Origin of the sequence: Shewanella sp. GXUN23E (assembly GCF_050865035.1) — a bacterium.
GTDB lineage: Bacteria > Pseudomonadota > Gammaproteobacteria > Enterobacterales > Shewanellaceae > Shewanella.
In genome coordinates this window covers 1-230,686 of the sequence record NZ_JBOZWP010000005.1, presented here as the reverse complement: position 1 = coordinate 230,686, position 230,686 = coordinate 1, and the positions used below count along the sequence as shown (strand labels likewise).

At 54.2% G+C, this 230,686-nt stretch carries 207 protein-coding genes and 2 riboswitches (1 of these 209 cut by a window edge); of the genes, 78 read left to right on the top strand and 129 right to left on the bottom strand.

The window, feature by feature from the left end:
• Together ACRRUX_RS07340 and recA are read right to left on the bottom strand one after the other, a co-directional pair.
• A protein-coding gene (locus tag ACRRUX_RS07340; protein ID WP_432528727.1) for a regulatory protein RecX crosses the window boundary here: on the bottom strand, positions 1 to 232 show its 5' portion. 209 nt of this gene lie to the left of the window's left edge; the window shows 232 of its 441 coding nt (coding positions 1-232); the start codon lies at positions 230 to 232; its stop codon lies beyond the left edge, outside the window.
• 8 nt (positions 233 to 240) lie between these two features.
• Positions 241 to 1,296 carry a recombinase RecA gene (gene recA, locus ACRRUX_RS07335; RefSeq protein WP_432528725.1) on the bottom strand — a complete coding sequence of 352 codons (1,056 nt, stop codon included), beginning with the start codon at positions 1,294 to 1,296 and terminating at the stop codon, positions 241 to 243.
• Between the two features lie 367 nt (positions 1,297 to 1,663).
• Between recA and mutS the strand changes: the two genes are divergently transcribed.
• Positions 1,664 to 4,243 (top strand): DNA mismatch repair protein MutS, encoded by a 2,580-nt coding sequence (gene mutS / locus ACRRUX_RS07330; RefSeq protein ID WP_432528723.1) that lies wholly within the window; start codon positions 1,664 to 1,666, stop codon positions 4,241 to 4,243.
• Positions 4,244 to 4,317: 74 nt separating this feature from the next.
• Here the strand turns inward: mutS and ACRRUX_RS07325 are convergent, their stop codons facing one another.
• The 14 genes from ACRRUX_RS07325 to rlmD all read right to left on the bottom strand — a co-directional run bounded on the left by ACRRUX_RS07325 (position 4,318) and on the right by rlmD (position 19,440).
• The gene (locus ACRRUX_RS07325; RefSeq protein WP_432528721.1) at positions 4,318 to 5,277 is read right to left on the bottom strand and encodes a sigma-70 family RNA polymerase sigma factor; all 960 of its coding nucleotides are present in this window, start codon (positions 5,275 to 5,277) and stop codon (positions 4,318 to 4,320) included.
• A gap of 185 nt (positions 5,278 to 5,462) precedes the next feature.
• On the bottom strand, positions 5,463 to 6,461 hold the full coding sequence (gene rpoS, locus ACRRUX_RS07320) for an RNA polymerase sigma factor RpoS (protein ID WP_432528719.1): 999 nt from the start codon (positions 6,459 to 6,461) through the stop codon (positions 5,463 to 5,465).
• A 79-nt stretch (positions 6,462 to 6,540) separates the two neighbouring features.
• The gene (locus tag ACRRUX_RS07315; protein WP_432528773.1) at positions 6,541 to 7,431 is read right to left on the bottom strand and encodes a peptidoglycan DD-metalloendopeptidase family protein; all 891 of its coding nucleotides are present in this window, start codon (positions 7,429 to 7,431) and stop codon (positions 6,541 to 6,543) included.
• 38 nt (positions 7,432 to 7,469) lie between these two features.
• Entirely contained in the window at positions 7,470 to 8,108 is a 639-nt protein-coding gene (locus ACRRUX_RS07310) for a protein-L-isoaspartate(D-aspartate) O-methyltransferase (RefSeq protein ID WP_432528717.1), read from the bottom strand.
• Positions 8,105 to 8,854, bottom strand: a complete 750-nt coding sequence (gene surE, locus ACRRUX_RS07305; RefSeq protein WP_432528715.1) for a 5'/3'-nucleotidase SurE — start codon at positions 8,852 to 8,854, stop codon at positions 8,105 to 8,107. Before surE ends, ACRRUX_RS07310 begins: the two co-directional genes overlap by 4 nt.
• Positions 8,851 to 9,915 (bottom strand): tRNA pseudouridine(13) synthase TruD, encoded by a 1,065-nt coding sequence (gene truD / locus ACRRUX_RS07300; protein WP_432528713.1) that lies wholly within the window; start codon positions 9,913 to 9,915, stop codon positions 8,851 to 8,853. The genes surE and truD overlap by 4 nt, the downstream gene beginning before the upstream one ends.
• 21 nt (positions 9,916 to 9,936) lie before the next feature.
• Positions 9,937 to 10,422 carry a 2-C-methyl-D-erythritol 2,4-cyclodiphosphate synthase gene (ispF, locus tag ACRRUX_RS07295; RefSeq protein ID WP_432528711.1) on the bottom strand — a complete coding sequence of 162 codons (486 nt, stop codon included), beginning with the start codon at positions 10,420 to 10,422 and terminating at the stop codon, positions 9,937 to 9,939.
• Positions 10,419 to 11,135: a 2-C-methyl-D-erythritol 4-phosphate cytidylyltransferase gene (gene ispD / locus ACRRUX_RS07290; RefSeq protein ID WP_432528709.1), complete on the bottom strand. Its 717-nt coding sequence runs from the start codon at positions 11,133 to 11,135 to the stop codon at positions 10,419 to 10,421. The genes ispF and ispD overlap by 4 nt, the downstream gene beginning before the upstream one ends.
• A gap of 13 nt (positions 11,136 to 11,148) precedes the next feature.
• A complete protein-coding gene (gene ftsB, locus ACRRUX_RS07285) occupies positions 11,149 to 11,448 on the bottom strand; it encodes a cell division protein FtsB (RefSeq protein WP_432528707.1) in 300 nt (99 codons plus the stop codon).
• 97 nt (positions 11,449 to 11,545) lie between these two features.
• Positions 11,546 to 12,838 (bottom strand): phosphopyruvate hydratase, encoded by a 1,293-nt coding sequence (eno, locus tag ACRRUX_RS07280; RefSeq protein WP_432528705.1) that lies wholly within the window; start codon positions 12,836 to 12,838, stop codon positions 11,546 to 11,548.
• Between the two features lie 261 nt (positions 12,839 to 13,099).
• Positions 13,100 to 14,737: a CTP synthase gene (locus ACRRUX_RS07275; protein WP_432528703.1), complete on the bottom strand. Its 1,638-nt coding sequence runs from the start codon at positions 14,735 to 14,737 to the stop codon at positions 13,100 to 13,102.
• A 117-nt stretch (positions 14,738 to 14,854) separates the two neighbouring features.
• Positions 14,855 to 15,646, bottom strand: coding sequence for a nucleoside triphosphate pyrophosphohydrolase (mazG, locus tag ACRRUX_RS07270; protein ID WP_432528701.1), 792 nt, complete (start codon positions 15,644 to 15,646; stop codon positions 14,855 to 14,857).
• An 81-nt stretch (positions 15,647 to 15,727) separates the two neighbouring features.
• Positions 15,728 to 17,932: a GTP diphosphokinase gene (relA, locus tag ACRRUX_RS07265; protein ID WP_432528699.1), complete on the bottom strand. Its 2,205-nt coding sequence runs from the start codon at positions 17,930 to 17,932 to the stop codon at positions 15,728 to 15,730.
• Positions 17,933 to 18,114: 182 nt separating this feature from the next.
• Positions 18,115 to 19,440, bottom strand: a complete 1,326-nt coding sequence (gene rlmD / locus ACRRUX_RS07260; protein ID WP_432528697.1) for a 23S rRNA (uracil(1939)-C(5))-methyltransferase RlmD — start codon at positions 19,438 to 19,440, stop codon at positions 18,115 to 18,117.
• 100 nt (positions 19,441 to 19,540) lie between these two features.
• Here rlmD and barA point away from each other — a divergent pair, with 100 nt between their 5' ends.
• Both barA and ACRRUX_RS07250 read left to right on the top strand, forming a co-directional pair.
• A complete protein-coding gene (gene barA / locus ACRRUX_RS07255) occupies positions 19,541 to 22,378 on the top strand; it encodes a two-component sensor histidine kinase BarA (RefSeq protein ID WP_432528695.1) in 2,838 nt (945 codons plus the stop codon).
• Positions 22,335 to 22,931 carry a YjaG family protein gene (locus tag ACRRUX_RS07250; protein WP_432528693.1) on the top strand — a complete coding sequence of 199 codons (597 nt, stop codon included), beginning with the start codon at positions 22,335 to 22,337 and terminating at the stop codon, positions 22,929 to 22,931. Before barA ends, ACRRUX_RS07250 begins: the two co-directional genes overlap by 44 nt.
• A 589-nt stretch (positions 22,932 to 23,520) precedes the next feature.
• On the opposite strand, the gene ACRRUX_RS07245 is transcribed toward ACRRUX_RS07250, so the two are convergent.
• Positions 23,521 to 24,420, bottom strand: coding sequence for a LysR family transcriptional regulator (locus tag ACRRUX_RS07245; RefSeq protein WP_432528691.1), 900 nt, complete (start codon positions 24,418 to 24,420; stop codon positions 23,521 to 23,523).
• A 166-nt stretch (positions 24,421 to 24,586) separates the two neighbouring features.
• On the opposite strand from ACRRUX_RS07245, the gene recN reads away from it, so the two are divergent.
• Together recN and guaD are read left to right on the top strand one after the other, a co-directional pair.
• Positions 24,587 to 26,248: a DNA repair protein RecN gene (gene recN, locus ACRRUX_RS07240; RefSeq protein ID WP_432528689.1), complete on the top strand. Its 1,662-nt coding sequence runs from the start codon at positions 24,587 to 24,589 to the stop codon at positions 26,246 to 26,248.
• A 287-nt stretch (positions 26,249 to 26,535) separates the two neighbouring features.
• Positions 26,536 to 27,909: a guanine deaminase gene (gene guaD / locus ACRRUX_RS07235; protein ID WP_432528687.1), complete on the top strand. Its 1,374-nt coding sequence runs from the start codon at positions 26,536 to 26,538 to the stop codon at positions 27,907 to 27,909.
• A 47-nt stretch (positions 27,910 to 27,956) separates the two neighbouring features.
• On the opposite strand, the gene gltS is transcribed toward guaD, so the two are convergent.
• On the bottom strand, positions 27,957 to 29,180 hold the full coding sequence (gene gltS, locus ACRRUX_RS07230) for a sodium/glutamate symporter (RefSeq protein WP_432528685.1): 1,224 nt from the start codon (positions 29,178 to 29,180) through the stop codon (positions 27,957 to 27,959).
• 424 nt (positions 29,181 to 29,604) lie between these two features.
• Here gltS and ACRRUX_RS07225 point away from each other — a divergent pair, with 424 nt between their 5' ends.
• Positions 29,605 to 30,528 carry a M14 family metallopeptidase gene (locus tag ACRRUX_RS07225; protein WP_432528683.1) on the top strand — a complete coding sequence of 308 codons (924 nt, stop codon included), beginning with the start codon at positions 29,605 to 29,607 and terminating at the stop codon, positions 30,526 to 30,528.
• A gap of 536 nt (positions 30,529 to 31,064) precedes the next feature.
• Here ACRRUX_RS07225 and ACRRUX_RS07220 read toward each other — a convergent pair.
• From ACRRUX_RS07220 to glyA, 11 genes are all read right to left on the bottom strand, one after another.
• Positions 31,065 to 31,241 carry a hypothetical protein gene (locus ACRRUX_RS07220; protein WP_432528681.1) on the bottom strand — a complete coding sequence of 59 codons (177 nt, stop codon included), beginning with the start codon at positions 31,239 to 31,241 and terminating at the stop codon, positions 31,065 to 31,067.
• A 97-nt stretch (positions 31,242 to 31,338) separates the two neighbouring features.
• The gene (locus tag ACRRUX_RS07215) at positions 31,339 to 33,108 is read right to left on the bottom strand and encodes a SulP family inorganic anion transporter (RefSeq protein ID WP_432528679.1); all 1,770 of its coding nucleotides are present in this window, start codon (positions 33,106 to 33,108) and stop codon (positions 31,339 to 31,341) included.
• Positions 33,109 to 33,217: 109 nt separating this feature from the next.
• Complete coding sequence (locus ACRRUX_RS07210) at positions 33,218 to 33,712, bottom strand: phosphatidylglycerophosphatase A family protein (RefSeq protein ID WP_432528677.1); 495 nt, start codon at positions 33,710 to 33,712, stop codon at positions 33,218 to 33,220.
• The gene (gene thiL / locus ACRRUX_RS07205) at positions 33,713 to 34,669 is read right to left on the bottom strand and encodes a thiamine-phosphate kinase (protein ID WP_432528675.1); all 957 of its coding nucleotides are present in this window, start codon (positions 34,667 to 34,669) and stop codon (positions 33,713 to 33,715) included. It abuts the gene before it with no gap.
• A gap of 58 nt (positions 34,670 to 34,727) precedes the next feature.
• Positions 34,728 to 35,132 carry a transcription antitermination factor NusB gene (nusB, locus tag ACRRUX_RS07200; RefSeq protein WP_432528673.1) on the bottom strand — a complete coding sequence of 135 codons (405 nt, stop codon included), beginning with the start codon at positions 35,130 to 35,132 and terminating at the stop codon, positions 34,728 to 34,730.
• 15 nt (positions 35,133 to 35,147) lie between these two features.
• On the bottom strand, positions 35,148 to 35,624 hold the full coding sequence (ribH, locus tag ACRRUX_RS07195) for a 6,7-dimethyl-8-ribityllumazine synthase (RefSeq protein ID WP_432528671.1): 477 nt from the start codon (positions 35,622 to 35,624) through the stop codon (positions 35,148 to 35,150).
• 166 nt (positions 35,625 to 35,790) lie between these two features.
• On the bottom strand, positions 35,791 to 36,894 hold the full coding sequence (gene ribBA, locus ACRRUX_RS07190) for a bifunctional 3,4-dihydroxy-2-butanone-4-phosphate synthase/GTP cyclohydrolase II (RefSeq protein WP_432528669.1): 1,104 nt from the start codon (positions 36,892 to 36,894) through the stop codon (positions 35,791 to 35,793).
• 76 nt (positions 36,895 to 36,970) lie between these two features.
• Complete coding sequence (locus ACRRUX_RS07185; RefSeq protein ID WP_432528667.1) at positions 36,971 to 37,627, bottom strand: riboflavin synthase; 657 nt, start codon at positions 37,625 to 37,627, stop codon at positions 36,971 to 36,973.
• A 56-nt stretch (positions 37,628 to 37,683) separates the two neighbouring features.
• Positions 37,684 to 38,829 (bottom strand): bifunctional diaminohydroxyphosphoribosylaminopyrimidine deaminase/5-amino-6-(5-phosphoribosylamino)uracil reductase RibD, encoded by a 1,146-nt coding sequence (gene ribD, locus ACRRUX_RS07180; protein WP_432528665.1) that lies wholly within the window; start codon positions 38,827 to 38,829, stop codon positions 37,684 to 37,686.
• Between the two features lie 38 nt (positions 38,830 to 38,867).
• On the bottom strand, positions 38,868 to 39,317 hold the full coding sequence (nrdR, locus tag ACRRUX_RS07175; RefSeq protein ID WP_432528663.1) for a transcriptional regulator NrdR: 450 nt from the start codon (positions 39,315 to 39,317) through the stop codon (positions 38,868 to 38,870).
• 150 nt (positions 39,318 to 39,467) lie between these two features.
• Positions 39,468 to 40,721, bottom strand: coding sequence for a serine hydroxymethyltransferase (gene glyA, locus ACRRUX_RS07170; protein WP_432528661.1), 1,254 nt, complete (start codon positions 40,719 to 40,721; stop codon positions 39,468 to 39,470).
• Between the two features lie 553 nt (positions 40,722 to 41,274).
• On the opposite strand from glyA, the gene ettA reads away from it, so the two are divergent.
• Entirely contained in the window at positions 41,275 to 42,942 is a 1,668-nt protein-coding gene (gene ettA / locus ACRRUX_RS07165; RefSeq protein ID WP_432528659.1) for an energy-dependent translational throttle protein EttA, read from the top strand.
• A 168-nt stretch (positions 42,943 to 43,110) separates the two neighbouring features.
• On the top strand, positions 43,111 to 45,171 hold the full coding sequence (locus tag ACRRUX_RS07160; protein ID WP_432528657.1) for an alkyl/aryl-sulfatase: 2,061 nt from the start codon (positions 43,111 to 43,113) through the stop codon (positions 45,169 to 45,171).
• A 63-nt stretch (positions 45,172 to 45,234) separates the two neighbouring features.
• Here the strand turns inward: ACRRUX_RS07160 and ACRRUX_RS07155 are convergent, their stop codons facing one another.
• The 3 genes from ACRRUX_RS07155 to ACRRUX_RS07145 all read right to left on the bottom strand — a co-directional run bounded on the left by ACRRUX_RS07155 (position 45,235) and on the right by ACRRUX_RS07145 (position 49,145).
• Positions 45,235 to 46,413, bottom strand: coding sequence for a dicarboxylate/amino acid:cation symporter (locus ACRRUX_RS07155; RefSeq protein WP_432528655.1), 1,179 nt, complete (start codon positions 46,411 to 46,413; stop codon positions 45,235 to 45,237).
• 233 nt (positions 46,414 to 46,646) lie between these two features.
• Entirely contained in the window at positions 46,647 to 47,822 is a 1,176-nt protein-coding gene (locus tag ACRRUX_RS07150) for a type III PLP-dependent enzyme (RefSeq protein WP_432528653.1), read from the bottom strand.
• A gap of 225 nt (positions 47,823 to 48,047) precedes the next feature.
• Positions 48,048 to 49,145: a GNAT family N-acetyltransferase/peptidase C39 family protein gene (locus ACRRUX_RS07145; RefSeq protein ID WP_432528651.1), complete on the bottom strand. Its 1,098-nt coding sequence runs from the start codon at positions 49,143 to 49,145 to the stop codon at positions 48,048 to 48,050.
• 76 nt (positions 49,146 to 49,221) lie between these two features.
• Between ACRRUX_RS07145 and ACRRUX_RS07140 the strand changes: the two genes are divergently transcribed.
• Complete coding sequence (locus ACRRUX_RS07140) at positions 49,222 to 50,676, top strand: RimK family protein (RefSeq protein ID WP_432528649.1); 1,455 nt, start codon at positions 49,222 to 49,224, stop codon at positions 50,674 to 50,676.
• Between the two features lie 158 nt (positions 50,677 to 50,834).
• Here ACRRUX_RS07140 and ACRRUX_RS07135 read toward each other — a convergent pair whose 3' ends face one another.
• The gene (locus tag ACRRUX_RS07135) at positions 50,835 to 51,086 is read right to left on the bottom strand and encodes a hypothetical protein (protein ID WP_432528647.1); all 252 of its coding nucleotides are present in this window, start codon (positions 51,084 to 51,086) and stop codon (positions 50,835 to 50,837) included.
• Between the two features lie 276 nt (positions 51,087 to 51,362).
• Between ACRRUX_RS07135 and ACRRUX_RS07130 the strand changes: the two genes are divergently transcribed.
• Positions 51,363 to 51,965 (top strand): TIGR02466 family protein, encoded by a 603-nt coding sequence (locus ACRRUX_RS07130; protein ID WP_432528645.1) that lies wholly within the window; start codon positions 51,363 to 51,365, stop codon positions 51,963 to 51,965.
• Between the two features lie 246 nt (positions 51,966 to 52,211).
• Positions 52,212 to 53,255, top strand: a complete 1,044-nt coding sequence (locus tag ACRRUX_RS07125; protein WP_432528771.1) for a metallophosphoesterase — start codon at positions 52,212 to 52,214, stop codon at positions 53,253 to 53,255.
• Positions 53,256 to 53,434: 179 nt separating this feature from the next.
• Here ACRRUX_RS07125 and pyrC read toward each other — a convergent pair whose 3' ends face one another.
• On the bottom strand, positions 53,435 to 54,463 hold the full coding sequence (gene pyrC / locus ACRRUX_RS07120) for a dihydroorotase (RefSeq protein WP_432528643.1): 1,029 nt from the start codon (positions 54,461 to 54,463) through the stop codon (positions 53,435 to 53,437).
• A gap of 408 nt (positions 54,464 to 54,871) precedes the next feature.
• Between pyrC and ACRRUX_RS07115 the strand changes: the two genes are divergently transcribed.
• The 3 genes from ACRRUX_RS07115 to ACRRUX_RS07105 all read left to right on the top strand — a co-directional run bounded on the left by ACRRUX_RS07115 (position 54,872) and on the right by ACRRUX_RS07105 (position 60,419).
• A complete protein-coding gene (locus ACRRUX_RS07115; RefSeq protein ID WP_432528641.1) occupies positions 54,872 to 55,978 on the top strand; it encodes an efflux RND transporter periplasmic adaptor subunit in 1,107 nt (368 codons plus the stop codon).
• The gene (locus tag ACRRUX_RS07110) at positions 55,978 to 59,136 is read left to right on the top strand and encodes a multidrug efflux RND transporter permease subunit (protein WP_432528639.1); all 3,159 of its coding nucleotides are present in this window, start codon (positions 55,978 to 55,980) and stop codon (positions 59,134 to 59,136) included. The genes ACRRUX_RS07115 and ACRRUX_RS07110 overlap by 1 nt, the downstream gene beginning before the upstream one ends.
• Before the next feature lie 95 nt (positions 59,137 to 59,231).
• A complete protein-coding gene (locus tag ACRRUX_RS07105) occupies positions 59,232 to 60,419 on the top strand; it encodes an FUSC family protein (RefSeq protein ID WP_432528637.1) in 1,188 nt (395 codons plus the stop codon).
• A 445-nt stretch (positions 60,420 to 60,864) separates the two neighbouring features.
• Here the strand turns inward: ACRRUX_RS07105 and ACRRUX_RS07100 are convergent, their stop codons facing one another.
• Entirely contained in the window at positions 60,865 to 61,290 is a 426-nt protein-coding gene (locus ACRRUX_RS07100; protein ID WP_432528635.1) for an OsmC family protein, read from the bottom strand.
• Between the two features lie 188 nt (positions 61,291 to 61,478).
• Here ACRRUX_RS07100 and ACRRUX_RS07095 point away from each other — a divergent pair, with 188 nt between their 5' ends.
• Positions 61,479 to 61,904 (top strand): acyl-CoA thioesterase, encoded by a 426-nt coding sequence (locus ACRRUX_RS07095; protein WP_432528633.1) that lies wholly within the window; start codon positions 61,479 to 61,481, stop codon positions 61,902 to 61,904.
• On the opposite strand, the gene ACRRUX_RS07090 is transcribed toward ACRRUX_RS07095, so the two are convergent.
• Positions 61,895 to 63,364 (bottom strand): putative bifunctional diguanylate cyclase/phosphodiesterase, encoded by a 1,470-nt coding sequence (locus ACRRUX_RS07090; protein WP_432528631.1) that lies wholly within the window; start codon positions 63,362 to 63,364, stop codon positions 61,895 to 61,897. The two genes, ACRRUX_RS07095 and ACRRUX_RS07090, sit on opposite strands and share 10 nt — an antisense overlap.
• Before the next feature lie 21 nt (positions 63,365 to 63,385).
• On the bottom strand, positions 63,386 to 64,228 hold the full coding sequence (locus tag ACRRUX_RS07085) for an HDOD domain-containing protein (RefSeq protein WP_432528629.1): 843 nt from the start codon (positions 64,226 to 64,228) through the stop codon (positions 63,386 to 63,388).
• Positions 64,229 to 64,613: 385 nt separating this feature from the next.
• Here ACRRUX_RS07085 and yegQ point away from each other — a divergent pair, with 385 nt between their 5' ends.
• Positions 64,614 to 65,987 (top strand): tRNA 5-hydroxyuridine modification protein YegQ, encoded by a 1,374-nt coding sequence (gene yegQ, locus ACRRUX_RS07080; protein WP_432528627.1) that lies wholly within the window; start codon positions 64,614 to 64,616, stop codon positions 65,985 to 65,987.
• A gap of 1,466 nt (positions 65,988 to 67,453) precedes the next feature.
• Here yegQ and ACRRUX_RS07075 read toward each other — a convergent pair.
• The 6 genes from ACRRUX_RS07075 to ACRRUX_RS07050 form a co-directional block, all read right to left on the bottom strand.
• Positions 67,454 to 68,281, bottom strand: coding sequence for a hypothetical protein (locus tag ACRRUX_RS07075; RefSeq protein WP_432528625.1), 828 nt, complete (start codon positions 68,279 to 68,281; stop codon positions 67,454 to 67,456).
• Between the two features lie 707 nt (positions 68,282 to 68,988).
• Positions 68,989 to 71,664 (bottom strand): S1 family peptidase, encoded by a 2,676-nt coding sequence (locus ACRRUX_RS07070; protein ID WP_432528623.1) that lies wholly within the window; start codon positions 71,662 to 71,664, stop codon positions 68,989 to 68,991.
• The gene (locus ACRRUX_RS07065) at positions 71,657 to 71,959 is read right to left on the bottom strand and encodes a CU044_2847 family protein (RefSeq protein WP_432528621.1); all 303 of its coding nucleotides are present in this window, start codon (positions 71,957 to 71,959) and stop codon (positions 71,657 to 71,659) included. The genes ACRRUX_RS07070 and ACRRUX_RS07065 overlap by 8 nt, the downstream gene beginning before the upstream one ends.
• A gap of 613 nt (positions 71,960 to 72,572) precedes the next feature.
• Positions 72,573 to 73,664 carry a DUF5694 domain-containing protein gene (locus ACRRUX_RS07060; RefSeq protein ID WP_432528619.1) on the bottom strand — a complete coding sequence of 364 codons (1,092 nt, stop codon included), beginning with the start codon at positions 73,662 to 73,664 and terminating at the stop codon, positions 72,573 to 72,575.
• A 190-nt stretch (positions 73,665 to 73,854) separates the two neighbouring features.
• Entirely contained in the window at positions 73,855 to 75,228 is a 1,374-nt protein-coding gene (locus ACRRUX_RS07055; protein ID WP_432528617.1) for an NCS2 family permease, read from the bottom strand.
• Between the two features lie 190 nt (positions 75,229 to 75,418).
• Positions 75,419 to 75,760, bottom strand: a complete 342-nt coding sequence (locus ACRRUX_RS07050) for a DsrE family protein (protein WP_432528615.1) — start codon at positions 75,758 to 75,760, stop codon at positions 75,419 to 75,421.
• Positions 75,761 to 76,047: 287 nt separating this feature from the next.
• Here ACRRUX_RS07050 and ACRRUX_RS07045 point away from each other — a divergent pair, with 287 nt between their 5' ends.
• A complete protein-coding gene (locus ACRRUX_RS07045; RefSeq protein WP_432528613.1) occupies positions 76,048 to 76,467 on the top strand; it encodes a globin domain-containing protein in 420 nt (139 codons plus the stop codon).
• Between the two features lie 49 nt (positions 76,468 to 76,516).
• Here the strand turns inward: ACRRUX_RS07045 and ACRRUX_RS07040 are convergent, their stop codons facing one another.
• Both ACRRUX_RS07040 and ACRRUX_RS07035 read right to left on the bottom strand, forming a co-directional pair.
• Positions 76,517 to 76,807 (bottom strand): hypothetical protein, encoded by a 291-nt coding sequence (locus tag ACRRUX_RS07040; protein ID WP_432528611.1) that lies wholly within the window; start codon positions 76,805 to 76,807, stop codon positions 76,517 to 76,519.
• A gap of 63 nt (positions 76,808 to 76,870) precedes the next feature.
• Complete coding sequence (locus tag ACRRUX_RS07035) at positions 76,871 to 77,704, bottom strand: cupin domain-containing protein (RefSeq protein ID WP_432528609.1); 834 nt, start codon at positions 77,702 to 77,704, stop codon at positions 76,871 to 76,873.
• Positions 77,705 to 77,818: 114 nt separating this feature from the next.
• Between ACRRUX_RS07035 and ACRRUX_RS07030 the strand changes: the two genes are divergently transcribed.
• The 3 genes from ACRRUX_RS07030 to ACRRUX_RS07020 all read left to right on the top strand — a co-directional run bounded on the left by ACRRUX_RS07030 (position 77,819) and on the right by ACRRUX_RS07020 (position 81,055).
• Positions 77,819 to 78,352 carry a carboxymuconolactone decarboxylase family protein gene (locus ACRRUX_RS07030; protein WP_432528607.1) on the top strand — a complete coding sequence of 178 codons (534 nt, stop codon included), beginning with the start codon at positions 77,819 to 77,821 and terminating at the stop codon, positions 78,350 to 78,352.
• Between the two features lie 988 nt (positions 78,353 to 79,340).
• Positions 79,341 to 80,114, top strand: coding sequence for an EAL domain-containing protein (locus tag ACRRUX_RS07025; protein ID WP_432528605.1), 774 nt, complete (start codon positions 79,341 to 79,343; stop codon positions 80,112 to 80,114).
• A gap of 488 nt (positions 80,115 to 80,602) precedes the next feature.
• Positions 80,603 to 81,055, top strand: a complete 453-nt coding sequence (locus tag ACRRUX_RS07020) for a hypothetical protein (RefSeq protein WP_432528603.1) — start codon at positions 80,603 to 80,605, stop codon at positions 81,053 to 81,055.
• Between the two features lie 48 nt (positions 81,056 to 81,103).
• Here the strand turns inward: ACRRUX_RS07020 and ACRRUX_RS07015 are convergent, their stop codons facing one another.
• Positions 81,104 to 82,522: an aspartate ammonia-lyase gene (locus tag ACRRUX_RS07015; protein ID WP_432528601.1), complete on the bottom strand. Its 1,419-nt coding sequence runs from the start codon at positions 82,520 to 82,522 to the stop codon at positions 81,104 to 81,106.
• 226 nt (positions 82,523 to 82,748) lie between these two features.
• Between ACRRUX_RS07015 and ACRRUX_RS07010 the strand changes: the two genes are divergently transcribed.
• Complete coding sequence (locus tag ACRRUX_RS07010; RefSeq protein ID WP_432528599.1) at positions 82,749 to 83,561, top strand: helix-turn-helix domain-containing protein; 813 nt, start codon at positions 82,749 to 82,751, stop codon at positions 83,559 to 83,561.
• 685 nt (positions 83,562 to 84,246) lie between these two features.
• Positions 84,247 to 86,205, top strand: coding sequence for a monovalent cation:proton antiporter-2 (CPA2) family protein (locus ACRRUX_RS07005; RefSeq protein WP_432528597.1), 1,959 nt, complete (start codon positions 84,247 to 84,249; stop codon positions 86,203 to 86,205).
• On the opposite strand, the gene ACRRUX_RS07000 is transcribed toward ACRRUX_RS07005, so the two are convergent.
• Entirely contained in the window at positions 86,195 to 86,932 is a 738-nt protein-coding gene (locus ACRRUX_RS07000) for a response regulator (protein WP_432528595.1), read from the bottom strand. The genes ACRRUX_RS07005 and ACRRUX_RS07000 overlap by 11 nt on opposite strands.
• Before the next feature lie 42 nt (positions 86,933 to 86,974).
• Positions 86,975 to 88,093, bottom strand: coding sequence for a sensor histidine kinase (locus ACRRUX_RS06995; protein ID WP_432528593.1), 1,119 nt, complete (start codon positions 88,091 to 88,093; stop codon positions 86,975 to 86,977).
• A 161-nt stretch (positions 88,094 to 88,254) separates the two neighbouring features.
• On the opposite strand from ACRRUX_RS06995, the gene ACRRUX_RS06990 reads away from it, so the two are divergent.
• The 3 genes from ACRRUX_RS06990 (at position 88,255) to ACRRUX_RS06980 (ending at position 91,151) form a co-directional block, all read left to right on the top strand.
• Positions 88,255 to 88,668, top strand: a complete 414-nt coding sequence (locus ACRRUX_RS06990; protein WP_432528591.1) for a DUF2141 domain-containing protein — start codon at positions 88,255 to 88,257, stop codon at positions 88,666 to 88,668.
• A 36-nt stretch (positions 88,669 to 88,704) separates the two neighbouring features.
• Positions 88,705 to 90,246 (top strand): carotenoid oxygenase family protein, encoded by a 1,542-nt coding sequence (locus ACRRUX_RS06985; RefSeq protein ID WP_432528589.1) that lies wholly within the window; start codon positions 88,705 to 88,707, stop codon positions 90,244 to 90,246.
• A gap of 71 nt (positions 90,247 to 90,317) precedes the next feature.
• Entirely contained in the window at positions 90,318 to 91,151 is an 834-nt protein-coding gene (locus tag ACRRUX_RS06980) for a hypothetical protein (RefSeq protein WP_432528587.1), read from the top strand.
• Between the two features lie 51 nt (positions 91,152 to 91,202).
• Here ACRRUX_RS06980 and ACRRUX_RS06975 read toward each other — a convergent pair whose 3' ends face one another.
• Entirely contained in the window at positions 91,203 to 91,631 is a 429-nt protein-coding gene (locus ACRRUX_RS06975) for a hypothetical protein (protein ID WP_432528585.1), read from the bottom strand.
• Positions 91,632 to 92,364: 733 nt separating this feature from the next.
• Here ACRRUX_RS06975 and ACRRUX_RS06970 point away from each other — a divergent pair.
• The gene (locus tag ACRRUX_RS06970; RefSeq protein WP_432528583.1) at positions 92,365 to 92,688 is read left to right on the top strand and encodes a hypothetical protein; all 324 of its coding nucleotides are present in this window, start codon (positions 92,365 to 92,367) and stop codon (positions 92,686 to 92,688) included.
• Between the two features lie 94 nt (positions 92,689 to 92,782).
• Here the strand turns inward: ACRRUX_RS06970 and ACRRUX_RS06965 are convergent, their stop codons facing one another.
• Positions 92,783 to 94,699 (bottom strand): prolyl oligopeptidase family serine peptidase, encoded by a 1,917-nt coding sequence (locus ACRRUX_RS06965; protein WP_432528581.1) that lies wholly within the window; start codon positions 94,697 to 94,699, stop codon positions 92,783 to 92,785.
• Positions 94,700 to 95,204: 505 nt separating this feature from the next.
• Positions 95,205 to 96,032 carry a rhombotarget lipoprotein gene (rhlP, locus tag ACRRUX_RS06960; protein WP_432528769.1) on the bottom strand — a complete coding sequence of 276 codons (828 nt, stop codon included), beginning with the start codon at positions 96,030 to 96,032 and terminating at the stop codon, positions 95,205 to 95,207.
• A 281-nt stretch (positions 96,033 to 96,313) separates the two neighbouring features.
• On the opposite strand from rhlP, the gene ACRRUX_RS06955 reads away from it, so the two are divergent.
• From ACRRUX_RS06955 to ACRRUX_RS06945, 3 genes are all read left to right on the top strand, one after another.
• Positions 96,314 to 96,565 (top strand): YfhL family 4Fe-4S dicluster ferredoxin, encoded by a 252-nt coding sequence (locus ACRRUX_RS06955; RefSeq protein WP_432528579.1) that lies wholly within the window; start codon positions 96,314 to 96,316, stop codon positions 96,563 to 96,565.
• A gap of 176 nt (positions 96,566 to 96,741) precedes the next feature.
• The gene (locus ACRRUX_RS06950) at positions 96,742 to 97,296 is read left to right on the top strand and encodes a YbhB/YbcL family Raf kinase inhibitor-like protein (RefSeq protein ID WP_432528577.1); all 555 of its coding nucleotides are present in this window, start codon (positions 96,742 to 96,744) and stop codon (positions 97,294 to 97,296) included.
• A gap of 53 nt (positions 97,297 to 97,349) precedes the next feature.
• Positions 97,350 to 97,661, top strand: coding sequence for a hypothetical protein (locus ACRRUX_RS06945; RefSeq protein ID WP_432528575.1), 312 nt, complete (start codon positions 97,350 to 97,352; stop codon positions 97,659 to 97,661).
• Positions 97,662 to 97,727: 66 nt separating this feature from the next.
• Here the strand turns inward: ACRRUX_RS06945 and ACRRUX_RS06940 are convergent, their stop codons facing one another.
• Positions 97,728 to 99,380 carry a methyl-accepting chemotaxis protein gene (locus tag ACRRUX_RS06940; RefSeq protein ID WP_432528573.1) on the bottom strand — a complete coding sequence of 551 codons (1,653 nt, stop codon included), beginning with the start codon at positions 99,378 to 99,380 and terminating at the stop codon, positions 97,728 to 97,730.
• A gap of 286 nt (positions 99,381 to 99,666) precedes the next feature.
• Here ACRRUX_RS06940 and ACRRUX_RS06935 point away from each other — a divergent pair, with 286 nt between their 5' ends.
• Positions 99,667 to 101,205, top strand: coding sequence for an MFS transporter (locus tag ACRRUX_RS06935; protein WP_432528571.1), 1,539 nt, complete (start codon positions 99,667 to 99,669; stop codon positions 101,203 to 101,205).
• A gap of 45 nt (positions 101,206 to 101,250) precedes the next feature.
• On the opposite strand, the gene ACRRUX_RS06930 is transcribed toward ACRRUX_RS06935, so the two are convergent.
• From ACRRUX_RS06930 to ACRRUX_RS06910, 5 genes are all read right to left on the bottom strand, one after another.
• Entirely contained in the window at positions 101,251 to 102,216 is a 966-nt protein-coding gene (locus ACRRUX_RS06930) for a sensor domain-containing diguanylate cyclase (RefSeq protein WP_432528569.1), read from the bottom strand.
• An 84-nt stretch (positions 102,217 to 102,300) separates the two neighbouring features.
• A complete protein-coding gene (thiE, locus tag ACRRUX_RS06925; protein ID WP_432528567.1) occupies positions 102,301 to 102,924 on the bottom strand; it encodes a thiamine phosphate synthase in 624 nt (207 codons plus the stop codon).
• Positions 102,924 to 103,742 (bottom strand): hydroxyethylthiazole kinase, encoded by an 819-nt coding sequence (thiM, locus tag ACRRUX_RS06920; RefSeq protein WP_432528565.1) that lies wholly within the window; start codon positions 103,740 to 103,742, stop codon positions 102,924 to 102,926. Before thiM ends, thiE begins: the two co-directional genes overlap by 1 nt.
• A 114-nt stretch (positions 103,743 to 103,856) precedes the next feature.
• A complete protein-coding gene (gene thiD / locus ACRRUX_RS06915) occupies positions 103,857 to 104,687 on the bottom strand; it encodes a bifunctional hydroxymethylpyrimidine kinase/phosphomethylpyrimidine kinase (RefSeq protein ID WP_432528563.1) in 831 nt (276 codons plus the stop codon).
• Between the two features lie 43 nt (positions 104,688 to 104,730).
• Positions 104,731 to 104,877, bottom strand: a riboswitch (TPP riboswitch).
• A gap of 98 nt (positions 104,878 to 104,975) precedes the next feature.
• Positions 104,976 to 105,686: a pseudouridine synthase gene (locus tag ACRRUX_RS06910; RefSeq protein WP_432528561.1), complete on the bottom strand. Its 711-nt coding sequence runs from the start codon at positions 105,684 to 105,686 to the stop codon at positions 104,976 to 104,978.
• Between the two features lie 137 nt (positions 105,687 to 105,823).
• On the opposite strand from ACRRUX_RS06910, the gene ACRRUX_RS06905 reads away from it, so the two are divergent.
• A complete protein-coding gene (locus ACRRUX_RS06905) occupies positions 105,824 to 106,303 on the top strand; it encodes a YcxB family protein (protein ID WP_432528559.1) in 480 nt (159 codons plus the stop codon).
• A 180-nt stretch (positions 106,304 to 106,483) separates the two neighbouring features.
• On the opposite strand, the gene ACRRUX_RS06900 is transcribed toward ACRRUX_RS06905, so the two are convergent.
• Positions 106,484 to 107,707 (bottom strand): L-lactate MFS transporter, encoded by a 1,224-nt coding sequence (locus tag ACRRUX_RS06900; RefSeq protein WP_432528557.1) that lies wholly within the window; start codon positions 107,705 to 107,707, stop codon positions 106,484 to 106,486.
• 418 nt (positions 107,708 to 108,125) lie between these two features.
• Between ACRRUX_RS06900 and ACRRUX_RS06895 the strand changes: the two genes are divergently transcribed.
• The 6 genes from ACRRUX_RS06895 to ACRRUX_RS06870 all read left to right on the top strand — a co-directional run bounded on the left by ACRRUX_RS06895 (position 108,126) and on the right by ACRRUX_RS06870 (position 113,724).
• The gene (locus ACRRUX_RS06895; RefSeq protein ID WP_432528555.1) at positions 108,126 to 109,001 is read left to right on the top strand and encodes a MipA/OmpV family protein; all 876 of its coding nucleotides are present in this window, start codon (positions 108,126 to 108,128) and stop codon (positions 108,999 to 109,001) included.
• A 5-nt stretch (positions 109,002 to 109,006) separates the two neighbouring features.
• Positions 109,007 to 109,432 carry a DUF3019 domain-containing protein gene (locus ACRRUX_RS06890; RefSeq protein ID WP_432528553.1) on the top strand — a complete coding sequence of 142 codons (426 nt, stop codon included), beginning with the start codon at positions 109,007 to 109,009 and terminating at the stop codon, positions 109,430 to 109,432.
• Positions 109,432 to 110,148 carry a winged helix-turn-helix domain-containing protein gene (locus tag ACRRUX_RS06885; RefSeq protein ID WP_432528551.1) on the top strand — a complete coding sequence of 239 codons (717 nt, stop codon included), beginning with the start codon at positions 109,432 to 109,434 and terminating at the stop codon, positions 110,146 to 110,148. The genes ACRRUX_RS06890 and ACRRUX_RS06885 overlap by 1 nt, the downstream gene beginning before the upstream one ends.
• 15 nt (positions 110,149 to 110,163) lie before the next feature.
• Positions 110,164 to 111,423, top strand: a complete 1,260-nt coding sequence (locus ACRRUX_RS06880; protein ID WP_432528549.1) for an ATP-binding protein — start codon at positions 110,164 to 110,166, stop codon at positions 111,421 to 111,423.
• 241 nt (positions 111,424 to 111,664) lie between these two features.
• Entirely contained in the window at positions 111,665 to 112,828 is a 1,164-nt protein-coding gene (locus tag ACRRUX_RS06875; RefSeq protein ID WP_432528547.1) for a porin, read from the top strand.
• A gap of 227 nt (positions 112,829 to 113,055) precedes the next feature.
• Positions 113,056 to 113,724 carry a response regulator gene (locus ACRRUX_RS06870; protein WP_432528545.1) on the top strand — a complete coding sequence of 223 codons (669 nt, stop codon included), beginning with the start codon at positions 113,056 to 113,058 and terminating at the stop codon, positions 113,722 to 113,724.
• 13 nt (positions 113,725 to 113,737) lie between these two features.
• Here the strand turns inward: ACRRUX_RS06870 and ACRRUX_RS06865 are convergent, their stop codons facing one another.
• From ACRRUX_RS06865 to pedF, 13 genes are all read right to left on the bottom strand, one after another.
• Positions 113,738 to 116,362, bottom strand: a complete 2,625-nt coding sequence (locus tag ACRRUX_RS06865; protein ID WP_432528543.1) for a NahK/ErcS family hybrid sensor histidine kinase/response regulator — start codon at positions 116,360 to 116,362, stop codon at positions 113,738 to 113,740.
• The gene (gene nosP / locus ACRRUX_RS06860; protein WP_432528541.1) at positions 116,355 to 117,548 is read right to left on the bottom strand and encodes a nitric oxide-sensing protein NosP; all 1,194 of its coding nucleotides are present in this window, start codon (positions 117,546 to 117,548) and stop codon (positions 116,355 to 116,357) included. The genes ACRRUX_RS06865 and nosP overlap by 8 nt, the downstream gene beginning before the upstream one ends.
• Before the next feature lie 63 nt (positions 117,549 to 117,611).
• The gene (locus ACRRUX_RS06855) at positions 117,612 to 120,074 is read right to left on the bottom strand and encodes a hypothetical protein (RefSeq protein WP_432528539.1); all 2,463 of its coding nucleotides are present in this window, start codon (positions 120,072 to 120,074) and stop codon (positions 117,612 to 117,614) included.
• A 79-nt stretch (positions 120,075 to 120,153) separates the two neighbouring features.
• Entirely contained in the window at positions 120,154 to 121,290 is a 1,137-nt protein-coding gene (gene pqqE / locus ACRRUX_RS06850) for a pyrroloquinoline quinone biosynthesis protein PqqE (protein ID WP_432528537.1), read from the bottom strand.
• Positions 121,268 to 121,534, bottom strand: a complete 267-nt coding sequence (gene pqqD, locus ACRRUX_RS06845) for a pyrroloquinoline quinone biosynthesis peptide chaperone PqqD (protein ID WP_432528535.1) — start codon at positions 121,532 to 121,534, stop codon at positions 121,268 to 121,270. The genes pqqE and pqqD overlap by 23 nt, the downstream gene beginning before the upstream one ends.
• Positions 121,531 to 122,301 (bottom strand): pyrroloquinoline-quinone synthase PqqC, encoded by a 771-nt coding sequence (gene pqqC / locus ACRRUX_RS06840; RefSeq protein ID WP_432528533.1) that lies wholly within the window; start codon positions 122,299 to 122,301, stop codon positions 121,531 to 121,533. The genes pqqD and pqqC overlap by 4 nt, the downstream gene beginning before the upstream one ends.
• A 10-nt stretch (positions 122,302 to 122,311) precedes the next feature.
• Positions 122,312 to 123,229 carry a pyrroloquinoline quinone biosynthesis protein PqqB gene (pqqB, locus tag ACRRUX_RS06835; protein ID WP_432528531.1) on the bottom strand — a complete coding sequence of 306 codons (918 nt, stop codon included), beginning with the start codon at positions 123,227 to 123,229 and terminating at the stop codon, positions 122,312 to 122,314.
• Between the two features lie 62 nt (positions 123,230 to 123,291).
• On the bottom strand, positions 123,292 to 123,363 hold the full coding sequence (gene pqqA, locus ACRRUX_RS06830) for a pyrroloquinoline quinone precursor peptide PqqA (protein WP_084267056.1): 72 nt from the start codon (positions 123,361 to 123,363) through the stop codon (positions 123,292 to 123,294).
• A gap of 120 nt (positions 123,364 to 123,483) precedes the next feature.
• Positions 123,484 to 125,685: a 4Fe-4S binding protein gene (locus tag ACRRUX_RS06825; RefSeq protein ID WP_432528529.1), complete on the bottom strand. Its 2,202-nt coding sequence runs from the start codon at positions 125,683 to 125,685 to the stop codon at positions 123,484 to 123,486.
• 40 nt (positions 125,686 to 125,725) lie between these two features.
• The gene (exaC, locus tag ACRRUX_RS06820) at positions 125,726 to 127,246 is read right to left on the bottom strand and encodes an acetaldehyde dehydrogenase ExaC (protein ID WP_432528527.1); all 1,521 of its coding nucleotides are present in this window, start codon (positions 127,244 to 127,246) and stop codon (positions 125,726 to 125,728) included.
• A gap of 295 nt (positions 127,247 to 127,541) precedes the next feature.
• The gene (locus tag ACRRUX_RS06815) at positions 127,542 to 129,239 is read right to left on the bottom strand and encodes a PQQ-dependent methanol/ethanol family dehydrogenase (protein ID WP_432528767.1); all 1,698 of its coding nucleotides are present in this window, start codon (positions 129,237 to 129,239) and stop codon (positions 127,542 to 127,544) included.
• Positions 129,240 to 129,454: 215 nt separating this feature from the next.
• Positions 129,455 to 130,381 carry a substrate-binding periplasmic protein gene (locus tag ACRRUX_RS06810; RefSeq protein ID WP_432528525.1) on the bottom strand — a complete coding sequence of 309 codons (927 nt, stop codon included), beginning with the start codon at positions 130,379 to 130,381 and terminating at the stop codon, positions 129,455 to 129,457.
• 11 nt (positions 130,382 to 130,392) lie between these two features.
• Positions 130,393 to 130,848 (bottom strand): cytochrome c-550 PedF, encoded by a 456-nt coding sequence (gene pedF / locus ACRRUX_RS06805; protein ID WP_432528523.1) that lies wholly within the window; start codon positions 130,846 to 130,848, stop codon positions 130,393 to 130,395.
• A gap of 193 nt (positions 130,849 to 131,041) precedes the next feature.
• On the opposite strand from pedF, the gene ACRRUX_RS06800 reads away from it, so the two are divergent.
• The 5 genes from ACRRUX_RS06800 (at position 131,042) to ACRRUX_RS06780 (ending at position 135,656) form a co-directional block, all read left to right on the top strand.
• Positions 131,042 to 132,316 (top strand): ABC transporter substrate-binding protein, encoded by a 1,275-nt coding sequence (locus tag ACRRUX_RS06800; protein ID WP_432528521.1) that lies wholly within the window; start codon positions 131,042 to 131,044, stop codon positions 132,314 to 132,316.
• 19 nt (positions 132,317 to 132,335) lie between these two features.
• Positions 132,336 to 133,292 (top strand): YVTN family beta-propeller repeat protein, encoded by a 957-nt coding sequence (locus ACRRUX_RS06795; RefSeq protein ID WP_432528765.1) that lies wholly within the window; start codon positions 132,336 to 132,338, stop codon positions 133,290 to 133,292.
• Positions 133,285 to 134,019 (top strand): ATP-binding cassette domain-containing protein, encoded by a 735-nt coding sequence (locus tag ACRRUX_RS06790; protein WP_432528519.1) that lies wholly within the window; start codon positions 133,285 to 133,287, stop codon positions 134,017 to 134,019. The genes ACRRUX_RS06795 and ACRRUX_RS06790 overlap by 8 nt, the downstream gene beginning before the upstream one ends.
• On the top strand, positions 134,016 to 134,792 hold the full coding sequence (locus ACRRUX_RS06785) for an ABC transporter permease (RefSeq protein WP_432528517.1): 777 nt from the start codon (positions 134,016 to 134,018) through the stop codon (positions 134,790 to 134,792). The genes ACRRUX_RS06790 and ACRRUX_RS06785 overlap by 4 nt, the downstream gene beginning before the upstream one ends.
• Before the next feature lie 291 nt (positions 134,793 to 135,083).
• Positions 135,084 to 135,656, top strand: a complete 573-nt coding sequence (locus ACRRUX_RS06780) for a hypothetical protein (RefSeq protein ID WP_432528515.1) — start codon at positions 135,084 to 135,086, stop codon at positions 135,654 to 135,656.
• A 113-nt stretch (positions 135,657 to 135,769) separates the two neighbouring features.
• Here ACRRUX_RS06780 and ACRRUX_RS06775 read toward each other — a convergent pair whose 3' ends face one another.
• Together ACRRUX_RS06775 and ACRRUX_RS06770 are read right to left on the bottom strand one after the other, a co-directional pair.
• The gene (locus tag ACRRUX_RS06775; protein ID WP_432528513.1) at positions 135,770 to 138,103 is read right to left on the bottom strand and encodes a TonB-dependent receptor; all 2,334 of its coding nucleotides are present in this window, start codon (positions 138,101 to 138,103) and stop codon (positions 135,770 to 135,772) included.
• Between the two features lie 141 nt (positions 138,104 to 138,244).
• Complete coding sequence (locus ACRRUX_RS06770; protein WP_432528511.1) at positions 138,245 to 138,517, bottom strand: DUF1289 domain-containing protein; 273 nt, start codon at positions 138,515 to 138,517, stop codon at positions 138,245 to 138,247.
• Positions 138,518 to 138,669: 152 nt separating this feature from the next.
• On the opposite strand from ACRRUX_RS06770, the gene ACRRUX_RS06765 reads away from it, so the two are divergent.
• Positions 138,670 to 139,212, top strand: a complete 543-nt coding sequence (locus ACRRUX_RS06765) for a DUF4136 domain-containing protein (protein WP_432528509.1) — start codon at positions 138,670 to 138,672, stop codon at positions 139,210 to 139,212.
• A gap of 218 nt (positions 139,213 to 139,430) precedes the next feature.
• A complete protein-coding gene (gene purT, locus ACRRUX_RS06760) occupies positions 139,431 to 140,606 on the top strand; it encodes a formate-dependent phosphoribosylglycinamide formyltransferase (protein ID WP_432528507.1) in 1,176 nt (391 codons plus the stop codon).
• Positions 140,607 to 140,761: 155 nt separating this feature from the next.
• On the opposite strand, the gene ACRRUX_RS06755 is transcribed toward purT, so the two are convergent.
• Positions 140,762 to 141,328 (bottom strand): phosphoribosyltransferase, encoded by a 567-nt coding sequence (locus tag ACRRUX_RS06755; protein ID WP_432528505.1) that lies wholly within the window; start codon positions 141,326 to 141,328, stop codon positions 140,762 to 140,764.
• 212 nt (positions 141,329 to 141,540) lie between these two features.
• Positions 141,541 to 143,733 carry an OsmC domain/YcaO domain-containing protein gene (locus tag ACRRUX_RS06750; protein WP_432528503.1) on the bottom strand — a complete coding sequence of 731 codons (2,193 nt, stop codon included), beginning with the start codon at positions 143,731 to 143,733 and terminating at the stop codon, positions 141,541 to 141,543.
• Between the two features lie 248 nt (positions 143,734 to 143,981).
• Between ACRRUX_RS06750 and ACRRUX_RS06745 the strand changes: the two genes are divergently transcribed.
• A complete protein-coding gene (locus tag ACRRUX_RS06745) occupies positions 143,982 to 144,533 on the top strand; it encodes a hypothetical protein (protein WP_432528501.1) in 552 nt (183 codons plus the stop codon).
• A 162-nt stretch (positions 144,534 to 144,695) separates the two neighbouring features.
• Here the strand turns inward: ACRRUX_RS06745 and ACRRUX_RS06740 are convergent, their stop codons facing one another.
• On the bottom strand, positions 144,696 to 146,459 hold the full coding sequence (locus ACRRUX_RS06740; RefSeq protein WP_432528763.1) for an alkaline phosphatase D family protein: 1,764 nt from the start codon (positions 146,457 to 146,459) through the stop codon (positions 144,696 to 144,698).
• A 221-nt stretch (positions 146,460 to 146,680) separates the two neighbouring features.
• Between ACRRUX_RS06740 and ACRRUX_RS06735 the strand changes: the two genes are divergently transcribed.
• The 4 genes from ACRRUX_RS06735 to ACRRUX_RS06720 all read left to right on the top strand — a co-directional run bounded on the left by ACRRUX_RS06735 (position 146,681) and on the right by ACRRUX_RS06720 (position 149,806).
• A complete protein-coding gene (locus tag ACRRUX_RS06735) occupies positions 146,681 to 147,118 on the top strand; it encodes a CBS domain-containing protein (RefSeq protein WP_432528499.1) in 438 nt (145 codons plus the stop codon).
• A gap of 146 nt (positions 147,119 to 147,264) precedes the next feature.
• Positions 147,265 to 147,915: an oxygen-insensitive NAD(P)H nitroreductase gene (nfsB, locus tag ACRRUX_RS06730; RefSeq protein ID WP_432528497.1), complete on the top strand. Its 651-nt coding sequence runs from the start codon at positions 147,265 to 147,267 to the stop codon at positions 147,913 to 147,915.
• 219 nt (positions 147,916 to 148,134) lie between these two features.
• The gene (locus ACRRUX_RS06725) at positions 148,135 to 148,806 is read left to right on the top strand and encodes a DNA-J related domain-containing protein (protein WP_432528495.1); all 672 of its coding nucleotides are present in this window, start codon (positions 148,135 to 148,137) and stop codon (positions 148,804 to 148,806) included.
• Positions 148,807 to 149,131: 325 nt separating this feature from the next.
• The gene (locus ACRRUX_RS06720) at positions 149,132 to 149,806 is read left to right on the top strand and encodes a thiol:disulfide interchange protein DsbA/DsbL (protein ID WP_432528493.1); all 675 of its coding nucleotides are present in this window, start codon (positions 149,132 to 149,134) and stop codon (positions 149,804 to 149,806) included.
• Between the two features lie 161 nt (positions 149,807 to 149,967).
• Here ACRRUX_RS06720 and ACRRUX_RS06715 read toward each other — a convergent pair whose 3' ends face one another.
• Positions 149,968 to 151,158 (bottom strand): class I SAM-dependent rRNA methyltransferase, encoded by a 1,191-nt coding sequence (locus ACRRUX_RS06715; RefSeq protein ID WP_432528491.1) that lies wholly within the window; start codon positions 151,156 to 151,158, stop codon positions 149,968 to 149,970.
• 587 nt (positions 151,159 to 151,745) lie between these two features.
• Between ACRRUX_RS06715 and ACRRUX_RS06710 the strand changes: the two genes are divergently transcribed.
• Both ACRRUX_RS06710 and ACRRUX_RS06705 read left to right on the top strand, forming a co-directional pair.
• A complete protein-coding gene (locus tag ACRRUX_RS06710) occupies positions 151,746 to 152,315 on the top strand; it encodes a hypothetical protein (RefSeq protein ID WP_432528489.1) in 570 nt (189 codons plus the stop codon).
• 15 nt (positions 152,316 to 152,330) lie between these two features.
• Positions 152,331 to 154,796, top strand: coding sequence for a molybdopterin guanine dinucleotide-containing S/N-oxide reductase (locus ACRRUX_RS06705; RefSeq protein WP_432528487.1), 2,466 nt, complete (start codon positions 152,331 to 152,333; stop codon positions 154,794 to 154,796).
• Between the two features lie 120 nt (positions 154,797 to 154,916).
• On the opposite strand, the gene ACRRUX_RS06700 is transcribed toward ACRRUX_RS06705, so the two are convergent.
• The 3 genes from ACRRUX_RS06700 to hemG form a co-directional block, all read right to left on the bottom strand.
• On the bottom strand, positions 154,917 to 155,393 hold the full coding sequence (locus ACRRUX_RS06700) for a GNAT family N-acetyltransferase (RefSeq protein WP_432528485.1): 477 nt from the start codon (positions 155,391 to 155,393) through the stop codon (positions 154,917 to 154,919).
• A gap of 134 nt (positions 155,394 to 155,527) precedes the next feature.
• A complete protein-coding gene (locus ACRRUX_RS06695) occupies positions 155,528 to 156,040 on the bottom strand; it encodes a cytochrome b/b6 domain-containing protein (protein ID WP_432528483.1) in 513 nt (170 codons plus the stop codon).
• A complete protein-coding gene (gene hemG, locus ACRRUX_RS06690; protein ID WP_432528481.1) occupies positions 156,037 to 156,582 on the bottom strand; it encodes a menaquinone-dependent protoporphyrinogen IX dehydrogenase in 546 nt (181 codons plus the stop codon). Before hemG ends, ACRRUX_RS06695 begins: the two co-directional genes overlap by 4 nt.
• A gap of 398 nt (positions 156,583 to 156,980) precedes the next feature.
• Here hemG and ACRRUX_RS06685 point away from each other — a divergent pair, with 398 nt between their 5' ends.
• Positions 156,981 to 157,820 (top strand): TIGR03899 family protein, encoded by an 840-nt coding sequence (locus ACRRUX_RS06685; RefSeq protein WP_432528479.1) that lies wholly within the window; start codon positions 156,981 to 156,983, stop codon positions 157,818 to 157,820.
• A 73-nt stretch (positions 157,821 to 157,893) separates the two neighbouring features.
• On the opposite strand, the gene cysC is transcribed toward ACRRUX_RS06685, so the two are convergent.
• The 5 genes from cysC to cobA form a co-directional block, all read right to left on the bottom strand.
• On the bottom strand, positions 157,894 to 158,508 hold the full coding sequence (gene cysC, locus ACRRUX_RS06680; RefSeq protein WP_432528477.1) for an adenylyl-sulfate kinase: 615 nt from the start codon (positions 158,506 to 158,508) through the stop codon (positions 157,894 to 157,896).
• A 13-nt stretch (positions 158,509 to 158,521) separates the two neighbouring features.
• Entirely contained in the window at positions 158,522 to 160,264 is a 1,743-nt protein-coding gene (locus ACRRUX_RS06675) for an SLC13 family permease (RefSeq protein ID WP_432528475.1), read from the bottom strand.
• Positions 160,265 to 160,321: 57 nt separating this feature from the next.
• Entirely contained in the window at positions 160,322 to 161,755 is a 1,434-nt protein-coding gene (gene cysN, locus ACRRUX_RS06670; protein ID WP_432528473.1) for a sulfate adenylyltransferase subunit CysN, read from the bottom strand.
• Positions 161,756 to 161,767: 12 nt separating this feature from the next.
• Entirely contained in the window at positions 161,768 to 162,706 is a 939-nt protein-coding gene (cysD, locus tag ACRRUX_RS06665) for a sulfate adenylyltransferase subunit CysD (protein WP_432528471.1), read from the bottom strand.
• 117 nt (positions 162,707 to 162,823) lie between these two features.
• The gene (cobA, locus tag ACRRUX_RS06660) at positions 162,824 to 163,684 is read right to left on the bottom strand and encodes a uroporphyrinogen-III C-methyltransferase (RefSeq protein ID WP_432528469.1); all 861 of its coding nucleotides are present in this window, start codon (positions 163,682 to 163,684) and stop codon (positions 162,824 to 162,826) included.
• Between the two features lie 263 nt (positions 163,685 to 163,947).
• Here cobA and ACRRUX_RS06655 point away from each other — a divergent pair, with 263 nt between their 5' ends.
• The 3 genes from ACRRUX_RS06655 (at position 163,948) to ACRRUX_RS06645 (ending at position 166,483) form a co-directional block, all read left to right on the top strand.
• Positions 163,948 to 164,880 carry a phospholipase A gene (locus tag ACRRUX_RS06655; protein WP_432528467.1) on the top strand — a complete coding sequence of 311 codons (933 nt, stop codon included), beginning with the start codon at positions 163,948 to 163,950 and terminating at the stop codon, positions 164,878 to 164,880.
• A gap of 220 nt (positions 164,881 to 165,100) precedes the next feature.
• Complete coding sequence (locus ACRRUX_RS06650; protein WP_432528465.1) at positions 165,101 to 165,229, top strand: hypothetical protein; 129 nt, start codon at positions 165,101 to 165,103, stop codon at positions 165,227 to 165,229.
• 156 nt (positions 165,230 to 165,385) lie between these two features.
• On the top strand, positions 165,386 to 166,483 hold the full coding sequence (locus tag ACRRUX_RS06645) for a hypothetical protein (protein ID WP_432528463.1): 1,098 nt from the start codon (positions 165,386 to 165,388) through the stop codon (positions 166,481 to 166,483).
• Positions 166,484 to 166,542: 59 nt separating this feature from the next.
• Here ACRRUX_RS06645 and ACRRUX_RS06640 read toward each other — a convergent pair whose 3' ends face one another.
• The gene (locus ACRRUX_RS06640) at positions 166,543 to 168,237 is read right to left on the bottom strand and encodes a hypothetical protein (protein WP_432528461.1); all 1,695 of its coding nucleotides are present in this window, start codon (positions 168,235 to 168,237) and stop codon (positions 166,543 to 166,545) included.
• Between the two features lie 105 nt (positions 168,238 to 168,342).
• Positions 168,343 to 168,879: a thioredoxin family protein gene (locus ACRRUX_RS06635; protein ID WP_432528459.1), complete on the bottom strand. Its 537-nt coding sequence runs from the start codon at positions 168,877 to 168,879 to the stop codon at positions 168,343 to 168,345.
• A 142-nt stretch (positions 168,880 to 169,021) separates the two neighbouring features.
• Between ACRRUX_RS06635 and ACRRUX_RS06630 the strand changes: the two genes are divergently transcribed.
• Together ACRRUX_RS06630 and ACRRUX_RS06625 are read left to right on the top strand one after the other, a co-directional pair.
• A complete protein-coding gene (locus ACRRUX_RS06630; RefSeq protein WP_432528457.1) occupies positions 169,022 to 170,524 on the top strand; it encodes a S10 family peptidase in 1,503 nt (500 codons plus the stop codon).
• Between the two features lie 54 nt (positions 170,525 to 170,578).
• Positions 170,579 to 171,151 carry a LysE family translocator gene (locus tag ACRRUX_RS06625; protein WP_432528761.1) on the top strand — a complete coding sequence of 191 codons (573 nt, stop codon included), beginning with the start codon at positions 170,579 to 170,581 and terminating at the stop codon, positions 171,149 to 171,151.
• A gap of 79 nt (positions 171,152 to 171,230) precedes the next feature.
• Here the strand turns inward: ACRRUX_RS06625 and ACRRUX_RS06620 are convergent, their stop codons facing one another.
• Positions 171,231 to 171,551, bottom strand: coding sequence for a DUF3144 domain-containing protein (locus ACRRUX_RS06620; RefSeq protein ID WP_432528455.1), 321 nt, complete (start codon positions 171,549 to 171,551; stop codon positions 171,231 to 171,233).
• A 120-nt stretch (positions 171,552 to 171,671) separates the two neighbouring features.
• Here ACRRUX_RS06620 and ACRRUX_RS06615 point away from each other — a divergent pair, with 120 nt between their 5' ends.
• A complete protein-coding gene (locus tag ACRRUX_RS06615) occupies positions 171,672 to 171,998 on the top strand; it encodes a DUF2956 domain-containing protein (RefSeq protein WP_432528453.1) in 327 nt (108 codons plus the stop codon).
• Between the two features lie 3 nt (positions 171,999 to 172,001).
• Here the strand turns inward: ACRRUX_RS06615 and ACRRUX_RS06610 are convergent, their stop codons facing one another.
• Positions 172,002 to 172,295 carry a winged helix-turn-helix domain-containing protein gene (locus ACRRUX_RS06610; RefSeq protein WP_432528451.1) on the bottom strand — a complete coding sequence of 98 codons (294 nt, stop codon included), beginning with the start codon at positions 172,293 to 172,295 and terminating at the stop codon, positions 172,002 to 172,004.
• A 560-nt stretch (positions 172,296 to 172,855) separates the two neighbouring features.
• Here ACRRUX_RS06610 and ACRRUX_RS06605 point away from each other — a divergent pair.
• Positions 172,856 to 173,401: a DUF924 family protein gene (locus tag ACRRUX_RS06605; RefSeq protein ID WP_432528449.1), complete on the top strand. Its 546-nt coding sequence runs from the start codon at positions 172,856 to 172,858 to the stop codon at positions 173,399 to 173,401.
• 59 nt (positions 173,402 to 173,460) lie between these two features.
• On the opposite strand, the gene ACRRUX_RS06600 is transcribed toward ACRRUX_RS06605, so the two are convergent.
• Positions 173,461 to 174,465 (bottom strand): adenosine deaminase, encoded by a 1,005-nt coding sequence (locus ACRRUX_RS06600; protein WP_432528447.1) that lies wholly within the window; start codon positions 174,463 to 174,465, stop codon positions 173,461 to 173,463.
• Positions 174,466 to 174,561: 96 nt separating this feature from the next.
• Positions 174,562 to 174,661, bottom strand: a riboswitch (purine riboswitch).
• 92 nt (positions 174,662 to 174,753) lie between these two features.
• On the opposite strand from ACRRUX_RS06600, the gene ACRRUX_RS06595 reads away from it, so the two are divergent.
• Positions 174,754 to 175,119 carry a DUF1801 domain-containing protein gene (locus tag ACRRUX_RS06595; RefSeq protein ID WP_432528445.1) on the top strand — a complete coding sequence of 122 codons (366 nt, stop codon included), beginning with the start codon at positions 174,754 to 174,756 and terminating at the stop codon, positions 175,117 to 175,119.
• Between the two features lie 25 nt (positions 175,120 to 175,144).
• On the opposite strand, the gene ACRRUX_RS06590 is transcribed toward ACRRUX_RS06595, so the two are convergent.
• Both ACRRUX_RS06590 and ACRRUX_RS06585 read right to left on the bottom strand, forming a co-directional pair.
• Positions 175,145 to 175,585, bottom strand: a complete 441-nt coding sequence (locus tag ACRRUX_RS06590) for a universal stress protein (protein WP_432528442.1) — start codon at positions 175,583 to 175,585, stop codon at positions 175,145 to 175,147.
• Positions 175,586 to 175,694: 109 nt separating this feature from the next.
• Complete coding sequence (locus tag ACRRUX_RS06585; RefSeq protein WP_432528440.1) at positions 175,695 to 176,078, bottom strand: STAS/SEC14 domain-containing protein; 384 nt, start codon at positions 176,076 to 176,078, stop codon at positions 175,695 to 175,697.
• A 208-nt stretch (positions 176,079 to 176,286) separates the two neighbouring features.
• Between ACRRUX_RS06585 and ACRRUX_RS06580 the strand changes: the two genes are divergently transcribed.
• Complete coding sequence (locus tag ACRRUX_RS06580; protein WP_432528438.1) at positions 176,287 to 177,711, top strand: coniferyl aldehyde dehydrogenase; 1,425 nt, start codon at positions 176,287 to 176,289, stop codon at positions 177,709 to 177,711.
• 10 nt (positions 177,712 to 177,721) lie between these two features.
• Complete coding sequence (locus ACRRUX_RS06575) at positions 177,722 to 178,294, top strand: TetR/AcrR family transcriptional regulator (RefSeq protein ID WP_432528436.1); 573 nt, start codon at positions 177,722 to 177,724, stop codon at positions 178,292 to 178,294.
• 52 nt (positions 178,295 to 178,346) lie between these two features.
• On the opposite strand, the gene ACRRUX_RS06570 is transcribed toward ACRRUX_RS06575, so the two are convergent.
• The 15 genes from ACRRUX_RS06570 to aqpZ all read right to left on the bottom strand — a co-directional run bounded on the left by ACRRUX_RS06570 (position 178,347) and on the right by aqpZ (position 192,234).
• Positions 178,347 to 179,141, bottom strand: a complete 795-nt coding sequence (locus tag ACRRUX_RS06570) for a CsgG/HfaB family protein (protein WP_432528434.1) — start codon at positions 179,139 to 179,141, stop codon at positions 178,347 to 178,349.
• Position 179,142: 1 nt separating this feature from the next.
• A complete protein-coding gene (locus ACRRUX_RS06565) occupies positions 179,143 to 179,571 on the bottom strand; it encodes a curli assembly protein CsgF (RefSeq protein WP_432528432.1) in 429 nt (142 codons plus the stop codon).
• Between the two features lie 39 nt (positions 179,572 to 179,610).
• Entirely contained in the window at positions 179,611 to 179,973 is a 363-nt protein-coding gene (locus ACRRUX_RS06560) for a curli production assembly/transport protein CsgE (RefSeq protein WP_432528759.1), read from the bottom strand.
• 199 nt (positions 179,974 to 180,172) lie between these two features.
• Entirely contained in the window at positions 180,173 to 181,333 is a 1,161-nt protein-coding gene (gene iadA / locus ACRRUX_RS06555; protein ID WP_432528430.1) for a beta-aspartyl-peptidase, read from the bottom strand.
• An 87-nt stretch (positions 181,334 to 181,420) separates the two neighbouring features.
• Positions 181,421 to 182,791, bottom strand: a complete 1,371-nt coding sequence (locus ACRRUX_RS06550) for a sensor histidine kinase (protein WP_432528428.1) — start codon at positions 182,789 to 182,791, stop codon at positions 181,421 to 181,423.
• Positions 182,784 to 184,232, bottom strand: coding sequence for a sigma-54-dependent transcriptional regulator (locus ACRRUX_RS06545; RefSeq protein ID WP_432528426.1), 1,449 nt, complete (start codon positions 184,230 to 184,232; stop codon positions 182,784 to 182,786). Before ACRRUX_RS06545 ends, ACRRUX_RS06550 begins: the two co-directional genes overlap by 8 nt.
• A gap of 90 nt (positions 184,233 to 184,322) precedes the next feature.
• Positions 184,323 to 185,537 (bottom strand): ABC transporter permease, encoded by a 1,215-nt coding sequence (locus ACRRUX_RS06540; RefSeq protein WP_432528424.1) that lies wholly within the window; start codon positions 185,535 to 185,537, stop codon positions 184,323 to 184,325.
• Between the two features lie 11 nt (positions 185,538 to 185,548).
• Positions 185,549 to 186,844, bottom strand: a complete 1,296-nt coding sequence (locus tag ACRRUX_RS06535) for an ABC transporter permease (RefSeq protein ID WP_432528422.1) — start codon at positions 186,842 to 186,844, stop codon at positions 185,549 to 185,551.
• A 9-nt stretch (positions 186,845 to 186,853) separates the two neighbouring features.
• A complete protein-coding gene (locus tag ACRRUX_RS06530) occupies positions 186,854 to 187,546 on the bottom strand; it encodes an ABC transporter ATP-binding protein (protein WP_432528420.1) in 693 nt (230 codons plus the stop codon).
• A 29-nt stretch (positions 187,547 to 187,575) separates the two neighbouring features.
• On the bottom strand, positions 187,576 to 187,698 hold the full coding sequence (locus ACRRUX_RS06525) for a hypothetical protein (RefSeq protein WP_432528418.1): 123 nt from the start codon (positions 187,696 to 187,698) through the stop codon (positions 187,576 to 187,578).
• Between the two features lie 31 nt (positions 187,699 to 187,729).
• Positions 187,730 to 188,983, bottom strand: coding sequence for an efflux RND transporter periplasmic adaptor subunit (locus tag ACRRUX_RS06520; protein ID WP_432528416.1), 1,254 nt, complete (start codon positions 188,981 to 188,983; stop codon positions 187,730 to 187,732).
• 195 nt (positions 188,984 to 189,178) lie between these two features.
• Positions 189,179 to 189,562, bottom strand: a complete 384-nt coding sequence (locus tag ACRRUX_RS06515) for an MAPEG family protein (RefSeq protein ID WP_432528414.1) — start codon at positions 189,560 to 189,562, stop codon at positions 189,179 to 189,181.
• Between the two features lie 25 nt (positions 189,563 to 189,587).
• Entirely contained in the window at positions 189,588 to 190,553 is a 966-nt protein-coding gene (locus ACRRUX_RS06510; RefSeq protein WP_432528412.1) for a D-2-hydroxyacid dehydrogenase, read from the bottom strand.
• Positions 190,554 to 190,559: 6 nt separating this feature from the next.
• Positions 190,560 to 191,201, bottom strand: coding sequence for an outer membrane beta-barrel protein (locus tag ACRRUX_RS06505; protein WP_432528410.1), 642 nt, complete (start codon positions 191,199 to 191,201; stop codon positions 190,560 to 190,562).
• 322 nt (positions 191,202 to 191,523) lie between these two features.
• The gene (gene aqpZ, locus ACRRUX_RS06500; RefSeq protein WP_432528408.1) at positions 191,524 to 192,234 is read right to left on the bottom strand and encodes an aquaporin Z; all 711 of its coding nucleotides are present in this window, start codon (positions 192,232 to 192,234) and stop codon (positions 191,524 to 191,526) included.
• Positions 192,235 to 192,462: 228 nt separating this feature from the next.
• Here aqpZ and ACRRUX_RS06495 point away from each other — a divergent pair, with 228 nt between their 5' ends.
• Positions 192,463 to 193,791, top strand: a complete 1,329-nt coding sequence (locus ACRRUX_RS06495; RefSeq protein ID WP_432528406.1) for a M20 metallopeptidase family protein — start codon at positions 192,463 to 192,465, stop codon at positions 193,789 to 193,791.
• Between the two features lie 13 nt (positions 193,792 to 193,804).
• Positions 193,805 to 194,119 carry a zinc-ribbon domain-containing protein gene (locus tag ACRRUX_RS06490; RefSeq protein ID WP_432528404.1) on the top strand — a complete coding sequence of 105 codons (315 nt, stop codon included), beginning with the start codon at positions 193,805 to 193,807 and terminating at the stop codon, positions 194,117 to 194,119.
• A gap of 65 nt (positions 194,120 to 194,184) precedes the next feature.
• Here ACRRUX_RS06490 and ACRRUX_RS06485 read toward each other — a convergent pair whose 3' ends face one another.
• The 3 genes from ACRRUX_RS06485 to ACRRUX_RS06475 all read right to left on the bottom strand — a co-directional run bounded on the left by ACRRUX_RS06485 (position 194,185) and on the right by ACRRUX_RS06475 (position 197,174).
• Complete coding sequence (locus ACRRUX_RS06485) at positions 194,185 to 195,090, bottom strand: hypothetical protein (RefSeq protein WP_432528402.1); 906 nt, start codon at positions 195,088 to 195,090, stop codon at positions 194,185 to 194,187.
• Between the two features lie 126 nt (positions 195,091 to 195,216).
• The gene (locus ACRRUX_RS06480; protein ID WP_432528400.1) at positions 195,217 to 196,092 is read right to left on the bottom strand and encodes a sterol desaturase family protein; all 876 of its coding nucleotides are present in this window, start codon (positions 196,090 to 196,092) and stop codon (positions 195,217 to 195,219) included.
• A 14-nt stretch (positions 196,093 to 196,106) separates the two neighbouring features.
• The gene (locus tag ACRRUX_RS06475; RefSeq protein WP_432528398.1) at positions 196,107 to 197,174 is read right to left on the bottom strand and encodes a DUF2804 domain-containing protein; all 1,068 of its coding nucleotides are present in this window, start codon (positions 197,172 to 197,174) and stop codon (positions 196,107 to 196,109) included.
• Positions 197,175 to 197,456: 282 nt separating this feature from the next.
• Here ACRRUX_RS06475 and ACRRUX_RS06470 point away from each other — a divergent pair, with 282 nt between their 5' ends.
• The 6 genes from ACRRUX_RS06470 (at position 197,457) to ACRRUX_RS06445 (ending at position 204,877) form a co-directional block, all read left to right on the top strand.
• The gene (locus ACRRUX_RS06470; RefSeq protein ID WP_432528396.1) at positions 197,457 to 198,035 is read left to right on the top strand and encodes a YajG family lipoprotein; all 579 of its coding nucleotides are present in this window, start codon (positions 197,457 to 197,459) and stop codon (positions 198,033 to 198,035) included.
• Positions 198,032 to 198,616, top strand: a complete 585-nt coding sequence (locus ACRRUX_RS06465; protein ID WP_432528394.1) for a peptidylprolyl isomerase — start codon at positions 198,032 to 198,034, stop codon at positions 198,614 to 198,616. The genes ACRRUX_RS06470 and ACRRUX_RS06465 overlap by 4 nt, the downstream gene beginning before the upstream one ends.
• A gap of 161 nt (positions 198,617 to 198,777) precedes the next feature.
• Positions 198,778 to 199,098, top strand: coding sequence for a hypothetical protein (locus tag ACRRUX_RS06460; RefSeq protein WP_432528392.1), 321 nt, complete (start codon positions 198,778 to 198,780; stop codon positions 199,096 to 199,098).
• Between the two features lie 161 nt (positions 199,099 to 199,259).
• Complete coding sequence (locus ACRRUX_RS06455; protein WP_432528390.1) at positions 199,260 to 200,645, top strand: AmpG family muropeptide MFS transporter; 1,386 nt, start codon at positions 199,260 to 199,262, stop codon at positions 200,643 to 200,645.
• 490 nt (positions 200,646 to 201,135) lie between these two features.
• On the top strand, positions 201,136 to 204,240 hold the full coding sequence (locus ACRRUX_RS06450) for a ligand-binding sensor domain-containing protein (protein WP_432528388.1): 3,105 nt from the start codon (positions 201,136 to 201,138) through the stop codon (positions 204,238 to 204,240).
• Entirely contained in the window at positions 204,227 to 204,877 is a 651-nt protein-coding gene (locus ACRRUX_RS06445) for a response regulator (protein WP_432528386.1), read from the top strand. Before ACRRUX_RS06450 ends, ACRRUX_RS06445 begins: the two co-directional genes overlap by 14 nt.
• A gap of 32 nt (positions 204,878 to 204,909) precedes the next feature.
• Here ACRRUX_RS06445 and ACRRUX_RS06440 read toward each other — a convergent pair whose 3' ends face one another.
• The 5 genes from ACRRUX_RS06440 to ACRRUX_RS06420 form a co-directional block, all read right to left on the bottom strand.
• Positions 204,910 to 207,375, bottom strand: coding sequence for a hypothetical protein (locus tag ACRRUX_RS06440; RefSeq protein ID WP_432528384.1), 2,466 nt, complete (start codon positions 207,373 to 207,375; stop codon positions 204,910 to 204,912).
• Complete coding sequence (locus ACRRUX_RS06435; RefSeq protein WP_432528382.1) at positions 207,372 to 208,004, bottom strand: hypothetical protein; 633 nt, start codon at positions 208,002 to 208,004, stop codon at positions 207,372 to 207,374. Before ACRRUX_RS06435 ends, ACRRUX_RS06440 begins: the two co-directional genes overlap by 4 nt.
• A 173-nt stretch (positions 208,005 to 208,177) precedes the next feature.
• Complete coding sequence (locus tag ACRRUX_RS06430; protein WP_432528380.1) at positions 208,178 to 209,308, bottom strand: HlyD family secretion protein; 1,131 nt, start codon at positions 209,306 to 209,308, stop codon at positions 208,178 to 208,180.
• On the bottom strand, positions 209,308 to 209,733 hold the full coding sequence (locus ACRRUX_RS06425) for a DUF3302 domain-containing protein (protein ID WP_432528378.1): 426 nt from the start codon (positions 209,731 to 209,733) through the stop codon (positions 209,308 to 209,310). The genes ACRRUX_RS06430 and ACRRUX_RS06425 overlap by 1 nt, the downstream gene beginning before the upstream one ends.
• A gap of 170 nt (positions 209,734 to 209,903) precedes the next feature.
• Positions 209,904 to 210,386 (bottom strand): YajQ family cyclic di-GMP-binding protein, encoded by a 483-nt coding sequence (locus ACRRUX_RS06420; protein ID WP_432528376.1) that lies wholly within the window; start codon positions 210,384 to 210,386, stop codon positions 209,904 to 209,906.
• A gap of 140 nt (positions 210,387 to 210,526) precedes the next feature.
• Here ACRRUX_RS06420 and ACRRUX_RS06415 point away from each other — a divergent pair, with 140 nt between their 5' ends.
• Positions 210,527 to 210,898, top strand: coding sequence for a VanZ family protein (locus ACRRUX_RS06415; protein WP_432528374.1), 372 nt, complete (start codon positions 210,527 to 210,529; stop codon positions 210,896 to 210,898).
• Positions 210,895 to 211,803 carry a ketopantoate reductase family protein gene (locus ACRRUX_RS06410; RefSeq protein WP_432528372.1) on the top strand — a complete coding sequence of 303 codons (909 nt, stop codon included), beginning with the start codon at positions 210,895 to 210,897 and terminating at the stop codon, positions 211,801 to 211,803. The genes ACRRUX_RS06415 and ACRRUX_RS06410 overlap by 4 nt, the downstream gene beginning before the upstream one ends.
• 53 nt (positions 211,804 to 211,856) lie before the next feature.
• Here ACRRUX_RS06410 and ACRRUX_RS06405 read toward each other — a convergent pair whose 3' ends face one another.
• From ACRRUX_RS06405 to ACRRUX_RS06385, 5 genes are all read right to left on the bottom strand, one after another.
• Positions 211,857 to 212,096 (bottom strand): GNAT family N-acetyltransferase, encoded by a 240-nt coding sequence (locus ACRRUX_RS06405; RefSeq protein WP_432528370.1) that lies wholly within the window; start codon positions 212,094 to 212,096, stop codon positions 211,857 to 211,859.
• Positions 212,096 to 212,356, bottom strand: a complete 261-nt coding sequence (locus tag ACRRUX_RS06400) for a DUF2164 domain-containing protein (protein ID WP_432528368.1) — start codon at positions 212,354 to 212,356, stop codon at positions 212,096 to 212,098. The genes ACRRUX_RS06405 and ACRRUX_RS06400 overlap by 1 nt, the downstream gene beginning before the upstream one ends.
• 19 nt (positions 212,357 to 212,375) lie before the next feature.
• Positions 212,376 to 213,251 carry an EamA family transporter gene (locus tag ACRRUX_RS06395; protein WP_432528366.1) on the bottom strand — a complete coding sequence of 292 codons (876 nt, stop codon included), beginning with the start codon at positions 213,249 to 213,251 and terminating at the stop codon, positions 212,376 to 212,378.
• 181 nt (positions 213,252 to 213,432) lie between these two features.
• A complete protein-coding gene (gene kdsA / locus ACRRUX_RS06390; protein WP_432528364.1) occupies positions 213,433 to 214,281 on the bottom strand; it encodes a 3-deoxy-8-phosphooctulonate synthase in 849 nt (282 codons plus the stop codon).
• Positions 214,282 to 214,359: 78 nt separating this feature from the next.
• Entirely contained in the window at positions 214,360 to 214,485 is a 126-nt protein-coding gene (locus tag ACRRUX_RS06385; RefSeq protein ID WP_432528361.1) for a hypothetical protein, read from the bottom strand.
• 91 nt (positions 214,486 to 214,576) lie between these two features.
• Between ACRRUX_RS06385 and ACRRUX_RS06380 the strand changes: the two genes are divergently transcribed.
• The gene (locus tag ACRRUX_RS06380) at positions 214,577 to 215,476 is read left to right on the top strand and encodes a DMT family transporter (RefSeq protein ID WP_432528359.1); all 900 of its coding nucleotides are present in this window, start codon (positions 214,577 to 214,579) and stop codon (positions 215,474 to 215,476) included.
• Positions 215,477 to 215,558: 82 nt separating this feature from the next.
• Here the strand turns inward: ACRRUX_RS06380 and ACRRUX_RS06375 are convergent, their stop codons facing one another.
• The 7 genes from ACRRUX_RS06375 to hemA form a co-directional block, all read right to left on the bottom strand.
• Positions 215,559 to 216,200, bottom strand: a complete 642-nt coding sequence (locus ACRRUX_RS06375) for a TonB family protein (RefSeq protein WP_432528357.1) — start codon at positions 216,198 to 216,200, stop codon at positions 215,559 to 215,561.
• A gap of 1,122 nt (positions 216,201 to 217,322) precedes the next feature.
• Positions 217,323 to 218,576 (bottom strand): DUF819 domain-containing protein, encoded by a 1,254-nt coding sequence (locus ACRRUX_RS06370; protein ID WP_432528355.1) that lies wholly within the window; start codon positions 218,574 to 218,576, stop codon positions 217,323 to 217,325.
• 106 nt (positions 218,577 to 218,682) lie between these two features.
• Positions 218,683 to 219,507: a SirB1 family protein gene (locus ACRRUX_RS06365; RefSeq protein WP_432528353.1), complete on the bottom strand. Its 825-nt coding sequence runs from the start codon at positions 219,505 to 219,507 to the stop codon at positions 218,683 to 218,685.
• The gene (locus ACRRUX_RS06360) at positions 219,507 to 219,902 is read right to left on the bottom strand and encodes a SirB2 family protein (RefSeq protein WP_432528351.1); all 396 of its coding nucleotides are present in this window, start codon (positions 219,900 to 219,902) and stop codon (positions 219,507 to 219,509) included. The genes ACRRUX_RS06365 and ACRRUX_RS06360 overlap by 1 nt, the downstream gene beginning before the upstream one ends.
• Before the next feature lie 133 nt (positions 219,903 to 220,035).
• Complete coding sequence (gene prmC, locus ACRRUX_RS06355; protein ID WP_432528349.1) at positions 220,036 to 220,881, bottom strand: peptide chain release factor N(5)-glutamine methyltransferase; 846 nt, start codon at positions 220,879 to 220,881, stop codon at positions 220,036 to 220,038.
• Complete coding sequence (gene prfA / locus ACRRUX_RS06350; RefSeq protein WP_432528347.1) at positions 220,881 to 221,969, bottom strand: peptide chain release factor 1; 1,089 nt, start codon at positions 221,967 to 221,969, stop codon at positions 220,881 to 220,883. The genes prmC and prfA overlap by 1 nt, the downstream gene beginning before the upstream one ends.
• A gap of 15 nt (positions 221,970 to 221,984) precedes the next feature.
• A complete protein-coding gene (gene hemA, locus ACRRUX_RS06345; RefSeq protein WP_432528345.1) occupies positions 221,985 to 223,235 on the bottom strand; it encodes a glutamyl-tRNA reductase in 1,251 nt (416 codons plus the stop codon).
• A gap of 243 nt (positions 223,236 to 223,478) precedes the next feature.
• On the opposite strand from hemA, the gene lolB reads away from it, so the two are divergent.
• From lolB to gpt, 5 genes are all read left to right on the top strand, one after another.
• Positions 223,479 to 224,105: a lipoprotein insertase outer membrane protein LolB gene (lolB, locus tag ACRRUX_RS06340; RefSeq protein WP_432528343.1), complete on the top strand. Its 627-nt coding sequence runs from the start codon at positions 223,479 to 223,481 to the stop codon at positions 224,103 to 224,105.
• A gap of 6 nt (positions 224,106 to 224,111) precedes the next feature.
• Positions 224,112 to 224,966, top strand: coding sequence for a 4-(cytidine 5'-diphospho)-2-C-methyl-D-erythritol kinase (gene ispE / locus ACRRUX_RS06335; protein WP_432528341.1), 855 nt, complete (start codon positions 224,112 to 224,114; stop codon positions 224,964 to 224,966).
• A gap of 80 nt (positions 224,967 to 225,046) precedes the next feature.
• Positions 225,047 to 225,994, top strand: coding sequence for a ribose-phosphate pyrophosphokinase (locus ACRRUX_RS06330; protein WP_432528339.1), 948 nt, complete (start codon positions 225,047 to 225,049; stop codon positions 225,992 to 225,994).
• A 275-nt stretch (positions 225,995 to 226,269) separates the two neighbouring features.
• Complete coding sequence (locus tag ACRRUX_RS06325; protein ID WP_432528337.1) at positions 226,270 to 227,568, top strand: hypothetical protein; 1,299 nt, start codon at positions 226,270 to 226,272, stop codon at positions 227,566 to 227,568.
• A gap of 173 nt (positions 227,569 to 227,741) precedes the next feature.
• Positions 227,742 to 228,197 carry a xanthine phosphoribosyltransferase gene (gene gpt, locus ACRRUX_RS06320; RefSeq protein ID WP_432528333.1) on the top strand — a complete coding sequence of 152 codons (456 nt, stop codon included), beginning with the start codon at positions 227,742 to 227,744 and terminating at the stop codon, positions 228,195 to 228,197.
• 92 nt (positions 228,198 to 228,289) lie between these two features.
• Here the strand turns inward: gpt and ACRRUX_RS06315 are convergent, their stop codons facing one another.
• The gene (locus ACRRUX_RS06315; RefSeq protein WP_432528331.1) at positions 228,290 to 228,931 is read right to left on the bottom strand and encodes a Type 1 glutamine amidotransferase-like domain-containing protein; all 642 of its coding nucleotides are present in this window, start codon (positions 228,929 to 228,931) and stop codon (positions 228,290 to 228,292) included.
• A gap of 586 nt (positions 228,932 to 229,517) precedes the next feature.
• Entirely contained in the window at positions 229,518 to 230,387 is an 870-nt protein-coding gene (pdxY, locus tag ACRRUX_RS06310) for a pyridoxal kinase PdxY (RefSeq protein ID WP_432528329.1), read from the bottom strand.
• Positions 230,388 to 230,686 lie beyond the last annotated feature (299 nt).

Genomic DNA, 230,686 nt, shown 5'->3' with positions numbered 1-230,686 from the left:
TGCCCTTCTGCATAAAAGCCTGCTTCACTTTAGCAGGCCCATGACCACGGCTGATATGGCTTTGCAACAGCATTTGCGCATAACGATCATCATCCAGATATCCCATGGACTCACAATAATCCATGGCCATATCGGCATCGACTGAATCAAACCCTTTGGCCAGCAATTTGGCCTTAAGCTCAGCCCGGGAATGGTCCCGCCGCGCCAGCATTGCCAGCGCGGTTTGTTTCACATCCTGGCTCAGAAGACTTCACCAGTTTCCAGGTCAACATTTTCATCGCCACTGGCAGTAGGGGCACCGGCTTCAGCAGAACTCAGCAGCAGTGTACGCAGTTGCTGCTCAATTTCTGCTGCAATCTGAGGATTGTCTGTCAGGAACTTACCGGCATTGGCACGGCCCTGACCAATCTTGTCACCTTTGTAGCTGTACCAGGCACCGGATTTTTCTACCAGCTTGTGCGCCACACCCAGATCCACCAGTTCACCGGTGCGGTTAATCCCCTGACCGTAAAGGATTTGGAAGTCCGCCTGTTTGAATGGCGCAGCAATCTTGTTCTTCACCACTTTCACACGAGTTTCGTTACCGACAACCGCGTCGCCTTCTTTAATGGCGCCGGTGCGGCGAATATCCAGACGTACCGAGGCGTAGAACTTCAGTGCGTTACCACCTGTGGTGGTTTCCGGGTTACCGAACATCACACCAATCTTCATACGGATCTGGTTAATGAAAATACACATACAGTTGGATTGCTTCAGGTTACCGGTCAGCTTACGCATGGCCTGAGACAGCATACGGGCCTGCAGACCCATGTGCGAATCCCCCATCTCACCTTCAATTTCAGCTTTGGGCGTCAATGCAGCAACCGAGTCGATGACGATCACGTCTACCGCACCACTGCGTGCCAGCGCATCACAGATCTCCAGCGCCTGCTCACCGGTATCTGGCTGAGAACACAACAGGTTGTCGATATCCACGCCCAGCTTTTTGGCATACACAGGATCCAGTGCGTGCTCGGCATCGATAAAGGCGCAGGTCTTGCCCTGACGCTGAGCGGCTGCAATCAGCTCCAGAGTCAGTGTGGTTTTACCTGAAGATTCAGGGCCATAGATTTCAGTAATACGACCCAGAGGTAAACCACCTGCACCCAGTGCGATATCCAGAGACAGAGAACCGGTTGAAATCGTTTCCACGTCCATGGTGCGGTTATCGCCCAGCTTCATGATGGAGCCTTTACCAAACTGCTTTTCAATTTGGCCCAGGACAGCTGTCAGCGCTTTCTGTTTGTTCTCGTTCATTAACAAATCCTTCAATCACTTACTATGGTGTTCATTCACCACAATAGACAATAGCGTATAATCGTTTCACCGCACCCGAAGCAGTGTCTTTTGATTTGGCTCCGGCAAGAAACAAAATCAAAATCCAGCTCACGCACCGGATGACCAACTGCAAACTAGTATACTGTACAGTCATACAGTATCAAGTACTGTATAAAATTATTTTTATCTCTTTCAGTGGGTAAATTCTCATCAGATAATTCATCCAGCCTCATCACATCTGCACCGAATATTGTTAAGATCTGCGCCACTTCGACTGACTGCCGCTTCCCAACAGCCATAGCTCTGTTGAACACCTGACGGCATAACCAAAGGCAAACCCGCAGCAATGACGGCTGAAATTGATACCACCGATTTGGAAAAGCATACCCCCATGATGCGTCAGTACCTGACGATGAAGGCAGAGCACCCCGAGATGCTGCTGTTTTATCGTATGGGGGACTTCTATGAACTGTTCTACGATGATGCCAAGCAAGCATCTGAAATGCTTGGTATTTCCCTAACAGCCAGAGGAAAAAGTGGTGGCGATCCGATCCCGATGGCGGGCATTCCCTATCATGCCGTTGAGGGATATCTGGCCAAGTTGGTACAACTGCGTCAATCGGTCGCGATTTGTGAACAGGTGGGCGATCCTGCGACATCCAAGGGGCCGGTCGAACGTAAAGTAGTACGCATTGTGACCCCGGGGACACTCACTGACGAAGCCTTATTGCAGGAGCGACAGGATAACCTGCTGGCTGCCATCTACGAAGGCAAGCATGGCTACGGCTACGCCACCCTGGATGTTGCCTCCGGTCGCTTTGTGATTGCCGAGCTTGAAACCACTGAGTCACTGGAAGCTGAACTGCAACGCACCAATCCTGCGGAGTTGTTGTACAGCGAAGATTTCAGTCAGATGCAGCTGATTAATACTATTAAGGGCAAGCGCCGCCGCCCTGAGTGGGAATTTGATTACGACACCTGCATCAGGCTGCTGCTGGAGCAATTTGGCACCAAAGATCTGCGTGGCTTCGGCATCAGCGACGCCCGCTTATCACTGCAGGCCGCTGGCTGTTTGATGCAGTATGTTAAAGATACCCAACGCACCGCACTGCCCCACATCAATTCCATCGTGCGCTTCAACCAAAGCGACACCATAGTGCTGGATGCCGCCACCCGCCGCAATCTGGAACTGACGGTCAACCTTGGCGGTGGTCGTGACAATACGCTGGCTTCGGTACTGGATGCCACCGCAACCCCGATGGGCAGTCGCATGCTGCAGCGCTGGCTGCATCAGCCACTGCGTAACCATGAAGCCATCCGTTCGCGCCAGCAGGGCGTGCAGGAGTTGCTGCAATCGGGTCTGTACAACGATGTTCATGACACGCTTAAAGCCCTGGGGGATGTCGAGCGGATCATGGCCCGTCTTGCGCTGCGCAGCGCCCGTCCCAGGGATTTCGCCCGTTTACGTCAGGCACTGGGCATGCTGCCAGAGCTGCAGAGTATGCTGAGCAGTTGTCAGAGCGACTATTTACGCCGTCTGGCATCGATGCTGGGAGAGTTTCCCGAGCAATATGAATTGCTTGAGCGCGCCATTATCGACAACCCGCCGGTGCTTATCCGCGACGGGGGCGTCATCCGCGAAGGCTACAATGCTGAGCTGGATGAATGGCGCAGTTTAAGTGATGGTGCCACCGGTTATCTGGAAGAGATGGAAGCCAGAGAAAAAGCCCGCACCGGTATTCAGACGCTGAAAGTCGGCTACAACCGGGTGCATGGCTACTATATTGAGGTCAGCCGTGCTCAATCCGAATTGGTACCTTTGTCCTATCAGCGTCGGCAAACTCTGAAGAATACCGAACGTTACATCACTCCAGAGCTCAAGGAGCACGAAGAAAAAGTACTGTCCAGTCAGGGCAAGGCACTGGCGCTGGAGAAGCAGCTGTGGGAAGAGTTGTTCGATTTGATCCTGCCCCATCTGCATGAATTGCAAACCTTTGCCATGGCCGCCGCCGAGCTGGATGTAATAAGTAACTTTGCCGAACGCGCCGACATGCTGGATTACCATTGTCCTGAACTGTGTGATGCAACCGGCATCCAGATTGAAGCGGGACGCCACCCGGTGGTAGAGCGGGTCAGCAGCGAGCCGTTTATCGCCAATCCGGTGGAACTGCACAACAGTCGTCGTATGCTGATCGTCACCGGCCCCAACATGGGCGGTAAATCGACCTATATGCGTCAGGTGGCGCTGATCACCCTGATGGCACATATCGGCAGCTTTGTACCGGCCCAGCGTGCGGTCATCGGTCCGGTCGATCGGATCTTTACCCGCATCGGAGCCTCGGACGATCTGGCTTCCGGACGCTCAACCTTTATGGTGGAAATGACCGAAACCGCCAACATATTGCACAACGCCACGTCTCATTCGCTGGTATTGATGGATGAAATTGGCCGCGGCACGTCTACCTATGATGGCTTGTCACTGGCCTGGTCTGCCGCTGAGTACCTGGCGAAAAATATCGCCGCCATGACGCTGTTTGCTACCCACTACTTTGAGCTGACACAGCTGCCACAAAACCTGCCCCATGTGCACAATGTGCATCTGGATGCCGTAGAGCACGGTGACACCATCGCCTTTATGCACGCGGTGCAGGAAGGCGCCGCCAGCAAGAGCTATGGCCTGCAGGTAGCTGCATTGGCCGGCGTACCGGCGCAGGTTATCCGCTCTGCGCGGCATAAACTGCAACAGCTTGAAAACCGCGAGCAGCAATTGGACATTACGGCCATTCCAACTCAGCAGCCATTGTTGTTTACGGAGCCGCAGGAGTCTGCTGCAGTCACCCGCCTGAAGCAGCTACAACCTGACGAACTGACGCCAAGACAGGCGCTGGACTTACTGTATGAACTGAAGCGTCTGGCAAACGATTAATCACTCATCCAAACAATCAGGCCGCAGCTATTGCTGCGGCCTTTTCATAAGTATCAATGAGCATTGAACAATCACTATTCTCCCAGTTCGAACAGATCCTGTAATTCCAGTCCCTGCCTTCCAACAAAACCCTTAAGCCTGACCAAAGCCTCTATCTGCACCTGCCGGACCCGTTCGCGCGTTACGCCCAAATCCACTGCGACCTCTTCCAGCGTTGCCGGCTCATGTCCAAGCAAACCAAAACGTCGCTTAAGCACTTCACGTTGACGGGTATTGAGTTCATTCAGCCAATTCTCAATGGCCTGATGCAGGTTGTCTCGTTGGGTTTGGATATGAGGGTCCGCCACCGACTCTCCTGGTAACACATCTGTCCAGGTTTTACTGGAGTCACCTCCCAGAGGCTGGTGAATGGCGACTACTTTTTCACGAAGCCCCAGGGTCTTTCGAACATCAGCGGTTGTCATGGACAACTGATCAGCCAACTCTGCATCCGATGGCTCTCTGGCCAATTCGTTTTCCAACATTCGCACCTGTTTGAGGCAGGCGTTCAGCTTTTGCGCAGCATAAACGGGTAATCTCACCAAGCGTCCCTGATTCAGCAGTGCCCGCTCAATATTTTGTCTGATCCACCAGGTTGCATAGGTTGAGAATCGATAACCCAATTCCGGGTCAAATCCTTCCACAGCTCTGATTAACCCAAGATTGCCCTCTTCAATCAAATCCAGCAAAGGCAACCCTCCGGCCCGGTAACGGCGGGCAATATTCACCACTAACCTAAGGTTACTCTCGATCATACGATTACGGGACTTCTGACAGCCTTGCTGAGCCTTTTTGGTATAAAAAATCTCTTCTTCTGCACTGAGCAACGCTGATTGACCAATCTGCCGCAGATAGGCGCGGGTCGCATTCATCTCACCCTGCCAATCTTCTTTGGTTCTGGGCGAACCTGCTTCTATCTCCTGAAAACTGTCCGGTGGCTCTTTCCCGTCAAAAGCCCTGATATTTATCGTTTGCGCAAGATTATCGTTATGCATTTATCTCTCCCCCAAATGACTCACCATGTGAAGCAGAGTTTTATCGGCACAAAATAATGCAACTTTAGTTTTATTAGTCAGCCATATATACATTACAAGAATAAAACACCAAAAAAGACCGATGATGATTCATGCAGAGATAAAAAAACGCACCCTAAGGTGCGTTCTCCGTCATTGATCTGATGTCAGCTTCTGAACAACGCCTCAACAGACAGTCCCTGAGAGCTCAACAGCTCCCGCAGACGCTTCAGTGCTTCAACCTGAATCTGACGAACCCGTTCACGGGTCAATCCAATCTCTGCGCCAACATCTTCTAACGTGGAGGGTTCATAGCCCAACAATCCAAAGCGGCGCGCCAATACTTCTCTTTGCTTGGTATTGAGTTCATTGAGCCAACGCACAATGGAATCAGAGATATCTTCATCCTGAACTTTGAAGTCCGGACCGACACAATCATCATCGGGCAGAACATCAAGCAGAGCCTTGTCATTATCTCCGCCAAGAGGGGTGTCAACCGAGGTAATCTTCTCGTTCAACTTCAACATACGACTGACTTCAACGCTGTCGATATTCAATTTCTCGGCAATTTCCTCTGCAGTAGGCTCATGATCCAGCTTATGAGCCAGCTCGCGGGCAGTTCGCAGGTAGACGTTCAACTCTTTAACCACATGAATGGGCAAACGAATAGTACGGGTTTGATTCATAATCGCCCGTTCTATGGTCTGACGTATCCACCAGGTGGCATAAGTTGAAAAACGGAATCCTCGTTCAGGGTCAAATTTTTCTACGGCACGGATCAAGCCAAGATTGCCTTCCTCGATCAAATCCAGGAGCGCTAAGCCTCGATTGTTGTAACGGCGGGCAATTTTGACAACCAGTCTGAGATTACTCTCAATCATGCGATTGCGGGATTTTTCGCAACCTTTGAGAGCCTTACGTGAAAAGTATACTTCTTCTTCTGCGCTGAGCAGTGGGGAAAAACCTATTTCGCTCAGATAGAGCTGAGTGGCATCCAGATTCTTGTGCAGATCTTCCTGTACCTGCTGCTCCAATTCAGCTTCCTGAACCGGGCTAAGTGTATCTGACTCCTTGTCATCGATGTCGCAATCAAACTGCTCATCGGGTTCATTTACCGATAAATCTACAAGCTCGTCTGCAACCGCAGTGTTCTTTTTCCGGCTCATAATTTACTCTCCCAAACCTGTTCACACTGTAATTACTGCACTTTTGTATCCTCCATTGCCAAATAGGCTGCCCTTAATATCAATTTTTAGGCAAATATTTCAAAGGGTTAACGGATTGACCATGATAGCGAATTTCAAAATGCAACATGACCTGGTTGGTGCCCGTACTGCCCATTGTCGCAACGGCCTGACCGGCATCGATCCGCTGCTTCTCTTTGACCAAGATTTTGTCTGCGTGAGCATAAGCACTCAGATAATTATCACTGTGCTTTATAATGACCAGGTTTCCGTAGCCCCTGAGCGCATTGCCTGCGTAAACAACTCGTCCCTCAGCTGCAGACCGGATCATTGCTCCTCTTTTACCGGCGATCTTGATCCCTTTGTTTCCCTGCCCACTGGGAGAGAAAGTGCCAATCAATTTTCCCTGTACAGGCCACACCCAACGGCTCACCTTTTGCGGTAAAACATCACCGGTTGGAATGCTACCTTTTTCCATATTATGTTGCGCACTTGTTACAGAGTACGGTTGCGTATTTTTGTTGGCAAGGCTTTTTTTGCTGGGTTCCTGCGCATTTACGCTATTTCCAACCTTCGTATGATTTTTAGCCACACTAGTAGGAACGGGTGATTTCTGCTGCGGATGAGGCTTGACAAGGGGAGCGCCCTTTACGGTACTGGGTTTGGTCGGTTTTGACATTGACGTTAATGTAAGCCATTGTCCCGGATAGATGGTAAATGGTTCCTTTAGTCGGTTTATTTTGGCAATGTCCAGAAAGTCTCTGTCGGCCCCCCAGGCGATAGAATATAGGGTGTCTCCAGGCTTAACCTGGTATTTTGTGCCATCTATGGAGCCTTTACGATAAGCCGGGCCAGATTCAAAACTAATATTCTCGACCGGTGCGGGCTTATGGGCCTGAAAGCTACAGCCTCCAAGCAAAATCAATAAGATACACAACTCCGTCAGTCGTATGAACACCGGCCCTTCACGCTCCAATTTCTGTGATAATGTCAGGCCAACTCACCGTTAACCAAAGGTACAAAGCGAACCGCTTCAACCACCTCCTGCTGAACCCCCTGTTCAGTACGGGTGATCAGCAATAAACTCTGCTGCGCTTCCCCGACCGGGATCACCAGTCGCCCCCCCAGGGCCAGTTGTTGAGTCAGCACAGGAGGTAAAGTCGCCGCCGCTGCGGTGACAATAATGGCGTCATAAGGAGCTTTGTTTGCCCATCCTTGCCATCCATCACCATATTTAAAGGCGACATTGTGTAAATCGAGTCGTTTCAAACGTTGTCTGGCTTGAATTTGCAAGCTCTTAATGCGCTCCACGGTACAAAGCTGGGGCACCAGTCTTGCCAAAATAGCCGCCTGATATCCTGAGCCGGTACCGATTTCAAGTACCTTTTGAGGATTGATCTGCATGACCAATTCCGTCATTCTGGCAACAATATAGGGCTGAGATATGGTTTGCCCCTGACCAATGGGCAACGCCGTGTTCTCATAGGCCTTGTGTGCCAGCGCACCATCCAGAAATATTTCTCTCGGTGTCCGGGCAACTGCCTCAAGCACCCGGTGATCCCGGATCCCAGCCTCATTTAGCTTGCGGGCAAGATTTTGTGCTGCGGTTGTTGAGGCAAAGCCTGTCATAGTTTTTCGATCCAGTCCTGTAGTGGGCCTATTTGGCGATATGCGGTTAAATCTACGGTTAAGGGCGTGATAGAGACATAACCATTAGCCAGTGCATCAAAATCCGTTCCCTCACCGGCATCCTGCTGTTCACCGGGAGGACCCAGCCAGAAGATTTCCCGCCCGGCAGGATCTGCAGTTCGCACCATCCCCTCCGCTCTGTGCCGGGAGCCCAGGCGAGTTACCTTTATCCCCTGAATCTCATGCAACGGCAAATCAGGCACGTTGACGTTCAATATCTGATCTGCTGCCAAAGGAGATTGCAGTAAGCCCTCGACTATACGGCGAGCATAGTGTGCTGCTGTCGCATAATGCTGTAATTTACGTCCAACCAGCGATACTGCGATGGCTGGCAGCCCCAGAAAACGTCCTTCCATGGCCGCCGCCACAGTTCCCGAATACAGGGTGTCGTCTCCGAGATTGGCACCTGCATTGATCCCGGAGACCACAATGTGCGGCTCATCCTCGTACAGTTCCCGGATTGCCAGATGCACACAGTCTGTTGGAGTGCCATTCACTGACACATAACCGTTGTCCAACCTATTAATTCTCAATGGGTTGGTCAAGGTCAGTGAATTACTTGCGCCAGAGCAGTTACGATCCGGGGCCACCACCATCACCTGAGCAATGCCTGCCAGCTCTTCCGCCAGAATCCGGATTCCTGGTGCATGCACACCATCGTCATTGCTGATCAGTATTTTCATCACTGCTCTGCCTGCTTGGCAGCGAGATACGCCTGAAATTCCCTCTCCTGCACATCCTCATATGCGCAGAGTTCACGCAGTACCGATGTCGCAAAACAGCCGGCGGGCAACATAAACTCCAGCACCAAAGTATCGGTGCCCTCGACCTGATATTTCAGCATCTCAGGGAACAGCAACAGATTGCGACGCTCCATATCCAGCCCGGCCTTTTCCAGCCCGTCACAGTCTGCCGCCAATTGATATTTCACTATGACTGACTGCTCCAGTGCTGCGGCTTCAGCCAAAGATGGTAAAGCCCCGCGGCCCCACAAAGGCGCCGACAGCTGGATATCCCGCTCGGCCAGACGTTTTATCAGAATCTCGTCCCATTGCTCTGCAACGAAGAAAGAACGACTGCCAGTCAGCATGACGCAATCGCCCGCCAATCGCTGTGTTCCATGCAATATCAGGCGCTCTGACACCATCAGGTTAAACAGGTTTGAGCGCACCGCCGACAGGTACATACTGCGTTTATTTCTGTCCTTCACCTTACGACCGGCAAACATTTTTCTGCCCTGGTCCAGGTTACGGCCGTCATGGCCAAAACGCTGCTCACCAAAATAGTTGGGCACGCCTTGCTTAACCTGCTCAACCCGGGCAACCAGAGCCTGTACATCAGATACATTGCGCAGGGTCAGTTTAAAACGATTACCGGCAAGAGCGCCGATACGCAGCTTCTTACTGTGACGGGCCGCCGACAATACAGTCAGCGACTCATTGTTCAGCTGATGCCACGCTGGCGTTTCTTTGCCCGGAATGCGAACGCCGAACCACTGCTCGGTGACCGCATTCTTGTCCTTCTGGCCGGCATAAGTCACCTCTTTGGGATGCACACCGGCAAATTCTGCCAGCATTTTAGCGACCTGCACGGTATTCAGGCCATCCTTGCGAATATGCAAAAGATGATGTTCACCCTCTCCAGAGGGTAAAAACGGCAGGATCTCCTGCACCATGAAATCGGCATTACAGGTCCGCAGATCTGCACTGACGTCAGGCTTGCCATACAGATAGGTCAGTTCATTCATATTAAAATCTGTCACTTCAATTTACCGGGTTACGGCCGTCATCAGCACCACTGCCTCAACCGCTATCCCCTCTTTGCGACCGGTAAATCCCAGTTTTTCCGTGGTTGTCGCCTTTACATTAATCTGCTCAATATCTGCTGTCAGATCATCGGCCAGCACCTGACGCATCGCCTGGATATAGGGCAACATTTTTGGAGCCTGGGCAATAATGGTGACATCCAGATTACCCAGCTCAAAACCTTTGTCTTTGGCAAGCTGATAACAATGGCGCAGCAGCACCCGGCTATCGGCTCCTTTGAACTGTGGATCGGTATCCGGAAAATGTTTGCCGATATCCCCCAGCGCCATCGCGCCCAATATCGCGTCAGAAATGGCATGCAACACGACATCACCATCTGAATGAGCGACTAAGCCGCTGTCGTAAGGTACTTCCACACCGCCGAGGATCAATGGTAATTCACCACCGAATTTATGAACGTCAAAGCCATGTCCGATACGCATTTTCATTGAGTATCCTTATTGAGGCTCTGGGCCTGCAAAAATAGTTGAGCCAGTGGCAAATCATCCGGATGAGTCACCTTGATATTGTCGGCCCGGCCGCTGACTAGCCCCGGGTTGATACCTGCCCACTCCATCGCAGAGGCTTCGTCAGTCACCACGGTACCGGCCGCGAGCGCAGCAGCAAGTTGCTGCGCCAGCTCATCTGCCGGAAACATCTGTGGTGTCAGCGCATGCCAGAGATTTTCACGGCACACTGTTTGGGCAATCTCCCCCTTAACACCTGCGCGCTTCATGGTATCGCGCACCGGCATGGCCAGAATCGCCCCCTGCGGGAATTGCTGCCTTGCTGCCAACAGCTTATCGATATCCCGGCTGTGCAGGCAGGGACGTGCCGCATCATGCACCAATACCCAGGCATTTTGGGCAATCTCAGGGGAGAGGCTTTGCAGCGCCGCCAATACAGAGTCAGCCCGCTCTTTCCCCCCCAGCACGGTGCGAATTTTGGGATGACGGGATTGCGGCAGAGCGGCAAACCACACATCATCAGGATGCAGGGCTACCACCACGGCATCAATGGCAGGATGTGCCAGCAGGCTGTCTAGGGTATGAGCCAAAATACATTGCTCACCCAGCATCAAATACTGCTTGGGAATGTCGGCGCCCATTCGCGCGCCGATACCTGCGGCGGGGACTATGGCCAGAGTCTGTTGTTTTTCCATGAAGCGGGAGTCATCAATCGTAAGTTCGGGAAGGAGACTGTTCGCTGCCAACCACACGGTAGAAGGTTTCCCCCTCTTTCACCATGCCCAGTTCATTGCGGGCCCGCTCTTCCAGAGCTTCTGTGCCCCGGCGCAGGTCGCTGATCTCTTCGCGCAGCACCTGATTTCGTTCAATCAGTTTGCCATTGCTTTCCATTTGGCTGTGGATCTGCTGTTTCAGCGAAAAATACTCCGGCAGACTGTTCTCGCCCAGCCAGAGTCGGTATTGCAGCATTCCCAGCAGCAGGATCAGGACAAACAAAAAGCGTTTCATGGCCAGATAATTACAAACGTCAGCGAACAGTGATATTTGCCAAATAGTACAACAAAAAAGGCCACCCTGGGGTGGCCTTTTTTTCTGGTCAATGAAATTACTGACCTTTGATCTCGCTCAGGCCACGATATGGCGCTTTTTCACCCAGTTGCTCTTCGATGCGCAGCAGCTGGTTGTACTTGGCAACGCGGTCAGAGCGGCACAGTGAGCCGGTCTTGATCTGGCCCGCTGCTGTGCCCACAGCCAAATCGGCGATGGTGGCATCTTCGGTTTCACCTGAACGGTGAGAAATGACCGCGGTGTAACCGGCTTCTTTCGCCATACGGATAGCGGCCAGCGTCTCAGTCAACGAACCAATCTGGTTGAACTTAATCAGAATGGAGTTGGCAATCTTATTCTCGATACCACGGCTCAGGATCTTGGTGTTGGTCACGAACAGGTCGTCACCCACCAGCTGGATCTTGTCGCCCAGGATTTGGGTCTGGTAAGCCCAGCCGTCCCAGTCAGACTCATCCAGACCGTCTTCAATTGACACGATTGGGTACTGCTCAGTCAGGTCTTTCAGGTAGTCAGAGAACTCATTGGAGCTGAACTCTTTGCCTTCACCGGACAGCTTGTACTTGCCCTCTTTGTAGAACTCAGAGGCCGCACAATCCAGCGCCAGGGTCACGTCTGTGCCCAGCTTATAACCAGCAGCTTCAACCGCTTCTTTGATCACGGCCAGGGCATCGGCGTTGGATGCCAGGTTAGGGGCAAAACCCCCTTCGTCACCCACAGAGGTGCTCATGCCTTTGGCAGACAGCACTTTCTTCAGGTTGTGGAAAATCTCGGCGCCCATACGCAGACCTTCGCGGAAGCTCTTGGCGCCCACAGGCTGAACCATAAACTCCTGAATATCGACGTTGTTGTCGGCGTGCTCACCACCGTTGAGGATGTTCATCATCGGCAGCGGCATGCTGTACTGACCAGGGGTGCCATTCAGCTCAGCAATGTGGGCGTACAGTGGCATGCCCTTGGCAGCAGCAGCAGCCTTGGCCGCAGCCAGAGACACAGCCAGAATGGCGTTGGCGCCCAGCTTGTCTTTGTTTTCAGTGCCATCGAGCGCAATCATGATGCCATCCAGCTCAGCCTGAGCGGTGGCGTCTTTGCCCAGCAGGGCGTCACGGATAGGGCCGTTTACATTGGCGACAGCGTTCAGCACGCCTTTACCCAGGTAACGGGTCTTGTCGCCATCACGCAGTTCCAGCGCTTCACGGCTGCCGGTAGAGGCGCCGGATGGCGCAGCTGCCATACCGATAAAACCACCTTCCAGGTGTACTTCTGCTTCTACGGTTGGGTTACCGCGGGAGTCCATGATCTCACGACCGATCACATTAATAATCTTAGCCATAATGCCCTCGATTTAGTCCTAATTATCAATTCACATAAATAATTGCGTTGTGGCTGGTCGAGGTGGTAAAAACGGCAAAATGGCCGGTTTTCATCCAACGCGGTACGACTCAGCTCCATGAAAACACAGATATTTATAGAAACTGTCCGGATTTATGTGGGGGCAATATGATGAGCTATTGCCCCCGTGGTTCGCAATGACTTTTTGCACGTCCCAATGCAAAAAAAAGCCGGTTCCCTGTGAGGGGACCGGCTTGAATGATTACTCTACACTGCCTTTTTGATAGCTTCTGGCCGCGGCTACAAAGCCTTCAAACAGTGGGTGTCCATCACGCGGTGTGGAAGTGAACTCAGGATGGAACTGACCGGCCACAAACCAAGGGTGGTTTGGCAGTTCAATCATCTCAACCAGTTTACGGTCAGTAGACAGGCCGCTGAATACCAGGCCGGCTTTCTCCAGACGTTCAACATAGTTGTTGTTCACTTCATAACGGTGACGGTGACGTTCGATACAGCTGGCACCACGGTAAGCGGTCGCCGCTTTGGTACCCTCAATCAGGTGACACAGCTGAGCGCCCAGACGCATGGTGCCGCCCAGATCAGAACTGTCATCACGCTGCTCTACGTTACCTTCTTTGTCGGTCCACTCAGTGATCAGACCCACAACAGGGTGTGGTGTGTTCTTGTCAAACTCAGTGGAGTGCGCACCGGCCAGACCGGCAACATGACGGGCAAATTCAATCAGTGCCACCTGCATACCCAGACAGATACCCAGGTAAGGAATGTTGTTTTCACGGGCGTACTTGGCAGCCAGGATCTTACCTTCCACGCCACGCTCACCGAAACCACCCGGTACCAGAATACCGTCCAGCCCCGCCAGCACTTCATCACCCTTGGCTTCAACAGTCTGAGAGTCGATGTACTTGATGGTTACAGACACACGGTTCTTCAGACCCGCGTGCTTCAGAGCTTCGTTTACTGACTTATAGGCATCAGGCAGTTCGATGTACTTGCCCACCATACCAATGGTCACTTCGCCATTAGGATTGGCTTCCTGGTAAATCACCTGTTCCCACTCGGACAGATCAGCTTCACGGCAGCTTAAACCAAAACGCTTAACCACCAGCTCATCCAGCCCCTGAGAGCGCAGCAGCGCAGGGATCTTGTAGATGGAGTCAACGTCTTTCAGGGAGATAACCGCACGCTCTTCCACGTTACAGAACAGAGAGATCTTGGCACGCTCAGAGGCAGGGATCGCACGGTCGCCACGGCACACCAGAATGTCAGGCGCAATACCGATAGAACGCAGCTCTTTGACAGAGTGCTGAGTTGGCTTGGTCTTCACTTCCTGAGCAGGACCAATGAATGGCACCAGAGTCAGGTGCATGTACATGGAGCGATCACGGCCCAGTTCAACGCCCAGCTGACGGATAGATTCCAGGAATGGCAGGGATTCGATATCACCCACAGTGCCGCCGATCTCCACGATGGCAACGTCATGACCTTCACCACCTTCCAGCACTTTCTCTTTGATGGCATTGGTGATGTGCGGGATCACCTGAATAGTGGCACCCAGATAGTCACCACGACGCTCTTTACGCAGTACTTCTTCGTAAATACGACCGGTGGTGAAGTTGTTACGACGATTCATCTTGGTACGGATGAAACGCTCATAGTGGCCCAGGTCCAGATCTGTTTCTGCGCCGTCCTCAGTAACAAATACTTCCCCGTGTTGGGTTGGGCTCATAGTGCCTGGATCAACGTTGATATACGGATCCAGCTTCATGATGGTGACGTTGAGGCCACGTGCCTCGAGAATGGCTGCCAGAGAGGCTGCTGCAATGCCTTTACCCAACGACGAAACCACGCCGCCGGTGACGAAGATATACCTAGTAGTCATGCTGAACCTGAGAAAATGAATTTGAATATAGCGTGCTTGTAAGAAAGCACTAGGACGGGGCAACAGTATACTCAAGTCGCCCCGGCGAGACAAACAGGAATCCGGGAAAATTCGCTTTTATTTCGATTCCTGTGACTTGGCCTGCTGCCAGTATGCTTCCAGCTCATTCAAACTGTGGTCTGTCATGGCGCGGCCGCTGTGCTCTGCCAACTGCTCGACCTGGCGAAAGCGCCGCTCAAATTTGTCATTGCCCTGACGCAGCGCCTGCTCGGGCTCAATACCCAAATGGCGGGCAAGATTCACCACGGCAAACAGCAAGTCCCCCATCTCATCCTGCACCCTGGCCTTATCCGGCTGGTCAACAGTCAACTCGGCCAGCACTTCATCCACTTCCTCGTGGATTTTGGCCACCACATCGGCGGTGTTATCCCAGTCAAACCCGACTCTGGCGACCCGTTTTTGAATTTTGGCGGCGCGTGACAGTGCCGGCAGAGATTTGGGAATGTTATCCAGCACACTGTGCAGCTCTCTGTCGGCCCGTTCATCTGCCTTAAGCTGCTCCCAGTTGGCTTTGATTTGTTCGCTGGACAGATCTTTAAGATCGCCAAACACATGGGGATGCCTGTGGGTCAACTTGTCACAGATACGTCCGGCAACCTGGTCAAAATCAAAGCTGCCCTGCTCCTTACCCAGCTGGCAATAAAACACCACCTGAAACAGCAGATCGCCCAGCTCATCCGGCAACTCGTCCCAGGCCATGCGCTCTATGGTGTCGGCCACTTCATAGGCTTCTTCCAGGGTAAAAGGCACGATGGATTTGAAATCCTGCGCCCGATCCCAGGGACAACCGTCTTTGGGATCCCGCAGTTTGGCCATAATGGCGAGCAGTCGCTCGAGATTGGATGACATCAACTCTGTTTCCTGGCTCAATTTCTCACTCAATAACTATTGCAGTAACTATCTCAATAACGGCCACAATAACTGTCGCAGTTAATTGCGCCGTACATCAAACACTCCTTCAATCTGCCCAAGTTTGGACAGTACCCGCGATACGCCATCCGAGTCGTATAGCTCAAGTTCCAGCTCAATATTGGCGGTTTGAGTCTTGGTGTCTGAGCTCGAGCTCATGGCCATCACATGGGATTTTTCCGATGCCAGTACCGAGGTCAAATCCCGTAGCAGGCCATATCTGTCGTTGGCGGTTACACGGATTTTCACCCGATAACCCCCTGAATAATTCTCACCCCAAACTACATCCACGGTGCGCTCAGGATGCTGACGCATCAGCTCTTTAACCTGCTCGCAGTCCTCCCTGTGCACTGAAATACCCCGGCCTTTGGTAATAAAACCAATAATTTCATCTCCCGGTACCGGGTGACAGCACTGGGCTATATGGCTGAGCAAATTACCCACGCCATTGACTTCAACCTGATCACGATTTTTACGGGCCTGCCTGGGCTGGGATTTCTTAACCAAATCCTCGACCACAGCGTCTTCAGTCGGCTCGTCATTACGCAGCTGGCTCTGGATATGATTGACGACCTGATTAAGCCGCACATCGCCGCCACCAATAGCCGCCAGCAGGTCATCCATCGCACTCACGTTAAAGCGCTCAACTGCTGATTGGGCGTCTTTGAGCTTGAGGCCATGACGGCCAAGCTCAGTCTCCAGCATCTCGCGGCCCGCGAGGATATTCTTGTCCCTGTCCTGTTGCTTAAACCAATGCTGGATCTTGGAGCGGGCACGGGAAGACTTGATATACCCCATGTTGGGATTGAGCCAGTCACGCTTGGGATTGGGCGTTTTGGAGGTGATGATCTCGATCCGCTCGCCGGTTTCCACCTGGTAGGTAAAAGGCACGATACGGCCATCCACCTTGGCGCCGATGCACTTGTGGCCGACCTGAGAGTGGATGTAATAAGCAAAATCCAGCACAGTCGAGCCCTGTGGCAAGTCCACCACCTCACCGGATGGCGTGAATACATACACCCGGTCTTCAAATACCTGAGAGCGAACTTCCTCAACCAGATTGCCACTTTCAGCCACATCTTCCTGCCACTGCAGAATCTTACGCAGCCAGTTGATCTTCTCTTCGTAACCGCTTTGCTTGCCGCTGGTACCTTCTTTGTATTTCCAGTGCGCCGCCACCCCCAGCTCGGCATCTTCATGCATCTGCTGCGTGCGGATCTGAATTTCCACGGTTTTGCCTTCAGGCCCCACCACTACGGTATGGATAGACTGATAGCCATTGGGCTTGGGGTTGGCCACATAGTCATCAAATTCGCGGGGAATGTGATGCCACATAGTGTGCACAACGCCAAGGGCGCCGTAGCAGTCCTGCAGGCGCTCGGTGACAATACGCACCGCGCGCACATCGAACAGCTCATCGAAAGCCAGATCTTTGCCCTTCATCTTGCGCCAGATGGAATAGATGTGTTTTGGCCGACCATAGACCTTGGCGCGAATATGCTCTTCATCCAGCCGCGCCTGCAGCTGACTGACGAAATTATCGATATAGGTTTCTCTGTCCAGCCGCTTGCCATCGAGCTGTTTGGCAATGTCTTTGTAGGTATCCGGATGCAGATAGCGGAAGGAGATATCCTCCAGCTCCCATTTGAGCTGACCGATCCCCAGACGGTTGGCCAGCGGAGCATAGATGTCAGCAATCTCCCGCGCCAGCAACACCCGGGTTTCTTCATCGGCGTTTTTGACCGCTCGCAACAGACAGATACGCTCGGCCAGCTTGATCACCACGGCACGTACATCCTCCACCATGGCCAGCAACATACGGCGGATGTTGTCGATTTGCGGTTCACTGGTACGGGACTGATTATTGATTTTCAGCGCACTGATGCCATTCATGGTGACTACACTGTCCACCAGTTTGGCCATGCTGGCACCAAACAGCTCTTCCAGCTTGTCGCGATCCAGCAGCCCGGCTTCCATAGCCTCAAACAACACTGCGGCTTGCAGGGTCTCAATGTCCATATTCAGGGGGGCCAGAATTTCCACCATTTCCCGTGCACGGGAAACCAGCTCGCGACTCTCAGTCTGCTGCTCTTTAGCCATGGTATCTACACGGCGAATAAGCGCCAGCAACATACCGGCTTCCCGGCTGTCGGCGACATAACGGTCAACCCACTCTTCCAGCTGAAAATCAGGAGCGTTAAAGTGTGCTTCGCGAACAGATACCATGAGGTCATACTTCCTTATTACATCAGGACCGAAGTCCTGCACCAACTGTATTTGCCTATCATCAGCATTGTATGAGGCTTGTCAAACAACAGCGTCCCAAGTGCGCAGTTTTTTACCTTGTTTTCCATCCAGACTATGAATTTAACAATTTTTTCAATAATCTGGCGCCACTTTCTGAGTTTTCAGCAGCGTTCAAACAAAGCCATAGCCTCGATGTGATGCGTCTGCGGGAACATATCCAGCAGTGCCAGCTTCGCCAACTGATAGCCCTGCTCTTTCAATACCTTGCTGTCGCGTGCCAGACTGACCGGATTGCAGGACACATAGACCACTTTGGCAGGCTTCATTTTCCCAAGCCACTGCAGGCTTTCAAACGCACCGGCGCGCGCCGGGTCCAGCAGCAGCTTGTCAATTTTCCCAAGCCAGGGCTCACCACTGAGATCGGCACTCAAATCGCCATGAAAGAATGACACCTCTGCCAGGCCTGCATGCCGCGCATTACAACTGGCCTGCGCCACCATCTCGGGCACACCTTCCACACCTATGACCTGTGCGCCGGTTTGTGCCAGTGGCAGGCTGAAATTGCCCACGCCACAGAACAAATCCAGTACCCGCTCACCGGACGTGGGCGCCAGCCAGTCAACGGCACGCGAAACCATGGCGGCATTAATTTCACCATTAACCTGAATAAAATTCCCCGGTTTAAAAGCCAGCGTCAGCTCGCCCAGTTGATAACCCGGAGTCACCGCGGCGCCCTGCAGATCTATGCAGCCGCCATCATTGTCAGCCAACAGTACCTGCACCGAGTGTTTCGTCGCAAACTCGGCCAGCAACGCACGGTCTTTGTCCCCCGGTGCTCTGGTTACCCGCAGCACCAGATAACGTCCGGATTCAACATCTATCAGCTCCACATGGCCGAGCGATGATTTCACACTCAGGCGATTTAACAGGCCGCTCAAAGGTTCAATCAATGCCGACAGCACCTGAGCCAATACCGGACAGGACTCAATAGCCGCGACCTGCTTACTGGCCTCCCGCCTAAAACCCAGTTGCAGAGTTTTGGTTTGTTTGTCGTACCAGGTTGCCAGTCTTGCCCGCCGGCGGTAATGCCAGGGTTCACCGGCAATCACCTCATCCACGCAAACCTCTCTGTCCCAGGCCCTGCTGAGCAGATTGGCCAGAGCATCAGTTTTTGCCTGACGCTGGGCATCCAAGGTCATATGCTGCAGATCGCAACCGCCACAGGTACTGTAATGAGGACAGGCAGCTACTGTACGACAAGGTGCCGCCTGCTCGACCTTCACCAGTCTTGCTCTGGCGTATTGTTTCTTTTGTTCGGTCAGCTGCACGCTGACGGTTTCACCGGGCAGCGCGCCGGGAATAAACACCACTTTGCCCTGATGTTGGGCAATACCTGCGCCCAGATGGTCCAGACCATTTACCTGTAACGACAGTTTGGCCGAGAGTTGTTTGGATCTATTTGGTTTTGCTTTAAAAAATTGCGCCATTTCGGCCTCAGAATCGATAAATCTCTGGCAAAGCCTGCGAATTTTCTGGCAGTCTTGTACCATTAGAATGATTTGTCCGTTATAGGATTTTCCCGCGCCGATGAATAATGCCCAAGACATGACCAAATACAGCCTGCGCTCCTGGGTAATGGTGCTGGCTTTGGCACCGACTATTCTGATGGGGATCCTGCTGGGCAGCTATTTTACCATAGACAGATTTTATCAGCTCGAAGAAACCCTCATTGAGCAGGGCAGCAACATCATTGAACCACTCGCCATCGCCAGTGAGATAGGGTTGGAAAACAACGACCGGGAAGCCAGTAAACGACTGCTTGCCAGCGCCCAGCTCAGCCGCTCACCGCTGGTCAAATCCATTGCGATTTTCGACAAAAATAATCAGCTATTCATCACTTCCCACTATCACAAGGATTTTGAGGTGATGCGCTACCCGGGTGATATCTCGGAACTTATCGCGACTCAACATGAAACCCTGGGCGACACCGTGGTGATGCGCACACCGATTTTTGAAGGTTATAAGCCAGGTGAGCTGCGGGTTATCGGCCCAGGCGGACAAAGCGCGGCCAATACCGGCAATGCCCAGTATCTGGGCTATATCGCACTGCTGCTCAACAAAGAAAAAACCCTGCTGGAATACCACAGAGCGGCGGTGGCGGCGTTTATTATCGTGCTGGTCGGGGTCCAGCTGAATCTGCTGTTTACTTTTCGTCTGCTGAAAAACGTAACTCATCCCATCACCGAAATGGTGAAAGTGGTGGCCAAAATCCGGGAAGGCAAGCTGGATACCCGACTTGAAGGCAACCTTATCGGTGAACTGGATCTGCTCAAACGCGGCATCAACGCCATGGCATCGTCCTTGTCGGAATACCATGATGAAATGCAGCAGAATATTGATCAGGCTACCTCGGATTTACGGGAAACGCTGGAGCAGATTGAGATCCAGAACGTTGAGTTGGATCTGGCCAAAAAACGGGCACTGGAGGCCAGTCGGATTAAATCAGAGTTTCTGGCCAACATGTCCCACGAGCTGCGAACGCCCCTCAACGGGGTCATTGGTTTTGCAAGGCAGCTGCTGAAAACGCCACTGCACCCAAGCCAGCTGGAATATATCCGCACCATAGAGCGCAGCGCCGCCAATTTACTGGGCATCATCAATGATATTCTCGACTTTTCCAAGCTGGAAGCCGGCAAAATGGTACTGGAAAACATGCCTTTTGCGCTGCGGGATCTGGTGGATGACACCCTGGCCCTGCTGGCGGGCAGCGCCCGCGAAAAAGGACTGGAACTGGTCGTCAATATCGATGCCGATGTCCCCGAAGGCGTCAGTGGTGACGCCATGCGGGTTGGTCAGATCATTACCAATCTGGTAGGCAATGCCATCAAATTTACGGATGATGGCAGTGTATTGCTGAACATTAAACTAGTTGGTGAGAGCGGCGATAAATTCACCCTCAGGTGTGAGGTTATCGACACCGGTATCGGTATCAGCGAAGAGCATCAGGAACTACTGTTCCAGGCCTTTGGTCAGGCAGACTCTTCCATTTCGAGAAGATTTGGAGGTACCGGACTTGGGCTGGTGATCACCAAGCGGTTGATCAATCAAATGGGCGGCCAGATTGGGTTCTCTTCAACCCAGCGTAAAGGCTCCACTTTCTGGTTTACTCTGCCGCTGCTCAATGCCCAGTTCCCCTTTGCCGACAGCCTGCCGGTTGAGCAACTCAAAGGCCAACAGGTGCTGCTGTTTCAGCCAAGGGTACTGAGCATGAAAACCCTGTCAGCCAGACTGAATAAATGGCAGATGCAACTGTTGCCCATCACTGATTTCCAAAGCCTGAAACATGTCATTGACGATGGTATCGAACCTGATGTTGCCATCATCAGCTGTCGCGGTTTTGCCGATATGGACAGCCTGCAACAGACCCTGCAAACACTCAGAGAGAGGGTCGACAAACTGATATTGCTGGATGACTGTCATCAGAAGCAAACCTTGCCAGAATCCTGTACCCAGTTGGTCGACAAACAGCTGACGCCACCAGTGGGTGACAATGTGCTTGCCCGTGCGCTGCTGTTTACCCAAATAGGCGAGTCCTATATCTCAATGGACAGTCTCCCCCAACCGGTAACGCAAAAGCATCAGCTGACGGTTCTGGCAGTGGATGACAATCTGGCCAACCTTAAACTGATGGATACGCTGCTCAATGAACTGGCCACCGACGTAGTTACCGTCAACAGTGGCGACAAAGCTATCGCAGAGGCTCACAACCGTAAATTTGATCTGATTTTCATGGATATCCAGATGCCCGGCACCGATGGTATCACCGCCACCCGTAAAATTCGGATGGACTCGTTGAATCGTCGCACCCCGATTATCGCCGTTACTGCCCATGCCATTGCTGAAGAGCGGGAGCGCATCATGAGCAGTGGTATGGATGCCTATCTGCCCAAACCCATCGATGAAGCAGCGCTCAGAGAGGTTATCAGCCGCTGGATAACACGTCCTGAATTTGCGCATTTTGATCTGCAAACCCTCAATTGGGAGCAGTGTCTGGCGCAGTCCCACCACAAACAGGAACTGGCGCTGGAAATGCTGGGCATGTTACTGGATACCCTGCCTCAGACCGCCAGTCAGATAGAGCTGGCACTGGAGCAGAATGACCATACCGGCATGTTGACCACGGTTCACAAGCTGCATGGTGCCAGCTGTTACTGTGGTGTCCCCAACACCCGCAAACTGTGCCAGGAGATAGAGTCGGCACTGAAGCACAACACAGAAATCAGTGAACTGGAGCCGGAAATTCTGGAGTTACTTGACGAGTTAACTAAGGTAGAATCTGCAGCCAAACAAGTGATTTCCCAGCTAACTGCGGATAAACCCCATGACCAGAAAACCCGGCTTCTTCAAACGCCTAAAGGCGCTTGATCCTTTACAGAAGCAACTTTTTGCCACCGCACTATGTCAACGTATGTATCCGAACTACCAGCTTTTTGCCGAAGTCTGCGAGTTTGGTGACAGTCAGGTACTGTCAACCGTGCTGGATTTGCTGTGGCAATCCCTTTATGACCGCAAACTCAAGTTCAATTACGAGATCCATCTGGAGCGCCTCGACGCCGTCACCCCGGATCCGGAAGACTTTGTGGTTTACGGCGCCTTCCCGGCAATGGATGCCGCGGTGGCACTGACCTCTTTGCTGAGCGCCATTCAGGGCAAGCAGGAAGATGATATGGTGAACATCAGCAAATTATCTTCTGCCACCGTGGCCAACTACATTGAGGCGACCATGGATGTCGATCTGCAGGGCGATGCGCTGGATGATTACATCTTCGAGCAGGAAATCATGCAGGAAGAGCGCGAATTGCAGGCATCATTGCTGGACATTATCGAGCAAAACCCCATTAATGCAGAGTTGGTAAAAGAGCTGCGCAAAGACATCATCGCGTCGGGCGTATCCAATATTGGCATCTGCGCCGAATAATTTTGCTGATGATGAACAAGAACAGGGCTAATCATTGCCCTGTTTTTTATTTGTATATCCAGTAATACCAATTTTATTTAATCGTTGATCTGTTTCAGCGGAAGTTCAACGCGCTTGAGACAAGGTCATTAACCGCTCCATGGCAACGGCTCCTGCGTTGCTCTACCTCCTGCATCCATGCAGTCGTGCGTTAATGACATTCACACTTTGATACCTCCTTGTACCAAAGCCAGTTCGACATCCTGTCTCTCGTTCGAGAGCGTATGGCTTACGCCATTCTCACCATCCTTGTGGCTTGCGGGCCGGCGAAGTTATGGTGGTGCTGTATCAAGAGGGCTGGGCACAGTATCAAGTGCATTGAAACCCGCACTGCGTGAGGGTGTCAGGTATCCTGCTTCTATGTTGCATTACTCTAAAAGAGAGCCCCCTTAGTCAATCAATGCGCCTTGAATCAGCATCCCTGACACGCTCTGAATTGCTCAAACTATTAATGAAGTTGGTGTAAATTAAAGTCGATATCCAACATATTCATTCTGCTCAGGGGCTCGCCGAAAAACCCCGTCTAAGTAGAGTCGGCGGCAAAGAAGCGTCAGCCGCTCCCAAATAACCCGGGCGCCTGCTGCTCCATAAACTCAAGAAACAGACTCACCTTCAGTGGCTGATGGATCCGCTGGTGATACAGTAGAGAAATGCGTCTTTGCTCGCCAATCCAGTCCGGCAGCAGCACCTCCAGCTCCCCGTTGGCAATCTGCTCCCTCGCAAACAGCTCTGGGCCATACAGAATTCCACCATCATCAACCGCCGAAAGTATTGCGCCATGCAGATCAGACAGTGTGAGATGCGCGGCGCCGTCATGAAAAAAGCTCTCACCTGAAGGCCGGGTTAAATGCCAGTGATACAGAGGCCACACCTTGATAAGACGATGTTGATCAAGCTCATTGGGATGAGTCGGGGTCCCGGAATTCTGTAAATAACCGGGTGATGCCATCAGCTTATAATCCAGTACACCAAGTGTGCGGGAGACCCAGGATGAATCCGGCTGGCGCCCACCGACTATTGCCACATCCACCCCTTCATCAATCAAATCCACCGCCTGATTGGACTGGCTGATGTGCAGCCGGATATCCGGATATCGACGGCAAAAGGCATTGAATGCCGGCATCAATACCATGGATACAATAGCAATGGGTGCCGCAAGTCTCAGCGTGCCCTCTGGCCGCTCGTTACGCTCACAGCTGAGTTCATCAAATTGGCTGATAAGCCCGCAATAGCGTTGAAACAGGGTAAGCCCCTCTTCAGTGAGCCTCAGTTTACGGGTATTTCGCATCAGCAACAGTCGGTCCTGCAACTCCTCCAGCCGTGCCAGTTTACGGCTGACAGTGGCCACGGGGATCTCCAGGGTGCGGGCGGCCGCCGACATACTGCCGGCGTTCACCACATGGACAAACAGATAGATGAGTTCCAGCTCATTCACCTTTGACGCACTCAAACGGCCTCCTTACAGGCTAAAACTGAATTAAAATCAGGCGTTTTACTCAAAGAGTCAGAGTTTTTTACATTCCCATATTTACTGTATATAAAATCAGTATATACTGTTCATCAATACAGTGTTTGCATTGTTTTTAGTCAATCAGCGTATTCCACGGGGAATCACTATGCTTTGCCAACTCAGCATCAACAATTATGCCATTGTCCGCTTTCTTGAGCTGGATTTCCGCCCCGGCATGACCAGTATTACCGGGGAAACCGGTGCCGGTAAATCTATCGCCATCGACGCGCTTGGGTTATGTCTGGGTAATCGTGCCGATGCGACTGCCGTGCGTCCCGGTGCGGCTAAAGCCGAAGTCAGTGCCCGCTTCAGTGTCGATGATATTCCCCTCGCCAAACGCTGGCTTGAAGATAATGATCTGGATGTTGAGAATGAATGCATCCTGCGCCGTACCATCAGCAGCGATGGTCGCTCCCGCGCTTATATCAATGGTAACCCAGTACCGCTGCAACAGTTAAAGGCACTTGGTCCCCTGTTGGTTGGCATTCATGGTCAGCATGCGCACCATGCCATGCTCAAAAGTGAACATCAACTCACATTACTCGACAGCTACGCCAACCATAAAATGCTGCTGGACAATGTCACCCTGGCTTATCAGAGATACAAGCAAACCCAGGCTGAACTGAAGCGGTTGCAGCAATCATCCCTTGAACGTCTGGCCCGCAAACAACTGCTGCAATATCAGGTGGAAGAACTGGATGAGTTTGCCCTGCAGCCCGGTGAATATGAAGAGATTGAAGCGGAGCACAAACGACTGGCCAATGGCAGCGCACTGATTGAAACCTGTCAGCATGGTCTGTATCTGCTCAGCGACGGCGAAGAAGCCAATATCGAGTCACTGCTCAATAAAGCGGTGATATTGGCTGAAGAGCTGAAAGACTACGACCCACAGCTTGAAAGCATAGGTAATATGCTCAATGAAGCACTGATCTCAGTGCAGGAAAGCGCGGCAGAATTGCAGCGATATCAAAACAATCTGGAGCTGGATCCTGAGCATTTTGCCCAACTTGAGCAGCGCCTGTCACAAACCCTGCAACTGGCTCGCAAACACATGGTTGCTCCAGAACAACTGGCAGCGCACCACCTGACATTGCGCGCCGAGCTGGAGGGTATCGACGGCGACAATACCAAGCTGGAAGGCATGGAGCAGGAATTGGAGGCCAGTCGTCAGGCTTATCTGACACAGGCCCAGAAGCTGAGCCAAAGCCGCAGCCGGTATGCCAAAGAGCTGGATAAACTGGTCACTCAGTCAATCCAGGAGCTCAACATGCCCAAAGGTAAATTTGTCATTGATGTCAGTTTCAATGAACTCAGCTTGTCGCCCCAAGGCTCTGACAGCGTAGAGTTTATGGTCACCACCAACCCGGGCCAGCCACTGCAGCCGCTGGCCAAAGTCGCCTCAGGTGGTGAATTGTCGCGTATTGGCCTGGGCATTCAGGTGATCACCGCCCGCAAAGTATCGACCCCCACGCTGATATTTGACGAAGTGGATGTGGGTATCTCAGGCCCAACCGCCGCTGTAGTCGGTCGTATGCTCAGGCAACTGGGAGACTCCACTCAGGTATTCTGTGTGACTCACCTGCCACAGGTCGCCGGCAACGGTCATCAGCACATGTTCGTCAACAAGGCCAACAAAGGCGGTCAAACCGAAACGTCAATGACGCCACTGAACACCGAACAGCGTATTAATGAACTGGCGCGTCTGCTCGGCGGTGACACCATTACCAGCAATACCCTGGCCAATGCCAAAGAGTTGCTGAAACATTAAGCCTATCCCTTACGCCACAAGCCTGCTATGCGAGCTTGTGGTCTAGGGGCATGCGGTATTGCTATGGTCCAGTTTACAGCCTGCTATACACATCTGCGAAATAAAGCGCGCAGAATTTGAGTCAACCCCATATCCTGTTTACTGCAGCTCAGACGTCCACCTGTACCTGAAATATTTACCATGCCAAGTGTGATCCACTCCTCAGGCATTTCACATTCTGAATAACTGATATACCCAGTTGCTGTATGCTTCGCGCCATAAAGATACCCTCAACTCAAAGTACCACTATGACCCTAAACCAAGTTCAATTTGCCGTATTGGGACAACTTTTCCACACGCCGGTCAAAGGCGATTTCCAATATCTGCCCAAGGCACTGGTTTGCATCGACAGTCAGGGCAATATCCTGTCGGTGACCACAGCCGGTGACGGACAATTTGAAACCAATATCCAGCAACTTGATCAGGCTGGAAAACTTACCCGACTGACAGACTCCCAATACCTGATGCCCGGAATGGTGGACCTGCACGTTCACGCCCCACAGTGGCCTCAGGCTGGCAAAGGTCTGGATCTGCCGCTGTACGACTGGCTGCAGGATTATACCTTCCCACTGGAAGCCAAATTTGCTGACAACAACTTTGCCACGCCCATGTACCAGGCTGCGGTGAGTACTTTGCTAGCCAATGGCACCACCAGTGCAGTCTACTTTGCCACCATTCACAATCAGGCATCGCTGACACTGGCCAAAACCTGCCTGGCCCTGGGCCAACGTGGTTTTGTAGGTAAAATCAACATGGATGATGCCAGCCAATGTCCGGACTACTATGTGGAAAAGACAGCTCAGGGACTGGCTGATACAGAGCAGTTCATTCAGGATGTGCTGGCACTGCCGGGGAATGAGCAGCGGTTGGTATCACCGGTTGTCACACCGCGTTTTGTACCCAGCTGCACCAGAGAAATGCTGGAAGGCCTCGGTCAACTGACAGCTAAATATTCCTGCCACGTGCAGACGCACTGCTCAGAAAGTGATTGGGCGAGAGACTACAGTCTTGAGCATTACGGCAAGAGTGATGTAGCTATCTATCAGGAGATGGGCCTGCTGACCCGCAGAACCATTCTGGCGCATTCTATTTTCCTCAGCGATGAGGATTGCCGGGCAATAAAACAAGCCGGAGCCAGCATCGCCCACTGCCCCCTGTCAAACATGTACTTCGCCAATGCCGCCATGAAAACCCGGGAGATCCTCGATCAGGATCTGCATGCAGGGCTCGGAACTGACATCTCAGGTGCGCCCGTGCCATCGGTATTTCATACCTGTCTGGATGCTGTTAATCATTCCAGGGTCAGGGAAGATGGTACCAATACCCAGCTGGCAGCTTCACAACGAGGCGAATCCGGCAGCAGAATCAGTTTCCTGGAGGCCTACTGGATGGCCACCGTTGGGGGAGGCCTGGCAATAGATACCAAAGTGGGACTGTTTACACCGGGTTATGCTTTCGATGCCTTGATCATAGATACCTGTGCACCTGACTCAGATATTTTCATCATTGACCAGTTGGATACACCCAGAGATAAACTGGAAAAAATCATCACACTGAACCGCCGCAGCAACGTACGCAAAGTGTGGATTCAGGGTAAACAGGTCGTCAATAAGGACTGCTGAAGCAAGACATTAAAAAGGAGCCAACTGGCTCCTTTTTTACTTGGTTATCAACCCAGTACCGACAGATATGCCTGTAAGATGACCAGGTTGACAATATCAATAAAGAAAGCACCAACAATAGGTACCACCATGAATGCCTGAGGCGATGGGCCATAGCGATTAACCACAGACCCCATATTCATCACCGCCGTTGGAGTGGCACCGAGACCAAAACCACAGTGTCCGCTGGCAATCACTGCAGCATCATAATTCGCGCCCATAAATCTGAATGTCACCCAATAGGTAAACAGGCCAATCATTATCGATTGCGCCGCCAGAATAATCAGGAATGGAATAGCCAGATCAAACACATTCCATAGTTTCAGGCTCATCAGCGCCATCGCCAAAAACAGCGACAGCGACACTGTCCCGAGAATATCTATGGTTTCGGTATCAATGTGGCGGGTTTTGGTGACTTCCAGTGCGTTGGTCACCACCACACCAATAAACAGCGCGTACACAAAGTCCGGGATCATCAGCCAGGAGATTTCAAAGCCACTGACCCACTGCTCCAGAAACTTGGCACCGGTAACGCAGAGGATCATGATAAACAGCATCTCAATCACCTTCTTTGCCGTCACCTTATCCTCTTCATTTTCGTTATAGGTCACGACTTCGGGGTGAGGCTGGACTTTGTCACCACAACCGTACGAAGACTCCAGTTTATGTTTGTTAATCAAACGCTGGGCAACAGGACTGCCAATAATGCCCCCCATAATCAAACCGAAGGTGGCCGAGGCCATGGCAATTTCCAGGGTATTGTTCAGGCCGTAGACCTGCTCAAGAGTTTTTGCCCAGGCAGCACCGGTACCATGACCTCCGGTTAAGGTGATGGAGCCTGCGATCAGTCCCATTAAGGGATCCAGACCCAGTAAGGATGCCAGTGACACTCCCACTGCGTTTTGCAACACGATAAACAGCGACGCCACCGCCAGAAAGATAAAGACCTTGGCTCCGCCTTTCAGCAACTGGGTGTAATTGGCAGACAAACCAACCGTGGCAAAAAACATCAACATAAAGGTGTTTTGCAACGGCAAATCAAACTTCAACTCAACCTGATTGAAGTGCAGCGCGGTGATAATGGCAGCAACCACCAGCCCGCCCACAATGGGCTCAGGGATATTAAAGCGTTTCAGAATTGGCAGTTTGGCATTAATACTGTGGCCCAGGAAAAGCACGCTGATGGCGATAAGGAAGGACTCCAGGGGGCCTACGGAAATGATATGACTCATAGTACCTCAATTGTTATGCGTAATAATTCCTCCCTGATACCTGTCAGGCCTCATCCCTGCACCGGCGAGTCTGGCTGCCGTCATATATTGAGCAGCCTATCGGTATTTATATTGTCATTGGTGAATTCACTATAGAATCACGATTTGCTCATAAAAGACAATCAAAGAGCCAACTTCCTGATCTAATTCAAAATACGAGCAATTTCCTGTTAATTTTGATTAATTGCAAAAACACAAATCATCAAGCGAACACCAAGATGGTTAATACAGAAAACCACCAGCGCACACTTGTATCGCCGAATGGCGCATATCCGGCAAAGACCTGCACTGATAATTCCGATTTTTCTGACGGCCGCCATTCGCTGGTGTTCAGCATATTGGTTCAGTATGCTTTTACACCTGCACTTACAATACAGAAAACATCATGAGTACAGCATTTTATCCAATTGGAGTTGAAGGCACCCCCTGGGGAGAAGCGGAAAAAGCATTGTGGCTGAGCCAACGTCAGGTTCAGCGCAGCTATGAACAGGAAGTTCTGAGTAAAGTAAAGGCACTGGCAGATAACTTTGAGCTGCTGCAATACGGTGCTCTGAGTATCAACCCAACACGCTTTCCCTTGTTTGCATTGAAAAGCAAACAATGGGATGCCAACAAGCCCAAGGTGCTGATCACCGGCGGCGTGCACGGTTATGAGACCAGTGGAGTTCAGGGCGCCATCAAATTTGCCCAAACCCAGGCCAGCAAGTATGAACAGTACTTCAATGTGTTGATTGCCCCCTGTGTCAGTCCCTGGGGCTATGAAGTGATCAACCGCTGGAATCCGTTGGCAGTCGATCCCAATCGCTCTTTTATACCAAACAGTCCAGCTGAAGAGTCAGCGGCCTTAATGGCGCTTGTCGCAAATGAGGGTAAAGATTTCCTGCTGCATATCGATCTGCATGAAACCACAGATTCAGATGAGCAGGAGTTTCGTCCTGCGCTGGCTGCCCGTGATGGCAAACCCTATATTCCGGGCGAAATTCCGGATGGCTTCTATCTGGTCGGGGACAGCGACAATCCCCGGCCGGAGTTCCAGAAAGCGATGATTGAGGCGGTACGCAAAGTCACCCATATCGCGCCACCGGACGCTCAGGGCAACATCATAGGCGCGCCGCTGGAGCAGGAAGGTGTCATCAACTATCCGGTGAAATCTTTGGGTCTGTGTGCCGGTGTAACAGATTGTCAGTACGCAACGACCACAGAGGTCTATCCCGACAGTCCGGGCGTGAGTGACGATGAGTGCAACAATGCCCAGGTCGCCGCAATTGTCGGTGGTTTAGACTACGTGCTGACCAAGCTCAGGGCCTGAGCCTTAAGCAAATACGAAACAGTAAAGGAGCCAGTTGGCTCCTTGTTGTCAATCATCTTGCAGGCACTCCTGAGCACTGACGCCCGGACTTTTCGCGCTGCGGCTCGCCAGTGCGTTAATCAAGCCAACGAGCAAATAGTCGTTGTTGTCCCTCTGGCCCAAGTATCCCGACTGCTGGCTTGAGTTCAGGAATACACTGCATCACAGCCAAACTCAGCCACCTGCGTACGGTTGCAACCCGCCAGCAACGCCATCGCGCTCAATCCCAAGCTCATGCTGTTGATGAATCAATCCTCCATGATTAGGCTGAGATTTCCCTGTTTGGATTTATCTCAAACTCCTGCTCTGCAGACAGCACTCCACGAATTGGGCTCGCCGGGGTAACAAATGCAGATACATCAGGTTGTGGAAATTCGGTTTATTTCAGCGTAAATCCGCATCAAGTCCTGGAATACGGTGCGCCTGAATATTGTGTGCTCAAACACTGCGAGCTCAACCATGACATTTCCAATGACACAACTGCAATACTGGCACCGCTATCGTTGACTGCGACTGGCAAGCCAAACAAAGGGAATAAACCAGATCCCAACCATAACCAACATGGCCGTTCTGACGAGATGCTGATCTTCGACTGCTAATGACATCAGAATAATGGCAATGGCAAATCCCAGCGACATCAACACATTCCACATACCTGCTTGTCTGACACTCATCGCGACACCCTTTTATTAATTTGATAATAATTCTCAATAAGGTTATCGCCGTACAATTTCGGAGGCAAGTAAAAACTTGTTTAACTCCAACGCGTTGTTAAATGATACTGTGGGCCAGAACAGCGTCGTGCTCCCGCTTTTTGATCTGCGGTGCCTCTCCTTCAGACAGAGCCTGTTTGTACGCCTCGTTCATACGAATAGCCACATAGATGTCAGCACGAAACAACATACCACCGTCTTTGGCGGCAATTCCTGCCTCTTCAAACCACTTCACCAGTTGCCGTTTGCGTCCGGCAAGCACCATACGACAGCCTCTGCTTTTCAGCAGCACCTGCAAATCATTAAGCATCTGCAGCACACTGATGTCTTTATGCGGCAGACAACTGACCGCATCGATAATCACGCACTCAACATGAGCCTCCTGCTCTTTCAGCCGGGCCAACAACCTGCGACGGAAATAAACAGCATTGAAATAGGTCAACGGTGAGTTGAAGCGGAAAATCATCACCCCAGGGATCACCTTGGCTTTGCCGGTACTGTCCAGACTGCGCAACACGCCGTTTTTTCCAAGTCCCAGAGTATGATCAGTCGGGCGCATCACCCCAATCAAAAATTGAAACAACCCCAACATCACCGCCAGCATGATCCCCGGGATCACTCCCAACAGAATCACCGAAAACAGCGTCAGCACAGATAAGCCAAAGGCAGCATTATCCCGGAACCTCATGGCACTGATGGTCTTGATATCAATCAGTGACCAGGATGCCAGAATCAGTACCACGGCCAACGCGCTGATTGGGATAAATTGCAAAAAATGAGTAAAGCCAAGGGCGATGATCAGAATAAGCAAGGCTGCAATAATCGACACCAGTTGGCTTTTACCTCCCGCCGCATCATTGACCGCAGTGCGGGAGTCGGCCCCGCTGATGGCAAAACCATGGGACAGTGCAGCACCGATATTGGCCATCCCCAGTGCCCGAAACTCCGCATCTGCGTCAATCTCGTAACCGTTTTTCTGGGCGAAACTGCGGGCAGTGAGCATCATGCTGACAAAACTCACCAGCGCCAGGTTGAGTGCCGGGATGACTAATTCGCGGGCACTGGCAGCAGAGAAGGTAGGCAATTGCATCTGAGGTGCGTTGACATCGATGGGGCCAAGGATCTTAACCCCTTGCTCTGCCAACCCTCCGGCCCAGACCACCAGACTTGCCAGGGTTATCGCCAGTAACGATGCGGGCCAGCCCGGCTTCAATCGCTTGCACAGGATAAACACCAGCAATGTCAGCAGACTAATCCCCAGTGTCAGCCAATGGATCTGGCTGTAATAATCGGCCAGCGAGAACACCCGCTCAAGCAAGTATCTGTGTTCGTATTTGAAATCAAAAATCTTGGCCAGTTGCCCAACCATAATGGTAATGGCAACGCCATTGAGCAGTCCCAGCAGAATCGGCCTGGACAGAAAATCAGCGAATACTCCCAGCCGGAAACGGCTGGCGATCAGACACCAGACGCCTGTCATCATGGTCATGGTGATCACCAGCTGCCAATACTTGTCAGCATCACCGGCGGCCAGCGGCGCAACCACCGCGGCGATCACCGCGCAGGTGGCAGCATCCGGGCCAACAATCAACTGGCGGGAAGTGCCCATGAGGGCATAGATAAGCATGGGAAGAATACAGGAGTAGAGCCCCATCAAAGGGCTCACGCCGGTCAGCTGGGCATAAGCGATAGCAACCGGCAAGGCCACAGCAACCACTGACAGGGCCGCTGTAAAATCGGCCCTGAACCAGTCACGCTGGTAATTGGCAAGGTTGGTCACGCCGGGAAACCATGCCATAAAGTGAGTCACAAACCGCTTCGCTGTCATCCTGTACCCAACGCCTGCAACAAACATACTGTTGCAGGGATTATGGCAATTCCTGCGCGGCTTGCGTACTGGATAACAGAAAAAATTTTAGAGATAACAGCTTGTTGATTCAGGCAAAAACGTGGCTCAGCAGCTGCAGGCAGGCAAACGAGAATACGCCGGCCAGCACATCATCCGCCATAATCCCCAAACCGCCATGGACCTTGGCATCCAGAATACGGATTGGCCAGGGTTTAATAATGTCAAAAATACGGAACAGTACAAAACCCGCGACAATCCAGGGCCAGCCGGAGGGCGCGGCAATCATGGTGATCAGCAGACCTGCCACTTCATCCCAGACAATCGCGCCGTGGTCGTGCACCCCCATATCTTTGGACGCTTTGCCACAGATATAGATCCCCGCCAGAATCACCAGCGCCGTCGCAGCCAGATACCAGCTCAGCCCAAGGGGAGCCAGCACCAGATACAAAGGAATGGCAGCGAGAGTACCAAAGGTGCCCGGCGCTTTGGCAGCTAACCCACTGCCAAAACCGAGCGCCAGGAAGTGCACCGGATTGGCCAGCGACAGGCGATCCAGTGCGTCATCTTTTGCAAACAATTTCATCTAAAAATGCTCGAACCCGAGAAATTCCGGGGTAAAAGGCTCGCCATCCCTGAGCAACTTCAATTGACTGCCGGCACAAACCTGACCGATACGGACAAACTTCACGCCGCTTTGGCTCAGTGACGTTTCCAGTGCGCCCTTTTGTGCCTCGGGCACGGTAAACAAGAGCTCATAATCCTCACCACCGGTCAGTGCTAGACTCAACGCCAACTCTGCAGAAACTGTATCACGCATTGCCTGAGACAATGGCAGGTTTTCCACCTTGATCACCGCGCCCACACCTGATGCCTTCAGCACATGTGCGATGTCAGACATCAGTCCATCAGACAAATCAATGGCACTGGAGGCCAGCCCCCGCAGACATTGCCCCGCCAGCACTCTGGGGGTTGGGCGGTAATGACGGCCGATGAGAAACTCCCGGTGCTCAGGTCTTGCCTGTTGCTTACCCTGCAACAGCTGCAATCCCAACGCTGAATCCCCCAGAGTCCCGGTCACATAAATCCAGTCACCGGCCTTGGCGCCTCTGCGGGTCAGGGCTTTGCCCTCTGGCAATTGGCCATTGACGGTAATGGTGATGGACTTGGGACCACGGGTGGTATCGCCACCTATCAGGGCAATACCATAATAGTCAGCAGCCTCCAGCAGACCTTCAGAGAAACGCCGCAACCACAATTCATCAGCCTGAGGCAAGGTCAGCGCCAGGGTAAACCAGGAGGGCTCAGCGCCCATGGACGCCAGATCAGACAGGTTAACCGCCAACGCCTTATAACCGAGCGCGTCAGCAGGCATATTGGGGAAGAAGTGAACCCCTTCAACCAGGGTATCAACAGAAATAGCGAGAGATTTATTGGCCGCGGGTTGTACCACCGCGCAGTCATCGCCAATCCCCAGCAGCACGTCACGGCGCAGGGGCCCACGGCCACTGAAGAAATTTTCGATAAGTTGAAATTCTTTCACTGTAAATTACCGGAGCAATCCATAGAAAAACGGTATCCAGAGGATACCGTTTTGTCTGTTACTTACGTGCAACCAGCTTGTCCAGAATACCATTGACAAACTTATGACCATCTTCAGCACCGAATGTTTTGGCTGATTCGATAGCCTCGTTGATCACTACCTTGTACGGCACATCCTTACGGAAGGTTAGTTCAAAGGCAGCCAAACGCAATACGGCTTTCTCGATCGGATCCACTTCATCCAGTGGACGCTCCAGGAATGGGATCAGCATCTCATCCAGTTGCGCGGTCTTGGTTGCAGCGCCCGCAAACAGTTCACGGAAATAAGCAACATCAACACCGTCCAGGTTCTGCTCAGTCAGAAACTGATGTTCCACATCAGCGACGTTGTTACCGCTCATTTGCCATGAATAGACGGCCTGTACCGCTAAACGGCGGGCCTTACGGCGCTCAGAAGGCTTCATTGGATTTCCCGTTAATTACAGCTGTTGTTCAAGTTGTTGCAGCACATTGACCATTTCCAGCAGACCCAGGGCAGCTTCGCCGCCTTTGTTACCGGCCTTGGTACCTGAACGCTCAATCGCCTGTTCAATGGTATCTGTGGTCAGTACACCGAAAGATACGGGTACGTCGAACTCCAAAGACACCTGAGCCAGACCTTTGTTACATTCACCTGCAACGAAATCAAAGTGCGGCGTACCGCCACGGATCACAGCGCCCAGGGCGATGATACCGTCAAATTGACCACTGGCCGCCACACGACGGGCCGCCAATGGCAGCTCAAACGCGCCTGGTACGCGGACAACAGTGATGTTCTCATCAGCGACCTGACCAAAGCGTTTCAGCGTATCAATCGCCCCTTCCAACAGGCTCTCAACCAGAAAGCTGTTGAAACGTGAAACAACAATCGCCACCTTGGCATTTTTCGCTTCGATATTACCTTGAACTACGTTCATTATCTTACCTATGTTGCTATAGCACCCGGGCTCGGGGCGAAAAGTGGCGGTATGATACCACAGGCTTCCCGCCCAAGCTCTATGCAATTTTTCTGAAATAGTGAAATTCGGTTTACGCCATCAGGCATCGCCACCGAGCAGCTCGGGGCGGCACCCAACAAAAATCTTATTCTGAAACGTATTCAGTCACTTCCAGTCCGAAACCGGACAGGCTGTGATAACGTTTCTGGGAGCTGAGCAGGCGCATCTTGGTCACGCCCAGACTGGCCAGGATCTGTGAACCCACGCCGACACGGCGGGAAGTTCCCTGCCACTTGGCGGCCGCTGGCTGAGCACCTTTATCTTCCGCTTCAAAGGCACGCACTTTGGCCAGCAGATCGTCTGTGGTCTCTTCATTGCCCAGCAGCACCAGTACACCACCTTCATCGGCAATGCGCTCCATCGCCAGGTCCAGCGGCCAGCTGCGGCTCTGGTTACGTTCAGAGAACAGCAGATCATTAAAGGTACTTGGCAGATGCACACGTACCAGCACATTTTCAGTGATTTCACCCTTAACCATGGCGAAATGCAGCTGGTTGTCGATAGTGTCGCGGAAGGTCACCATGGTGAAATCACCAAAACGGGTTGGCATCAGGCACTCAGCCTCACGCACCACAGTGGTTTCGGTGTTGTTGCGGTATTCAATCAGATCGGCAATGGTGCCGATTTTGATACCGTGCTTTTCACTGAACACTTCCAGATCCGGACGACGGGCCATGGTGCCGTCTTCATTGAGAATTTCCACGATCACGCCGGAAGGCTCAAATCCGGCCAGACGGGCCAGATCGCAACCGGCTTCAGTGTGACCGGCACGGATCAGCACCCCGCCTTCCTGCGCCATCAGCGGGAAGATATGTCCTGGCTGCACCAGATCCGATGCCTTGGCATCCCGGGCCACAGCAGCTTTGACTGTTACTGCGCGGTCATGGGCACTGATCCCCGTGGTCACACCCTCGGCGGCCTCGATGGATACGGTAAAGTTGGTAGAGAACTGGGCATTGTTATTGCTGACCATGAGGGGCAGGTTCAGCTGCTGACAGCGGCTGCGGGTCATGGTCTGACAGATCAGACCGCGACCATGGGTCGCCATAAAGTTAATCGCTTCCGGGGTCACCATCTCGGCGGCCATGATGAGATCACCTTCATTTTCCCTGTCTTCATCATCCATCAGGATTACCATCTTGCCCTGACGAATATCCTCAATGATCTCTTCGATTGTATGTAGCGCCATTGTAAGACCTTTAATTTGCTTTACTGGAAAGAAACACTCTCAGCATTGTATGAAGTTATTGCTGAATTTCTGTCGATTACCGCATAAAACCAGCTCGCGCCAGCAACTCCATGGTGACGCCACCGGCAGATTTGTCATCGTCCTTTGCGCTGATAAGCCGCTCAAGATAACGGGCCACCAGATCCACTTCGATATTGACCTGACTGCCAGCCTGCAGATCCAATAAAGTGGTTTCGCTGGCAGTATGCGGCACTATGGTCAGACGAAAGCGTCTGCCATCCACCTCATTGGTGGTCAGGCTGACGCCATCGATGGTGATCGAGCCCTTATGGGCAATATAGCGGGCCAGCTCAGAAGGGGCCTCCAGCCAGAACTCAATCGCCGCGCCGCGATGGCTGCGCTCGACCACAGTAGCAATGCCATCCACATGACCGGACACCATATGACCGCCCAGACGGGTGGTTGGTGTCACCGCCTTTTCCAGGTTGACTTTGGTGCCCACCTGATAGCGGTTAAAACCGGTCAACGCCACAGTTTCCGCTGATACATCAGCGATATAACCATCAGCCAGACGTTCAACTACAGTCAGACACACGCCATTGGTGGCGATACTGTCACCCAGTTTGACATCGCTCAAATCCAGTTTGCCACTGGCGACCGTCAGGCGAATGTCATCGCCACGACGCTGGATTTGCCGGATGCTTCCTACTGCTTCAATAATGCCGGTAAACATAATTACTCACTCTGTGGACTCAGGCCGCGTGCGTCCTGAGTTGCAAATTCTGTCAATCAGTGTGCGCCTTGCAAACTGAAGATAAAACGCCGATCGCAGCCAAGTTTGCGCTCATCCAATAGTGTCATGGCCGGAATGCTATCCATGGATTGCCAGTCCGGCAACACCAGCATGTTACGGCCGTGACTGCCCAGCAGTTTTGGTGCCTGATACAGCACCAGCTCATCGACCTTTTGCTGCTCAACAAAGGCGCCCGCCAACGTGGCACCAGCTTCCACCAGTACCGAATTCACCCGTTTGCCCAGCTCAGTCAGCAGCGCAGTTAAATCCACCCTGCCCTGTTTATCCGCCAGCACCAGGGTCTCAACATGCGCAGGGAAACCAGCCAATTGCGCCGCACTGTAGACTTGGGTCGATACCAGCAAAATGGGTGATGCAAAGCCAAACAGGTTTGATGCCTGTTCAGCGGTCAGTCTGGCGCGGGAGTCCAGCACTACCCGCAGGGGCTGCTGCACTGTCGCTAAAGTCAGTACACCTGTCTGTTCGACGACGTAACCGAGCTCATCAAAACGTACATTCAGGGTTGGGTTGTCGGCCAGGATCGTCTCGACCCCGGTCACCAACGCTGAATGGCAGGCACGCAAACGCTGCACATCGCTGCGGGCCTGTGGGCCGGTAATCCATTTGGATACGCCGTTGGACAAGGCAGTTTTGCCATCCAGACTGGCCGCCACTTTGACGGTGACAAATGGCAGGCCGGTTTCCATGCGGGTCAAAAATCCGGGATTGAGCGCACGGGCATCGTTTTCCAGCAGACCGGTTTGCACCTCGATACCGGCGTCTTTAAGCATATTGATGCCACGACCGGCCACCTGAGGGTTGGGATCTGTCATGGCCACCACCACCCGCGCCACACCAGCCTCAATCAGACCTTTGGCACAGGGCGGGGTGCGGCCATAATGGCTGCAGGGCTCAAGCGTGACATAGGCGGTGGCGCCGCGGGCCTTATCACCCGCCATCCGCAGGGCATGCACTTCGGCATGGGGGCCACCGGCCTGAATATGAAAACCTTCGCCGACTATCTTATCGTTGAGGGTCAGGACACAGCCCACATTGGGATTGGGAGCCGTAGTGAACCGGCCGCGTTTGGCCAGTTGGATGGCACGGGCCATCATTTGGATATCGTGAGCAGACCACGTCATGAGGCAGTTTCCACCGAACCGGATGTCGGCTTGCAGTATTACTTTTGCAGCTTGGCGATGGCTTCACCAAACTCAGAAACATCTTCAAACGCCCGGTAAACGGACGCAAAACGGATATAGGCGACCTTGTCCAGATGCATCAACTGCTCCATCATCAGGTTACCTATCATTTCAGAGGGCACTTCACGTTCCCCTGTCGCCCGCACCATGGATTTGATTTTACTGAGCGCCTGCTCAATCTGATCGATGGAAACCGGACGTTTTTCCACCGCCCTGAGCATGCCGCCACGCAGCTTCTCTTCATCAAAAGGCTGGCGACTGCCATCACGTTTAATCACCCGCGGCATCACCAGTTCGGCGCCTTCAAAGGTGGTAAAACGCTCGTGACATTCAGTGCATTCCCGGCGACGACGAACCTGATGGCCTTCACCCACCAGACGTGAGTCAATCACCTTGGTATCGGTTGCGTTGCAAAACGGACAGTGCATTGTGCCTCCGGCAGCATAATTCAGAACAAAAATGGCCGCCGGATACCTGTGCATCCGGCGGCCATCAAAGTCTATCCTATTTGCCCCATTGGAAAAAGCCGAGTGGCTCTACAATTGGCAAATAACTCATGCCATTGGCATCAATCCGGCTCAGGCATAAACCGGGAAACGGGCACACAGTTCCAGCACCTGCTGCTTCACTTTCTCAATGTTGGCGTCGTTGTTCACGTCATCCAGCACATCACAGATCCAGCCGGTCAGCAGTCTGGCTTCATCTTGTTTGAAACCACGACGGGTAATGGCCGGGGTGCCGATACGGATACCGGAGGTCACAAACGGAGAACGTGGGTCGTTTGGCACTGAGTTCTTGTTCACTGTGATGTTGGCGCGGCCCAGCGCAGCGTCAGCTTCTTTACCTGTGATGTCTTTGTCAATCAGATCCACCAGCATCAGGTGATTCTCGGTGCCGCCGGAGACAATCTTGTAGCCGCGGGACAGGAACACTTCCACCATCGCCTTGGCGTTGGCCACAACCTGCTGCTGATACACCTTAAATTCAGGCTCCAGCGCTTCTTTGAAGGCCACCGCTTTACCGGCAATGACATGCATCAGCGGGCCACCCTGACCACCCGGGAATACCGCAGAGTTCAGTTTTTTGTGCAGCTCTTCATCCTCATGGGCAGACAGTATGATACCGCCACGAGGACCGGCCAGCGTCTTGTGGGTGGTAGAAGTCACCACGTGCGCATGTGGCAGCGGATCAGGATACACACCAGCGGCAATCAGACCCGCTACGTGAGCCATATCGACAAACAGGTAAGCGCCGACTTTGTCAGCGATTTCACGCATACGCGCCCAATCAACCACACCTGAGTAAGCAGAGAAACCACCAATGATCATCTTTGGCTTATGTTCTAATGCCAGCGTTTCCAGCTCGTTGTAATCAATCTTACCGGTCTCGTCGATGCCGTAAGGGATGATGTCATACAGCTTACCGGAGAAGTTGACCGGCGAACCGTGAGTCAGGTGACCACCGTGTGCCAGATTCATGCCCAGCACCTTGTCGCCCGGCTTAAGCAGCGTCATGTACACCGCCTGGTTAGCCTGTGAGCCTGAGTGTGGCTGCACGTTGGCATACACAGCACCAAACAGCTCTTTGGCACGCTCAATCGCCAGAGTTTCTACTTTGTCGACATATTCACAGCCGCCGTAATAGCGCTTGCCAGGATAGCCTTCAGCATACTTGTTGGTCAGCTGAGAACCCTGAGCCTGCATCACGCGTGGGCTGGTATAGTTCTCTGACGCGATCAGTTCAATATGCTCTTCCTGACGACGGGTTTCATCCTCAATCGCCGCGAACAGATCTGGATCGTAATCCGCGATATTCATGTCTTTAGTCAGCATGCTTACTCCGGCTGTTAAATTAATAAAATCTTAGCTTTTATGCCTTATACCTGTCCGCGTAGAAGACTCCGGTGCTCATCGCTCAGGCGGTATCAACGCCATTGCGGGCAACCTGTTGCCTGCGTATTTTTCACTCTCGCCGAGCAACTAAACTCCTATGCGGATTGGTATTATTGTAGGGTTGCGCGGTATTCTACTCCGCGATTGATCACAATCACAGTCCGGTGACCCTGAAATTGTTGCATGCCTGTATACAAGCTGGCTCATGGTCACCTTAAACCGTCTCAGACAACTTCAATATTTGTTTTTATTCAAATAATTACACATTTATGGCGGCTTGTTCGCCTGAGCGTAAACTCAGTTCAGCGTCAAAGCTCACCGCCCGCCCAACCTGCCCATTTCAGACAACCGATAGAATGACTCGCGTAAATTCACAAGTCTCTGGTCTGTGTCGATATTTTGGTCAAATACTCACATTGCCGACATCCGGTTCTCTGGCAGTCAAAGCAGCAATTTAGTAAACTTCGGGCAATTTTGAACACAGGAATCAACCATGGCTCAGTTTGTTTACAGCATGCTGAGGGTAGGGAAAATCGTTCCCCCCAAAAAGCACATTCTTAAAGACATTTCCTTAAGCTTTTTCCCCGGCGCCAAGATTGGTGTTCTGGGTCTGAACGGCTCAGGTAAATCGACCTTACTGCGCATTATGGCAGGGGTGGACACCGAGATTGAGGGTGAAGCCCGGCCTATGCCCGGACTGAAAATCGGTTATCTGCCTCAGGAGCCCAAACTGGATCCTGAGCAGACCGTGCGAGAAGCCATTGAAGAAGCCGTGTCTGAAGCCAAACACGCACTGGTTCGTCTGGATGAGGTGTATGCCGCCTATGCCGAGCCGGATGCCGATTTCGACGCTCTGGCCAAGGAGCAGGGCGAGCTGGAAGCCATTATTCAGGCCCACGATGCCCACAACCTGGACAACGCCCTTGAGCGTGCTGCCAACGCCCTGCGTCTGCCAGAATGGGATGCCAAGATTGAAAATCTGTCCGGTGGTGAGCGCCGCCGGGTAGCGATTTGTCGTCTGCTTTTGGAAAAGCCAGACATGCTGCTGCTCGACGAACCCACCAACCACCTGGATGCCGAATCCGTGGCCTGGCTGGAGCGTTTCCTGAAAGACTACTCAGGCACAGTGGTGGCCATTACCCACGACCGTTACTTCCTGGACAATGCCGCTGGCTGGATTTTGGAACTGGACCGTGGTGAAGGTATCCCATGGGAAGGTAACTACTCCTCTTGGCTGGAGCAGAAAGATGCCCGTTTGCAGCAGGAAGCGGCCGCTGAAAGCGCCCGTCAGAAGACCATTGCCAAAGAACTGGAGTGGGTACGTCAGGGTGCCAAGGGCCGTCAGTCCAAGGGCAAGGCGCGTATGAACCGTTTCGAAGAGCTGAACACCAGTGACTATCAGCGCCGTAACGAAACCAACGAGCTGTTCATTCCACCTGGCCCACGTCTGGGCGACAAGGTGATTGAAGTGCGCAACCTGACCAAGTCCTATGGTGACAGGGTACTGATTGACGATCTGTCTTTCTCTATCCCAAAAGGCGCCATCGTGGGCATTATCGGTGCCAACGGTGCCGGTAAATCAACCCTGTTCAAGATGCTGAGTGGCGCCGAGCAGCCAGACAGTGGCGAAATCGATATCGGCGCGACTGTGCAACTGGCGTCTGTGGATCAGTTCCGTGACTCCATGAACGACAAGAACACTGTCTGGGAAGAGATTTCAGGTGGTCAGGACATCATCCGCGTCCACAACACTGAAATTCCAAGCCGCGCCTATGTGGGCCGCTTCAACTTCCGCGGCGGCGATCAGCAGAAGATCATCGGTCAGCTGTCCGGTGGTGAGCGCAACCGTGTGCATCTGGCCAAGCTGCTGCAGTCCGGTGGCAACGTACTGCTGCTCGACGAACCAACCAACGATCTGGACGTGGAAACCCTGCGCGCGCTGGAAGAAGCCCTGCTGGAATTCCCGGGCTGCGCCATGGTGATCTCGCACGACCGTTGGTTCCTCGACCGTATCTGTACCCACATCCTGGACTACCGCGATGAGGGTAAGGTGAACTTCTACGAAGGTAACTACACCGAGTACTCGACCTGGCTGAAAGACACCTGTGGCACTGATGTGATTGAGCCACACCGTCTCAAGTACAAGCGTATGACCAAGTAAGCTCAGGCTCAGTTTGTTCCCGCCAAAAGCCAGTGCCCAGCACTGGCTTTTTTATTGACTTTCAGACGGCAGTTTTTCATCCAACCCATTGTGAAAATTACCAAATCACTATTAAATAAAGCGGTCAAATATCAACCACGACAGTTGGTCTTATCAATGGAGTGAACTATGGCAAACAAGGACTTATCAGTGCGCAGCGCGGTGCTCACCGCACTTCTGACCCTTTCAACCCCATCACTGGCTGCCGGTGGCGGCGGGGTTATCTCAGCCGACCCATCCAAACATTTCGATACCAAAGGCAAAGAACCTTCTTCTTTTACTCAGGCCAGGCAACAGCAGCAGCGCAATACCCTGCCTCTGAGTGATAAGCGCGACTTTGAAGAAGCCTCCCGTGGCTTTATCGCCGCCCCAAAATACAAGCAGATTATGGCGGAAGCCGGTAATGTCGCCTGGGATATGGGCAGTTATGGCTGGCTGTTGGAAGACAAGCAGTTCGACACCATGCACCCATCACTGCAGCGCCAGGCGGTGCTGAACATGGCCTACGGCCTGTATGAAGTGGTGCCGGGTAAAATCTATCAGGTGCGCGGTTTTGATCTGGCCAATATCAGCTTTATCAAGGGTGACACAGGCTGGATTGTGTTCGATCCGCTGACCGCCAAGGAAACCGCTGCCGCCGCGCTCAAATTCATCAATGAGCAGCTGGGTGAGCGACCTGTGGTGGCCGTGGTCTACTCCCACTCCCATGGTGACCACTTCGGCGGCGTGCGCGGCGTGGTGGACGAAGCGGATGTGAAAAGCGGCAAGGTGAAGATTATTGCCCCGGTGGGCTTTATGGATCACGCGGTATCGGAAAACGTCTACGCCGGTAATGCCATGACCCGCCGCATGTTCTTCCAGTATGGCGTACTACTGCCCCGCAGCCCTTACGGCCATGTGGATCAGTCCATCGGTAAAAACACTGCCGCCGGTAATTTGGGGTTAATCCCGCCCACTGTGGTGATTAAGGATGACTTCGAAGAGATGACGGTCGATGGCGTCAAGATGGTATTCCAGAACACCCCGGGCACCGAAGCGCCAGCGGAGATGAACACCTGGTTCCCGGATTGGAAAGCCTTCTGGGCCGCGGAAAACATCACAGGCACGATTCACAACATCTACACCCTGCGCGGCGCTCAGGTACGTGATGCGCTCAAGTGGTCCAAAGGCATCAACGAAGCCCTGTACCTCTATGGCCAGGACGCCGACGTGATGTTTGCCTCCCACAGCTGGCCGCGCTGGGGCAATGAGCGCATTCAGGAAGTGATGCGTGCCCAGCGGGATGCCTATGGTCACCTGAACAATCAGGTACTGCACCTGGCCAATCAGGGCGTGACCATCAATGAAATTCACAATATGTACAAACTGCCCAAGAGTCTGGAGCAGAACTGGGCAGCCCACAGCTACCACGGCTCCGAGGCCCACAACAGCCGCGCGGTGATCAACCGTTATCTGGGTTACTGGGATGCCAACCCGGCCACCCTGATCCCGCTGTCACCAAAAGATTCCGCGCCTTTGTACGTGGAGATGATGGGCGGAGCTGACAAGATCATGGCCAAGGGCAAGCAGCTGTACGATCAGGGTGAGTACCTGATGGCCACCGAGATCCTCAACAAGCTGGTGTTTGCCGAGCCACAAAATCAGGCCGCCAAAGACTTACTGGCGGATGTGTATGAACAGATAGGTTATCAAAAAGAAAGCCCCAGCCTGCGCAACAGCTTCCTGGCTGCCGCCTATGAGCTGCGAAACGGCATTCCCAAGGGCGCGTCGCCCAAAGGCACAGGGCCTGACATGATCCGCGCCATGGGCACAGATCTCTGGCTGGACTTCCTCGGCATTCAGCTTGATGCCGCCAAGGCGGAAGGTAAGGCCTTTATCATCAACTTTATCACCCCGGACAATGGCGAGAAGTATGTGGTGGAGCTGAGTAACTCGGTACTGACCAACATCAAGGGCCAGCAGGCGGCCAAGCCGGATCTGACCATAGCCATTAACCGCAGCGATCTGGAGCCTGTAATGATGGGCGCTGCCAGCTTTAAAGATCAGGTCAGCAGCGGCAAGGCCAAAGTGACCGGTAACGCCAAACTGCTGGATGAACTGATGGCCATGATGGTGCAGTTCAATATGGGCTTTGAGCTGCTGCCCGGCACAGGTGGCACTACCCTGACCGGCAACGGAGCAGGCAAGTAAGCCTCTGTCGTAACAACAAAAAAGCGCTGCATCTGCAGCGCTTTTTTCATATTGGTTTTACTATCAGGCGTCCTGCTGTTTATCTGGGAACAAACCATCTAGCATCAGCGCGATGGCGCCATCGCCGGTAACATTGGTGGCGGTACCAAAGCTGTCCTGCAGGGCAAATACCGCCAGCAGCAGCGCCACCCCGGTTTCATCAAAGCCCAGCACGCCGACTACCAGTCCCATGGAGGCCATCACAGTGCCGCCCGGCACACCCGGTGCGCCGATGGCGAAGATCCCAAACAACAGAATAAACAGTGCCATGGTGCCCATGGATGGCAGCGCGCCATAGAGCATCAGGGAAATAACCATCACAAAGAAGGTTTCGGTCAACACAGAGCCTGCCAGATGGATGGTCGCCCCCAGCGGGATGGCAAAATCCACGGTATCGCGCTTGAGCACAGGCGATTGACGGGCACACTCCAGCGCCACCGGCAGGGTCGCGGCACTCGACATGGTGCCCACAGCCGTCAGGTAAGCCGGGCCATAGAACTTCAGCACCTGCCAGGGATTTTTGCGCGACAGCGCGCCGCCAATGCCATAGAGCACCGCCAGCCAAATGATATGGCCGACAATCGCCAGTACTACCACCTTGAGGAACACAGGCAACTGCTCAGTCAGCGTGCCTTCGTAGGCCAACCCGGCAAAAGTCGCCGCCACAAAGAATGGCAGCACAGGGATCACCATGCGCTTGACGACAAACAACATGATGGACTCAAACTCTCCCAGCAGGGCTTCAAACTGACGGGCACGGGTAGAGAGCACAGCGATCCCCAGCACAATGGCAATCACCAGCGCACTCATCACTGACATCAGCGGTGGAATATTGAGCTTGAACAGCGCCTCGGGCAAATGCCGCAGGGCCTCAATGGAAGTGGGCACAGAAAGATGGGGAATAATCGCCAGACCGGCAAAATACGCCATGGTGGCGGCGCCGACAGCTGACAGATAAGCAATACTGATGGCCGCACCCAGCATACGGTTGGCATTCTGTCGCAGGCGGGTAATCGCCGGGGCGATAAAGCCAATGATCACCAAAGGCACCATAAAGAAGATAAACTGCCCCAGGGTGTACTTGATTGAACTCACTACAGTCATCACAGACTCATCGGCCACCAGCCCAAGACCGGCGCCCAGGCCAATCCCGACAGCCAACTTGAGGATCAGTCCCCATTCTTTGTATTTATTGCTTTCCACGCTTGTATCCTCAGCCAGAATTCCCGATCGGGCACACCTATTCATTGACGATAGTGTTTCATACAAAGCACAAAAAAAGATCGCTCAGGCTCTCAGGCTACAACAATCTCCTGTCTGAATGTCTACTTTTCCACCATGTCGCAAGCCTGATTTCTGGTCGTCAATTCCGCGCCATAAAAAAGGGAGCCATCAGGCTCCCTATATCCATACCGCTGCACTTACAGGTCAGTCCTTTACAGGTAATAGTCCTTAAGCGGCGGAAAACCGTTGAAACACACCGCCGAATAGGTGGTGGTATAGGCACCTGTGGTCAGCCAGTAGAGGCGATCGCCAATGGCCAAATCCATCGGCAGGCCATAGCTGTAGTGTTCATACATGATATCGGCGCTGTCACAGGTGGGACCGGCGATCACACACTTCTCCAGCTCGCCGCTGCGGTCGGTGACTATCGGGAATTTAATGGCTTCATCCATGGTTTCAATCAGCCCGGAAAACTTACCCACATCGGTAAACACCCAGCGCTCCAGCGCGGTCTGGGACTTACGGGAAATCAGCACCACTTCGGAAACCAGCACCCCGGCGTTGGCAATTAATGACCGGCCAGGCTCGAGGATAATCTGCGGCAGGTCATCGCCAAAATCCTCCACCAGAAACTTGTGGATATGCTCGGCATAGGTCGCCAGCTCATTGGTGGGATCGATATAGTTGGCCGGGAAGCCGCCGCCCATGTTGATCATCCCCAGAGTAATGTCGTGCTCGTCTTTCAGACGCTCGAAAATCACCTTCACCTTGCCAATCGCGGCATCCCAGGCACCGATATCACGCTGCTGTGAGCCCACATGGAAAGATACCCCCCAGGGCACCAAACCTAACTCTTTCGCCAGCACCAACAGTTCACAGGCCATTTCATTCTGACAACCGAACTTGCGCGACAGCGGCCAGTCCGCAGTGCCTGAGCCCTCGGTCAGAATACGCACATAGATACGGGCACCGGGCGCTTCCTCGGCAATCATCCGCAGATCGGCTTCCGAGTCAGTGGCGAACAGGCGCACACCACGCTCATAGAAGGCTTTGACATCCTTGCGCTTTTTAATGGTGTTGCCATAGCTGATGCGATCGCAGCTCACGCCAATATTCATCACCATATCCAGCTCATAGATGGAAGCGATATCGAAGTTGGAGCCCCTGTCCTTCAGCAAAGTCAGAATTTCCGCTGCCGGATTGGCTTTTACCGCGTAGTACACGCCGGCATAAGGAAAATGCTCAGTCATGGCATCGTACTGCTTGCCTATGATACCTGTGTCTATCACCACAAAAGGTGTCTGTTTGCCATCGGCAAATTCCCGGATCCGGCTGAAGGTGTCAGCGTCATAATAATCCCGGCTGTCGATGCGCAATAAGGTGCTCATTAGTTGTGAGTCTCCAAAACAATTAGCTGTTGCAGGGTGAGGCTCGCGCTGCCTGAACCTTGGTCAGGCAGTGCGGAACCTATCTTAAATCGTGCGAAGTAAACGACATTTATCACAATTTCGCAACGAATTTTTATGCATTATTTTAAAATTATTATTCCTGATTTTGAAAGGCGCAGGTTGACCTTATCCGCCGGTCATATCACAGGTTGCACCGGCCCCAAATTACAACAGCAATCTGGGGTGCAATACCACGCAGGAAGTCAGCTTCTGACTGCCAAAACCGATGATCTGCATCAAGGCTGCCTTGCTCACAGGCACATGGGCAGAGGCGACCGAGTCGCCCGGTTTTTCCACCAAAGGGTCGTGGAAATAGAAGAAGTGTTCGCTCATACCCGACAGCAAAATCCAGTGCGGTTCCTTACAGCCGTTGAAGCGATAAGTGCTGATAAGCAGCAGTACGCAGGCACCCTCGGTCAGCCAGGTTTCCAGCTGGGCCTGGGTTGGATGGGCTTCTTGCAGCGGTACACCGGCCTGTTGCAACCGGGTATCAAAGTAGTTGTGTACCAGCTCTATCAGGGCTTTCTTGTCGGGATCGCGCACGCTGCGGATAAACGGAATGCCTTCGGCCTTACTCCACAGCGACACGTTAAAGCCCCGCTGATGCGCCGCCAGTGCCAGTCCGCGGCCACTGCAACCGCCATGACCGGATGCCATATACACAGTCGTGGCTTCCCGCCATAGCTGGATTTCTTCAATCCGGCTCATGGGATAACCGGGTTGCAGGCTGGAAAATGCCATCAGTAAACAGGCCGCGCCGCAGGTAAAAGGCGTGGTTTGTACATACAGCGGCAGGGGCAATAACCGGCTGGGCGGCGGCGCCCCAAGACGCTTTTGTAAGCGGATGCCATCTGCCAGGTCATCATAATAATGTACCAGTGTTGTCAATGGCTTATATCCCTGTTGCTGATATAAATTTATTGCTGCGAGATTATCTTCCCTAACTTCGAGTCTTATCGTAACGTATCCCCTGTCTATCGCCATTTGCTCCGCGTCGGCCAGCAGTATTCGGGCTATTCCCTGCCCTCTGCAAGCCGGAGAGACCGCCAGAGAGTAAAGTCTCGCAAGCAAAGATCCCCGATTGAACAGCACCAGACAGTAGCCGCTGAGGCTTTCCTGGCCGTCCATCACCAGCATCAGGCTGTGGGGGGATTTGATAAACCGCTTCATTTGACGGGGTGAGATTCTGTCTCCTGGAAAGGATTGAGATTCAAGCGCTAATAACGCGGACAGATCGGCAGGACAGGCAATGCGGCACTTCATCTTAACACTCCCTTGTGTAATGTAAGCTGCATTCTAATTGGGATTATCGACACCTACCACTGGAGGGTATTGCCCCATGGCAAATTTAGTTGTCGTTGTAGACAAAATGAAAGATTGGAAGGTGTATTTTCAGTCTGACGAAGTGATCACCGTTGACCAGTATCTGGAGTCCGGCACTGTGGGCAGGCATAAAGCCACCCAGGTGATCAACCTTTGCAGCAGCTACGAATACATGTCTGACGGCTATTATTGCTCACTGCTGGCGGAAGCCAGAGGCCACAGGGTCATGCCGAAGGTGATGACCATCAACGACTTAAGCCAGTCATTGTTTGTCAAACTCAACTCCCAGGAGTTGACCAAACACTTTGCCGACCAGCAGGCGGTGGAGTTCAAAATCTTCTTTGGCCGCTCTTTCCTGCCTGGCACAGAGAAAATCGCCCGCCAATTGTTTGAAAAATTTACCCTGCCGATTATTCAGGTACGTTTTACCCAGCATGACGGACAGTGGCAACTGCAGGATTTAAGCCCCTTCCCGTTCACCGAACTGACCAGCGATGAGCAGGATCAGTTTGCCGATGCACTGGATAAATTCTCCATGAAGATGTGGGCCGGCCAGAAGCAGGTGAAAAAGGCCAGATACGATCTGGCGGTACTGATTGACCCGCAGGAAAAAATGCCGCCCTCGGACCCCTCCGCCATTCGCCGCTTTATCCGCGCAGCCTCCCGTCTGGGCATGAGCATGGAAACCATAGGTCCACAGGATATTGCCCGGCTGGGCGAATTTGATGGCCTGTTTATTCGCGCCACCACCAATATTGGCAACTTCACCTACCGCTTTGCCAAAGCCGCCCAGTCGCAGGGGCTGGTGGTGATGGACGATCCTGAATCCATTATGAAGTGCACCAACAAGGTGTTTCTTACCGAACTGCTGCAGCAACACAAGGTGCCTGTGCCCAAGAGCGTGATTATCCGTCAGATCACCTCAGCCGATACCATGGCACGCGCCGAAGAGGAAATTGGCTTCCCCATGGTGCTTAAAATTCCCGATGGCGCTTTCTCCCTCGGAGTGACGAAAGTCAAAGACCGACAGGAGCTGGAAACCCAGTGTGCCCGTATTTTTGAGCGCAGTTCGCTGATCCTGGCGCAGGAGTTTCTGCCAACAGATTTCGACTGGCGCGTTGGGGTACTCAACCGTCAGCCGATTTTCGTGTGCCGCTACTTTATGAGCCGGGGCCACTGGCAGATTTACCAACACCACCAGAGTGGCCGGGTAACGTCAGGCGACTTCGACTGTGTTGATATCAAGCATGCGCCCAAAGCCGTGGTGGATGCAGCCCTGAAAGCCGCCAACCTGATTGGCTCAGGTCTGTACGGGGTAGATGTGAAAGAGCGGGATGGCAAGGTGTATGTCATTGAGGTCAACGACAATCCCAGCATAGATCACAAGGTAGAAGATCTGTTCCTTGGGGATCTGGTGTACGACCGGGTGATCACCGAGTTTCTGCGACGTATTCAGTTGCGGGGACTCTGATACCCAGCCGCCAAGGTTCTGCCTGATATCAATCTGCTTTGCGGACTGGTATCAGAGCAAACCAGACGCAGGACAGAAGAAAAGGGGTGAACAGCTTTGGCTTGTTCACCCCTTCTGCAGGTTTACGGCTGGCGAATCACCTGCCAGCCGCCATGGGATTATTCTACAACCGGCAGGCTTTCTATTTGTTGATAGCCCATATCTGACAGCTGTTCGTTGACGCAATCAAGCACAAACTGCTCCAGATCTTCGTCAGCAACAGACTGCTCACTGGCACGTGCGCTGCAGTCGTTCAGCAGGCTGACCACTTCATCCAGAGTTGCCACTGGAGACTGTTCTTCAGCGGCTTCATTGGCCATGACAGAAACGCTCAACAGTGCAGAGACAAGCAATGCAGAAATAGCTTTCATTTTCTTTCCTTAACGCTCAGACCAACCGGGCACCCCTGCCCAATTCCAATGTCCAAACGCGCCCATTTTGCCACGCCGTTTTGGCTTTTGAAATCGGCCCCACAATGAAACATTTTTACCATGTCATCACATTTTACCAACCGACATTACCCGAACAGAATGCCCGTGCTCAGCGCAAACAGCCAACATCCGTCTGCGTAAATTGTTAACTTTTGTTGTTCCCATCCAAAGAGTTAGGCAAACTGAAAACCAACCGCTGCACAAGGAAGTACCAACATGAAAATTGACCTCTGGTTTGCCACTCCTGTTTATCACCATGATGCCAATGACGCAGACACAGAGATGATCCAATCCAGCGTTGCTCAGATGCTGGAGCTGGAATACCGGGAAATACTGTCCAGAGACGATGCCCGATCCCGCAGTTATGTGCAGTCCCGCCATCCACAGCACAGACAAGTGCTGCAGAAGTATCAGCTGGACAATTTACATCACTGGCTGACCCTGCACTGCGGCGGCTTTGTCAAAAAGTTGCACCCGGATGCCAAAGCACTGGAGATCCGCGAAAGCTGGCTTAATTTTTACTTTCCCGGCGACAGTCAGGAAGTGCATCACCATATGCATCCCACTCATCCTTCCTTTATCAGCGGCAGCCTTTACCTGCAGGCGTCGCCGGATTCCGGCGACATCAAGTTTTATCATCCCGCCTTCGGTGTCAGCGGTTATCAGTCGGCTCAGGGGCTGGAAACCTTTGAAGCGAGCTATCCGCCGCAGCCCAACCGACTGGTGCTGTTTCGCTCTCATGTGCCTCACGCCGTCATGCCAAATCGCTCAGATAAGGTTCGTATTTCACTGAGTTTCAACGTGTATATTCAGGATTAACCCGCATCAGGCCAGTGTTGGCGCATTACCGGCATCCGGCATTCGCCAGAATGAAATTACATTTTCATTACAACTCAATTGTATGGCGTTACATCCGCTGGCAAGATAGTGGCACCCGGCGCAGACCGGTGCGCAATTTGTAGAATAACAACCAAGGAAGATGCTGTGCCCTTTCGTCCCTTATCAATCAAGCGAGCCTTGCCGAAACATCCGTTGCCCAACAGCCCATTGCTGCTCAGCGCGCTGATGAGCAGTATCCTGACTGCCTCGTCGCTGGCCGGTCAGCATGATGTCACCGATGGCCCGTACGTCTTCAGCCCTCAGGGCCAGCCAGCCCGTGCCAGCTGGGTATGCCATGGTGAACATCTGCAGCGGACGCTGGACGCCAACTATGTGATGCGGCCGGACAATTGCGGCAATCTGCCACAGCCGTCGTTACATCAGCTTAAAAACCAGGTGGATGCCGACAGTTTTCAGGACGTGGAAACCATCGTTGCCCTGAGCGACGTTCACGGCCAGTACGATGTGCTGCTGCACCTGCTGAGAAATCAGGGCGTGGTGGATCAGCACAACAACTGGGCATTGGGAAAAGCACACCTGGTGATCACCGGCGATATGTTTGACCGGGGCCCTCAGGTGAACGAAGTGCTCTGGCTGGTGTATCAACTGGACAAGCAGGCCAGAGATGCCGGCGGGCAACTGCACCTGTTGATGGGAAATCATGAACAAATGGTGCTTAAAGGGGATTTGCGCTACGTCAACCCCAGGTATCAGGTTGCCGAAACGCTGATTGGACGAAACTATGATGCACTGTATGGCACAGATACTGAGTTGGGCCAGTGGCTGCGCAGCAAACACACGCTGGTGAAAATCAATGACATCCTGTTTATGCACGGGGGCATCAGTCCGGAATGGCTGCAAACTGATCTGACGATCAGCAGTGCCAATGCCCTGTACCGCGAACATATCGATACCCCCAAAGAGCAGATAAAACAGTCAGAACTGCTTAACTTCCTGTTTTATAAAAATGGCCCGACCTGGTATCGGGGTTATTTCAAGGACGAGCTGAGCGACGGGCAGATAGACAAGTTACTGGCACATTTTGGTGTCAGCCATATCGTGGTAGGTCACACCTCACAGGACAGAGTATTGGGACTGTACGACAACAAAATCGTCGCCATCGACTCCAGCATCAAAAATGGTCAGTCCGGTGAGCTGCTGTGGATTGAGCAAGGCAAGCTGAGCCGTGGTCTGTATGACGGCGGTAAAGCCGAGCTGACAAGCGACTGATTTCAATGTCTGAGGCACACTCAGCTACGAATTGGCGTCAATAGCCACCAAGTGTTCACTCACAAACACCGCACAGGGATAAGCATCCGGGACAGTAACATCCCATGCCAATATTCCAGTCTTCCCGCAGGATCAAAAAAGCCGCTCCCTGAGCGGCTTTCGTTTTTGAGTGAAGGATATTATCCCTTCACTTTCCAGCGGATCGTTTCACCGGCGCGGATAGGCACCACAGTGCTGTCACCCAGTGGATAGTCCGCAGGCACCTGCCACTCTTCTTTCACCAGAGTCACAGTATCACTGTTGCGCGGCAAGCCGTAGAAGTCAGGCCCGTTAAAGCTGGCAAAGGCTTCCAGCTTATCCAGCGCGTTCACTGACTCAAACGCCTCGGCATACAGCTCCAGCGCGGCGTGGGCGGTGTATGAACCGGCGCAGCCACAGCAGGCTTCTTTCTTATCCTTGGCGTGCGGCGCAGAATCTGTCCCCAGGAAAAACTTCTTGCTGCCACTGGCGGCAGCCGCCAGCAGCGCATCCTGATGGATGTTGCGCTTGAGGATAGGCAGGCAATAAAAGTGCGGACGAATACCACCGGCCAGCATATGGTTGCGGTTATACAGCAGATGATGGGCAGTAATGGTGGCTGCTACGTTATCACCGGCTGCATTCACAAAGTCCACCGCATCCCTGGTGGTGATGTGCTCCAGCACGATTTTCAGCCCAGGGAAATCGGCCACCACTCTGGACAGGATGTTTTCGATAAAGATGCGCTCGCGATCGAAGATATCGATGGCAGAATCAGTCACCTCACCGTGTACCAGCAGCAACAGACCTTCCTGCTGCATGGCCTCAAGTACCGGGTAAATTTTCTCGACACAGGTGACGCCTGAGTCAGAGTTGGTGGTGGCACCGGCCGGATACAGCTTGCAGGCGACCACTTTGCCACTGGCCTTGGCTTTACGAATTTCATCCGCACTGGTGTTGTCAGTCAGGTACAGCACCATCAGCGGCTCAAAGCCGGTGTCTGTGTGCGATTTGATGCGCGCGTGGTATGCCAGCGCCAGTTCAGTGCTGGTCACAGGCGGCACCAGATTAGGCATTACAATGGCACGGCCCATGTAGCGGCCGGCATCACGCACGGTATCAGGCAGGGAGCCACCATCACGCAGGTGGATATGCCAGTCGTCGGGGCGGGTCAGAGTCAAAGTGGTCATAGTGCTTATTCGTTATCTTTGTCGGTGGCGGGATCTTATGTGGCATCCCGACCAAGGGCAAGAGTCGCTGCGATGAATCGTTCATAAAACCGGACAATTTTCACCCGCCTTACACTTATGCCTTGCAAAGGAGCTCATTTCAGGTGGAGATAACTGCCGGTTTCCGGCTTTTTCATCACTATCTGCCAACCAGCCAATATTTTCAGGAGAATCTAAAAACAGCCGTCTGAAAACATGCCGAAACACAGGGAAATACCCTGTTACAAAGGCTTTCACCAAACGTGATACGCATCACACAATGCAACATTTAACCGCCTGGATTTACATACCTTTACGCCACTTTTACCGCAATTCCATAGAATAAGCTGTCCAACTCCGCATTATTGCCAGCTTGCGAGAACTATAACCATGAATAAAGCCAGCAGTCCGCTGTTACCTCTGTCGCTGATCACCACGCTGTTTCTGGTGTTTCTGGGGCTATTCAGTCCATCGCTGTATGCCAACCCGGGGTTGGGTGGCAAGCCGGGAGCGGCGCGCGAAGTCGCCGTGGTCACCGGCCTGGTGGAAGAGGAAACCCTGGCCCAGCATGTGACGGTCATCGGCAAGCTGACTGCCAGAAAATCCGTGGATCTGGCGCCCCAGATAGCCGGAAAGGTGAGCCATATCCTGGTTAGCGACAATCAGAAGGTGGTCCGCGACCAAATTCTGCTGGAGCTGGACAATGCCCGCGCCAAAGCCGCCCGGGATGAAGCCTGGGCTTACCTGCAGGATGAGCAGCGCAAACTGTCTGAATACATGCAATTAAAAGACTCTGATGCCATCACTCAAAGCGAAATCGACGCCCAGCGCGCCAGGGTGGCTATGGCCAATGCCCGCCTTGAGGCTGCCGCCGCAGAGCTGGAGTATCACAGTCTCAAGGCGCCCTTCGATGGCCATGTGGGTCTGATAGACTTCTCCGAAGGCAAAATGGTCACCACCGGCAGTGAGCTGCTGACGCTGGATGACCTCAGCCAGCTGCATCTGGATTTGGCGGTGCCAGAGCAGTATCTGGCACGTCTCAGTCGCGGCATGTCTGTGCAGGCACGCTCTCAGGCCTGGCACGACACCCTGTTCAATGGTCAGGTGGTGGCCATCGACCCTAGGGTCAATCCACAAACTCTCAATCTGACCGTGCGGGTCGCCTTCGATAACCCTGAGCTGAAACTCATGCCGGGTATGATGATGTCCGCAGATATCAGCCTGCCGGCGGTCACCCAGGCCGTGATCCCGGTGCAGGCACTGGAATACTCAGGCACCAAGCGTTACGTGTATTTACTGGGCGATGACAGCAAGGTCAGGCGCACTGAGGTCAAGCTGGGGGCCCGTATCGGCGATAAGGTGCTGATCAATGATGGCGTGAAGGTCAATGATGTGATTGTGGTACAGGGACTGGTGAACATGCGCGACGGCATCAAGGTCAAAGTGCTAACGGAGCAAACTGCCGGTAAAACGGCAGGTTCAGGAGAACGCGGCTGATGTTACTGTCTGATATCTCGGTTAAACGGCCGATCGTGGCCATCGTACTGTCGCTGCTGTTGTGCGTCTTTGGTCTGGTGTCCTTCAGCAAACTGTCGGTACGAGAGATGCCGGACGTGGAAAGCCCGGTGGTGACTGTGATGACCACTTACAAAGGCGCCTCGGCCACCATTATGGAAAGCCAGGTGACCCAGGTACTGGAAGATCAGATCACCGGCATTTCCGGCATCGAGGAAGTCACCTCGGTCACCCGCAATGGCATGTCGCGCATTACCGTGGAATTTGAGCTGGGCTGGGATCTGATTGAAGGGGTCAGCGATGTGCGTGACGCAGTGGCCCGTGCCCAACGTGGTTTGCCGGAGGAAGCCGATGACCCTATGGTGTCCCGCGACAATGGCTCCGGCGAACCTGCAGTTTACCTCAACCTCAAGTCTTCAGTGATGGATCGCACCCAGTTGACCGACTATGCCCAGCGGGTATTGGTCGACAGGTTCAGCCTGCTGACCGGCGTCAGCTCAGTCAGCCTGACCGGAGCCCTGTATCAGGTGATGTATGTACAGCTGGAGCCTGAACTCATGGCCGGTCGGGATGTAACCACCGCCGATATTATTGCCGCGCTGCGCAGCGAGAACGTCGAAGCGCCCGGCGGTCAGGTGCGCAACGACACCACTGTGATGTCAGTACGTACTGATCGCCTGTATCAGCAGCCGGAAGATTTTGACTATCTGGTGGTGCGCCGCACTGTCGATGGTTTTCCCATCTACCTCAAAGACGTGGCGCGGGTGTTTATCGGTGCCGAAAATGAAAACTCCTCCTTCAAGAGCGACGGTGAGGGTAATTTGAGTATCGGCATCATTACCCAGTCCGATGCCAACCCGCTGCAGGTCGCCAAGGCTGTATCGACTGAGGTGGACAAGATCCAGAAGTTCCTGCCCGAGGGCACCACCCTCAAAGTGAACTACGACAAAACCGTATTTATCGAGCGCTCCATCGAAGAGGTGTACTCCACTTTGTACGTCACCGGCGCGCTGGTGGTACTGGTGCTGTATATTTTCATCGGTCAGGCCCGGGCCACCATCATTCCGGCCATCACAGTGCCGGTGTCACTCATCTCCGCCTTTATCGCGGCCTATCTGCTGGGCTATTCCATCAACCTGCTGACCCTGATGGCGCTCATTCTGGCCATCGGTCTGGTGGTGGATGATGCCATCGTGGTGGTAGAAAACATCTTCCACCATATCGAAAAGGGCGAACCGCCGTTACTGGCCGCCTTCAAGGGCACCCGCGAAGTGGGTTTTGCGGTAATTGCCACCACCGCCGTGCTGGTGATGGTGTTCCTGCCCATCTCCTTTATGGATGGCATGGTCGGCCTGCTGTTTACCGAATTTTCGGTGATCCTCGCCATGGCGGTGGTGTTCTCCTCGCTGGTGGCGCTGACGCTGACGCCTGTGATGTCCAGCTATCTGCTCAAGGCCAATGTCCAGCCCGGCCCTTTCACCCGCTGGGTGGATCGCCGCTTTGCCGCTCTGGAATCCGCTTACCGTAAAGCCGTGGCACTGGCGGTACGCTTCCGCTTTGCCGCACCACTGGTGATCATCGCCTGTATCGCCGGCAGTGTTGGTCTGGCCAAACTGGTACCGGCGCAGCTGGCGCCCCAGGAAGACAGAGGCGTGGTATTCGCCTTCGTCAAAGGCGCCGAAGGAACCAGCTACAACCGCATGACCGCCAATATGGACATAGTGGAAGAACGACTGATGCCGCTGCTGGGTCAGGGCGTGCTGCGTTCCTTCAACATGCAGGCCCCGGCTTTCGGCGGCCGCGCCGGTGATCAAACCGGCTTTGTGATCATGCTGCTGGAAGACTGGGAAGACCGCAGCGTGCATGCCACAGAGGCGCTGAAGATGATCTCCGGCGCGCTTCAGGACATCCCCGATGTCAAAGTCTGGCCCATGATGCCGGGATTCCGTGGCGGCTCCAGTGAGCCGGTACAATTTGTGCTGGGTGGCAGCGACTATCAGGAGCTGAACCGCTGGGCGCAGCAGCTGCAACAGATTGCGGAGGATTCCGGCATGATGACCGGCGCCGATCTTGACTATGCAGAAACCACGCCTGAGCTGCTGGTCACAGTCAATCGCCAGCGGGCAGCCGAGCTTGGGGTCAGCGTCAAGGATATCTCCGATACTCTCGAAGTGATGCTCGGCGGTCGCAAGGAAACCACCTATGTGGAGCGCGGCGAAGAGTATGATGTCTATCTGCGGGGCGATGAAAACCGCTTCCTGTCGGCGTCCGATCTCAGCCGTATCTATCTGCGCAGTGACACAGGGGCGCTGATCACCCTCGACAGCCTGACCAAAATCGAGGAAGTGGCTTCCGCTCAAAAACTCAGTCACACCAACAAGCAGAAGTCCATCACCCTCAAGGCCAACCTGGCCGACGGTTATACCCTGGGCGAAGCGCTGGATTTCCTCGACAGCAAGGCCATTGAACTGCTGCCTGCTGACATCAGCATCGATTACGCCGGTGAGTCCAGAGACTTCAAGGAAAACCAGAGCAATATGGCCATGGTATTTGGTCTGGCGCTGCTGGTGGCTTACCTGGTGCTGGCGGCGCAGTTTGAAAGCTTCGTCAACCCGCTGGTGGTGATGTTCACCGTGCCCATGGGCATCTTCGGCGGCCTGCTGGGACTGGCGCTGACAGATCAGGGGCTCAACCTTTACAGCCAGATAGGCATGATCATGCTGATCGGTATGGTGACCAAAAATGGCATTCTGATTGTCGAATTTGCCAACCAGCTCAGGGACAGAGGTCTGGCACTCAACGATGCCATTATCGATGCCTCGGCCCGTCGTCTGCGCCCTATCCTGATGACCGCCTTCACCACCCTGGTGGGCGCGGTGCCGCTGATCATCAGTACCGGCGCCGGTGCTGAAAGCCGCATCGCAGTAGGCACAGTGGTGTTCTTCGGCATGGGCTTTGCGACGCTGGTGACCCTGTTTGTCATTCCGGCCATGTACCGGCTGATTTCCGGCAACACCCACTCCCCGGGATTTGTCGCCCAGCAGCTCGAAGCGCTGGAGGCCAAAGCTGCGGCACTGGCCACCGAGCCAAGCATGCCCGGCCAGCCACCTGCCACAGGCAGCGGCAATCCTCAGGCATAGTTGCATTAATCTTATTTCACAAAGGGCAGGCCGGACTGCCCTTTATTTTTGCCCTTTCTTACAATCTTGCCATTAACCGTAAAGAGACGCTTTCTGTGCTTGATTCCCCTACCCGCTACGAATGGATACGCGGCATTGGTTTTGCTGTTGCCATGGGCCTGCCTTTGCTGCTCAGCTATTTTATTGACCAACCCCAGACCCTCGCCTTTGTGGCGCTGGGTGCCATGTTCGCGCTGCGACTGGATCCCCATCATGGTACAGAGCAACAGATCATCGCCATCGTCGGCGGCATGTGCCTGATGATTGCTTCCGGCGCCCTTGGGGTATTGCTGGTGGGACACAGAGATCTGGCTATCGCCGCGCTGGTGCTGATCGCCTATCTGGCCGGACAACCCAAACCGGAACTGGCCTATCTCAGTCTGCTGGGCAAATTTACCGCGGCCGCCATGCTGCTGGCCGAAATGGGTCTGCCCGCCACCGCCAATACCGCCTTTGCCTATCTCAGCGGTGCCATGCTGGCCTTGTGTATCAGTCTGGTGGTGGCGCAGTTTACCCGTTGTGATCCCCAGTGCTGGTCACCGGCGCAGGAGCTTAGACAGCTGATGGCCGGGGATATCAACGGCCCCCTGTTTGGCCTGACCCTGCCGCTGACCATTCTGGCGGCAACCCTCACCGGGCTTGCGCTGCATGCCCAGCATGCGGCCTGGGTTGGGCTCACAGTACTGTTTGTAATGCACGTGAACGACGCCAGCACCTGGCAGCGCCTGCGTCAGCGGATTGTCGGTACCCTGCTGGGGGTGGTAATCGCCTATCTGATGGTGCTCTGGGTTCCCTTCGCCTTTTATCCGCCCATTATTGTCACGCTGGCGCTGTTTATTCCCACTATCATGCGCCAGAGCTACCAGTGGTTCAGTCTACTGATTTCCGTCCTGGTCCTGCTGGTGATCGATATTGCCATGGTGCATCAGGGCGGCGATCTTCAGCTTATCCGCTGGCGCTTCTTCGATACCCTGATTGGCTGTCTGTGGGTGGCCATCGCGCTGGTGTTGCTGCGCTTTGGCAAACGCTGGTGGCCGGCCAGACTCGAGCCCAAAGCCCTGGCAGCCAGTGCCTGCCATAGCGATACCGGCAGTCAGGACACCAGCAATGGTAAAAACTGTGATGCCAAATGCAGCGACGACAAAGCCACTGACGCCAGGAGCAATGACAAAGGACAGGCAAAAACAGAGGGACAGGCCAGTGACAAGGGGCTGGCAGACAGTCAACAAAACAGCGGCAAATAAAACAGTGGCAAACATTGAGGGGCGATGAGTTGGCGTGGCACGCTGCTGTAACCCTACCGCCAACCCCACCGCCAAAAGCACCTGAAATATCTGAGCATTGAACAAATGCCCGGTATTCAACGTGACCGGGTTATACCAACTTCATTAATGGTTTGATCAATTCTGAGGGGGTCAGGGATGCTGATTCAAGGCGCATTGATTGACTAAGGGTGACTCCCTTTAAGCGCAATGCAACACAGCAGCAGAATGTCTGACACGCGCACACAGTGCGGGTTGCCGCGGTAATCATCACAAAACAAAAGCCGCAATCAGTAACTGACTGCGGCTTGTTTATTTTCCGGCAATGTCGGCGAAGTTCTGCGCCTTCCGCCCCTGACGATCCAACTCGGCCTCGCCCTGATTAGCCAGCAACCCCGGCTCAATCCTGCTTTGTCACGCCAGCGACTCAGGCTGTTTCGTGGTACACCAGAGTTGGACTCAACAGATTGTCATGCACAGGGCAACGGGCACACACCAAATCCAGGAAAGCTGTCTTCTCGTCCTGACTCATATCGGCATCAATATCTGCAATAATATCGATGCGTTTGAATCCCACAGGATCATCGGTCGGCTGACCCAGCAATCCGGCAGAATTCATCGCCGCACTGACCTTTACCTCAATGCCGCGCAGTTCCAGCTTCTGCTCACGGGCGACCATTTTGGCGATTGTGGAAATGCAGCCTGCCAGTGAAAACAGGAAAGTTTCCAGCGGGTTGGCACCTTCGTTGGTGCCGGTCGGCTGATCGATGATCAGCAGATGATCCCTGATCTGTGCCGTCACTTTCCATCCGGCGCCCATTTGTGTGGTTACTTCAACGATTTTCTCAGCCATCCTGTACCTCTTTACATCCGCTTTCGCCCCATCGCCGGGGCACTTTTCAGGCCCTGGTTTCCTCCGGGGAAATAAAGCCAATTAGAAAAATCTAATGAAACTTTACTCCTTTGTGGCTAGACCCGCAAGTTGAATTAACCGATTGATTATGCGAATGTGCAGCATGCCTCACAGGGACTAAAACACGGATGGATAAGCTGATATTCAGCCAGGAATTTCACTTCCCGGTACAGATTTATTATGAAGATACGGATTTTTCCGGCGTGGTATATCACGCCAATTTTCTGCGCTACTTTGAACGTGCCCGGGAAGAGATCATAGGCGCAGCTGAGTTGAAACAATTGTGGCAGGAGCAGCAATGTGGTTTTGCCGTTTATCGCTGCGACATGATCTGTCATCAGGGCGTGGAGTTTGCCGATACGCTGGACGTGCGCAGTCAGGTTGCCATGGAAAGTCAGTACCGCAGTGTGTGGAAGCAGGCGATTTGGCGACAAGGGGCCAATCGTCCGGCGGTGACAGCCACCATAGAGATGGTCAGCCTGGGGCCGGACAGGCAACTTATTCCCATGCCACCACAGGTACTTGCCCGCCTGCAGCAGCCCTGTCAGGGCTGATTGGTGTCCGCCAGAAAGGCTTCCAGCGCCGGGGCTGTCATGGGCCCGGCAATCAGCTCACCCTGTAGCTTGTCGGCGCCCATCACCGTCAGAATTTGACGCACGGCTTCGGTTTCAACCCCTTCCACCGTCACTTCAAAGCCCAGTTTGCGCGCCAGCATTATGCTGGTTTCCATGATGTGCTGGGCATGGGAGTCAGTGAGCAGATCATCCACAAATGCCTTGTCAATTTTGACCTCGTCCACCGGCAGATGCTTGAGATAGGCCAGCGACGAGTGACCTGTGCCGAAATCATCTATCGCCAGCTTAACCCCCAGTTCCCGCAGGCTATTGAGGGTATGCAGCGCCTTGTCGACATTGGCCATCAGGGTGCTTTCGGTGATCTCCACCATCAATGCCTCGGCGGGCAGGTTGAATTGCGCAAGCCGGGCGGCGATCTCCTGGGTCAGACTATTGCTGGACAGATCCTGAGTCGACAGATTGACCGCCACCTGCAGCTCCAGCCCCTGTTCACGCCAGCGCTGCTGCTGCTCCAGCACAGTCACCAGCGCCCAGCGGCTGACCAGTTCAATCATCCCGGCGTACTCTGCCAGCGGAATAAATTCACCGGGCGACACCATACCCAAAGTGGGATGCTGCCAGCGGATCAGCGCTTCGACCTGATAGATCCCCTGCTCATGCAGTTTCTGCTTGGGCTGATACATCATAAACAGCTGGCCCTGCATCAGGCCCCTTGGCAGACCGTGGATCAACAGCAGCTCGCGCAGCTGACGCTGATCATCCCCTTCGTCATAAAATCCAATCAGATCATTGGCTTCTCGGCCTTTTTTCAGCGCCAAATCAAGCCGTCTGAGCAGCAAACTGGCCTCTTCCGGCACATGTTCAGGCGACAGGCAACCAATCTGAATTTTGATACCGATATGCACCTCATCCAGTTCAAACGGCACCTGCAGACGGCCGCGCAACTGGCTGAGTTGATGGCGATCCACATCCTGTCGGTAATACAGCAGAAACTCATCGCCCTTGACCCGGGCAATAAGGGTAGGAGCAACACTGAGATTTTGCAGGCGATTGGCCAACATCACCAGCAAGCGGTCGCCAAAACTGAATCCAAACAGGTCGTTGACGTAACGGAAGTGATGAATATCGAGAATAATGAAGGTGCCGCGGGCAATGGGTGACATCCGCCCCAGTGCAGACTTGAAACCCAGCCGGTTGAGCAGGCCGGTCAATTTGTCCTCCCCCAAATCGGCAGGCAACGCATCCAGCAGCTCTGCGAGATTGTCACACAGGGGTTTGAACAGGGGGGGAATACCGTCGATGGACAGGGGTTCGGCAGGTAAACGGCGACTGCGGATACTGCTGATAAGCCGTCCCAGAAATATCCGCTGGCGCCATTGCTGCCACAACAGCGCCAGAACCAGCACCGCCAGTACCGCGGCACATATCCAGCCAATCACAGATCCATCCCCGGGGTGAGCTTATTCATAACCCTGCTTGATTGATTCGTACAATTGAATAAAGGTATCACTGGCCAGCTCATCTGGCGACACCGGCAAGCCACGTTCAACAAATACCGCCATGCGCTCTTCAAAGGAATCACCGGCCCTGAGCTCTCCCGTATAAAAAGCCGCTGCGCGGATAAAGTCCACATAGCTGACCCGCTCCGGCAAATAGTGTAAATCTGCCCAGCGTTCAACCACTTCCATCACTGGCGGGCTGAAATCCCAGCTTTTCAGTACCGCGCCGCCCAATGGTCCCTGCAATTTCCGCACTATGGCCCTGAGCTGATCCACAGAGGTAAACAGCTCAGGATGGGATTCCGCCTCGGTCAGTACCGGCAGTGCACCGATATTGTGTACCAGTCCGGCCAGACTCAGGGTCTCTCGATCCAGCTCGCCCTTGCCATGTCGCAATTGATACAGCTCCAGCATGGCTCCGGCTGCGGCCGTCACATCAATGGAGGTTTGCCACACTTCATCCATCACTTCCCATACCATTTCATTGGTGGAGATAAACAACTGCTCCATGGCGATAGAAGTGGCGATATTGCGGATTTGCGTCAGCCCGATACGATTGACCGCCGCATTGATGTTATCTGCCTTGTTGCCCCGGGAGTAGAGAGCCGAGTTGGCCACTTTGATAAGTCGCGCCGACATGGAGGCATCATGACCAATAATTTCGGCCACCTGCCTTAAGCTGGTATCGGCCCGGCCTGCCACCTCCTGCACCTGCATGGCGGCTTCAGGCAGTGTCGGCAACACCAGAGTGTCATCTTTAAGCTTGCGAAGCAGTCCCACCAAAATCTGCTGTTCGACGGACATATCAACTCCCTTTTGTATTCTTAATATCCAGCAAAACCAATTATATACTCAATGAGTTACAAGTTTCAGCCAGGTTTTAACAAGGCGGCCATAAAGGTTGCCCACTAAAGCCCGGTGAGTTTTGCCAACCCCATTGCCAGCGCCTCATCCATCGTTTGCCAGCAGCTGCAGACCACTGTCTATATAGCTTAGTTGTCCGTCACGGCTTCGTGGATTTTCTGGCTCAAGATAAATGTCCGGGTTTACCGCTCAGGAATTGCTGAACCGGGCAGGATTCAGTAAAATGCGCCGCCCGCGCTTGCTCACTTGAACCGAGCCTGCTGCCGCTGACCGTCGATGTTAAGTGGCACTGAATCATGAGCGCCAACCCACTAAGAGAGTGATTATGTTCAAACCTGAACTGCTGTCCCCTGCCGGGACCTTAAAAAACATGCGTTACGCCTTCGCCTACGGTGCCGATGCCGTCTATGCCGGTCAGCCCAGATACAGCCTGCGGGTGCGTAACAACGACTTCAAAATGGAAAACCTGGCACAGGGTATTCAGGAAGCCCACTCTCTGGGTAAAAAGCTGTATGTGGTGAGCAACATTGCCCCCCACAACGCCAAGCTCAAGACCTATATCAAGGACATGGAGCCCGTAGTGGCCATGAACCCGGATGCACTGATCATGTCAGATCCGGGTCTTATCATGATGGTGCGTGAAGCCTTCCCGGATCAGGTGGTGCACCTGTCGGTACAGGCCAACGCCATCAACTGGGCCTCGGTAAAATTCTGGGAGTCTCAGGGCATCAAGCGGGTGATTTTATCCCGCGAACTGTCGCTGGATGAGATTGAAGAAATTCGTCAGCGCTGCCCGGATATCGAACTGGAAGTGTTCGTCCACGGCGCGCTGTGCATGGCCTACTCTGGCCGCTGCCTGCTGTCTGGCTATATCAACAAGCGCGACCCCAACCAGGGTACCTGCACCAACGCCTGTCGCTGGAAGTATGACGCCCACGAAGCCACTGAAAACGAAACCGGTGACATAGTGGCGATTCAGCCAGCCACCACTCTGGGCGCCGGTGCACCGACCGACAAGATTTTCCTGCTGCAGGAAAATAACCGTCCGGGCGAGTACATGCCAGCCTTTGAAGATGAGCACGGCACCTACATCATGAACTCCAAAGACTTGCGCGCCATCCAGCACGTGGAGCGTCTGGCCAAGATGGGTATCGACTCGCTGAAAATCGAAGGCCGTACCAAGTCCTTCTACTATGTGGCCCGTACCGCCCAGCTGTACCGTCAGGCCATCGACGATGCCGTCGCCGGTAAAGACTTCGACCGCAGCCTGATGAATCGCCTCGAAGGTCTGGCCCACCGTGGTTACACCGAAGGCTTCCTGCGCCGTCACGTACATGATGAGTACCAGAACTATGAGTACGGTCACTCCATCAGCGACAACCAGCAGTTTGTCGGCGAGTTCACCGGTAACCGTAATGCCGCTGGCCTTGCTGAAATCGAAGTGAAGAACAAGTTCCTGGTAGGCGACAGCCTGGAGATGATGACCCCACAGGGCAACATCAATCTGACCCTGCAGGAGCTGGAAAACCGCAAAGGTGAAGCCATTGAGGCCGGTTTGGGCAGTGGTCACACTGTGTATATGCCAGTGCCGCAGGATATCGACCTGAATGCCGGTATCTTGCTGCGTAACCTGCCTGAGGGCATGGATACCCGTAACCCCCATGCTGTGAATGCGGCTGCTATCGCCCAGCCTAAGTAAGCTCTGCTTTGGGTACTGAGTACCCTGGGGGTTTGGGAGTGGTGGATTAGCATCCCAGTATTTGAACTGTTTGAAATGAAAAAAGCTGCCTCTGGCAGCTTTTTTTGTCTCCTTCGGAGACAGAGGGGGAAGGAGCTGCGCTCCTTTAAGCCTTCGGCTTGGAGGGATAGGCGACCTGCGGTCACCTCCGCTTGGCAGCGGGGAAGTCGTGGGTGGGTAAGTACATCCATGTACAAAGCCAGTTCGGCATCCATGCCTCTCGCTCATAAGCACGTTTGCCGCAGGCAAACATTCGCCCAACCCACACGGGGCAAGAGGGGATCAACAGCCTCTAACAACGTCCTTGTTTAACAGCCAGCTCATCATCCTTGATTTGCGCTCATAGGACGCTTGCCTTAGGCAAGCATTCACCCTCTTGCATCTCCCTTGCCGCCCCAGACGGTGCCGACAGCTCCTCGAACTTATGATGAAAATCGCTACCGGCTCAGACGCTCGATTTACATCCCTGTAAATCCCTCCAGCTCGGCAATCCTACCTCGCGTTGATCTCCATGGATGGAGAAAATGCAGAAAGTGTCAGGAACAACTTTCTGCCGTAAGCATATAGCTTCGCGATACTCGCCCTTGATTCGACTGAGCCAGCGAGAAATCTGCCGGCCAGGAAGTCCAAATGCCATGAAAGGCATGGATGCTTGAGAATGGCCATGTCGAAGCCACGCGATTTGCATCAACCTTCTTCGGCGGCACCGATGGGGAATGGTGTAACCCTCACCCTCAGTGCTCTGCTCATGTCTTAATAGACTCCCAATGAAGCGGACGACAACATGGATGTTGGAGTTAGAACAACGCAGGAAGCAGTTGTCGAAAGCCCCTTGGTGATTCGCTTCAAATCGCTTATCGCGCCAGACGCTCGATTTACATCCCTGTAGATCCCTCCTGCTCGGCTAAAAATATCCCTATACAAAAGCCAGTTCGCGACAAATGCCTTCGGCATGCTCACCCTGCCTCGCGCTGATCTCCATGGATGGAGAAAATGCAGAAAGTGTCAGGAACAACTTTCTGTCGTAAGCATATTGCTTCGCAATACTCGCCCTTGATTCGACTGGCTCTGCGAGGAATCTGCCGGACAGGAAGTCCAAATGCCATGAAAGGCATGGATGCTTGAGAATGGCCATGCCTCGCCCACAGCATTTGAATCAATCCCCTGCGGCCGCTTCGAGGGAGATCCGATGTACCCTGCGATAACCGAGTAAAGTTATGCCTGTACGATCTTTCCCACTCGATTCAAAACTGGAATTTGACGTTGTCACGATTGTCCATCCATTTTGAAAGACGAGTGGATGCCCACATCGTTCTGTCATGTTTAACGTGACACAGAATTATGAACACCCTCTACGCTGCTCTGGTCTAAGCTGTACTTCACTGCCAAAGCATGCATATCATCACAGTGAGACGTAATAAGCAATGTCATAGTCTAACCATTGGTACAGAATAAGTTATAGGACCTATATTCCAGTGATATTGATATCTACTTTGTTCATTTGCTTTAAAGAATTCACTTTCAGTAAATACTCCCTTAAACTCGTGTATCCCACAGTCATCCATACATACCCATGCTTTCCCTCCGGTATGGATTAGATTAATACTTACCAAATCCACATTCATTTCTGTGAGATAAGCTCCCATATTTTTGGAGTATTCATCCCATACATTTCCATGTTTAATTTGGTTATGTCTATTCCCGGTAAATACAACAACTATTCTATCGTTTGATACTGATGCGTATATATTTTTTGCTAACAACAGTTCTCTGTCATCGCCCTCTCCATCGAAAAACATCACCTCCAAATCATTTTTCTCTGATAACGCTCTAATTCGCTGGAGCAGCTCATACATAGCGACACTCGTTTTACCATCATGATTAAGCTTCCACTCAGAGGAACTTTTAACGCCATCAAGTAAATCATTGTAGCCATTCAAAAACATGATATTTTTGTCCTGAAATTCAAAAGCCACTGTTATTTTTCTTGAGGTTAGGTTCTCGAGATTACATACAATGTCATAAAATTTAGCAGGTGATTCATTTGTCCCATGTAATTCTCCGACAAGAATCAAATCACTTCCTTTTGAAAGAATTTTTCTCAAATCATGAGGTATTTTTTCGCAAGCTAAAGCTAAATCGACCGGCAAAAGAGTTAAAACGCTAAAAATGATAAAAATCCTGAACACAATATCCTCCAAATCCCTATGGAATATAACAAGCACAAACTCATAACAAGCAACAGAAAACAACAAGTAAAAATCCACCTTCTGAAGAAGGTGGCTTCAACCAAAAGGACAAATATGGACGCTCGCCCAGATGCAAACCGTCTTTAGCCTTTGGCCAGAGGGGATCAACAGCTTCTAACAACGTCCCTGTTTAACTGCCAGCTCACTATCCTTGGTTCGCGCTCATAAGCGGCTTACCTTGGTAAGCATTCGCCCTTTGCATCTCCCTTGCCGCCCCAGCCGGTGCCGACAGCCCCTCGAACTTATGATGAAAATCGCTATCGGCTCAGACGCTCGATTTACATCCCTGTAAATCCCTCCAGCTCGGCTAAATATATCCCTATACAAAAGCCAGTTCGCCATCCATGCCTCTCGCTCGCGACAAATGCCTTCGGCATGCTCACCCTGTCTCGCGCTGATCTCCATGGATGGAGAAAATGCAGAAAGTGTCAGGAACAACTTTCTGCCGTAAGCTCATCGCTTCGCGATACCCACCCTTGATTCGACTTGCGCTGCGAGGAATCTGCCAGACAGGAGTCTAAATGCCATGAAAGGCATGGATGCCTGATAATGGCCATGCCCGGCCCACAGCATTTGAATCAATCCCCTGTGGCCGCTTCAAGAGAGATCCGATATACCCTGCAATAACTGAGTAAAGTTATGCCTGTCCTATCTTTCTTGCGTCAACCGATATTCAACATCAACAAACCACCAGTTTAAACTAATAATGTATCTTAAAGGTCAACTCTCTCAGGTAAAAACCTATCGGGGACCTTGTTAATAGCCTTCTCTCCAACCCTTTTAGCTCCGTTGTGTTTTGCAATCGTAGCTTTGATAAGGCTCCCCACCCGATCTAACTCTTGATTTGACATGTAAGAATATCGGTATTGAGCTTCAAGTAGATCTAGCGTATTCATTAAGTAATATGAGTTCTTAGTATTAGAATTTATATATTGAAATACAATCTCATGCCAATTCTTTGGTCTTCTATTGATCATTAAGCTAACTAAAAGATGTTTAGGTAGATTATTTTTTTGATTATTGATATTTTTACTAATTAAACTACCCATTTTTTTTGAAAAAATATCATCTTGAAACCAATTAATTACATTTGTCGGAATTCCTGGCAGAAGTGACATAAACTTCTGCTTAAAATCTCCCTTAAAGTCACTACCCAAAATAAAAGTAGCACCATCTACCTTAATTCTTCCTTCCTTACAGATCATTGGGGATACCATTATAAGAACTTTCACTAGTTGCTCCCAACTAGCGACTATTTCATCTAGAAGTTTATTTCGAAGCTTAGCATCTGAGTAATCACTATTCCTAAGAGCTTTTGATGCTGCCTGAATCCCCTTCATTAGCCTTAGGACTGAGTATTCATGCAAAACTCTATCAACGGTTTGAGTTAATGGCCTTTTATGGTTGTATCCTTTATCTGCAAAACTATCCTTTACCTCATCAGGTAGCTTTGAGCCCGCAGCTCCAGCCGTAACCATCTGACTTACGCTGCTTAAACTCTCTTCAGAAGGATTCCACGACAGCTGTTCATATAGATCGAAATCATCAGGAATAGAACATTTCGCCTCTACAACTTCTCGAATATTCCTAAGATCTTTTTGTAATTGTGCCAACGCATTATCTCTACGACGGTCAATTCCAGTATAATATTCGATAATATCAGGATAAGAGACATACACTTCATCACTCAATATATAATCTTTAAAGTCATCAGAATGATGCATCCTATGTGCACAGAAGTAATATACCCAATACGCAAATTTAAAGGAAAACTCACCACAATTACTTACTATAATAGAATTATCGTAAAGAATGTCAAAAATTACATCAGTTTCAATATCAATTAACTGACCTTCACAGAAGCTAGCAGTTTCGCTTATAAACTCATCACGTGTAAATAAATTCTTATTAGTTCTTACTATTCGCTCACAAAAATAACCTAAGATATATTCTGAGTCCTTCAAATCTGGCCGTGATTTATAACTTGGAACCTGATCCACATTAAATAAAAGAAAAAGAACTCTTTTAATCATCTCAGTCCTATTAATTGGGCTCTCATCAAATTCTGCTTCATATATCTTTAAAAAAGTTAGGCAGTTAAGAGGAGTTCTTGGAACATTTAAAGCATCTAGATCGGAAGACAATCGATTGAGTACCATGTCATTGTCACCAATATATTTGTTATTGCTATTATACTGAGTGACAATCCGCCTTATATCATTACGCTTTAGTGACCATATGTAATAGTTTTCAAATTTCCGCAGCTCTTCAAATGCTATAACGAACTCCCCAATGGGCGAATCCTCAAGAGTATTCATAATTATCATTGGCTTATCAACAAATAAATCATTGATGATTCTTGCCATGTTTTCCTGATCGTTTTTTACATTATGGAATTCATCAACAATTACACAACTAACATCTTTAATTGCAATTTCGTACTTTGATAGAATTGTATCAATATGCTTCAAAACACTGTTCTTTTTTGCCCTAAGATTTCTACACTCTAAGTACAAAAAAAACTCACCACTCTTAACCCATGCCTCTTTTGCTATAAACTTAGCTAAAGTTGTTAAGCCATGTTGTTCTCTCGCGTTTATAACTATAGACTTACCAGAATTAATGATTTCATCAGTTGATATTTTAGCACCCCGGCCCTCAGAAGAAAGGCACTCTTTGTTTTCATGAATTGCAGGTTCAATCCAGACGTTATTTTGTGTAGAATAACACCTTAACGAATTTTGAAACTGTTGTTCTAAATCTTTTGTAATAAAATACCTTTCTTCAGTATTTAGGTTGTTGACTTTACAATTTGAAGTAAGGTTAGAAAAGCTATTACCTATATATATGTCAAGAAACTCACAAATATGATCACAAGATATAGCATAGTTTTTCCCAGCATTTGCTTGAATATTGATCACACCAACAACTGAATTTGTTTTACAACAAATGAGGGGACTACCACTATAACCTTCTGATATAGACTCATTAGTGTATATCGTTATCGATGAAACTATTTTATTACTTTGGGTCTTTTCTATTTCAACATCAGTTTTTACTTTTAAGTTTTCAATTTTCTCTTTTTTAATATCTGAACCAAAATTTGTGAATCCGCTCGTATAATAAACATTACATTCATCAGCTTTAGAAAAACTCGGAGCTTCGACCATCAAACCAGGAACAAAAACTAAAGCCAGATCTAATCCTTCATTATATTTATTAACTATCAACTCAGAAGAAATGCCATTTACTTTAATATTGCTTTCAGCTTTACCTAACACATGCCCACATGTAATTACATAACTTCCGTCTTGAGTGTTCTTTACTACAAATCCAGTTCCATATCTGTTAGTTTCCGCAACAGAAACTTTAAGTATATAATCAAACATTAGAATTCCTTATAGTTAACTCTACTTGAATATTCCCCTCCATAGAGCTTTTTGCTACAACAAAATCACCAGAGGCACTTAATTTTAAACCAATAGCAATTTTTACCTCATCAACTTTATTATCTAAAACCTTAGCAGATACTTTCTCCAGAGAACCTGTCATTTTATCAATAATAAAATCAATTTTTTCAATAGCAGAGTCGACAACTCCATTAGAGTTAATTTCGAGATAATCTGTACTATCAACTTCAATTTCGAACTTTAGCCCATCTTTTGTCTCTATTTCTTTTATCATTTAATTTAAACTCTCCAAAAACAAAGTAAGCACCGGCGGGGATTCCAAGCCAGCACTAGTAGAATCAGGGACGAGTATCTGGTGCGATCGGCAATAAATCACCGAGGGGGTGTCCGCTTCGTCAGGAAACAAAAGATAGGACAGCCATATCTTTTGCTCACATCGTTCCGTTCACCCAAGCTACCGCCCGTCTGTTTGGCTCAAACACGCAGGTGGTTGAAATTGTGGGAGTTAATGTATCAAAAGACCGGAAAGCCATATCTTTTGCTCACATCGTTCCGTTCACCCAAGCTACCACCGGTCTGTTTGGCTCAGGCACGCAGGTGGTTGAAATTATGATGATTAATTTATCAACGCATTGGGGCTGAGTCTGTAAGATATGTCGCACATAACTCTGATTTAGTTGGATATTTCAAAATGAGTGTAACGGCATACCGATTCAGGATGCGAAATACGGCTCGTTGGTTGATTGAACTGTTTGTGAAGGATTAATCAGTATTTACTGGCGCGGTGGGTGCGAGAGTAAGAATGGGGACAGCCATAACTTTTGAACTGAATTTGTGTTGAGTTGGCGTCAGGCCAGCCCGGCTTGGCCTAACACCTCTGGCTTGGGTTATTGGGAATCAGGGTTACTGGCGTAATCGTTAAACTGCACCAATTCGACGCCTATCATGTTGGAAAGGTATTGCTCGAAGAAGACCTTATGGTTGGCGCCTACGATAATGAGGACCCGTCCGCCTACGTTATCGGCTACGACCCGCATGATGTGGGACACCATATTGAGATTTCTTACCTGCCACAGTGCCATGCGGGCGAGTGCGGGCTCCGGGGCAAGATCCTTATTTACAAACAGACTCCAGTCCTGATGTATCACCTCAGAGGAATATTGCGGGCCATTAATCCAGCGATAAAGTGGCAGCCAGTCGCCGGTTTCAGCGGCCTGCGCCTTCATGCGCTGAGGTTTACTGATGTATTCAGACTGCGGGATTTGTCCGGCATATTTCGATGCCTTAAAAGATGGCATCAAGGCTTCGGCTATGGGCGGATACAAGTCCTTATCCATATGATCGTCTATCTGATACAGGCGATTGTGTCCAAGCCTTAGCGCCAATGCGTTGGCCAGCACATTGTTTTCATTGTTACTCAATATGGCCTTATCCAAATATGCCTGCAGCGCTGATGGAGCTTTGTCGCGTTCAGCCTGAGGCAATTTATGCCAGTGCAAGGTTGCAAGGGTCTTGTTGTAACCGGCAATTGCCAGGCGTACCAGCGTCAGTCGTTGCGGGTTATCCTGCACTGAACGCGACAGGAGATGACGCGCCTCTGTTATCGCTTGTTGAGCACTCATACCAAGGCTCTGCTGCTCCTGCTTTGCCAGTTGTTGCAACTGGGCACCGACAGCAAAATCCAGCACGGCCTGGTAATCAGACGACGCGTTAACCATGGCAAGAATATCTTCGGGGCGCAGCGACTCTACGCCTATAGCCGTCGGCCTGTAGGTTTCGAGTGCATCCAACAGCGGCGAAAGATGCGCAGCATTCAAAGGCGTATCAATATCAGCAAGGTGCATGGTGCCCAATACCATCACCTGAGTAGGCAGGGTGACCTGCCTGTTTAGCGCCGGGATGTCATCCCCCGCCCTGACGCAGAAAGACAACAACACCAGCAAACCAGCGCAGACAATTCTTATCATTTTGTAATCCATTACTTATCCATAAAACTATTCGGCACACTTAGCTAATGTGCATAAAAATCCGCCACAAGCTAACAGCCGCAGGTAACAAAATCAAACCGAGCGACTAAGCCGCGAGATAAAACAAAGAGTGATGACAAATACAACAACGCCGCTGGCGTCAAAGCTCAGCGGCGTTATTTCGGGCGATTAACGTGACCGGTTAATGGCCATCGATAAAGATGAATTTGATCAGGAAGAGTACCGCCACCACGACCACGCAGGGGTGAATATCACGCCATCTGCCGCAGCCAACTTTGATCACGCAGTAACTGATAAAGCCTGCAGCGATACCTTCGGTAATGGAGAAAGTAAATGGCATCATCACCGCAGTAATAAAGGCTGGCCCCGCTTCGCTCAGATCGCTCCACTTCACCTTGGTCAGGCCGGCAGTCATCATCACGCCGACGTAGATAAGCGCACCGGCCACTGCATAAGCGGGCACCATAGCCGCCAGCGGAGACAGGAAGATCACCCCAAGGAACAGTAAGCCCACCACCACAGAGGTCAAGCCGGTACGACCGCCCACAGCAACACCTGAAGAGCTTTCAATGTAGGCCGTCACACTTGAAGTGCCCATATAGGCACCGGCTACACTGGTCAGTGAGTCCACTTTCAGTGCCTTACCCATATTCGGGAAACGCCCCTTGTCATCGCTGATTCCGCAGCGCTCAGCCACAGCAATCATGGTGCCAGAACTATCAAACATGCTGACCAGTGCGAAAGAGAAAATCACTCCTGCCAGGCCGATATCCAAAATGGCACTCAAATCCAGCTGACCAAAGACATGACCGATTGCCGGAGGCATAGAGACGATGCCGTTAAACTGCACGTCACCGCACACCGCAGCCAGCAAAGTCACCACCAGGGTAGAGATCAGCACCGCAGAATGAACACCGCGATAGGCCAGAATAATGATGATAAAGAAGCCCAGTGAGCCCAGTACCACAGGCAAGGAGGTCAGGTCGCCCACCTTCACCAGAGTGTTGGGATCGGCCACCACCAGACCGCTGTTTTTAAAGCCGAGCAGCGCAATCAGCAAACCAATACCCGCGGGTATACCGGTTCTCAGGCCTGCCGGAATATTCTCCAAAAGCCACTGGCGTAAACCCACAACTGACACCAGGGCGAAAACCACGGCGCCCCAGAATACGGTGCCCATAGCAACCTGCCAGCTGACGCCCATTCCCAGGGTGACCGAGAAGGCAAAGAAAGCATTCAGCCCCATGGCCGGTGCCAGCGCGATTGGCAAATTGGCAATCAGGCCCATAGCGATGCTGCCCAGCGCCGCCGCCAAACAGGTGACCACAAACACAGCTTTGGTATCCATGCCCGCCGCCCCCAGAATTTGTGGGTTAACGAACACTATGTACACCATGGTCATAAAGGTAGTGAAACCGGCAATCACTTCGGTTGAAGGCGAGGTGCGATTCGCTTTAAGCGCAAATACACGGTCCAGTAGCTGGCCAAATTTAGACGTAGGTTGATAGTTAACGTCAGGTGTCTTGTTAACAGTGGAACTTTGCGGAAGTTGCATGGATGGTTAGCTCGGCTTAAAAAAAAAACCCACTGGCTCTGAGCCAGCGGGTCTTGCCTAATTAAACCTCAAACTGACACGAAATTCGATCAGGATGACTCAATGTGTGATCAAAATCACCACCACGAATAAAGGAAGACTGGGGGGAATGGAATCGAGACCGAGAAAGTCAGGTCTGAACCACTACAAATTAAGGTTTGATATAGGCAAATCCCTGCTGCTGTTTCAATGCCAGTTCATACACGCCAGCCGGTACAATTACGGCACCATCATACAGATCTCCGGCATCCAATCCCTGTTTCGTCATAGTGTTATGACAAACGGCCACGCTGCCGCCCTGCTTTTCAAGCTGCTGCAACACTGCGATATCGAGACTGCCGCCAATCTTTGGCTTCAACAGATTGCCTATGGCTTCGCCATGCACCAGCAGTTCTATCTCAATGCGCTCTTCCAGCTTCAATAAATTACTGATGTTATTGATGGCCCGGTGCCATTGGTCGTTTTCGTTCACATGGAAAATAATCTTCAACATATCTCATCCCCTTTTTACGGCAACGCTGAATTATCAGGATATACAGCGGCCTTCTGTAAAAATGCCATCGGGATTACATAATGGGCGACCTATCATTAAATTCATCTGCAGCCGGAGGTTCCCACCATGTCTGCAGGCACTGGCAGATACCTTGGACTGCTGATGAGTCAGCAATGTCTCTCAATCAAGGAAAGCGGTGACCGAGCCACAAGCAATGCGCAGCCCTTTTCGGATAGTCAGCAGAATTTCAACTAATCTTTATCTGACTGCAAGTTAGCGAGGCCGCTATGTTTTTGACTCAACATCAAATTGATCTTATTCAATACTCATTCTGTCAGATTGCACCGGATGCTTCCCGGGTGGCAGACCTGTTCTACGATACTCTGTTTGAGTTAGCCCCGAATATTCGGCCACTGTTTAAAAACAGCGCAAATATGCAAGGACAAAAGCTAATGCAGATGCTGTCGTCTATCGTCGCGGGATTGGATGACCTGGAGGCGCTGGCTCCGGTCATACAGGAGATGGGACGAAGACATGTCAGTTACGGCGTCAAACCCGAGTACTTTATACCATTGAACCAGGCATTGATGTTCTCGCTCAGGCAACACCTCAGATCAGAATTCACCCCGGAAGTCCGCGATGCCTGGGCGACGCTATTACAATGGGTGTACGGTGTGATGCAAAACGCCATGCAGCCCGCCCGCTGAAACACAGCAAATACAGACACCCACGTCTGCTGAGACTCCTCCTCCCCGGCTAGAGTCTTCGTCGCTTAAGAGCGAACTCATCGGCAGACGGCTGATTATCATTGCCAAACAACCCGGCATCGCTGCGCCGCACTTTAAGATTTTCCAGGGTGTTAAAGAAACACCGCTCGCACAGGTGTATCTCATAGGAATCGCCATCATGGGCGGAGCCATATCCCCAATCAGCCGTTAAACTGGCATAATCCGGACCACAGCCGGAATGACCCGTGGTGCTGCTGCCACAGACATCGCAAAGCACATCCGTCAGTACATCTGCCAGCTGTTTTTCCATTATTTTCATCTCGTTTGATTCCATCAGTGAGTGCAGCCAAGTCAAGCACTATGCCTCAGTGGTTCCACCGACTCAATGAGAGCCGGGTACCGGTGACATCTGCTGCGAAAGCCACTTAGCAGGCGTAATACCAAAGCTGCGGCTGAAGGCGCGGGTAAAGGCAACACTGCCACCATAACCCACCTCCAACGCCACCGACTTGACAGGCTGGCCGGATAACAAGAGTTGGCGGGCTTTCAGCAGGCGAGCTTCGGTCAGATATGTGAGCGGTGGCTGCCCCAGCGTTTGCTGAAACACCGCCGCAAAACGGGCGCGGGACATCCCACAATGCTGGGCCAGACTGGCGATAGTCCAGGGCGCATCCAACTGGTTGTGCATGGCCTCAAGTGATGCCGCCAGTCGCGGGTGAGCCAGCGCGGCCAGCACGCCGGCCTCACAAACCTGCCGGGCGACCAGATGGCGGATAAGCAAAATCACCAGTAAATCAAGCAAATGGCCTACACTCGCAAGATGACCGTAGCGACGGGAAAAAGCCTCATCAAACAGCAGCTCCAATACAGCGCCAAGATGAGTTAACTCGTTCAGCGGGATGATGACCATCTCTGGCATGGCTCTGAACAGAGGGGAGTCATTGAAGGTGACATTGGCACACACCAAATCGCAGCCTCCGAGAGTCTGTGACTGTATTCTGTGACTTCGCCCCTTGGGATAGAAAATCAGCGTTGGTTCGGTCAGTACATGCCGTCCGCCTCCCGCCTCATAAACATTCAGCGCCCCACTTTTAAGCAGGTGCAACAGGCCACCGGCAGGCTCCGCACTGCTGTCAGAGGTACCGCACAGATTGCCACTGAAGAACAAATTCGCCTTGGGAGCGGCATGTTGGATAAGGGTCGACAATGCGTCCATAAAGAGACCATTGGTATATCAATTAAGACCATCAGTGATAATTCGTCTTTTTCCTTGTGTCAATATGGCTTCACCAAACAGGTACATATAGACATCAACACAAGGAAACAGCCTATGTCACGTATTCAAAAACTGGTTAACCCTCAGGGAACCGCTGCAACCACGCTGTCTGCCATCGAAAAGAAAGTCGGCATGGTCCCCAACCTTTACGCCACTGTGGCACACTCACCAACCGTACTGAATGCTATTCTGGCGTTTGGTGATTCACTGACCAAAGGCCGGCTGAGCGCAGCCCAACGTGAATTGATAGCGCTGGCAGTGGCCCAAACCAACGCCTGCCAATACTGTCTGTCGGCTCACACGCTGATCGCCGCCGGTGCCGGTTTGAGTAAGGACGAGATTGTTGCCGCCAGAAATATTGCAGCGGATACCCCGCTGGATCAGGCGATTGTCGAGTTTGCCGCACTGGCAGTGACGCAACGAGGTGTGATTACCGATGCACAACTGCAGCAATTGCAGGCCAAAGGACTCACAGACGAGCTTTTGTTTGAAGTGCTGGCGCAGGTTACCCTCAATACCTTCACCAACTACGCCAACCATATCGCCGCTACGGATATCGATTTTCCCGTGGTATCACTGAGTCTGTAACAGGATCACCCAAAACCATCGCGCCCTGGCATGAATACACTTATGCCGGGGCTGACTTTTTGTCAGCAAGCCATCAGAAACCATCAAATGAATCCAACAACCCTAGCTCCACAACCTGAGCTCCACAACCTAAGCTCAACAACCTAAGCCCAACAACCTGAATCCAGTCGAAATTGGCAGCTGCTCCAGGCTGTTATCGTTCAATATTCGCAAGCTGCACCATCGAGCACGGATGATAGACAGTCCCGCTCAGATGGTCATGTCTCAGACCAATAAGCTCTCCAGTCATATCTGCAGGTATCGACAGAAATCTCTGCTTTGCACCAGCAACAAAGTAACCTTCACTGCATGAAAATGACTGCCACTTACCATCGCTTGACCTAATTTAAATCGCTTTACAATGGTTTCGGCGGAGGTAACGCGATGATTAACCTGATGGTTAATATTAAAGTCGCGAATATATAAATAACTGCAGAATTTATAATAAACAGATAGCTTAACGAGTTACTCGTAAAACAAATATTGCCTATCAATTTAAGCGCCAGTTCACAGTTCCGGATTATCGACCGAATTAACATGCCACTATCTTCAAAGATAACCATTCATTCCCAAATGAATGCAATATCACTAAACATGATTATTCAGAAAAATGAAATATGAACCGTACTTTTGCATCACAGTTCAGTCCAATAGCCGACATCAGAGTGCCGGAAACATCTCTGCATCCTGCAGAACAAGACCAACTATCCAATAAAATATGCCACTCAAAAATAATTAACCAGAATAAACCACAACATCAATACAATTACCAACCAATGATTTTATCTACAGCATTATTTAACTAAAACCCGCCTCACAACGACGTTACCAAACAACATCAATTGTTAATTTAATGGTGATTTAGCGCCAGTATATTGACTGTTTGGCGCGAACTTGGAAAGGGTTTTGATATCAAATCATCATCTAATGTAGCATGCCGGAAATTCCAATGGAGAAGTCGTCTATGTTCAGCTTACTGAAGAAAAGCCTGTGCAAGCGCTGCATGTTCTTTGGATTGAATTGTGACAGGAAAGGCTGTGACCACTACTACACATTTCAGCACATCATAGACAGACGCGGCGCGCTCTATGCAGTAGAACTGCTGTCCAGACCTGTTCACTTGTCCGGCTATACGGTTGAGCAATATTTCGACACCCTGAGCGTGGACGAAGGCAAGAAACTGATCAAGCATCAACTGATTAATCTGGCCAGAAACTGGAAGCTGTTGAACCTGGATCACTGTAAAATATTTGTAAATATAGACCGCTATCTGCTGGCCGATCCCAATATTGTCGACGTGCTGACGCAGGCCAGTCGAAAATTCAAAAAAGAGGGTCTGGAATTAGTTTACGAGATCACTGAAAGGCAATATGAAGTTGATATGAATCTCAGCACGGTATTTTATAGAATGCTATTGGATGATATCTTGTTTGCAGCCGATGACTATTCTTTTGTAAAGAAGACCCATGTGTTTGCCGATGACTATGCCTATATCAAAATCGATATGGAAGATATTTATCGGGGTATCCGGCAGGACTATAACAAATTTATCGACAGGCTATATCAACTGAAAGACAACAATATCAAATTGATCGCCGAAAAAGTGCAGTCAAAAAATGACTACCTGACGATTTATGCCATGCCATTTGACTTCTTTCAGGGCTTCTATTTCGATACAGACTATGAGCCTATTCTGGAATGTGCGCCAGTAGCCTGGGCTTGAACGGCCCTGACTGTGGGCAACATCGCCAATGGCTCAATGACATATACAGGCAAAGAAAGGTAACGCTTTGCCAGCCTCACATTGATATACCGTACTTTTCCGACCGCTGACGCCTTCATATCTGCCAGATGCGGTCCAAAGATCAGCAAAAAACAGCCCCGGGCCAACTGGTAGCATTCCGTGGTTTGATTTTGCTCAGCCAGATGCTCAACCGCCAGATTGGTTCTGCTGCCTGTCTGTATTTATCTGCGTTTTCCCTGGTATGCCTGAGCCTGTCTGCAACTGACCTTGGTGCCCTCATCACCGAGCTCCGGCGTCCGAAGGAATGGCCGGGATTGGTATATATTCTGCCTTGAATTCCCGCTATGCTCATGGCTTGGTCATGACTGGCAATGTCAAAGCAGCTGGCACATCAGGCGACTTAAGGGTTCATCCCGCCATCCTCTTTGTTTTGCCATGATTGATTTGCCATCAGGAGCATCAGAGATATGGGGCATCTATCAACAAGAAGCACAGGTTTTAAACCCAGCGTGCCGAGGTTTTTGCTGTTCAACACGGTAATTCAACTGGCCCTGTATTTTACCGTCCTGACGGTAGTGACAGGCGCCATTCAAATGCGATTTCTGAACTTTGACGATATGATGATTTTTGCCTTGATCTCATCGGTGATTGCAATTATCGACAGCCTGTTCACTTTGACCTTCGGTTGGTTCGAGATAGTCCCTGAAGAAAAAGGCAAACTGCTCGTGTTCAACAGAGATTCGCTGTTAGGAATCTACCAGCTGGGGCATCAGAACGCCGTTAACGCTCTGATACCATTTATCATCCCGCTTGTATTATCAGAGCCGCACCACAGAGCCAAATCCACGCTCAGGGTTAATCTGCTGTATTTCAGCCCTCATGCAGCACAACAGATCAAAGCCTGGTTGTATCAGGAATAAAAAAGCCCCGGTTCCGGGGCTTGGCAGAATGGCCGGATACGGCAACGCTTAATGGGCCTGATTGACCATCCCCAATTCAACCGGCGACACCATGGCCGCCGGGCTGAGAATGCGGCCAAGCGCCTCATCACTGAGCAAACCATCACGGCGCACCAGTTCAGCCACACCGGCGCCGCTGAGCAGCGCCTCACCGGCGATGCGGGTGGCGTTGTCATAGCCGATGTGCGGCACCAGCGCGGTGACTATGCCGATACTGGTATTCAGGTGCTGCTCACACTTGGCCTCGTTGGCTTCAATGCCCTGAATGCAACGGCTGTCGAGCATAGTGATGGCGCGGGTCAGCAGCGCACAGTTATTCAGCAGGTGATACACAATCACAGGCTCCATGGCGTTCAGCTGCAACTGCGCCGCCTCGGCCGCCAGGGTAATGGTGACATCAGTGCCTATCACCTGAAATGCCACCTGACTGACAGCTTCGGGGATCACCGGATTGACCTTGCCCGGCATGATGGAGGAGCCCGGCTGCATCGCCGGCAGACGGATCTCCCCGAGACCTGTGCGCGGACCGCTGGACAACAGACGCAAGTCGTTGGACAGCTTGGATAATTTCACCGCCAGACGCTTGAGCACTGAGGACAGGCTGACAAACGCGCCCATGTCAGTGGTGGCATCAATCAGGTTATCGGCCGCAGTCACCGGCAAGCAGGAAATCTCTGCCAGCGCCCTGACCGCCAATGGGCCGTAGGCCGGATGGGTATTGATGCCGGTACCGATGGCGGTGCCACCCAGGTTGACCACACACAGCTCCTGGCAGGCATCATCAATGCGGGCAATATCTGCTTTCAGGCTGGAGGCAAAGGCATCAAACTCCTGCCCCAGCGTCATGGGCACGGCGTCCTGCAACTGGGTTCGTCCCATCTTGAGAATATGGGCGAATTCACTGCCCTTGGCTTCAAGACTCTGGCAAATCGCTTCAATCGCCCGCTTCAAAGGTACAGTGGCGGCCACCATGGCGAGTTTTGCCGCGGTAGGATAGGCGTCATTGGTGGACTGAGAGCAGTTCACATCATTGTTGGGATGCAGGTAACGGTACTCGCCTTTGCCATGGCCAAGTTTGCTCAGCGCCAGATTGGCGATCACTTCGTTGGCATTCATATTGGTGGATGTGCCAGCGCCGCCCTGGATAAGGTCAACCACAAACTGATCATGCAGCGCGCCCTGAATAATGTCCTCGCAGGCAGCCTCAATGGCCGAGGCTTTGGCATCCGTCAGCAGCCCCAGGCTGTTGTTGGCTTTGGCGGCAGCGGCCTTCACCATGGCCAGTGCCTGTACCAGCTCAGGAAAAGCACTGATGGGTGTGCCGCTCAAGGCAAAATTTTCCAGTGCTCTTTGGGTCTGAATGCCATACCAGGCGTGGCTGGGTACCTGGGCATCGCCCAGTAAATCATGCTCTGTACGTGTGTCCATCTTGCTGTCTGCTCCCGCTGCGCGGCTTATGATTATTTTCCGAGTTATTACAGCAGCATGACACGCAATCAGGGAGTTGACGCACTGATGCAAATTGGCGCTGATTGGCGCAGTAATTGAATCAAATAGCATCAGATGCAGTCTGTCGCAGCAAGTGAATTTTAGGTAGACTGAGCAGGTCTGAATCGAGCCCAACGTCTGACTTTGTTCGCGCTCAGGGAATACCATGCATCAGGAATTTGCCAAAAACCTTCGTCTGCTGTGCAGCTATTACCGTTCGGTGGCGGATGTCTGCCGTCGTCTGCACATCAACCGTCCCCAATTCAACCGTTATTTAAGCGGTAAATACCGGCCGTCGGCCCACAGTCTGCGCCGCCTGTGTGACTTTTTCGGGGTGGAAGAACATGAAATCCTGATGCCCCACAGCCAGTTCCAGCTGCTTATTCAGGTGCGGCCAAGGCCCAGTGAACCGGCCAGTGAAGCGCCTGAGCTGGAGCATCTGGCGCGGCTGCAGAGCTTAAGTCAGGGGCTGGATAAATACCTGGGATATTACTTCGAGTACCATCTGTCGATGGCCTTCCCCGGCAAGATTTTGCGCAATCTGGTGTGTCTGCAAAAACAGGATGGCAAGGTGTACTACCAGCGCACCGAGCGCCTGCGTCAGGCCGCCGGTGAAAAGGTGTACCACAGTAAATATCTGGGCATGGCGCACCTGCTGGCTGACCGGATCTTTCTGATGGACTATGAATCCCTGACCGGCAACCAGCTGACCCAGACCATCCTTATTCCCACCTTCAAAAGCCGGGTCGGCCGACTCAGTGGTCTGCGTCTGGGCGCTTCTGCCAGTGGTGAGCGCATTCCCAGCTGTACCCGGGTGGTATTTGAGTATCTGGGTCATCAGGTGGATATCCGCAAAACCCTTAAGCTGTGCACCACGCTGGATCCGGATACCAGTCAGATTAGCCCCAGCATTCTGGAAGCCATTCGCAATGACATGGCCGAGGGCGAACGGCATTTCCGCGCCCGTCACAGCTTCTGAGCCTGACTGACAACATTGCTGAGAATATGATACCAGCCGGGAAGCGCGGCAGCTTGGGGGGGCGGGTATCGAGACTGGACTGCAGGCGCCACTGATGCCCACAAAAGCTGAGCGTTTGTCCCTGTCGGCTTGTGTGGCGCGCAGCCTCCCCCGCTTTAACCGGGTCGCGCGGTATCATAAGCCCCCTCTGAAATCACAAAGCCCGGCATCTTGCGATAACCGGGCCCGTGAGGAGTGAATGATGAATCGGGATAAGATGGAGGAGTATCCCCGACAGTGCTCAAGTGTCTTTCATCATGGCGACCTTGTGGGCCGTTGACGGAATTATTAACTCGCTGAGCGAAATAGTAAAAATATTTCTTTCAATTACTGCAATTCAAAAAGCCGATTGGTGACCCGGCGCACTCCATTCACCGCTTCTCTTCTCTGCCCTGCCCGGACCAAACTTACTTTCCCTGCACAGGCCCAACTGACCGGCGGAATAACATAACGCCCGTGAACCGCCTGCGCGCCCCTGACACAGAATCATCCAGAGTGCAAAAAATCTCAGGAAATCCCGTAATTCATCATCTGATACAGGCAGATACATGTTAAACTGAGCGCGCCAGTCTGCCCCGTCCGGACGCAGATTTTCCCCGGCATATTTTGAAGTTGGTATCACCTGCTTGTTTCACCGAGGAATCCCATGACAGCCTATTTCCTGCAAGCCTTTATTTATTTATGTGCCGCCGTCATCGCCGTGCCCCTGGCCAAGCGTCTGGGACTGGGCAGCGTATTGGGTTATCTGGCCGCAGGGGTCGTTATCGGCCCGCTGACCGGGCTGGTTGGGCAGGAAACGGTCACCATTCAGCATTTTGCTGAGTTTGGGGTGGTGATGATGCTGTTTCTGGTGGGGCTGGAGCTTAACCCCAAATCTCTGTGGGACATGCGCCACCGGCTGATTGGCCTGGGTGGCCTGCAACTGGGGCTGACCACAGCCGCGATCACCGCCATTGGCGTTTATCTGGATCAGGCCTTTACCGTGGCGCTCAGTATCGGTTTGATTTTCTCGCTGTCATCCACCGCCATCGTGTTGCAAACCTTTAATGAAAAGGGGTTGAGTCGCTCTGAGGGTGGCCGCACCGCCTTTTCCGTATTGCTGTTTCAGGATATCGCCGTGATTCCCATTCTGGCTCTGCTGCCCCTGCTGGCGCTGCCGGAGCTGGTTGCCCAGGCGCAGCTGGCTGCAGCAGAAGCCGCAGCCCACTCCAGTGACTGGAATCTGATGGCCGAACTGCCCGGTTGGGCCTATACCATCATTATCATACTGACCATAGCCGGGCTGGTGACCGCAGGTCATTTCCTCAGTCGTCCGCTGTTTCGCTATGTGGCAGAAACCGGTCTGCGGGAAATTTTTACCGCTACTGCGCTGATGCTGGTGATCGGTATTGCCGCCCTGATGAACCTGATTGGCCTGTCGCCGGCGCTGGGCACCTTTCTGGCCGGACTGGTGCTGGCCAACAGTGAATTCCGTCATGAGCTGGAGTCCAATATCGAGCCGTTTAAAGGGCTGCTGCTGGGGCTGTTCTTCATCACAGTCGGCGCAGGTATCGACTTTGGCGTGCTGTGGCAGGACCTTGGCGCGGTTATCGGCCTGACTTTGGGGGTTATCCTCATCAAAGCGCTGGTGCTGCTGGCATTAACCCTGGTGTTTCGCATCCGCTACAGCGATCGCTGGCTGTTTTCCCTGTCGCTGGCCCAGGCCGGTGAATTCGGCTTTGTACTGCTAAATTACTCCCAGCAAAACCATGTGCTGCCACAGGAGCTCAGTCAGATGCTGGCCTTGGTGGTCACCCTGTCGATGTTCCTCACCCCGGCGCTGTTTATCTTTTTTGATCGGGTGATTTTGCCCAGATACCAGTCCCGCGGCCAGCAGCGCCAGGCGGATACCATAGAGGAGCCCGGCAGCGTCATCATCGCCGGTATCGGTCGCTTTGGGCAGATAGTCAATCGCCTGCTGACCGCCAACAATATCAACACGGTTATTCTCGACCACCAGCCCAGCCAGATTGAACTGATGCGGCAAATCCGGGTGAAGAGTTACTTTGGTGATGCCACCCGCCCGGATCTGCTGCACCTTGCCGGTATCGAGCAGGCCAGATTGCTGGTGATCGCCATCGATGACCAAGAACGCGCGGTGGAATTGGTGGACTATGTGCACCGCCACTATCCATCCGTGAAAATTCTCGCCCGCGCCTGGGACAGAGGGCATCTGTACTCGCTGCAGGCTGCCGGGGCCGATATCGTCATCAGCGAAACCTTCCTGTCGGCGGTGCAGATGGGCACTGAGGCACTCAAGGTGATGGGTATGCCAGCGCCCAAGGCGGATTTAATGCGCGATGCCTTTGTGCGCATGGAGCAGCAGAGTAAAGAGCAGCTGTACCAGACCTGGAAAGCCGATGCCGATGACAACAGATTCAATAACATCCATTACCGGGATCTGTTCCTGCAACTGGAAGATGCCATGAAACAGGCAATGGAAGAAGAGCGGGCACATTATCGCGGTAAAGAGGAAATGTCTGCCGTGACGTCTGACTCTGACCATAACGCCCAGGCGTCTGAGTCGCAACCGCACTCAGATGTGCCGCCAGAGCTCAATCGCTGAGCAAACCGGCGCTTAACGCCTTGAGTACCGCCCGGGTGCGGTCTTTGGTATTGAGTTTGGCGAGGATCACCGACACATGGTTTTTTACCGTGCCTTCAGCCAGAAATACGGCGGTGGCGATCTCCCGGTTGGTGTAACCCGCCGCCATCAGTCGCAGAATGGATAGCTCTCTGGCATTGAGCGGGCTGATATGAGGATCGGCAAAAGTCGCCAGCTGCGCTTTGGTCAGTTGCCCCAGCAGCACAGGCTCAGCCAGCGTCTGACCGGCATGAACCTCAATGATCGCCCGCGCCAGCCTGTGACTGTCGATATCCTTGAGCAAAAAACCATTGGCGCCACAGGCCATGGCCTCAACAAACAGTTCAGGCTCATCAAAAGTGGTCAGCATCACGACTTTGGTTGCGACCGTTACATTGCCCGGGGATGGCGTATCACAGGGTTGATTTCCGGCGGATTCAGGGTTACTACCGCGTTGCGCTGAATAACCGCTTTCATTGCTGCGCAGCGCCCGCAGCACGGCAATGCCATCCATACCGGGCATACGCACGTCCAACAGCAGCACATCAATTGGCTGCTGCGCCAGTAAGGCAAGCCCTGAGCCACCATCGCCCGCCTGCCAGCGCAGAACAAAACGGGGCTGCAGCGACAACAGACTGGCAATCCCCTGCCTGACCAGAGCCTGATCATCGATAATGCCAATCCTGATAACTTCCTGACGCAGTGTCATCTACAACCTTCCCTGCGCACACCCTCGCGCGGCTTCAGTTAATTACCCTTTGGGCTCCAGTGGCAACGCGGCGTCCAGTCGCCAGCGCCCCTTTTCACACTGCACCGCAAAGTTACCGCCCAGCGCATGGGCACGTTCTTTCATGGACGCCAGCCCCATACCACTGCCCAGATGATTGCGCCGCAAACAGGTATTCTGAATAGCTATCCGCAGCCAGCCGCTCTCGGTACTGACCGACAGACTGACATTGCCGCGCCCGTGTTTGATGGCATTGGTCACCCCCTCCTGACAGATCCGCAGCGCCGCCTCGGCCACCTTGGGCGGTACCGCTGAGCCATCGAAACTGTGGGTCAGCAGTACCGGACTGTTTTTCAGCCGGCCGACCATCTGGGTCAGCACAGCCGCCAAATCGAGCTGGGCAGCGCTGCGCTCATCCCGCACCACTTTGCGGATTTGTTCGAGCAGATCCCGGGCGACCTGGCGGGTATCCAGCAGTCCGGCCTTCAATGGCTCGGGGGCCTGCTGCGCCAGATAGTCCAGATTCAGGCTCAGGGCGGTCAGCTGGTGACCACAGATATCGTGCAGCTCACGACTGAGCAGACGTCGCTCCGACTGACGCACGGACTGCTCCAGCAGCGCCTGAGTCGCAGCCAATTCAGCATTTTTCAGCTGCAGAGCCTGACGGGCGCGTTTTTCCTGCACCACATTGCGACTGACACTCAGCGAGAACAGCGCAAAGGCCAGATACAACAGATTACCGGCCATCAACTCCAGCGCCGCATAGGGCCAGATCCGCAGCTGCAGCCCCCACACCAACAGATTAACAATCAACAGAATGGCAAGACTGATGGGCAGGCTGAAGATAAAGGGCAGTTGTCCGGCAACAATCACCAGTAAAATACTGCTCATCTGGTTGCCCGACAGCAAAATCACCGTCAGATACACACCCAGCTGACACAGGACAGCCAGTAACCGGGAGCGCGGGGAAGCCTTCAGCCAGTCCGACAGATTAACCCACATAAAGCCCGCCAGAAATACCGCCAGCAGCAATCCCTGCCAGATAAGGGCAATCCCGATATCCACCAGCAAAAAAGTGATCATGGCGCCCAGCACACCGGACACACACAGGGGGAGATTGAAGCTGTCACCAAGGCGTTTCATGCGTTTATTCCATCGCTGCAGATTGCTTCCATCTTAGGCATTGCCCCGGCAAATTTGCAAAGGGCGCCGCACTCCTCATAGCAAATCATGACTTTCGGCACCTGCTGGCACCTCGCCTCCGCGATAGCCTGTCAGGGTCAATCAACTACCGGAAAAACACCATGAACAAACTCTGGCTTCTACCCCTGGCAAGCACCCTGAGCCTGTCTGCCCAGGCGGCCAATCTGACCATTACCATGACCGACCTGCCCCAACCCAAAGGTCAGTTGATGGTGGCGGTATATGACTCGGCTGAGGCGATGAAATCCGGTCAGCAGGCGCTGGCAAGACAGACGATTGCGGTGCACTCAAACCGCCACAGCATGACCCTCAACGACCTGCCCGCCGGGCAGTACGCTGTGATGGTATTTCAGGATCTCAATGCCAACAACCGGCTGGATCGCAACTTTATCGGCATCCCCTCTGAGCCCTATGGCTTCAGCAACAACCCCTCTGTGATGGGTGCGCCAGATTTTGAAGACATCGCCTTCCCCCTGGGAGAAGACGATCTGCAAATCCGCATCAGGGTGGAGTAATCCACCGCAATGCCACCCCCTCACGGAGACCACACTATGGAAAGACGTCACTTTATTAACAGCAGCCTGGCTCTGCTGGGCACTGTCGCACTGGGTTTGCAGACGCAGCAAGGTCTTGCCACAGGCTTCAGTGAGGCAGGCATCCGCCTCAAAGAGCAAGCAGACAACACGGCTGCCAACTATGGTGGCGGCTACGCTGAAGAGTTTGCCGCCCAGTTGCGCCGTCATCCCTTGCTACTGGGCTGGCAGGGACTCAGCGCTGACATTCCGCCCTACACAGTGGCCTGGCAGGGCAAATTGCCACCGGCCCTTGATGGCCGGAATCTGTATCGCAATGGTCCGGGGATGCAGCAAAGGGGCAATGTCCGCTATCAGCACTGGTTTGATGGCGATGGATTTATTCACCGCTTCACCCTGAACAATCAGGGACTGACGCATCAGGGACAGTTTGTGCGCACCGCCAAGTTCAATGCAGAAAGTCAGGCTGGACGCTTTCTCTATGCGGGCACCGGCTCTCCCGTTCCCGCTGCCCTGCCGATCCGCTCCAATGAAACCATCAATATGGCCAACACCGCACTGCTGCCGGTTGCCGGTGAATTGTGGGCACTGTGGGAAGCCGGTGCGCCTTACCGGCTTAATGCCGACACCCTGGATACGCTGGGCAGACACAGTATTGAGCCGCAGCTGGCTGGTCTGCCTTTTTCCGCCCACCCGCACCGCGACAGCGACGGCAACATCTGGAATTTTGGCGATCTCACGCTGCTTGGCTATCCCGGCATGCTGCTGTATCAACTCAGTCCAGGCGGACGCCTGCTCAAACAGCAGGTGCTGCCCGTGGAGCCGGGCTATATACATGATTTTGCAGTCACGGAACGATTCCTGGTGTTTTATCTGCCACCCATCACCCGCACGTCTGCCCCCCTGTTTATCGATACGCTTATCTGGCAACCCGAACGCGAGGGACGATTGCTGGTGCTGGATAAAAATACCCTGAGCATCGCTCTCGAACTGCCCTTTGATGCCGGTTTTGCCTTTCATTTTGGCCAGGCAATTGAACATAGTGGCCGGCTTAGCCTGAGTCTGTGCTGGTATCCTGATGCCACAGTGATGCTAAGCGGTATGCGTCGCATTGCCGATGAAGATAAATTGCTCAGTGGCAGTAAAGCGGTGCTGCACCATATCCATATCGACCTCAATCGCCGTCGCGCAAGACTCGAATCCACCGGCATCGCAATGGAGTTTATTCAGAGTATACCGTCCGCTCCCGGCCAGACACGGCCAAGCCACACAGGTGTGGGACTTGGCAAAAACAGCAGCCAGTTCAACGCGATAGTGCGGGTTGATGACGACGGTCACAGCGACAGCTTTGATTTTGGCACGGGCGTGATTGCTGAAGAGCCTCTATATCTGGCCGGGAACACAATTGACGACAGCTACGTGATCAACACCAGCCTGCACTATCTGGCGGGGGAAACCCGGGTTAATGTGTTTGCCGCCGATAAGCTGAGTGACGGACCTATTGCGCAGGCGCAACTGGCCATGCCTTTGCCGCTGGGCTTTCATGGCACCGTCATTTAACTCCGGGGGACTGGAGTCGGCGGGTAAATCGCTTTATAGTCAATCCATTACTAATGGATGTGCCGACTCCTGTGATCTGTTCACGCTCACCTGTTACTGCCGTTATCCTGCTGGGGCTGCTCAGCGTCAGTGCTCTGGCCGCGGAGCAAACCGGACGCCAGCCTGAAACCGTTCATTACGCCTTTGCCAACTACCTGGGCAGCGGTATCTACGGCTCCACCGGCAATACTGCCGCAGTGGTCAATATTCCCATCAGCATTGATTTGCGCAAGGATGATGACAGCGAACTGATGCTGCGCCTGCCGCTGTCGGTCGGTTTTTTCAACTATCGCTGGGATCAACTGCCGGATTTTGAGTTTCCCGATGCGGTAGGCACCTTCACGCTCACCCCGGGCATTGAGTATCACTGGCAGGCCACGCCAAATCTCAAAATGCAGGCCTATGGTGATTTGGGATTTGGTCGTAACTTCGGGGATAACTCCAATGTGGGTATTATCTCGCTGGGCATCTCCACCCTGTACCAATTTGGCCCGGCCAGCCTCTCGCCGCTTTGGGTTACCCGTTTTTACAGTGCCGGTTACCGGGATCTCGACAGCCAGCGGGGTGACAGCTACTCATCCCTGAGAACCGGCGTGGATAGCGGTTTGGGACTGGGATTTGAAGCCTGGGACAGACATATGGAACCCAGAGTATTTGCCGCCATGCACTGGTTTTTCAACCGCGGCCAGCTGGCCGATGAACTGGTCGGAGCCCTAATGCATGACAGTACGCTGGAAGTCGGGATCAGTCTGGCGTTCGACCGCCCCATAGGCATAGCCCCCGCAACCATAGACAGGCTGGGCATGAGTTACAGTCGTATCGAAGGGGAAAATGTCTGGCGTCTGTTCTTCAGTTTGCCTATCTAGTCTGATGTCAGTTGCAGCCCACCGCAAAGACTCAGACATCAGTCGCACCTTTCAGTCACATCTGTCCAGCCCCAGACCCTTGGTCCAATCCTCCACCAGACGACTGGTATCCAGCCAGGCATCAGACATGCCATAGACATCGACATAGGCGGGACAGCGGTCTGTTGGCCTTATCTCAACCACCAGCTGATAGAACAGATGCCAGTTGGCCCTGGTGGCAGATGCCAGCATGACACTGCCATCCGGATTGTTAAAACGCTCAATATAAGAGTGACTGGTACCTGCGTACATCTCCCGAATCCCCAGACCAAAACAACGCTGCAACTGACTCTCTATCTGGCTAACCGTCTGCGTAAATGAAGCCGCAGCGCAAAAGCTGTGGCCGGCTTTTCCTGCCTGGACCAGACCCTGAGGGGTATCGTGAATGGCGCCCCCCCCCAACAGGAGTCCGGCACTCAATCCAATCGCTGTCTTTTTCATGACCAAATCCTTATGGTGACAGTCAAATCTGATCCAGTGACGGCATCTTCCGCCTATCTGTTCAATCAGGTCTGATTGTTTGCCTGAGGTTATCAGGTATCAGTGGGGAAAATAGGGACAAAGACAACATTTTTGCCAGCGGGAAAACAGTCGTCGGACAAAACAAAAGCCCGGTGTCATGATGAGGGACGACCGGGCTTGCAGGGAGTGAATGATGAGTGGGGATTAAGATGGAGGAGTAATCCACCGGACAGTGCTCAAGTGTCTTTCATCATGGCGACCCTCTCAGGTCGTTGGGGACATTATTAACACTTTGAACAGGCACGTAAAATTGATTAACTCAATCGCTACAATCCAGAAAGTAGATTGCCGTCAGAGCCTTGAGATCACTCTCTTAAGTACAGACTGACGAGCAGCGATGAATATTGACAGGGTTTGAATCCCCCCCGTATTCATTGTCATAACGGGCTCCCGGCTTATCACAGGTACATTTCCAGAATGATTGATCTAGCCCTGGCACTGAAACACTCAAACCTTTGGCTTTCGCCCCTCGCCTGTACCTGAGCTCCAGACAATTTCGCGAACAGCATCACAATTTCGCATACAAAAGTGATATCGCACCCGCACCTTTGCCACAATAGCGCGCAACTATCACGATACCGTCAGTCAACAATGAAAAGACAGGCGAATCATTTTGTATCATGGCGTTTTGCCAACGCCTCAGGAGGTTCATTTGCAACGCACTACCCAATTTCTGGTTCTGATCCCAGCGCTGTGCCTGTGCCTGACGCTGCTGGTTGCGGGCATGCATTATCTGCACTGGATAGCCAACAGTGAGGCAACGCTTTACATTCTCTACAGCGTGCTAACTCTGGATGTGATTGCCAGCGCCCTGCTGCTCATCAGCACCAGTGGCTACGGCGCTTATGTCTTTATGTCCGCACTGATGTTTTTCATTGTTTTTGTGTTTTCGCTGGCAACCGTGACCCATCAGGGACCTGCGCCTCAACGTTCGGCCACGTCGGCTCAGGTACGCACTTTAGCCACCATGGAATAAGCCCGTGTTGGCCGGATAAAAAAAGGCTGCCACAGGGCAGCCAAAGGACACAGGAGAAAAACACGTTTCAGGTGGGTTGAGCGCCCACTACGACTTAGGGTTTAAGGTGCTTGCGTACGAAGTCCAGACTCTTTTGAAAGAGTTCTACTTTATTGTCTTTATTCACAAAACCGTGGCCTTCCGAGGGCTTGTATAACCACTCGTAACTGATGTTGCGCTCATCCAGTGCCGCCTTCAGATGCATGGCATTTTCCGGTGGCACCCGGGTATCGCGCCCCCCCGTGACTATCATCAGCGGCGTGTTGAGCTTATCCAGATAGGTCATGGGCGACTCTTTGCGCCAGTGTTCTTCATTATCGCCATATTTCTTCATGGCACTGACAGACACCGAACTGCCATCCATATAATCTGCGTGTTTCATCTGGTACAGCAGATCATAGGCTCCAAACATGGGAATGGCGCAGCGGTAAAGCTCAGGTTCAATCAGCGGTGACATCAGTGCCGAGTAACCGCCGAAACTGCCACCTGTGATGCACACCTGGGTGTCACTGATCTCCGGTCGCGCCAGCGCCCAGCGGGTTCCGTCGATAATGTCGTGCTGAATTAAGGTACTGCGCCTGAGATAAGCAGTCTCTTCGAATTGATTGCCAAAACCACCGGAGCCGCGAAAGTTGATTTGCAGTACGGCAAAACCATTGTTGGCCCACATCTGGGAACTGGCATCATACTGCCAGCCGTCCTGCACGCCATAAGGGCCACCATGTACATCCACAATCAGAGGAAACGGCTTTTGACCTGAGGTGGGCAATGTCAGATAGCCATGAATTTTCTGGCCATCTCTGGCATTGAAATGCACCAGAGTTCTGTCGGCCATATCTTCCGGATAAATCCAGGGTTTGGTACTCAGCAGATAATCGAGCGTGCCTTTATCCGCACGGTAGAGATAAAAGTCGCCCGGGCTTTTGTCGGTCACCACTTTTACGACCATTTCGTTGTCACTGCTGCTGTTGGCACGAATGCTGATATCGGCACCGGGGAAAGTCACCGACAGTTTCTTGTGGATGCGGCCAAAAGGCGAGTCATCCAGATAGTGGTATTCCATGCCCTGATGCATCACTTCCACCGCCACAATACGGTCGGAATCGGGATCGCGCACATAGCCATTGATATCAAATTCAGGATGCTGGAACAGCGGCGTGATTTTGCGACTGACAAAGTCATACTGGAACAGACCTGTGGTACCGTCATTGACGGACTTGCTCAGGTACAGCAGTCTGCCATCCTGGGACAGGGATAAATAGGAATAGCCATAAAGGGGATCGTCTTTACCGATTTCCTGCCATTGACCATCGGCAAAGGTGAAACGTTTGGTTTTGCCATCCCGGTCTTTGCCCTTGGCGATAACAGGGATGCCGTCACTGTTGGTCACCACGCTGATATTCCCCACCGGCGTCTGGGCAATGCGGGTTTTACGCTGATTATAAATATTGACCCTGTACAGCATATCCGGTGCATCCCGGTCGGTATTCCACTTGGATGCGCGCACCAGAATGTGCTCATCATCGCCGGGTAACATGCTGACAATATAACCGTGCGCTTTGTCTCCACCGCGGGATGAGAATTTATCTTTTTTGCTGTAGCCAAACAGTTGTTCACGCTTGCTGCCATCAATATTTGCAGCGTAAATTTCCCCTTTGTAGGCTTTACGTTCATAACCCTGAGTTTGATAAACCCGGGTGTAAATTAACCGCTCGTTGTTGGCCCAGTAAAAGTCGCCGACATATTCATCCTGGCCAAAACCGTAGGCGATTAACCGCTTATTGTTGCTGCGGTTGATCACCACCAGAACATTGGTGTCATCTTTGGGCACTGTGGCCGCAAAATAATCGCCACCCGGGGATAGTTTGATGCTGGAAAACTGGGCTGGGGTGGCAAAATAGTCAAGAGGCAATACCTGCGCTGCGGCTGGCAACCCCAGCAATAACGCAAGTGACAAAATCAGCTTTTTCATGGTGGCATTTGTTGTAACAAGGATGTTGCCAGACTAACAAAGGCCATAGGTCAGACAAGGGCAGAATAAAGAAACGACAGCAAAAAGAGATTAAATAGAGACAGGCAGCAATCCTCATGCCCGAAGGTGGTGCTCCGCCATAGAGTGGATGGATGCCGGGCGAGACAAAGAAGATACAGAGCTCATCAGATGCGCCCTGGTTAGACTGCTCAACCAATAGAAGTGCAAACATCAACAAATTGATGCCGATGGACCTCAAACCACCGGCAAACTTAGCTGTACACTGCTGCAATACTCCTTATGCTGGCTTATTGCGATTGCGGGCATGGTGTAAGACCTATTGCGGGCATGACAGCAAATTGTCGCAATGCCCGGGCCGGAAACAACCGATATACAGTCAATGCCCGGGTATCACACGCTGATGCTGAATACCGGTTCAATCCCTGGGGCAACAGCGACATACCAGCCATTGCCGTGATTTTGTGTGCCCCAAAGCCGTTAGCTCTCAGTATGTCATCAACCGCCGACGCCACCAAACCATCGTCAGCAGCAGTAAACTGACACCACCCGCGGCGCCGCCACTGTATCCGGCCTTGTGCTCAACCCGTGCCACCTTTTCCTCTTTCACCCGGGTTTTGAATTGATCCAGCTCGTCATTAAGGTTCACTATCATGTCATCTACCGCCAGTGCAAATCCCTCGCTGGACTGACGACTCAGGTTCTCATCAAGCCGCACTGCCGATGAGGTGTCAGCCACTTTGCTCAGGCCCGGCGCGCGAAACATGAGTTTACGGCTGGCGACATCAAACACCGCGGTATCCACGAAGGTCTGCACCTGATTTTCATTGCCCGGGATCAGGTACATGCCAACTATGGTCCAGTACAGCAGCGCCGCATTGTTTTCCGTGGACTGGGAAAGCTGATCGTAAGAAACCAGTGCCATCACTTCGACATCATACAGACGGGCAACCTGTTCAAGATTGGTAAAGCCACCGCCGGGCTGCAAATACGTGGAAGGAATAATCTCGATGCGGCCAATAAAATCGCGTCCGACAAAGGCCTGCTTCACCTTGCTGAGCAACTCCTGTTGCTGATTTTTGGAGAGTGGATTCTGATATTGGTTAGCCGCCGGAACAAACGCCAGCCCCACGGTGACCGGCAACCGCAATAGCGGAATTTGCGGTTGATGCTCAATCCGGGCGTCATTATCCGGATAGAGAAAATTCACCAAACTGCTGGATACCGAATTCTTGCCGGTATTGTGGCTCATCAACTGGGAGCAGGAAGCCAGCAACAGCATCCCCAGAATGACCCCAAGCACTCTTATTGTCATCATCACATTCCTTGTATGCATTTGATATCTGGCACAATGCCAGAGCCAGGGATTACTGGCAATCAATGCCGTTGGTTTTCCCAGGTTCCTGCAATTTGACCCGCCAGATCCAATCAGGTTCCCGCAATCAAACTGCGGCTTATACTTCCGAGACTCTTGCCGCATACAAGCAGGCCTGTGCTAAAATCGGCGCCATTATTTGCATATCCAATTGTCTGACGGGTTAACACCTGGCTGTCATTACTGCGGTATTGGATAAAATTCAGAGGTAGAACAAGGCGATGGCCTTAATCATTGATGACAGTTGCATTAACTGCGACATGTGCGAACCGGAATGCCCCAATCAGGCAATCAGCATGGGTGAAGAGATTTACGAGATTGACCCGAATCTGTGTACCGAATGCGTGGGTCATTACGACAAACCCACCTGTGTGTCGGTCTGTCCGATCGACTGTATCGATCCGGATCCGGCTCATCCAGAATCCCATGATGAATTGCTGATTAAGTACGCCAAACTGACCGGCAAATTATAATCAGCGAGTTACCCCATTAGCCCTGCAATTTGCAGGGCTAATTCTATTAAATCTGCTTCACCTGATCAGCCCTCCTGAGGATTCAGAGTAGACTGAGTGCTCCAACCATCTCTCCCCTGCGCAAACCTTGATATTTCGCACCCTTATGGTGCTCGTTGGGGAGCCAAGGAGGCATTATGCATACAGGCATTAAATTGCTCACCCTGTCCGGTTTGTTGTTGTCGTCGGTAACCTGCCAGGCCCTGACGCTCTCAAGTGACTCAGTCACCAATGATCAAAGCTTCAGAAATCAGCAGATTTTCAATCAGTGGGGCTGTACCGGTGACAATATTTCACCTCAGCTGTCCTGGTCAGATGTTCCCGAAGGCACCAGGAGTTTTGCTCTCACCATGTATGACCCGGACGCCCCAACAGGCAGCGGCTGGTGGCACTGGTTGGTGATCAACCTGCCAGCCGACAGCCGTTCGCTGCCAGCCGGAGCTGGTGATTTAGGTAAGAGCGACCTGCCCAAAGGGGCAAGCATGGTCACCAATGACTTCGGCTTCAAAGGTTATGGCGGTGCGTGTCCACCCCCTGATGCCAAACCTCACCAGTACCACATCACCCTGTATGCACTGGATACCGACAAGATTGAATTGCCGGGCAACGCGACTGCGGCATTGGCGGGTTACAACATTCTGCAGCATGTATTGGCTAAATCGGTGCTGACCGCCCCCACCAACGCCAGATAACCCCATGGTCAGTTTTAGCCGGTGGCAAACACCGGCTGCGTTAAGGAGTTTTCGTGAAATTAATCTATCCCATTATGCTGCTGTCCGGCGCCCTGTCACTGGCGGCCTGCAGCTCCCGGCCTGCTGATGTGCAAACGGATTCAACGCCGCCACAGCAGCATCAAATCAGCTATCAGGACATGCATGACTATGGGTTAAATATGGGATGTAAAGCGGCCATGCAAAATGTCGGTACGCCTGAATCCGACTGGGCCAATGCCCCCAGACTCAGCGGTACCCACGAGCAATATCTGGCAGGCTGGAAAGCCGGCTTCGAGAAATGCCGCATAGGCCTTGGGCCGGTGCAGCTGCCGGTCAAGCAATAAGCTGCCGGGCACTGGTACGTCAAAAGGCGCCACAGGGCGCCTTTTTCATTGATTAACCGAGCCGCGTCAGGATACCCGAAATTCCCCGACCATATTTTCAAGCTCTCTGGCAGTTTGCGCCAGCACCTCTGTGTTGGCATGGATCTGCTGCGCACCGGTAACCGAGCTGGCCATCCCCTGATGCACACTCACCAGATTGCTGTTGATCTCCTCCGCCACCTGGGATTGCTGCTCGGCGGCGGTAGCTATCTGAGTATTCATGTCGTTGATATGCGCCACACTGTGGGTGATGGAACTGAGCGCCTCCCCAGCCTTCGCAGCAGTGGCCACACTGTCATCGGCCTGACGACGGCTCTGACTCATCATGGCGACACCCCGGCCGGCCCCCTGCTGCAACTTATCAATGGTGGCGCGGATCTCCTCGGTGGATGCCTGAGTACGGCTCGCCAGTGTACGCACTTCATCGGCCACCACCGCAAAGCCTCTGCCCTGCTCGCCAGCCCGCGCCGCTTCAATCGCCGCGTTGAGCGCCAGCAAATTGGTCTGCTCGGCAATTGACTGAATAACTTCCAGAATACTGAATACCTGCTGGCTGTGCTGCTCCAGCTCGACCACGGCATCAGACGCATGATTGACCTCCCCGGCCAGCTGGCGGATTTGCCCCACGGTTTGCTCAACCACCTGCTCGCCATGATTGGCACTGCGGTCGGCCTCAACGGCGGCTTCGGCAGCCGCAGCCGCATTGCGGGCGACATCGGTCACAGTGCTGCTCATTTCATTCATGGCCGTGGCCACCAGATCCAGCTCCCGCTTTTGCTGATCGATGGCATCCAGCGCCGATGCCGTTACGGTACGGGTTTCATTGGCCGCCACGGAGAGCTGTGCCGCCGCCGCGGCAACCCGGGTAATGCTGTACTGAAATTTCTCCAGCATACTGTTGAATGAACCGGACAGCGCGGCAATCTCATCTTTGCCCTGCACCGGAATACGTCGGCTGAGATCTGAGTTCTGCTCAATCACTTCGATGGTTTGCTGCAATTGGGTCAACGGGTGGATGATGGATTTGAGGATCAGCACCAAAATGCCACATACCAGTGCAAACAGCAGGCCGACCGTGAGATAGGACTGAAATTTGGTTTGCTGCATTGCGCTATTGGCCTTGACCTGAATCGTCTCCCGGACCACGGCCTCCAGATCGACCAGCTGCTTGAAACTGTCACGGGCAGCGTTGGCCACCGGCGTCGCGCCGACCCGATATTCCTCATAAGCACGGGTCAAATCGAAGGTGCGGCGGGGAGAGTCAGCCAGTGCCTGCATCCGGGCAACACCATCGTCCACAAATGCACGGGTATCCCGCTCAGCCACCTGTGCCAGACTCGCCAGTTGCTGGCGCTGCGCGGTATCGTCTATGTGTTCAATCGCCTGATACAGAGTGGCGAAATGCCCGTAAATCGCGGTGCGATAGCTCTCCAGCCGCGCCATATTTTTATCATAATCATCACCCAGCATAATGGCCCGGGTCAGACGGGAGACATAATTCATGTCCCTGCTGATCGACAGAATTGCCGCCTGGGTTGCCACTCCACCGTACTCGTATTCCTGATACGCCCCGGTCGCCCGCCCCAGATTCCAGGACAGAGACACCAGAATCGCCACACCGGTCATCAACACCAGCGCAATCACACCCCATAACCGACTGCGTATGGAAATGTCAGACATTCGCATTGTAAAGCTCCCTTTTGACCAACTCAGCACAATAGAGCAGCACGCCTTTTTTGGCCGTCCATCGCACGCTGAAAATACTTCGCCCCATATTGCTGAAGCGGCCACCTGCTCTGAAACTTGAGTAATTCATGACGATTTCTTGTTCAATTTCACATGTTTGGAGAAAAGCACCGGGCAATTCGGGGGCCGCTTTGGATTTTGTGATGATTCGCGGTAGAGTTTTGGGTCAGCTCCGGATAAGGAGCCGCGATGATTAGAACGATAAAAACAAAGGAAGGGTATGGCTAATAACAATAACCTCGCGGACAACGATCTGCGGGAAGTCAAACAACTGGGGATGTGGGCCTCCATCGCCAGTCTGGGATACATTTTCTGGCTGGTTGGCGGCATGGAGCTGGTGGAGCGTATCGCTTACTACGGCGTCAAAGCCAGTGCCGGCCTGTATGCCAAAGCGCCGGTTTCTCAAGGTGGTCTGGGGATCACTCTGTCAGATTACGGCATCATCATTTCCACCTGGGCAATTTTGCAAACCTTCATTCCGGTATTCACCGGTGGTATCTCAGACAGGGTTGGCTACAAAGAGACCATTTTCGCCTCGACCATAGTCAAGATCTCCGGCTACCTGTGTATGGCCTTCTTCCCCAGCTTCTGGGGCTTTTTAACAGGCGCCATGTTACTGGCTGCCGGTACCGGGATATTCAAACCCGGGATTCAGGGCACGCTGGTGCTGGCCACCCGCCGCGATAACTCCTCCATGGCCTGGGGTATCTTCTATCAGGTGGTGAATATTGGCGGCTTCCTCGGCCCGCTGGTCGCCGTACATATGCGTCAGTTGTCCTGGGACAATGTGTTTTACGCCTGCGCCGCCATCATCTCGCTTAACTTCCTGTTCCTGCTGGCCTATAAAGAACCGGGTAAAGCAGAACGTCTGGCCCGGGCCGCCAAAATCAAGTCCGGAGAAATCGAGCAGGAAGCCCTGTGGAAAGATGCCTGGCACGAGCTGAAAAAGCCGGTAGTCATCTACTATATGCTGGTATTTTCCGGCTTCTGGTTTTTGTTCAACTCTCTGTTCGACGTGCTGCCCATTCACATTTCCGAGTGGGTGAATACCAGCGTGATTGTCACCAGCCTGTTTGGCCCTGAAGGCACCAGCAACGGTATTCTGCAGTTCTGGCTGGGGTTGAATAACGAAGGCACCAAGGTAATGCCGGAAGGCATGCTCAACCTCAACGCCGGCATGATCATGACCAGCTGCTTTCTGGTCGCCGCCCTGACGGCCAAATACCGCATCACCACCGCCATGCTGGCGGGCTGTCTGCTGAGCATCCTGGCATTTGTGCTGATCGGCTATACCAATGCGGCCTGGATGATAGTGCTGGCGATTGTCATGTTCTCACTGGGTGAAATGATGATCTCGCCAAAGAAGAACGAGTTCATGGGCAACATTGCCCCTGAAGGTAAAAAAGCCATGTATCTGGGCTTTGTAATGCTGCCACAGGGCATAGGCTGGGGACTGGAAGGCTATTTTGGCCCCAAACTGTACGAGCACTTTGCCTCCAAGGAGCGCTTTTCCCGGGAGATGCTGGAGCAGCAAGGCATGAGCCCTGCCGAGGTAGCAACTATCCCCCAGGGTGAAGCCTTTACCACGCTGGTAAGTTATACCGGCCAGAGCGCCGAGCAGCTGACTCAAACCCTGTACAACATGCACGATATCGGCATGGCCTGGTACATCATTGCGGCTATTGGTTCGCTCTCTGCGGTGGGAATTTATATCTACGGAAGATGGCTGCTGACGCTGCAGCGCTCACAGCAAAGCTGATTTCAATCAGTTTCATCGACATGACACAGACCTGAGCCAGCTGGCTCAGGTACCTGTAATCATCAGGTAATCTTCAGCCAGTCGCGCCCTGGCATCCTGCAGCAATGCCACCATGCCGCCGTGATGACCATAATCCAGCTCCACCACCACATGCCTGAAACTCAACTGATGTACCCGTCCCTGTAACTGGTTATATTCCTTCAACACCTGCTGAAAGCGGCCCATGGCCGTTTTGCCACGTCTTTCATCGGCATTGAGCAGGATCACCACAAATTGATCCCCGCCAACTCTGGCTATCATGTCCGATTCCCGAAAACTCTGCCGAAGCAGCATGGCGGTGTCCAGCAGAACCAGATCGCCAAAGTCCTCCCCATAATCCTGATTGAATAAGCCGAACTGATTGATATCCAATAAAATCATCGAAAGACTGATGCCAGTTCGATAACACAGACGGGTACTGTGATCGCCAAGAAACAGCAATCCTCTGGCGTTGATAAGGCCGGTTAAATCATCGTGATGGGCGGTCTGCAGGGTTTCCAGTTCACACTCAAGCAGAGTCACCAGCATTTTCAGCAGCTGCATCTGTGCCGTATCAAACTGCCTTGGGACAGTATCAAACAAACACAGCGTGCCGATGTTGTTGCCATCCTGTGAGCGCACCGGACAGCCAACATAGCAGCGAAAGCCAGTGTCGCCGGTTACCAGCGGATTATCACAGAAACGGGGATCAGCCAGAGTGTCACCAACCTGCAGCACATCATCCCCCAATATAGTGTGACCACAAAAAGATTCACTGCGGGGCAGTTCACTGAGACGGGATCCCTGACGGGACTTGATCCACTGACGCTCATCATCGATCAGCGAAAACCACACCACTGGCATGGCAAACATCTGTTTTGCCAGTGCCGTGATGGTGTCAAAACGTTTCTCCGGCAGCGAATCCAGCAGTCCCAATGCTCTGACTGCCTGCAATCGCTGCGCTTCGTTAATGGGTAAATCAGGCTTTTGCATCAGCGTCCCTGTCGATGGTTCAGATTCAGCAAGGTACCAGTACCGGAAGGTTATGGTTTAAGCATAGCCCAAGGGCGAGGGCTGTTAATCTGTCAGCCACATTTGTCTGAAACGGCGACTGGCCTGACTGGGCTGCGCCGCAGCGCAAATCGCTGAAACCAAAGCGATCCCTGCGACACCGGTTTGCCGCACCCGAACAAAATTAGCCTCCCCAATACCGCCGATTGCCACCAGAGGTTTGCTTGAGCAATTGACGGCCAGACTCAGGCCATCCAGCCCCCATTCAAACCGGGTATCGGTTTTGGTCGCCGTGGCAAACACAGTACTGATCCCCAGATAATCCACGGGTAATGTCTGCGCTTCGTGCAGCTGCGCCATGGATTCGACCGTCAGCCCGAGGATTTTGTCCTGTCCAAGCAGCCGGCGCGCTAGCTGGGCAGGCATATCCGACTGCCCCAGATGCAGCCCGTCGGCATCCACCGCCAGCGCCACATCGAGCCGATCGTTGATGATTAGCGGTACGCCGCTGCCGCAAAGCAGGGTTTTGAGTTTCTGCGCGCGGCGGATAAAGGCGCGGATATCCCCCTGTTTTTCCCGCAGCTGCACCATGGTGACGCCGCCTGCTACCGCCTGGCGAACGACCCGGCACAGTGCATCATCATCCAGGCTGGAATCAGTCACCAGATAGAGTCGATAATCACAATTCATCACAGCTCCACCAACTTGACCTGTGCCGCCAGCTGCTCAGGCGTCAGTTGATACAGGGCATCAAGAAAGCGCCACTGGAAACTGCCGGGACCGGCGCTGTCTTTGCTTGCCTGTAGGCCAGCGACGCCCATCACTGCCGCGGCCGACAGCGCGCAGGGCAATCCCTGTTCATCCCCCAGCGCCGCAAAGGCGCCGGTCAGGGCGGTGAAGGTACAGCCCATGCCGGTCACTCTGACCATCAGCGGGTGGCCATCGGTGAGAGTAAAAATCCGCTGACCGACCACATAATCGGTGGCGCCGGACACCACCACCTGCGCCTGATATTGACGGTGCAAAGACAATGCCGCACCCAGTGCCGCATCGCTGGATGCCAGGCTGTCCACCCCTTTGGTTGAGCGCAGCTCGCCAGCCAGCGCCATCACCTCCGAGGCATTGCCGCGGATAATAAAGCGTCCGGCCAAAGGCGCGGCAATATCACACAGCTGCCGGGCAGTATCTGTGCGCAAGCTCGATGCGCCACATCCCACAGGATCGAGCACCAGCGGCTTATCCAGCGCCACCGCCAGCGCAGCCGCGTGCTTCATGCGGGCAATCCACTGGCGGTCCAGAGTGCCAATATTAATCACCAGCGCACCCGCCAGATTGAGCATATCCTCCATCTCCTCATGGCTGTGGGCCATCACAGGAGACGCGCCAAGCGCCAGCAGCGCGTTGGCGGTATTGTTCATCACCACATAATTGGTGATATTGACCACCAGCGGACTGCTCGCTCTCAACTGGGTCAGGCGCTGGGCAATAAAATGACGGGGATCTGTCATGAAAACTCCTTTTCCTTCGCCGGCAATCGTGTCAAACCTGATTCCAATCAACTACTAACGCAAGGTTTACAGGCTTGATTAAGTCTAGCCGACTGTCATGTGTGTTGAAGTGTGTCACTCATGTAATGCAAAAAAATGATCGACCGGCCCATGGCCCTGACCTATCTGCCAGCGATCAGCGCTTTGCAGGGCCCGGGTCAGATAGGCTTTGGCGTGCCCGCAAGCCTGCCCTATGGGCATCCCCTGGGCCAGACAAGAGGCGATGGCCGCCGACAGGGTGCAGCCTGTGCCATGGGTATTGCGGGTGGCCAGTCTGGGCGCGGACAAACTGAGGGTGGTATCCGTCTGGATCAGCAGATCCCGGCTCTCTGGTTCATGCTGCAAATGGCCGCCCTTGAGCAGCAAGGCCTGGGCTCGGCCAAAGGCATTCTGGTTTGAGATAAGCCCGCGACAGGCATCGACCAAAGGCTGCATTTGCGCCTCACAGGCCGGCATGGGCAAGTTAAGCAGGCAACAGGCTTCGGCAAGATTGGGGGTGATCACATCCGCCAGCGGCAACAATTCTGTGCGCAGGCAGTCAATGGCATCGGTCGCCAACAGCACATCACCACTGGTGGCCACCATCACTGGGTCGAGTACGACCCATTGAGGGCGGTATTGCCGCAGTTTCTTGGCCACCACAGTAATAATCTCGCGCTCGGCCAGCATGCCGATTTTTACCGCCCGCACCGGCAAATCGGCAAACACCACATCCAGTTGGCGGGCGATAAAATCCGCCGGAACGGGATGAATGCCAAATACCCCCAGGGTATTTTGCGCGGTGAGTGCGGTAATCACGCTGCAGGCGTAGCCGCCTGTGGCTGAAATGGCCTTGATATCGGCCTGGATCCCTGCCCCACCGCCGCTGTCGCTGCCGGCAATGGTCAGAGTAATGGGAGTGTTCATGTATTCGCACCTTATATAAGGCGCAGAGAAGGAAGCGGGGAATCTTTCCCGGGGCTTAGTTCCCTACGCCAGTATCGGGAAGCATGGGCTTGCCCTTAGCTGGATCAGGTTCAACGGGTCCCGCTGCTGCGGTCTCAGCCCAGAGGAGAGTGTGAACCACACCATCCCCAAGGCACCCCGACTAAGAAAGACTGGCAATTGACTGAATTTAAAAAACTTGCCAGGCCAGCGACAGATGATAACGACTAATGCTGTGTCAGAAAAGCATGGATTCAGCAAAGCACTGATTCAAGACGAAGCCTGAACGACCTCATCTGCTTCAAGGGCACGCCATTGCCCCGGGCTCAGGCTCTCATCCAGCGCAAGCGTGCCCACCCGGCTGCGGTGTAGCGCCACCACGGGATTGCGAAAGCGACCAAACATGCGTTTGATCTGATGATATTTACCTTCAGTCAACAGCACTCTGGCATTGTGACTGCTGACAATCTCCAGCTGCGCCGGCGCTGTGGTGATATCTTCAAAGCCAAAGTACATGCCTGCGGCAAACGCCGGGGCATACTCTGGCGTCAGCGGATTGGCCAGGGTCACCAGATATTCCTTCTCGACATGGGCGCCGGGTTGCATCAAGGCTGCGGACCAGCGACTGTCATTGGTCAGCAGCACCAGTCCAGAGGTATTGAGATCCAGCCTTCCGACGATATGCAGCCCGGCTCGCAACGATGGTGGCAACAACTCCAGCACAGTGGCATGCTGCTCATCCTGAGTTGCGCTGACCACCCCCACCGGTTTGTGCACCATATAATAGCGGGGCGTTTGCTGCTGCAGCGGCTGCTCATCCAGCGCAATAAGGCTGAACTCATCCACCTGCAGATCCATATCTGTGGCGCAGGCGCCATCCACTGCCACCCGCCGCGCCAGCAGCAACTGGCGCACCTGTTTGCGGGGTATTTGCAGCGTTTTGGCCAGAAACCTGTCCAGCCTGGCCCTTTTACTTTCCAATCCGGTCATCCTGTTTGCCCTAATGAGCCGCTATTATCCTTGCTCGTCACCCCACATGCCACCGCCATGACCGGTATTAATGCCCAATTCACGCTGCAGCGGATATACTGAGCCAAACTTTTTTACCTCTGCTCACTATGTCATCTCCCTTTCACTATCAAACTGAATTCGTGCTGGACAGAAGTCACTATGAAGAGTGCTTCGATGAAACCGCCAAACCCTTACCCGGGCTGCGCCCCTACGCCAAAGCGGCAGGCTTTGTGCTGGTCGGCTTTGCGCTGCTGGCGCTGCCAATGGAGGATGTCATTGGCTACCTGTTTATGGGCCTGGGGGTGATTGAAGGCCTGAGTGTGAAATTCCGCCGCCCCTGGTGGCTGTGGCGTCAGCTGATGAGCAAAGCCGCCAATCATTCGGTGAATTTTGTACTGGATGAGGAAGGCATCAAAATCACCTCAGATTACGTCAATCAGCAGATCAACTGGTCGCAAATCGACAGTATCAAGCTGACCGCCAAGGGGTATCTGCTGAATATCGGTAAAGGCCGCAGCTATATTTCCCGCCGTATCCTCAGCGATGAAGCCAATGCCTTTGTCCGCGGTAAGATGCAAAGCGCATAAAAGAAAAAGGCCGCTGCAGATGCAGCGGCCTTTTCCCAACCCGGATGCAGAACAACCGGGTATTTTCCACTTTGCCCGGATGAAGCGCTAACTGGTCCGGGACTTTTTCGACTTTTGTCAGCTGCTGCGGAGAGACAGCAAACTGGATGCCTGATGACGGGCGCAAAGCGCCGTCAGGGATTAAGCTGCAGCAGGCTCGGCAGCAATTTCTTTGGCCTGAACCGGCTTGGTCACCAGTGCCAGCACCACGGCGACCACCAGCATACCGGCGCAGATGCTGTATGCCATGACATAGTTACCTGTCATGTCCACAGCCGTTGCCGCTACCACAGGGCCGATAAAACCACTCACGCCCCAGGCGGTGTACAGTACGCCATAGTTACCACCATAGTTCTTCAGACCATAGTAGTCAGCAGTAATGGACGGGAATACCGCCAGCAGGGTGCCGTAACCCACACCGGCCATCGCCGCACCGACCATCAGCATGATTTCATTATCATAAGAGGCGAACATCGCCATGTTGATGCCCTGCATGATGAAGGCCAGCAACAGGGTTCTGACACCACCGATTTTGTCAGACAGGATACCGGCAGCCACACGGCCACCCGAGTTAAAGATTGCCAGCACCACCACCAGGAAGGCCGCCTGAGTCAGGTTCGCCTGCTTTACCGCGATAGAAGTGATGTTACCAATTACCATCAGACCGGCAGAAGACGCCAGTGCATACATCAGCCACAGCGAGTAAAACTGCGGGGTTTTCACCATTTCACGCCAGCCCATGCTGACTTGGCCGCTGCCGCTCTTGGCTTTGTAACCGGCAGGGGTTTCAGGCACATAATCAGCAGGCGGGTTATTGATGGTGCAGGCCAGTGGCAGTGCAATGGCCAATACGCCCAGACCCAGGATCAGGAAGCTGGTGTTGATACCGAAGCTGGCGATCAGGGTGGAAGTCAGGGGTGCCAGGTACACAGCTGCCAGACCAAAACCGGCCGCAATCAGGCCATTGACCAGACCTTTCTTGGAGGGGTGGAACCATTTCATCGCCGCAGGCGACAAACAGGCATAACCGATACCGATACCAGAGCCGGTGATCACCCCAAAGCTCAGCAGCAATGTCATGGGAGTAGTGGCGAAGCTGGAGACGATCATCCCCACGGCCACCATGATGGTGCCCAGGATCAGCACCTTACGTGGACCCATACGGTCCTGCAGGTTACCGGCAACCAGCAAAGACAGCGCAAAACAGATAGTGGCTACTGTGTATGGCATGGAAGCATCGGCATTGGACCAACCCTGCTCGACCAGTGACTGTTTAAACACAGACCAGGCATACAGGATACCGATACACATATTGATAAAGAAGCCAGCCGCCAGCACACCTGTGGCTTTGTTCAATTTGCTCATGATTCGACTCAATCAGGTTAATTTAACCGACAGTCGGACACTCCACCCCGGACGACCAACTGCACAGACAAAGGGATTGGCATAAGTTCTCAGTCCATGGAGTGGTGCCAAAGGGCGCGGAGTCTAGCAAGGAAATTGCACAGCGGCAAAAGGTTATTTTCAGCCTGCGCAGATGATCACAGGAATGCAAACTTCGTATCACAAAGAGTGATCTGACGGCGTCCTTCAAAAAACCTGTCCGTGATCAGCATCACCAATTCAGACAACCGTTCAGGCCTGGCGCCCATTCCGGGCATTTACATATACACACCACAGGTATCACTTTGTATCATTTGCATCAGTAACGCTGTGCATGTGTATCCTTTCTGATAGTCTCTGAGCCATCTCTTGAGCTTTCATTAACCTTTGCTGATTTGCCATGATCCGAACAACAACCTTGTCCCTGTTGCTGCTGTGCCTGTTATCCATGGGCCTGAGTGCCACGGCCAGTGCTGAGCAGGACATACCCCGGTGGGATATCGCGACACCAGCTCCCCAATGGCAGCTGGCGCTTGCCGTCGGATGGGGCGAAAAGTCCAATCCGCTGCGGGACTATGACGATATTCCTGTGTATGTGTTGCCCAGTATCGCCTGGTATGGTGAGCGATTCTTCTTTGACAACGGCACCTTCGGTTACACCCTCAGTGACAGCCTGGATTACAGCATCAACCTCATCAGCGCATTCAATGATGACGCGGGTTGGTTTAACCGCTGGGACCCCAGCAATCTGTTTATCGGTGGTCTAAGTGGTGGCAGCCCGGCACCGAGAGTTTCTTTGTCACCATACAGTCGCGATCCCGAGCCTCAGTATCATCTTAACCGCCGCCATCTGACGTATATGGCAGGCGGAGAAATCGTCTGGTACACCTCATTGGGAAACTGGCGGGCTCAGCTCACTCAGGATATGTTTGCCGTGCATCAGGGCCAGCAGGCTACATTTGCCTGGTTTAACCACTGGCAGCTGAAGGGTTTTAATCTGAATTTGGCCCTGACTCTGGATTGGAAAAGCCGAAAACTGGTGGATTACTACTATGGTATCCGGCCAGATGAAGCATCATGGGGCAGTCCGCTCTATTCCGGGCGCAGCAGCGTCAACCCGGGCATAGAGCTGGATTTGAGCTATCCCCTTACCAATAAGCTGGAGTTATTGCTTCTGGGTCGTTACACTCGCTTCGGCGCAGGGATTGCCGATAGTCCGCTTCTCATGGAAGATCATAGCGTTGGTGTATTTATTGGTACTGCCTACAGGTTTTGAAATTCGTGAACACCCACTCAGGAAGGAACCCCTGCTCCACCGGTCCACTCGCTGGCCTGGTGCTGCTGTTGTTTTCCTTTGTGGCCCACGGCAAGGCCGAAACAGACACCCAACCCACACTTGAGGTATGGCCGCAAATCTGTGTGGCCGAGCCAAACACCCCCTGTAAACTTGACCTGCAACTGAAATGGCAGGGTACTCCCCACAATTTGATTTGCATTTTGTCGGATAACGCACAGTTTACACGTTGGTGCAACGACTCAAACGCGGTACATTCACTGACACTAAATATAACAACAGATAAAGATATTCAGTTTGAGATGGTTGACCCGCAAAGCAACCGGATCATAGCCGCCGCAAAGTTCAGAGTGACACAGCTGAGTGATTCTTCCTCGCGCCGGCGTTATCGCAACCCTTGGAGTTTATTCTAATGACAACCCCTCAATCTCCCTACCGTGTGTTGTTGGTGGAAGACGACATTCGCCTGTCGAACCTGATTGTGGACTATCTCAAAGAGCAAGGAATGCACGTAGAGGTTGAGCGCCGTGGTGACACTGTGCTGACTCGCCTGATCAGTTACAAGCCCGATATTATTTTGCTGGACATCATGCTGCCGGGTATGGATGGCCTGTCCCTGTGTGAAAAGTTGCCGGACTACTTCGCCGGTCCCATCCTGCTGATGAGCGCCCTTGGCACCAACGAAGATCAGATCAAGGGGCTGGAGCTGGGTGCCGATGATTATGTAGTGAAACCGGTTGACCCGGCACTGCTGGTTGCCCGTATCAACAATCTGCTGCGCCGTCACGCCAAGCCCAAGCACCACGCCGAATCCCATTGCCTGAGTTTCGGCAAGCTGAGCATCGACCCACACTCGCAGGCAATTCGTCTGGGTGACAAAGAAGTGGATCTCACCAGTCATGAATTTGAACTGCTATGGCTGCTGGCCTCACAGGCCGGTCAGGTACTGAGCCGTCAGTTCATTTACCAGTATCTGCTGAACATCGACTTCGATGGTAAAGACCGCAAAATAGACGTGCGCATCTCCCGTCTGCGCAAGAAACTGGGTGACAACATCGAAACACCGTTCCGTATCAAGACTGTCTGGGGACAGGGTTACCTGTTTGCCCCGGAAGCCTGGAACAACTAAGCCCGGGACACTGGTGTGAGACGACTGTTTATCAGCCTGTATCTGTTGATGAGCCTGACCATCATTGGGCTCGGCTGGAGTCTGGAAACCCTGTGGGAATCCAACATGACGGATCACACCAATGAACAGGCACCGATTATCACTCTGGCCGGTGTACTGGCCCAGCTACCGTCTGACGAACGTCAGGCGGTACTTGAACAGGCGGTTACAAGCCAGAAGATCCCCATGGCACTGCTGCCTGCCAATGCCATCTCGCTCAGCAGCGAGCAAACGCTGGAGCCAGGCAAGGTGCTGACCACTGTCAATGACAGGGCCCAGCAGCGGCAGTTTATCGCCGTGGGTGAGCAGGTTTTGATGATTGGGCCGGTGGAGCTCAACCCCCTGAGCCATTGGCAGGCACTCTATACCCTGTCGTTTTACCTGTTGCTGGCGCTGGTTATCCTGATGTGGATCCGACCACTGTCACGGGATATCAAACGCCTGGAAGTCGCAGCAAATGCCTTTGGCAAGGCGCACTGGGATACCCGCATTCAGCTGCCCAAAAGCTCGCAGGTGCAATCCCTTGGGCGCACGTTCAACCAGATGGCCGGGCAAATCAGCACCCTGATTGAAAACCAGAAGCATCTATCCAACGCCGTATCCCACGAAATCCGCACTCCGCTGGCCAGACTGAAGTTTGCCATTGCCCTGCTGCCCTCCTACTGCCGGCCTGAAAAAAACGCCGATGACAGAGCCAGATTCCTGCAGGATATGCATCAGGATGTGAGGGAAATTGATCTGCTGCTGGAAGAGATGCTGACCTATGCCAGCCTGGAGTCCGCCAAACAGGATATCCACCTGGAGCAGACTGATCTGGTGGTGGTCTGTCGTCAGGTCATTGACCGACTGACTGGGCTCAGCGCCATTCCGCTGCATTTTGCCAGTCCGCTGCCAAGCCTGATGATCCCGGGAGAGCCGGCACTGATGGAGCGGGCATTACAAAACCTGATCACCAATGCCCAGCGCTATGCCCATTCCCGCATTGATGTGCAGCTGCACACAGAGGGAGACTGGGCCAGTGTGACCGTTGCCGATGATGGTGTGGGCATTCCCGTGGATGAGCAGCAAAAAATCTTTGCCCCTTACTATCGCAGCAAACAAAACCGCAATGAAGACAAAGGCTATGGCCTTGGGCTGGCGATTATCTCGCGCATCATGGCCCGGGCATCCGGGAAGGTGAGCCTGCAAAGCTGTCCGGGTGATACCCGCTTTACCCTCAGCTGGCCACTGAACTGATCCCAGTCCTCATGCCATTCATGGCATTCCTACCTGCATAAGTGTACCCCGCCAAAGGATGAGAGCTTTCCATGCTTTTTCGGCATAGGGACGACTGTTGTCAGTCGATAGCATGAGATCCAGCTGTGAAGTTGTGCAGCGCCACGACAGGGAGGCGAATCATCCAAACCAGCTGATAGCCGGTGCGCCCGGCCGCCCCCTTGATCCGTGAACATCATAACTAAACCAGGGGGATATTCAGATGAAAGCCTGCACTAAACTGGCACTGCCACTGGGCCTGACACTGATGGTGTCAACGGCCAACGCGGCGATTACGCTCTATGAAGATCAAAACCAGTCGGTCACCACAGATCTGCTGGTCAATGTGTTCTACTCCTACTCCAGCAATGACAAACTGGCGGATGCAACAGATCCCGACTCGGGCGTTATTAGCCGCGAACAATCCAGGGTCAGGATAGGCTTTCTGCCCAACTATATTGGTTTTAACTACAACACCGAGGTGAATGATCTGAAGATAGGTGCCCGCGCCTCGTTCTGGGTCACCCTCAACGATACCGATCTGTACCGCGGCGCCGAGGGACTGGGCACCCGCTCCGGTATCGATGTCCGCCAGTTCTATGCCACCATTGATGCCAGCTGGGGTCAGCTGTTGCTGGGTAAAGATTTCGGGCTGTTCTCCCGCAGCAATATCCTGTCCGATGAGCTACTGCTCGGCCATGGCCAAACCAGCGATTATTATGGTCTTATCGATGGCGGCAACGTGTCCTTCGGCAATATCGGATCTGGCTACACCTACCCCTTCCCCAAGGCACAAATCACCTACCGCTCCCCCGACTTCAGCGGCTTTCAGCTGGCTGTTGGGGTGATGGACCCCAATAAACGCAGTGCCAACAGCTCAGAAGACAGCCCCAGATTTGAATCAGAGCTGACCTACAACTGGAAAAATGACTCGGTGAATGTCAAAGCCTATGTCAGTGGTGTCACCCAAAGCTCCAAAGACAGTCATGCTGACACCAACTCCAACGGCTATGCAGGCGGTCTGCGTCTGGGACTGGCTGGCTTTGCCCTGAATGCGTCGGGCTTTCACAGCAAAGGACTGGGCACTGTGGCGGGCCTGGATACCATCATAGTCGATGAAACCAACAAGTCGGACGGCTATCTGGTGCAGGGATCTTATACGCTGGACAGCGAACGTTTTGTGGTGTCCTACGGCAAAACCGAGGTGGAATCCATGAAGGTCACTAACCTGACCTACGACAATCTGACCTTTGCCTGGTTTCATACCTTCAATGCCAATCTGACCCTGGTGGCTGAGTACAACCGCACCGAGGTGGAAGGCGCCGCAGCCATCGGCCGGATTGAGAAAAATGATGTGGTCGCGCTGGGCGCCGTAGTGACCTTTTAAGCCACGGTGTCGGGCAACCACTGCGGCTACCCGCCAACCCGCTGAGGGCCGAAGCCAATTCGGCCCGTTTTCCCCCTTTGGACCCAGACAGGCTGGACTAAGTGTGGATTGACATTTCAGCAATCTCTGATGCAAGTTAGCAAAAGAATTAAAAACAATAACATACGCTTTTGCTTACGCTCATGGTCAAATGAGCTGCCAACAAGCGTAAAGGGCGAGGGATAATCATGGTAAATATCCTGGTTGCAGACGACCACCCTCTGTTTCGCGAAGCCGTGTCGCTGGTACTCAACTCCAGCCTTGATGACTGCACCATCCTCGAAGCCGAGGACGTTGAACAGACACTGGCGGTGATCCAACGCCGCGATGATCTTGATCTTATTCTGCTGGATTTGAATATGCCGGGCAGTGGCGGTCTCAATACCCTGCTGGAGATCCGTAATATCGCGCCCACCGTGCCCGTGGTGATTATTTCTGCCGAGACCAATCGCAAAATCATTCTGCAAACCATTACCTATGGTGCGGTCGGCTTTATTGCCAAGTCCTCATCCAAACAGGAAATCGGCAATGCCATCAAACAGATCCTAGATGGCAATGTTTACCTGCCCGCCGATATCATCAGGGCGGCAACTGAGCCGGCGCATCCCAGAAGCAGACAGCAGGACATGCAGATTTCCTCAGAGATGCTCTACACCCTGACCCGCAAACAACTGCTGGTGCTCAAGGCGATGGCCATGGGCTCATCCAACAAACAAATCGCCTATGATCTGAATATCTCGGAAACCACGGTCAAATCCCATGTTTCGGCGATTTTAAAAAAGCTCGGGGTACACAATCGCACCCAGGCGGTGGTGGGCTTGTCCAGTGTGGATTTTGATCAGTATCTGAAGCGTTGAGCCGGGTGAGCACTCAGCCTGACAGACTGACCTTGCCATTGTCGGTTTCCAGCAACTGCACCATGGTCATTTTGAGGCGCACCGGCACCACCGGCTTGTGCAGTATGCTATACCCCAAATCGCGCACCTCGCGCTTGAGGGTATCGCTGCGATTGGCAGTCAGCAGCAAAGTGGGCACTTTCTGCGGACGGGCCTCATTGATAATGCGGGCCAGCTCGGTACCGGTTGCGCCGTCGTCCAGATGATAATCGACAATCAATAACTCCACCGGCGAGCTATTGATATCCCGCTGGATCTGCAGTGCCTGCAGCGACACAGCAGTGACCACTTCACAGCCCCACTTCTCCAGCAGGGTTTTCATCGCTTCGCAGATATTGAGATCGTTATCCACCACCCACACTCTGGCGCCCTGCAAGGCCACACTCTGAATGGTTGGCACAGGCTCCCCCTCACGCGGCAGCTGAGTTACGCCACTGCGGGGCACCCGCACCGAAAATACCGAACCTTTACCCGGCCAGGAGCGAACCATCACAGGGTGCCCCAGCACATTGCAGATCTTATCGACTATCGCCAGCCCCAATCCCAGGCCGGTGCGGGTCTTGCTGTGGGTCGGATCAAGCCGTTTGAACTCCTGGAAAATCTCGGTGAGTTTCTCTTTCGGAATGCCAACCCCGGTATCCCATACCTCCAGCAGCACCGCATTGTCCTGCTGACGGCACCCCAGCAATATCCGGCCACTCTGGGTGTAACGCACGGCATTGGACATCAGATTGCGCACCACCCGCGCCAGCAACTGGGAGTCAGAGTAGATCACCGCCTTGCTGCGCACATAGCGCACCTCAAGGTGCTTGTCTTCGGTGGCATAGGCAAATTCGTTGGCAATATTATCCAGCAGCTCGTGCACCCGGAATGCCTGCTTGTCGGCTTTGACTATGCCGGCATCCAGCTTGGAAATATCCACCAGCATGCCGATCAGCGACTCCACATCTGACAATGAACTCGCCACTGACTGCACCAAAGCGCGCAGCGCCGGTGCCATTCTGTGCTCCTGCAGCGAACCTGTGTAGAGCTGCGCCGCATTCAGGGGCTGCAGCAGATCGTGGCTGATGGCCGCCAGAAACTTGGTCTTGGACAGGTTCGCCTGCTCGGCTTCTGACTTGGCTTCCAGCAGGCGTTTTTCAATCTCCCGCCGCTCGCGGATCTCCTCCAGCAACTGACGGTTCAGCTCCTCCAGCTGATAAGTGCGCTCACGCACCCGCACCTCCAGATGCTGGTAGGACAACTCCAGCTCCTCGGCCGCCCGTTTGCTTTCGGTGATATCCCAGTTAAGCACAAACAACCCGGTCACCTGCCCGGCGGCGTCCGTGTTGGGCACATAGCTTTTCATCATAAAGCAGTCCTGCAACTGGGCATTGCGTTCGCGCAATTCGAAGGTGACCGGCTCCCCGGCCAGCGCCCGCTGGACATAGGGCATCATCAACTGCAATTCCTGCTCGCTGCGGCTGACACTGATGTGCTGCCCAAGCAAAGCGCCTTTATCGAAGCCATACCAGTTTTCATAGGCGCGATTGGTAAAGCGAAAACACAAGTCCTCACCCACATAGGCGATAAGCGCCGGCACATTGTCGGTGATCAATCTCAGCCAACGTTCGCTCTCCAGCAGACTCTCTGCGTATCTGTGACTCTGGGTAATGTCTGTGTAAGTGTTGACATAGCCGCCTATGCTCAACGCATGACTGCGAAGCTCAATCACATGCTCCTGATCCGGCATCAGAGTGGTGACCTCTTTACGCGGATCAACCGGATTGAGAGACAGCGGCAACGGTGGCAGATCCGCCAGCTTACGCCCCAGCAGCAAACCGGACTCGGCAACACCGGACATGGCGCAGAAGCGGTGGTTGACCACCTGCACCAGTCCCTGGGCATTGACCATCACCACCCCCTGTGACAGGTGATCCACCATCATCTGCAGCAGCCGGGATTTCTCCGCCAGCGCGGCTTCAAACCGCGCCTCTTCAGCCTGTTTGAGTAGGGTAATATCCTTGTGCAGCAATACCTTGCCGCCTTCCATGGTGCGCCGCTCCAGCAATTGCAGCCAGCGTCCCCGGGAGTCCTGATACACCCGCGTACCCGGCTCCTGGGACGCGGATAGAGGTTCGCGCACCATGCCACTGCGCTCTATCTGCTGTCTGAGGGTTGCCAGACTGTCGTCCCGGGACAAACTCAAATCAAATTCAGCCAGATAACTCTGCAGCCTGCGATTGGCATAGATCAGCCGCTCATGGGGGTCGAACAGGGCAAATCCGTCACTGATGGACTCGATGGCATCAACAAACCTTTGCTGCGCCGCGCCTATCATCTGATTGGCCTGAAACAGTTGTACATTTTGCTCTTCCAGTGCCTGCAGGGCGGAGTTCAGCTCTTCGGTTTTTTCCCGCACCTGCTCGGCCAGCACCACCGAGTACTGAAAGGCATGATAAGGATCGACATTGTTGACACCCCGCAGCTCAACCCGGGCGATCAGCGCCTGGATCATTTTCTTCTGCCGGGCATTTTCCAGTCTCAGGTGCGCGGCTTCCTGCCGCAGTGCCAGCAGCTCCTGCTGCAGTCCAGTATCATCAGCCCGCGCTTCATTCATGCTGTCCTCCTTTGAAGCGGGGACGCCCTATCATCACCCCGGTCAGCGTCTGATTCATATGCACGCCGTTGAGCTGCTCACCATAGGTATTAAAACCCACCAGCCGGAAGCGTTTAAACAGTGCATTCAGGCTGGCTTTAAGATCACGTTTATCTGACTCCAGCTCCCGCAGGAAGCAATCACAACCCAGCACCAGCTCAGGCTCTCCCAACCGCGTTTTCAGGGACTCCAGCTTGGCTTCGACGCTGGCCAGCAGATCGCCGGGCTCCATGGCGGTGAGCACTATGCCGCAATCCACCGCGCAGTAAAAATCCAGGCTGAGATCCTCATTCACCTTCTGAATCGAGCGCACATAGTAATCAGCGCCAATCAGCACGGCCAGCGGATGCAGCGCGTACACTTCAGGTTGCAGCTGCTCCAGCGGCAATCCCGCCTCTCGGGCATACACCAGCGCCGCCGGTTCGGCATTGAGTTCATAGACCCGGCGTTTGTCGCTGTCGGCAAGAGTGACTACCAGCTTCTGCTCCAGACTCTGAATATGGTGGGTGGTAAAGACTTCAAAGGGACACAGGGTGTTAATCATCACCACCACAGCTGAATCCGAGTGGAAACTGCCATCGCAGTACACATGAGTAAACCCCAGATTGACATCATCCCCGGCGCTGCCGCCAAAATGCGGAATTTTGCCCAGCGCCGCATTGAGAATCGCCAGAAACAACTCCTCCTTGGGAGACAGGCCATCAATCAATGTCAGCACAAAACTGTTACCGGCCACAGGGGCAATCGCCCTTTGGTTGCAGCGGCTGACCAATCCGGAGACCAGTGACTGCGCCTGATTAAGGGAGAAGTTATCCAGCGCCACCCGCTGACTTTCCAGGGTAAAGGCGTGTTTGCTGAAGCCCAGCGCCAGAATGCTGTTTCTGCTGTAACCATGCTCGGTGATTTCGCCGCAGGTGGTACAGCCCACCACCTTGCGACCGACAAACTGACGCTCCATCTGCGCCGCCAGTGCTGGCAGCTCATAGGACGCCGAGCAGAAAAAAAGCACACATTCCAAATCGGCCCGGGCCAGCGCGGCGGCCAACTCAGCCACCGCCAGCGCGGCATCGGCCTGGGTGCTGGAGGCCACTTCCACCAGCGGATACTGTAATGCAGGCAAGCGGCCTGCGCCTTCAAACATATTCATATCATCACACCTGCCTGATAATGCATCCTGCAATATGGCGCGTCGCGCCAACGGCTCCTTGTGTCAACTTACGCTGCTGGCCAGCCACTGCAACAATTGCGTGAAATCCGCCAGTTGCCGCTCCGCATCCGGCACCTGGCTATGCGGCGCTGAAGTGCTCGCCAGCAGGCTTTGAGCCTGAGCCAGCCGCAAGCGCGCCAGCGCATCAGATACAGGAGTCACCAGCCATTGAGTCATCTCGGCCAGACTGGCCTGACAGTCACTGTCCTGGGCGGTAAAGATCATCACAGCGCGCCTGTTGGCGCGGCGAGTCTCGGGGCGAATCCTGGCCCCCGAGTTACCCAGCAGCCGATAACCCACCCCATAAATCCTGCCCTTCCCCCTGGCATCCACCAAGCCCGCCTGAATATGCAGTGCCAGCATCAGCAAAGGCACTGGTCCCATCCTTATGCCGGGACGCACGGCGAGCAGCGCCATGCCACAGTCATGCTCTGCGCGACGGATAAGCATCCAGTCCGGCCCAGCCTCTGCCGGTATGGCACAGACCTGCTCAGCAACAGAGGCCTTTGCTCCGGCATCCCCATCACCTGTCAGCCAAATCTCCACCTCAGCGCCCCGCTCAACACTGACTGACCAGCCTGGCCTTGATGCCAGTGCCGACAGGCACAAACTGGAATCGCCCATATCCTGCTGCCACTGATGAATATTGCGCGCCTGAGCAATGTCAGCCAGTACAGCGCTCTCAGGGGTAACTGTGATGCCCACTGTCTCAGTCTTGGTTTCAGAATCGACGGCCTCAGAATCGACTGCCGTCGCCATCAACCGGGCGGTCACCTGCTCAAGCACTGCGGCCATTGAGGCCGCGCCCCGGCGGGAAAGGCTTGCTTTGCCCGCCTCATTGGCAGCGGCATGAGATTGTGACAGGCCCGCATTCTGATTCTGGTGCTGGTTCTGGTGCTGGTTCTGGTGCTGGTCCAGTGCCAGCGGCAAACGCACCAGCGCCCGCAGACAACTGAGCAGCGCCGCGATATGGCGGGCAGGGGCCCTAATCTGAAGCTTGCCAGCGTGCGGCTCTTGCTGAGTCTGAAACGCTGCCGGGATCCTGGCCGCCAGACAATAGGCCTGCAGTTGCACTCTGGCGGCTGTCAGCCAGCCACCGGCAGTCTGCCCTGGGCGCAGCCCAACGCCCGGGGGATGCTCCAGCGTCAGAGTGACAGATCCAATCGGCGCAGGATAAGCAAAAGGCTGCGGCCCGGGCCGGATACCCTTCCCGGTTAGCTCAAAGCAGCCATGCACACAGGCGTATAACGTCGCCAGCGCCGGCCCTTGTTTCCGGGATTGTTGTAGCCAGTGCTGCAGCTTGCCCTGCTGTGTCCAGAACACCAGTTGCTGTGGTTTTTCAAGCAGCACCAGCAGTTTCTCCAGCCAGCGCCTGAGCTCTACAGTCTGCACGTCCTGCACGTCACTCAGCCCCTTACGCCCCCGGGTCAGCGGCTTGGGCACAAACACATACTCGCGACTGCGCCCGGCGCCAACTGAGCCCCCATGCTCACCAGAGACTGATGCCTGCCATTGAACAACATTCGAGCAGGACTCAAACAGGCACAGATCCACAGGAGTGGGCACCCAGCACCAACCCATTTCCGCCAGCATCTGTCGATAGGTGTCGTGCCCCAGAATGCTGGCCAGTGCCAGCCAGAATTGCTGCGGCTCGGCGCAGCAGCCCGGCGGTAAAGACAGTGAGATGCCCAGATACTCAGGCGCCGCCAGATGCACCCGCTTTGCCGGTGGCAAGCACGGCTTTACCGCATCGCCATCCGCTGATGCCAACATATTTTGATATCTGGCCAGAGCCGCGCTGAGCCGGGCCGCGACATCGGCCTCAGGCCAGGGCCCGGCAGTCAGCAGGGTCATGGCCTCAGGCCGGTACCACACCCGCCAGCACTGGCGCAGGCGCTCAGGCGTCAAGCTGGCAATCGCATCGGGCACGCCGCCATAACAGGGATAACCAATTTCACTGTGAAGTGCGGTTTGCCGGGCGTTATCAGCATCTGCCATATAGGCCTGCATCTCTCTGGCCATCACCCCGGGCGATACGCCGTCGAGGCCGCCAATCTCAATGGCAAAGTCCTCATCCCGCAGACAGGGGGCAAGCACGGCATTGAGCAGATAATCGAGCAATAACAGCCCGGTATCCGCATCACTGACCGCCAGATGAAAACGGGTACAGGATAGGCCGGTACTGGCATTGAACTCCTGATACACCTGCTCGGCTCGCAGGCGAAAAAACGACTCAGACGAGGAGAACTGCTGATTGCCCCGCAGCAGCCAGTGTTCCAGTGCATGCGCCGCGCCGCTGTCATCAAAGGCGGGAGTGGGGATGATGATGCTGGCGACCAGGCTGTCGTGCGAGGCCCAGGTCGAACTATCAACCGTACTGCTGGGCAATACAGGCAAATGCCAGTGATTAAGCCCGGCCACACAGGGCATCTTTTGCCATGCGCTTAGATTTTGCCCTGCACTCATTTTTTGCCGTGTGCTTGGATTTTGCTGTTCACTCGGCGGCTGGGTTGCCGATGTCTTAACACTCCCCGGCGCATTCATGCTACACCCGCGATTTCACGATAATCCGGCTGTTGGCGGCCGTGCGCGCCAGCATCTCGCCCAGGGGGCAACCGGAGGCCCGGGCAATCGCCTCGGCAATTTTATGGTGCGCCGGCGACTTGTCACACACAGGGTCGATGTTGGCCGCATCGCCGGTCAGCAGCAATGCCTGACAGCGGCAACCGCCAAAATCCTGGTGCTTCTCATCACAGCTGCGACAGGGCTCTGGCATCCAGTCAAAGCCCCGGTATTGATTGAACAGCGTAGAGTCATACCAGATCTCCCGCAACGACGCTTGCTGCACATTGGGAAAGCTCAGCGGCAAAAGGCCGGCACTGTGGCAGGGCATGGCGCGGCCATCGGGGGCGATGCTCATAAAAATATTGCCCCAGCCACTCATGCAGGCCTTGGGACGGGTTTCATAGTAATCAGGCGTCACGAAAATAAATTTTGGCCCCTGTCCCTGCTGCGCCTCCCGCACCGCATTGACCTGAGCCTCAGCGAGGCGGATTTGCTCACGCGAAGGCAACAGCAGATCCCGGTTGGCCAGCGCCCAGCCGTAATACTGGGCCGTTGCCAGCTCCACATAGTCAGCCTCCAGTGCCTGACTCAGGGCAAGAATCGCCGGGATCTGGGCGATATTCTGACGGCTGATGACAAAGTTCAGCACCATGGGGAAATCGTGGGCCTTCACCGCCTGCGCCAGTTGCTTTTTCTGCGCAAAGGCCTGCTTCTTGCCGGCAATGGCATCATTGGTGTCGGCATCGGCCGATTGAAAACTGATCTGGATATGATCCAGCCCAGCCCGCTTGAGCGCTTCGAGCCGTTTCTCCGTCAGGCCGATGCCGGAAGTGATGAGATTACTGTAAAACCCCAGCTCCCGCGCCCGCGCCACTATCTGCTCAAGATCCTTGCGCAGCAGCGGCTCACCGCCGGACAGGCCAAGTTGTACCGCGCCCATAGCCCTGGCCTGCTCCAGCACCCTGAGCCAGTCATCGGTACTGAGTTCATCAGCCGGGTTGCCCAAATCCAGCGGATTGGCGCAGTAGGGACAGCTGAGCGGACAGCGGTAGGTCAGCTCCAGCAGCAGCCACAGAGGCGGTTTGACGGCAGCCTCAACAGATCCACTTTTTGCCATAGGCCTCTCCCAGAAACTCAGTGACATCATCGGCCAGGGTATCCGCCTCAGGAAACTGTGCCTGCAGTTCGGCAATCAGCTCAGCCACGGTGCGCTCACCGTTGAGCATCCGCAGGATCGCCGAAGCGCTGTCACTGAGTTTAATCATGCCTTCGGGATACAAAAGTACCCAAGCCTGCTGCGCCGGTTCATATTGCAGCCGGAACAATTTGTGTATCCGGTATGCCTGATTGGCCTGGATCATAAAGTCAGCCCCCTGTGGTACACCTGCTCATCGGTGACACTGTGAAATGGCGGTCTGTGGTATTCATAGGCCATGGTCATGGCATCCAGCATGGTCCACAGAATATCCAGCTTGAATTGCAAAATCGCCAGCGCCTGCTGCTGTTTCTCATAGGTATCAAAGTAATCCAGGGTGAGCCGCAGACCATGGTCCACATCGCGCCTGGCCTGACTCAGCCGCTGGCGGAAATAGGTCAGCCCCTGCTGATCGATCCACTGATAATGCTGCGGCCAGGTATCGAGGCGCGACTGATGAATGTGTGGTGCAAACAGCTCGGTCAGTGAGGAGCAGGCGGCCTGCTGCCAACTGGCACGGCGGGCAAAATTGACATAGGCATCCACGGCAAAGCGTACCCCGGGCAGCACATGGCGCTGATCCAGCACCTCCTCGCGACTCAGCCCCACCGCCTCGGCCAGAGCCAGCCAGGCTTCGATGCCCCCCAGAGTATCCCCCAGACTCTCATGACCATCATGATCCAGGATCCGCTGCACCCACTGGCGACGGGTGTCGATATCCGGGCAATTGGCCATGATGGCGGCATCTTTCAGCGGAATATTGATTTGATAGTAGAAGCGATTGGCCACCCAGCCGCGAATTTGCTCAGGCGTGCAGCGCCCCTGATACATGGCCTGATGAAAAGGGTGATGAATATGGTACAGCCGCCCTTTGTCCCTCAGTGTGGCCTCAAAGGCCTCCCGGCTCATTGCTGCCTGGGCTGCTTGTTGCATCTGTCGCTCCTTACAACTGGATCAACATGCCGTCAAAGGCCACTTCCACACCGGCGGCACACACCTGGGCATACTCGGGCGAATCAGGATCCAGAATAGGGTTGGTATTATTGATATGAATCAGGATTTTTCTGAGCCGTTGAAATGGCGACAGCAGCGCCAGCATGCCCTGCTCGCCGGACACTGACAGATGGCCCATCTGCGAGCCCAGACTGGAGCCCAGCCCCAAACGGAGCATCTCGTCATCCTGCCACAGGGTGCCATCGACCATGGCGCAATCGGCCTGGGCCAGCGCCGCCAGCACATCGCCACTCAGCTCCCCCAGCCCGGGGGCATAAAACAGCACTTTGCCACTGGTTTTGTCGGTGATTTTCAGCCCTATGCTGTCACCCACATGGTAGTCATTGCGGTGCGGCGAATAGGGCGGCGCATTGGATTTGAGCGGCACCGGCTCAAAGCGCAGCCCCGGCACCTGAGGGATGGTAAATTCAGCATCCGGCGCCACGGAGATCGGCTGCTGGCGGTAACCGCCATGCCAGTGCGTCATCATCTTAAGCAGCGGAAAAGACTCACTCAAATCCGCCCGCACCATTTCGGTACAGTAAAGATCCAGCGGCAGACCTTCACGCAAGATCAGCAGACCAGTGGTATGGTCTATCTGGCTGTCGGTCACCACCACCGCGCGAATGCCCGAACCCCGGGCGCCATCGGCACTGGCTATCTGAGAATTGGCATTGATCTGCTGGCGAATATCCGGGGAGGCGTTGATCAGCACCCAATCCTCACCATTATCGCTGACCGCGATGGATGACTGAGTTCTGGGCTGAGCGCGGGAGGAACCCTGACGACAGGCACTGCACTGGGGACAATGGCAATTCCATTGGGGGAATCCGCCCCCGGCCGCTGAACCCAACACCAATACCTGCATAACATCTCCTGCCGTGATTATCTGAATCAGCCTCCGAAGCCGAACCCCGGAGGCCGATAAAATCAGCGATTACTGATATACAGCGTAACTTCAAAACCCAGGCGCAGTTCCTGGTAGCTTGGCTTAACCCACATTGTCAGTCTCCTTGCGCAGTTAATCTTGAGTAAAAAGTTGAGCAAAATTGAACATGGAAATAGAAGCCCGGTTATTGGCCTTCATCTCCAGCATATTGAGCGGCCCGGCTGCGTAAAATGCTACTTTGTGATGAATTCGGTCGTCTTTATTTCTATGGCAATGGTGCCATTTCCCTGATTTTGTGCACGTTTGCGCCGTTTATCGCCATAGCGGTCCACCACGCAGCGACGGCTGTCATCTATGATGGTCAAACAGTCCAGGCACTGAATACACTCGTTATAGTCGATCCGGCCATCGGCGCTGATAGCATCAATATGACAGGCTTTCCGGCATAGCTGGCAGGGATTGCCACACTCAGGGCGGCGCCTGAGCCAGGAGAACAGCCGCAAGCGTCCCAGCAGCGCCAGTCCGGCCCCCAATGGACACAGGTAGCGGCAATAGAACTTGTGCACAAACAGCCCCAGCAGCAGTAGAGCAGTGGCATACAGGACAAACGGCCAGTGGCGGACGAAATTCATGGTCACCGCGGTTTTAAAAGGCTCCACTTCGGCCAGCGTCTCCGCCAGCGACAGGCTGTAAAACCCACAGATCAGTAACAGCAACAACAGCGGATACTTGATGAGCTGCAGGCGTCTGTGCAGCGTCTCCGCAGGCCGCCACTGGGGCAATCTGAAATGCTGCGCCAGCCATCCCAGCAACTCCTGCATGGCGCCAAAGGGGCACAGCCAGCCGCAAAACAGTCCCCGCCCCCACAGAAACAGACTGACAAACACAAAACTCCAGAGCACAAAGATGATGGGATCGAGCAGGAAGACCTGAATATCAAACCCCTTCCACAGCGACAGCGCCAGGGTGTAGATGTTCACCACAGACAACTGCCCCTGGGCATAGAAGCCGATAAAACCGATGACAAACAGCAGCGCCGCCAGCCTGACTCGGGGCAGATACCGGCCATAACGCGGTGACAGAGCGCGCTGGCAGGCAAACAGCGCTGTGAGCAGCAGCAAATATGCCAGCAGCAGTGCAATTTCCCCCATGCGGGCGCGCCAGAGCGTCCGCCACAGCGGCTCAGGCTTGACGGCCGCGGGCGGCGGCACTGTCATGGCAGCAGGCAATTCAAAGCGCTGACTCAGCACCTCAGGACGAGGCAGCAAAGGATTGTTTGATAAGTTGAGGGTTATCTGCCAAGTCATGGGCGCGCCCGGGTTAAAGCCGCTGCGGCCCTGAATTTTCAGCACCCGGATATCCCGGTAGGCAGGCACATCCGCGGCCAGCGAGGGGGAATAAAAACTGTAAAAATCGATATCCCGCAGATCCACCGCAACATCATGTTGCAGCAGTCCAAGACGACTGGGTGAGGTGCCGGCAACAAAATCCTCGCCCACAAAACTGACCGCCCCGCGCGACAGCATCATCACCGCCAGTTCTCCCTCCGCCAGCTCGCCGGCAAGGCGCTGGTACTCAGCCTCACCCAGCAGATTGCGGCCAATCAGGGGGCTGGAAACAAACAACCCGGTTATGTCGATAAAGGCATCCGCTGGCAGCCCTTCAGAGGTTTTTGCATCCTCAACTGCCTTGGCATCCACATTGAGCTCAGCGCTGTTTTGCGCCTGCAGATAGGCACCAAGCCGCTCACCGGGCACATTCAGCTGCCTGGCGGCCTCATCCAGACTCAACTGCCAGTGAAATACCGCGCCCTGCTTTACCAGCTGCTCAAAACTTGCCGGGGAGTAGTTGTCCTGATTGAGCGTGGCAACCTGACCATCACCAAAGCCATCCAGGCGGGCGCGGGCCACCTTGGCTGCGGCGGTGAGCAGGGTGTCATTAATCACCATCACAGACACAGTTGCCTTGGTGATGCCATCCAGATAGACAGTGCGGCCATCGGCCATCTTTTCCCCATGGCTGCCGATGATAAATCGCTGTTTGATCTCCTGCCCCAGATACTGGGCGACAAAGGCCAGCATGGGCTCTTCCCCCAGGCCATGCAGGAAAATCGGTTCATGGTGGCGCACCACTTCAACCCCACGGATCACCCCCTGCATATCCAGGCCGATACGCAGATTGATGGTTTCACCGGAAAAGCCGGGAAAATTCACCAGCTCATCAGACTCAAACACGAAGCCGAGCAATTCATTGAGCTGATAAACCGGGGTCAGCCCCATCTCATCGACGGACTGAATGCGAGTCGCAGTGGGGAAAAATGGCAGCACCTCAGGTCCCGCTTCCAGCCACTGGGCCAGCAGCGGCAGGGGCAGCAAACTGCACAGCAGCAGTAAGATGGCGTTGAGGATGAGGCGCATGGTGTGAAGCTCAGCCAACAGGCCGGCACCGGCCGACCTGTGACTGGCGTGTGACCGCTTAGAAGAAGCCCAGTGGTGATGGGTTGTAGCTCACCAGCAGGTTCTTGGTTTGTTGATAGTGATTGAGCATCATGCGGTGGTTTTCACGGCCGATACCTGACTTCTTGTAGCCACCGAATGCCGCATGGGCCGGATACAGGTGATAACAGTTGGTCCACACCCGCCCCGCTTCAATGCCACGACCGACGCGATAGGCACGGTTCATATCACGGGTCCACAGACCGGCGCCCAGACCATAGATGCTGTCGTTGGCAATCGCCAGCGCTTCAGCTTCCGTCTTGAAAGTGGTGATCCCCACCACAGGGCCGAAAATCTCCTCCTGAAACACCCGCATATTGTTCTCGCCCTTAAGCAGGGTCGGCTGGATATAAAAACCTTCCTCCAGTCCGTTGCCGGCACTGCCTTTGGCGCCACCAATCAATACCTCGGCCCCCTCTTTGCGGCCAATATCGATGTAAGACAGGATCTTGTCATACTGCTCACGACTGACCTGAGCCCCCACCTGACTGTCGGTATCCAGCGGGTTGCCCTGCTTGACGGTTTGCACCCGGGCGATCAGCTTCTGCACAAACTTTTCATAAATTGACTCGTGCACCAGAATGCGCGATGGACAGGTACAGACTTCGCCCTGGTTGAGAAACGCCAGCGCCGCCCCTTCCAGACACTTGTCCAGATACTCATCCTCATAGTTGAAGATATCCTCAAAGAAGATATTGGGGGACTTGCCACCCAGCTCCACGGTAGCCGGGATCATGTTGGCCGCCGCCTCTTTCAGCACTATGCCGCCCACTTCACTGGAACCGGTAAAGGCCAGCTTGGCGATCCGCCTGGAGCTGGCCAGCGGCGCCCCCACCTCGGCGCCCATGCCGTGCACTACGTTGAGCACTCCAGGAGGCAGCAGATCGCCCACCAGCTCAAGGAACAGGCAAATAGACAGGGGCGTCTGCTCGGCTGGCTTGAGCACAATACAGTTACCTGTGGCCAGCGCCGGCGGTATTTTCCAGGCCGACATCAGCAGCGGGAAGTTCCAGGGAATGATCTGCCCCACTACGCCCAGCGGCTCGTTAAAGTGATAGGCCACAGTGTCATTGTCAATCTGGCTGTGGGCGTTTTCCTGGGCGCGGATACAACCGGCGAAATAGCGGTAATGATCAATGGCCAGAGGCAGATCGGCCGCCAGGGTTTCGCGGATACACTTACCGTTATCCCAGGTTTCGGCCAGCGCAAAACGCTCCAGATTGGCTTCCAGCCGATCGGCAATTTTCAGCAGAATATTGGAGCGTTCAGTCACTGAAGTGGCTGCCCAGGCAGTCTTGGCGGCGTGCGCGGCATCCAGCGCCTTGTCGATATCGGCGGCGGTGGAGCGGGGCACTTCACAAATAAAATCGCCGTTGACCGGAGAGTGATTTTTAAAATAGCGGCCTTCGGCAGGCGGCGTCCACTGGCCGTTAATATAGTTCTCATAACGGGTTTTGAAACAGACGTTGGACTCTGGGGTCCCGGGTTGCGCGTAGATCATGATTCCACCTCTTTGTGTTTATCCAAATGGCCACCCTCCGGGGGGAAAGCGACGCTGATTGCATGCACTCAGGGTCGCTGCCGTTTCAGGTACCTTCCCAAGGCCATGACTCATTCTAGACAGAGCCCCGAAGCCGACTCTATTGGCCGTTGGGTGAGAAAATTTCATACTTTTGGAGGGAATGACGCCGGTCTGACACAAGTCAGCCTTCAAGACAAAAATCGCCTATTTGATGAGTATTTGAAGTAAAAAACCCGCCTAGGGCGGGCTTATGGTGATACCTGTCCAAGGTTGGCTACTGTTTTGGCAGTTTAAAGGTCCAGACTGTGCCGCCCTGGTTGAAATCTTTCACCCGCTTGGCCACATCACCGCCCCACAGGGGAACTGCCCCACCCCAGCCGGACAATACGCTGACGTACTGCTCGCCATCCATGGTCCAGGTGATGGGACTGCCGACTATGCCGGAGCCGGTATTGAACTTGTACACCAGCTCGCCGGTTTTATCGTCAAATGCCAGCAGGTAGCCCTCAGGGTTGCCGGTAAACACCAGACCGCCAGCCGTAGTCAGCACACCGCCCCACAGCGGCGCATAGTTTTTGTATTCCCAGACGATATTGCCAGTTTTGGGATCGATAGCCCGCAGCACACCGACATAGTCATCATTGATGGTTTTGATGGTAAAGCCAGCCCCCAGATAAGCCGCGCCACGCTTGTAGGCGGTTGGCTCGTTCCAGATATCCATCTCCCACTCGTTGGACGGCACATAGAAGAGGCCGGTTTTCTGGCTGTACGCCATGGGCATCCAGTTTTTTCCGCCAAGGAAAGAGGGCGCCGCTACCACGGTATTGCCCTGCTTGCCATCTTTGGAGTCGGTCGGACTGCCGGGGCGATTTTCAGGGACATACACAGGACGGCCATTTTCATCCAGGCCGCTGGCCCAGGAGATCTTATCCACAAAGGGGAAACCACGGATGAACTTGCCATTGGTTCGGTCCAGCACATAGAAGAAACCATTGCGGTCGGCAGTAGCGGCGGCTTTCACCGGCTTGCCCTTATCCTGATAGTCAAAGGCAATCAGTTCATTCACGCCATCGAAATCCCAGCCATCGTGTGGCGTGGTCTGGAAATGCCAGACAATCTCGCCGGTATCCGGGTCCAGCGCCAGGCGTGAGGAGGAGAACAGGTTGTCGCCGGGACGCATATGGGAGTTCCAGGGCGCCGGGTTACCTGTGCCGAAGAACAGCAGATCGGTATCCGCATCATAGGTGCCACCCAGCCAGGGCGCGGCGCCGCCGGACTGCCACAGATCCGCCGGCCAGGTCTTACCCGGTGCGCCACCTGAGATGCCGGTTTCCACCTGTTTGCCATCCTTCCACATGTAGCCCATGTGGCCTTCAACAGTAGGCCGCTCCCATACCAGCTCGCCGGTTTTGGCATCATAGGCCCGCACTTTACCGACAATCCCGAATTCGCCACCCGACACCCCGGTGATCACCTTGCCCTTCACCACTATGGGCGCAGCGGTAATCGAGTAACCGCCTTTGTAATCTTCAACTTTTTTCTTCCAGCGCACATTGCCGGTTTTGGCGTCCAGCGCCACCAGCTTGGCATCCAGAGTGCCGAAGATCACCAGATCGTCATACAAGGCCACGCCACGGTTAATCACGTCACAGCAGGGCATGATGCCATCGGGCAGGCGGGCGTCGTACTGCCAGATCTCATCACCGGTGCGGGCATCAACGGCGTATACCCGGGAATAGGAACCGGTCAGATACATAACGCCGTCTTTCACCAGTGGCTGGGATTCCTGGCCGCGCTGCTTCTCACCGCCCAGCGAGAAAGCCCACACCGGGCGCAGCTCTTTGACGTTGTCCCGGTTCAGCGTATCGATATTGCTGTAGCGCTGGGCCTGTAATCCCAGGCCATAGGTCAGCACATCCTCAGGGGTGTTCTGGTCGTTGAGCAGATCTTTGTCCGTGACACCAGCGGCCATCGTACCGGCTGTGGCCAGCGACAACAGCAGCCAGATCGCCTTGTTATATGACTTCATAATCGAACCTCATATTGTTATCGTTTCTCAATGTCGACGCCTGATGCTGCTCAACTCCGGCCTGTCTGATAATCCATGCTAAGAACCCGGTTGCTGAATGGGTATTGCCCGGTCGGCAGGGAAAGCTCATTCATTGGCACTCATCCTAAAGCATGAATTCAGCCACCCGAAGCCACTGCGCTCGCTGTGGCTTCGGGTGGCAGATAGCGCGGCGGCATCTGATAGCTGAAGCCGTTGGCACTGGCCCAGGCCGCCATCCGGCCATCGCGGATGCACTCGAGCATGATGTCCTCCAGCGCATAGGCCAGTTGCCGATAGTCGTCCTTGACTGCCATCCCCAACTCCCAGGTTTGTTTGCCAAACAGCGGATAGTGGCGCTGGGCCAGTACCGCCTTGCCACCCTGACGCTGGTTCAGCCACTGGATCTGGCTGTACATGCCCATCACGGCATCCACTTCGCCCTGGGTCATGGCGGCATAAGCCTGGCTGATATCGTGATAGCTGCGGGTATGGTCGCGCAGGCGACCGCCAAACGCTGAGGTGAGAAAAAACTGCGGCGCGGAGTCTATCTCCACGCCGATATTGTGGTACTGAAACACCGCCATGGTTGGCACATCCTCGATTTTGTCGGGGTTGTAGGCCAACTGCCAGCGCTCCTCATGATAGGGACCGAACATGTGTACCAGCTCATGGGCCAGATGCCCTGTGTCATCCCGCTGCTGGGCATAGGCTCTGTCATAGGGAATGCGCAGCATCACATCGGCCTTGATGCGACTGCCGTCAGTGGTATTGAGATTGCTGCCCTTCCACAGGTATTGGCGCAGGTCATCACCGGTATTTTCCCCGGCCGTGGCCCAGAGGATCTCAAGCTTCACCCCAAGCCCGGTGGCCAGCGCGCCGGCCAGTTCCACATCCATGCCTTTGGCTTGGCCCTTTTCCAGCCAGGAATAGGGAGGAAAGTCCCGGTACAGGGCGACCTTGAGTACGCCACTGTCGATGACCTCGTCATAATTGCGCGCCTGCACCCAAGCGGGAGATAACAGCAGACACAGCAGCCCGGCTGCCAGCCAAAGCCCGTGTTTCATGGCAACCCCGCTTATTCCGCCTGAGGTTGCGGGGCAACCGACTCCAGCCAGGTGCGGATGGCCCACAGGGCTTCCTGATTCAGATGCTCAGTCATTTTTGGCATATACACAGCGCCATTGCGCACCGCGCCATTCTGCACCCGGTAGACATACCATTCATCGCCATCAATATCGGCTGCCAGCAGGCGCAAGTCCGGGGCAATACCGCCGGAAATGCCCTCCAGTCCATGACAGCGGGCGCAGTTCTGGTTATAGGCTGAGGCGCCGATCCGCAGGATCTCCAGCCGCACATCCCCACCCTGCTCGCGGTAAGGGTTGGTCTCGTTCCACTCTTCCCCCAGGGCAGGCAGGCTGCTGGTGTCTATGGACTGTGGCGTGACATTGCCATGGGCCAGGGCATATCCCCCCAGCAGCAAACCGGTTAAGGCCAGCGGGGTGATAATAAGGCGGGTAAGGGCTGCTTTCATCGTTGTATTTCTCTGCACTGTGAACTTGTTGCCAGTGTAGAAAACCCGAGCAGCCGACCCAATGATACCAAAGCGGGTGAGCGTCTCATCCTTTAGGCGGAAAAGCCTCATTCCCGACCGGGCGGCGTTTGAACTCCACCAATCCAATCAATAGAGTAGAACCACACCTATGACCTAAGGAGCCGCCCCTGCCATGCCGTTTGCAAGCCGACCCATCGCTATGTTGTCCTGCCGCATTGGGGTGTTTGCCTGCCGCATTGGGGTGTTGCTCTGGGCCTGCTGGCCACTGGTTGCCAGCCATGCCGAGGCACAGGCCAGCGCCGGTGAGCTGCCAACGGAGACCGGCATCGAGCTGCAACTGGGGATATTGCAGCAGCCGGCAGAAATTGTCTCTGCCGTGCCTGATTACCTCAGACCCGCCGGGGATGAAGGACTGGCCGGCGCGCTGCAGGCTGTGGCTGACAGCAATCGCACCGGCAAATTTCTGCGCCAGCACATCACACTGCATACGGCTCAGCTGAGCGTTCCAGCACTGCAAAGCGACCCGGCGCAGCTCATCAGTCAGGCGCAAGCCTGGGTTGCCGCCGGCAGCCACATTCTGCTGGTCGATCTATCCACCGCCAATCTGCAGGCGCTGCGAAAGCAACTGCCAGAGTATGTACTGCTGATCAATATCGGCAATCGTGACGATAGCCTGCGACGGCAACTGTGCCTGCCCAACACCCTACATACCCGCGCCAGCTACAGTATGCAAACCGATGCCCTGGCCCAGTGGATGCGCAGCCGGCGCCTGAGCAAAGTGCTGCTTGTCAGCGGCAGCAGCCCACAGGATGCGGCCTATGCCGATGCCGTGAAACACAGCATCAGCAAGTTTGGCCATAAACTGGTTGAACAAAAAGTGTGGCAATTTGAGACGGATCTGCGCCGGGTGGCGGGCACTGAGCTGCAGGCTTTTACCCGCACGGATGACTATGATCTGGTGTGGGTGGCCGACACTGCCAATCTGTTCGGGCAACTGCTGCCCTACAACACTCATCTGCCGCGCCCGGTTATTGGCACCCATGGCATGCTGGCCGCCGAATGGAGCGGCGTGATTGAAGCCTGGGGCGCAGTGCAGCTGCAAAACCGCTTCCGCGCTCAGTTCAACCGGGCCATGACAGATAAAGACTTTGCCGCCTGGATTGCAGTGCGCGCCCTGAGTGAAGCCCTGATCCAAAGCCGCAGCGCTGAGGTAACGACCTTGCGCACGCGTATGCTGGCACCGGACTTCTCCGTTGCCGGATACATGGGACGCAAACTGAGTTTTCGCCCCTGGAATGGCCAGCTGCGCCAGCCCATCCCTTTGTTTCACCAGCAGGCGCTGGTTGCCTCCGCGCCGCTGGACGGATTTCTGCACCCCAGCAATGAGATGGACACCCTGGGCGCCGATCGGCGGGAAAGCCGCTGCCAACTGAGTTCAACGGAGTAATGCCATGCACCGTCTTTCTATGGTTAAGCTGTTGTCTTGTCTGTGTTTGTTCTGCAGCTCTTTGCAGGCGCAGCATGCCTATGTCAGCAATGAAAAGGATGACACCATCAGCGTCATCGACATGGGCACGCTGGAGGTGGTGGAGACCTGGCAGGTGGGCTCGCGGCCAAGGGGCATCATACTGAGCAAAGATGGCAAACAGCTGTACCTGTGTGCCAGCGAGTCCGACACCATACAAATTCTCGATCGGGCCAGCGGCAGGATAGTCGGCGAGTTACCCTCAGGCGAAGATCCTGAGCAGTTTATTCTGCATCCCAATGGTGACTGGTTATACGCCGCCAACGAGGATGATGCGCTGCTGACGGTGATCGACATTCCCGGCAGAAAGGTAGTCACCCAGATTGATGTCGGCCTTGAGCCGGAAGGGGTGGGGATCAGTCCGGATGGCCATACCCTGATTGTCACCTCAGAAACCTCCAACATGGCCCACTGGATTGATACCCTCAGCAATGACAACATCCACAACACCCTGGTGGATGCCCGTCCCAGAGACGCCAAGTTCACCACGGACGGCAAGCAGCTGTGGGTCAGCTCTGAGATTGGCGGCACTGTGTCTGTCATCGATACCGCCAGTCAGCAAATCATCAAAACCATCGCCTTTGCCCCCAAAGGGGTGCATGCCGATAAAGTGCAGCCTGTAGGCGTCCGCCTTACCGATGATGGCAAATATGCCTTTGTGGCACTGGGCCCGGCCAACCATGTAGCAGTAGTGGATCAGCAAACTCTGGAGGTATTGGACTATCTGCTGGTAGGCAGGCGGGTGTGGCAGCTGTCGCTGAGTCCGGATCAGCAAAAGCTGATCACCACCAACGGTGTCAGCGGTGATGTGTCGGTGATCGACGTGCCCTCACTCAAGGTGATCAAATCTATCCGGGTCGGTCGCTATCCCTGGGGCGTGGTCATTGCCGATGACTGATGCCGCTTTGGTTGAAGTCAGCAAGCTGACTTTTTGCTATCACACCCGCGCGGCGCTGACTGACGTCAGCTTTCGCCTGCAACCGGGCATCACTATGCTGCTGGGGCCCAACGGTGCCGGCAAATCCACCCTGTTTGCGCTGCTGACCCAGATGTACCGCCTGCAGCAGGGGCATATCCTGTTTGCAGGAAGGCCACTCAATGAGCTTGGGTATCGCGCCAATGCCCGCCTGGGCGTGGTGTTTCAGCAGCAGACGCTGGATATGGATCTGAGTATCCGGCAAAACCTGTGTTACTTCGGCGCACTGCACGGCCTCAACCACCGCCAAAGTCTGGAGCAGGCCGCGCCGCTGCTGGCCACCTTTGCCCTGACTGAGCGGCTGGATGACAAAGTACGCACGCTCAATACCGGCCACCGACGCCGGCTGGAGATCGTCCGGGCACTGATGCACCGGCCCGCCATTTTACTGCTGGACGAACCCAGTGTCGGCCTGGATCCCGGCAGTCGCCGGGAGCTGATTGCCACAGTACGCCAATACTGCGCCGCGCATCAGGTGTGTGTGCTGTGGGCTACCCATCTGCTGGATGAGCCGCAAACCGGCGATCAGCTGCTGTTGCTGCATCAGGGCCGGTTGCTGGCGCAGGGACAGTGCGCTGAACTCCTGAGCCGCTATGGCGCAGACACTGTGGCGCAGCTGTTCAGCCAGCTGATGGAGCGAGCGCAATGAACTACTGGCAGGGATTTGTCGGCATATGTCAGCGTGAACTGCTCAAGCTGTGGAGTCAGAAATCCCGCTTTCTCAGTGCGCTGGTGCGCCCTTTGCTGTGGCTGGTGGTGTTTGCCGCCGGTTTCCGGGCGGCGCTGGGCATCGCCATCATTGAGCCTTACGAGACTTACATCAATTACGAGGAGTACATATTGCCGGGACTGTGTGCCATGGTGCTGCTGTTCAATGGCATGCAAAGCTCGCTGTCCATCGTTTACGATCGGGAAATGGGCAGCATGAAAGTGCTGCTGACCAGTCCTTTGCCCCGCAGTTTTGTGTTACTGGCCAAAGTGCTGGCGGTGGCGCTCATTTCCCTGCTGCAGGCGCTGGCCTTGCTGGGATTTGCCTGGTGCTATGGCATTGAGCTGACGTTGACCGGCTATCTGTACGCCCTGCCCGCCATGCTGCTCACGGCGTTGATGCTGGGGATGCTTGGGCTGATTATCGGCGCCTGGGTGAAACAGCTGGAGAACTTCGCCGGGGTGATGAATTTTGTCATCTTCCCCATGTTTTTCCTGTCCTCCGCCCTGTATCCCCTGTGGAAAATGCAGGAAGCCAACGACTGGCTGTATCTTATCTGCCGCTATAACCCCTTCACCTACGGCACTGAGCTTATTCGCTTTGCCCTGTATAACGAGCTCAATCTGCCCGCGCTGCTGGTGGTGCTGGGGTGCACGCTGTCCTTCAGTCTGGTGGCCGTGGTCAGTTTTCGTCCCGAGCGTCGTTTCCACTGAACTATCAGCTTCAAATCTATCTCAATATATTGAGCTCAATGATATTTTTAATATTGGATCTGACTAATATCCATTGAATATAAAAATCAGGCAGCTTTTTCGGAATATTTTGTTTACAGGCGGATATATTTCACATAAATGTACTTTGGCATTCCGGATAAGTCATTGAGAATAATAAGACTCAAAACAAATAACATAAATTGATGGATCTCGACTAATTACCCGTAGATAATTTGCGTATAAAATATATAAATAACCCGAGCCAGGAATGGCTGATTGTTTTGAGGTTTTATGCTGCATATTAAAGACAAGAGTTTGTTCAGTCTTAAAATTTTGAGTTTTGAATATATCAAATTAAAGCTCGAAAACCCGGGACAACAGGAAATCACCCAGTCCCCGAGATACCGTAACGAAGCGTATTCCTATCAGGTACTCTCCCGGGTCGCTGACATCGACGATTGCTTCGAGCAAATCAAGTCACCTTCATCATCACCGGACACGCCAGCGGCGGACTCAGGCTATCTGCAGCTGATAGACCGCTGCTACCTTATGGTCGGCGCGGCTATTGGTCTGGAAGATGACAAGCTGCAGCCGGGGCTATCACGGGACCATATCAAAACGGCACTGCAGCAATATCCTCAGGCGATCATTTCCAGGCTGCAAAAAATTGAAAGTGTGGCAACCAACTGTGGTCATCTGAATCCAACAAAAGACTTTATTGTACAGCCAGTTAAACCGATTAATAAACGTGGTAAACAAGAGCATTCACCCGGCTGCTGCATTAATGAATTACACCGTTCAGTCGCTGATTTACAATTCAGCTTACAGGATGTATTTTCAATGAAATTACAACGACTTCATTAATATCACTGACAATATATTCAGGCGACTTATTATTAAGTAAAAACTGAAGCAATAGAATTACTGTAATTCTATTTACGGAATCCACATAATATTTATTTAAATATCCTTGGTGATTAAAAACTTAGCTTAAATCCAACAAATATACGGCGGGGCGCTCCCGGCCCGACAAAACGGACATCATCAAAACCGGGATAGAGGTTGCCCAACACCTCATCAGACTCACCATAGACACCAAAGGTCTCAAAACGGCGATTAAACAGATTATCGATACCGGCATACAGGCCGATGTTGTCATTGAGCTGATAAGCGGCACGCAGATCAACCAGACCAAACCCGGGCAGACGGTCGTTTTCATTGGCTTCATCACCACGGTAAAACTGACTGCTTTGCATGCGCATATCCAGCCCGAGCAACCAATCGTCCAGCTGCCACTCCAACCCCAACCTGGCACTGTGCCTGGGCAATCCGGGAATGCGGTCACCTTTGGCGACCAGGCGATGACCGCCCTGCGGATTGTTGGGACTGAAAGATACAAAAGGACTCTGGAAAGTGGCGTCCAGATAGCTGTATGTCAGACTCAGCCGCCATTGCCCCCACGACTGACTGAAAACCGTCTCCAGTCCCTGACGCAGGGTATTCCCGACATTGGCAAAGTAGCCTTCTGACGCCAAAGCACCGGCTTGCTGAAAAATAATGTCATCCCGGTTCATGGCGTGAAACCACACCAGCTCTGCCCCGAAGGCAGTGTCATTGTATGCCAGAGCCAACTCCCAGGTGTCAGTGACGACCTGCCTGAGCGGAGGATCGGACACAAAGCCATTGGGCAATTTACAGGGCGCATCCGGGTCTGCGCAGCTGAGTTCTACCGGTGTAGGCGCTCTGCTGGATTGCGCCCAGGAAGCACTGAGTGAGGCTTGCTCCATAAATTGCCAGATCAGGCCTGCCGATGGGCTCAAGTGGTTAAAATCATGGTCCCCGTCCAATGTGGTGCCATCTTCCCCGGGCGCCAAATCTATCATCTCGATATTGGTAAAGTCGTACCTTGCCGCTGTCGTCAGTTGCAGGTTATCCCTCAGCGCCAGGCTACCGGCAATAAAGCCATAGTATTGGGTTCGATTACTATCCAGACGCACAATTGAACCTTCGTCATACAGTCCCACCCCGGAGGTGGATCTTGGTGACCCCACTTCCTCATTCATCAACTCTGCGAACTCAGTATCTGAGCTAAAATCGATATCCGCCCAACTTGCACCGGCACCCAATACCCACTGACCGGGGAAGCTGCCACGCTCCAGATCGAGTACCAGCTGAGCCGATATCCCGCCGGATTTTTGCGCGGTTCGAGAGGTATTGTTCAGGCCATCCAGAGCGTCAGCTTCCAGCCCCAACTTATCCAGGTCGACCTCCAACTCTTTGCCATTGCGATCGACAAACTCCACCGGCTCATCGTCTTCATCGCACAGGGTCTCTTCACCATCGACTTCACACTCCTCAAAATCACTGTCGTCACCATTAAGTGTATTGGTCTCTGAGTCCCGGTAGTACAGATTCAAATCCAATGACAGGTTGGACGCCAGTTGAATATCCCCGGCCAGAGAGGCAAACCAGTGGTCGTTTTCGGTTTGGTCAGGGTGGGTATACACGGCGGAGCGACCTTCAAGCGCCATTAAATCGTATGGCACGGCACCATTACCTATCAAATCACTGCGACTGGTTGCCGCCAGCAGATCCCACCTACTGCTTTCACCCGCTTTCCAGGTCAGATTGGTCAACAACTGAGTCACTTCGGTAGGGGAGAAATCCCGCCAGCCATCTTCTTCATAGCGACTGATCACGGCATAGTAACCAAGTTCTCCTGAGTTACCGCCGCTCTCAACCGTACCTTGCCACATGCCATGACTGCCGCCGCGAATATCCAGCACATTATCCTGGAAGCTGAAGCCGTCTTTGATATCAAGCACCAAAGCTCCGCCCAGAGTGTTCTGGCCGAATATCGGATTGGAGCCTGAATATAAACTCAATGTCTGCACGGCTTCCAGCGGAATAAGGTCCCAATTGAGAGTGTCACCGAAAGGTTCGTTAAAACGCACGCCATTAACATACACAGACATTCCCTGAGGCAACCCCAGCAAGGGCGACAGGGTAAATCCCCGATACTGCAGATCCAGCTGAAACGGATTGTTCTGCACGTCATTGACGGTTACCCCGGCAACATGGCTGTTCAAAAACTGCCCGGCATGGGATTTCAGGCTGCGCGCTATCTCCGTCGCAGCGGCGCGCTGAACAGTACCTGCGTAATGCTTGTCGCTCGACTCATCCCCGTGACCAATGACGGTGATAACCTCAATGCCACCGTCGCTGCCCAGACTCTCCGCCGGGCAGAGCAGGCAAACTCCGGCCAGCAACAGGCAGAAGCTCGATGGAATGCGAATAAAGGGTTGAGTCACCTGGCCTCCGAAGTACAGTCGCCATATCCGGCCACATGGCCAACTGTTTCTCAGGCTAGGTAAAACATCCAGAGGATTGAATTGGGAAAAAGATGGGAAAAAATCCTACTTTGTAACGAAAACAGCGAGGTAGCTGCCGTTTCAGTCGTCGGCGCTGCCGAAATCCAGACTGCCATTAAGTTCGTTTCTTTGCTGTTGCAATTGATCTTTCTGCGCCTTGAGAATAGCCAACTGCCGACTGCGACGGCGGCGCTTGCACAGACGAATGACTTCCAGTTTCTTGGCATCAGACAACTGCTGCCAATGAAACCGTTCGTCACGACTGCGCATACAACCCAGGCAATAACCCCGGTTGTCCGTGGTACAGATCCCCAGACAGGGACTGGGAATATCAAAAAAGCCCAACTGCTCCATGATGATTCTTCAACGGAAGGTGAATTACTCCCTATGTATAACACCTGACAGCAGTTTTAAACAGGCAACACTCTGATTTCACTTGTCAGCAACAGCGCAATAAACCTATTCTGGGGCTTATCCCATGCCACGCCTCAGTTTTGGAGAAGCATATGAATCCCAGCCGTATTATTGCCCTGCTGTTTGGTACTTTGCTGTTAGCTGCATGCGCAGGTACGCCACCGCGAACTGACTACAATGTCGACTTTAATTTCAGCAAGCTGGAAAACTTCACCATGCTGCCCGCCCCCATTACCGATGATCCCATCAGTGCCGAGCGGATCAGCAATCAGATCAGCCGGGATCTGACATCCAAAGGCTTTAAAGATTACCCCAGAGCACCTGACTTTCTGGTGGGTTTTGATCTCGCCACCCAGGACAAACCCAAGGACTCCAACGTCTCGATAGGACTTGGCACCGGTACCTGGGGCAGCAATGGCGGCATCAGTCTGGGCACGGCAGTGGATCTGCCCACAGGCAAAGATACCAAGGAGCAGATTATTGATATCCGTATTTATGATCCCAGCCGCCGCCTGATCTGGCGTGGTACCGACAGCTACGACTTCAGCAGTGGCGGCGATAAAAAAGCGCAGGCGGCACAAAAAGCCGTGGCGAATATCCTCGCGCAGTTCCCTCCCCAGCCAGCCAAGCAATAGCTGGCGCAGCGTGCGCTCAGCGAAGCAGCTACAGGTCACTTATCAGCCCGCCAGTGCGGGCTGATTTTTTGCGCTGAAAATCTCTCAATTCTGATCAAAATACAATCCGGTGATCGGTTGCACAAAAGCCATTTATTCCCACGTTTGGCCTCTGGGCTGCTGCGGCTGACAGGGTACACTCGCGCCAATCTCACCAATAATAACAAGGTACCCTCACCATGACAGGCACACCTCATACTCCCGGCGCAACCCGCGCCATGTTGCTCGGCTGCGGCGAGCTGGGCAAAGAAGTCGCCATTGAACTGCAGCGCCTGGGCGTTGAAGTGATAGGCGTGGATCGCTATCCCAACGCGCCTGCCATGCAGGTGGCTCACCGCAATCATGTGATCAATATGCTCGATGGGGCCGCGCTCAAAGCACTTATTCAGGCTGAGCAGCCCCACTATGTGATCCCGGAAATTGAAGCCATCGCCACTGCCACTTTGGTAGAACTGGAAGCCGACGGCCTTAAGGTGGTGCCCACTGCCCGCGCCACCGCGCTGACCATGGACAGAGAAGGCATCCGCCGCCTGGCCGCCGAAACCCTGCAGCTACCCACCTCGCCCTACCGCTTCTGTGATACCCATGAGGAATTTGTCGCTGCCGTGGCGCAGATTGGCCTGCCCTGCGTGATCAAACCTGTCATGAGTTCATCCGGTAAGGGCCAGAGCGTGATCCGCGAGCAAAGTCAGCTTGATGCCGCCTGGGATTACGCCCAGCAGGGCGGCCGCGCCGGTGAAGGCAGAGTGATTGTTGAGGGCTTTGTGGCCTTTGATTATGAAATCACCCTGCTGACCATCAGTGCGGTGGACGGCATTCACTTCTGCGCCCCTATAGGTCATCGTCAGGAAGATGGTGACTACCGCGAGTCCTGGCAGCCACAGGCGATGTCAGCTTCGGTGCTGGCCAGGGCGCAACAGGTCGGTAAAGCCGTGGTCGAAGCCCTGGGTGGCTATGGTCTGTTCGGGGTTGAGCTGTTTATTCAGGGCGAAGAGGTATACTTCTCTGAGGTTTCTCCGCGCCCCCACGATACCGGCATGGTAACCCTGATCAGTCAGGATCTGTCTGAATTTGCCCTGCACGTGCGGGCGATTCTGGGACTGCCAATCAACCACATAGTGCAGCACGGACCATCGGCCTCGGCCGTGGTATTGGCCGAAGGCAAGTCCAGCAACATCCGCTATCAGGGATTGGCGCAGGCACTGGCTCAGCCGGACACCCAACTGCGCCTGTTTGGCAAACCGGACATTGACGGTCGCCGCCGCTTAGGCGTGGCTCTGGCCCGCGCGGCAACCACAGAAGCCGCCATCGACAAAGCCGTCACAGCCGCCGCCTGCATCAGCGTGCAATACTAATTCGATAGCGCACCTGTAAATCCGCTAACGCACCTGCAAATCGGGTAACCGCACAACAAAAAAGGCTGCCTTCCAACGAAGTGCAGCCTTTTTTGTTACTTATCCAGCTAAAACTCAGCCCGCGAACTTTAGCCAGTGAATTCTAACCTGTGAAATTATTTAAACAGGTGGCGGATATTGGCCAGATCACTCTTGCCTTCATCCAGCTCCTGCTCACTGAGACCCGCCACTTCGTGGGGGAATACCAGCCACTCGTCTGAGTTATGGATGTAATAATCCGGTTTCAGCGGCACCTGAGTATTGGCAGGCTTGTAGTATGGGCAGGCAATGCGGATGTCCCTGGGCAGGTTCAGACGCATCTGCTCTTTGAGTACGTCCATCAGGGCGTGCACGCTGCGGCCAGAGTCAAATACGTCATCAACAATCAGCAGGCCATCGTCGGCGTTGGCATTTTCAATGATGTAGTGCAGACCGTGCACCTTAATCTCTTTGCTCTGCTTGTCAGTGCCGATGCCATAGTAGGAAGAGGTGCGCACCGCGATATGGTCAGTGTCGACCTTTTTGAAATCGAAGTATTCCTGCACGGCGATACCGATGGGAGCACCACCACGCCAGATCCCCACGATAAACTGAGGGCGGAAACCACTCTCGTAAACCTGCGCAGCCAGGCGGAAGGAGTCTTCGAGGAGTTCCTGTGCGGTAATATAGCGTTTTTCTGTCATGGTGCGATTCTCTTCATTCTTGTCAATAGTCTCCGCCAGACAGCCCCAATTCAGATCAGGGCACAGGGAACTGCGCCTGCCGGATATTGGGAGCGCATTTTACTGCACCTTGGGCGATTTTGCTTGGGTAAATCACCGGCAAAAGCTGATCAAAATCCAATAAAAAAGCCAACCCGCCCGGGTTGGCTTTGATTCAGGACCGGCAGATCAGTTTATGCCTGGTACTTGTCCGCCAGACGGGCACGGGCCTGATGCAGTTTTTGGTAGCTGTCGATCAGGCGCTGGTGTCTGTCCAGCCCCTCCAGTTTCATACTGGTTGGGGTCAAACCGGCGAAGCGCACTGAGCCGTTTACCGAGCCAATGACCGCCTCCATACGCTCTTTGCCGAACATACGGGTCAGGTTGTAGCTGAAATCTTCCAGTGCCAGCTCATCGTCCAGCTCGATTTCCAGCACGGCCTGCATCGCCTGATAGAAGAGGTTACGGTCAATTGTGTTGTCGTTGTACTGCAGGAAGGTTTCCACCAGCTCAATGGCCGCTTCCAGCTCACCCAGCGCCAGATAACCCAGCAGCTTAAGCTCCAGAATGGTCAGCTGGCCCCACACGGTATTTTCATCAAATTCGATGCCAATCAGGGTCTTGATGTCGGTGTAGTTGTCCAGCTCGCTGTCTTCCAGACGCTCAATCAGATCCGCCAACTGACTGTCAGACAGACGGTGCAGATTGAGAATGTCTTCGCGGTAATCCAGCGCCTTGTTGGTGTTGTCCCACACCAGGTCAGTCACCGGATACACCTCAGAGAACCCCGGTACCAGAATCCGGCAGGCATTGCCAATGGCTGTAAACTCAGCTACATAGGCTTCCAGTCCCAGCTCCTCCAGAATGCCGAACAGGGCGGCAGATTCTTCTTCGTTGGTGCCGGAGAAATCCCACTCGACAAACTCATAGTCAGCTTTGTCGCTGAAGAAGCGCCAGGAGATCACTCCGGTGGAGTCGATAAAGTGCTCCACAAAGTTTTCCGGTTCCTGCACTGCCATGGAGTTGAAGGTCGGCTTCTGTACATCGTTCAGACCTTCAAAGCTGCGGCCCTGCAGCAGTTCAGTCAGGCTGCGCTCCAGCGCCACTTCAAAGCTTGGATGGGCGCCGAAAGAGGCAAACACACCGCCGGTACGTGGGTTCATCAAAGTCACACACATCACGGGGAACTGACCGCCCAGCGAGGCGTCTTTAATCACCAGCGGGAAGCCCTGTGCTTCCAGTGCCTCAATTCCGGCCACAATGGAGGGATACTTGGCCAACACCTCTTTGGGTACTTCCGGCAGCGCAATTTCTTCTTCAATAATCTGGCGCTTCACCGCACGCTCGAAGATTTCCGACAGACACTGCACCTTGGCTTCCGCCAGATTGTTGCCCGCACTCATGCCGTTGGACAGGAACAGGTTCTCAATCAGGTTGGACGGGATATAAACCGTCTGGCCATCACTGTGGCGCTTATAGGGGATGGCACAGATACCGCGCTCAACATTACCTGAGTTGGTATCAATCAGGTTAGAACCTGCCAGTTCACCGTCCGAGTTGTAAATCGCCAGCGTGTAGTCATCCAGAATGCCTTCTGGCAGCTCATCATTGGGGCCGGGCTTGAACCACTTTTCATGCGGGTAATGCACGAACTCAGCATTGGCAATCTCCTGCCCAAAGAACTGATCGTTATAGAAGAAGTTGCAGTTCAGACGCTCGATAAACTCGCCCAGCGCCGAGCACAGCGCGCTCTCCTTGGTCGAGCCTTTGCCGTTGGTAAAGCACATTGGCGATGCGGCGTCGCGGATATGCAGTGACCACACATTCGGCACCAGATTGCGCCAGGAGGAGATCTCAATCTTCATGCCGAGATCTTCGAGCAGCGCTGTCATATTGGCGATAGTCTGCTCCAGCGGCAGATCTTTGCCCAGAATAAAGGTGCTGTCGCCGCCTGCCGGTTTCACCATCAGCATGGCCTGAGCGTCTTCATCCAGACTCTCGACAGTCTCGATTTTAAACTCAGGGCCGGTCTGTACCACCTTCTTCACTGTGCAGCGTTCGATGGAGCGCAAAATACCCTGACGGTCTTTGTCAGAGATGCTGTCCGGCAGCTCCACATGGATTTGGAAAATCTGGTTGTATCTGTCTTCCGGGTCCACAATATTGTTTTGCGACAGGCGGATACCTTCGGTCGGAATATCCCGGGAGACGCAGTACACCTTAGCGAAATAGGCGGCGCACAGGGCCGACGATGCCAGAAAGTAATCGAACGGGCTTGGCGCGCTGCCATCGCCTTTATAGCGGATAGGCTGATCCGCCACGACGGTAAAGTCGTCGAACTTGGCTTCGAGTCTCAGGTTGTCGAGAAAATTAACTTTGATTTCCATGGGTTTATTCCGAAAGAATGGTCCGGTAACGGATGTGGTTGCGTGGCAACTGTCCTGCTGTTGGCGCCCGAGGAGCGGCGGCAAAGGACAATCACATCTGCGGATAACGTGAATTGCCTCGCATTATCCCTGTTTTTAGCAACGCTTGAAAGGAACAATCCCGAAAGTTGGCCGGCGCGGCTATGTGGTAGCAGTGATCGACTTTGGTCAACGAACCGTAATGACGTCAAACCCATCCGGAGTGCATCATGTCATCACTTGTCAAGTTACTGAGTTTACTCACCATTATTGTGAGTCTGGGCGCCTGCTCCACACGCTACCCCAATCAAACCCCGCTGGATCAGCCGTTTCCGGCAGTTGCCGGCACCACGCTGAGCAAACAGCAGGTCAACCTGCCGGGCCATTTTGCCGGTCGCCCCGTGGTGCTGCTGATTGGCTATGTGCAGGACGCTCAGTTTGATATCGACCGCTGGCTCATCGGGCTGGATATGACCCAAACCCGGGTGGAGGTGTTTGAGCTGCCCACCATAGCCGGTATGCTGCCGCGTATGTTTGAAACCCAGATCAACGACGGGATGCGCGCCGGTATCCCCAAAGCCCTGTGGGGCGGGGTGATCACTGTATTTGAGGATGGCGATAAAGTGGTTGGTTTCACCGGCAACACCAATCCCAACAATGCCAGAGTGCTCCTGCTCGATGCTCAGGGACAGGTGAAATTCTTTTATGATGAAGGCTTTGCGGTCGCACCGCTCAATGCCCTACGGCAGGCGCTGGCTCAGCAGAGCAGCTCTGGCAATTAAGCCTGTGGCCACTAAACCTGAAGTCACTAAGCCAGAGACAGCCAAGCCGGACCAGAACGACAAACCATTCATCCAAACGTAAAAAGGCGTCCTGCAACAGGACGCCTTTCATGATTTAAATGCAGCAGGCGCTCACCATGCCTGAGCAGCAAGTGGCATTACTCAGCCCAGTTGAACCCCTGGGTTTCCGGCCATTGAGGTAGCCGTCATGCCCCTGTCGGTCAGCTCGCTGTACTCCTGAGACTTGATGGTGCTGACATAGCGCCACTGACTGGTCACCGCCTCGGGGGTAAAGGTCACAGTCATATAACCGCGATCACCGATATTGGCATACTTAAGGTCACTGACCAGGCTGACGATGGCCGCTTCGGTAGGTGCGATTTCCTGTGGGCTCAGGCCCAGATAAAGCTCCAGCCCAGGGGATGACACCGAGGCCGTGGCAAACTCCACACCAACCACATCACCATTTACATCCCGCAGATCATTGGCCCAGGCATTGTGGGTATCACCGGCCAGCACCACCAGATTCTGCTGACGGGATTTGGCCGTGCCCAGTACCACTTCGCGCTCATAGGCGTAACCATCCCAGGCATCCAGGTTGTAAGGGATGGCAGGCAGCTGCAGCAGCGCCAGAGCCTGGGGCGTTAACAGATGCTGATTGGCCTGCAGATAGGCCAGCTCCTGCGCCGTCAGGGTCGGATCACCGGCCTGAGCCCTGGCAGCCAGCTGCGCCAGCGCGCCGAGCTGGGCGTACTGAGCCACAGACAGCTGCTGGGTGGCGATGGCCGCGGGCAGGAACATTTTGCCCATCAGCACCTGCTGGCCCAGCACCTGCCATTTGCCATTGGCACTGAGCAACTGCCCCTGCAGCCAAATCAACTGCAGCTGGCCGAGCATAGTGCGCTGATCAGAAGCGACATCAGCCTGGAATTGGGCACCATCAAATGCGCCGGTGGCCGGATCGATGTAAGTGTTGAAATCCAGCTGCTGATCCCGGCCGATAATGCGGGTATCGAGCATGTGCAAATCCACCAGATCACCATAACTGAAGCTGCGGAATATCTCTTCGTTGTCATCTTCGCGATAGGGACGGATCGGCAGCCATTCAAAATAGGCCTGCAGCGCGGCGAGCTTGCGCGCATCATAATCGCCTTCATCCTGTTGATGATTCTCGGCGCCGCCCTTCCAGGCATCATTGGCCACTTCATGATCATCCCACACCACAATGAAAGGCACGGCCTGATGTAGTTTCTGCAAGGAGGAATCTGTTTTGTACTGGGCGTAACGAGTGCGATAGTCACTCAGCGCCAGCAGTTCACCCTGGGGCAACACTTCGCGCCCCAGCGCCGCGGCATCCTCACTGGCATAGCCGCCACGGCCATACTCGTACAGGTAATCTCCCAGATGCAGCACAGCGTCAAGCTCGGACTCCCCCGCCGCCATGTCGTACACATTGAAGTATCCGGCCGGGAAGTTGGCGCAGGACATCACCGCAAATTTCACCTGGCTGACCGCCCCTTCGGGCAGGGTTTTGGTCATGCCCACAGGAGAGGTCTCACCACCTGTCATAAAGCGATAATAGTAACTCTGTCCGGACTCCAGTCCTCTGGCATCCACCTTCACTGTGTAGTCGCGGTCGGCATCGGTGCGCATGTCACCGGCATTCACCAGCTGTTTGAACTCTTTATCCAGGGCCACCTGCCAACTGACCAGCACAGAGCCGCTCTGCTGCGGCGTTGCCCGGGTCCAGAGGATCACCGCATCATGCAGTGGGTCGCCACTGGCTACGCCATGCAGAAAACTGGCCGCAACCGATGCTTCCTTTTCTGAGCTGCCACAGCCCCATAAACCGTAAGACACCACAGCAGCGCCTATGCCTCTGGCCGACATCGCCAGGAAATCCCGACGGGAAACAGTCCCTTTCATCATTATTATCCTTTTTTGCTCTGAACTTTTGTGCCCGGTACGCCTGGCTCTGTGAACAGGCTTTTCAGCTCTGCCTCAGTGTCAGGTCCAAGTGGTACGAGGAGTTTGCATTCATCAAGTTACACATTTGTGGCTTATTGTTAAATGTTTTTCCGGGCGACTGGGGAACCGATGATTTTTTGATAGAATGAAAAAGACGCTATAGGGCACAAGGAGGCGCCATGCCAGACCACAATATTCAAATCCATGAAATCATGACCTGTAATCCTGTTTGCCTGCATCAGAATGCCACTGTGCATGATGCCCATGCTCTGATGAAACAGGTCAAACACCTGCCCATCATCGATGACAACGGACGACTGGTTGGAGTGCTGAGTCACAAGAAGATCGTGTCCACCGTTATCCATCTGCTCAACAGTTATGGTCCCGGCGTACTGGAGCGCAAAGAAAAGTTTATTCCGGTGCATCAGGTGATGGATCCGCCCATCACCCGCAAGCCAGAGGATCTGGCGGCCGAAGTGATCCATTTCTTTCTGGAAAATCGACTCTCCTGTATGCCTGTGGTGGATGAGCAGATGCAGGTGAAAGGCATATTGACGGCATCGGACTTTCTCAAGCTGTGCCATGAACTGATGCAGCAGATCACTCCCAAAGCCTGACCGCACAGGCGCGTCGAATTTACCGGCCGACGCGCTTGCCTAACCTCTGATGACTGCGCCAGAATGGTCACGGGTCAGCTGACCCACATCATCAGTAAGGCGCCAGCCGGGGACTCAGGCCGGCACCTGCAGTCAGAGGATTAAAGATGGATATTGCAGCACTGGCCACACGCCGGTATACCACCAAAGCATTCGATGCCACCAAACGCATTCCTGCGGATAAGCTGGAGCAGATTAAGACCCTGCTCAGATACAGTCCGTCATCGGTGAACTCCCAGCCCTGGCACTTTATTCTGGCAGGCTCAGATGAAGCCAGGCAGCAGCTGACCGAAGCCACTGCCCAGTTCGCCTTCAACACCCAGAAACTGCTTAATGCATCTCACGTATTGGTGCTGTGCCGCCGTACCTCGATTGACGATGCCTATCTCAATACACTGCTGGCACAGGAAGAAGCGGATGGACGTATTGCCAATGAAGAAGTAAAAAACACCATTTTGGGTGCCCGTAAGTTTTTTGTTGGCCTGCATACCGACACCCTCAAGGATGCCAATGACTGGATGGAAAAGCAGGTGTATCTGGCCCTTGGAACCCTGCTGCTGGGCGCTGCCGCACTGGAGATTGATGCCTGTCCTATCGAAGGCTTCGATGCTGCAGTAATGGATAGAGTTCTGGGATTGGAAGAAAAAGGCCTGCATGCCTGCGTGATGGTGGCGCTGGGCTATCGCGCAGCCGATGATTTCAATGCTGAGCTGCCGAAATCCCGCCTGCCACAGGATCAGGTGCTGACCGAGCTCTGATCAACTGCACTGCGGGACCGTCATGGTCCCGCTCACTCATACTCAAATATCAAACTTTGGGTAAATTGACGCTGCTTTGAACTGGCTCCATATTAAGGAAAGCAGCAGTCAGTCCACCATATTCCCCGCTCAGGCAAGCGACCGCCGGGAAGCCTCACCGACCAACTGCAGCCATAGCCAAGCCTGCCGGTACATTACCGATACTGACGGAGAGTTAAGATGCCCACATTGTCCCAGAGTCTCACGGCGCCCAGGACCACAGGTTGTCGTAACAGTCAGGAAAATCCCCTGATCTGGCCGCTGCTCAGCCTGCTGCAGGCCTCAAGCGACAGCTGGAAAGTGCATCATCTTGCGACCGCACTGCGTCAGCAGGGACTACTGCATGATCTCGATGACAATCCGGATAAGGATCTGTTCAAACGTAACTTTCTGCTGATGAATGCCCTGTATGAACTGCAGGAGATGCTGCTGCCCGGGCAATGGCTGCAGGTACAGGCGATGGAGATCCGGCTGATGTCGGGCCCGACAGGCAATATGGAACTGGAGCTGGCAAGGGACATCGCCCTGCGGGAGTATTACTTCAACTGGGACAACTATGACACCTGTGCCAATGTGGTGCGTGAGATGCTGCAATCCTTCTGGAACAAATATCAGGACTACATGGGCATGCAGCCCATCAGCAGCATGCACAAGATCAAAGCCCTGCAACTGCTGGGATTGGACGTGGGAGCCAGCAGCCGGGATATCCGTCGTCAATGGAAGAGACTGGCGCTGAAATGGCATCCGGACAGGCCCAACGGTGATGCCGCCAGATTCCGGCTGGTGTGTGAGGCCTGGCAGGTATTGAGAGAACAGACCGAGCGCGCCGCGCAGGCAACCCCACAACCCTGAACTGAGCGGGAGTGAGTTATCTGCCAAGTCAGTATACCGAGCGAAGATCGGCGGCCGACAGGCACCCGTCAACGCTTGTGACAGGGGGCGATATCCCCCTCGCCTTCGTCCTTTCAGCAACCGCAAACCGCCCGGTTTACGACGGCCACCCGGGCCGATACATGCCATCTTTAAGAGATATTGCCGAAACTCCGGACAAGGTCACATTTCCGGGGGCGAACCCGCAGCGCCTTTCAGACATAATTAAGCCAGTCAACCTACTCTGAAACCATTGGGTGAACGCCCGGCGTATACCCGCTGTTTCCGACCGATTTCTGAGGATACTATGTTTAAGAAAGCCGCACTGGCCCTGACCCTGGCTGTTGCCTCCATGAGCAGCTATGCCGCTACCTTCTACGAAGGCAAGCATTACACTGAGATCTCTGATAAGGCGCCCAGTGCCCAGCCTACCCTGACAGAGTTTTTCTCATTCTACTGCCACAACTGTTTCGCCTTTGAATCCCAGTACATGCCGGCCATCAAGCCGCACCTGAACAAAGACATCAAATTCGAAACCAAGCACGTTGAATTTCAGCGCAGCGACATGATGACCGAAGTGATGCGTGCCCTGGCCGTTATCCATCAGGTTGCCGGTGACGACACCAAGAAACTGGGTGATATGTCTGTGGCCATGTTCACCGCCGTCCAGGGTGAAGATGCCGCTGCCGGTCACGACCACGGCGCGCCAGGCGACAACCATGAGCCAAAGATCAACAGCCGTGATGACATCAAGAAGCTGTTTATGGGCTTTGGTGTATCCGCCGCCAAATATGATGAACTGGCAGACAACAAAGTCACCGATGAGAAGCTGGCGCTGTGGCGCAAGCAGGCCCGCGAATTCCGTATTCAGAGCGTGCCTTCGTTCATCGTCAACGAAAAATACATGATCAATCTGGGCCAGATCCGCAACCTGGGCGAAATGATTGACCTGATCAACTATCTGTCTACCAAGAAAGACTGATAACAGACAGTAGTCAACTTCCTGTCCCTACCCGAAAAAGCCCCTCAATTGAGGGGCTTTTGCTTTGGACCAGAACGATAACTCAGTTGCAGTAACAACAAGCCCGGGTCTGATGACCCGGGCCGGTATAAATGGCAACCTCAGTGCCAACCAGACTTCACCTACCAGACTTTGGCCACCAGTCCTTTGAGATAGAAACCTTCGGGGAAGGCTGCGCCAATAGGGTGATCCGACGCCTGTGACAAACGCTCGATAAACTGCGCATCACGGCCGGCATCCAGCGCCGCATCGGCAACGATTTTCTGGAACAGATCTGCGGGCATCAGACCGGAGCAGGAGAAGGTCAGCAATACACCGCCGGGCTTGAGCAGCTGCATGGCGATCATATTGATGTCCTTGTAGCCACGGCAGGCGCCGCTGAGCTGCGCCTTATTGTCGGCAAACTTGGGAGGATCCAGCACAATCACATCGAAGGTTTTGCCTTCATCCCGGTATTGACGCAGCAGTTTGAACACGTCGGCTTCGCTGTAGGTTACATGGCTGTCGTCCAGCTCATTGATGGCCATGTTGTGCCGCGCCGTGTCCAGTGCCAGCGCAGACACATCCACGTTTTCAATGCTGGCCGCGCCACCTTTGGCGGCATACAGGCCGAAGGTGCCGGTATAGCAGAAGCAATTGAGCACTGACTTACCCTCGACAAAGCGGGCTGCCATGGCGCGGTTGTCACGCTGATCCAGATAAAATCCGGTCTTGTGGCCTTTCTCCACATCCACAGAAATCCTGACGCCATTCTCTTCGATAATCACTGGCATGGCAGGCAACTGCCCATGCAGCAGGCCGGTCACCAGTGGCAGACCTTCCTTCTTGCGTGAGTCCACATCGGAGCGCTCGTAAATGGCGCAGTCCGGATAGTGCTGGGCCAGCACGGACACCAAAGTGTCGCGCCACACATCGGCTCCGGCCGACAGCAACTGACACACCAGCACATTGGCATATTTGTCGATTGTGATGCCCGGCAGTCCGTCAGATTCCGCAGCAATCAGACGATAGCCGGTCAGTCCTTTTTCCCGGATCAGTTCATCACGTCCGGCCTGGGCTCGCTGGATACGGCGCTCGAAGAAGGCTCGATCGATCTCTTCCTGGCGGTCAAAGGTCCAGATACGCACCTGAATCTGTGACTCGGGTGACCAGGCGCCCCGGCCCAGCCAGCGGCCATCGTGGGCAACCACATCGACCGTATCGCCAAGCTGCGGTTTGCCTTTGATATTGTGAATGCCACTGGCAAACACCCAGGGGTGATGACGGTCGAGGGACTTCTCCCGTCCCGGTTTCAGTTTGATGCGGATACTCATGGAATTTTCCCGATGGGGTCAGTAACAAGGCGCCAGAGCGGCAGCCGAATTGCGCTATTTTACCCTGTTTATTGATGCCGGGTTGAGTTAATTCGCCGCACTCAGGCCAGTACACCAGCGACCTGGCGCACTTATACCAACTTCATTAATTGTTTGATTAATTCAGCGACGGATGCTGCCGCCCCCATCATCATGCACTTGCGATGGCACTGCTCGCTCGGGGGCCGTACAACCGCTGCCGGTCTCAACGCACTGAGTCAATCGGCGCCAACCCCGTCAACATGTCTAAAAATCCCCCACATGAAGCAAGATTCACCGGGGAAAGCTCGGTTTTTGGTCAATCCCGTTATCACCAGCGGCGGCGCAAAGGTGCGAATAATGTCACAGAATTTCGCCATCAAAAATCGCCAAGCTATGGAATTTATTTAATAAAAATCTAATTGAAGCGCTCTGAATGGCCCTCCAGAATCGGCTCAGGAGCCATATATTGACGGCTACCCAAAATAAAATCCTGACCACCATCAGTCGTACCGACGATTCACCCAAACTATCCCGGTATCACTAGCCAAAATTAAGCTGGAGACACTATGAAACCCTTCCATCTTGTTGTTCCTTCGATGGCTTCCCTGATCATCAGTGTTGGCGCCATCGCGGCCTCGCAAACCTTATATCCCACTGAGGACATCCACATCGCCGATGTCGGCATCATTCCTGTCGGCACGCCAATGCAGGAACTGGAAAACCATCAGGGCAAGCTGGAAGTGGAAATTTCCGGTGTACAGCCGGTCGCCGATACCAGAGCCATATTTATGAGCGACAGCCAAAGGATCCTGCTGGCAGCATTGTTACCCCAGGCCAGCGACCAACTTCAGGTGGGGTCCAGCTATACCGATGCCTATGGCAATCAATGGCGTCATGTCAGCCTGACAACCACAGTGCCGGATCAGGTGGTCGACTCTCAGCAGCCACTCTGGCAACAGGCCAGCCAATTGAGAGATAAGGCCTGCGCCGTGTGCCACGCGGCTCCGGAACCCTCGCAACTGACGGTCAATGCCTGGCCTGCCACCATCCGCAGTATGGGAAGCCGCACCGCCTTATCTCAGCAGCAATTGCATCTGCTGACTGCGTTTTTCCAATACCACGCCATTCATCAATAGCAGGAACCCATCACCATGAATCAAGTATCTCGCCGTGATTTTATCAAAGGGCTTGGATTGACCGCCTGTGGAATGACCCTCGCCAGCCTCCTGCCAGTTTCTTCTTTCGCAGAGGGCATTCAGGGACGTTTTATCATTAATGCGGCGCACTGGGGGCCGTTAATCATTAAGGTCAACGAACAGGGAGGACTCTCTTCCAATGGTGCGCTGCCTGCGAACATGCCCAATGCACTGCAGCTGGTGGTCGGTGATCAGCTGTATACCAAAGCCCGGATTCAATACCCTATGGTGCGCAAGGGCTTTCTGACCAACCCGCTGCACCCTGATGGCAAGCGGGGCAGTGATGAATTTGTCCGGGTCAGCTGGCAGCAGGCCTTGTCTCTTATTCATCAGCACCATATGCGGATCCGCCAGAAATACGGTAACGAATCCATTTATGCCGGTTCCTATGGATGGCGCTCCAGCGGGGTGCTGCATCAGCCGCAGACGCTGCTGAGCCGTTACATGGGCATGGCTGGCGGGTACTCCAGCCACTTCGGTGACTACTCTACCGGCGCCGCACAGGTCATCATGCCCTATGTGGTTGGTTCAATTGCGGTTTATGAGCAGCAAACCGCCTTCCCCGTGGTAATGGAGTCCACCGATGTGGTGGTGATTTGGGGTGCCAATCCCATCAATACCCTGAGAATTGCCTGGACCAGTTCCGATGGCAGCGGGCTGGAGTTTTTCCGCCGGCTCAGGGACAGTGGCAAAACTATTCTGGTGATAGATCCGCTGCGGAATGAAACAGCCGAGTTTATGGGGGAACACGCACAGTGGATCGCCCCTGTGCCCAACACAGATGTCGCCATGATGCTGGGGATTGCGTTTCATATGGTCAAGCAGGGCTGGCACGACAAGGCGTTCCTGAAACAATATACGGTGGGCTTTGAGCAGTTCAACGACTACCTCCAGGGCAAGACAGATGGCATCGCCAAAACACCTGAGTGGGCCGAAAATATCTGCAGGGTGCCCGCTGCTCAGTTAAAGCAACTGGCCGAGCTGTTTTGCCACCACCGTACCATGCTGATGGCGGGCTGGGGCATGCAGCGCCAGCAATATGGAGAACAAAGACACTGGATGCTGGTGACGCTTGCCGCCATGATTGGTCAAATTGGTTTACCCGGCGGCGGTTTCGGGCTTTCGTACCATTATGCCAACGGCGGTAACCCAACCCGCATAGGGGGTGTGCTGCCAACCATCTCCCCATCCATTAATGTCAGCCATGCCTCAGCCAATAACTGGGATATGGGTGGCGCCCTGAATACCATTCCTGTCGGGTCATTGATCCGCGCACTGGAGCATCCCGGCAGTCAATATCAGAACAACGGCAAAACCAAGACTTTCCCCAATATCAAAATGATCTGGTGGGCGGGTGGTTCGCCCTTTACCCACAATCAGGATATTAACCGGCTGATCCGCGCCTGGCAGAAACCTGAACTCGTCGTGGTATCAGATCCTTACTGGGCATCTTCTACCCGCTTTGCCGATATCGTGCTGCCCATCACCACCAGTTTCGAGCGCAATGATATGACCATGACAGGGGACTACAGTAATCAGAATATTGTTCCCATGAAGCAGGTGGTGGAACCCAGATTTGAAGCCAGAAATGATTTCGATGTGTTTGCTGAGCTGGCCGGTTTGCTGATGCCGGAAGGCAAAGATATCTTCACAGAGAAGCGCACCGAAATGCAGTGGCTCAGTCACCTGTACCAGCAGGCGAAACGTATGTCAGATGCCCAGGGAGTAACGATGCCTGACTTTGAGCACTTCTGGGTACAAAACCAAATTCTCACCATGAAGCCCAATCCGGCCAGCGAGAAATACGTAACCTATGAGTCGTTCAGACAGGACCCATTGATGAACGCGCTGGGTACCGAAAGCGGTTTGATAGAGATCTACTCCAGAGCCATCGCCAGCTATCACTATAAAGATTGCCCGGCGCACCCAACCTGGCTGGAACCTTCAGAATGGCAGCAAAATAGCGACCCACGTATGCTGCACTTAATCACCTCCCACGCTGCCGACCGGCTGCACAGTCAACTCAACTACAGCAACCTGAGAGACAGTTACGCCATCGCCAATCGCGAACCTGTGATTATTCACCCCAACGATGCGAAGGCCAATGGCATTGCCGCTGGCGATCTTGTCTATATCCACAACGGTCGCGGGAAAATACTGGCAGGCGCCCTGGTCACCGATGGCATCAAACAGGGAACCGTCTGCGTGCACGAAGGGGCGTGGTTAAATCTGGATATTCGCCTGGATATCTGTAAAAACGGCAATTGCAATATGTTGACCAGCGATATCCCCACCTCACCGCTGGCCAATGGCTGTGCCCCCAACTCTTCACTGGTCAGAATTGAGAAATATCAGGGGCCGGACCTCGTGATGGATGCCTTTACGCCGCCCACAGGCGCCTGTGAAATGACCCTTTGCTAACCCGGAGGGGATTTCGCGGGAATATTGAAGCTCAAAATACTCATTAGCTCAGACCGCTTGAGCCGTAAAAATCCAGCATCATCATCGATGCTGGATTTTTTATTCCCCGGGATATCCATCTCAGGCGGTGACTTCTGCCACCAGATTGATGGACATAATGGCAACCTCTGCGCCCTCATAGACATCCTGTTTCAACAGCCTCCATCCCAGACGCCGGTAAAAGGCCTGCTGATCTTCGGTGAACAGGTACAAACGCTCAATTCCACGCTTGTATGCCCTTTGCATTACGCCTGTAATCAACTGATTTCCGAGGCCTCGACCGCGATACTCAGGGCAGATATAAACATTGGCAAGCCAGGGCGACAGCTGCTGATTGGTGGTCATATCATGGCGCAGTATTGAGGCCGACCCCACCGCCCTGTCGCCATCAAGCAGCACCCAGGTTACCGGTACTGATGCATCGGTCAGACAAGCCTGCAGATCGGCCTGAAAGTCATCCAGCGTGCGCCCCGGATAGAGCAGGTGCCATTCGTTGAAATGCCAGCGCGCCAGGGTAGGAATATGCTGAGGAGCATGAGAAAGTTCTGCCAGTATCATCTTTATATCCGCAGCCTCCCACCAACCCAGGACAACATCATGTCAGCAGGAATTGAATGGAGTGACAGGCATTTATATTGGGACAAACAAATCGGGCGCCAACAGGGCGCCCGACGGGAACAGGGATGATGCAGTTACTGGCGTAAAAAATCCAGCAGATGCGATAACGCGCACACCATATGGATGATCAGCAGGCCGATAAACCACTGGGCACAATCGATATGCCAGGCGCGCCAGCTGAGCGCATCTGCGCTGCCCTGAGTGACATACCAGGCCACGCCGGTAATGCCTGTGGCAACCAGCCCCAACATCGTAAAACCTTCAATCACACTGAACAGCCCGCGGCCACCGGCGACCGGCAGTCTGAGTTTTGCAAGACCGGTAATGTCTTTCAGCAGCGGCTTGATATCGGCAACTACCCAGGGGAAATACTGCCGCCAGGTACCGCCCATCAGATTGGTCAGCAAAAACACCATGCCCAATAAGCAGGTCAGCAGACCAAGATAAACATGAGACAAATTCCAGAAGGAGGCATTGGCCGGCAACTGACGGGCCATGAAAATCCATGGACTGGTCAACAGCAAAAACACTGTTGGCAGCATCACCAGCAGATGCAGTCGGTCACTCAGCTTTTGCCACCACTTCATGCAGCCTGCCCCTGAAGTTTGTCAGCCAGATGGAACCGCTCGGCCAGATCGGCAACCTTGTCCCAATCGGTAAAGTCGATATCCACCTTGGGATCAGTCGGCCCCTTGGTGATCCACATGATGAAACGAATAATGTTTCTGTCCATCACCCCGTAACCGCCGTAGTTAAGACGACCACCAAACACCTCCAGCATCCTGGGCTGCCAGCTGACCTGATTGAGGAAAGCCTGCATATAGGGATTGGTTTCAGGGGTGTTCTTCATCGGCTTGCGGGCCACCAGACTAACGGAGAAGAAGCCGTTGACCTTGCTGTCCAGCGCCTCTTTATTGGCATTAACATAAGCCAGCACTGCCGGGTTGTGTTTGCCATGGCGGATGCTGGCACCGATCAGCACCTTATCGAACCCGGCCAGATCGGGGGCCTGATCAAGGCTGCAGAGTGTGGCGCGCTCACCCAACTCACTCAGGTGCTGTTTCAGTCGCTCACAGATTTTGTAAGTGTGTCCATGCACACTGGAAAAAAGGATCAGGGTTTTACTCATCTTGTGGATCTGCCGGTTTGCAATCTTGCTGCGGCCAGTGTAGGGGATCCGTTCAGCGATTTTTATGAGCCGGATCACTCTCTGCAGCCAACGGTTAGGGTAATGGCCGAAACTTGTACTCAATTCACAAAAAACTTTTCTACTAACGTCTTTAAAAACATTAACTTAGAATTGCAAATTGCATATTTGTTTAATTTAATTTACTGATTCTGAAATAAAAACCAGCCGTATCCCGGGTTAATCAGATTCAGACTGACCGCATCACCGGCTCCCGGCCGGTTCGGGGCATATACCAGTCAGGCTGACTGATCTTTTGCCAAAACACGCTGGCAAGCCATTGCCGGGTAATGGTAAGTTGTCGCCAGCCAACGGAATTACCAACAGGCGCAGGGATCAGCATGTCAGAAGAAGCAACCAGCCAACCGCCATTAACCTCAGCCACCATGGAAAATGAAGTGTCTGCCCGCAAAAAAGCCCTGCTGCTCGGGCGTTTTCTGGGTATGGCCAGCACCACGGATTTTCAGGCCCACGGCAGCAGTGTCAACGAGCGGGCCGAGCAGCGCCTGAAATTGCAGGCTAATGAATATCAGCAGAATCTGGAAACCATTTACAAGCTGGCGCTGTCCTATACCCCCTCTGACGTGACCGGCACAGATCTCGACCCGGACTGGCGCCATCAGTTTTTTCAGATGGCGGAGCAAATTTTCAGCCGCCGCATGCAGGAGCTCTGGGCCCGTATTCTGGCGTCGGAAATCGTCAAACCCGGTCACTTCAGCCTGCGCACCCTGCATACCCTCAAACAGCTGACCCAGCGTGAAGCCCTGCTGCTGGAACGGGCCCTGGGCGTAGCCTGCCAGATTAACCAGGATGGTCGGTTAAAGATCATCACCGGCTGCCGGGTGACCGGAGGCATTGCCGGTGTATTTCGAAAATCACCGCAAGTAAGTATCAACCTGTCGGCCTGTGGCGTACCCTACTCTGGCATTCTGACTCTGGTGGATGCCGGCATTCTGCACCGGGGTGAGTTTGAAACCGGGCTGCTGAGCGCCAAAGTGCCGCTGACCCTGAGCCTGCCCGGCGAGCAGCTGCAGCTGACCCCCAAACACCCGCACCTGCTGCTGAGTTACTACAGCTTTACCGCGCTGGGCGAGGAGTTGGCACAACTGGTGATGGCCAGCAGTAACAGCCGCTACAGCACACTGCTGCGCAGTCAGCTGGGGCGGGATTTCAGTTTTTAAAGCGGCTTTAAGCGCACTCAAACCGTCTTGCTGTTAGCGGGCAAACCGCCGCAAGCCAGGGTTTACACTGCCCTCAGCGGGTTTTCAAAATCCCCAGCGCCGTCAGATAGTGCAGCAGCGCCTGCACCTGCGAGCTCAAATCGCCACGGCTGGTGTCTATGGTCAGCTCGGCATTCAGCGGCTCCTCATAAGGCGCTGAAATCCCGGTGAAATGCGCAATTTCGCCGGCCCTGGCCTTCTGGTACAGGCCTTTGGGATCACGCTGCTCACACACGCTCAGCGGAGTGGCGACATGCACTTCAATAAACTGTCCGGCCGGAAACAGCGCCCGGATACGATCGCGCTCTTCCCGCGTCGGCGAAATAAAGGCGGACAATACCACCAGCCCCGCATCCACCATCAGGCGGGCCACTTCCCCCACCCGCCGCAGATTTTCATCCCTGTCACTCTGGGAAAAGCCCAAATCCCTGCACAGACCATGACGCACATTGTCACCATCCAGCAGATAGGTATGAAAGCCCTGCTCATACAGGGCGCGCTCCAGCGCACCGGCCAGGGTGGATTTGCCGGCACCGGACAGGCCGGTAAACCACAGCAATACCGGCTGCTGACGTTTTTGCTCAGCGCGGGCGGCCTGATCCACTGTATGTTGATGCCAGACGATGTCGGGTTGGGTTTGTAGACTCATATCAGCTCATCCATCAAAAAGGGAACCACACAGGCACCAAAAACAGCACTATGGCGGAATACAGCACCGACAGGGGCAGCCCGAGACGCAGGTAATCGGCAAACCGATAGTTTCCGGCGCTGAGCACCATCAGATTGGTCTGATAGCCATAGGGCGAAATAAAACTGGCACTGGCGCCAAACAGCACTGCCAGAATAAACGGGCGGGTATCCACCCCGTAACTCAGGGCCACCGCATAGGCGATGGGAAACGCCAGTGCCGCAGCGGCATTGTTGGTGACAAGCTCAGTCAGCAGCAAAGTCAGCAAATACACAGCCACAAAGGCGCCCATCACCCCAAAGCCGTTGAACGCGCCCAGCACGCTATCGGCCATGCTGGATGCCAGCCCGGACGACAGCATCAGACTGGCCAGATTGAGGGCGCAGCCCACCACTATCACCAGCTCCAGCGGAAAGCGGCGGCGCATTTCCCGCACGGTCACCGCACCACAGGCCAGATACACCAGCAGCAAGAGCACCAGACCTTTGACCAGGGGTAATACTCCGAGCAGACTGGCGACAATCACAGCAGCAAAGCCTGCCAGCACCAGATAGCTGCGCTGGCTGTCCAGCCGCACGCTCAAATCCAGCCCGCTGATCGCCGCAAACTCAGCCGCCAAATGGGTCTGACAGGCCTTGCCCTTGTCCGGGCAGAATCCCGGCCCCGGTGCCAGCAGCAGCACATCACCGGCTTTCAGCTCAATGTCGCCCAGTCCGCCTTTGAGCGGCGTGTCGCCGCGGCGAATGGCCATCACAGCCGCATCAAATTTTTCGCGAAAGCGGGCGGATTTCAGCGACTGGCCCACCAGAGCAGAGGAAGGTGCCAGCACGGCCTCCACCAGATTCTGGCCCCGCGCCTGCTGCTTGCCGAACCACTCAAGGCCGTCAAACTGATGCAGCAACTCCACCGCCTCAGGATTGCCGGAAAATCGCAGCACATCGCCGCCGGTGAGCACCAGCTGCGGCGGCACCGGGCAGATGCGGATGCCGTGCCGCTCCAGCTCTACCAGATACAGCTGCTTGAGCGAGCGCATATGGTTGTCCTGCACGCTTTTCCCCGCCAGCGGCGAGCCATCCGCCACCCGGGCCTCCAGCAGATAGGGCAAATTGCTGCTCTGGCTCTGATCGCCCCTGTCCGGCAAAAAGCGGCTGAGCAGCACCAGCAAACCTATCCCCGCGATAACGATGACAGCGCCAACCGAGGTGAACTCAAAAAAGCCCAGGGGTTTGAGCCCGGCTTCCTGCACAAAGGAGTTCACAATCAGATTGGTGGAGGTGCCAATCAGTGTCAGGGTGCCGCCCAGGATGGCGGCATAGGATAGCGGCAGCAGCAACTTGGCCGGGGCGTGGGACGGATTGCGCCGCACCGCACCGATGAGCGATGCCACCACGGCCGTGTTGTTGGTAAAGGAGGACAAGAGCGCGGTGGAAAACCCCAGCCGCGCCATGGTCACCGGCAGCGAGCCGCGGCCAATCAGTCGGCTCATGCGGCCAAGCAATGGGGTCTTTTCCAGCGCCAGGGTTGCCAGCAGCAAAAGTACCAGAGTCACCAGCCCGGTGTTGCCAAAACCGGACAACAGCGATTCAAGGCTCACCAGCCCAAGCAGGTAAGTGAGCACTGACACCAGTAAAAACAGCGCGGCTGGGCTGGCCACGCCACTGATAAGACCGGCGATCAGCGCCGTCAGGATCAGCGCCAGCTGCAGGCTTTCCGACATGATGCATCTCCTTTGGGCGGATTGAGGGCGCCAGGCGCCCTGAATAGTGAGGTCCAACTACAGCTTGCTGATATCCAGCGCCTGCCAGTGCGGGTAATGACGACGGATAAAGGCGTTCAGTTCCATTTCCTGCTCGCTGAAGCGCGCCTGCTCGCCGCCGCGGCGGTATGTTTCGATTACCATGGCCGCCCCCAGCGTGGCATTGCTCAAGCGGTCAATCAGGATGATTGCCCCGGTTTCCCGGCACACCTCATAAGGCTCCACCGCGATGGTTTCGGTGAGCTCCAGCTCGACCCGGGCAATGCCATTGAGCCCCAGCGTATCAACCTGATGCTGCTGGTAAGTGTTCACATCCACCTGATAATGCACCTGAGTCACTCTGGCCTGGGTCTTCTTGCCCGCCAGTTTGATGTCGTACAGCTGCCCGGGCACCATGTCGATATCACTCATCCACACCAGATCCACCAGCAACCGATTGGCTACACTGGCGGGCGAGTCCGGCGCGCACAGCAGATCGCCACGGGAGATATCAATTTCATCAGTCAGCGTCAGGGTGACCGCCTCGCCTGTGATGGCAAACGGCTTGTCACCGTCGAAGGTCACTATCCGCTCCACCCTGCTGCGCTTGCCTGAAGGCAATGCCAGCAGCTCATCGCCGACCCGCACGGTACCGGCAGCCACTGTGCCGGCAAAGCCGCGAAAATCCAGGTTGGGACGGCTGACATACTGCACCGGAAAGCGCAGCGGCAGCGCATTGAGCTCACGGCTGATATTGACCTGCTCCAGATGCTCCAGCAGGGTGGCGCCGGTAAACCAGGGGCTGCGCTCACTGCGGCGCACCACATTGTCGCCATCCAGCGCCGAAATCGGCACATAGTGCACATCACTGACCCCCAGCTCAGTCGCGATGGGACTGAAGGTTGCAGCAATTTGGCTGAAAATCTGCGCATCAAAATCCAGCAAGTCCATCTTGTTGATGGCCACCACAAAGTGGCGTATGCCCAGCTTGGCAGCGATAAAAGCATGGCGCCGGGTCTGGGTCTGCACGCCGTAGCGGGCATCGATCAGCAGCACCGCCAGATCACAGGTCGAGGCGCCGGTGGCCATGTTGCGGGTGTACTGCTCATGACCCGGGGTATCAGCAATGATGAACTTGCGCTTGTCGCTGGAGAAATAGCGATAGGCCACATCGATAGTGATGCCCTGCTCCCGCTCAGCCTGCAAACCATCCACCAGCAGCGCCAGATCGATTTTCTCGCCTGTGGTGCCCATTCTGGCACTGTCGCTTTTCAGGCTGGCCAGCTGATCTTCATAGATCTGTGCGCTGTCGTGCAGCAGTCTGCCGATAAGGGTGCTCTTGCCATCATCCACGCTGCCGCAGGTGAGTAACCGCAGCAGACCTTTCTGCTGCTGATTGGCCAGATACTGAGTGATGCCCTGCTGTGCCAGTTCCTGCGCCAGCCGGGTTTGTTGATTGACTGCCTGTTGCATAATTCTGTCCTGTTAGAAGTAACCCTGGCGCTTTTTCAGCTCCATCGATGCGGCCTGATCTGAGTCGATAAGCCGTCCCTGCCGCTCACTGGAGCGGGTGAGCAACATCTCTTCGATGATCTGCTCCAGCGTGTCTGCCTGTGAGTGCATGGCTGCGGTCAGCGGATAGCAGCCCAGAGTACGGAAGCGCACGACTTCATGGCGGACTTCATCATCTGCGCTCAGCGGCATGCGCTCATCATCGACCATGATCAGCTGGCCGCCGCGCTCCACCACTGGGCGTTTAGCAGCGAAATACAAAGGCACCAGTTCGATGTTTTCCTGATAGATGTATTGCCAGATATCCAGCTCGGTCCAGTTGGACAGCGGAAACACCCGGATGCTTTCCCCCTTGTTCACCGCGCCGTTGTAGTTGTGCCACAGCTCAGGCCGCTGGTTTTTGGGGTCCCATCTGTGGTGACTGTCGCGAAACGAGTACACCCGCTCCTTGGCGCGGGATTTTTCTTCGTCCCGGCGGGCACCGCCAAAAGCGGCATCAAAACCGTATTTATCCAGCGCCTGCTTGAGCGCCTGGGTTTTCATGATGTCGGTGTGCTTGGCACTGCCGTGATCAAAAGGATTGATGTTCTGCGCCAGCCCCTCAGGGTTGGTGTGCACCAGCAGCTCCAGCCCGAATTTCTGCGCCTGGGCATCGCGAAAAGCAATCATCTCGCGAAACTTCCAGGTGGTATCCACATGCAAAAGCGGAAACGGAATTTTGCCGGGATAGAAAGCCTTGCGCGCCAGATGCAGCATCACAGATGAATCCTTGCCGATGGAGTAAAGCATCACAGGATTGTCGAACTCTGCTGCCACCTCACGGATGATGCGGATACTTTCCGCCTCCAGCTGAGCCAGATGGCTTAAGGTCTGCGCCAAAGGCGTGGCAGACGGGGATAATTGCGATGTCATTGCTTGACTCCATTTCACGCTGACGGGCATCTGCCCCTGATTTCCGGTTTGGGACACAGGCGTGTCCAGATTTACTGTGGGACTCGTCCCGATTGACTAAAGGTATTGCTGCTGTGGCTACTTATACTGGCGCTTATCCGCTGATGACTGTCCGGCTTGTTGCTGGTGCGCGGCGTGATCTTGCTGCGCAGCGATAAGCTGTTGCTGAGTTGCGGCAAACCAGTTCATCTGGCTGCTGTAGCGCACCACCTCACCGACTATGATCAGAGCCGGCATCGACAGCGCCGGGTTTTGGGTCATCTGCTGCAGCTGCGCCAGCGTGCCGGTAAACACCTGCTGATTGGCACAACTGGCGTTACTGACCAGCGCTACTGGGGTGTCTGCACTGCGTCCGGCGCCTATCAGGCCATCACGGATCAGCGATGCATTGAGAATGCCCATGTAGATCACCAGAGTCTGGTTGGCATCGGCATACTGACGCCACGCCAGCGGCTCGGATTTGAGTTTGCAATGACCGGTAATAAAGCTGACGCTCTGGGCGCAATCCCTGTGGGTCAGTGGAATACCGGCATAAGCCGCGGCGCCACTGGCGGCGGTGATGCCGGGGATAACCTCAAAAGGCACACCGGCTTCAATCAGGCTTTGCAGCTCTTCGCCGCCACGACCGAAAATAAACGGGTCACCGCCTTTGAGCCGCACTACCCGCGACCGGGTAAACGCCTTGGTTACCAGTAATTGGTTGATGTCGCCCTGGGCGGCACTGTGGGCACCGGCCCGTTTGCCCACGGCGATTCGCTCGGCATGAGGCGGCAGCAGGGCCAGAATGTCCTCACTCACCAGCGCATCAAACAGCACCACATCGGCAGTTTGCAGGCAGCGCCAGGCCTTCATGGTCAACAGCTCGGGATCGCCCGGCCCTGCGCCCACCAAAAATACCTTTCCCTTTGGGCCCTGCCCGGGTATTGCCACTATTTCCATGCCGATCGCCCATCTGAATGCCTGTAATGCAGAGGACTATAGCCCGGCTTTTATTCCCTAAAAAATAGATAAAAATTAGTTTCTATAACCAAAAGTTATTAAATGGCAGCAACAGTCTGTTTACCTGAATGTGATAAAGTGCGGTTCAACAGGTTAATCCCGGGGTTTCAAGCAGATCCCACAAAGGGGCGCCAACCTGGCTGGTGCGCAGATCATCGGGCGGGTTGAAGACATCCACAAATGCAAAGGAATGAGGAAAAGCCATGACACTGAAATTCACGCCTCTGGCCGTATTGGCACTGCTGGCGGCATTCCAGTCCCATGCCACAGCCACAGATTCAGGTACTCAATCAGACTCTGCTGCAGTCAATGCTGAATCATCACTGGTACAGGAAAGAGTCAAGGATGAGCTGGCCACGGCCGACCTGCCATTTGTGATTATTCCCCATAAGGTCAACTACATACTGCCGGTAACCTATAATCCCCATCCCAATATGCGGCCTTTTGCCAGTGAGACGGAGCCTTCAGAAGCCTCGCTCGACAAGTTCGAGGCCAAATTCCAGATAAGCTTCAAACTGCCGCTCTGGTACAACATCTTTGGTGACAATGGGCATCTGTTTTTCGCCTATACCAATCAATCCTGGTGGCAGGTGTACAACAAGGACATCTCCTCGCCATTTCGGGAAACCAATCACGAACCTGAGCTGTTCATGCTGTTCAATAACGACTGGCAGGTGTTGGGTATGACCAACTCCTTCTGGGGTTTTGGCGCAGTACATCAGTCCAACGGCAAATCAGGCATGTTGTCACGCAGCTGGAATCGCCTGTACGGCACCATGATTTTCGATGCCGGCAATCTGGCGCTGGGCGCCAAGGTCTGGTGGCGATTGCCGGAAGATGCCAAGGAGTATCCGGGCGATCCCCGTGGCGATGACAACCCGGATATCAACAAATATCTGGGTAATTTTGAACTGACCGGCGTCTATGGCGTGGGCAAACAACGTTACAGTCTGATGCTGCGCAACAACTTAAGACGGGATAACAAAGGCGCTATTGAGCTCACCTGGAGTTATCCGATATTGGGCAATCTGCGCTTCTATGCACAATACTTTAATGGCTACGGCGAGAGCCTTATCGACTACAACGCCCATACCCAGAGGATTGGAATAGGCTTGGCTCTCAACGACTTACTATAAGAAAGGCGGTCACTGGTTCAACACTCCGGCAGCCTTTCCAAGGCCGTTGCCACTGTTGCCTCAAAGCCTGTCCGCTGACGGATAAACTGCAGCACATCATCCAACGCACGACATGCCAGTGCCCCGGTTTCCGCGCCGGGGTTGGTGTGGTTTGCTGCAGCGCATACAGGCTTTCACCTGCTCATCGGCTTTGCCGGTGAATCAACGGAAAGGGAGAGCCATGAAACCCGGATACAAAGGCATTTTTGTCCTGTTCATACTGTTTATACTGCTGTGCAGTGCCAAACTGAGCCTGTTTTTACTGCCGCATAAGCCGCCGGTACTCATCAGCAAACAGGCCGCCGCCTGAGAGTTATATCAACTGCAAACCTGGCTTGCGCAGGAGTCAGCCAGCTATCATCAGCTATCCCCCCACCAACAAATCCAGCTGCAGCAATCGCTGCAACTGATACTGCAGCCGCAGCGACTTTCCCGCCAGCGCTATGCCCAGAAGTTGTCCCGCATCATGGCACAGCTGAATGATCCGGGGGCCACAATAACCGACCCGAGCGCCCATCTGCTGACTGCACACCCGGTGAATTTTGTGGCCGAATCCGGGCAATGGCTGGCGTTAACACCGACAGGGACATTGCTTGTCCCCGGCCATCCCTTTGTAACCTACATTGATGGCATCCCCATCAGCCGCTGGTTGACGGAAGCGGATAAGTCACTGCCAGTTTCGCTGCGCGGTAACACCGACGCGCGCGCCAGTCAATTGAATCGACTGGACAGTCTCAGACTGCAACTGGGTGCAGATCCCCGAAAGCCACCGCGGCTGACCCTCACCAATGAACTGGCAGACCGCCATTATCAGTTCTGGTTACCACTGACTGCGCCCGGTGAGCAACATACTGCTGACAACAAAGCTAATCGGCTGAGTTACTTATCTGCACAGGCAGCGCTGCTGAAAGTGGGCGATCTGGACGGGCTGCATGGCGATATGCTTGAGCATGCCATGTCGTTACCCGCACTGATTGTGGATATCCGCAGCGCCAGCGGCAACGCGGATGTCCTGATTAGCGCGCTGCTCAAACGTCTGCCGGAAAAGGCAATGGTACCCGCCCTTCAGGCCAGATACCGGGCATGGGGACAGCAAAAAGCGGCACAGTTACAGGCGCAGGGATTCACTCCCCGGCCTCTTGCAAGCCAATCCCCTGCTCGGCATGCTGACGGAATGAGTGTCCTGTTTCAGCGGGAGTTTATTCCCGTGGGTAAAAACAGCTCATCAGCGGCGCCGACATCCCTTATTTTGCTGCTTGGGGCGCAGTGCCGCGCCGATTGCGCCCAACTGGCTTATGTTGCGCGGTCATTACCCGGTGTGATGGTGGCGGGCAGTACCCTGAGCGGGGATTTCAGCCCCAGAACCCATCTGCATCTGCCTTATTCAGGGCTGACTCTCAGCGTCAGTACCAGCCTGGTTTACTCAGCTTCCGGACACTTGCTGACTGGCCAGCCGATACATCCCGATATTCTGCTGTCGTCCTCTCAGCCGCTGGATTGGGCGCAGCTGACGGCGTTGCTCAGACGTTCGCAGGATGGTGGACTGACCGCCTACGCACACTGACCAAAAAGCCGGGATAAACCCGGCTTTTAGTTACTTTAAAAGGATGAAAACGTCAGACGTTATTGGGGCACACTGCCAGCCATTCTGACATCCATTTCCAGCCCGGTTGGTTTCACATCCATACTGAACTTCACTTTCATATCCGCATTCTGCATGCCCTGCAGCTCAGGCGGTACAGCTTCCCCCATGGCTTCAGCCATATTAAATACCGGCGTCAGCAACTGTTTGTAATCGGCGGTCATCACTGCCACACCGTTGGCAGCCAGACTCTTTTGCACCGCCAGTTCATTGGCAAGCTCTGCCGAGCGCTTACCCGTATAGAGCACCAGATGCTCGCCTTTCGCCGCCAGCATCACCGGCCCGAGAGGCGGCAGTCCCAGCAGCTCAGTAACATCAATGCCGGAGCCATCTTCGGGCAATTGTACACCGGCCAGTTGCGGCAAAAAGCCAGCGCTCATGGCAAACAGATTGCCCGGATTACTGACCGCCAGACTCACCATGGCATCGAGACTTTTCAGCTGACCTGCATCATCCATTTCATAGCCTGACACAACCATTGAGATGCCCTGTGCCCCCTGTGCCATACCGGTAAACATCCCCAGCATGGCCGGGTTGGTCTGAGCCAATTCGTACTGCAACTGGGACAGCAGCGGACACTGGAACTCAGGCTGAGTCAACTCCTGCCAGACCTTATTCAATCCGGCGGCGAGGTTATCTGTGTTCAACCCCAGCCCCAAAGAGAAAATACTTTGGCCAAAGCGACTGGCGTCCGGATTAATATGTCCGCGGATACTTTGCAAAGCATTCAGAATAGCGGTGCTGTTGGACTCCACCACAGTACGCACTTCGATGTCGCTGTGGCGCTCATTAATGCTCATATGGGTAAAGCCGGACACTGTCATGGGCCAGTTGGCAGCAATTCCGGTCAACTCCTGCTGACACTCTTTGGTGCGCAGAACGTCAAGCGAATCATCCTGCGCCATCTGAAAAATTCTGGTCAGCTGCTGTCCCATCAAACCGGTTCCCTGCGTCAATGCGGCAACCAGACTCTGGTGATTGATGAAACTGATGCTTTCGGCCTGTAAACCATGGCGACGCACTATATCCTGCAGCAGCGTGGTCTGGGTCATGTTCATGTCGACCGGCTTAAGCCCCAGAGATTGTTCCACCACCAGCGGATCCTGCCCCTCAAAAGCCAGGGTCAGCGTCATCCAGCCATCGCGATCAGCCACCAGCATTTCCATGGCCCCCTCCAGATTGTCAAAGCGATAAACCCTGACGTTCAAATCGCCAATCTGCCGCAGCGAATGACTCCATTCACTCTCCTCCTCGGCCAGATCCAGACGCTGATAAAAGGCACTGGCATCTTTAACCTGCATCTTGATGACAGGGATCAGCCCCAGGGTGTAGAAATACCCTTCCACGCTGTTTGCCAGACCAAATCCGGTAAGCAGCTCATCAGGCTTGGACATGAGCGTCATATACTGCCCGTAGAGGGAAACAAAAAAGCGCTCCTGCGGCGTTTCAAACCATTCGGGAGACAAGAACATGGCCTGCTGATAGTTGCCGGACATGGACACCAGATAGTCCCTCAGCGGGAAAGGTCTCAGTTGTCCGGAAAACACCGCGGTGTCGGCGGGAACATACTCCAGCGCCCCATTGGCCTGAAAGCCCTGATCACTGCTTTGCTGTGACAGGTAATACAGCGAGCCCCCGGCCAGTATCAACACCAGCACTATCAATAGATTTTTCATGCACCATCTCCGTATGTGTTACCGCATAGAAACAAATGTTACCTACAATGTACCACACTCGGCCAATTTGACTATGGCAGCAAGCCCTCGGCAACATAAAAAACCTTATTGAATCATGGCGTTTTCCAGAGCAGTCAGAAAGCCACTCAACGTCAGCTCCCGCGGCAATGTGACGCCGGCCGGCATCGCCGGACCATAAATCCGGTTAAATGGCACGCCAAACGCACGCTCACGGGCCAGATAAGCCTCCGCCTGCGGATGAGGAGCCGACATCTCTGCCCGCATCAGCACGATATTGTCATCGCTGAGCGCTCTGACCACCGCCTCACGGTGCAGCACCTCGGCTTTGTTGCGCTGACACACAGCGCACCAGTCCGCCGTGATATCCACCACCACGGTTTTGCCCTGAGCCACCAGCAGCGGGATCTGCTCAGTCGCCAGCGGCTGCCAGTGTAATTGCTCCCATGCGCGGTAATCCTCGCCACGGGTGACAAAATTGGCGATTCCGGCGCTGACAAACGTCATCAGGCCAAGCAGCATAAACACACTCCAGGGGATCAGCCTGCCCCGGTATTTTTGCCAGCCAAGCCACACCAACAGCAGCAACAAGACCAATACCATGGCCCAGATCATTATTGTCATGGGTTTCACTTCCTATATATTTGCCGCAATCGGCCGCCTTAGGTATGCTGCCTCACAGCGCACAATTACCGGTTTTTACCGGAAAAACAAGCCAATGCGTTACCAACAATAATACGGATAACCACCCAATACGGAAAATTCAATGAGACTTCCCCTGCAATGTCTATTGCTCGGCAGCCTGCTGTTGAGCCTTAATGCCGTGGCGGCTAAACCAGCCGACAACGCCGCAACCGCCGATGCCAGCGTCATCACTGAACATCAGGTAAAGATCAACGGTGATACAGTCCGCTACCGGGCAGTGGCGGGAGAAACCCAGCTGTCAGACGACAAAGAGCAGCCCTGGGCAGGCATCTATTCGGTCAGCTATTTCAGAACCGACATCCGCCCCAGCGAGTACCGGCCAGTAACCTTCGTATTCAACGGTGGTCCGGGCAGCGCCTCGGTATGGCTGCATCTGGGCCTGTACGGCCCCAAACGGATCGAGGTTCCCGGCGATGCCAAAGATGATGGTGCCGCCCCATTCCGGCTTATCGACAACACGCACTCCATGCTGGATGTATCCGATCTGGTGTTTATCGATCCGGTCGGCACAGGTTACAGTCGCGCCATGGGTGAATATCAGGGCAAGGATTTCTGGGGCGTCAAAGAGGATGCCAGGGTGCTGGCTGAATTTGTCAGGGTCTGGCTCAACGAGCATGATCGCTGGAATAGCCCCAAATATCTGGCCGGTGAAAGCTATGGCACTGCCAGAGCCGCCGCGCTGGTCAACCAACTGCAGGGCGGCTGGACCGATATCGCCGTCAATGGCGTCATGCTGATCTCTTCCATTCTGGATTTCAGCCATGCCCGTTATCAACCAGGCAATCACCAGCCCTATATCGGCTATCTGCCGACCATGGCGGCAACCGCTTTCTACCACGGCAAAGTCAGCGCCGCCGACAACGCCATGGGACTGGAAGCGTTCGTCGAGGCGTCCAGGCAATTTGCCCTGAATGACTATGCGCTGGCACTGCTGGCAGGCTCCCGTCTTGACCCTAAGCAATATCAGGCGGTCAGAAAACAACTGGCCCGCTTTACCGGTCTGGATGAGGCCTATCTGGATCGAGTCAATCTCAGGGTCAGCGGCCCGCGTTTTTCCAAACAGCTGCTGCGGGCTCAGGATCTGACTGTCGGCCGTCTTGATTCCCGCTACACAGGTAAGGACTATGATGCCGGCGGTGAATATGCCGACAACGACCCATCAGGTTATGGCATTGATGCCGCATACACCGCCGCCATTAATCACTATCTGCGGGGTGAACTGGGTGTCACCACCAGCCGCCGCTTCAATGTGCTCTCTGGTGATGTTTACAGCAACTGGAACTGGGAGATGGACAACGGCCAGCCCAAATATGTCAATGTGGCACCCTATCTTGGTAAAGCACAAAGGGAAAACAGCGATTTTCGGATATTCGTAGCCAACGGCTACTTCGATTTGGCAACGCCCTTTTTCGCCACTGAGAACACCATCGCAGACAATGGTATCGATGCCAAACGGGTGGAAATGCAGTACTACCCTTCAGGCCATATGATGTATGTGGAGCCGCAGTCACTGGCTAAACTGGCTGATGATTTACGCCGTTTTTACCAATCCGCCGAGGAGTAACTTTTGGAACTGACCGCCTGGCTTAGCCTGCTGTCCATCTGTCTGCTGGGGGCCATGTCTCCTGGCCCGAGCCTGGCGATGGTGATCCGTCATACGCTGGGGGGCGGCCCGCTGAAAGGCATAGTGTGTGCCTGGGCCCATGCCTTTGGCATAGGAATATACGCGCTCATCACCTTGCTGGGGCTGGCCGTGCTGCTCAGGCAGGCACCGCTATTGTTCAACACCATTGCACTGGCCGGCGCGGCTTATCTGGCCTGGCTTGGCTGGCAGGCACTCAACGCCCGTGGCGGCGTGCAGGACAAACTGGCTGGCGGCAAGCAAGCCGGTTGGCTCACTGCCGCCCGGGATGGACTGGCAATATCCCTGTTTAATCCGAAGATCCTGTTGTTTTTCCTGGCGCTGTTCAGCCAGTTTGTCAAAGCCGCAGACAGTCTTGCTGGTCAAACCCTTATCGTCCTGACACCACTGTTGATGGATGGCCTGTGGTACACCCTGGTGGCCCTGATGCTATCGCATCCCAGAGTGTTGCCCCGGCTCAGGGCCAATGCCCTGTGGATTGACCGGCTGTCAGGCGTGGTGCTGATATTGCTGGCTATCAGAGTGGTCTACTCGACGCTCTGGGGCTGAGGATATCCCGCTCATTCACCCTGCTGCCAACATAAAAAACGCCATCATCGATGGCGTTTTTGCTGTGCATTCCAAAGAATTAACCTTTGAATATTTTGACTGAATCGTCTGCTTCTGACTCAGGCACAGCTGACACAGGTGGATTGGCAATATGGTCATCCAGATTGTCGCTCAGCATGTCTTTGTATTCAGCAGAGAACCATTCCAGCGCATTGTCTTTTTCACTGGCCAAATCCGCGGACTTGATAGCCGCCTCAAAGGCATTGAAACGGGCAGCGGCAAAACGCAAGGCGGTACCGACCTTACCCACGTCCTGCTCTTCCTGGGACAGTTCGTTGGCCAGGGCGATAAATTGGTCCGCCAGTTGATACAGGCTCTTGCCGTTGGTTTGCTCAGACATCTGCAAAACTCCTTCGTATTTCAGTTGCCCGCATCATACCCTAAATGTGCCCTGAATTAACCAGCAATCAGGGACGGGCGTGATATTATCCCGCTCATCTTCAAATCAATGCCGTTGAAAATGAAAGCCAATATTTCCGAAGAAACCCGTCAGGACGCCATGAAGATTGCCCGTGCGACGCAAAAACCGGGGCAAACCAAAGAGCAGACCCGACTGATCGCCCAAGGGATTGAGAAAGGCATCGCCGAGTATAAAAAACAGCAGAAAGCCAAAAGCCGTGAGCGGGACAAAGTCCGCAAACAGCAGCTCAGGGCCAGGACTCAGATAAACGCCACAGTTGAAGATGAGCCCACGCAGGATATCAGTACCAACCCATCACGCCTACCCTGGATACTGCTGGCATTAAGCTGGGCGGGGTTTATCACGCTGTACCTGCTTCAACATTGAGTATCAGGGGGTTGCCAGCAGGCTGCTCATGTAACTGAGTCTGGATGCAATCCAGTCGTTGTTGATCGGCCCCCAGTCATCGATATGATAGTAACCCGCATTGTTGCGCACACCGCTTTGCACAAAACTCACCACGATGCCAATGTCACCAAATGCGGCAATGGCATCCTGCAGGGTGCGCCTTGGCATGCCGGTTACCTGTTGCAGCGACAGTAAATTATGCTGCTCACTGCCAATTAAATAGGCCAGGTACAATTTGCGCAAAAACGCCTTGTGCTGTTTGCTGACATTTTCCATTCCAGAATGCCTTTTGTTCGTCCCGATAAGTCTGTCCATTTAGTGCAACGCTCTGCGGCATCGCACCTTTGTTGGCCTCAATCCGCCTGTTCCGTCCGGCCACAGTCATTGCCGGCGGAATCTCAGTTCGCCACGAATTGAGTACTCCCTGTGATCGCCAATCCCTTCTTCCCAAAGGAGATGACAGCCCGATACCAGCGGCATACGGTGATGACATTCAGATACACAGATATCCCCGGTATCCCCACCTCAGCCCTTAAAGCGATTAATCATCCTGATTAGCTTGATGTTTTTATTGGGAGCCTGTTAATCATAGTGATACATAGGCACGCAAAACAACTCAAATCTGATGGTTTTTCATACGAATTGATGATAATCAAAGGAGGACACGACATTCCGATGCCAATAACGGCGACCTGTGACACAGGTTTTTCCGGCAGCGAAGCCCATTTCAGACCGGTATAACTCGATGCCTGCGGCGTATTCCCGGGCAGGGTTATTCAGGAAAAATCATCGGAAGTGATCACCATTTTGACCTGAAGTCTGTTGAGGATTCAGTTATGTCTGTGAGCCCGGAACATATATTGGCGTTTTGGTTCGAGGAAATAGACCCCGGATACTGGTGGGTAAAAGATCCGGTTTTTGATCAAACCGTAGCCGAACGCTTTGGCACCTTGCTGGAGCAGGCCAAACGCGGCGAGCTGTACCACTGGCGCAGTACCCCAAAAGGACGGCTGGCCGAAATCATCGTGCTGGATCAATTCTCCCGGAATATCTACCGGGACTCTCCCATGGCATTTGAGGCCGACCCGATGGCGCTAATACTGGCGCAGGAGGCGGTGGTGCATCACGCCGAAGAGGAGCTGAGCGCATCGCAGATTCAATTTCTGTATATGCCCTTTATGCACTCGGAATCCAGGGTTATCCACGAGGTGGCACTCATGCTGTTCAGCCGTGAGAGTGTAAGGGACAACCTGGATTTTGAACTCAGGCACAAGGCGATAGTGGATCGATTTGGTCGCTACCCCCACAGAAACAAGATCCTGGGACGAAAGTCCACCGCCGAGGAAATCGAATTCCTCAAACAACCGGGCTCAGCATTCTGAGCTCAGATGGCTGTAGCACAGGCGCTGCAGCCATTGCATCACGGTTGACTGACAGCGTCTCAGCGCGCGGCCAGATACGCCTGCACCCGCGCAGTCATCTCAGCTTTGCTGGTTGCATCCACAAAGGATGCCTCAATGGCATTGAGGGTGAATTGCGCCAGCTCAGCCTCAGACAATGGCAGAGCATTGGCCACGGCGCTGAAATTGTCTGTCATGTAACCTCCGAAATAGGCAGGATCATCTGAGTTGATGGTGACACACAGGCCGCGGCGCAGCAGCATGGCGATGTTGTGATCTTCCATCCGCTCAAACACCTTAAGCTTGGTGTTGGACAGTGGACATACGGTCAGCGGCATCCGGTTTTGCGCCAGCTCATCCATCAGCGCTTCGTCGCCGGCGCAGGCCACGCCGTGGTCAACCCGGCTGATGCTGAGCAGTGACAAGGCATCGCGGATATTCTGCGGCGTCCCTTCTTCACCGGCATGGGCAACCGTCAGAAAGCCATACTCCAGCGCCCGGGCAAACACCCGCGCAAACTTCTGTGGCGGGTTGCCCTGCTCAGAGGAATCCAGCCCTACAGCGACGATTTTGTCTTTAAACGGCAGCGCCATCTCCAGCGTGTGGAAGGCCGCTTCCTCATCCAGATGCCGCAGGAAACACATGATCAACTGACTGGAGATGCCCAGCTCAGTCCGACCCTGCTCGAGGGCGCGACAGATACCGTTAACCACAGTGGCAAACTCAATCCCTCTGTCGGTATGAGTCTGAGGATCAAAGAAAATCTCGGTATGGATGACGTTGTCCTGCGCGCAGCGCAGCAGATACGCCCAGGTCAAATCGAAAAAGTCCTGCTCATGAATGAGCACATTGGCACCCTGATAATAAATATCCAGAAATGACTGCAGGTTATGGAAATCATAGGCGGCGCGCACCGCTTCGGTGGAGTCGAAAGGAATAGCAACCTGATTGCGCTGAGCCAGCTCAAACATCAATTCAGGCTCAAGACTGCCTTCGATGTGCAGATGGAGTTCTACCTTGGGCAAACCGGCAATAAAGTCTGTCATACGTTCTCTCAATATCATTATGTGTTGGAAGATAAGATATGAGATGAAGCTGCGCCACTTGCATTGAGACATACAAAGAGCAAAGCGGACACGGTTGGTCTTCACCTCACTCTTCGTAATCTGGAGTTTACGGTTCCAGGTAGAGACCCCCGTACCGGATTAACGGGGTTATACGAAGTATCCTGCCAGTGACCCAATAGCCATGGCAAGCATTCCGCGGCATTCTTCCATAATGACCTTATATTGACAATACTTAAGCATGAGCGTCACTTATAAAAGGAGCTCTCTATGCCCGCTCAGATGGATGCCAATCAGATTGGATTTGCCATCAATGCCTGGTTGCACAAGGTTCCAGCCAGGCAGTTAACCAGCATCATGCAGCTCAGGGAGCAGATCCTGGCGCTGGGCGATGATATACGTGAAGAGTTCAAATGGCAGCGCCCCTGTTACCGCAATAGCAAAGGCCTGATGTGTTATTTGGGCACGACGGCAAATCATGCCATGGTGGGCTTTCACCTGGGAGCAATGTTTGAAGACCCCGCTGGCCTGCTTACAGGAAAGGGGAAGCAAATGCGCCATCTGAAACTTACCGGCAACCTCAGTTATGATTCACCGGAGGTTGCCGCCCTGCTGGCTCAGGCCTATAACCGCTGAGCCAACAAGTCAGCCTGAAGATGACTTATTTCACAATCAAAACCGGACACTGAGCCCGGGCAACGACCTTTTCAGACACATTGTCGTGCCAGAAGTGAGCCAGACCGGTACGACCATGATTGGCCATCACTATCATACCGATATCGCCCTTATCCGCTTCCTTGACGATTTGCTCGGCAATATTGTTCTCTTCACAGCGACGCACCACGGTTTCAACTTTAAGATCCGTATTCAGGCCCGCCAGCAACTTCTTCATCTCGGCCACTGCGTTGGCTTCCATGCTTTGCATCAACTCCTCGGGGGTGATCACCAACACCTGAAAATTTTCATCACCGGACAGCTGATCCACCACATGCAAAATCCGCAATCCCACCTTGTAGAGATTGGCCATTTCTACTGCGTAAGACAGCGCATGCGATGCGGTTTCTGAAAAGTCCGTTGGCCACAAAATGTTACGGGTACGCATAATGGTCACTCCTGCTTGGGGTCTGGTTCGGTATCCATTGTCGGCGAAGCTGGCTGACAGCATCGCCGATACTCGAGTCTAACACTGAGGTGCTGACCTCAAGATGACACTAATCTTTCAACCAGACAATGGCATCGAACTGGGTAACGAAAAACTTCACATCCGCCGGAGTAAACCAGTCAGCCAGTCTGGTGAGCCACTCCTGCTTGGTAGAATTTCCCACAATGGCAATCTTTTCAAAGTGTTTGCCATGTTTAAGACCAAGTTTGAGATCGTCCCACATCGCCCGGGCTTCCCAGCCTTCCAGCTCGGTAACATCACACAGTGCATAAATGTCCGGATCATCGACACCGGCTATCGCCGCTTCCAGCATGGGCACCATTTTCTGATAGTCATCGTGGGTCAGCTTCCCCACGGCCTTTAAGGTCAGAAAAAAGTCATCATCACCAATGCGCTCAATGCCGATTGAAATACCATGACGGGTAATATTCATAAGTCCTCCGTTAAACCATCAGCCCAGGCCTGTTCTCCACCGGATAGACCAGCCTCTGGCCCGCCCGGCAATGTTGAATTCAGTGTAAGATTGCCACCGTTAAACAAGAGTGACAAAGATCACACAAGAACAAATATTGAACTTGGCAACAGACTGGCGTAGCATCAGACCGACTAATCAGTCGGTTTTTAAGTTCAGGAGAGTAAGGATGAACATGGCCATTCACCAACAGGCGGACACGGATCTGCACAAGATACTCAAACGCCAGCGTATCGCCTTCCAGCAACAGCCTTTTGCCGATGCCGCAATCCGGATAGACTGGCTTAAACGACTGAAACAGTCGCTGCTCGATCATCAACAGGCACTGCTGGATGCCCTGAGCCGGGACTATGGTCACCGCAGTGTCGATGACAGCATGCTGTCGGACATCATGCCGGTGATCAACAACATCAACTACAGCATCAAACATCTTAAAGGCTGGATGAAGCCCAGTCGTCGTCACGCCGGGTTAATGCTGGCTCCCGCCAGCGTTAAGGTACACTACCAGCCGCTGGGCGTCGTCGGCATCATAGTGCCGTGGAATTTCCCGGTGATGCTGTCACTTGGCCCGCTGACCACAGCGCTGGCCGCAGGCAACCGGGCCATGCTCAAACTGTCTGAGTTCACGCCGGCCACCAATGCGGTGATCCGCCAGCTGCTGGATGCGGCCTTTGCCCCAGAGCAGGTTGCCGTTATTGAAGGCGAAGCCGATGTGGCAGCTGCTTTCTCGGCCCTGCCCTTCGATCATCTGCTGTTTACCGGATCGACTCTGGTCGGACGCCATGTAATGCGCGCCGCCGCTGACAATCTGACGCCGGTGACTCTGGAGCTTGGCGGTAAATCGCCGGTGATTATCGCGCCGGATATTCCTCTGGCAGATGCGGTAGAGCGATTGATTTACGGCAAGTGCCTTAACGCCGGACAAATCTGTGTAGCCCCTGATTATGTGCTCTGCCCGGAGCACAAGGTTGACGAGTTTGTTGCCACTTATCAGCAAAAATTCCGCGCCATGTATGGCGAAGTCGCCCGCAATCCTGACTATGGCAACATCATCAATGAGCGCCAGCATCAGCGCCTGCTGTCACTGCTGGATGATGCGCTGACCAAGGGTGCCACCGTTTACAGTGCATCGGACGAGCCACTGAACACCGCTAGCCGCAAACTGGCGACCCAGCTGCTGACAGGTGTTACCCCTCAGATGACGTTGATGCAGGAGGAGATTTTCGGACCACTGCTGCCCATAGTGGCTTATCAAACGCTGGATGAGGCCATCGACTTTGTTAACGCCCGCCCAAGACCGCTGGCGCTGTATCTGATGAGCTTCGACAAAGCCACTCAGCAGCAGGTGCTGGACAATACCCTCTCCGGTGGCGTGTGTATCAACGAAACCGTATTCCATGTGGCCGCAGATGATGCGCCTTTCGGCGGCATTGGCCCCTCCGGCATGGGGCACTATCACGGCAGGGAAGGCTTCCTGCAGTTCAGCCATGCCCGCACTGTGCTGGCACGGGGCCGCATCAACACCGGCAAACTGGTGCACCCACCTTATGGCAACTGGTTGCAGCGTCTGCTGGTGAAATTCTTTGTCCGATAGGAAAACCTGTATGAGTAAAGACAAGAAGCAGGCCATTCTGGATGCCGCGCTGATGCTGTTTACCGGGCAGGGTTACCATGCCACGTCCACCGCCTCGGTGGCTAAAACCGCCGGGGTGGCGACCGGCACCCTGTTCCACCATTTTGCCAGCAAAGAGGAGTTGCTGGCGCAGCTGTTCCTGAGCGTCAAGCAGGAGCTGGCCGATGCCATGCGCAGCGCCCTGAAGGAAACTGACAGCTTCGCGCAAAGGGCGCATCATATCTGGCAGGTTGGCCTCGAATGGGCCATGGCAAATCCAGAAAAACAGCTGTTCTTTCAGCAATTCTGTATGTCGCCTGCGCTCAGCCAGGAGATCCGCAAAATGGCGATGGAAGAAGTACTTGGCTTTCTGGGCACGTTGTTACAGCAAGGGCAGCAGGCCGGCGTGCTCGCCCGGTTTCCACTGGATCTGATGCTGGAGAACTGCCACGGCCAGTTTCTGGCGACAACCCGTTTCTTCCTCGATAATCCCGCACGCTGGCAACAGCAGCAATATCGTCAGGCTGCCTTTGACCAGTTCTGGCAATCCATCGCCAGCCACTGACATTACAGATGGCCGGGCTTTAAGCCCGGCAGTGTTGCCCGGGTAAAAAAGCTCAGCCCTGAGACTGGCTGCGATTGTCAGCCAAATCACCGCCTGGACGCCAGAAGCCCTTGTCGATACCCTGTTTTATCAACTCAGATACCGCCAGCTCGATGGCTGACAGTACACAAAACTGCACCGGTTCATTGGTGGTGTAGCCAAACTCCGCCTCGGCCAGCTCTTTGAAACTGATATAACGAAACAAGCCAGCGCGCATCTCCTGAGAATACACCCGCTTGGAGGTGGATACCGACATCATCACTTTACCTGTATACACATCCACGGCTCGCAGATAGATGGTGACCTGATCTTCACGGAACAACTCAGACGCTGAAATGCCGTAGTAACCCAGACCGCTGCCGCCTGTATTGATATTGGTTTCATAGGCAATGATGCCGCCTTCTATCAGCAGTCTGGCGTCGGTGAGCGCTGGCAGATCATCTTTGCCTTTGTTGTTATTGGTAATTTTGCGTTCGGTCAGCAAATTCTGCAGCCCTTCCCGCTCAACCGGCGTGAACCAGCCAGAGTCCAGCAGGGTTTGCACCAGCATGGAGGTGGCCCCTTGAGTCACGGCGGTAGAAAATGAACTGACATTGGCCTGTGGCTTGTACTGGCCGGTTTGATCGCGAAAGGCGTACACAGCCACCGGGATCATGTGCTTTGGACCTGGCATGGCTTTCAATGCCACCATGGTCTCGCTGACCGGGTTGACTTCAGCATCGGTCAAATTGATATCGGGTTTGGGGATCAGGCTGCAGCCGGACTGAAATATGGCTAACAGCAATGTCATTGGTATCAGCAGTTTCATTTCAATCCCCTGTACCTGGTGTTGCAATTTCAATCACTGTAACTTCACCTGTCTCCAGATTGGTGATAGTCAATTGCACTCCCCCGGCAATAGGCACAATGACAACTTCATGGGTACCAGTGTTATACACCCCTTGCGTTAGCTTGCCATTGGCGACATTACGGGTGATTTCATTGATAATGTTGCGTTCCAATGACTCACGAAAGCGCTGCACAAAGTCCTTTTCTATCGAAGCTTCGCTGTGCTTGTTCTGGGCATTGGCTTTATTCAGCAAAAAAGTGCCGTTCAGCGGATTACCGCCGAAAGTTGGGTTGATTGGGGTATAAACCAGCTCAGTCGCCCCGGCAGAGGCTGTCAGCATAGTGACGGACAATAGCAGGGGACGCCAGCCAAAAGGGGCCGCTACAGCGCGCAATATATTGTTTTTCATGATGTATTCCAATCCCTTGCGCAACAGTCAGACACAGGCTCAGCGCGAACGCTCAGCCAATTCTCCGGTAATAGCCTCAGCCTGAAGTTGAGCCAGATAATCCACAGTCCTGAGCACTGCTTCTTCTGCCCGTTCCTTGATGGGGCCGCCGCGACGACCAAAGTGGGTGACATAGATAAGGGTGCCGTTGATTTCCACGGTCAGTTTGGTGCCCGCCTGGGGAAACACAGTCTCCGTCAGCAGCACGTTGGCGCCCTGAGTGAAGGTAAGATCCCGCCAATAGCCCGAGTAATAGAACGCGAAATCCTTGCCGAAGCGAGTCAGGGTTCTGTCGATCACCAACCCGCTTATCTCTATATCATCACTGCCATGGGAGACAGTTGAAAACAGCAATGCAAACATCAGTATCAGAGTTCTTGCCAGCAACATTCCTCGATTCCCACAACACCTGGAACCGCCTGTGTTCAGCGCGAATTCCGATACTTTCGAAGTTTCAATCTAACTACATTAGCCAAAGGTTTGCATCACCACAGAAACAAAATAGCCCGACCGTAGGGGTCGGGCTATTGCGCACTAATACTTTCTCACTAGTCAGTAAATATCATCCAAAATAGCCGGTCACCAGGGGTTCCCGCTGAGCCACCAGTTGTCTGCCACGGCTCCATACTGACTGAATGCGCAGCTGCTCATCCAGCAGCACCAGATCCGCATCAGCGCCCACGGCGACGATACCTTTACCCTTAAGTTTCAGCGTTCTGGCAGCATTGCTGGTGACCATGGGCAGCACCAGTGACAGTGGCATCCGGGCGTCCACACACGCAATCAGGGTTTCAAACAAACTGCCCACCCGCCCCACTTCCAGAGATATAAGCTCGCCGCGCTCATTAAACACCGGCAGACTGGCATTGCCATCTGAACTTAAACTGATGCGATCCGGCGATACCCCGGCTTCGATGGCCTGGCGGATGGCATCCACCACAGGCACCTCGCCGCTGGCCAGACAGGATTCGTTGGTGGAAGTGGTGAAATCAATCATGCCGCCGGCTTTGGCAAAGGCGATACCGGCTTCAAGCACCTGAGCACTGCGGTTGATGTGAGTCGGATAAAACTGAGTCAGCGGAATATCGGTCTGCTCTGCCACATCGTGCAGCAGCTGCAGCCGCGACTTACCATCGCCCACATGCACGAACACGATACCGGCCTTGCCGGACAACATGCCGCCCACCCGGCACTGGGCGGCTACCCGCGCCAGCTCAGCCACAGTCACCTGCGAGCCGCGGTGATCAGCAATGGCAATCTCGCCCACCCCTATCACCTCATTGATCAGCAGCAAATCCCGCTCCACATCGCCGGTCAGGGTCTTGACCGGGTAGCTGTAGGAGCCGGTATAGCAGTAAACATTCAGCCCTTCCTCGCTGAGTCCACGGGCTTTGGCAAGCAGCTCTTCCAGGGTACGGCTGACCGAGTCGGTTCCCAGCGCGCCCACCAGAGTCGTCACGCCATACATACTGGCTTCGGTTAACTGCATCGCCGGGGTGCGGGTATGAAAGCCGCCCTCACCGCCACCGCCGGTAATGTGCGCCAGAGGGTCCACCAGTCCGGGGATCAGCGTCATGCCGCTGCCGTCAATCTCCTGCAGATCAGGGGCGGTCACCGCCAGCGCCTGGCCTATGGCCAGCACTTTACCGGCAGCAAACAATACATCCTGGCGACCCAGTGGCTCAGGGGAATACAAATCGACATTGCGGATCAGGGTTAACATGGGGTGTTCCATCTGGTTATCTTGGCGTTCACATTAGCGAAAGCCGATACTGGCCTCAAGCCGATGACAGTGCGGGTGTGACCGGCTTCAGATTTGCGACTCCTGCGCCGGCAGCCACAGCCTGACACTCAGTCCACCGGCATGGCGGTTACGCAGATGGATTTGCCCATTATGGGCCTCGATAATTTCCCGGCACAGTGCCAGTCCAAGACCTGTGCCCTGCTGTTTGGTGGAATAAAATGGCAGCAGCGCCTGCGCCAGCACCTCAGCAGACATACCCTGCCCCCGATCAGCCACCTCAATCACAAAGCCGGCTGGCGTCTGTGCCTGCACCTGACGAAATTGCGCAGCGAGCGTTATCTCATCGGCCGGCGAGCCGCTTTCATGGGCGTTTTTGAGCAAATTCAGCAGCACCTGCTCCAGCTGGGTTTCATCGGCCAGCAAGGGCTCAACCGGCAACTCGCCCACCAACCGAAACGGCGTTTGCAGCGCCAGCCCCTGGCACAGCGTTGCCAGTGCCAGGGGCTTTTTTACCGGATTGGGCAACCGGGCAAAACGGGCATAGCCCTCGATAAAGTCGCTCAAATGAGCAGTGCGTTTGTCTATGGTATCGAAAATCAGCTGCAGCCTGGGCTCATCCAGATTGGCCGACAGGGTCCGCCCCGAGTGCACCATGGAGCGCATCGGCGCCAGTGAATTGTTGAGTTCATGGCTGATCACCCGGATCACCTTTTTCCACACCGCCACTTCCTGGCGGCTCAGCTCCCGGGTCATCTGCCGCAGCAAAATCAGCTGATGCTCGAGTCCATTGAGACTAAAGCGTCCACGGCTGAGGTGCCAGGTTTCAAACTCATCGCGGTCATCCCCGGCTTCCACGCTGAACAGCCCATCTCGCCGGTCAATCAGCATGGCGGCGACTTTGGCGGAGGAGTCCGCCGCCAGGCTCGCCAGTGTCATGCCGGTAATAGGTTTGCCTGAGTGCAGCGCCAGCCTTGCGGCATCGTTGGCGTAAATGATATGGCCACTGGCATCGAGCAGCAGCATCAGATTGGGCGAATTCTGGATCACCTTATCCAGCAGCAACTCACGCTGGTACAGGTGCTGACGTTCATGCCTGAGCGCAGCGCTGGCCTGATTGAACAGCAGTGCCAGCTGCCGCAGTTGCGGATCGCTGTCCACCGGCAGGGACACGCTGAAATCATTGTCGATAAGATTGAGCAGCCCCAGCTCCATGGCTTTCAGCGCCTGCTCCAGCCGCCGGGTCAGCCAGGCACTCAGCAGCAGCGCCAGTCCGCCAGCCAGCAACAATATTGGCAGCAGTACCGCATCGCCAAGCCAACTCACCAGCCACAGACAAAGCCCGCTCGCCGCCGCCCAGCACAGGGTCAGCACAAGCAGCAGCCGGGTTCTGAGCGCCAGCGTGGCTTTGGCATCAGGCTCGAGAGGATTTTCAGTCACGGCCTGCGTCCCCTTGGGCGGGCGGACGCATGTCGATACCAAACTTCTCCATGCGCCGATACAAGGCCTGACGACTGAGCCCCAGGGAACGGGCGACCCGGGCGATCACCCAGTTATGCCGTGCCAGCGCCGCTTCGATGTCCGCCTGTTGAGGTTCCGCCAGCGAAGGCGTTTCAGGCGCAGCACCAGCACCTGGTTGGGCGGCGCCTGTGTCTGCCACCTTGGCGGCAGTGCCGCAAGCGACTCCAGAAACAGCGTCAGCCAGCGCATGATTTGCGGCCAAACCGAAATCCGCCGCGCTCAGGATCTCCTCGCGGGCGAGGATACGCGCGCGCTTGCAGGCGTTTTCCAGCTCCCGCACATTGCCCGGCCAATCATGGCTGAGCAGCGCGGTTCGGGCACTGGCATCCAGAGCACGGCCGCCGGTGAAATGGTCCACCAAAGGCAGCACATCATCCTTACGCTGCGCCAGTGCCGGCAGTGCCAGCTCAACCACATTGAGACGATAGAAGAGATCTTCGCGAAAGCGACCATCGACAATGTCCTGGCGCAGATCGGCGTTGGTGGCACTCAGCACCCGCACTCTGCATTTGCGGGTCTGATGACTGCCAAGGCGCTCAAACTCACCGGTTTGCAGTACCCGCAGCAATTTCACCTGGCCGGAAAGGGGTAAATTACCGATTTCATCGAGGAACAGGGTGCCACCATCGGCCGCCTCAAACCGGCCAATACGGGCTTTGGAGGCACCGGTAAAGGCGCCGGCCTCGGCGCCAAACAGCTCAGCTTCCATCAATTCAATTGGCAGCGCACCGACATTCAGCTTGATAAAAGGTTTGTGCTTGAGCGGGGAGTTGGCATGCAGTATATCGGCGAGACGATCTTTCCCCGCACCATTGGGGCCGGTGATCAGCACGGAAACATCGGATTTGGCCAGCTGCACCGCCAGCTCAACACAGCGCTCCATGGCGGCGCTGGCAAACACCAGACCACAGAGTTCAGCGCTGGCCAGCACCGCCTGACGCTCGGCCTGATGGCGTTTGAGCTCACCATTTTCCCTGGCCAGTTTATGCAGCGAGATCAGGTTACCTATGCTGGTCAGCAACCGGGCATCATCCCAGGGCTTGCCCAGATAATCCGCCGCACCGGCTTTCATCAGGGTGACCGCCATCTCCACCTCAGTCCAGGCGGTCAGCAGAATAATCGGCAGCGCCGGGCGCAGCGCACGGATGGCCAGAAACAGCTCCCGCCCCTCTTCGCCACTGGTGGTATCGCGGGTGAAATTCATGTCCTGGATCACCAGCGCAAACTCCTGCCGGGCGATGGCCTGCAGCGCCGCCTGTGGACTGAACTCGTACTGACTTTGATAGCCATTAAGTTCCAGCATCAGCGACAGCGCCTGACAAACATCCGGGTTGTCATCGACGATCAGTATCTTATCCATTTGATTCGCATTTGCTTATTTACTATTCACCTTACCCCAGGCGACATCGAATGGCGAGAGCCGCCCGCCGCATCGATGCCGGACTCAGGCTCACACACTGCGGGTGGCTATGGAGGGCGAAATGGCCGCTGCCTTTCTGGCGGGGATCACCACCGCCACTGTGGTCACCAGAAACAGCAGCGCCACTGTCATCGCCGGGTATTGCCAGGCCAGGCCGCTGAGGCTGAAGTAGTTCATCAATTGCTGACTGAGCTCATAGGCCAGCAGCGTACCTATCAGGGCACCGGCGCCCAGCAGCAGATAGTTTTCTGTCAGAAACCAGCCGAGAATATTGCCACGGGTCGCTCCCAGCGCCCGGCGGGTGCCGATTTGCCTGGTGCGCCTTTCAATATTGAACATCACCATACCGGACAACCCCAGCGCAGTAATGGCCAGCAGCAGCACTATCATGGCGCTCAGCACAAAGGCCATCATGGCATGCTGGGAATAGGCGCGCTGCCGGTAATCGGCGATGCTTTTAAACGCAAACAGCACCCGCCGGGCATCATCTTTGTGCAGCGCTGCGCGGATGGCTTCCTGCAAAAACGTGTGGTCCACCGCCTCGGCCCGTATCACCAGGGTGTTGAACGGGCCTGAACCATTGATATTGATGTTGGCGATGACGCTGTTTTCAATATCGTCATTGTTAACCCAGGCGCCCTGGAGCCTGTCCACTACCCCCACTATGGTAAATAAAGTACTGCCCTCGTATACCCGCTTGCCCACCGCACTGTCTTCGCCAAAGGCAGCCCTGGCAAAGGCCCGGGTGACTATCGCCTCGCGGGGCTCGCTGGTGTCCTCCAGTCCCTGGGCGATTCGACCCGGAATAAAATTACGCCCCTCAATCAGTGTCAGCCCCAAGGCATCGACAAGATGTTCATCGCCCATGTAAAAGGCCATACCGGGCAGACTCTTGGCGGTTTCAGGGTCGGGTCCATCGGCAAAGCCTGACATCCAGCCACTCATGCCCAGTGGCAGCATATTGGCAGGAGCCACCGCTTTCACGCCGGGCAAGGCGCGCAGAATTTCCAGATCGCGGCGGCTGCGCTGCGCCAGATCCATGCCCTCGCCATAGTTGTACAGTTTGAAACTCAACACCTCGGTTTCAGCCGCCCCGGAAGGACGGTCCATCAGCCCCAGCCGCTGATGAATGATAAATGCGGCGTTGGCCACTATGGCCACCGACAGGATGATTTGAAACAGCAACAGTATCGGTGCGCTGCGGCTGCGCAGCATGGCGCTCAATATGGGTTTTATCGCAGTCATGATGGGCATCCTCACTGGCTTTTCAGGTAAACACTGGGACGGGTGCGGCAGATCACCCAGGCCGGGTACAAACCTGCCAGCAGGGCCGAGCCGATAGCGATGGCCGGGGCGATCAGCCAGATACTGGCATCCAGCCGGGTCAGGGCATCCTCCATGGAAAACTGACTGGCCAGATAGTGCAGCGCTCCCCATGCCCACAACAGGCCAAGCACACCGCCGATGGCACCAATCAGCCCCACCTCCACCAGATGCTGGGCAAAAATGTGTCCCTTGCTGGCGCCAATGGCGCGTCGCACCCCCACTTCCGGCGCCCGCCTGAGGAATTTACTCAGCATCAATCCGAGAATATTCACCAGACACACCAGCAGAAACAGCAAACTCAGACCAATCAGGATTTGGTTGTCCTCAGGCACGACCTTATTGACCTCCAGGTGACTGGCGACATCGTTGAGCCGAACCCAGCTGGTGCGACTTTTGTCGGTAAAGCGGCCAAGCTGCTGCTGGCTGTCCACGTAACCATCTAGAAAGTTACGGTAGTTTTCCCGCTCAGCCGGCGTATTAAGCTCAGCCCAGAACTGCACCCAGGTTTTCTCCGACGTAAACAGGCTGCCATCTTCATATTTCCAGCCACTGACATTGCCCCAGGGATCGTATTGCTCCTGCGCCATCAGCGAGAAGGGCACAAACACCACTTCGGTTTCATCGGTGGCGCCACTGTGCAAATCGTAAAACTTGGGCAGCACCTGCCAGTCATCGATCACCCCAACTACCCGAAATGCCTTGTCATTGAGAAATATCACCTCACCGACACTGTTGCGCCCGCCGAACAGCTTGTCGTTGATGACTTTGGCAATCACTGTCACCCGCGCCGGTTCACGGTCAATGCTGGCATCCCAGGGACCGCCGTACAGAAAAGGTACGGCAAACATGGCAAAGAAGTCCCGGTCGGTAACCCGCACATCCTCCAGTTTGGGCTCGATATCCGGGTTGGACGAGGTCAGGGCCAGTCCGGTGGCGATCATCGCCGCCTTGCGGCCAGCCACCTCTGATTGGCGCAGATTCATGGCATCGGGATAAGTAAGATTGACCACAAACTCATTCCAGGTGTCCGGTCCCTGACTCCAGAGGTTGACCGAATACAGCTGGTCACTGCGCTCCCCGGCGGGATTGCTGCTCATCACCTGATGCACATTGAGGGTCATAATGGTGATGCCAATGCCGATGGAGATCGCCAGCACCATCAGCAGCGACATCATCGGGGTCTTGCGAATCGAGCGCCAGGCCAGATCCAGATAGTGACTGAACATAGCGCCCCCTTAACCGTTAACCGCAGCACGATCGCCAATAAAATCGCACACCTGACCATCGACAATCTGCACATTACGTTCGGCGCGGCGGGCCAGTTCACCATCATGGGTCACCATGATGATGGTGGTGCCCTGACGGTTAATCTGTTCCATCAGCTCCATCACCTGACGGGCCATCAGCGAGTCGAGATTGCCGGTCGGTTCGTCCGCCAGCAGAAAACGGGGTTTACCGGCCAGCGCCCGGGCAATGGCCACCCGCTGCTGCTGACCACCGGAAAGCTGGGACGGCAGATGACGCTGGCGGGCAGCCAGGCCCACCTGCGACAGCGCCTCCTCCACCCGGCGTTTACGCTCGGCGCCGTTAAAGCCGCGATAGCGCAGCGGCAGCTCGACGTTTTCTGCCAGATTCAAATCCGGGATAAGATTAAACCCCTGAAAAATAAATCCTATCTTGTGATTTCTGACCTTGGCAGCGCCGCTGTCACTCAGGTTCGCCACATTCTCACCATCCAGCCAGTACTCGCCACCTGAGGCATTTTCCAGCAAGCCAGCAATGTTCAGAAAGGTGGTTTTACCCGAGCCGGATGGGCCGGTCACCGCGACAAACTCCCCTTCATTCACCTGCAGATTGAAGTCGCGCAGGGCATGGGTTTCCACCAAATCGGTACGGTAAAGCTTGTTGATATTCTTCATGCTTAACATAGTGTTGTCCTTTTTATCTGCGGCCTGACTCAACCAAGCAGCCAGAATCCGAAAGCCGGGTGCACACACCACAGCACCAACCCAAGCCAAAGCATCAGCAGCAACAGACTGATAGCCTGCTGCGCCAGCTTTAATTGCGCAAAATCGGTCATCGCCACTTCCCCATCTCTTCCCGCAGCCCCCTCAGTTGAGCCTGACCCGCTGCGCCTGTTTCAAATTTTCACTGCCGGCGATAACCCATTCATCGCCTTCGCTGGCCCCATCGAGGATCTGCACATAGCTGACACTGCGGGCGCCCAGTTTGACCGCCACCCGGCTGGCGCTGTCGCCTTCCACCCGATACACCTGACCAGATGGGTCGGTGACAAAACTGCCGCGCCGCACCATGAGCACATCTTCCAGATTTTCCAGCAGGATGCGGGCAGAAAGCCGCTGGTTTTGCCTCAGGTTCAGGCCGCTGGCATCAGCAAAGCGCACCCGGGTCAGCACCTGTCCGGCCTGCACTTCCGGAGAGATGGACGACAGCACGCCAGGGTGTTTATCGCCGCCCAGTTCCAGCTCCACTGCCATGCCCAGCCCCAGCTCATCAGCATAGGATTCAGACACCGCCAGCTCAGCCTCAAACGCGCTCAGATCCACCACGGTCAATATCGCCTGTCCTCTGCCCAGCCGGGCCTTTTGCTCGGTCAGCCAGTTGCCGATAATGCCGTCCACCGGCGCAATGATTTGCAGCGCCGCTACCTGGCGGCGCAAATCCTCCACCAGCAAGGCCTGACGCTTGTGCTCCAGCTGCTTGTTTTTCAGCTCAAAGGCCTGGGTATCACGCATCAGCTCAGCTTCCTGCTGGGCATGGGCAAACAGCAGCCGGGCTTTTTTCAGCTCATCTTTGCCTTTTTCAAAATCGATACGGGAAATCAGGTTGTTCTCAATCAGCTGATCGCCGCGGCGGCTCTCGCGCTCGGCGGCTTCCAGTTCAACCTTGGCGGTATTGAGCACCTGCTGGGCCGTCAGCAACTGTCGGCGGGCCTGCAGACTGGCGCGTTCCACTTCGCCGCTGAGCGCATCCAGCCGGGCCTGTTCCTGGGCCAGACTGCTGGCAAGTAATGGACTGTCTATGCTGGCCAGCAACTGGCCTTTGCTGACCGTGTCTCCCGGACGGGCGATAAGGGTGACCATGCCCTCTTCGGGGGCATACAGAATGGGGGCGTTGGCAGCAACGATTTTGCCGTTGGCGACGATATCGCGCACCAGCGTGCCGCGGGTGACTCTGGCGGTCACCAGCTCACTGCGCTTGGCGGAGTGGCTGGCACCTTCCCCCCGATTGACCAGCCACAGGCTCAGCAGTCCAAGCAGGACAAAGGCGGCCACAAGCCAGCCAGCTTTGGGCAGACGTCTGGGGGTGAGAACATTATCCTGGCCACTGGTATCACGGATCATAAGCGGGTCTCTGCTGACGGTTAATAAACCAAACAGAACCAAGAAACGTGCCAGGATTTTTAGTGCTTTAAATCAATAGTTTAGAAATTATGGTTTCATCAGAAGTGTCCGCGGACAGCCAAAAACTGTCCGCTGGCCTGGAAGAGTGTCCGCGCAAGTCCGCGGCGGACACACGCGAGAGTATTTTTTAGGGTATTAAAAACACTGGGCAATAATCACGAAGCTCGGGATGATGCCGGCGAACCAGCTTAACGAGCGCAGGCGGTTGTGATTGGAGAGATAGAAAATATGGTAAGCGATACGGGCGATGACATGGATCACCGCCGCCACTTCTGCAGTCGCGTTAACCTTACCCACCGCCAGCAGCGCCACCACTGCCAAACCAAAAATCAGCAGCGACTCGAAGGCATTCTGATGCCCCGCCACCGCCCGGGCGCCCATGCCGGTCAGCCGGGCCTGCTGCGCTCTGGGATGGGCATTGTCATAACCGCCGTCTTTGGCCATGGCATAACCCACGGGCAATTTCGACAGGTAAGGCAACAGCATGGCGATCAACAAACAGCTGAGCAAGATGGTCATCGGCAAAATTCCTTTTGGTAATAGGTCAATTGACCCGGTTAATAATCTGTCCCTGCAAAAACGCCTGCAGATTGGCACTGGCAATGTGCAGCAGTTTCTGCCTCGCCTCCCGGGTCGCCCAGGCATTATGCGGCGTGAGCGATACATTGGGGGCGCTGAGCAAAGGGTTGTCCTGCGCCGGTGGCTCAGTGCTGAGCACATCCAGTCCGGCTCTCAGCCTGCCCGCCTCAAGCGCCGCGGCCAGCGCAGCTTCATCCACCAGTCCACCACGGGCGGTATTGATCAGCAGTGCGCCGGGTTTCATCCGTTCAAGGGATTGGGCGTTGATCATCCTGTCGGTTTCCGGGGTTAACGGACAGTGCAGCGACAGGATATCCGACTCGCCCAACACCGCCTCCAGCGAAGTCCAGCTCGCGCTGGGAAACGCATGCAGATCCGGCCGCTTACGGGTATGCACCAGCAGGCGCATATCAAAGGCAGTAGCAATCCGCGCCACCTGTCGGCCGATGTCCCCGAACCCCACCAGTCCCAGGGTCTTGCCCTTGAGTGACATCAGCGGCGCCAGGGTAAAACAAAAGTCCGGCTGCGAGCGCCAATGACCACTGCGCACCGCGTCATCATGTATCGCCAGTCGCTGGGTATGATGCAGTATGTGGGCAAACACCATCTGTGCCACGGCATCCGGGCCGTAACCCGGCACATTGGTGACACAAATCCCGGCGCTGGCAGCAGCCTCCAGATCCACCACATTGGTGCCAGTCGCCAGCACGCCGATATATTTCAGTGACGGCAAACGGGCCAGTGTGCTGGCATCCAAGGGCGTCTTGTTGGTCAGCAGCACGTCGGCACCGGCAGCGCGGGCCAGGATGTCTGCAGCCAAAGTCCGGTCATACACACTGAAACGCTGTGCCAGCGAGGACACGCAGGACCAGTCCAGATCACCCGGATTAAGGGTGTATCCGTCCAACACCACCATTTTGTTAAATCGCATGTTTAGTTAAAACCTGAATTGGATCCCCAGATTGGCCTGCCCCTGTACCAGGGTGCTGGCCTGCAGCTTCCAGACACAGCCCTGATCGCCACAGAAGATCTCATTGTCCGTATTCATAAAAGTGGCAAAGCCACGCACTTCGGCCATCAGCGCCAGATTGTCCGTCAGCCGGTACTGGGCTCCCAGCCCCAACCCCATGGAGAAGCGGGTTTCAGTATCCAGCCCGCCATCCGGCCGAAGCTGAGTCAAACCAGCGGTCGCGGTGACATAGGGTTCCCAGTTACCGTTGGGGAAATACAGAGTGCCGCCCAGATGCAGATAATCCACCGCCAGCGAGGCAATGGTTTCACCGGCAAACACACCACCGCTGCCCAGGGTGGCGCTCTGATGGGAATACAGCAGATACACATCACCCGGATCGCGGGTGGTCATCCCCAGCATCACCCCATAGTTGCCATCTTCCGAGATGGAAAAGTAATCCTTCTGCTCATCACTGCTTTGGGTAAATTTCAGTTCGCTGGAACCAAAACTGTAACCACCGACCGGAGTGATAAAGAACTCAGCAGCGCTGGCCTGAGCTGATAACGTCAGTCCAAACATCAACGCAGACAGGGAAAGCTTCAATTGGGAGGGATTATTCACTGGCATAAACTGCAACTCCTTGTGAAATAGGCACAACGTTTATACCTCGCTCCTATCCGGGGTGCAATCTGATATGTCATCAGGTCACGCAGGTTTAACCATGGCAGTATCAATCAACCAGGCGATGACAAACAGTACCAGCACGCAAATCACCAGAGCGCCGGCAATGGCAACCAGAAATCTCAACAGGGTGTTCATGATCGCTCCTTTGACAGCCTCTGCCGCATGCTCCCAAAGGCGCACCTGCAGGTCAAGCCCGGGCCTTTCTGCCGCTAATCATGGCAAAAAGACCTGAGCCCGCCGCCGGGCTTAGGTGCAATCAGCTGGCTCATTCAACCTCTTCATCGTCAGGATTATCCGGTGCCAGCCAGCGGTATACCAGCCCTGCCAGCAGCGCACCTATCATAGGGGCCACCCAGAATAACCAGAGCTGCTCCAGCGCCCAGCCGCCCTGTACCAGTGCCGGGCCGGTACTGCGGGCAGGATTCACCGACGTGTTGGTCACCGGCACACTGATAAGATGCACCAGCGTCAGACACAGGCCTATCGCCAGCCCAGCCATGGCAGGCGTTGCCGCCCTGTGAGTTGCCCCCAACACCACGATAAGAAACATAAAACTCATGATGATTTCAGTCAGCAATGCCGACGTCAGGTCATAGCCGCCGGGCGAATGCAAATCATAGCCATTGGCTGCCAGCCCATCAGCCATTGAGTAACCCGCCTGGCCACTGGCGATAAGGTACAGCACCACCGCCGCCAGAATACCGCCCAGCACCTGGGCAATCATATAGGGCACCACCCGTGACGCCTCAAACCGGCCGCCCACCCATAAACCAAAGGTAATAGCAGGATTCAGGTGACAACCGCTGATATGACCTATGGCATAAGCCATGGTTACCACGGTTAACCCAAATGCCAGGGCGACACCCAGAAAACCAATACCATATTCAGGAAAACCAGCGGCCAGTACTGCGCTGCCGCAGCCTCCCAGTACCAACCAGAAGGTACCAATAAATTCTGCACTCAATATTTTTAACATATTCGCTCCTCAATCAGGCAGAGCGGCCACAGGTTTCAGTTGCCCTGCCAAACACGGACAAATCTGCGGTCCGCCAGCGTCAAAGTTAACCATTTTTTTACAAGTTCCAAGAAAAATATTCAGTCTTAAGACTGATGACCCGCCATCAGGAATCATTGCCAAGGCGAGGCAAATAAGGTGATATGTACTGCGCAACAATAAAAATACAAATAAAAACAGGGAGTGAAGATGAAGACCGGATACCTGCTGCCCACCTTATGGCTGGCCCTGACCTCAGTGACATGGGCCAATAGCCCGGACTGGGTAACAGATCAACCTCAACTGGAAGCCCTTTATCAGGATTTACACCGGCATCCAGAGCTTTCTTTTCAGGAGCAGGCGACTGCACAGAAACTGGCCACACAGCTGGCAGAGCTGGGATTTGAAGTCACCACCGACCTTGGGGGTCATGGCGTGGTGGGATTGATGTTCAATGGCGACGGCCCCACTGTGATGATCCGCACCGATACCGATGCCCTGCCAATTACCGAAGAAACCGGCAAAGAGTACGCGTCCAAGGTGCGAGTCACCCTGCCTTCAGGTGCCGAATCGGGAGTCATGCATGCCTGTGGTCATGATCTGCACATGACCAGCTTCATCGGCACCGCCAGACAACTGGCAGCCAACAAAGACCAATGGCAGGGTACGCTGATGATGGTCGCTCAGGGCGCCGAGGAAGTGGGTGGCGGTGCCAAAGCCATGTTGAATGAAGGCCTGTTTGAGCGATTTGCCCGTCCAGATCATATTCTGGCACTGCATGTATCAGCCAGCCTGCCGGCGGGCAAAGTCGCAATTCGTCCCGGCTACACGCTGGCGAGTGTTGATTCGGTGGATATTCAGGTATTCGGCAAAGGCGGCCACGGCGCTTACCCTCACACAACAGTGGATCCGATAGTGCTGGCCTCCCGCATTGTACTGGCGCTGCAAACCATCACCAGCCGGGAAATCTCGCCGCTGGAGCCCTCTGTAGTCACAGTCGGCTCCATTCATGGCGGCACCAAACACAATGTTATCGGCAACGAAGTTACCCTGCAGCTGACCCTCAGAAGCTACAGCCCACAGGTCAGGGAGGCCCAGCTGGCGGCGATAAAACGCCTGAGTGCCGGTATTGCCATGAGCGCCGGACTGCCTCCTGAGCTGTACCCGACTGTGACTGTTCATGAGCAGGAATCCATTCCATCCACTTACAATGACCCGGCGCAAACCGCACAGGTACGCGAGGCGCTGCAGCTGGCATTGGGCGCAGAGCAGGTGGAAGATACCGAACCTGTGATGGCCGGTGAGGATTTTGGTCTTTATGGCCGCACCGGGGATAAACTGCCAATCACCATCTTCTGGCTGGGCACGGTAGAGCCTGAACAGTTCAACGCAGCCCGGATCAATGGAACTGCGCTGCCATCGCTGCACTCCAGCCATTTTGCGCCTGACTATCGGGCAGCCATTCCGGTGGGCGTCAAGGCCATGACCCAAAGTGCGCTGATGCTGTTCAACGCAAACCCGGCAGCTGACCCGTTTTAAAAGGAGAGGCCAATTGCTGTTTCTTATTGGAATGGATAAACAGGCGCATTTACTGATGCCACTGCTGACCTGCGAATGCGCCAGGTGCCGGCAGCCAACCCAGTGGCAACTGTGGCAGGAGCAAGAGAAAGCCTCGCTGTTTTTCATCCCTGTATGGCGCTTTACCGCGGATTATGTGCTGCTTTGCGAAGCCTGCGGTGACAATTTCAAGCTGCCCAGAGCGTTCGGCAAGTCCCTGCTTGATGAGGCCAACCGCACAGACGAGGCACATCGGCAAATAGAGTCGCTGATTGGCGCGCATCAAAGCCGCAGCAGAATACGCCCCTGATGTTCCGAGCTGCCCGGCACCGACAGAATGCCGGGCAGACTCAAAGTCCTGCGGCGGGATGAGATTTATCGCTGGAACGACAATCCCCACATCAGCACCTGACCATAACCATAGGCGCCGGTATCGGCAGAGGATTGAGCGGCAATACGTATTCTGTCTGAATAGACAGTGCGGGGCAGAACAAACTCCTGGCGCTGATAGGCCGGTCCGGGCATGTCAGGAAATTCGAAATTGCCCACCACCTGCCAGGCTCCGGCTTCCCGGTCCCAGATGGAAAAACTGAACGCTTTAAGCTGTACGCCATTATCCAGATTGGCAGAGCCCAACCTGAATGTTTTCATTCGCATAGGCTGCTTAAAATCCAGATAGATAGACATGGGCATGTCCTGGTGCCATTGGGCCGTCGCTCTGGCGTACAGCCCCTGACTCAAATCCAGCTCAAAACCATTAACATGATCATTGGTGAAATGCAGATCCAGTCCACCAAGATCCATCAGAAATCCGGGGTTGAGATGATTCAGCTCACTGCCCTGACGTTCAAAGACTTCGTCGGTATAAAACGCCAGTACATCCTGATATTGAGGCACGCCGTCATTCAGAACATTGGTGTGCAGGCTGAAATCCCCTTTCTCACCATCGGGCCCGTACCAGACACCTTCCCAGTAGTTGCCCGCTACCCGGCCAAAATACCAGTTGCGGGTATCGCCATTGTGGATCTCAAAACTGAATCTTTCCTGCTCACCCGAGCCAATGTAATAGCTGTTTTTATTTTCGACCTGACCGGAAATGACGGCGCCGGTTTCCGTCTTGCCGATGATAGTGTTTCCCGACAGGCTTACATTCAGTCTGACATGATGCTGGTAGTCCATGGCACCATCCAATTGGTCGTCATAATGAAGATAAACCGTCTCCTCCCCGGCCAGCACGGCGGGGGACAGCAACAGAACAGCAGAAAGCAGGGCCTTGCGCATTGAATACTCCTTGGCAACAACATGAAAGAGGTTGAGCCGGGCAGGCGTGCCCGGTTCAACCCATCAAAACGGCCAGGGAGCAGCGGATCTGAAACCGGCAGGCGCAAAGCCTGCGGTATGAAGCCATTACCGGCGTTTGCCGGATTGCCCATCAGCACCGTGACTTGGGGGCGGAGCCAGCACAGCCGCCAGCCGGGCACGCCAGCTCACTCCGGGTGCCATAACGTCACGCCACATGTCGCGCCATTCGCTGAAGGTCACCACCAGCGGATTATGGCTGTTGACCGGCTTGGTGATGCCATAGTCCACCGCCTCCACTTCAGGCACAAAGGTGCCGAACAATCTGTCCCAGATGATCAGCACGCCGGCATAGTTCCTGTCTATGTATTGCGGATTGCGGCCATGGTGCACCCGGTGATGGGAAGGCGAATTGAAGATCAGATCAAACGGGCCGAAATCCTTAATCCACTGGGTGTGAATGACAAACTGCAGCGCCAGATTCAGCAGCACCGAGAACACCACCCAGTTGGGTGGGAAACCGACTATCACCAAAGGCACCCAGAAGATCCACATACCGGCCACCGGGTACATCAGGCTCTGACGAAACGCAGTGCTGAAGTTCATGCTCTCTGAGCTGTGATGCACCGAGTGCGCCGCCCACAGCCAGCGGACCCGATGACTGGCGCGGTGGAACCAGTAGTAACAGAAATCCTGCGCCAGCATCAGCAGCAGAAAATAGCCAAAATTCATCTGGATATCGAACAGCCGCCAGTCAAATACCATAAAGTACAACTGCAGGATCAACAGGCCAAACAGCAGATCGCTGAGCTGATGCATAGCGCCCAGCGCGATATTGCAGGCCACCTCACGCCACTGGTAATCCGCGGATTGCGGCAACTTGCCAGCGCGGATCCCAAGGTGCCACTCCAGCACCATAGCGAGTAAAAACACCGGCGCCAGCGCCAGCAACAGCCAGTCGGGATGTTGTAACAGCATATCCATGTTAAAAGCGTCTCCTACCAACGGGCGTAATGATCTTCAGTCAGCCCCAATTGGCGCTGCAACTGATGTTTGGTGCCGGCATCATCGATAACAAACCCCTCGAAATAGCCGATAAATTGCCGGAAATTACTGCGCAACAGCCACAAATCCAGCTTTTCATGACGATGATTGAGCGGGCTGAAATTGAGTGACACCCGCCCGTCCACAGACACTATCCGCCAGCTGCAGCGGGGTTCAAGCCGATCAAACTCAAACTGCACCGGCCCCAGCAGATAACGGCGGCCATCAATCCAACAGGCGTTCTCATTCAGGCCGGTTTCATTCACGCCAGCGGCCAGATTGAAGCCAATGGCCTGGCCGCGGTGAGTTTCGCCATTGAGCGATGCCCAGCGCCAGCTGGTGTCCCGGCGCATGTAGCCGGCAGAAAAATCATACCCGCCACGGGCACCGGCTAAAGACACCGGATGGCCATCCACCTGCAGCTCACCCGACAGCTCCAGAGCATTGTGTTTCTGGGTATAGGTCCAACCGCTGTAACCGGTAGGGTTGCACAGCGCCAGCGGCAAACTGAGGGGGGAGGTTTGCAGCTTGAGGTTTGCCTGTACCCTGGAGGTTTGCAGCTGCAATTGCCACTGCCCCTGCTCAAGGGTGAAGGCCAGCTCCGTTTGCCCGCTGCCGATGTGACCTGTGCCAGACAGCGGAGAAGGCGTGGTGTGATAGCCCATGCCCTTGGGGCGCAGCCAACTGACTTCAGTCAGCTGATTGGCACGGATGTCGTACAGGTACGCAAATCCCGAGCCCAGATAGCGAATATCCGCCAGCGCGGCGCCCAGCAGATAATCCGCAGTCACCACAGACACAAACTGAAATTGCTTGTAATGAAAATGCCGCGCCCAGCGCGACGCCGGTTTATCCATGCAGCTTAAATAATTAAACCGCTCAAGCGCCAGCTCACTGACCGGACCATCAAAATAACCCAGTGCGGGACGGCCACGCTCGTCCATCAGACAATCGGGCGCCGCTTGTGTCAGTGGAGGAGTCTTGCCGGACACGCCGGGGGAACTCTCTGGATAAAGGCTCATGGTGATACAGAGTAAAAAAGTTGAATTTTTACTCTAACCGGAACTCAGCCAACAAAAAACCCCCGACAGGAGCTTTTGTTAAAATTAGGTTGCAAGTCGATTTCCCCAGCTGATCACGTCGCTCTTTACCTCCCCCCTTCAGCACTCTTTTCACCTCTGCCTTTGCCAACAATTCTCCGGGGCGCATGGCAGCGGCACAGTTTATCCTCTGCCGACGCTTTTCCACCTGCCGTTTTCTGATATCCTCATGACTTTGCTATCAATCTCAACGGTGAAAACGCCATGAAATCACTCGTCACAGCCCTGACAGGCCTGCTCCTGCTGGGTGGCTGCGCCAGCCAAACTCCCAACTACATAGTGCTGGACCCACAGTTGCAGGGGATCAGCCAACAAACTGCACAGGCATTGCCTTTGAGTGTATCGACCCGGGATCTGCGCACTGCCAACTATGTGGTGAAGTTCGATGAAGGTGATGGTGCCGCCAAACTGGTCAGCCCGTCGGATTCTCCCCGAGCACAGCTTGAAGCTTTGCTGCGCAAAGGTTTTGCCGATGCTGGCTACAGCATAGACCCCGCCAGCGCCCGCAGCCTGCATGTGGACCTCGACCAATTGCTGACACTGGTGACCGAATCCACCTTCGGCTATGAAGCCAATACCCGGATTGATATCAAGGTGCTGGCCACCAATGGCAGTCACACGCTGGCCAAGGAGTTTCGCACCAAGGGCATGCGCCAGGGAGCCATGAGCGCTGACTTTGCCACCCTGGAGCTGGAACTTAACAAGCTGATGACGCAAATCGCCACCGCCGTCATTCAGGACAAGGAACTCAACGAATTTTTGACTCAGGGAGGTCAACAATGAGCAAGTGGCTCGGTGCACTGACATTGATGTTAGTCAGCCAACTGGCGCTGGCAGTGGATATTCAACCCGACACCCTGTACCCCAGAGTCAAGCTGGAAACCAGCATGGGCGATATTATTGTCGAGCTGGACCGCACCCGCGCCCCAATCACTGTCGATAACTTTCTGACTTATGTCGTGAAAGGCGACTACGACAACACCATCTTCCATCGCATTATCCCTGAGTTTGTGGTGCAGGGTGGCGGCCTGAATCCCAAACTTGAGGAGCTGCCAGCAGCGGCACCTATCGTTAATGAATCGGGTAATGGTCTGTCCAACGGACTGTTCACCATCGCCATGGCCCGGGATAACAACCCGCACTCAGCCACCCGTCAATTCTATTTCAATGTGGGCGACAACACCCGTCTGGACCCATCCAAACGCCGCTGGGGTTATGCCGTTTTCGGGGAAGTCAGTGAAGGTAAAGAAGTGGTGGAAGCCATGTCGCTGGTACCCACAGGCCACAATGCCACCCTCGGCTGGCCGGATGTACCGGTCAACCAGGTTATCCTGAAAAAAGCCAGCTTGTTGCCCAGGGAGTAGTGCTTCTGGTCAACCTAAGTATGAAGCTTCAGTGTTGTTTCATCGCAACCTCATACTTAGTACCGATATTTGGCAAATTGTCATGGTCCTCAATTGAGAGTGATTCGCTTCCATCTATACTGAATTTGCAGCTTAGCTGCAGATAAAAAGGAGGCGAAACGATGACCCGTGACGAGTTCATCGATAAAAAAGCGCCCCAGTTGGCTTTCTACGGCAAAGCGTTTCTGAAGGATCAGATCCACTTTGAGGAAATCCAACATTACCTATGGGACACTCTGGAAGAGTGGCAGTATCACGATTACCAGGGTGAAGCGCAGTCAGATATGGAAAGAGTGTTCTGGCACCTGCTGCATAGTTTCGACAAATGGCCAGACTGGGTAATCCGCGGCAATCAGTACTTACGGGGACAGATTGACGGATATTGTGATTACCTGAGTCTTGGTGGCCGTTGTCCTCCCAATTGCATCGGATGCCGACCTTAGTCCTGTGAAGCCCCCACGGAAGCGGGGTGAAGCAACCTCTGACATCAATGGCCCGGTCGTTAAGACGGGCCATTTTATATTCCCTCCTCAATGGCTTAAACATCACATCTTCATCCTGATTGGGGTAAGCTATCGGCAATTTGTTACCGATTGGATTTACTATGTCCTTTGCCCTCAAAGTCAGGCAATCCCTGTCCGTCTACTGTCATCGTCGGGTACTGGTGCTGTTGCTGCTTGGCTTTTCCTCAGGCCTGCCACTCATGCTGGTGTTTTCTACCCTGTCATTCTGGCTCAGAGAGGCTGGCATTGATCGGGCTGCCATTGGCTATTTCAGCTGGATAGCCCTGACCTATGCGGTCAAATGGCTGTGGTCGCCACTGGTTGATCGTATGCCTTTGCCGCTGCTGACACGCTGGCTGGGACGCCGCCGCGGCTGGATGTTTCTGGCGCAATCGACTTTGATTCTGGCGATACTGGGGATGGCCAGCAGCGATCCCCAGCAGGATATTACCGCCATGGCACTGTTTGCCTTGTTGGTAGCGTTCGCCTCGGCCACCCAGGATATCGTGGTGGATGCTTTTCGTATCGATTCGGCCCCGGAAAATATGCAGGCCGCACTGGCTGCGGCTTATCAGATTGGCTATCGCTCAGCCATGATCCTGGCCACCGCCGGCGCCCTGACGATTGCCGCCTGGGCCTCGGGGGACAGCGAAAGCTATTCACTTGTGGGTTGGCAAACGGCTTATCTGGCCATGGCGGGGCTGATGTCGGTGGGCTTGATCACCACGCTGTTTGCCAGAGAGCCTCTGGTTGATACCCGGGAAGCCGACGTGCAGGAACAAAGAGTCAAGGCTCAGCTGGCAGCCCGCTACCCTCTCTGGCTGGCGGCCAGTATGTCGTGGGTGTACAGCGCTGCCGTGGTGCCCTTTATGGACTTTTTTAAACGCTATGGCAAATCAGCACTGCTGATCCTGGCGCTGATCTCCTGCTATCGCATCTCGGATATCGTCATGGGAATTATGGCCAATGTGTTCTATGTCGACATGGGCTTTTCCAAAGAGGAGATTGCGTTTCTGTCCAAGGTGTATGGCCTTATCATGACTCTGGTGGGCGGCGCTGCCGGCGGTCTGCTGGTCAGCCGTTACGGCACCATGAAGATCCTGTTCCTGGGCGGCCTGTTGGTAGCGTCCACCAATCTGATGTTCGCCCTGCAGGCCTGGGTTGGCTATAACGTGCCGCTGCTGACCGTGGCCATTGCGCTGGACAATTTCAGCGCCGGTATCGCCACGGCTGCGTTCATCGCATATCTGTCCAGCCTGACCTCCAGCGGACACAGCGCCACCCAGTATGCGCTCTTGTCATCCATCATGCTGCTGTTTCCCAAGTTTGTCGCGGGATTTTCCGGTGAATATGTAGATGCCTTTGGCTATGTAAACTTCTTTATCGCCTGCAGCCTGATAGGCTTTCCTGTGCTTATCCTGATCGCGCTGGTCAATCGTTATGTACCAAGGGAAGGTGCGAGCAAGCCCCCGCGGCACTCGGGCTGATGAGCAGAAGCCAGTCCAAGGTATTCAGATAAAGGAAGGCTGGTTGCCTTTCAACACTGAATACCAAAGACATGGCGATTGCTCCAAATCCCTTTCGGGCGAGGCTGACAGCCCCGGCTGCTTTGTTGCCGTGCGGGCTAACAACTGCGCCCCTTAACGTCACACTGCGCCGCGCATCCAGCGACTGTCGGCACTTGCAGAGCACGCACGGGACTTATTCGCGCCTTCCCAGGCGCACCAGACTGATGCGCCACCATCAGCGTCATCAACGCAAACGCCACATCGCCTGCCCCATCAACGCCCGCACCGGTGCGACGCACAGCCCCGGCCCCACCTTTACATGTCGCCCGGCATCAGGATAACCTGAAGTCACAGTCAGTTAATTCATCAAAACGAAACCAAGCAGCACAACAAACCAGCCCACATCACAAATTCAATTCAGGGCTCTGATATGCACAACCTTTGGGGAAAGCTTGTTGGTGTTTACCTGATGCTGCAACTTTTGAGTTGCCCGGCAGATGCCGGGTTTGTCCCATTTGGCCGGGAGCGGGGGCTGGATCCTTCAGTCGTCACCGACCTGTTGTTCGATGAAACCGGCGTGCTGTGGGTCGGCTCCCGCGAAGGTCTGTACCGCTTTGACGGTCAGCGGGTCGAGCGATTTTTGCCCGATGGCAGCCGTCCTGGGGCCATCAGCGATTCCGATATTCGCAGGTTGTATCAGAGCCGGGATGGCGCACTGTGGATTGCCACCAATACCGCTGGACTCAACCGGCTGGATCCGGACAGCTTCACTTTTACCCAATACCGTCATACAGAAAACGATGCCAACAGCATCAGCTATGACAGCATCTACGACATACTCGAAATGGCCGACGGCACGCTGTGGGTAGCGACCCAAATAGGGCTTAATCGCCTCCTGCCCGATGGTCGCTTCCAGCGCTATCTCGCCGGTGATGGTCCCGGCGCCATAGGCCATGACTATGCCTACCGCCTGTACCGGGATGCCCAGGATGGTTTGTGGGTCGCCACTGTGGGTGGAGGTATCAGCCATCTGGCAGCCAATGCCACAGCGTTTGAGGTGCTGCGTCCTTCACTGCAAACCGGCAATCAGCTTCATGACGATGTATTCGCCATCTACCCGGAACCACAGCGGATTTGGCTTGGCACCCGGGATGGCCTGTTGTTGCTGGACAGAAATACCGGTCGATACCAACACATCCCACTGCCCACGTCAGGCCCTATCGTGCCTGGTCTGACGCCATTCAGCCCCGGAAAACTGCTGATGACAACACTGTCAGAAGGACTCTGGGTACTGGATACCGCCACTGAAAAAATCACGCCTTTACTGACATGGCCTGCAGGCAGCCCCGGGCAACTGCCACAGCTGCCGCAACTGACCGTGGCGCTGCAGCAGGATATGTTGCTGGTTGGCACCTGGGGAGCCGGCATCTATATCCATCGCTTTACCCAGCTTGCCCTGTCCCGCCTCGGCGGCGTGGACACCGGCAACCGGCTCAGCAATCAGAATGTGATGGCGCTGGCCCGTGGCCGTGATGACACACAAACACTGATAGGCACATTTGGTGGCGGCGTACAGCTGCTGGATGCTAATGCCAGCATACTGCCGACACAGGCCGCAGATCCCCCCCGGATAGGCGTCACTTCACTGCTGCAGGACAAGGATGACAGTTGGTGGGTCGGCAGCAATCAGGGACTGTGGCATTTGAGTCCTCAGGGCAGCGTTGTGCAGCACTACGTCCATCGGCAGGATGACCCCGGCTCATTGGAAGAGGGCTACATCACCAGCCTGGCGCAGGATGAGCAGGGGTTATGGGTCGGCACAGGCGGCTATGGCCTGTACTTTCTGCCGACCGGCAGTGACAGATTTACCCGCCAGGCCAGCGCCGCTACGGGGCTTAAAGGCGATTATATCCGCGCCCTGACACTTACCGACGATGGCTTCCTGTGGGTGGCTACCCGCTCCAACGGTCTCAGTCTGTGCCGTATCAGCCCATGGCAGTGCCAATGGCTGGATCCGGCACAGTGGCCAGAACTGAAACCCCATGCAGACAAAACCACCAGTTTGCAGACCGGCACCGACGGCAAGCTGTGGTTATCAACCAACGGCGGCGGTCTGTATGCCATCGAGCGGGACGGCGAGGCGCTGAACATCACTCACTATGGCGCAGATGATCTGCTCCTGAGCGACAGCATCCAGAGTATTGCCCCGGAGGCTGACGACAAACTCTGGCTGACCAGCGATGCCGGCATCAGTTTGCTGCATCCCGTCAGCCACACTTTGGTCCACTATGGCGCAGAAGCCGGTGTCCCGGCGATGGATTTCAACGCCGGTAGTGTGCTGGTACGGCAAGACGACATTCTGCTGGGAACGGTCAATGGTCTGCTGCGGCTGGCTAAAGACCAGCAGCCGGCATCACTGCCCCGGTTCCCGCTGCGCTTTACCCGGCTGCAGCTGTTAAACCGGGATCTCAACAAACAATGGCTGTCACCACCGGCGGCATTGGACCCGCTGAAACTCAACCATGATGATGTGTTCAGCATCAATTTTGCGCTGCTGGATTATGCCGCTGGCCCCCACCAGTATCAGTATCAATTGCAGCCAACCCATCGCTGGATTGATATTGGCGATCAAACCAGCGTGACCTTTGCCAACCTGGCGGCCGGTCAATATCGGCTCAGGGTTCGCAGCCGGGATATTTATGGTCAGTGGCGGCAATCAGATGCACTGCCCCTGACCATTGCCCCGCCTTTCTGGCAGCGGCCTGACTTTCTGCTGTTGATGACCCTGCTGTTGCTGGCCGCGTTATACGGCCTGCACCGGGCACGCATCCACAGACTCAGACAACAGAATCTCAGGCTGACCCGACTGGAACATCAACGCAGTCAGGCGCTGGCCCAGAGTGAGCGTCACAAACAGGCACTGCACAGTGCCAATCTAAAACTGCGCAGGCTCAATCATGCCCTGAGTCAGGCCAAAGAGCTCGAGCGTCTGCGGCTGTCGCGGGAGCTGCATGACGAACTGGGACAGAACCTCACCGCCACCAAACTGACCCTGCAACTGGCCCGGCAACAGTCGCGTCCCGATATGATCAGCAAGGGCATCGCACTGATTGACCGGATGATCATGCAGGTGCGCAATGTGGCTCTGTCATTGCGTCCGGCACTGCTTGATGAAATGGGGCTGGAACAGGCCATCGAGGCCCATATCACCCGCCTCAGGCAGGTCAGCCAACTGACCTTTCAGCTCAAGCTGTCGCCCTTGCCAGCCCTGAGCAAATCATTGCAAAGCGCCCTGTTCCGGGTCATTCAGGAGGGGCTGAATAACATTGAAAAGCACGCTGCCGCGACCCGGGCCACCCTGAGTCTGTTTACCAGTGACAATATGATTTGCCTGACCATTGCCGATGACGGCAAGGGCTTTGACCCCGGGCTGACGGATTCAGATCCCCGTCCCCATATCGGACTGCAGTCGATGACAGAGCGGGTAGAAGGCTTTGGCGGCAGCCTGATTGTGCACAGTCTGCCGGGGTACGGCTGCACTCTGGAGATAGCAATTCCCTATGAAAATCATTGAAAAGCTGTTGTTGGTGGATGATCACCAAATTGTACGTGAGGGCATGACAGCGCTGCTGTCGACCATGCCCTGGGTCCATCAGGTGATCCCCTGTGGCGATGGCGTGGATGTGATGCCATTGGTTCGCAAATATCAGCCGGATCTGGTGCTCATGGACATCACCCTGCCCGGCCTCAACGGCATCGAACTGACCACTCAAATCAAACAGGAGCATCCACACATCAAGGTGCTAATCCTCAGCATGCATGCCGGCGCTGAGTATGTGGCCAAAGCCAAACTGGCCGGCGTCGATGGCTATCTCATCAAAGACGCTGCCTTCGATGAGCTGGCCAATGCCATTTCCCGGGTGATGACCGGTGAGTTTTATCTCAGCAGTGCCATCGACAGTCTGGTGGTATCCCAATATCAGCAAACCAATGACCCCAACGACCCACTGGCGATCCTGACACCAAGGCAAAAGCAGATTCTGCAACTGATTGCCGAAGGTCTGTCGACCAGGGACATTTCCGGGCGTTTGTGTCTGAGTAGTAAAACCGTGGAAACCCACAGGGCACAAATCATGGCGCGCACCGGCGTTAAAAGCGTTGCCGGACTGGTCAAAATTGCGATTGCCAATGGCTTGATTGAGTTGGAATAAGGGCCTGTCAGCACAGGCCCATCAGATGGAAATTACCCCTGGTGATTGCAGCGGCCCAGGAGTGCGCCACGCTTCACCTGTTTAATCAGCTGATTGGGGAAGGACACCTGTAAATCCCGACCATCGCGGCAGACAAAGGCTTTTTCCATATCCAGCAGCCAGGTGAAGACAGAACCAGGCAGGCCGCCCATCAGGGTGTTGCCCTTGCCGTCCACCGCCAGCGGATTTTGCAGCCCCAGCCTGCGGGCTTCCACCACGCCTTGCTTCTCCAGGAAGTTATCCATATCCATCCAGCCAATGCCTTCCAGATACAGGGCACCGTAAAAGCCATTCAGGAAACTGCCGGCGCGGCCAATCATCACATCACCGTCATCAGACATGTCAAATACCAGCGTGGGTACAGCGCCCACCTGCTGGAAGATATAGTCCCAGTCATCGGTATTCACTTCACCGTCACCGTTCAGATCCATAGCGCAGAAATCACGGCCAAAGGAGCTATAGGGGATGTTGTAGCAGTATTTCAGACCACCGATATCGGTAAAGGGCTGGGCAATACTCTTGGGATTCCACAGCACAATACCGTTGCGGGTAGACAAGGCTGCCTTGGTGCCGGTGCGGTTGTTGGCATAAGCATCAGTGGCGCCGGTCAGGGCATACAGGTCGTACAACCGGTCGCGGTACCAGCCAATCGCCTGACCGAAACTGTTGATCCCCAGCACCACCTGGCCATCACCGGACACGCCCTGGGCTCTCGTAAAACCACGCACATTCAGACCATCGGTCGGCAGTGGCTGCATACCGGTCTTGGGGGTCCACTTGTAGGCCGTAATCTCCCGGCCATCCTGACGCTGACAGGAACCATCACCGTCGGCATCCACATAGGCCATGCCCACTACGGTTCGGCCATAGTCATCCATCGCCCAGCCTACCGCCGCATTGCTGCCTGAGGTTGATGAGCCGCCACAGCGGTTACCGTTAAGATCGCCAAGCAAAGTGGTGCCCGCACCTTCCTGATAGATGGCAGGCTCACCAATACCGTTGCCGTCAGGATCGGCGCCGCCCACCATAAACTGCACCCCCTGAGCATCGATCGCCACATTGGAGGTACTGAATTCACCCGGCTCACCAAGCAGGCTGAAACCTGTGTTTCTGTCCCATTTAAACGGTGTGCTGCCGGCCGTTCCCACCGCCACTTTGCCGTTTTTGGACAAGTCGGTCACAAAGGCCGCCACCAGCGGCGTGTACTGAATCCCGTCGGTGTAACCGTTCCAGTAGATGTCAGCCTGTTTGGCTGTACCCGCCTCGGCGGTGATGGGCGTGGCATCACAAATGGTATCGGCAACAGGGTCATTGCTCTCGGCTGCGTTCCAGTATTCCAGCTCTGACACAGGCTGCATGGGCGTGGTGGGATACCCCCCGCTGACTATCTGATCCAGATACACCACGTATCGCGCCCCCGGCGTCAGATTCCCCAGCCGGAAATGACCATCCGGACCAATCTTGCCCTGGGTCCAGGCGCCGGTCATCCCGGATACGGTATCCCCCAGAGGGTCATCGATATTACGGGCGATAACATTGATACCACTGAACTCAGTCACCCCGTCTTTCAGCCGCAGTACCCCCTCAATGCTGCCGCGACTGGCCAGATAGGCCGCTGTCGGGTAGATGTCAGAAATGGCAGCAATATCATCCGGCATATTGATACTGGATTGGCCGGCGCCACCGTCATCATCGACATTGATAAAGGGATACATGGTTTCATTGTGCTCAGGCATGGCCGTGTCAAAGCCGGGCACAGGCGAGCGGTAGGAGTAAACCGGGTCGACACAGCCTGCCACCCCGGGCGTCAGTGGCCGGTAAGACAGGCTCTCATACACCAGACGACCGTTGGTCTGGGAGTGCGACAGGTTGATGGCATGACCAAACTCATGGGTAAACACCCCGGCAAAACGATCAATATGGGGATCGGTATCCCTTACCGCCCAGCCGTTGATCAGCGCCGTGGCCTCAACAATAGTGCCATCCTCATCGACCCATTCAGGAAAGGCAATACCCAGCACTGAGTTCCGGTTTACCCCAAAAAAGTCTTCCATGATGCTGCCGTCGGTATCGTACAGCACCCAGAAACCATAGCCGTTCTGCCGGGTGTAAAAATCGGCCGCATTGGCGGCAGTCACATCAGCCACGCCGGTCTGGGATTCAATGGTACCGGCAATTGCTGCCGCAAAGGTTGAGGTCGCCACTGCTGACCACTGGGCAAATCCCTGGGCTGTCACCTCATTGGCCCGCTCAATGGTGATAAAGGGAGTCACCCCGTCAAAGTCATAGGTAAACGCGCCGCCACCATCGGTATACACAGGGATAGGGCCGCGGCTGGTATCCCATTTAAACGGCTGGGGATTGGCCCCGTCGGTCAGATACAGTGGGCCTGCCGCCATCACTGCCGGGGCACACAGCATCCCTGCACACATTAATGAAAGAGCAGTTCTAGGTTTCATTGCATCACTCCTCTTTCAATCCATTGTTGTTTGACAGCCTTTTCTATCAGGCCGGTCAGCACCTGCAGATCCGCCGGGCCGCTGCTGCCCAGCAGCTGATGCTCTTCTGCGGTCAGCTGCACACTCTGAAAGCTCATGTCGTCGAACAGTCCGAAATTATTCTGGCTGTTGCTGGCTTTGCCTGCGGCCAGCGACAATTTGCCCTGCGACAAGCCTGCCGTGGTTTGAAAGCCGGTTATTTTGGCGGGTTGATACAGAAACACCATGACAGCTTCGTCCTGATACCAACGGGGGAATCCCTCTGGCGTAACGCCCAGATAAGTGGTCCCACTGGCATTGGCTCTTGGCTTCATCAGGCCAAACTGGCGGAAGGTATAGGGCTGGTTTTCGGCATGCTTGCCTTTCAGCGCGCGGCCTACATTGAGGGTGACCTCAGTGTATGGCAGGCCTTTTTCATCGAAACCATCGGAGACCGACACCACCTGACCGATGACAATACTGTTGGCATCCCGGATCAGTGAAGTCAGATTTTGAGTTTTGAGTTTGGTGGCATGGGCCGGTGTCAGAAGCAGACTGCTGAGCAGACACAACAGACCTGAAATCCACCACTTAAGTGTTTTTCGTGTCATTACGTCAATTTCCTTATTGTCCTGGGCCGCGCCCCCAAAGCGCGACTGAGTTCCAACCTAAGCAAAAGACGTGAAGATGAGTATCAGGAAAACTCTGATATTGATGCCGGCGAAAAACACCAATAAAAAGGGCCGACATCCGTCGACCCTGTGGCTTCTGCAAACTTTTACAATCAATGATCCAGATACAGATAATTCTGCCAGCTCTTCATCCGGATAAGCACTTTGCGCATAATCGACACGTGCTCGAAGCTGTCTGAATACACCGCCACTTCAAACGCCATGCCCAGCGGCATATGGTACTCAGACAAGTCCTCGGTGATCTTGAGCGTTACCATCACCCGGCCGTTGGTACGCAGCGCCTCGGTGCCCAGCAGCGTGCCGCGGGCCTGGATCTGACTCTCGCCGATGGCGGGGATCACCTCAACCACCTCACCTTTGAATATCTTTCCGGGGATTGCCCGGAACATAAATTCCGCTTCAAAACCGGGCTCCAGCCGCTGCAATGAATTTTGCCGGAATGCCGCCACATACAGGCGCTCCTCTGAATGCACAAAGGTCATCACAGGTGCCAGCGGCAAGGGGACGGCCATCATGCCGGGACGCAGCGCCAGTTGTGTCACATAGCCATTTGTGGGAGCCCGTACCACTGTCTGCTCCAGATCAAATTCAGCCTTCTGCAACTGAGCCAGTAAACCGGCGACTGTGGTGTTCTCACCGCCAATTTCAGAATCCAGCGCCAGTTGTGCCTGAGTCACCCGCTGGCGGGCCGCATCCACGGCGGCTTCGGCCGCTTTGAATGCCTGCTGGCGGGTATCCAGCTCCTGCTCGGTAAAGGCGCCACTGGCATAACCGCGCTTGAACCTGTCATATTCCCGCGCCGCTTTATCCCGGTTGGCGATGGCCTGCTCGGCGTTGGCCTGCGCTTCCTGCAAGCTGGCCTGCAGTCCAAGTGCGCCCTGATTGGCTTCTTTAACCATGGCGCGGATGCGATCCACCTCAGCCTGATAAGGCACAGGATCTATGCGAAACAGTACTTCGCCTTTTTCCAGCGGTTGATTGGGAAGTACAGGCACATCGATCACCTTGCCCCGCACACCGGGCAACACCGGAGTGACAGTAAATACCTGATTGCCCGCCTGGGTGTAGGGATGGTTATAGTTCATCAGCAAAATCAGGGTGCCGATAAGCACCACGCCCCCCAATACCGCGGTCGGCACAGTCCACTTGTTCAGCGGAATTTTGAAGATTTTGAAAATGGCAATACACAGAGCCGTGTAGGTCAGTATCAGTAACAGATCCATCAGCGCTTTCCTCCGGTCTGATCATCCATTGCGTCATCGGCAGGTGATTCTACAGTTGGCGCAACCGCCACAGGACCGGTCTGCTCGGCACGCTGAGTTTTAAGCTGCTCAACTTCGGTTTTCAGCAGCTCCAGCTGCTCCATCAGTACTTCGATTCTGTGGTGATTATCGTGCTGTTCCTGCTCCAGTTTCTGGAAGCCCCAGCCACGTTCCTTGCGCCACAGGGTGGCCCAGATCCACAGAAACGGCCAGATGGTATGCAGGGTAAACAGGCTCACCCAACCGGCGTGATGAATCGCATCCTGATGAGGATGATCACGCTCTTTGGCAATTTCATAGGGGATGTCGTGAATGACAATGATGCCGTAGAAGATCACCAGGGCAACGAATATCAGCAGCCCGAGTGCAAAGTAGTCCAGAAACATGGTGCAGTCCTTTGGCCAATGTGCAGGTAGCCCATACTAACACCAAGGTTAATTGTTTGAAAACAATGTTAATTAATGTAGTTTATTAACCCGTTTGAGCACAGCACTGCCGCCTGCCGCAAAGCATTCAGCCACCCTGAGGTGGCTGAATTCAGGCGGCTGGATATGACTCAGTCGCGGAAGTTTTTGAACTGAAATGGCTGCAGCTTGGATTCCCGCACCAGCGCCATAGCTGCCTGCAGATCATCCCGCTTTTTACCGGTCACCCGCAGCTCTTCACCCTGGATTTGCGCCTGCACTTTGATCTTGGAGTCCTTGATCATCTTGACCAGCTTTTTGGCCACATCCTGTTCAATGCCCTGCTTGAACTTGACCACCTGGGTGAACATTTTGCCTGTGTGGATCACCTTGCTTTCCACTTCCATGGCAGCAGGATCAACCTTGCGCTTGCTCAGCTGGGTGCGCAGCACATCCACCATCTGCTGACACTGGAAATCGGACTCTGAACTCAGCTTGACCTGATTGTCCTTGTAGCTCACTTCAAATTCCACGTTACGGAAATCAAACCGGCAATCCAGTTCACGCTTGGTGTTATCCACCGCATTGCGCAGTTCCACGTCATCCACTTCAGATACGATATCAAATGAAGGCATCTCGTCCCTTCCTTAAGCAATTCAAATAACAGTGCCGAGATTTTACCATGCCTGAGGTCGCCTTGCAGCGTAGTGGTGGATGACAAGGCTGTCAGCATTGCCTATGATGAGCGCCATCGCCCCTATAAAATCCCTGAGCAGTGATTTCCAAAAGCCGTGTTTTCCAAATCGCCCTGCTGGCTGCCTTCCTGGTGGTCAGTTATCTGGTATTTTCAAAACCTTCCTATCCTCAGGGGATCCCCAATCTGGATAAAGTCGGGCATTTTGGCAGCTTCCTGCTGCTGTCCTGGCTGACCTTTGAAGCGTTTCGCCTGCGCTGGTTTTTACTGGTACCGCTGATGGCACTGTATGCCTTCGGCATCGAACTGGTGCAATCCTTTTTGCCCTATCGCAGCGCATCCTTTGCCGACTTTGTCGCCGATATGGCCGGTGTCGCCATCTTTTACCTGCTGGCCTGGCTGTGTACCCGGTTGCCATTCAACTGCCGTTTCAAAACCTGCCGCCATCGATGACATCACGCATAGGCATTCTGGGCGCCGGAGCTATCGGCCAATTACTTTGCTGGCAACTGCGCCATCACCAGCCCATTCTGCTGGGACGACAGGCTGCGCCGGATTGCTTTATTCATACAGATCTGGATGGCCAGCGCCATCGGTTTTCTCCGCAATATCGCCAGCTTAATGATAAAAAGCTCAGTGATATCGGCCTGCTGATTGTTACCGTGAAAGCCTACCAGGTGATGGATGCCCTGTTGCCGCTGCTGAGCAGCCTAAGCGCCGATTGCGCCGTATTGCTGCTGCACAATGGTATGGGGCCGCACCTGCAACTTGCACCTGTACTGCAGGGCCGGGATTTGCTGCTGGGCACGACTTCACAGGGCGCACTGCGCGAGGCTTCAGGCAGGGACTGCTGGCATGTCCGGCATACCGGTACAGGTCTGACCCAGATAGGGTTACTTAATGGCAATCCTGCAAGAAGCAAATCCAGAGTTCAGCCACTGCTGGATGCCATTGCCAATGCCGAGTGGACTGAGGATATTCTGATGGCGCTGTGGCAAAAATTAGCGGTGAATGCCGCCATCAATCCGCTGACCGCCATCCATAATTGCCGCAATGGCGAGCTGGCGACGGCCGGGCACTGCGCTACTATTCAGGCGATAGTGGCCGAGCTGGTCACCACTGCAGCAGCCGACGGTATCATTCTGGATGAATCCGCGTTACTGGCGCGGGTTTATCAGGTGATAACCCTGACAGCAAACAACTTCTCCTCCATGCATCAGGATGTAGCACACGGCAGGCAAACGGAAATTGATGCCATCAATGGCTTTGTAGTGAGCCGGGCAGAAGCCCTGGGCATAGACACACCTTACCATCGTGACATGATGGCAAAAGTCAGGGCGCTCGGTTCAGTCCAGTAGCTGTCGCGATAACCATTCGGACGGACAGTCCGTCTGACCGCAGACAGGTGGGATCATTTCAGGAATTTCTGCACATACCAGCAACTGGCACTGATATGCAGTTGCTGCTCCTTGGCCCAGGCCAGACCGGCGCGCACCAGCTTTTCGGCGACGCCCTTGCCGCGCAGCTCAGGGGGCACAAAGGTGCGACTGAAATCCACATCCTGACCACTGAGTCGATAATCCAGCTCCGCCAGATGACCATCCAGCTCCAGCACAAAGCGGCTGTCTTGCGGCTCATGCATCACGTCCATTAATCTCTCTCCACTTGTATCAACTCATCCACCGCCCAGGCCGCCTCATCCAGGCTGTCGTTGAGTTTGTCCATCATCAGATTACGGGCATCTTCCAGGCCTTTGTTGTACCAGTAAGTCCCCGCTTCCCTGGCGATAAAATCCAGCAGAAACTCGGTTTCAAACTCCCCGGCTTCCACTTCCAGTTCATCTTCCAGATATTGCTGCAACCGACTCACCAGACGCTGTTTTACGCTGCTTTCCAGTTCAATCTCTGCCACTGTCTGTTTCCTTCCTGTATTACTTTCCCCACATCACCATGACACCCGCCAGAGCGATGAGCAAGAGGCCGGCGACCTCTTTGCCGGTGATTTTATCTTTAAGCCAAAGCCCTGAAATCAAAAGCGTAAAAAATACTTCTACCTGCCCCAGGGTTTTGACATAAGGCACGGGTTCCAGCGCCATGGCGCTGAACCAGCCAATCGAGCCGATGCAACTGCTGATACTGATTAGCCAGGTCAGCCCGGCATGGCGGCGCAGTTGTGTCAGGGTATGGCGATCGCGCCATAGCAGATAAGTCAGCAACATCACGGTTTGCAACAGAATGACACACAGCAGCACCCAGGCCGCTTTGTGAGGAAACGGCACATTCAGCACCAGACTGGCTTCCCGCACCCACAAAGAGGTGAGTGCAAAACTGCTGCCACAGGCAATCCCCAGCATGACGGTGGCAAGCGACAACTGTCGCCAGCCCTTCACACTGGAGAGCATAAAGATAGCCACAGTACCCAGCAGCACACCGCCCCACCCCATAAGGCTCAGACTGGTGCCGAAAAACAGCGTCCCCAGCACAGCGGCCACCAGCGCCTCACTCTTGGCAAGCCCGGCACCAATCGCGAAATTCTGCAGCTGAAACAGCTTGACCATCAGGGTCGTGGCGAGAATTTGCATCAGCGCTGCGCCGATCACAAACTGCCAGAACTGAGGCACAAAAGTGGGCATGGCCGCCGGTTGCCAGTGATACAGCGCCAGCAGATAGCATCCAGCCAATGGCCCGGCCCACAGAAAGCGCGCCAAGGTCACACCTATGGCATTAACATCACGACTGAGCTGGCTTTGCAGCGCATTGCGCCAGGACTGGGCAAAAGCCGCCAACAGGGTAAACAGGATCCACATATCTCTTCCTTGAACTTCCCAGGTGCACCTGCAACAAAAAAGATCGGATAAACCCTACCACTGATCTGTAAAAGCCACAAAAAAAGCTCTGTGAAAACAGAGCTTTTTGTTTTACCTGCAGCAAGTTACTGCACAGTTCCTGATAAAGCCTTTCCGGGGCAACATCAGGCCAGCCGAGCCGTTACTTGCTGGTATCGATAGGAGTGAATGATTTCACCAGATCGTCCACGGCCTTCATCTGGCTCAAATAGGCTTCCAGCTGATGCAAAGGCAGTGCACATGGGCCGTCGCACTTGGCATTATCAGGATCCGGATGGGCTTCGATAAACAGACCGGCCAGACCCAGCGCCATACCACTGCGGGCCAGCTCTGTTGCCTGGGCACGACGGCCACCGGCACTGTCTTCACGGCCGCCCGGACGCTGCAGCGCGTGGGTGGCATCAAAGATCACCGGATAACCGCTTTGCTTCATCTCATCCATGCCCAGCATGTCAACCACCAGGTTGTTATAACCAAAGCAGCTGCCACGCTCACACAGAATGATTTCGTCGTTGCCGGCTTCGTTGAACTTCTTGATGATATGACGCATCTCGTGTGGCGCCAGGAACTGCGGCTTTTTCACGTTGATGATGGCGCCGGTTTTGGCCATGGCGATCACCAGATCTGTCTGACGTGCCAAAAAGGCCGGCAGCTGGATCACATCCACCACTTCGGCTACAGGGGCACACTGGTAAGGCTCATGCACATCAGTGATCAGCGGCACGTTGAAGGTGGATTTGATCTCTTCAAAAATCTTCAGGCCTTCTTCCATGCCCGGGCCACGGTAGGAGTTGATGGAAGAACGGTTGGCCTTATCAAATGACGCCTTGAACACATAGGGGATGCCCAGCTTCTGGGTCACCTGCACGTAATGCTCCGCGATGCGCATCGCCAGATCGCGGGATTCCAGTACGTTCATGCCGCCAAACAGCACAAAAGGTTTGTCATTGGCGATTTCAATGGCGCCCAGTTGGATGGTTTTGTTGCTCATCACACTGTCTCTCTTGTAGGCCGACGCCAGCGGCATCGGTACTGAATCAGATTTGGAGCCAGAGTATACCCTGAATCATCACAGCGCCGCTATGCTGGCCTCGGTCACGCCCGCGCAGCCGCCATTCCGCCCGGTGCTCTCCTGCCAATAATGACCAACGCCACTGCCGCTGTCGCCGAATTCATGCAAGCGTTTGAAAAACATCGCCTGTCAGCATGTTTTCCCTCATACTCTGCGGTTCTTGGGACAGAGCTTCCCCCGATCTGACTGAGATCAGACGTAACCGTGAGTCACTATGCTTAATCAGGAACACAAAGCCACCCTGCTACTGGTGCTGACCACCATGATTGCCGCCCTGGGCTGGATCTTCTCCAAGGAAGCCATTGCCGGGTTGCCGCCTTTTGGTTTTATCGGCCTGCGTTTCACCCTGGCCTCTGTGTGTCTGCTGCCCCTGTGCTACCGACCTATGCGGCGCGCCAACGCCAAAGACATTCGTGCTGCGGCCGGCGTGGGCATTCTGCTGGGCGGTGCGCTGATGTGCTGGATCCACGCAGTCGCCATCAGCGATACCCTGGGAGAGGGTGCCTTTATCATGAGCCTGTCGATGCTGCTGGTGCCCATCGTTGCCTGGGGGCTGTTTCGCCAGCGCCCCAGACGGGTGTTCTGGTTATCACTGCCGATTGCGGTCTGCGGCCTTGGACTGCTGTCACTGAGCAATGGCTGGCAGGGCTCCAGCAGTCAGCTGTGGTTTCTGGCGGCGGCATTGATGCTGGCGCTGCATTTCAACGTCAACAGCAAATACTCCCAGCGTCTGCCTATCCTGCTGCTGACCTGTATCCAGCTGATGGTCACCGGCCTGATTGGTCTGGCCATGTCACTGATGTTTGAAACTCAGCCGCAGACAGTGCCTGCCAGTATCTGGATTTGGTTTGCCTTAAGCACCCTGCTGGCCACCAGTTTGCGCTATGTGATGCAGACCATGGGGCAAAAATTTGTGCCCACAGGCAATGCAGCCCTGGTCATGCTGCTGGAGCCAGTATGGACTGTGGTGCTGAGTTTTCTGTGGTACAGGGAGACCCTGAGCACGGCCCAGCTGACCGGCTGCATACTGATTATGCTGTCGCTGGTGCTGTATCAAACCGGCGGACGACTGCGCAATTTGGTTAAAGCCAGTAGGCTCAAAGACCCTGGATAAATCACCCGCCGCATTGGCAAATGACAACAAAGGGCCGGGGCGGCCCTTTGTTGTTTTCGATAATCTCTCAGGAGCGCTGGCTTCAGTTTTCCATATGAAAATCCAGCCTCACCCACTGATTGGGCTGGGCCACAGGCTGACCATCAACAATTTGTGGACTGTAACGCCAGCTTTTGAGCGCCTTGATGGCCGCATTGTTGAACAGACGCCTGGGCTCTGCTTCTATCACCTCAATATTGTGCACGCTGCCATCGGCACGCACATCAAAACTGAGCACCACAAACCCTTCTATGCCTTCCTGCGCCGCCTTGATGGGATACTCAGGCGCAATCTGCACCACAGGCACCGCCATGCGGTTCTCCTGACCATAAAGGCGCTTATCATCAGTGACGGGGACAGTGGGCAACTGTGGTGGAACAAAGTCCGTCAGCAGGCTGGACTTAGGTCCTTCAACAAATGAGCCTGTATTGCCGGTTTTGGGGATGGTCGGCACAGGTTTCATCCGGGCAGGTTTGGGCCGGACTTCCCTGGGGGTGACCGGCGGAGGGGTAAATTGCCAGTTCAGGGGTTGGGTGACCACTCTGGCACCGGCATCGTCAAAGCGGTTATTGACCAATCGCGCCATAAATACAAACATCAGCAAAGTCATCATCAGCGCGCCCAGCAAAATCAATGCGCGCATCAGCCAGGGACGGGAAATCGGTTGTGGCATTTCAATAGGCATAGAGAGCCTCCTGTAGCGGTGGACCCATGACTATCAATAGCACCGAAACTCAGGCTACACCCTTACCCATTGGTCTAGAATCTCAACACGCCACATACAGACTAAAAAGCATAAAGGTACACGGCGACATACATAGGTAACATCATCAGCGAACCCACTAGCATCATAGTGCGGGTAAACCTTGCTCCCATGACATCCCTGGCATAGGTAAGCTTTGGCGAATAGACAATGGAAACCAGACTCCAGATGAGCATTGTCCCCAGCCAGACTTGCCAAAACTGCGGCGTCAGGAACTGAGTGTCATAGATATATCCATAGAAGCCCAGTAAACCGAGCAGATTAAACAGCAGATTGGCGGATTCCTCGACTTTGACAACCGAGGGACTGGGATCTTTACCCTTGATGTATTCGTATCACTTAAATGGCAGAGGCAATATCAAAACAGCGGCCAATACCCAAAACGCAATGTGCAAAAACATGACGATGAATTCCCTTTCAGTCAGTGACAGTTTCCAGTGAGGGGGCAATAACTCACTACAGATATGTGGGCAGCGAATCGCTATTCAAGCCTCTGCTATTTTGAATCGTAAACATAAAAAGAGCGGACCAGCCGCTCTTTTTAGTGGAAACAAAATCAATCTGAGTACTTTAATTTCTGACGTTTCTCTGTATGGCTTCTGCCCCATATTAGCCTGCTATTACCACACATGAAGCATGAGCAGCGGCAAGGTGTACCGGCACAAACCCCTTTGGATTTGGCACTTTCCCCGGCAACACCACCCCAGTAACTTTTACGAAGACTTGCCAGCCTTGATATATGCGCTCGACGCAAAGCACGATTGTTGTTTTTCATAAATTTTATCCCGAATAGCTTTTAACACCCGGGTGGTCACTCCTTCGAATGACCGCCTAATCGGGTAACGGGATAAACTGAAATTTTTCATAATGCCCCTTTAATTGCGAAGTGATGGCCGGTCAAAGCATTGGTCATTTCAGGCCACTCAATCGAGTGATAAAGCCCCTCAATCGAGGCCACGAGCCCAGACGTTTAGCAGCGCTAAATGAAGGGCGAAGCAACAAAGAGTGAGGGGCTTTAGCGTCGATTTCCTTAGATTAAACTCATTAGTGAGCGACGACCTGGAGGATCTGCCCGCACATCCAGGCCATGTAAGTCCCCAGCGCATACCCCAGCACCGCCAGCAGTACCCCCACCGGTGCCAGTGCCGGATGGAAGGCCGCCGCCACCACAGGTGCCGAAGCGGCGCCGCCGACGTTGGCCTGACTGCCCACCGCCATATAAAACAGCGGCGCCTTGATGAGTTTGGCCACGCCCAGCATGAGTGCGGCATGCACTATCATCCACACAATACCGACCATAAAATAAATCGGGGTATCAACAATTTTGGTGACGTCCATGTGCAGGCCTATGGTCGCCACCAGAATGTACAGGAAGGCAGAAGCGACCTTGGAGGCACCGGCCGCTTCCAGGTGACGGGCCGGACTGAATGACATGCCAAGACCAATACTGGTGACTATCACCACCAGCCAGAAAAAGGTAGAGGTCAGGCTGTAATCCCGGGTTTGCGGATAGTGTTCAGTAAAGAAAGGGCCGAGAAAATCCGCCGCAAAATGCGCCAGACCAGTGACCCCAAATCCCACCGCCACAATCAGCATCAAATCACGCAGTGAGGGAATGCGGGCGTTTTCGGCATGGTATTTCTCAACTTTGGCCTTGAGGGTTTCAATGGCGCGGGTATCAGCGCCGGTGCGGGCATCGATCTCTTTGGCTTTGGACGCCAGAAACAGCAGCACCGCCATCCAGATATTGGCGACGATCACATCCACAGTCACCATCACAGAGAAGATGTTACCGCCAACATCATAAATCTCTTTCATCGCCGCCTGATTGGCTCCGCCGCCAATCCAGCTGCCAGCGAGCGTGGTCATGCCGCGCCACACTGCATCCGGGCCCTGTCCGGCGGTCAGACTGGGGTCGATGGCTGACATAATCAGCAGCGCAATCGGGCCGCCAATCACAATACCCAGGGTGCCGGTCAGGAACATAATCACCGCCTTGGGCCCCAGTCCCATGATGGCTTTGAGATCCACACTTAAAATCAGCAGCACCAGACAGGCCGGCAGCAGATAACGGGACGCCACAAAATACAATTGGGAGGTGTGTCCGTCGACAACCCCAAAGGTATTGAGCAGGGACGGCAGGAAATAACACAGCAGCAGGGCCGGGACGAATTTATAGAATTTCTGCCAGAATGGGTGACTGGAGGAGTTGGTGTAAAACACCAATCCCAGAATAACCGCCAGCAGGCCCAGGGCCGTGGCGTCGTTGGTAATTAAAGCCGGGTGCTCTGCACTCATGTTCGCAATCCTCCCTCGCGATTATTATTATTTTCCTGTTGGGGCCCTGCTCCCCCGGATAGCAAAAGCGCACCTGAAAGTGCGCTTTATCTTTATCCTCTGCGGGTCAGTGATATGTCTCCGCGTGCTCGCTGAGATCCCTCAGTTGCATCTTCACCAACTCGATCATGGGATCGTGCGGGCTTTGCTCGACAAAGTACTGCAAATCCGATGCAGCCAGGGTAATACACCCCAATTGCTGGGCGATAAACGCCCGCTCCCGGTGAATGTGAATGTCATCCGGGTGCCACTGCAACAGCAGGTTACAGCACTCCAGCGCACTTTCAAACCGGTTGGACACAATACAACCTGCTTTTAATTCATGCAACATCCGGGTCAGCAAACGCTTCAGCTTCACCGGTTTAATATGCTGGGGTTTGAGCCGTGCGCCGTTGCCCAGCTCGCCCCGCACCAGGGCATGTATGTAATGCCGGGTAACAAATTCCCCTGAAAGCGGGTCCAGATAGCGCCGCTCTTTGCCACGTTTATACAGCAACAGAGTATGGCCGGGCAGCAGCACCGGTTCCAGCACCAGATCCAGCTGCCTGGCCAGCAACATCAGCACCACCGCCAGGGTGGTGGAGTTGCCTTCTTTGTGCAGCAGGCAGTATCCCAGATCGGCAGCATCTGCACCGAAGTAATCTTCTTTGGGTTTAAACCCCAGTTCCCGGTAATACCAGTGAATCAATCGCTGCAACCTGGCTTCCTGATCCACCAGGTAGTGGCTCAGCACAGCGCCGGACAACTCATACCAGGCCCAGGTGGCCCGCTTCAGATCCGACAGTCCCAGGTGAGCAGCGATTTCCAGCGCCGTCTCAGGCAATGAAATCGCCAGAGTCTCCAGTGAGGAGTCCACAGAAAACGGATGTTCAGAAGGTGACAATTCAGACATTAGCCAATCAATACCGCTTGTTTAAAATGAGCTAACTTGGCCGCATACACTATCCAGCCCAGGGCACCCAGCAGGGCAAACACCCGGAACAGTCGGTTGCGGTCGCTGCGCATAGCCATAAAGGCCAGCAAAATATAGGCAAACACCGCCAGAATCTTCTCGGTCAGCCAATTATCCACGAAAGGATACTGCTTGATTAACACGCACAGTAGCAATCCCGACAGCAGCAGGAAAGTATCAATCACATGCGGCGTGATCTTCAGCCACTTGCGCTGCATCAGCGCAGACTGACGCTCCTTGAGGAAAAAACGAACCAGCAGCAGGGTCACACTGATACCGATAAGGAACAGGTGAGTGTGTTTAACTACCGGGTAAAGCGAATAAAAAGCGTCCATGTTGTTCTGGGTTATGCAAAACAGGGCCAGTAGTGTACCCCAGTGACAACAGCATGCCAAACGGTGCAATTGCTGGCGCTGAGGCAATAAAAAACGCCTCTGAAAAGAGGCGTTTAATCATGCAAATTCGCAATTAACCGGGCCAGCGGCCGAGTGTACAGCGGTCGTTGCTGCCAAAATCACGCACTGTGGCTACATCCTGATACCCAAGTTCCAGCATTTTCTGACGCAGCACCCTGGCTTGCTGATAACCGTGCTCCATCAACAGATAGCCGCCGGGTAACAGATGCGTTCTGGCTTCAGTGGCAATGTAAAACAGATCTGCAAAGCCTTCATCGGCAGCGGTCAGCGCACTGCGGGGCTCAAATCTCACATCGCCCTGCGCCAGATGTTCATCCTGCTCATCAATATAAGGCGGATTGGAAACCACCAGTTCAAACTGCCGCTGTGCCACTGCAGAAAACCAGTCACTTTGCAGAATTTCAACCAGCTCAAGCTTGAGCCGGTCGCGATTCATTTTGGCCAGTGTCACTGCGTCAGGCACTTTATCGACGCCCGTCACCTGCCAGTCAGGCCGTTCACTGGCCAGCGCCAGCGCAATCGCGCCTGTACCTGTGCCCAAATCCAGCACCCTGGCATTTGCACGCAAACTGAGATTGAGCGCAGTTTCCACCAGGATCTCGGTATCAGGCCTTGGGATCAGCGTGGTTTTGTTGACCAGCAAAGGCAGCGACCAAAACTCCCGTTCACCGGTAATGTGGGCCACGGGATGCCCTTTGGCGCGCTCATTGACCATGGCCATGAACCTGTGCCACTGATCACTGGTCAGGGATCTGTCCGGCCAGGTGTAGAGATAAGTACGCGACTTCCCCAGCACATACTGCAGCATGACTTCAGCATCCAGAGTCACTGAATCGGATACCCGCTCAAGCTGGACACAGGCCCACTTCAGCGCCTCATTGATGCTGATGCCGGACATCAGTTCTCGTCCGCCAACGCTGCCAACATGTCGGCCATATGTTCCTGAATGATAGGGTCCAGCAGCAGGTCCACTGAGCCTTCCATCACCTCAGCCAGACGGTACAGGGTCAGGTTGATACGGTGATCACTCACCCGGCTCTGCGGATAGTTGTAGGTGCGGATACGCTCGGAGCGGTCACCGCTGGCCACCAGAGAGCGGCGGGTGCTCTCTTCTTCCAGTCGGCGCTTTTCATCCTCTGCCGCCTGAATACGGGCAGACAGCACGCTCATCGCCTTGGCGCGGTTCTTGTGCTGAGAGCGCTCGTCCTGACATTCCACCACAATACCGGTAGGCAGGTGGGTAATACGGATAGCAGAGTCTGTGGTGTTCACGTGCTGACCACCCGCGCCGGATGAACGGAAGGTATCAACCCGCAGATCAGCCGGGTTAATTTGAATCGCTTCGGCTTCCGGGACTTCCGGCATCACCACCACAGTACAGGCCGAGGTATGGATTCGACCCTGGGATTCGGTTTCCGGCACCCGCTGCACCCGGTGACCACCGGATTCAAACTTAAGCTTGCCGTACACGCCATCGCCACTGAACTTGGCAATCATCTCTTTGTAACCGCCGTGCTCACCTTCGTTGGAGCTCATGATCTCCACCTGCCAGCGCTTGGTTTCGGCATAACGGCTGTACATGCGGAACAGATCACCGGCAAAGATAGCCGCTTCATCACCACCGGCACCGGCACGGATTTCCAGGAAGGCGCTGCGATCGTCGTTAGGATCTTTGGGCAGCAACAGGATCTGCAATTCGCCATCCAGACGCTCAAGGGTGTCGTTGGCGGCAGCAATTTCCTCTTCCGCCATGGCTTTCATCTCTTCGTCGTCTTCTGCCAGCATTTCTTTGGCCGACGCGAGATCAGCCTGAGCCTGCTGATACGCCTTAAAACCGGCGACCACATCTTCCAGCTGGGAATACTCTTTGGACAGGGCGCGAAAACGCTCCTGATCGGCAATGATACCGGCGTCACTGAGCAACGCCTGCAGCTCTTCATGACGCTCAATCAAGCCTTCAAGCTTGCGGATTACAGAATCCTTCATTTTGTCTGGCTAACCTTACTGTTTTTCCAAGCCGAGGGCGGTGCGCAGTTGTCCCAGGGTATTGAGGTCTCCCTGACGACTGGCCGCTGTCAGCGCCTGAGTCGGCGCATGGATCAATCGGTTGGTCAGCTTGTTCGCCAACTCCAGCACTACCTGCTCGGCGTCGCCGCCCTGAGCCAGTTTATTGAGTGCCCGGGCCACCATTTCATCTTTGATGGTCATGCTCTGAGTCCGATAATCGCGAATACTGTCCACCGACTCCAGCGAACGGATCCAGTCCATAAACAGGTGGGCCTGTTCATCGGCAATGATTTCCGCTTGCTCGGCAGCCTCCTTACGGGAGGCCATATTCTGTTCAATGATGCTCTGCAGATCATCCACTGTATACAGGAAGGCGTCGTCCAATTCGGCGACTTCGGCCTCAATATCCCGTGGAACAGCGATATCAACCAATAACATAGGTTGATGACGACGTTGCTTGAGCGCTTTTTCTACCATGCCTTTACCCAGGATGGGCAGCGGGCTGGCGGTAGAGGATATCACGATATCGGCTCTGGGGAGAAAGTCCGGAATTTCCGGCAGAGTAATGGCTCTGGCATTGAACTCGGCGCACATGCCCTGAGCACGCTCCAGCGTCCGGTTGGCCACAACCATTTCACTGACGCCGTTTTCCTTGAGATGACGGGCCACCAGCTCGATGGTCTCACCGGCGCCAATCAGCAGCACCTTGGTGTGACTCAGACAGGAGAAAATATGCTTGGCCATGGACACAGCGGCAAAGGCGACGGACACGGCAGCGGCGCCGATTTCCGTCTCGGTACGCACCTTTTTGGCGACCGAGAAGGTGTTCTGGAACAGACGGTCCATGGTCACGGCAATGGTGCCGGCCTCTTTGGCCTTGGCAAAAGACTGCTTAACCTGACCGAGGATCTGCGGCTCACCCAATACCAGTGAGTCCAGACCACAGGCAACCCGCATCAGATGTTTGACCGCCATCTGGCCTTCATATTGATACAGGCAAGGGGCAACATCGGCATGATTCAGTCCGTGATAATGCTCCAGCCAGGCCACCACGTCTTCACGGCTGGCATTGTTACAGTAGAGCTCGGTGCGGTTGCAGGTGGATACGATCACCGCCTCACCGGTTTTGGTGGTACAAGCCAGACTCTTCATCGCGTCGTGGATCTTGTCCGGAGAGAAAGCCACCTTCTCTCGCAGGTCTACTGTGGCTGTTTTGTGGTTAATCCCGATTGCTACAAGACTCATCTGACTCTAATTTCTGGAAACTGGCATTCAAAAGAGGGTATGGGTGCTCATTCTACTGAAACGGACGGGCTAAAAATAGAATATGCTTAACAAAACCGAATAAAGATTATTAACCCAATTCATTTTTCAAACCAAACTATTACCGCTGCCCAAGCTAAGCATTCCCACTGCCGATGGGACTTGGTTATCCCTCACGGCCGACCTATCATAGGCACTTTGGTCACTCAGTTATAGGCGAATATTTTGAACCGCTTCACAAAATTCCTGCCCTGGGCAGCGTTGTTGCTCGCCAGTTTACTGACCGCCTGTGTCTCCAAACCCGATTTACCTCTGGTGCCTTCTGCGATACAAAATCCGGCCAAGGCCTACGCCTGGGAGATGACCGGCAAAATTTTGGTCAAAACCCCGGACGACAAAGTCAGTACCAATCTGTATTGGCTGCATGCCCCCCGGCGCGAAGAGCTGCGCCTGACCTCCATGCTGGGCACCAGTCTGCTGTCGATGACAGTGACACCGGAGCAAACCTCCCTGACCGCCGATGGTAAAACCTACCGGGATGATGATCCTGAGCTGTTGCTGCAGCGCTTATCCGGCTGGCAGGTCCCGGTCACTCAGCTGCCCGATTGGCTCACAGGTCAGTTCAACGATGAAGACGTCATTACGCGTGATGCCAATGGCCGCCCCAGCGAGTTGCAAACGCCGGCACCGGCATCCTGGCACATCCGGGTGCAAAGCTGGCAACCGGGCAATCCTCATATTCCCAGACTCATGCTGGTGTTTCGCGCCGGCATTGAGCTGAAAATTCAAATCAATCATTGGCAGGCGCTGGCACCGGCCGACACGCCAGCCAGCAACCGAGTACAGAGTTAATCCGTCATGACAGACCATCTTTCCCGCCACTGGCCCGCTCCCGCTAAACTTAACCTGTTTTTGCACGTCAATGGCCGCCGCAGCGATGGCTACCACGAACTCCAGACCCTGTTCCAGTTTGTCGATTACGGTGACAGTCTGGATTTTAAGGTCACCGACACGCCTGAACTGGTGCTGCATTCAGACATGGGAGAAGTTGTCCCTGACAGCGATAACTTAATTCTGAAAGCCGCAAAATCACTTAAAGAAGCCAGTGGTTACTCCGGTGGTGCCGAGATCTGGTTGACCAAAGTGCTGCCTATGGGCGGCGGCCTCGGCGGTGGCAGCTCAGATGCCGCCACCACCCTGGTCGCCCTGAATGCACTTTGGCAAACCGGCCTCACAAAACAACAACTTGCTGAGATAGGCTTAAAATTAGGTGCCGATGTTCCTGTTTTTATTAATGGTTTAGCCGCTTTGGCCGAGGGAGTGGGAGAAAGGCTGCAAGCGGTAACGCCTGCCGAACCCTGGTATCTGGTGATCCACCCTCAAGTGCATGTATGCACCAAGACTGTATTTCAAGATCCTGATTTACCTAGAAATACACCAAAACTCACGGTAGCGACCCTGATGTCCAATCCCTGGCGAAATGACTGTGAGAGTCTGGTCGCACTGCGTTACCCCCAAGTTGCCAATGCGTTGGCGTGGCTGATAGAATATGCGCCGTCCAGAATGACCGGCACAGGTGCCTGTGTGTTTGGTTCGTTCGACACGCAGCAAAACGCCCTTGATGCGCTGGCGAAAATGCCGCCACACTTCGATGCTTTTGTTGCCAAAGGGATGAATATATCGCCGTTGGAGCAGCGCCTGCGCCAGCTCTGACCAATTATCTGGATGGTGAACAGTTGCGCTTTGTTCACCGCCAGCCAACAGAAATAAAGCAAACGCCTGAGGTTCTTACAGTGCCCGACATCAAGCTCTTTGCTGGGAACGCCACCCCCAGTCTCGCGAAGAAGATTGCTGACCGTCTATTTTGCAAACTTGGCGACGCCGAGGTAGGTCGATTCAGCGATGGTGAAATCAGTGTCCAAATCAACGAAAACGTACGTGGTGCTGATGTGTTCATCATCCAGTCTACCTGCGCACCGACCAATGATAACCTGATGGAACTGATCGTGATGGTAGATGCGCTGCGCCGTGCTTCTGCCGGCCGTATCACCGCCGTTATTCCATATTTTGGTTATGCCCGCCAAGACCGCCGCGTCCGCAGCGCCCGGGTACCTATTACCGCGAAAGTGGTTGCTGACTTCCTGTCCAGCGTAGGTGTTGACCGCGTACTGACCTGTGACCTGCACGCCGAGCAGATCCAGGGCTTCTTTGATGTTCCGGTAGACAACGTATTCGGTAGCCCAGTGCTGCTGGAAGACATGTTGGCCAAAGAGCTGGATAACCCAGTTGTAGTGTCGCCTGACATCGGTGGTGTAGTGCGTGCCCGTGCCATTGCCAAGCTGCTGGATGATTCCGATCTGGCCATTATCGACAAGCGTCGTCCACAGGCCAACGTGGCTCAGGTGATGCACATTATCGGTGATGTAAAAGACCGCGACTGTATCATCGTTGATGACATGATCGACACCGGTGGCACCCTGTGCAAAGCTGCTGAAGCCCTGAAAGAGCACGGTGCCCGTCGCGTATTTGCTTACGCTACTCACCCTGTATTCTCCGGCAACGCCGCTGACAACATTGCCAACTCAGTGATCGATGAAGTGATCATTACTGACACAGTGCCACTGGCTCCTGAAATGGAAAAACTGGGCAAAGTAACCCAGCTGACCATGTCTGCCATCCTGGCCGAAGCGATTCGTCGCGTCAGCAACGAAGAGTCTATCTCTGCGATGTTCAGACATTAATCCATCCGGATTAATGTAAAAAACGCGCTCACTGAGCGCGTTTTTTGTATCTGCCGGTGGTTCATCATCAGCCCCTCCACAGTCAATTCCGTCAAATTAAAACCGTCATTCAGTCACATCCACCAGACTTTGCTTGCCGAACAAATTATTGCCATTTTATATTTTATAATATTAATATTATCTGCGGGTAAATGTTCACATATTTGCAACATGAACAGTGGTCGACACAGGAGGTGATTACCCACTACGGACATCAAACTGACGAGAATAACAATATGAAATTGATAACATCCTTCACCCTTGCAGGCTTGTTGCTGTTGTCTGCTCCCCTGAGTGCCAAGCCCCCCATCAAGGGATTCGTATCTCGGGGCGATTTGGACTCGACTGTCGATGGTTGGACCTCCAATCGTAACGGATTCGATGATCCTTTCACTCTGATTGATGACCAGGGAACGCCTGGTGACACATCGGACGATCTGCTGCTTGGGCATCTGGTCGATGCCATTATGGTTCAGGCAGAATGGCGAACCCTTGAACCAACCGAAGGCAACCTGGCAACCAATAACGTGGTAGATCAGGCAATCAGGAAAGTGTCTGACTGGAACACGGCACACCCAAACAATCCACTATCCATCAAGCTGCGGGTATTCGCCGGCATGTACTCCCCCAAGTGGCTGGCGCTGAATAATAATGGCAATCCGATAATGTGCAGCACGGCGCACCTGACCAATGAAAATCTGTGCTTCGTAAATATTTCGACCAAGAACGGCAAAAACGGTTATATCCCCTCCTATTGGAAGAGCGCTTATGCCACCAAGTGGCAGAATTTTCATAGCCTGATGGCCGGCAGATATGATTCCAGAGGACTCATCCGCGAGGTATCACTGGGAGGATGTGCAGTTGCCAATGACGAAAGTTTCTGGCGTCACAAAGGAGATGACACGCCCAATGGCAACGATGGTGTGCATGTAATACGCCACCTGATGAATAAAGGCCTGACTCTGGAAAAGGATAAAAACTGCCTTAAAAACACCCAGTTTTCGGCCATGAGTGCCTGGAGCAAAACCAATATCGGTGTGGCTTACAATGTGTGGTTTGACTATGAAGCCAATGGCAATGACCTGATCTGGACTCAAAACCTGAGTTTTACACGAACCGCGATGCAAAAGTGTGTTGATAAATTCGGCTCTCGCTGCAATATCGCCAACAACTCCTACGGTAACCGGGATATCGGTGACGAAGATGACAGCAACAAGATCTCATTCTGGCTGAAACTCGCCGGCACAGAAGCTACCTGGCATAATCTGGCCAGTAAGTTCAGCTTTATCAGGGATGCCCAGAACACCTATATCCAAACTGAAGTGTGGGCAGCCAAAAAGGATGAAAACAACCAGTTTATCGGCGGTGAGGCAAATGAAATTCATACCGCGATTCTGGTTGCGCACGACAAGATGAAAATCCACAGCGCAGAGATCCCCAAACTGCGTGATCTGAAACGATACGACACCTATCTCAACGACATCTATCTCAGCTCGACTCGGGTGCAGAATGTCCGCGCAGCGTTGAAAGAGTAAGACGCTACCCGAAGGAAGGGAGCCGCCCTTCCTTCGGCTTTACCAAACCACTCCCGAATTTGTGAACTGCCGCCCAAAACTGGGTTTGTTTCCCGCCCGCTTTCCGGACAAAATACGCCGCAACCTTTTTCTCCCTACCTAAGGGCTTCATGCCCACAAAGACAAGGTCGCACATGAGCAAGAAATTTCTGATTACCTGGGACAACATGCAAATGTATACCCGCGAGTTGGCCGAACGCCTGCTGCCAGCCACACAGTGGAAGGGCATCATTGCTGTCAGCCGCGGTGGTTTGGTCCCTGCCGCCATTCTGGCCCGCGAACTGGGTCTGCGCCATGTTGATACCATCTGTATCGCTTCTTACGACCATGATCAGAAAGGTGAAGCCAATATCCTCAAACAGGCCCCGGGTGATGGCGAAGGCTTTATCGTGATTGACGATCTGGTAGATACCGGCTCGACCGCCAAGCTGATCCGCGAAATCTACCCCAAAGCCAGATTTGTGACTGTGTGTGCCAAGCCCGCCGGTGCGTCGCTGGTCGATGACTATATCGTCGATATTCCGCAGGACACCTGGATTGAACAACCCTGGGATACCGGCGTCAGCTTCCGCGCGCCACTGCACAAATAAATTCAGCGCACCGCGATATAGATATAAAAGCCAACCGTGACATGGATTCCTCGGTTGGCTTTTTGCTGTTAAGTCCTGCCAGCCCGCTGAAACTAGCCAAACAGCCACACCGGTGAGCCATAACTCACCCACTCCTGGCCCTGCAGACGCAACGCATCTCCATCATGCAACAGCGCAACGGGCGTGAATAACGCCGCCTGTTGTAACCAAGCCATGTTGTCTGTCACCGGCAGATGAGGCACCAACTGAAATTCGCACAGGGTTGCGCCCGTCAGATGCTGTAAGCCAATATCATTGGCGTCACCGCAGACAACTGCACTTGATATATCCGCGGTGAGGATAATAGCGCCAGCACTCAGTCCAACCAACGCGCCACCTCTGGATGCGAAATCGATAATTTTTGGCAGCAGATTCCGGTGTTTCAACCAATATAAAAAACGAAAAGTATTACCGCCACTTAAGTGGATCAGATCGTTATCAAACAGAGCATCTATAATATTGGTGTCATAACCCTGCTCCAGCTCAAGAAAAGTTGCCATCTCAATCTCCAATCCGGCATACCATTCCCGGACAGGTTTAAAATAGTCTTTATCAGGATCCGGCTCGGATGCAATATAACCAGCCCGCAGACCTGTTTTGCCGAGTCTCTGTTTCAGCTCGGTTATTGCCGCTACCGGATGATCTCCATCCATCGAGCTCAACAACAGCAATTCCATACGCCCCCAATTATCCATAAAAAAGCCCCCACATCATGATGGATGCAGGGGCTTAATTTCAACGCCAGTTACCAACAACGATAACTTTGCTCGACTTCGTACTTACTGCAACGTCCAAATTTGTCACTCTTCAAACACTCCAGATGCTGCTGCGCTCCCAGCTGCGAATGCTGATAGCCATTCAAAGCACATTCATGCTCTATTTGCATCATGGCCTGATTTCTGACAATGACAATTGAATCCTCTACTTGGTAGTGGTAGCTCAAAGAAGATTCAATCTGGATGGGGTTCTTCGCATGTTCAGGTGAGCTTGAACAGCCACTCAATAAAACAGAGGAAAAAACAAAAGAGGAAATAAACAGCGAATTTAGCTTAGTCATCCTTAACACGACTTACACAACAAAAAATGTGGTCAAATTGTACCTAACCCATTTGGATACAACAAGTTACAAAGTCAATATAACGACTGTGACCAAATATTTGACGACAACGAGATACTCATCATTTATTAGCAATCAATAAATATCTGACGATTTCACAATACAGATGTGAGCCTCATGGTCGCGATGACCAACAAGGCTCATCCATATACTGCATCAGCGTATCACTTCACTTGTTTGGCACGTTGAACGATCTCAGGGTTGGCAATGGCATCCTGTGCCAGGATCAGCTGCAATTCATATGCATTCTGCCTGAAGGTCTCAGCCAGCACCGCATTAACCGATGCATTGGTGCGCTCAAAGGCAGCCACAGGGGCATAGCCTGCCAGCAGATTGGCCAGCATCAGGCCACTGATTAAGTCGCCCACGCCCACTGGCTGCTTGTCAGCAGCAAACTCATACAGTGGACGATGTGCCAGCCAGGCGCCGTCGGCGGTCACCAGCAAAATCTCAAACTCTTCTTTAGAGGTTGCCGCGCGGGACAGATGTTTCACCAACACCAATTTAATGCCGCCGACAATCAAACTCTCGCAGGCCTCGATGGCTTCATCCAGATTATGGATTTCACGGCCGGTGAGGGTTTCCAGCTCCAGCAAGTTGGGGGCAATCATATCTGCCACTGCCAGAGCTTTGGTACTCAGGAACTCCTGTACTCCTGGCGCGACAATGCAGCCTTTCTCCGGATGCCCCATAACAGGATCGCAGAAATAAATGGCGCTGGGGTTGGCCGCTTTCAGCTGCTGCACGGCAGCGACAATTTCCTCACCCTGAGCTGCACTGCCCATATAGCCACTGAGCAAGGCGTCCACAGATGGCAGCACATGAATATTGGCCAGTCCCTGCACCAATTCAGTGATCTGGCCTGCGGGCATCACCATTCCCTTCCAGCCTTCCGCATACTGAGTGTGATTGGAAAACTGCACTGTGTTAATGGGCAGCACATCCATGCCACTGCGACGCATTGGAAATACTGCACTGCTGTTGCCGGCGCAGCCAAAAACCACGTGGGACTGGATAGAGATGATCCGCTTCATGGGTAAACCTTATTCTTTTTACAAGTCATCTGAAAATAAGCGGAGCGAGCCGCAGAGCGGGCAAGTATAGCACCAGACTCACAACCTGCGGCAGGCCTGGCGCACAGCCTCAAATAAGTGCACAGGATTTAATCTGGTGTTTAATTTGACGAAAACTAAACACAAAAAATCATTCAATTGAAGGACTTTAAAGTGTAGCTGTGCGCAGGGTTTTAACCTGAATGTGGACGACGGGCTCAAAACCTGACTGGCAATCCATATAAGCAAAAAGACCTATCGTGATGACCAGTCTTCATGTA

What these genes read in the sequence shown, in the direction of transcription:
- ACRRUX_RS06650 (WP_432528465.1), top strand. Translation starts at nt 165,101, where the DNA reads ATGAAACCCGGATACAAAGGCATTTTTGTCCTGTTCATACTGTTTATA.
- ACRRUX_RS07275 (WP_432528703.1), bottom strand. Translation starts at nt 14,737, where the DNA reads ATGACTACTAGGTATATCTTCGTCACCGGCGGCGTGGTTTCGTCGTTG.
- ACRRUX_RS06785 (WP_432528517.1), top strand. Translation starts at nt 134,016, where the DNA reads ATGAACTACTGGCAGGGATTTGTCGGCATATGTCAGCGTGAACTGCTC.
- mutS (WP_432528723.1), top strand. Translation starts at nt 1,664, where the DNA reads ATGACGGCTGAAATTGATACCACCGATTTGGAAAAGCATACCCCCATG.
- ACRRUX_RS06540 (WP_432528424.1), bottom strand. Translation starts at nt 185,537, where the DNA reads ATGACTGCGATAAAACCCATATTGAGCGCCATGCTGCGCAGCCGCAGC.
- ACRRUX_RS06405 (WP_432528370.1), bottom strand. Translation starts at nt 212,096, where the DNA reads ATGGACGTGATGCATGAGCCGCAAGACAGCCGCTTTGTGCTGGAGCTG.
- ACRRUX_RS06790 (WP_432528519.1), top strand. Translation starts at nt 133,285, where the DNA reads ATGACTGATGCCGCTTTGGTTGAAGTCAGCAAGCTGACTTTTTGCTAT.
- ACRRUX_RS06615 (WP_432528453.1), top strand. Translation starts at nt 171,672, where the DNA reads ATGAAAGCCAATATTTCCGAAGAAACCCGTCAGGACGCCATGAAGATT.
- ACRRUX_RS07100 (WP_432528635.1), bottom strand. Translation starts at nt 61,290, where the DNA reads ATGGCTGAGAAAATCGTTGAAGTAACCACACAAATGGGCGCCGGATGG.
- ACRRUX_RS06750 (WP_432528503.1), bottom strand. Translation starts at nt 143,733, where the DNA reads ATGGAAATCAAAGTTAATTTTCTCGACAACCTGAGACTCGAAGCCAAG.
- ACRRUX_RS06885 (WP_432528551.1), top strand. Translation starts at nt 109,432, where the DNA reads ATGACAACCCCTCAATCTCCCTACCGTGTGTTGTTGGTGGAAGACGAC.
- ACRRUX_RS06445 (WP_432528386.1), top strand. Translation starts at nt 204,227, where the DNA reads ATGAAAATCATTGAAAAGCTGTTGTTGGTGGATGATCACCAAATTGTA.
- ACRRUX_RS06935 (WP_432528571.1), top strand. Translation starts at nt 99,667, where the DNA reads ATGGCTAATAACAATAACCTCGCGGACAACGATCTGCGGGAAGTCAAA.
- pqqE (WP_432528537.1), bottom strand. Translation starts at nt 121,290, where the DNA reads ATGGCAAAAAGTGGATCTGTTGAGGCTGCCGTCAAACCGCCTCTGTGG.
- prmC (WP_432528349.1), bottom strand. Translation starts at nt 220,881, where the DNA reads ATGTCCGGCATCAGCATCAATGAGGCGCTGAAGTGGGCCTGTGTCCAG.
- ACRRUX_RS06900 (WP_432528557.1), bottom strand. Translation starts at nt 107,707, where the DNA reads ATGAGCAAATTGAACAAAGCCACAGGTGTGCTGGCGGCTGGCTTCTTT.
- ACRRUX_RS06510 (WP_432528412.1), bottom strand. Translation starts at nt 190,553, where the DNA reads ATGCGATTTAACAAAATGGTGGTGTTGGACGGATACACCCTTAATCCG.
- ACRRUX_RS06705 (WP_432528487.1), top strand. Translation starts at nt 152,331, where the DNA reads ATGAATCAAGTATCTCGCCGTGATTTTATCAAAGGGCTTGGATTGACC.
- rlmD (WP_432528697.1), bottom strand. Translation starts at nt 19,440, where the DNA reads ATGGCGCAATTTTTTAAAGCAAAACCAAATAGATCCAAACAACTCTCG.
- pdxY (WP_432528329.1), bottom strand. Translation starts at nt 230,387, where the DNA reads ATGAAGCGGATCATCTCTATCCAGTCCCACGTGGTTTTTGGCTGCGCC.
- eno (WP_432528705.1), bottom strand. Translation starts at nt 12,838, where the DNA reads ATGGCTAAGATTATTAATGTGATCGGTCGTGAGATCATGGACTCCCGC.
- pyrC (WP_432528643.1), bottom strand. Translation starts at nt 54,463, where the DNA reads ATGACCACTTTGACTCTGACCCGCCCCGACGACTGGCATATCCACCTG.
- ACRRUX_RS06990 (WP_432528591.1), top strand. Translation starts at nt 88,255, where the DNA reads ATGAACAAACTCTGGCTTCTACCCCTGGCAAGCACCCTGAGCCTGTCT.
- recA (WP_432528725.1), bottom strand. Translation starts at nt 1,296, where the DNA reads ATGAACGAGAACAAACAGAAAGCGCTGACAGCTGTCCTGGGCCAAATT.
- ACRRUX_RS07160 (WP_432528657.1), top strand. Translation starts at nt 43,111, where the DNA reads ATGGCAAACAAGGACTTATCAGTGCGCAGCGCGGTGCTCACCGCACTT.
- ACRRUX_RS07145 (WP_432528651.1), bottom strand. Translation starts at nt 49,145, where the DNA reads ATGAAGTGCCGCATTGCCTGTCCTGCCGATCTGTCCGCGTTATTAGCG.
- ACRRUX_RS06810 (WP_432528525.1), bottom strand. Translation starts at nt 130,381, where the DNA reads ATGAAACACGGGCTTTGGCTGGCAGCCGGGCTGCTGTGTCTGCTGTTA.
- ACRRUX_RS06375 (WP_432528357.1), bottom strand. Translation starts at nt 216,200, where the DNA reads ATGCCTATTGAAATGCCACAACCGATTTCCCGTCCCTGGCTGATGCGC.
- ACRRUX_RS07045 (WP_432528613.1), top strand. Translation starts at nt 76,048, where the DNA reads ATGTTTTTGACTCAACATCAAATTGATCTTATTCAATACTCATTCTGT.
- thiE (WP_432528567.1), bottom strand. Translation starts at nt 102,924, where the DNA reads ATGAATTGTGATTATCGACTCTATCTGGTGACTGATTCCAGCCTGGAT.
- ACRRUX_RS06315 (WP_432528331.1), bottom strand. Translation starts at nt 228,931, where the DNA reads ATGGATAATTGGGGGCGTATGGAATTGCTGTTGTTGAGCTCGATGGAT.
- ACRRUX_RS06700 (WP_432528485.1), bottom strand. Translation starts at nt 155,393, where the DNA reads ATGATACTGGCAGAACTTTCTCATGCTCCTCAGCATATTCCTACCCTG.
- ACRRUX_RS07115 (WP_432528641.1), top strand. Translation starts at nt 54,872, where the DNA reads ATGAATAAAGCCAGCAGTCCGCTGTTACCTCTGTCGCTGATCACCACG.
- ACRRUX_RS06965 (WP_432528581.1), bottom strand. Translation starts at nt 94,699, where the DNA reads ATGAAAAAGCTGATTTTGTCACTTGCGTTATTGCTGGGGTTGCCAGCC.
- ACRRUX_RS06655 (WP_432528467.1), top strand. Translation starts at nt 163,948, where the DNA reads ATGACACTGAAATTCACGCCTCTGGCCGTATTGGCACTGCTGGCGGCA.
- ACRRUX_RS07030 (WP_432528607.1), top strand. Translation starts at nt 77,819, where the DNA reads ATGTCACGTATTCAAAAACTGGTTAACCCTCAGGGAACCGCTGCAACC.
- ACRRUX_RS07025 (WP_432528605.1), top strand. Translation starts at nt 79,341, where the DNA reads ATGGAGAAGTCGTCTATGTTCAGCTTACTGAAGAAAAGCCTGTGCAAG.
- ispE (WP_432528341.1), top strand. Translation starts at nt 224,112, where the DNA reads ATGACAGACCATCTTTCCCGCCACTGGCCCGCTCCCGCTAAACTTAAC.
- ACRRUX_RS06430 (WP_432528380.1), bottom strand. Translation starts at nt 209,308, where the DNA reads ATGGATCTGTTACTGATACTGACCTACACGGCTCTGTGTATTGCCATT.
- ACRRUX_RS07150 (WP_432528653.1), bottom strand. Translation starts at nt 47,822, where the DNA reads ATGAGCACCTTATTGCGCATCGACAGCCGGGATTATTATGACGCTGAC.
- ACRRUX_RS06930 (WP_432528569.1), bottom strand. Translation starts at nt 102,216, where the DNA reads ATGCAAAAGCCTGATTTACCCATTAACGAAGCGCAGCGATTGCAGGCA.
- ACRRUX_RS06560 (WP_432528759.1), bottom strand. Translation starts at nt 179,973, where the DNA reads ATGTTTGCATTGCTGTTTTCAACTGTCTCCCATGGCAGTGATGATATA.
- ACRRUX_RS07015 (WP_432528601.1), bottom strand. Translation starts at nt 82,522, where the DNA reads ATGGACACACGTACAGAGCATGATTTACTGGGCGATGCCCAGGTACCC.
- ACRRUX_RS07220 (WP_432528681.1), bottom strand. Translation starts at nt 31,241, where the DNA reads ATGAGTGTCAGACAAGCAGGTATGTGGAATGTGTTGATGTCGCTGGGA.
- ACRRUX_RS06535 (WP_432528422.1), bottom strand. Translation starts at nt 186,844, where the DNA reads ATGTTCAGTCACTATCTGGATCTGGCCTGGCGCTCGATTCGCAAGACC.
- ACRRUX_RS07070 (WP_432528623.1), bottom strand. Translation starts at nt 71,664, where the DNA reads ATGTTTGATTATATACTTAAAGTTTCTGTTGCGGAAACTAACAGATAT.
- cysN (WP_432528473.1), bottom strand. Translation starts at nt 161,755, where the DNA reads ATGCAACAGGCAGTCAATCAACAAACCCGGCTGGCGCAGGAACTGGCA.
- ACRRUX_RS06675 (WP_432528475.1), bottom strand. Translation starts at nt 160,264, where the DNA reads ATGTCGGAAAGCCTGCAGCTGGCGCTGATCCTGACGGCGCTGATCGCC.
- ACRRUX_RS07225 (WP_432528683.1), top strand. Translation starts at nt 29,605, where the DNA reads ATGAGTACAGCATTTTATCCAATTGGAGTTGAAGGCACCCCCTGGGGA.
- ACRRUX_RS06475 (WP_432528398.1), bottom strand. Translation starts at nt 197,174, where the DNA reads ATGAGCCTTTATCCAGAGAGTTCCCCCGGCGTGTCCGGCAAGACTCCT.
- kdsA (WP_432528364.1), bottom strand. Translation starts at nt 214,281, where the DNA reads ATGAGCAACAAAACCATCCAACTGGGCGCCATTGAAATCGCCAATGAC.
- ACRRUX_RS06370 (WP_432528355.1), bottom strand. Translation starts at nt 218,576, where the DNA reads ATGAGTGCAGAGCACCCGGCTTTAATTACCAACGACGCCACGGCCCTG.
- ACRRUX_RS06795 (WP_432528765.1), top strand. Translation starts at nt 132,336, where the DNA reads ATGGTTAAGCTGTTGTCTTGTCTGTGTTTGTTCTGCAGCTCTTTGCAG.
- ACRRUX_RS06530 (WP_432528420.1), bottom strand. Translation starts at nt 187,546, where the DNA reads ATGTTAAGCATGAAGAATATCAACAAGCTTTACCGTACCGATTTGGTG.
- pedF (WP_432528523.1), bottom strand. Translation starts at nt 130,848, where the DNA reads ATGAAAGCAGCCCTTACCCGCCTTATTATCACCCCGCTGGCCTTAACC.
- ACRRUX_RS06420 (WP_432528376.1), bottom strand. Translation starts at nt 210,386, where the DNA reads ATGCCTTCATTTGATATCGTATCTGAAGTGGATGACGTGGAACTGCGC.
- ACRRUX_RS06950 (WP_432528577.1), top strand. Translation starts at nt 96,742, where the DNA reads ATGCATACAGGCATTAAATTGCTCACCCTGTCCGGTTTGTTGTTGTCG.
- ACRRUX_RS06565 (WP_432528432.1), bottom strand. Translation starts at nt 179,571, where the DNA reads ATGAAAAACAATATATTGCGCGCTGTAGCGGCCCCTTTTGGCTGGCGT.
- yegQ (WP_432528627.1), top strand. Translation starts at nt 64,614, where the DNA reads ATGTTCAAACCTGAACTGCTGTCCCCTGCCGGGACCTTAAAAAACATG.
- hemG (WP_432528481.1), bottom strand. Translation starts at nt 156,582, where the DNA reads ATGAGTAAAACCCTGATCCTTTTTTCCAGTGTGCATGGACACACTTAC.
- ACRRUX_RS06485 (WP_432528402.1), bottom strand. Translation starts at nt 195,090, where the DNA reads ATGCGCAAGGCCCTGCTTTCTGCTGTTCTGTTGCTGTCCCCCGCCGTG.
- ACRRUX_RS06695 (WP_432528483.1), bottom strand. Translation starts at nt 156,040, where the DNA reads ATGAAGTGGTGGCAAAAGCTGAGTGACCGACTGCATCTGCTGGTGATG.
- ACRRUX_RS06745 (WP_432528501.1), top strand. Translation starts at nt 143,982, where the DNA reads ATGTCATCACTTGTCAAGTTACTGAGTTTACTCACCATTATTGTGAGT.
- recN (WP_432528689.1), top strand. Translation starts at nt 24,587, where the DNA reads ATGCTTTGCCAACTCAGCATCAACAATTATGCCATTGTCCGCTTTCTT.
- pqqC (WP_432528533.1), bottom strand. Translation starts at nt 122,301, where the DNA reads ATGCAACAAGCAGCCCAGGCAGCAATGAGCCGGGAGGCCTTTGAGGCC.
- ACRRUX_RS07040 (WP_432528611.1), bottom strand. Translation starts at nt 76,807, where the DNA reads ATGAAAATAATGGAAAAACAGCTGGCAGATGTACTGACGGATGTGCTT.
- ACRRUX_RS07185 (WP_432528667.1), bottom strand. Translation starts at nt 37,627, where the DNA reads ATGTTTACCGGCATTATTGAAGCAGTAGGAAGCATCCGGCAAATCCAG.
- nosP (WP_432528541.1), bottom strand. Translation starts at nt 117,548, where the DNA reads ATGAATATGTTTGAAGGCGCAGGCCGCTTGCCTGCATTACAGTATCCG.
- ACRRUX_RS06435 (WP_432528382.1), bottom strand. Translation starts at nt 208,004, where the DNA reads ATGACACGAAAAACACTTAAGTGGTGGATTTCAGGTCTGTTGTGTCTG.
- guaD (WP_432528687.1), top strand. Translation starts at nt 26,536, where the DNA reads ATGACCCTAAACCAAGTTCAATTTGCCGTATTGGGACAACTTTTCCAC.
- ACRRUX_RS06580 (WP_432528438.1), top strand. Translation starts at nt 176,287, where the DNA reads ATGAACATGGCCATTCACCAACAGGCGGACACGGATCTGCACAAGATA.
- ACRRUX_RS07085 (WP_432528629.1), bottom strand. Translation starts at nt 64,228, where the DNA reads ATGTCCGTCGAACAGCAGATTTTGGTGGGACTGCTTCGCAAGCTTAAA.
- cobA (WP_432528469.1), bottom strand. Translation starts at nt 163,684, where the DNA reads ATGGAAATAGTGGCAATACCCGGGCAGGGCCCAAAGGGAAAGGTATTT.
- rhlP (WP_432528769.1), bottom strand. Translation starts at nt 96,032, where the DNA reads ATGACAATAAGAGTGCTTGGGGTCATTCTGGGGATGCTGTTGCTGGCT.
- ACRRUX_RS06600 (WP_432528447.1), bottom strand. Translation starts at nt 174,465, where the DNA reads ATGACAGACTTTATTGCCGGTTTGCCCAAGGTAGAACTCCATCTGCAC.
- ACRRUX_RS07210 (WP_432528677.1), bottom strand. Translation starts at nt 33,712, where the DNA reads ATGAAATTGTTTGCAAAAGATGACGCACTGGATCGCCTGTCGCTGGCC.
- rpoS (WP_432528719.1), bottom strand. Translation starts at nt 6,461, where the DNA reads ATGAGCCGGAAAAAGAACACTGCGGTTGCAGACGAGCTTGTAGATTTA.
- ACRRUX_RS06575 (WP_432528436.1), top strand. Translation starts at nt 177,722, where the DNA reads ATGAGTAAAGACAAGAAGCAGGCCATTCTGGATGCCGCGCTGATGCTG.
- ACRRUX_RS06985 (WP_432528589.1), top strand. Translation starts at nt 88,705, where the DNA reads ATGGAAAGACGTCACTTTATTAACAGCAGCCTGGCTCTGCTGGGCACT.
- ACRRUX_RS06470 (WP_432528396.1), top strand. Translation starts at nt 197,457, where the DNA reads ATGAAATCACTCGTCACAGCCCTGACAGGCCTGCTCCTGCTGGGTGGC.
- ACRRUX_RS06410 (WP_432528372.1), top strand. Translation starts at nt 210,895, where the DNA reads ATGACATCACGCATAGGCATTCTGGGCGCCGGAGCTATCGGCCAATTA.
- ACRRUX_RS07110 (WP_432528639.1), top strand. Translation starts at nt 55,978, where the DNA reads ATGTTACTGTCTGATATCTCGGTTAAACGGCCGATCGTGGCCATCGTA.
- ACRRUX_RS07095 (WP_432528633.1), top strand. Translation starts at nt 61,479, where the DNA reads ATGGATAAGCTGATATTCAGCCAGGAATTTCACTTCCCGGTACAGATT.
- ACRRUX_RS06815 (WP_432528767.1), bottom strand. Translation starts at nt 129,239, where the DNA reads ATGGCCGCTGGTGTCACGGACAAAGATCTGCTCAACGACCAGAACACC.
- ACRRUX_RS06905 (WP_432528559.1), top strand. Translation starts at nt 105,824, where the DNA reads ATGTCATCTCCCTTTCACTATCAAACTGAATTCGTGCTGGACAGAAGT.
- ACRRUX_RS06870 (WP_432528545.1), top strand. Translation starts at nt 113,056, where the DNA reads ATGGTAAATATCCTGGTTGCAGACGACCACCCTCTGTTTCGCGAAGCC.
- ACRRUX_RS07310 (WP_432528717.1), bottom strand. Translation starts at nt 8,108, where the DNA reads ATGACAGGCTTTGCCTCAACAACCGCAGCACAAAATCTTGCCCGCAAG.
- mazG (WP_432528701.1), bottom strand. Translation starts at nt 15,646, where the DNA reads ATGTCATCCAATCTCGAGCGACTGCTCGCCATTATGGCCAAACTGCGG.
- ACRRUX_RS06800 (WP_432528521.1), top strand. Translation starts at nt 131,042, where the DNA reads ATGCCGTTTGCAAGCCGACCCATCGCTATGTTGTCCTGCCGCATTGGG.
- ACRRUX_RS06940 (WP_432528573.1), bottom strand. Translation starts at nt 99,380, where the DNA reads ATGTCTGACATTTCCATACGCAGTCGGTTATGGGGTGTGATTGCGCTG.
- ACRRUX_RS06955 (WP_432528579.1), top strand. Translation starts at nt 96,314, where the DNA reads ATGGCCTTAATCATTGATGACAGTTGCATTAACTGCGACATGTGCGAA.
- ACRRUX_RS06685 (WP_432528479.1), top strand. Translation starts at nt 156,981, where the DNA reads ATGTCAGAAGAAGCAACCAGCCAACCGCCATTAACCTCAGCCACCATG.
- ribBA (WP_432528669.1), bottom strand. Translation starts at nt 36,894, where the DNA reads ATGGCGCTACATACAATCGAAGAGATCATTGAGGATATTCGTCAGGGC.
- ACRRUX_RS06505 (WP_432528410.1), bottom strand. Translation starts at nt 191,201, where the DNA reads ATGCCAGTGAATAATCCCTCCCAATTGAAGCTTTCCCTGTCTGCGTTG.
- ACRRUX_RS06590 (WP_432528442.1), bottom strand. Translation starts at nt 175,585, where the DNA reads ATGCGTACCCGTAACATTTTGTGGCCAACGGACTTTTCAGAAACCGCA.
- ACRRUX_RS06440 (WP_432528384.1), bottom strand. Translation starts at nt 207,375, where the DNA reads ATGAAACCTAGAACTGCTCTTTCATTAATGTGTGCAGGGATGCTGTGT.
- ispF (WP_432528711.1), bottom strand. Translation starts at nt 10,422, where the DNA reads ATGAAAATGCGTATCGGACATGGCTTTGACGTTCATAAATTCGGTGGT.
- thiM (WP_432528565.1), bottom strand. Translation starts at nt 103,742, where the DNA reads ATGACAGATCCCCGTCATTTTATTGCCCAGCGCCTGACCCAGTTGAGA.
- purT (WP_432528507.1), top strand. Translation starts at nt 139,431, where the DNA reads ATGACAGGCACACCTCATACTCCCGGCGCAACCCGCGCCATGTTGCTC.
- ribH (WP_432528671.1), bottom strand. Translation starts at nt 35,624, where the DNA reads ATGAACGTAGTTCAAGGTAATATCGAAGCGAAAAATGCCAAGGTGGCG.
- ACRRUX_RS06770 (WP_432528511.1), bottom strand. Translation starts at nt 138,517, where the DNA reads ATGGAGCAGTTGGGCTTTTTTGATATTCCCAGTCCCTGTCTGGGGATC.
- ACRRUX_RS07005 (WP_432528597.1), top strand. Translation starts at nt 84,247, where the DNA reads ATGACAGCCTATTTCCTGCAAGCCTTTATTTATTTATGTGCCGCCGTC.
- ACRRUX_RS06595 (WP_432528445.1), top strand. Translation starts at nt 174,754, where the DNA reads ATGCCCGCTCAGATGGATGCCAATCAGATTGGATTTGCCATCAATGCC.
- cysD (WP_432528471.1), bottom strand. Translation starts at nt 162,706, where the DNA reads ATGACATCGCAATTATCCCCGTCTGCCACGCCTTTGGCGCAGACCTTA.
- ACRRUX_RS06380 (WP_432528359.1), top strand. Translation starts at nt 214,577, where the DNA reads ATGCTTAATCAGGAACACAAAGCCACCCTGCTACTGGTGCTGACCACC.
- ACRRUX_RS06610 (WP_432528451.1), bottom strand. Translation starts at nt 172,295, where the DNA reads ATGGAAAATGTCAGCAAACAGCACAAGGCGTTTTTGCGCAAATTGTAC.
- ACRRUX_RS07250 (WP_432528693.1), top strand. Translation starts at nt 22,335, where the DNA reads ATGACCAGAAAACCCGGCTTCTTCAAACGCCTAAAGGCGCTTGATCCT.
- truD (WP_432528713.1), bottom strand. Translation starts at nt 9,915, where the DNA reads ATGAATGAACTGACCTATCTGTATGGCAAGCCTGACGTCAGTGCAGAT.
- ACRRUX_RS06635 (WP_432528459.1), bottom strand. Translation starts at nt 168,879, where the DNA reads ATGACAATAATGATCTGGGCCATGGTATTGGTCTTGTTGCTGCTGTTG.
- glyA (WP_432528661.1), bottom strand. Translation starts at nt 40,721, where the DNA reads ATGCTGACTAAAGACATGAATATCGCGGATTACGATCCAGATCTGTTC.
- ACRRUX_RS07035 (WP_432528609.1), bottom strand. Translation starts at nt 77,704, where the DNA reads ATGGACGCATTGTCGACCCTTATCCAACATGCCGCTCCCAAGGCGAAT.
- ACRRUX_RS06725 (WP_432528495.1), top strand. Translation starts at nt 148,135, where the DNA reads ATGCCCACATTGTCCCAGAGTCTCACGGCGCCCAGGACCACAGGTTGT.
- nusB (WP_432528673.1), bottom strand. Translation starts at nt 35,132, where the DNA reads ATGAAGCCTTCTGAGCGCCGTAAGGCCCGCCGTTTAGCGGTACAGGCC.
- ACRRUX_RS06640 (WP_432528461.1), bottom strand. Translation starts at nt 168,237, where the DNA reads ATGAAAAATCTATTGATAGTGCTGGTGTTGATACTGGCCGGGGGCTCG.
- thiD (WP_432528563.1), bottom strand. Translation starts at nt 104,687, where the DNA reads ATGAACACTCCCATTACTCTGACCATTGCCGGCAGCGACAGCGGCGGT.
- ACRRUX_RS06545 (WP_432528426.1), bottom strand. Translation starts at nt 184,232, where the DNA reads ATGGATAAGATACTGATCGTCGATGACAACCCGGATGTTTGTCAGGCG.
- ACRRUX_RS06765 (WP_432528509.1), top strand. Translation starts at nt 138,670, where the DNA reads ATGAATCCCAGCCGTATTATTGCCCTGCTGTTTGGTACTTTGCTGTTA.
- gpt (WP_432528333.1), top strand. Translation starts at nt 227,742, where the DNA reads ATGAGCAAGAAATTTCTGATTACCTGGGACAACATGCAAATGTATACC.
- ACRRUX_RS06720 (WP_432528493.1), top strand. Translation starts at nt 149,132, where the DNA reads ATGTTTAAGAAAGCCGCACTGGCCCTGACCCTGGCTGTTGCCTCCATG.
- ACRRUX_RS06855 (WP_432528539.1), bottom strand. Translation starts at nt 120,074, where the DNA reads ATGAGTGCAGGGCAAAATCTAAGCGCATGGCAAAAGATGCCCTGTGTG.
- ACRRUX_RS06585 (WP_432528440.1), bottom strand. Translation starts at nt 176,078, where the DNA reads ATGAATATTACCCGTCATGGTATTTCAATCGGCATTGAGCGCATTGGT.
- ispD (WP_432528709.1), bottom strand. Translation starts at nt 11,135, where the DNA reads ATGGAAAAACAACAGACTCTGGCCATAGTCCCCGCCGCAGGTATCGGC.
- ACRRUX_RS06360 (WP_432528351.1), bottom strand. Translation starts at nt 219,902, where the DNA reads ATGGACGCTTTTTATTCGCTTTACCCGGTAGTTAAACACACTCACCTG.
- ACRRUX_RS06865 (WP_432528543.1), bottom strand. Translation starts at nt 116,362, where the DNA reads ATGAATGAAGCGCGGGCTGATGATACTGGACTGCAGCAGGAGCTGCTG.
- ACRRUX_RS06740 (WP_432528763.1), bottom strand. Translation starts at nt 146,459, where the DNA reads ATGAAAGGGACTGTTTCCCGTCGGGATTTCCTGGCGATGTCGGCCAGA.
- pqqB (WP_432528531.1), bottom strand. Translation starts at nt 123,229, where the DNA reads ATGCAGGTATTGGTGTTGGGTTCAGCGGCCGGGGGCGGATTCCCCCAA.
- ACRRUX_RS06365 (WP_432528353.1), bottom strand. Translation starts at nt 219,507, where the DNA reads ATGTCTGAATTGTCACCTTCTGAACATCCGTTTTCTGTGGACTCCTCA.
- ACRRUX_RS07010 (WP_432528599.1), top strand. Translation starts at nt 82,749, where the DNA reads ATGCATCAGGAATTTGCCAAAAACCTTCGTCTGCTGTGCAGCTATTAC.
- gltS (WP_432528685.1), bottom strand. Translation starts at nt 29,180, where the DNA reads ATGAGTCATATCATTTCCGTAGGCCCCCTGGAGTCCTTCCTTATCGCC.
- ACRRUX_RS07065 (WP_432528621.1), bottom strand. Translation starts at nt 71,959, where the DNA reads ATGATAAAAGAAATAGAGACAAAAGATGGGCTAAAGTTCGAAATTGAA.
- pqqD (WP_432528535.1), bottom strand. Translation starts at nt 121,534, where the DNA reads ATGATCCAGGCCAATCAGGCATACCGGATACACAAATTGTTCCGGCTG.
- nfsB (WP_432528497.1), top strand. Translation starts at nt 147,265, where the DNA reads ATGGATATTGCAGCACTGGCCACACGCCGGTATACCACCAAAGCATTC.
- ACRRUX_RS06480 (WP_432528400.1), bottom strand. Translation starts at nt 196,092, where the DNA reads ATGGATATGCTGTTACAACATCCCGACTGGCTGTTGCTGGCGCTGGCG.
- ACRRUX_RS06780 (WP_432528515.1), top strand. Translation starts at nt 135,084, where the DNA reads ATGCTGCATATTAAAGACAAGAGTTTGTTCAGTCTTAAAATTTTGAGT.
- ACRRUX_RS06570 (WP_432528434.1), bottom strand. Translation starts at nt 179,141, where the DNA reads ATGAAACTGCTGATACCAATGACATTGCTGTTAGCCATATTTCAGTCC.
- ACRRUX_RS07055 (WP_432528617.1), bottom strand. Translation starts at nt 75,228, where the DNA reads ATGCAACTTCCGCAAAGTTCCACTGTTAACAAGACACCTGACGTTAAC.
- ACRRUX_RS06755 (WP_432528505.1), bottom strand. Translation starts at nt 141,328, where the DNA reads ATGACAGAAAAACGCTATATTACCGCACAGGAACTCCTCGAAGACTCC.
- prfA (WP_432528347.1), bottom strand. Translation starts at nt 221,969, where the DNA reads ATGAAGGATTCTGTAATCCGCAAGCTTGAAGGCTTGATTGAGCGTCAT.
- ACRRUX_RS07135 (WP_432528647.1), bottom strand. Translation starts at nt 51,086, where the DNA reads ATGAAAGCTATTTCTGCATTGCTTGTCTCTGCACTGTTGAGCGTTTCT.
- ACRRUX_RS07125 (WP_432528771.1), top strand. Translation starts at nt 52,212, where the DNA reads ATGAGCAGTATCCTGACTGCCTCGTCGCTGGCCGGTCAGCATGATGTC.
- ACRRUX_RS06425 (WP_432528378.1), bottom strand. Translation starts at nt 209,733, where the DNA reads ATGTTTCTGGACTACTTTGCACTCGGGCTGCTGATATTCGTTGCCCTG.
- hemA (WP_432528345.1), bottom strand. Translation starts at nt 223,235, where the DNA reads ATGAGTCTTGTAGCAATCGGGATTAACCACAAAACAGCCACAGTAGAC.
- ACRRUX_RS06895 (WP_432528555.1), top strand. Translation starts at nt 108,126, where the DNA reads ATGATCCGAACAACAACCTTGTCCCTGTTGCTGCTGTGCCTGTTATCC.
- ACRRUX_RS07130 (WP_432528645.1), top strand. Translation starts at nt 51,363, where the DNA reads ATGAAAATTGACCTCTGGTTTGCCACTCCTGTTTATCACCATGATGCC.
- ACRRUX_RS07215 (WP_432528679.1), bottom strand. Translation starts at nt 33,108, where the DNA reads ATGACAGCGAAGCGGTTTGTGACTCACTTTATGGCATGGTTTCCCGGC.
- aqpZ (WP_432528408.1), bottom strand. Translation starts at nt 192,234, where the DNA reads ATGTTAAAAATATTGAGTGCAGAATTTATTGGTACCTTCTGGTTGGTA.
- ACRRUX_RS06460 (WP_432528392.1), top strand. Translation starts at nt 198,778, where the DNA reads ATGACCCGTGACGAGTTCATCGATAAAAAAGCGCCCCAGTTGGCTTTC.
- ACRRUX_RS06495 (WP_432528406.1), top strand. Translation starts at nt 192,463, where the DNA reads ATGAAGACCGGATACCTGCTGCCCACCTTATGGCTGGCCCTGACCTCA.
- ribD (WP_432528665.1), bottom strand. Translation starts at nt 38,829, where the DNA reads ATGACGTGGTCTGCTCACGATATCCAAATGATGGCCCGTGCCATCCAA.
- barA (WP_432528695.1), top strand. Translation starts at nt 19,541, where the DNA reads ATGAATAATGCCCAAGACATGACCAAATACAGCCTGCGCTCCTGGGTA.
- ACRRUX_RS07060 (WP_432528619.1), bottom strand. Translation starts at nt 73,664, where the DNA reads ATGGATTACAAAATGATAAGAATTGTCTGCGCTGGTTTGCTGGTGTTG.
- cysC (WP_432528477.1), bottom strand. Translation starts at nt 158,508, where the DNA reads ATGAGTCTACAAACCCAACCCGACATCGTCTGGCATCAACATACAGTG.
- ACRRUX_RS07050 (WP_432528615.1), bottom strand. Translation starts at nt 75,760, where the DNA reads ATGTTGAAGATTATTTTCCATGTGAACGAAAACGACCAATGGCACCGG.
- ACRRUX_RS06395 (WP_432528366.1), bottom strand. Translation starts at nt 213,251, where the DNA reads ATGTGGATCCTGTTTACCCTGTTGGCGGCTTTTGCCCAGTCCTGGCGC.
- ACRRUX_RS06995 (WP_432528593.1), bottom strand. Translation starts at nt 88,093, where the DNA reads ATGAAACGCCTTGGTGACAGCTTCAATCTCCCCCTGTGTGTGTCCGGT.
- ACRRUX_RS06620 (WP_432528455.1), bottom strand. Translation starts at nt 171,551, where the DNA reads ATGTCTGAGCAAACCAACGGCAAGAGCCTGTATCAACTGGCGGACCAA.
- ACRRUX_RS07000 (WP_432528595.1), bottom strand. Translation starts at nt 86,932, where the DNA reads ATGACACTGCGTCAGGAAGTTATCAGGATTGGCATTATCGATGATCAG.
- ACRRUX_RS06630 (WP_432528457.1), top strand. Translation starts at nt 169,022, where the DNA reads ATGAGACTTCCCCTGCAATGTCTATTGCTCGGCAGCCTGCTGTTGAGC.
- exaC (WP_432528527.1), bottom strand. Translation starts at nt 127,246, where the DNA reads ATGATCTACGCGCAACCCGGGACCCCAGAGTCCAACGTCTGTTTCAAA.
- ACRRUX_RS06455 (WP_432528390.1), top strand. Translation starts at nt 199,260, where the DNA reads ATGTCCTTTGCCCTCAAAGTCAGGCAATCCCTGTCCGTCTACTGTCAT.
- ettA (WP_432528659.1), top strand. Translation starts at nt 41,275, where the DNA reads ATGGCTCAGTTTGTTTACAGCATGCTGAGGGTAGGGAAAATCGTTCCC.
- ACRRUX_RS06515 (WP_432528414.1), bottom strand. Translation starts at nt 189,562, where the DNA reads ATGACCATCTTGCTCAGCTGTTTGTTGATCGCCATGCTGTTGCCTTAC.
- ACRRUX_RS06645 (WP_432528463.1), top strand. Translation starts at nt 165,386, where the DNA reads ATGGCACAGCTGAATGATCCGGGGGCCACAATAACCGACCCGAGCGCC.
- ACRRUX_RS06625 (WP_432528761.1), top strand. Translation starts at nt 170,579, where the DNA reads ATGTCTCCTGGCCCGAGCCTGGCGATGGTGATCCGTCATACGCTGGGG.
- ACRRUX_RS07325 (WP_432528721.1), bottom strand. Translation starts at nt 5,277, where the DNA reads ATGCATAACGATAATCTTGCGCAAACGATAAATATCAGGGCTTTTGAC.
- nrdR (WP_432528663.1), bottom strand. Translation starts at nt 39,317, where the DNA reads ATGCACTGTCCGTTTTGCAACGCAACCGATACCAAGGTGATTGACTCA.
- ACRRUX_RS06875 (WP_432528547.1), top strand. Translation starts at nt 111,665, where the DNA reads ATGAAAGCCTGCACTAAACTGGCACTGCCACTGGGCCTGACACTGATG.
- ACRRUX_RS06385 (WP_432528361.1), bottom strand. Translation starts at nt 214,485, where the DNA reads ATGTTTTTCAAACGCTTGCATGAATTCGGCGACAGCGGCAGTGGCGTT.
- ACRRUX_RS06465 (WP_432528394.1), top strand. Translation starts at nt 198,032, where the DNA reads ATGAGCAAGTGGCTCGGTGCACTGACATTGATGTTAGTCAGCCAACTG.
- ACRRUX_RS06525 (WP_432528418.1), bottom strand. Translation starts at nt 187,698, where the DNA reads ATGACCGATTTTGCGCAATTAAAGCTGGCGCAGCAGGCTATCAGTCTG.
- ACRRUX_RS06605 (WP_432528449.1), top strand. Translation starts at nt 172,856, where the DNA reads ATGTCTGTGAGCCCGGAACATATATTGGCGTTTTGGTTCGAGGAAATA.
- ftsB (WP_432528707.1), bottom strand. Translation starts at nt 11,448, where the DNA reads ATGAAACGCTTTTTGTTTGTCCTGATCCTGCTGCTGGGAATGCTGCAA.
- ACRRUX_RS06715 (WP_432528491.1), bottom strand. Translation starts at nt 151,158, where the DNA reads ATGAGTATCCGCATCAAACTGAAACCGGGACGGGAGAAGTCCCTCGAC.
- ACRRUX_RS06520 (WP_432528416.1), bottom strand. Translation starts at nt 188,983, where the DNA reads ATGATCCGTGATACCAGTGGCCAGGATAATGTTCTCACCCCCAGACGT.
- ACRRUX_RS07020 (WP_432528603.1), top strand. Translation starts at nt 80,603, where the DNA reads ATGGGGCATCTATCAACAAGAAGCACAGGTTTTAAACCCAGCGTGCCG.
- relA (WP_432528699.1), bottom strand. Translation starts at nt 17,932, where the DNA reads ATGGTATCTGTTCGCGAAGCACACTTTAACGCTCCTGATTTTCAGCTG.
- ACRRUX_RS06735 (WP_432528499.1), top strand. Translation starts at nt 146,681, where the DNA reads ATGCCAGACCACAATATTCAAATCCATGAAATCATGACCTGTAATCCT.
- ACRRUX_RS06975 (WP_432528585.1), bottom strand. Translation starts at nt 91,631, where the DNA reads ATGAAAAAGACAGCGATTGGATTGAGTGCCGGACTCCTGTTGGGGGGG.
- ACRRUX_RS06450 (WP_432528388.1), top strand. Translation starts at nt 201,136, where the DNA reads ATGCTGCAACTTTTGAGTTGCCCGGCAGATGCCGGGTTTGTCCCATTT.
- iadA (WP_432528430.1), bottom strand. Translation starts at nt 181,333, where the DNA reads ATGTTAACCCTGATCCGCAATGTCGATTTGTATTCCCCTGAGCCACTG.
- ACRRUX_RS06710 (WP_432528489.1), top strand. Translation starts at nt 151,746, where the DNA reads ATGAAACCCTTCCATCTTGTTGTTCCTTCGATGGCTTCCCTGATCATC.
- ACRRUX_RS07140 (WP_432528649.1), top strand. Translation starts at nt 49,222, where the DNA reads ATGGCAAATTTAGTTGTCGTTGTAGACAAAATGAAAGATTGGAAGGTG.
- ACRRUX_RS06325 (WP_432528337.1), top strand. Translation starts at nt 226,270, where the DNA reads ATGAAATTGATAACATCCTTCACCCTTGCAGGCTTGTTGCTGTTGTCT.